The 230,686-nt window shown below is 27.4% G+C and carries 233 protein-coding genes, 7 tRNA genes and 3 rRNA genes (2 of these 243 cut by a window edge); 79 read left to right on the forward strand and 164 right to left on the reverse strand.

The features are described 5' to 3' along the window. Both ADFLV_RS12640 and ADFLV_RS12645 read left to right on the forward strand, forming a co-directional pair. Positions 1-58, forward strand: partial view of a hypothetical protein gene (locus ADFLV_RS12640; protein WP_129011659.1) — the 3' portion only. It extends 323 nt beyond the left edge of the window; the window shows 58 of its 381 coding nt (coding positions 324-381); the start codon falls outside the window, past its left edge; its stop codon occupies positions 56-58. Positions 59-63: 5 nt separating this feature from the next. Next, positions 64-1,065, forward strand: coding sequence for a hypothetical protein (locus ADFLV_RS12645; protein WP_129011658.1), 1,002 nt, complete (start codon positions 64-66; stop codon positions 1,063-1,065). Between the two features lie 6 nt (positions 1,066-1,071). On the opposite strand, the gene rimM is transcribed toward ADFLV_RS12645, so the two are convergent. From rimM to rpsL, 19 genes are all read right to left on the reverse strand, one after another. Then, positions 1,072-1,608 (reverse strand): ribosome maturation factor RimM, encoded by a 537-nt coding sequence (gene rimM, locus ADFLV_RS12650; RefSeq protein ID WP_014475110.1) that lies wholly within the window; start codon positions 1,606-1,608, stop codon positions 1,072-1,074. Between the two features lie 4 nt (positions 1,609-1,612). Then, positions 1,613-1,852 carry a KH domain-containing protein gene (locus ADFLV_RS12655; protein ID WP_014475111.1) on the reverse strand — a complete coding sequence of 80 codons (240 nt, stop codon included), beginning with the start codon at positions 1,850-1,852 and terminating at the stop codon, positions 1,613-1,615. Positions 1,853-1,870: 18 nt separating this feature from the next. Next, on the reverse strand, positions 1,871-2,098 hold the full coding sequence (gene rpsP / locus ADFLV_RS12660; protein ID WP_004511333.1) for a 30S ribosomal protein S16: 228 nt from the start codon (positions 2,096-2,098) through the stop codon (positions 1,871-1,873). An 87-nt stretch (positions 2,099-2,185) separates the two neighbouring features. After that, positions 2,186-3,538 (reverse strand): signal recognition particle protein, encoded by a 1,353-nt coding sequence (gene ffh / locus ADFLV_RS12665; protein WP_129011657.1) that lies wholly within the window; start codon positions 3,536-3,538, stop codon positions 2,186-2,188. A 153-nt stretch (positions 3,539-3,691) separates the two neighbouring features. Continuing rightward, positions 3,692-4,447 carry a pseudouridine synthase family protein gene (locus tag ADFLV_RS12670; protein ID WP_129011656.1) on the reverse strand — a complete coding sequence of 252 codons (756 nt, stop codon included), beginning with the start codon at positions 4,445-4,447 and terminating at the stop codon, positions 3,692-3,694. Further along, on the reverse strand, positions 4,438-5,589 hold the full coding sequence (gene waaA / locus ADFLV_RS12675) for a lipid IV(A) 3-deoxy-D-manno-octulosonic acid transferase (RefSeq protein WP_102043415.1): 1,152 nt from the start codon (positions 5,587-5,589) through the stop codon (positions 4,438-4,440). Before waaA ends, ADFLV_RS12670 begins: the two co-directional genes overlap by 10 nt. Continuing rightward, positions 5,589-6,308 carry a zinc ribbon domain-containing protein gene (locus tag ADFLV_RS12680; protein WP_129011655.1) on the reverse strand — a complete coding sequence of 240 codons (720 nt, stop codon included), beginning with the start codon at positions 6,306-6,308 and terminating at the stop codon, positions 5,589-5,591. The genes waaA and ADFLV_RS12680 overlap by 1 nt, the downstream gene beginning before the upstream one ends. Next, positions 6,301-7,056 carry a Nif3-like dinuclear metal center hexameric protein gene (locus tag ADFLV_RS12685; RefSeq protein WP_014475116.1) on the reverse strand — a complete coding sequence of 252 codons (756 nt, stop codon included), beginning with the start codon at positions 7,054-7,056 and terminating at the stop codon, positions 6,301-6,303. Before ADFLV_RS12685 ends, ADFLV_RS12680 begins: the two co-directional genes overlap by 8 nt. Then, positions 7,057-7,995, reverse strand: coding sequence for a glycine--tRNA ligase subunit alpha (glyQ, locus tag ADFLV_RS12690; RefSeq protein WP_014475117.1), 939 nt, complete (start codon positions 7,993-7,995; stop codon positions 7,057-7,059). After that, positions 7,996-8,226 (reverse strand): glutaredoxin domain-containing protein, encoded by a 231-nt coding sequence (locus ADFLV_RS12695; protein ID WP_014475118.1) that lies wholly within the window; start codon positions 8,224-8,226, stop codon positions 7,996-7,998. Further along, positions 8,226-8,720, reverse strand: a complete 495-nt coding sequence (purE, locus tag ADFLV_RS12700) for a 5-(carboxyamino)imidazole ribonucleotide mutase (RefSeq protein WP_014475119.1) — start codon at positions 8,718-8,720, stop codon at positions 8,226-8,228. The genes ADFLV_RS12695 and purE overlap by 1 nt, the downstream gene beginning before the upstream one ends. Before the next feature lie 39 nt (positions 8,721-8,759). Then, the gene (locus tag ADFLV_RS12705; protein WP_129011654.1) at positions 8,760-10,019 is read right to left on the reverse strand and encodes a hypothetical protein; all 1,260 of its coding nucleotides are present in this window, start codon (positions 10,017-10,019) and stop codon (positions 8,760-8,762) included. Between the two features lie 15 nt (positions 10,020-10,034). Beyond that, positions 10,035-11,321 (reverse strand): peptidase U32 family protein, encoded by a 1,287-nt coding sequence (locus ADFLV_RS12710; RefSeq protein ID WP_014475121.1) that lies wholly within the window; start codon positions 11,319-11,321, stop codon positions 10,035-10,037. A 133-nt stretch (positions 11,322-11,454) separates the two neighbouring features. Beyond that, positions 11,455-14,328, reverse strand: a complete 2,874-nt coding sequence (locus ADFLV_RS12715; protein ID WP_129011653.1) for a cache domain-containing protein — start codon at positions 14,326-14,328, stop codon at positions 11,455-11,457. A gap of 66 nt (positions 14,329-14,394) precedes the next feature. Beyond that, positions 14,395-15,924: an AAA family ATPase gene (locus tag ADFLV_RS12720; RefSeq protein ID WP_129011652.1), complete on the reverse strand. Its 1,530-nt coding sequence runs from the start codon at positions 15,922-15,924 to the stop codon at positions 14,395-14,397. A 3-nt stretch (positions 15,925-15,927) separates the two neighbouring features. Continuing rightward, complete coding sequence (locus tag ADFLV_RS12725; RefSeq protein WP_129011651.1) at positions 15,928-16,794, reverse strand: NAD(+)/NADH kinase; 867 nt, start codon at positions 16,792-16,794, stop codon at positions 15,928-15,930. Positions 16,795-16,931: 137 nt separating this feature from the next. Continuing rightward, a complete protein-coding gene (gene fusA, locus ADFLV_RS12730; protein ID WP_129011650.1) occupies positions 16,932-19,037 on the reverse strand; it encodes an elongation factor G in 2,106 nt (701 codons plus the stop codon). A gap of 9 nt (positions 19,038-19,046) precedes the next feature. Then, positions 19,047-19,514 (reverse strand): 30S ribosomal protein S7, encoded by a 468-nt coding sequence (rpsG, locus tag ADFLV_RS12735; protein ID WP_014475126.1) that lies wholly within the window; start codon positions 19,512-19,514, stop codon positions 19,047-19,049. A gap of 16 nt (positions 19,515-19,530) precedes the next feature. Continuing rightward, complete coding sequence (gene rpsL, locus ADFLV_RS12740; protein WP_014475127.1) at positions 19,531-19,914, reverse strand: 30S ribosomal protein S12; 384 nt, start codon at positions 19,912-19,914, stop codon at positions 19,531-19,533. A 237-nt stretch (positions 19,915-20,151) separates the two neighbouring features. Between rpsL and ADFLV_RS12745 the strand changes: the two genes are divergently transcribed. Continuing rightward, positions 20,152-21,300, forward strand: coding sequence for an MFS transporter (locus ADFLV_RS12745; protein ID WP_129011649.1), 1,149 nt, complete (start codon positions 20,152-20,154; stop codon positions 21,298-21,300). 2 nt (positions 21,301-21,302) lie between these two features. Here ADFLV_RS12745 and ADFLV_RS12750 read toward each other — a convergent pair whose 3' ends face one another. From ADFLV_RS12750 to ADFLV_RS12785, 8 genes are all read right to left on the reverse strand, one after another. After that, a complete protein-coding gene (locus ADFLV_RS12750; RefSeq protein ID WP_129011648.1) occupies positions 21,303-22,118 on the reverse strand; it encodes a DUF2971 domain-containing protein in 816 nt (271 codons plus the stop codon). A 57-nt stretch (positions 22,119-22,175) separates the two neighbouring features. After that, a complete protein-coding gene (locus ADFLV_RS12755; protein ID WP_014475130.1) occupies positions 22,176-24,050 on the reverse strand; it encodes a methyl-accepting chemotaxis protein in 1,875 nt (624 codons plus the stop codon). A gap of 114 nt (positions 24,051-24,164) precedes the next feature. Continuing rightward, complete coding sequence (locus ADFLV_RS12760; RefSeq protein WP_014475131.1) at positions 24,165-24,608, reverse strand: cache domain-containing protein; 444 nt, start codon at positions 24,606-24,608, stop codon at positions 24,165-24,167. 201 nt (positions 24,609-24,809) lie between these two features. After that, positions 24,810-25,463 (reverse strand): energy-coupling factor ABC transporter ATP-binding protein, encoded by a 654-nt coding sequence (locus tag ADFLV_RS12765; RefSeq protein WP_129011647.1) that lies wholly within the window; start codon positions 25,461-25,463, stop codon positions 24,810-24,812. Beyond that, a complete protein-coding gene (locus ADFLV_RS12770) occupies positions 25,460-26,107 on the reverse strand; it encodes an energy-coupling factor transporter transmembrane component T family protein (protein ID WP_172658808.1) in 648 nt (215 codons plus the stop codon). The genes ADFLV_RS12765 and ADFLV_RS12770 overlap by 4 nt, the downstream gene beginning before the upstream one ends. Further along, on the reverse strand, positions 26,104-26,586 hold the full coding sequence (locus tag ADFLV_RS12775; protein ID WP_014475134.1) for an emp24/gp25L/p24 family protein: 483 nt from the start codon (positions 26,584-26,586) through the stop codon (positions 26,104-26,106). The genes ADFLV_RS12770 and ADFLV_RS12775 overlap by 4 nt, the downstream gene beginning before the upstream one ends. Next, positions 26,580-27,185 (reverse strand): cobalt transporter CbiM, encoded by a 606-nt coding sequence (gene cbiM / locus ADFLV_RS12780; RefSeq protein WP_014475135.1) that lies wholly within the window; start codon positions 27,183-27,185, stop codon positions 26,580-26,582. Before cbiM ends, ADFLV_RS12775 begins: the two co-directional genes overlap by 7 nt. Before the next feature lie 39 nt (positions 27,186-27,224). Then, complete coding sequence (locus ADFLV_RS12785) at positions 27,225-27,950, reverse strand: DUF4198 domain-containing protein (RefSeq protein WP_129011646.1); 726 nt, start codon at positions 27,948-27,950, stop codon at positions 27,225-27,227. A gap of 236 nt (positions 27,951-28,186) precedes the next feature. Between ADFLV_RS12785 and ADFLV_RS12790 the strand changes: the two genes are divergently transcribed. From ADFLV_RS12790 to ADFLV_RS12805, 4 genes are all read left to right on the forward strand, one after another. Continuing rightward, positions 28,187-28,783, forward strand: coding sequence for a nucleotide-binding protein (locus tag ADFLV_RS12790; RefSeq protein ID WP_014475138.1), 597 nt, complete (start codon positions 28,187-28,189; stop codon positions 28,781-28,783). Position 28,784: 1 nt separating this feature from the next. After that, a complete protein-coding gene (locus ADFLV_RS12795) occupies positions 28,785-29,066 on the forward strand; it encodes a hypothetical protein (RefSeq protein ID WP_014475139.1) in 282 nt (93 codons plus the stop codon). A 74-nt stretch (positions 29,067-29,140) separates the two neighbouring features. Next, positions 29,141-30,160, forward strand: coding sequence for a prephenate dehydratase (locus ADFLV_RS12800; RefSeq protein WP_129011645.1), 1,020 nt, complete (start codon positions 29,141-29,143; stop codon positions 30,158-30,160). 138 nt (positions 30,161-30,298) lie between these two features. Next, positions 30,299-31,492 carry a hypothetical protein gene (locus ADFLV_RS12805; protein WP_129011644.1) on the forward strand — a complete coding sequence of 398 codons (1,194 nt, stop codon included), beginning with the start codon at positions 30,299-30,301 and terminating at the stop codon, positions 31,490-31,492. A gap of 83 nt (positions 31,493-31,575) precedes the next feature. On the opposite strand, the gene ADFLV_RS12810 is transcribed toward ADFLV_RS12805, so the two are convergent. The 12 genes from ADFLV_RS12810 to ADFLV_RS12865 all read right to left on the reverse strand — a co-directional run bounded on the left by ADFLV_RS12810 (position 31,576) and on the right by ADFLV_RS12865 (position 41,385). Continuing rightward, on the reverse strand, positions 31,576-32,448 hold the full coding sequence (locus ADFLV_RS12810) for an AEC family transporter (protein ID WP_129011643.1): 873 nt from the start codon (positions 32,446-32,448) through the stop codon (positions 31,576-31,578). Positions 32,449-32,492: 44 nt separating this feature from the next. Next, positions 32,493-33,314, reverse strand: coding sequence for an alpha/beta fold hydrolase (locus ADFLV_RS12815; protein WP_014475143.1), 822 nt, complete (start codon positions 33,312-33,314; stop codon positions 32,493-32,495). Positions 33,315-33,380: 66 nt separating this feature from the next. After that, entirely contained in the window at positions 33,381-33,572 is a 192-nt protein-coding gene (gene thmT, locus ADFLV_RS12820) for a 2-hydroxymuconate tautomerase (protein WP_014475144.1), read from the reverse strand. Positions 33,573-33,581: 9 nt separating this feature from the next. Next, positions 33,582-34,370, reverse strand: a complete 789-nt coding sequence (dmpH, locus tag ADFLV_RS12825) for a 2-oxo-3-hexenedioate decarboxylase (protein WP_129011642.1) — start codon at positions 34,368-34,370, stop codon at positions 33,582-33,584. Next, the gene (gene dmpG / locus ADFLV_RS12830) at positions 34,370-35,398 is read right to left on the reverse strand and encodes a 4-hydroxy-2-oxovalerate aldolase (protein ID WP_129011641.1); all 1,029 of its coding nucleotides are present in this window, start codon (positions 35,396-35,398) and stop codon (positions 34,370-34,372) included. The genes dmpH and dmpG overlap by 1 nt, the downstream gene beginning before the upstream one ends. A 1-nt stretch (position 35,399) precedes the next feature. Beyond that, positions 35,400-36,284, reverse strand: coding sequence for an acetaldehyde dehydrogenase (acetylating) (locus ADFLV_RS12835; protein WP_014475147.1), 885 nt, complete (start codon positions 36,282-36,284; stop codon positions 35,400-35,402). 10 nt (positions 36,285-36,294) lie between these two features. Continuing rightward, positions 36,295-37,083 (reverse strand): fumarylacetoacetate hydrolase family protein, encoded by a 789-nt coding sequence (locus ADFLV_RS12840; RefSeq protein ID WP_129011640.1) that lies wholly within the window; start codon positions 37,081-37,083, stop codon positions 36,295-36,297. A gap of 14 nt (positions 37,084-37,097) precedes the next feature. Continuing rightward, positions 37,098-38,555 (reverse strand): 2-hydroxymuconic semialdehyde dehydrogenase, encoded by a 1,458-nt coding sequence (locus tag ADFLV_RS12845; RefSeq protein ID WP_129011639.1) that lies wholly within the window; start codon positions 38,553-38,555, stop codon positions 37,098-37,100. Then, the gene (locus tag ADFLV_RS12850) at positions 38,555-38,977 is read right to left on the reverse strand and encodes a GlcG/HbpS family heme-binding protein (RefSeq protein ID WP_129011638.1); all 423 of its coding nucleotides are present in this window, start codon (positions 38,975-38,977) and stop codon (positions 38,555-38,557) included. Before ADFLV_RS12850 ends, ADFLV_RS12845 begins: the two co-directional genes overlap by 1 nt. 12 nt (positions 38,978-38,989) lie before the next feature. After that, entirely contained in the window at positions 38,990-39,934 is a 945-nt protein-coding gene (locus ADFLV_RS12855) for a catechol 2,3-dioxygenase (protein ID WP_014475151.1), read from the reverse strand. A gap of 20 nt (positions 39,935-39,954) precedes the next feature. Continuing rightward, positions 39,955-40,263 carry a 2Fe-2S iron-sulfur cluster binding domain-containing protein gene (locus tag ADFLV_RS12860; RefSeq protein WP_041654899.1) on the reverse strand — a complete coding sequence of 103 codons (309 nt, stop codon included), beginning with the start codon at positions 40,261-40,263 and terminating at the stop codon, positions 39,955-39,957. 180 nt (positions 40,264-40,443) lie between these two features. Continuing rightward, a complete protein-coding gene (locus ADFLV_RS12865) occupies positions 40,444-41,385 on the reverse strand; it encodes a malate dehydrogenase (RefSeq protein ID WP_129011637.1) in 942 nt (313 codons plus the stop codon). Between the two features lie 112 nt (positions 41,386-41,497). Here ADFLV_RS12865 and ADFLV_RS12870 point away from each other — a divergent pair, with 112 nt between their 5' ends. Beyond that, complete coding sequence (locus ADFLV_RS12870; protein WP_129011636.1) at positions 41,498-42,781, forward strand: PAS domain-containing sensor histidine kinase; 1,284 nt, start codon at positions 41,498-41,500, stop codon at positions 42,779-42,781. Beyond that, positions 42,778-43,539, forward strand: coding sequence for a response regulator (locus ADFLV_RS12875; protein WP_014475155.1), 762 nt, complete (start codon positions 42,778-42,780; stop codon positions 43,537-43,539). Before ADFLV_RS12870 ends, ADFLV_RS12875 begins: the two co-directional genes overlap by 4 nt. Before the next feature lie 8 nt (positions 43,540-43,547). Here the strand turns inward: ADFLV_RS12875 and ADFLV_RS12880 are convergent, their stop codons facing one another. The 9 genes from ADFLV_RS12880 to ADFLV_RS12920 form a co-directional block, all read right to left on the reverse strand. Beyond that, entirely contained in the window at positions 43,548-44,261 is a 714-nt protein-coding gene (locus ADFLV_RS12880; protein ID WP_129011635.1) for a Crp/Fnr family transcriptional regulator, read from the reverse strand. A gap of 82 nt (positions 44,262-44,343) precedes the next feature. Next, the gene (locus ADFLV_RS12885) at positions 44,344-45,234 is read right to left on the reverse strand and encodes a DUF6781 family protein (protein ID WP_129011634.1); all 891 of its coding nucleotides are present in this window, start codon (positions 45,232-45,234) and stop codon (positions 44,344-44,346) included. A 124-nt stretch (positions 45,235-45,358) separates the two neighbouring features. Beyond that, positions 45,359-46,162, reverse strand: a complete 804-nt coding sequence (locus tag ADFLV_RS12890; RefSeq protein ID WP_129011633.1) for a sulfite exporter TauE/SafE family protein — start codon at positions 46,160-46,162, stop codon at positions 45,359-45,361. Between the two features lie 104 nt (positions 46,163-46,266). Further along, entirely contained in the window at positions 46,267-47,325 is a 1,059-nt protein-coding gene (locus ADFLV_RS12895; RefSeq protein ID WP_129011632.1) for an NADH:ubiquinone reductase (Na(+)-transporting) subunit F, read from the reverse strand. Next, positions 47,326-47,685, reverse strand: coding sequence for a phenol hydroxylase subunit P4 (locus tag ADFLV_RS12900; RefSeq protein ID WP_129011631.1), 360 nt, complete (start codon positions 47,683-47,685; stop codon positions 47,326-47,328). 11 nt (positions 47,686-47,696) lie between these two features. Further along, a complete protein-coding gene (locus tag ADFLV_RS12905) occupies positions 47,697-49,211 on the reverse strand; it encodes a ferritin family protein (protein ID WP_129011630.1) in 1,515 nt (504 codons plus the stop codon). A 31-nt stretch (positions 49,212-49,242) separates the two neighbouring features. Then, a complete protein-coding gene (locus tag ADFLV_RS12910; RefSeq protein ID WP_129011629.1) occupies positions 49,243-49,518 on the reverse strand; it encodes an MmoB/DmpM family protein in 276 nt (91 codons plus the stop codon). Positions 49,519-49,537: 19 nt separating this feature from the next. Next, positions 49,538-50,530: a ferritin family protein gene (locus tag ADFLV_RS12915; protein WP_129011628.1), complete on the reverse strand. Its 993-nt coding sequence runs from the start codon at positions 50,528-50,530 to the stop codon at positions 49,538-49,540. 15 nt (positions 50,531-50,545) lie between these two features. Continuing rightward, positions 50,546-50,779, reverse strand: coding sequence for a phenol hydroxylase subunit (locus ADFLV_RS12920; protein WP_129011627.1), 234 nt, complete (start codon positions 50,777-50,779; stop codon positions 50,546-50,548). Between the two features lie 136 nt (positions 50,780-50,915). On the opposite strand from ADFLV_RS12920, the gene ADFLV_RS12925 reads away from it, so the two are divergent. Together ADFLV_RS12925 and ADFLV_RS12930 are read left to right on the forward strand one after the other, a co-directional pair. Further along, the gene (locus ADFLV_RS12925) at positions 50,916-52,214 is read left to right on the forward strand and encodes a sensor histidine kinase (RefSeq protein WP_129011626.1); all 1,299 of its coding nucleotides are present in this window, start codon (positions 50,916-50,918) and stop codon (positions 52,212-52,214) included. Then, positions 52,214-52,972 (forward strand): response regulator, encoded by a 759-nt coding sequence (locus tag ADFLV_RS12930; RefSeq protein ID WP_014475166.1) that lies wholly within the window; start codon positions 52,214-52,216, stop codon positions 52,970-52,972. The genes ADFLV_RS12925 and ADFLV_RS12930 overlap by 1 nt, the downstream gene beginning before the upstream one ends. Positions 52,973-52,979: 7 nt before the next feature. Here ADFLV_RS12930 and ADFLV_RS12935 read toward each other — a convergent pair whose 3' ends face one another. Beyond that, positions 52,980-54,863, reverse strand: coding sequence for a methyl-accepting chemotaxis protein (locus ADFLV_RS12935; protein WP_129011625.1), 1,884 nt, complete (start codon positions 54,861-54,863; stop codon positions 52,980-52,982). A 194-nt stretch (positions 54,864-55,057) separates the two neighbouring features. Here ADFLV_RS12935 and ADFLV_RS12940 point away from each other — a divergent pair, with 194 nt between their 5' ends. Continuing rightward, positions 55,058-55,852, forward strand: a complete 795-nt coding sequence (locus tag ADFLV_RS12940) for an SDR family NAD(P)-dependent oxidoreductase (protein ID WP_014475168.1) — start codon at positions 55,058-55,060, stop codon at positions 55,850-55,852. Positions 55,853-55,865: 13 nt separating this feature from the next. Beyond that, complete coding sequence (gene leuB, locus ADFLV_RS12945) at positions 55,866-56,933, forward strand: 3-isopropylmalate dehydrogenase (protein WP_172658809.1); 1,068 nt, start codon at positions 55,866-55,868, stop codon at positions 56,931-56,933. Between the two features lie 68 nt (positions 56,934-57,001). Here leuB and ADFLV_RS12950 read toward each other — a convergent pair whose 3' ends face one another. The 19 genes from ADFLV_RS12950 to mraY form a co-directional block, all read right to left on the reverse strand. Further along, positions 57,002-57,289, reverse strand: a complete 288-nt coding sequence (locus ADFLV_RS12950; protein ID WP_129012187.1) for a YciI family protein — start codon at positions 57,287-57,289, stop codon at positions 57,002-57,004. 62 nt (positions 57,290-57,351) lie between these two features. Next, the gene (locus ADFLV_RS15165) at positions 57,352-57,534 is read right to left on the reverse strand and encodes a hypothetical protein (RefSeq protein WP_228712415.1); all 183 of its coding nucleotides are present in this window, start codon (positions 57,532-57,534) and stop codon (positions 57,352-57,354) included. 249 nt (positions 57,535-57,783) lie between these two features. Beyond that, a complete protein-coding gene (gene rpoC / locus ADFLV_RS12960) occupies positions 57,784-62,310 on the reverse strand; it encodes a DNA-directed RNA polymerase subunit beta' (RefSeq protein WP_129012189.1) in 4,527 nt (1,508 codons plus the stop codon). Next, entirely contained in the window at positions 62,303-66,448 is a 4,146-nt protein-coding gene (gene rpoB / locus ADFLV_RS12965; protein WP_014475173.1) for a DNA-directed RNA polymerase subunit beta, read from the reverse strand. The genes rpoC and rpoB overlap by 8 nt, the downstream gene beginning before the upstream one ends. Positions 66,449-66,617: 169 nt before the next feature. Beyond that, positions 66,618-66,989, reverse strand: coding sequence for a 50S ribosomal protein L7/L12 (gene rplL / locus ADFLV_RS12970; protein ID WP_014475174.1), 372 nt, complete (start codon positions 66,987-66,989; stop codon positions 66,618-66,620). A 48-nt stretch (positions 66,990-67,037) separates the two neighbouring features. Beyond that, positions 67,038-67,526, reverse strand: a complete 489-nt coding sequence (gene rplJ / locus ADFLV_RS12975; protein WP_129012190.1) for a 50S ribosomal protein L10 — start codon at positions 67,524-67,526, stop codon at positions 67,038-67,040. A gap of 160 nt (positions 67,527-67,686) precedes the next feature. Beyond that, a complete protein-coding gene (rplA, locus tag ADFLV_RS12980; RefSeq protein ID WP_014475176.1) occupies positions 67,687-68,385 on the reverse strand; it encodes a 50S ribosomal protein L1 in 699 nt (232 codons plus the stop codon). Positions 68,386-68,459: 74 nt separating this feature from the next. Next, positions 68,460-68,885, reverse strand: coding sequence for a 50S ribosomal protein L11 (gene rplK / locus ADFLV_RS12985; protein ID WP_014475177.1), 426 nt, complete (start codon positions 68,883-68,885; stop codon positions 68,460-68,462). A gap of 96 nt (positions 68,886-68,981) precedes the next feature. Next, positions 68,982-69,509: a transcription termination/antitermination protein NusG gene (nusG, locus tag ADFLV_RS12990; RefSeq protein WP_014475178.1), complete on the reverse strand. Its 528-nt coding sequence runs from the start codon at positions 69,507-69,509 to the stop codon at positions 68,982-68,984. A 9-nt stretch (positions 69,510-69,518) separates the two neighbouring features. Further along, entirely contained in the window at positions 69,519-69,701 is a 183-nt protein-coding gene (secE, locus tag ADFLV_RS12995) for a preprotein translocase subunit SecE (RefSeq protein WP_129012200.1), read from the reverse strand. A gap of 80 nt (positions 69,702-69,781) precedes the next feature. After that, positions 69,782-69,857, reverse strand: a tRNA-Trp gene (locus ADFLV_RS13000). 42 nt (positions 69,858-69,899) lie between these two features. Then, complete coding sequence (gene rpmG, locus ADFLV_RS13005; protein WP_014475180.1) at positions 69,900-70,070, reverse strand: 50S ribosomal protein L33; 171 nt, start codon at positions 70,068-70,070, stop codon at positions 69,900-69,902. A gap of 8 nt (positions 70,071-70,078) precedes the next feature. Continuing rightward, the gene (tuf, locus tag ADFLV_RS13010) at positions 70,079-71,287 is read right to left on the reverse strand and encodes an elongation factor Tu (RefSeq protein ID WP_129012191.1); all 1,209 of its coding nucleotides are present in this window, start codon (positions 71,285-71,287) and stop codon (positions 70,079-70,081) included. Positions 71,288-71,504: 217 nt separating this feature from the next. Beyond that, positions 71,505-71,581 (reverse strand) — tRNA-Gly (locus ADFLV_RS13015). A gap of 9 nt (positions 71,582-71,590) precedes the next feature. Beyond that, positions 71,591-71,675, reverse strand: a tRNA-Tyr gene (locus ADFLV_RS13020). A 60-nt stretch (positions 71,676-71,735) separates the two neighbouring features. Then, positions 71,736-71,812, reverse strand: a tRNA-Thr gene (locus ADFLV_RS13025). A 14-nt stretch (positions 71,813-71,826) separates the two neighbouring features. Next, positions 71,827-71,902, reverse strand: a tRNA-Phe gene (locus ADFLV_RS13030). A 36-nt stretch (positions 71,903-71,938) separates the two neighbouring features. Then, positions 71,939-73,117, reverse strand: coding sequence for a UDP-N-acetylmuramoyl-L-alanine--D-glutamate ligase (murD, locus tag ADFLV_RS13035; protein ID WP_129012192.1), 1,179 nt, complete (start codon positions 73,115-73,117; stop codon positions 71,939-71,941). Between the two features lie 10 nt (positions 73,118-73,127). Then, a complete protein-coding gene (gene mraY / locus ADFLV_RS13040; RefSeq protein ID WP_041654902.1) occupies positions 73,128-74,189 on the reverse strand; it encodes a phospho-N-acetylmuramoyl-pentapeptide-transferase in 1,062 nt (353 codons plus the stop codon). A 67-nt stretch (positions 74,190-74,256) separates the two neighbouring features. Here mraY and gpmI point away from each other — a divergent pair, with 67 nt between their 5' ends. The 3 genes from gpmI to ADFLV_RS13055 are packed head-to-tail and all read left to right on the forward strand — an operon-like array spanning position 74,257 to position 78,420. Continuing rightward, a complete protein-coding gene (gene gpmI, locus ADFLV_RS13045) occupies positions 74,257-75,732 on the forward strand; it encodes a 2,3-bisphosphoglycerate-independent phosphoglycerate mutase (protein ID WP_129012193.1) in 1,476 nt (491 codons plus the stop codon). A gap of 10 nt (positions 75,733-75,742) precedes the next feature. Then, positions 75,743-76,438: an ATP-binding cassette domain-containing protein gene (locus ADFLV_RS13050; protein ID WP_172658810.1), complete on the forward strand. Its 696-nt coding sequence runs from the start codon at positions 75,743-75,745 to the stop codon at positions 76,436-76,438. A 2-nt stretch (positions 76,439-76,440) separates the two neighbouring features. Next, on the forward strand, positions 76,441-78,420 hold the full coding sequence (locus tag ADFLV_RS13055) for a transglycosylase domain-containing protein (RefSeq protein WP_129012194.1): 1,980 nt from the start codon (positions 76,441-76,443) through the stop codon (positions 78,418-78,420). A 110-nt stretch (positions 78,421-78,530) separates the two neighbouring features. Here the strand turns inward: ADFLV_RS13055 and glnA are convergent, their stop codons facing one another. The 5 genes from glnA to ADFLV_RS13080 all read right to left on the reverse strand — a co-directional run bounded on the left by glnA (position 78,531) and on the right by ADFLV_RS13080 (position 82,779). Further along, positions 78,531-79,958 (reverse strand): type I glutamate--ammonia ligase, encoded by a 1,428-nt coding sequence (gene glnA / locus ADFLV_RS13060; RefSeq protein ID WP_014475187.1) that lies wholly within the window; start codon positions 79,956-79,958, stop codon positions 78,531-78,533. Between the two features lie 108 nt (positions 79,959-80,066). Next, the gene (hisJ, locus tag ADFLV_RS13065; protein WP_129012195.1) at positions 80,067-80,858 is read right to left on the reverse strand and encodes a histidinol-phosphatase HisJ; all 792 of its coding nucleotides are present in this window, start codon (positions 80,856-80,858) and stop codon (positions 80,067-80,069) included. Beyond that, a complete protein-coding gene (locus tag ADFLV_RS13070) occupies positions 80,839-82,104 on the reverse strand; it encodes a GGDEF domain-containing response regulator (RefSeq protein ID WP_014475189.1) in 1,266 nt (421 codons plus the stop codon). The genes hisJ and ADFLV_RS13070 overlap by 20 nt, the downstream gene beginning before the upstream one ends. Further along, positions 82,101-82,556: a molybdopterin synthase catalytic subunit gene (locus tag ADFLV_RS13075; RefSeq protein ID WP_014475190.1), complete on the reverse strand. Its 456-nt coding sequence runs from the start codon at positions 82,554-82,556 to the stop codon at positions 82,101-82,103. The genes ADFLV_RS13070 and ADFLV_RS13075 overlap by 4 nt, the downstream gene beginning before the upstream one ends. Before the next feature lies 1 nt (position 82,557). After that, positions 82,558-82,779, reverse strand: coding sequence for a MoaD/ThiS family protein (locus ADFLV_RS13080; protein ID WP_014475191.1), 222 nt, complete (start codon positions 82,777-82,779; stop codon positions 82,558-82,560). Between the two features lie 70 nt (positions 82,780-82,849). On the opposite strand from ADFLV_RS13080, the gene ADFLV_RS13085 reads away from it, so the two are divergent. Continuing rightward, positions 82,850-83,509 carry an MqnA/MqnD/SBP family protein gene (locus ADFLV_RS13085; RefSeq protein WP_129012196.1) on the forward strand — a complete coding sequence of 220 codons (660 nt, stop codon included), beginning with the start codon at positions 82,850-82,852 and terminating at the stop codon, positions 83,507-83,509. Further along, the gene (locus ADFLV_RS13090; protein ID WP_129012197.1) at positions 83,510-84,277 is read left to right on the forward strand and encodes an undecaprenyl-diphosphate phosphatase; all 768 of its coding nucleotides are present in this window, start codon (positions 83,510-83,512) and stop codon (positions 84,275-84,277) included. Here ADFLV_RS13090 and murG read toward each other — a convergent pair. Next, positions 84,257-85,288, reverse strand: coding sequence for an undecaprenyldiphospho-muramoylpentapeptide beta-N-acetylglucosaminyltransferase (gene murG / locus ADFLV_RS13095; RefSeq protein WP_129012198.1), 1,032 nt, complete (start codon positions 85,286-85,288; stop codon positions 84,257-84,259). The genes ADFLV_RS13090 and murG overlap by 21 nt on opposite strands. Beyond that, positions 85,285-86,532, reverse strand: a complete 1,248-nt coding sequence (locus ADFLV_RS13100; protein ID WP_014475195.1) for an FtsW/RodA/SpoVE family cell cycle protein — start codon at positions 86,530-86,532, stop codon at positions 85,285-85,287. Before ADFLV_RS13100 ends, murG begins: the two co-directional genes overlap by 4 nt. A gap of 28 nt (positions 86,533-86,560) precedes the next feature. On the opposite strand from ADFLV_RS13100, the gene ADFLV_RS13105 reads away from it, so the two are divergent. Both ADFLV_RS13105 and ADFLV_RS13110 read left to right on the forward strand, forming a co-directional pair. Then, positions 86,561-88,414: a peptidoglycan D,D-transpeptidase FtsI family protein gene (locus ADFLV_RS13105; protein WP_014475196.1), complete on the forward strand. Its 1,854-nt coding sequence runs from the start codon at positions 86,561-86,563 to the stop codon at positions 88,412-88,414. A gap of 12 nt (positions 88,415-88,426) precedes the next feature. Further along, positions 88,427-88,936 (forward strand): peptidylprolyl isomerase, encoded by a 510-nt coding sequence (locus ADFLV_RS13110; protein WP_129012199.1) that lies wholly within the window; start codon positions 88,427-88,429, stop codon positions 88,934-88,936. Positions 88,937-89,333: 397 nt separating this feature from the next. On the opposite strand, the gene rrf is transcribed toward ADFLV_RS13110, so the two are convergent. From rrf to ADFLV_RS13150, 8 genes are all read right to left on the reverse strand, one after another. Further along, positions 89,334-89,449 (reverse strand): 5S ribosomal RNA (gene rrf, locus ADFLV_RS13115). A 168-nt stretch (positions 89,450-89,617) separates the two neighbouring features. Further along, positions 89,618-92,530 (reverse strand): 23S ribosomal RNA (locus ADFLV_RS13120). A gap of 312 nt (positions 92,531-92,842) precedes the next feature. Then, a tRNA-Ala gene (locus tag ADFLV_RS13125) sits at positions 92,843-92,918 on the reverse strand. A 30-nt stretch (positions 92,919-92,948) separates the two neighbouring features. After that, positions 92,949-93,025, reverse strand: a tRNA-Ile gene (locus tag ADFLV_RS13130). A 96-nt stretch (positions 93,026-93,121) separates the two neighbouring features. After that, positions 93,122-94,639: ribosomal RNA gene (locus tag ADFLV_RS13135) — 16S ribosomal RNA — on the reverse strand. The 16S, 23S and 5S rRNA genes sit together here with 2 tRNA genes alongside, the layout of an rRNA operon. Positions 94,640-95,052: 413 nt before the next feature. Beyond that, the gene (locus ADFLV_RS13140) at positions 95,053-95,682 is read right to left on the reverse strand and encodes a type II secretion system protein (protein WP_129010912.1); all 630 of its coding nucleotides are present in this window, start codon (positions 95,680-95,682) and stop codon (positions 95,053-95,055) included. Next, complete coding sequence (locus tag ADFLV_RS13145; protein WP_129010911.1) at positions 95,679-96,878, reverse strand: ArnT family glycosyltransferase; 1,200 nt, start codon at positions 96,876-96,878, stop codon at positions 95,679-95,681. Before ADFLV_RS13145 ends, ADFLV_RS13140 begins: the two co-directional genes overlap by 4 nt. Before the next feature lie 6 nt (positions 96,879-96,884). Beyond that, positions 96,885-97,454 (reverse strand): anthranilate synthase component II, encoded by a 570-nt coding sequence (locus tag ADFLV_RS13150; protein WP_014475200.1) that lies wholly within the window; start codon positions 97,452-97,454, stop codon positions 96,885-96,887. Between the two features lie 174 nt (positions 97,455-97,628). Here ADFLV_RS13150 and ADFLV_RS13155 point away from each other — a divergent pair, with 174 nt between their 5' ends. Genes ADFLV_RS13155 through ADFLV_RS13170 form a run of 4 tightly spaced genes read left to right on the forward strand, consistent with a single transcriptional unit; the run spans position 97,629 to position 103,456 of the window. Continuing rightward, the gene (locus ADFLV_RS13155; RefSeq protein ID WP_129010910.1) at positions 97,629-98,636 is read left to right on the forward strand and encodes a Fe(3+) ABC transporter substrate-binding protein; all 1,008 of its coding nucleotides are present in this window, start codon (positions 97,629-97,631) and stop codon (positions 98,634-98,636) included. Beyond that, a complete protein-coding gene (locus tag ADFLV_RS13160) occupies positions 98,627-100,195 on the forward strand; it encodes an ABC transporter permease (protein WP_129010909.1) in 1,569 nt (522 codons plus the stop codon). The genes ADFLV_RS13155 and ADFLV_RS13160 overlap by 10 nt, the downstream gene beginning before the upstream one ends. Continuing rightward, complete coding sequence (locus ADFLV_RS13165; protein WP_129010908.1) at positions 100,192-101,124, forward strand: ABC transporter ATP-binding protein; 933 nt, start codon at positions 100,192-100,194, stop codon at positions 101,122-101,124. Before ADFLV_RS13160 ends, ADFLV_RS13165 begins: the two co-directional genes overlap by 4 nt. A 46-nt stretch (positions 101,125-101,170) precedes the next feature. Beyond that, entirely contained in the window at positions 101,171-103,456 is a 2,286-nt protein-coding gene (locus ADFLV_RS13170; protein WP_129010907.1) for a diguanylate cyclase, read from the forward strand. A gap of 12 nt (positions 103,457-103,468) precedes the next feature. On the opposite strand, the gene ADFLV_RS13175 is transcribed toward ADFLV_RS13170, so the two are convergent. Further along, complete coding sequence (locus ADFLV_RS13175; protein ID WP_129010906.1) at positions 103,469-105,049, reverse strand: nitrite/sulfite reductase; 1,581 nt, start codon at positions 105,047-105,049, stop codon at positions 103,469-103,471. Between the two features lie 387 nt (positions 105,050-105,436). Between ADFLV_RS13175 and ADFLV_RS13180 the strand changes: the two genes are divergently transcribed. From ADFLV_RS13180 to ADFLV_RS13215, 8 genes are all read left to right on the forward strand, one after another. Next, a complete protein-coding gene (locus ADFLV_RS13180; protein ID WP_014475206.1) occupies positions 105,437-106,522 on the forward strand; it encodes a hypothetical protein in 1,086 nt (361 codons plus the stop codon). A gap of 42 nt (positions 106,523-106,564) precedes the next feature. After that, on the forward strand, positions 106,565-106,795 hold the full coding sequence (locus ADFLV_RS13185; RefSeq protein WP_014475207.1) for a hypothetical protein: 231 nt from the start codon (positions 106,565-106,567) through the stop codon (positions 106,793-106,795). Next, positions 106,779-107,183, forward strand: coding sequence for an ester cyclase (locus ADFLV_RS13190; protein WP_041654906.1), 405 nt, complete (start codon positions 106,779-106,781; stop codon positions 107,181-107,183). The genes ADFLV_RS13185 and ADFLV_RS13190 overlap by 17 nt, the downstream gene beginning before the upstream one ends. A gap of 24 nt (positions 107,184-107,207) precedes the next feature. Further along, positions 107,208-107,918 (forward strand): 2OG-Fe(II) oxygenase, encoded by a 711-nt coding sequence (locus ADFLV_RS13195; RefSeq protein WP_129010905.1) that lies wholly within the window; start codon positions 107,208-107,210, stop codon positions 107,916-107,918. 73 nt (positions 107,919-107,991) lie between these two features. After that, the gene (locus tag ADFLV_RS13200) at positions 107,992-108,726 is read left to right on the forward strand and encodes a phytanoyl-CoA dioxygenase family protein (protein ID WP_129010904.1); all 735 of its coding nucleotides are present in this window, start codon (positions 107,992-107,994) and stop codon (positions 108,724-108,726) included. Beyond that, entirely contained in the window at positions 108,719-110,830 is a 2,112-nt protein-coding gene (locus tag ADFLV_RS13205; protein ID WP_129010903.1) for a helix-hairpin-helix domain-containing protein, read from the forward strand. Before ADFLV_RS13200 ends, ADFLV_RS13205 begins: the two co-directional genes overlap by 8 nt. A gap of 9 nt (positions 110,831-110,839) precedes the next feature. After that, entirely contained in the window at positions 110,840-111,214 is a 375-nt protein-coding gene (locus ADFLV_RS13210) for an FRG domain-containing protein (RefSeq protein WP_129010902.1), read from the forward strand. After that, positions 111,198-111,524, forward strand: coding sequence for a hypothetical protein (locus ADFLV_RS13215; RefSeq protein ID WP_129010901.1), 327 nt, complete (start codon positions 111,198-111,200; stop codon positions 111,522-111,524). Before ADFLV_RS13210 ends, ADFLV_RS13215 begins: the two co-directional genes overlap by 17 nt. 235 nt (positions 111,525-111,759) lie before the next feature. On the opposite strand, the gene ADFLV_RS13220 is transcribed toward ADFLV_RS13215, so the two are convergent. Genes ADFLV_RS13220 through ADFLV_RS13250 form a run of 7 tightly spaced genes read right to left on the reverse strand, consistent with a single transcriptional unit; the run spans position 111,760 to position 116,787 of the window. Next, positions 111,760-112,143: a RidA family protein gene (locus tag ADFLV_RS13220; RefSeq protein ID WP_014475213.1), complete on the reverse strand. Its 384-nt coding sequence runs from the start codon at positions 112,141-112,143 to the stop codon at positions 111,760-111,762. A gap of 39 nt (positions 112,144-112,182) precedes the next feature. Continuing rightward, positions 112,183-112,968 (reverse strand): NUDIX hydrolase, encoded by a 786-nt coding sequence (locus tag ADFLV_RS13225; protein ID WP_129010900.1) that lies wholly within the window; start codon positions 112,966-112,968, stop codon positions 112,183-112,185. A gap of 13 nt (positions 112,969-112,981) precedes the next feature. Further along, positions 112,982-113,596 carry a LysE/ArgO family amino acid transporter gene (locus ADFLV_RS13230; RefSeq protein WP_129010899.1) on the reverse strand — a complete coding sequence of 205 codons (615 nt, stop codon included), beginning with the start codon at positions 113,594-113,596 and terminating at the stop codon, positions 112,982-112,984. Beyond that, positions 113,589-114,230, reverse strand: coding sequence for a MarC family protein (locus ADFLV_RS13235; protein ID WP_129010898.1), 642 nt, complete (start codon positions 114,228-114,230; stop codon positions 113,589-113,591). The genes ADFLV_RS13230 and ADFLV_RS13235 overlap by 8 nt, the downstream gene beginning before the upstream one ends. Beyond that, a complete protein-coding gene (locus ADFLV_RS13240) occupies positions 114,231-115,199 on the reverse strand; it encodes an amino acid ABC transporter permease (RefSeq protein WP_129010897.1) in 969 nt (322 codons plus the stop codon). Positions 115,200-115,202: 3 nt separating this feature from the next. Beyond that, positions 115,203-116,018, reverse strand: coding sequence for a transporter substrate-binding domain-containing protein (locus ADFLV_RS13245; RefSeq protein ID WP_129010896.1), 816 nt, complete (start codon positions 116,016-116,018; stop codon positions 115,203-115,205). Positions 116,019-116,046: 28 nt separating this feature from the next. Beyond that, complete coding sequence (locus ADFLV_RS13250; RefSeq protein WP_164968492.1) at positions 116,047-116,787, reverse strand: amino acid ABC transporter ATP-binding protein; 741 nt, start codon at positions 116,785-116,787, stop codon at positions 116,047-116,049. 146 nt (positions 116,788-116,933) lie between these two features. On the opposite strand from ADFLV_RS13250, the gene ADFLV_RS13255 reads away from it, so the two are divergent. Then, positions 116,934-117,815: a DMT family transporter gene (locus tag ADFLV_RS13255; RefSeq protein ID WP_228712370.1), complete on the forward strand. Its 882-nt coding sequence runs from the start codon at positions 116,934-116,936 to the stop codon at positions 117,813-117,815. On the opposite strand, the gene ADFLV_RS13260 is transcribed toward ADFLV_RS13255, so the two are convergent. After that, positions 117,795-118,673 carry an AraC family transcriptional regulator gene (locus ADFLV_RS13260; protein ID WP_014475215.1) on the reverse strand — a complete coding sequence of 293 codons (879 nt, stop codon included), beginning with the start codon at positions 118,671-118,673 and terminating at the stop codon, positions 117,795-117,797. The genes ADFLV_RS13255 and ADFLV_RS13260 overlap by 21 nt on opposite strands. A 119-nt stretch (positions 118,674-118,792) precedes the next feature. Here ADFLV_RS13260 and ADFLV_RS13265 point away from each other — a divergent pair, with 119 nt between their 5' ends. Continuing rightward, a complete protein-coding gene (locus tag ADFLV_RS13265) occupies positions 118,793-119,899 on the forward strand; it encodes an aminotransferase-like domain-containing protein (protein ID WP_129010894.1) in 1,107 nt (368 codons plus the stop codon). A 21-nt stretch (positions 119,900-119,920) separates the two neighbouring features. On the opposite strand, the gene ADFLV_RS13270 is transcribed toward ADFLV_RS13265, so the two are convergent. From ADFLV_RS13270 to trmD, 5 genes are read right to left on the reverse strand one after another with little or no spacing between them, the layout of a single operon-like run. Continuing rightward, positions 119,921-120,463: a hypothetical protein gene (locus ADFLV_RS13270; RefSeq protein ID WP_129010893.1), complete on the reverse strand. Its 543-nt coding sequence runs from the start codon at positions 120,461-120,463 to the stop codon at positions 119,921-119,923. Positions 120,464-120,468: 5 nt separating this feature from the next. Continuing rightward, complete coding sequence (locus ADFLV_RS13275; RefSeq protein WP_129010892.1) at positions 120,469-121,074, reverse strand: DedA family protein; 606 nt, start codon at positions 121,072-121,074, stop codon at positions 120,469-120,471. 9 nt (positions 121,075-121,083) lie between these two features. Beyond that, entirely contained in the window at positions 121,084-121,602 is a 519-nt protein-coding gene (locus ADFLV_RS13280; protein ID WP_129010891.1) for a hypothetical protein, read from the reverse strand. A 31-nt stretch (positions 121,603-121,633) separates the two neighbouring features. Further along, positions 121,634-121,990 carry a 50S ribosomal protein L19 gene (rplS, locus tag ADFLV_RS13285; RefSeq protein WP_014475220.1) on the reverse strand — a complete coding sequence of 119 codons (357 nt, stop codon included), beginning with the start codon at positions 121,988-121,990 and terminating at the stop codon, positions 121,634-121,636. Between the two features lie 55 nt (positions 121,991-122,045). After that, entirely contained in the window at positions 122,046-122,735 is a 690-nt protein-coding gene (gene trmD / locus ADFLV_RS13290) for a tRNA (guanosine(37)-N1)-methyltransferase TrmD (protein WP_014475221.1), read from the reverse strand. A gap of 105 nt (positions 122,736-122,840) precedes the next feature. Here trmD and ADFLV_RS13295 point away from each other — a divergent pair, with 105 nt between their 5' ends. The 5 genes from ADFLV_RS13295 (at position 122,841) to ADFLV_RS13315 (ending at position 128,338) form a co-directional block, all read left to right on the forward strand. After that, positions 122,841-123,185, forward strand: a complete 345-nt coding sequence (locus ADFLV_RS13295) for a hypothetical protein (protein ID WP_129010890.1) — start codon at positions 122,841-122,843, stop codon at positions 123,183-123,185. Between the two features lie 159 nt (positions 123,186-123,344). Next, complete coding sequence (gene metE, locus ADFLV_RS13300; RefSeq protein ID WP_129010889.1) at positions 123,345-125,615, forward strand: 5-methyltetrahydropteroyltriglutamate--homocysteine S-methyltransferase; 2,271 nt, start codon at positions 123,345-123,347, stop codon at positions 125,613-125,615. 105 nt (positions 125,616-125,720) lie between these two features. Next, the gene (gene ilvA / locus ADFLV_RS13305; RefSeq protein WP_014475224.1) at positions 125,721-126,926 is read left to right on the forward strand and encodes a threonine ammonia-lyase; all 1,206 of its coding nucleotides are present in this window, start codon (positions 125,721-125,723) and stop codon (positions 126,924-126,926) included. Between the two features lie 92 nt (positions 126,927-127,018). Continuing rightward, complete coding sequence (locus ADFLV_RS13310; RefSeq protein ID WP_014475225.1) at positions 127,019-127,705, forward strand: F0F1 ATP synthase subunit A; 687 nt, start codon at positions 127,019-127,021, stop codon at positions 127,703-127,705. A gap of 78 nt (positions 127,706-127,783) precedes the next feature. Next, the gene (locus ADFLV_RS13315; RefSeq protein ID WP_129010888.1) at positions 127,784-128,338 is read left to right on the forward strand and encodes a thiamine phosphate synthase; all 555 of its coding nucleotides are present in this window, start codon (positions 127,784-127,786) and stop codon (positions 128,336-128,338) included. On the opposite strand, the gene ADFLV_RS13320 is transcribed toward ADFLV_RS13315, so the two are convergent. Next, positions 128,335-131,067, reverse strand: coding sequence for a RecB-like helicase (locus ADFLV_RS13320; protein WP_129010887.1), 2,733 nt, complete (start codon positions 131,065-131,067; stop codon positions 128,335-128,337). The genes ADFLV_RS13315 and ADFLV_RS13320 overlap by 4 nt on opposite strands. A gap of 89 nt (positions 131,068-131,156) precedes the next feature. Here ADFLV_RS13320 and argB point away from each other — a divergent pair, with 89 nt between their 5' ends. The 6 genes from argB (at position 131,157) to ADFLV_RS13350 (ending at position 136,784) form a co-directional block, all read left to right on the forward strand. Beyond that, complete coding sequence (gene argB, locus ADFLV_RS13325; RefSeq protein WP_014475228.1) at positions 131,157-132,065, forward strand: acetylglutamate kinase; 909 nt, start codon at positions 131,157-131,159, stop codon at positions 132,063-132,065. An 8-nt stretch (positions 132,066-132,073) separates the two neighbouring features. Then, the gene (thrC, locus tag ADFLV_RS13330; protein WP_129010886.1) at positions 132,074-133,555 is read left to right on the forward strand and encodes a threonine synthase; all 1,482 of its coding nucleotides are present in this window, start codon (positions 132,074-132,076) and stop codon (positions 133,553-133,555) included. Positions 133,556-133,715: 160 nt separating this feature from the next. Further along, entirely contained in the window at positions 133,716-134,216 is a 501-nt protein-coding gene (locus ADFLV_RS13335; RefSeq protein ID WP_014475230.1) for a Rieske 2Fe-2S domain-containing protein, read from the forward strand. Positions 134,217-134,226: 10 nt separating this feature from the next. Then, a complete protein-coding gene (locus ADFLV_RS13340) occupies positions 134,227-135,477 on the forward strand; it encodes a cytochrome b (RefSeq protein WP_014475231.1) in 1,251 nt (416 codons plus the stop codon). Continuing rightward, positions 135,474-136,358, forward strand: coding sequence for a c-type cytochrome (locus tag ADFLV_RS13345; RefSeq protein ID WP_129010885.1), 885 nt, complete (start codon positions 135,474-135,476; stop codon positions 136,356-136,358). The genes ADFLV_RS13340 and ADFLV_RS13345 overlap by 4 nt, the downstream gene beginning before the upstream one ends. Before the next feature lie 30 nt (positions 136,359-136,388). Next, positions 136,389-136,784: a hypothetical protein gene (locus tag ADFLV_RS13350; protein ID WP_014475233.1), complete on the forward strand. Its 396-nt coding sequence runs from the start codon at positions 136,389-136,391 to the stop codon at positions 136,782-136,784. A gap of 42 nt (positions 136,785-136,826) precedes the next feature. Here the strand turns inward: ADFLV_RS13350 and ADFLV_RS13355 are convergent, their stop codons facing one another. Together ADFLV_RS13355 and ADFLV_RS13360 are read right to left on the reverse strand one after the other, a co-directional pair. Then, positions 136,827-137,498, reverse strand: coding sequence for a 16S rRNA (uracil(1498)-N(3))-methyltransferase (locus tag ADFLV_RS13355; protein ID WP_014475234.1), 672 nt, complete (start codon positions 137,496-137,498; stop codon positions 136,827-136,829). Further along, on the reverse strand, positions 137,498-137,893 hold the full coding sequence (locus ADFLV_RS13360) for a hypothetical protein (protein WP_228712369.1): 396 nt from the start codon (positions 137,891-137,893) through the stop codon (positions 137,498-137,500). The genes ADFLV_RS13355 and ADFLV_RS13360 overlap by 1 nt, the downstream gene beginning before the upstream one ends. Before the next feature lie 90 nt (positions 137,894-137,983). Between ADFLV_RS13360 and ADFLV_RS13365 the strand changes: the two genes are divergently transcribed. The 8 genes from ADFLV_RS13365 to accA all read left to right on the forward strand — a co-directional run bounded on the left by ADFLV_RS13365 (position 137,984) and on the right by accA (position 144,686). Beyond that, positions 137,984-139,207, forward strand: a complete 1,224-nt coding sequence (locus ADFLV_RS13365) for a molybdopterin molybdotransferase MoeA (protein ID WP_129010884.1) — start codon at positions 137,984-137,986, stop codon at positions 139,205-139,207. After that, positions 139,200-139,886: a 7-cyano-7-deazaguanine synthase QueC gene (gene queC, locus ADFLV_RS13370; RefSeq protein WP_014475237.1), complete on the forward strand. Its 687-nt coding sequence runs from the start codon at positions 139,200-139,202 to the stop codon at positions 139,884-139,886. Before ADFLV_RS13365 ends, queC begins: the two co-directional genes overlap by 8 nt. Further along, positions 139,886-140,419, forward strand: a complete 534-nt coding sequence (locus ADFLV_RS13375; protein WP_014475238.1) for a 6-carboxytetrahydropterin synthase — start codon at positions 139,886-139,888, stop codon at positions 140,417-140,419. The genes queC and ADFLV_RS13375 overlap by 1 nt, the downstream gene beginning before the upstream one ends. After that, on the forward strand, positions 140,412-141,176 hold the full coding sequence (locus tag ADFLV_RS13380) for a 7-carboxy-7-deazaguanine synthase QueE (protein ID WP_129010883.1): 765 nt from the start codon (positions 140,412-140,414) through the stop codon (positions 141,174-141,176). Before ADFLV_RS13375 ends, ADFLV_RS13380 begins: the two co-directional genes overlap by 8 nt. Positions 141,177-141,244: 68 nt before the next feature. Then, positions 141,245-141,988 (forward strand): 3-oxoacyl-ACP reductase FabG, encoded by a 744-nt coding sequence (gene fabG, locus ADFLV_RS13385; RefSeq protein WP_129010882.1) that lies wholly within the window; start codon positions 141,245-141,247, stop codon positions 141,986-141,988. 93 nt (positions 141,989-142,081) lie between these two features. Then, a complete protein-coding gene (gene acpP, locus ADFLV_RS13390; protein WP_004510944.1) occupies positions 142,082-142,312 on the forward strand; it encodes an acyl carrier protein in 231 nt (76 codons plus the stop codon). Positions 142,313-142,418: 106 nt separating this feature from the next. Further along, positions 142,419-143,678: a beta-ketoacyl-ACP synthase II gene (locus ADFLV_RS13395; RefSeq protein WP_129010881.1), complete on the forward strand. Its 1,260-nt coding sequence runs from the start codon at positions 142,419-142,421 to the stop codon at positions 143,676-143,678. A 66-nt stretch (positions 143,679-143,744) separates the two neighbouring features. Continuing rightward, positions 143,745-144,686, forward strand: coding sequence for an acetyl-CoA carboxylase carboxyl transferase subunit alpha (gene accA / locus ADFLV_RS13400; protein ID WP_129010880.1), 942 nt, complete (start codon positions 143,745-143,747; stop codon positions 144,684-144,686). A gap of 12 nt (positions 144,687-144,698) precedes the next feature. Here accA and ADFLV_RS13405 read toward each other — a convergent pair whose 3' ends face one another. After that, positions 144,699-145,043, reverse strand: coding sequence for a histidine triad nucleotide-binding protein (locus tag ADFLV_RS13405; RefSeq protein ID WP_014475243.1), 345 nt, complete (start codon positions 145,041-145,043; stop codon positions 144,699-144,701). Between the two features lie 130 nt (positions 145,044-145,173). Here ADFLV_RS13405 and pheS point away from each other — a divergent pair, with 130 nt between their 5' ends. The 7 genes from pheS to efp all read left to right on the forward strand — a co-directional run bounded on the left by pheS (position 145,174) and on the right by efp (position 154,512). Beyond that, a complete protein-coding gene (gene pheS, locus ADFLV_RS13410) occupies positions 145,174-146,166 on the forward strand; it encodes a phenylalanine--tRNA ligase subunit alpha (RefSeq protein ID WP_014475244.1) in 993 nt (330 codons plus the stop codon). Next, entirely contained in the window at positions 146,163-148,484 is a 2,322-nt protein-coding gene (gene pheT / locus ADFLV_RS13415) for a phenylalanine--tRNA ligase subunit beta (RefSeq protein WP_129010879.1), read from the forward strand. The genes pheS and pheT overlap by 4 nt, the downstream gene beginning before the upstream one ends. 15 nt (positions 148,485-148,499) lie before the next feature. After that, positions 148,500-149,780, forward strand: coding sequence for a 3-phosphoshikimate 1-carboxyvinyltransferase (gene aroA, locus ADFLV_RS13420; protein ID WP_129010878.1), 1,281 nt, complete (start codon positions 148,500-148,502; stop codon positions 149,778-149,780). An 8-nt stretch (positions 149,781-149,788) separates the two neighbouring features. Then, entirely contained in the window at positions 149,789-150,625 is an 837-nt protein-coding gene (locus ADFLV_RS13425; protein WP_129010877.1) for a 4-hydroxy-3-methylbut-2-enyl diphosphate reductase, read from the forward strand. A 66-nt stretch (positions 150,626-150,691) separates the two neighbouring features. After that, positions 150,692-152,344, forward strand: coding sequence for a 30S ribosomal protein S1 (locus ADFLV_RS13430; RefSeq protein WP_014475248.1), 1,653 nt, complete (start codon positions 150,692-150,694; stop codon positions 152,342-152,344). A 14-nt stretch (positions 152,345-152,358) separates the two neighbouring features. Continuing rightward, a complete protein-coding gene (gene serA / locus ADFLV_RS13435) occupies positions 152,359-153,942 on the forward strand; it encodes a phosphoglycerate dehydrogenase (protein ID WP_129010876.1) in 1,584 nt (527 codons plus the stop codon). A gap of 9 nt (positions 153,943-153,951) precedes the next feature. Further along, the gene (gene efp / locus ADFLV_RS13440; RefSeq protein WP_014475250.1) at positions 153,952-154,512 is read left to right on the forward strand and encodes an elongation factor P; all 561 of its coding nucleotides are present in this window, start codon (positions 153,952-153,954) and stop codon (positions 154,510-154,512) included. Between the two features lie 11 nt (positions 154,513-154,523). Here efp and ribD read toward each other — a convergent pair whose 3' ends face one another. From ribD to nadA, 11 genes are all read right to left on the reverse strand, one after another. Then, positions 154,524-155,528, reverse strand: coding sequence for a bifunctional diaminohydroxyphosphoribosylaminopyrimidine deaminase/5-amino-6-(5-phosphoribosylamino)uracil reductase RibD (ribD, locus tag ADFLV_RS13445; protein ID WP_129010875.1), 1,005 nt, complete (start codon positions 155,526-155,528; stop codon positions 154,524-154,526). Positions 155,529-155,620: 92 nt separating this feature from the next. Continuing rightward, positions 155,621-156,049 carry a ribosome maturation factor RimP gene (gene rimP, locus ADFLV_RS13450; RefSeq protein ID WP_129010874.1) on the reverse strand — a complete coding sequence of 143 codons (429 nt, stop codon included), beginning with the start codon at positions 156,047-156,049 and terminating at the stop codon, positions 155,621-155,623. Next, positions 156,049-156,408, reverse strand: coding sequence for a 30S ribosome-binding factor RbfA (gene rbfA / locus ADFLV_RS13455; RefSeq protein WP_014475253.1), 360 nt, complete (start codon positions 156,406-156,408; stop codon positions 156,049-156,051). The genes rimP and rbfA overlap by 1 nt, the downstream gene beginning before the upstream one ends. Then, positions 156,408-159,098, reverse strand: a complete 2,691-nt coding sequence (gene infB / locus ADFLV_RS13460) for a translation initiation factor IF-2 (protein WP_129010873.1) — start codon at positions 159,096-159,098, stop codon at positions 156,408-156,410. Before infB ends, rbfA begins: the two co-directional genes overlap by 1 nt. 301 nt (positions 159,099-159,399) lie before the next feature. Continuing rightward, positions 159,400-160,281 (reverse strand): homoserine kinase, encoded by an 882-nt coding sequence (gene thrB, locus ADFLV_RS13470; RefSeq protein ID WP_014475256.1) that lies wholly within the window; start codon positions 160,279-160,281, stop codon positions 159,400-159,402. Between the two features lie 11 nt (positions 160,282-160,292). Then, complete coding sequence (locus ADFLV_RS13475; protein WP_228712372.1) at positions 160,293-160,736, reverse strand: hypothetical protein; 444 nt, start codon at positions 160,734-160,736, stop codon at positions 160,293-160,295. Between the two features lie 12 nt (positions 160,737-160,748). After that, positions 160,749-161,654 (reverse strand): UDP-3-O-acyl-N-acetylglucosamine deacetylase, encoded by a 906-nt coding sequence (gene lpxC, locus ADFLV_RS13480; RefSeq protein WP_014475258.1) that lies wholly within the window; start codon positions 161,652-161,654, stop codon positions 160,749-160,751. After that, entirely contained in the window at positions 161,651-163,036 is a 1,386-nt protein-coding gene (locus tag ADFLV_RS13485; protein ID WP_129010870.1) for a M23 family metallopeptidase, read from the reverse strand. The genes lpxC and ADFLV_RS13485 overlap by 4 nt, the downstream gene beginning before the upstream one ends. Further along, on the reverse strand, positions 163,020-164,006 hold the full coding sequence (locus tag ADFLV_RS13490) for a DHH family phosphoesterase (protein WP_014475260.1): 987 nt from the start codon (positions 164,004-164,006) through the stop codon (positions 163,020-163,022). Before ADFLV_RS13490 ends, ADFLV_RS13485 begins: the two co-directional genes overlap by 17 nt. A gap of 67 nt (positions 164,007-164,073) precedes the next feature. After that, positions 164,074-164,895 (reverse strand): carboxylating nicotinate-nucleotide diphosphorylase, encoded by an 822-nt coding sequence (gene nadC / locus ADFLV_RS13495; protein ID WP_014475261.1) that lies wholly within the window; start codon positions 164,893-164,895, stop codon positions 164,074-164,076. After that, the gene (gene nadA, locus ADFLV_RS13500; protein WP_129010869.1) at positions 164,892-165,881 is read right to left on the reverse strand and encodes a quinolinate synthase NadA; all 990 of its coding nucleotides are present in this window, start codon (positions 165,879-165,881) and stop codon (positions 164,892-164,894) included. The genes nadC and nadA overlap by 4 nt, the downstream gene beginning before the upstream one ends. A gap of 89 nt (positions 165,882-165,970) precedes the next feature. On the opposite strand from nadA, the gene plsY reads away from it, so the two are divergent. From plsY to prfB, 5 genes are all read left to right on the forward strand, one after another. Continuing rightward, positions 165,971-166,594 (forward strand): glycerol-3-phosphate 1-O-acyltransferase PlsY, encoded by a 624-nt coding sequence (gene plsY / locus ADFLV_RS13505; protein WP_129010868.1) that lies wholly within the window; start codon positions 165,971-165,973, stop codon positions 166,592-166,594. Continuing rightward, entirely contained in the window at positions 166,591-166,905 is a 315-nt protein-coding gene (locus ADFLV_RS13510) for a dihydroneopterin aldolase (protein ID WP_129010867.1), read from the forward strand. Before plsY ends, ADFLV_RS13510 begins: the two co-directional genes overlap by 4 nt. Positions 166,906-167,155: 250 nt before the next feature. Further along, a complete protein-coding gene (locus tag ADFLV_RS13515) occupies positions 167,156-168,385 on the forward strand; it encodes a major outer membrane protein (protein WP_129010866.1) in 1,230 nt (409 codons plus the stop codon). Positions 168,386-168,544: 159 nt separating this feature from the next. After that, positions 168,545-169,183 carry a c-type cytochrome gene (locus tag ADFLV_RS13520; protein WP_172658811.1) on the forward strand — a complete coding sequence of 213 codons (639 nt, stop codon included), beginning with the start codon at positions 168,545-168,547 and terminating at the stop codon, positions 169,181-169,183. A 99-nt stretch (positions 169,184-169,282) separates the two neighbouring features. After that, positions 169,283-170,383 carry a peptide chain release factor 2 gene (gene prfB / locus ADFLV_RS13525; RefSeq protein ID WP_129010864.1) on the forward strand — a complete coding sequence of 367 codons (1,101 nt, stop codon included), beginning with the start codon at positions 169,283-169,285 and terminating at the stop codon, positions 170,381-170,383. Positions 170,384-170,401: 18 nt separating this feature from the next. Here the strand turns inward: prfB and ADFLV_RS13530 are convergent, their stop codons facing one another. The 17 genes from ADFLV_RS13530 to ADFLV_RS13610 all read right to left on the reverse strand — a co-directional run bounded on the left by ADFLV_RS13530 (position 170,402) and on the right by ADFLV_RS13610 (position 187,066). After that, positions 170,402-171,289, reverse strand: coding sequence for an HlyD family secretion protein (locus tag ADFLV_RS13530; protein ID WP_129010863.1), 888 nt, complete (start codon positions 171,287-171,289; stop codon positions 170,402-170,404). A gap of 12 nt (positions 171,290-171,301) precedes the next feature. Further along, a complete protein-coding gene (locus ADFLV_RS13535; RefSeq protein ID WP_129010862.1) occupies positions 171,302-171,502 on the reverse strand; it encodes a DUF1656 domain-containing protein in 201 nt (66 codons plus the stop codon). Next, positions 171,499-173,622: an FUSC family protein gene (locus tag ADFLV_RS13540; protein WP_129010861.1), complete on the reverse strand. Its 2,124-nt coding sequence runs from the start codon at positions 173,620-173,622 to the stop codon at positions 171,499-171,501. Before ADFLV_RS13540 ends, ADFLV_RS13535 begins: the two co-directional genes overlap by 4 nt. Then, complete coding sequence (locus ADFLV_RS13545; protein ID WP_129010860.1) at positions 173,609-175,036, reverse strand: TolC family protein; 1,428 nt, start codon at positions 175,034-175,036, stop codon at positions 173,609-173,611. The genes ADFLV_RS13540 and ADFLV_RS13545 overlap by 14 nt, the downstream gene beginning before the upstream one ends. A gap of 2 nt (positions 175,037-175,038) precedes the next feature. Continuing rightward, positions 175,039-175,470: a MarR family winged helix-turn-helix transcriptional regulator gene (locus ADFLV_RS13550; protein ID WP_129010859.1), complete on the reverse strand. Its 432-nt coding sequence runs from the start codon at positions 175,468-175,470 to the stop codon at positions 175,039-175,041. A gap of 103 nt (positions 175,471-175,573) precedes the next feature. Beyond that, a complete protein-coding gene (locus ADFLV_RS13555; RefSeq protein ID WP_129010858.1) occupies positions 175,574-177,943 on the reverse strand; it encodes a PD-(D/E)XK nuclease family protein in 2,370 nt (789 codons plus the stop codon). Further along, positions 177,933-178,490, reverse strand: a complete 558-nt coding sequence (locus ADFLV_RS13560; protein WP_014475274.1) for a hypothetical protein — start codon at positions 178,488-178,490, stop codon at positions 177,933-177,935. Before ADFLV_RS13560 ends, ADFLV_RS13555 begins: the two co-directional genes overlap by 11 nt. A gap of 4 nt (positions 178,491-178,494) precedes the next feature. After that, a complete protein-coding gene (locus ADFLV_RS13565; protein ID WP_014475275.1) occupies positions 178,495-179,124 on the reverse strand; it encodes a hypothetical protein in 630 nt (209 codons plus the stop codon). A 103-nt stretch (positions 179,125-179,227) separates the two neighbouring features. Beyond that, entirely contained in the window at positions 179,228-179,470 is a 243-nt protein-coding gene (locus ADFLV_RS13570) for a DUF4006 family protein (RefSeq protein ID WP_014475276.1), read from the reverse strand. A gap of 1 nt (position 179,471) precedes the next feature. Further along, the gene (locus ADFLV_RS13575; protein ID WP_014475277.1) at positions 179,472-180,362 is read right to left on the reverse strand and encodes a c-type cytochrome; all 891 of its coding nucleotides are present in this window, start codon (positions 180,360-180,362) and stop codon (positions 179,472-179,474) included. A 1-nt stretch (position 180,363) separates the two neighbouring features. Further along, the gene (locus tag ADFLV_RS13580; RefSeq protein WP_014475278.1) at positions 180,364-180,588 is read right to left on the reverse strand and encodes a cbb3-type cytochrome oxidase subunit 3; all 225 of its coding nucleotides are present in this window, start codon (positions 180,586-180,588) and stop codon (positions 180,364-180,366) included. Between the two features lie 9 nt (positions 180,589-180,597). Beyond that, complete coding sequence (gene ccoO / locus ADFLV_RS13585) at positions 180,598-181,263, reverse strand: cytochrome-c oxidase, cbb3-type subunit II (RefSeq protein WP_014475279.1); 666 nt, start codon at positions 181,261-181,263, stop codon at positions 180,598-180,600. Between the two features lie 14 nt (positions 181,264-181,277). Further along, positions 181,278-182,744: a cytochrome-c oxidase, cbb3-type subunit I gene (ccoN, locus tag ADFLV_RS13590; RefSeq protein WP_014475280.1), complete on the reverse strand. Its 1,467-nt coding sequence runs from the start codon at positions 182,742-182,744 to the stop codon at positions 181,278-181,280. A 164-nt stretch (positions 182,745-182,908) separates the two neighbouring features. After that, complete coding sequence (smpB, locus tag ADFLV_RS13595; RefSeq protein WP_129010857.1) at positions 182,909-183,385, reverse strand: SsrA-binding protein SmpB; 477 nt, start codon at positions 183,383-183,385, stop codon at positions 182,909-182,911. Further along, complete coding sequence (locus ADFLV_RS13600; protein WP_129010856.1) at positions 183,375-184,151, reverse strand: 4-(cytidine 5'-diphospho)-2-C-methyl-D-erythritol kinase; 777 nt, start codon at positions 184,149-184,151, stop codon at positions 183,375-183,377. The genes smpB and ADFLV_RS13600 overlap by 11 nt, the downstream gene beginning before the upstream one ends. Next, positions 184,141-184,998 carry a tRNA pseudouridine(55) synthase TruB gene (truB, locus tag ADFLV_RS13605; protein ID WP_129010855.1) on the reverse strand — a complete coding sequence of 286 codons (858 nt, stop codon included), beginning with the start codon at positions 184,996-184,998 and terminating at the stop codon, positions 184,141-184,143. Before truB ends, ADFLV_RS13600 begins: the two co-directional genes overlap by 11 nt. A gap of 13 nt (positions 184,999-185,011) precedes the next feature. Next, entirely contained in the window at positions 185,012-187,066 is a 2,055-nt protein-coding gene (locus tag ADFLV_RS13610; protein WP_014475284.1) for an ATP-dependent helicase, read from the reverse strand. A 115-nt stretch (positions 187,067-187,181) separates the two neighbouring features. Between ADFLV_RS13610 and ADFLV_RS13615 the strand changes: the two genes are divergently transcribed. Continuing rightward, positions 187,182-188,078 carry a LysR family transcriptional regulator gene (locus ADFLV_RS13615; protein WP_129010854.1) on the forward strand — a complete coding sequence of 299 codons (897 nt, stop codon included), beginning with the start codon at positions 187,182-187,184 and terminating at the stop codon, positions 188,076-188,078. A 26-nt stretch (positions 188,079-188,104) separates the two neighbouring features. Here the strand turns inward: ADFLV_RS13615 and mnmL are convergent, their stop codons facing one another. The 5 genes from mnmL to trxA form a co-directional block, all read right to left on the reverse strand. Continuing rightward, on the reverse strand, positions 188,105-189,067 hold the full coding sequence (gene mnmL / locus ADFLV_RS13620; protein ID WP_129010853.1) for a tRNA modification radical SAM protein MnmL/YtqA: 963 nt from the start codon (positions 189,065-189,067) through the stop codon (positions 188,105-188,107). Further along, a complete protein-coding gene (gene purF, locus ADFLV_RS13625; protein WP_014475287.1) occupies positions 189,067-190,413 on the reverse strand; it encodes an amidophosphoribosyltransferase in 1,347 nt (448 codons plus the stop codon). Before purF ends, mnmL begins: the two co-directional genes overlap by 1 nt. A gap of 12 nt (positions 190,414-190,425) precedes the next feature. Then, the gene (dapB, locus tag ADFLV_RS13630; RefSeq protein ID WP_014475288.1) at positions 190,426-191,199 is read right to left on the reverse strand and encodes a 4-hydroxy-tetrahydrodipicolinate reductase; all 774 of its coding nucleotides are present in this window, start codon (positions 191,197-191,199) and stop codon (positions 190,426-190,428) included. Positions 191,200-191,213: 14 nt separating this feature from the next. Continuing rightward, positions 191,214-192,143, reverse strand: coding sequence for a thioredoxin-disulfide reductase (gene trxB / locus ADFLV_RS13635; RefSeq protein ID WP_014475289.1), 930 nt, complete (start codon positions 192,141-192,143; stop codon positions 191,214-191,216). Positions 192,144-192,359: 216 nt separating this feature from the next. Then, positions 192,360-192,677: a thioredoxin gene (trxA, locus tag ADFLV_RS13640; RefSeq protein WP_014475290.1), complete on the reverse strand. Its 318-nt coding sequence runs from the start codon at positions 192,675-192,677 to the stop codon at positions 192,360-192,362. Between the two features lie 182 nt (positions 192,678-192,859). Here trxA and alaS point away from each other — a divergent pair, with 182 nt between their 5' ends. Genes alaS through ADFLV_RS15260 form a run of 3 tightly spaced genes read left to right on the forward strand, consistent with a single transcriptional unit; the run spans position 192,860 to position 196,104 of the window. After that, a complete protein-coding gene (gene alaS, locus ADFLV_RS13645) occupies positions 192,860-195,415 on the forward strand; it encodes an alanine--tRNA ligase (protein WP_129010852.1) in 2,556 nt (851 codons plus the stop codon). Positions 195,416-195,424: 9 nt separating this feature from the next. Continuing rightward, on the forward strand, positions 195,425-195,904 hold the full coding sequence (locus ADFLV_RS13650) for a hypothetical protein (RefSeq protein WP_014475292.1): 480 nt from the start codon (positions 195,425-195,427) through the stop codon (positions 195,902-195,904). Continuing rightward, a complete protein-coding gene (locus tag ADFLV_RS15260; RefSeq protein WP_228712371.1) occupies positions 195,832-196,104 on the forward strand; it encodes a NirD/YgiW/YdeI family stress tolerance protein in 273 nt (90 codons plus the stop codon). The genes ADFLV_RS13650 and ADFLV_RS15260 overlap by 73 nt, the downstream gene beginning before the upstream one ends. Positions 196,105-196,111: 7 nt before the next feature. On the opposite strand, the gene ADFLV_RS13660 is transcribed toward ADFLV_RS15260, so the two are convergent. Genes ADFLV_RS13660 through ADFLV_RS13670 form a run of 3 tightly spaced genes read right to left on the reverse strand, consistent with a single transcriptional unit; the run spans position 196,112 to position 198,529 of the window. After that, a complete protein-coding gene (locus tag ADFLV_RS13660) occupies positions 196,112-196,828 on the reverse strand; it encodes an SIMPL domain-containing protein (protein ID WP_129010851.1) in 717 nt (238 codons plus the stop codon). A 2-nt stretch (positions 196,829-196,830) separates the two neighbouring features. Further along, positions 196,831-197,973, reverse strand: coding sequence for an MFS transporter (locus tag ADFLV_RS13665; protein ID WP_129010850.1), 1,143 nt, complete (start codon positions 197,971-197,973; stop codon positions 196,831-196,833). Then, positions 197,963-198,529, reverse strand: coding sequence for a hypothetical protein (locus ADFLV_RS13670; protein ID WP_129010849.1), 567 nt, complete (start codon positions 198,527-198,529; stop codon positions 197,963-197,965). The genes ADFLV_RS13665 and ADFLV_RS13670 overlap by 11 nt, the downstream gene beginning before the upstream one ends. 125 nt (positions 198,530-198,654) lie before the next feature. Here ADFLV_RS13670 and ADFLV_RS13675 point away from each other — a divergent pair, with 125 nt between their 5' ends. Further along, the gene (locus ADFLV_RS13675; RefSeq protein WP_129010848.1) at positions 198,655-199,272 is read left to right on the forward strand and encodes an NlpC/P60 family protein; all 618 of its coding nucleotides are present in this window, start codon (positions 198,655-198,657) and stop codon (positions 199,270-199,272) included. A 25-nt stretch (positions 199,273-199,297) separates the two neighbouring features. Beyond that, positions 199,298-199,930, forward strand: coding sequence for an NlpC/P60 family protein (locus ADFLV_RS13680; RefSeq protein WP_014475298.1), 633 nt, complete (start codon positions 199,298-199,300; stop codon positions 199,928-199,930). 11 nt (positions 199,931-199,941) lie between these two features. On the opposite strand, the gene ADFLV_RS13685 is transcribed toward ADFLV_RS13680, so the two are convergent. From ADFLV_RS13685 to ADFLV_RS13700, 4 genes are all read right to left on the reverse strand, one after another. Next, positions 199,942-200,868 (reverse strand): AEC family transporter, encoded by a 927-nt coding sequence (locus ADFLV_RS13685; RefSeq protein WP_129010847.1) that lies wholly within the window; start codon positions 200,866-200,868, stop codon positions 199,942-199,944. Positions 200,869-201,035: 167 nt separating this feature from the next. Beyond that, complete coding sequence (locus ADFLV_RS13690; protein WP_129010846.1) at positions 201,036-202,325, reverse strand: tellurium resistance protein TerC; 1,290 nt, start codon at positions 202,323-202,325, stop codon at positions 201,036-201,038. A 1-nt stretch (position 202,326) separates the two neighbouring features. Then, a complete protein-coding gene (locus ADFLV_RS13695; protein ID WP_129010845.1) occupies positions 202,327-203,214 on the reverse strand; it encodes a DMT family transporter in 888 nt (295 codons plus the stop codon). An 81-nt stretch (positions 203,215-203,295) separates the two neighbouring features. After that, entirely contained in the window at positions 203,296-204,243 is a 948-nt protein-coding gene (locus tag ADFLV_RS13700; protein ID WP_129010844.1) for a ketopantoate reductase family protein, read from the reverse strand. 81 nt (positions 204,244-204,324) lie between these two features. Between ADFLV_RS13700 and maf the strand changes: the two genes are divergently transcribed. Next, the gene (maf, locus tag ADFLV_RS13705) at positions 204,325-204,870 is read left to right on the forward strand and encodes a septum formation inhibitor Maf (protein ID WP_129010843.1); all 546 of its coding nucleotides are present in this window, start codon (positions 204,325-204,327) and stop codon (positions 204,868-204,870) included. Between the two features lie 27 nt (positions 204,871-204,897). Here the strand turns inward: maf and ADFLV_RS13710 are convergent, their stop codons facing one another. From ADFLV_RS13710 to gap, 9 genes are all read right to left on the reverse strand, one after another. Then, positions 204,898-205,923: a cytochrome-c peroxidase gene (locus tag ADFLV_RS13710; protein ID WP_129010842.1), complete on the reverse strand. Its 1,026-nt coding sequence runs from the start codon at positions 205,921-205,923 to the stop codon at positions 204,898-204,900. A gap of 318 nt (positions 205,924-206,241) precedes the next feature. Beyond that, on the reverse strand, positions 206,242-208,047 hold the full coding sequence (gene dxs, locus ADFLV_RS13715) for a 1-deoxy-D-xylulose-5-phosphate synthase (protein ID WP_129010841.1): 1,806 nt from the start codon (positions 208,045-208,047) through the stop codon (positions 206,242-206,244). Between the two features lie 12 nt (positions 208,048-208,059). Continuing rightward, on the reverse strand, positions 208,060-209,166 hold the full coding sequence (gene hisC, locus ADFLV_RS13720; protein WP_014475306.1) for a histidinol-phosphate transaminase: 1,107 nt from the start codon (positions 209,164-209,166) through the stop codon (positions 208,060-208,062). Positions 209,167-209,183: 17 nt separating this feature from the next. Continuing rightward, positions 209,184-210,263: a chorismate mutase gene (gene pheA / locus ADFLV_RS13725; RefSeq protein WP_014475307.1), complete on the reverse strand. Its 1,080-nt coding sequence runs from the start codon at positions 210,261-210,263 to the stop codon at positions 209,184-209,186. Positions 210,264-210,273: 10 nt separating this feature from the next. Beyond that, on the reverse strand, positions 210,274-211,482 hold the full coding sequence (gene lysA, locus ADFLV_RS13730) for a diaminopimelate decarboxylase (protein ID WP_129010840.1): 1,209 nt from the start codon (positions 211,480-211,482) through the stop codon (positions 210,274-210,276). Between the two features lie 94 nt (positions 211,483-211,576). Next, positions 211,577-212,398: an enoyl-ACP reductase FabI gene (gene fabI, locus ADFLV_RS13735; RefSeq protein ID WP_014475309.1), complete on the reverse strand. Its 822-nt coding sequence runs from the start codon at positions 212,396-212,398 to the stop codon at positions 211,577-211,579. Position 212,399: 1 nt separating this feature from the next. Continuing rightward, positions 212,400-213,110: a triose-phosphate isomerase gene (locus ADFLV_RS13740; RefSeq protein ID WP_129010839.1), complete on the reverse strand. Its 711-nt coding sequence runs from the start codon at positions 213,108-213,110 to the stop codon at positions 212,400-212,402. A gap of 1 nt (position 213,111) precedes the next feature. Further along, positions 213,112-214,314 carry a phosphoglycerate kinase gene (locus tag ADFLV_RS13745; RefSeq protein ID WP_014475311.1) on the reverse strand — a complete coding sequence of 401 codons (1,203 nt, stop codon included), beginning with the start codon at positions 214,312-214,314 and terminating at the stop codon, positions 213,112-213,114. Positions 214,315-214,332: 18 nt separating this feature from the next. After that, complete coding sequence (gene gap / locus ADFLV_RS13750) at positions 214,333-215,328, reverse strand: type I glyceraldehyde-3-phosphate dehydrogenase (RefSeq protein WP_129010838.1); 996 nt, start codon at positions 215,326-215,328, stop codon at positions 214,333-214,335. 90 nt (positions 215,329-215,418) lie between these two features. Between gap and nadD the strand changes: the two genes are divergently transcribed. Further along, positions 215,419-215,958, forward strand: a complete 540-nt coding sequence (nadD, locus tag ADFLV_RS13755) for a nicotinate (nicotinamide) nucleotide adenylyltransferase (RefSeq protein WP_014475313.1) — start codon at positions 215,419-215,421, stop codon at positions 215,956-215,958. Between the two features lie 6 nt (positions 215,959-215,964). Beyond that, positions 215,965-216,291 (forward strand): ribosome silencing factor, encoded by a 327-nt coding sequence (rsfS, locus tag ADFLV_RS13760; RefSeq protein WP_014475314.1) that lies wholly within the window; start codon positions 215,965-215,967, stop codon positions 216,289-216,291. A gap of 15 nt (positions 216,292-216,306) precedes the next feature. On the opposite strand, the gene ADFLV_RS15265 is transcribed toward rsfS, so the two are convergent. From ADFLV_RS15265 to ADFLV_RS13805, 10 genes are all read right to left on the reverse strand, one after another. Beyond that, a complete protein-coding gene (locus ADFLV_RS15265; RefSeq protein WP_258239358.1) occupies positions 216,307-216,432 on the reverse strand; it encodes a hypothetical protein in 126 nt (41 codons plus the stop codon). Then, positions 216,432-218,021: an arginine--tRNA ligase gene (argS, locus tag ADFLV_RS13765; RefSeq protein ID WP_129010837.1), complete on the reverse strand. Its 1,590-nt coding sequence runs from the start codon at positions 218,019-218,021 to the stop codon at positions 216,432-216,434. The genes ADFLV_RS15265 and argS overlap by 1 nt, the downstream gene beginning before the upstream one ends. Before the next feature lie 9 nt (positions 218,022-218,030). Then, positions 218,031-218,261, reverse strand: coding sequence for a Sec-independent protein translocase subunit TatA/TatB (locus ADFLV_RS13770; RefSeq protein ID WP_014475316.1), 231 nt, complete (start codon positions 218,259-218,261; stop codon positions 218,031-218,033). A gap of 70 nt (positions 218,262-218,331) precedes the next feature. Beyond that, a complete protein-coding gene (crcB, locus tag ADFLV_RS13775) occupies positions 218,332-218,718 on the reverse strand; it encodes a fluoride efflux transporter CrcB (protein WP_014475317.1) in 387 nt (128 codons plus the stop codon). Then, positions 218,708-219,403: a lysophospholipid acyltransferase family protein gene (locus ADFLV_RS13780; RefSeq protein ID WP_228712367.1), complete on the reverse strand. Its 696-nt coding sequence runs from the start codon at positions 219,401-219,403 to the stop codon at positions 218,708-218,710. Before ADFLV_RS13780 ends, crcB begins: the two co-directional genes overlap by 11 nt. Next, on the reverse strand, positions 219,381-220,451 hold the full coding sequence (locus tag ADFLV_RS13785; RefSeq protein WP_129010836.1) for a hypothetical protein: 1,071 nt from the start codon (positions 220,449-220,451) through the stop codon (positions 219,381-219,383). Before ADFLV_RS13785 ends, ADFLV_RS13780 begins: the two co-directional genes overlap by 23 nt. Before the next feature lie 33 nt (positions 220,452-220,484). Continuing rightward, positions 220,485-221,156 (reverse strand): phosphoribosylformylglycinamidine synthase I, encoded by a 672-nt coding sequence (gene purQ / locus ADFLV_RS13790; RefSeq protein WP_014475320.1) that lies wholly within the window; start codon positions 221,154-221,156, stop codon positions 220,485-220,487. A 1-nt stretch (position 221,157) separates the two neighbouring features. Further along, positions 221,158-221,403 (reverse strand): phosphoribosylformylglycinamidine synthase subunit PurS, encoded by a 246-nt coding sequence (gene purS / locus ADFLV_RS13795; RefSeq protein ID WP_014475321.1) that lies wholly within the window; start codon positions 221,401-221,403, stop codon positions 221,158-221,160. 73 nt (positions 221,404-221,476) lie between these two features. Continuing rightward, positions 221,477-222,427, reverse strand: a complete 951-nt coding sequence (locus ADFLV_RS13800; RefSeq protein WP_014475322.1) for a phosphoribosylaminoimidazolesuccinocarboxamide synthase — start codon at positions 222,425-222,427, stop codon at positions 221,477-221,479. 8 nt (positions 222,428-222,435) lie between these two features. Next, complete coding sequence (locus ADFLV_RS13805) at positions 222,436-223,734, reverse strand: S41 family peptidase (protein WP_014475323.1); 1,299 nt, start codon at positions 223,732-223,734, stop codon at positions 222,436-222,438. 114 nt (positions 223,735-223,848) lie between these two features. Here ADFLV_RS13805 and ADFLV_RS13810 point away from each other — a divergent pair, with 114 nt between their 5' ends. Beyond that, a complete protein-coding gene (locus tag ADFLV_RS13810; protein ID WP_014475324.1) occupies positions 223,849-224,427 on the forward strand; it encodes a hypothetical protein in 579 nt (192 codons plus the stop codon). 9 nt (positions 224,428-224,436) lie between these two features. Continuing rightward, on the forward strand, positions 224,437-225,420 hold the full coding sequence (locus ADFLV_RS13815; protein WP_129010835.1) for a hypothetical protein: 984 nt from the start codon (positions 224,437-224,439) through the stop codon (positions 225,418-225,420). Positions 225,421-225,460: 40 nt separating this feature from the next. Here the strand turns inward: ADFLV_RS13815 and ADFLV_RS13820 are convergent, their stop codons facing one another. After that, positions 225,461-226,459 carry a tRNA pseudouridine(13) synthase TruD gene (locus ADFLV_RS13820; RefSeq protein ID WP_129010834.1) on the reverse strand — a complete coding sequence of 333 codons (999 nt, stop codon included), beginning with the start codon at positions 226,457-226,459 and terminating at the stop codon, positions 225,461-225,463. After that, a complete protein-coding gene (dksA, locus tag ADFLV_RS13825; RefSeq protein WP_014475327.1) occupies positions 226,456-226,827 on the reverse strand; it encodes an RNA polymerase-binding protein DksA in 372 nt (123 codons plus the stop codon). Before dksA ends, ADFLV_RS13820 begins: the two co-directional genes overlap by 4 nt. A gap of 451 nt (positions 226,828-227,278) precedes the next feature. Between dksA and ADFLV_RS13830 the strand changes: the two genes are divergently transcribed. The 3 genes from ADFLV_RS13830 to ADFLV_RS13840 are packed head-to-tail and all read left to right on the forward strand — an operon-like array spanning position 227,279 to position 230,086. Continuing rightward, positions 227,279-228,457 carry an ABC transporter permease gene (locus tag ADFLV_RS13830; protein WP_129010833.1) on the forward strand — a complete coding sequence of 393 codons (1,179 nt, stop codon included), beginning with the start codon at positions 227,279-227,281 and terminating at the stop codon, positions 228,455-228,457. Further along, positions 228,454-229,125 (forward strand): ABC transporter ATP-binding protein, encoded by a 672-nt coding sequence (locus tag ADFLV_RS13835; protein WP_129010832.1) that lies wholly within the window; start codon positions 228,454-228,456, stop codon positions 229,123-229,125. The genes ADFLV_RS13830 and ADFLV_RS13835 overlap by 4 nt, the downstream gene beginning before the upstream one ends. Then, positions 229,118-230,086 carry a hypothetical protein gene (locus tag ADFLV_RS13840; protein ID WP_129010831.1) on the forward strand — a complete coding sequence of 323 codons (969 nt, stop codon included), beginning with the start codon at positions 229,118-229,120 and terminating at the stop codon, positions 230,084-230,086. Before ADFLV_RS13835 ends, ADFLV_RS13840 begins: the two co-directional genes overlap by 8 nt. Positions 230,087-230,127: 41 nt before the next feature. Here ADFLV_RS13840 and ADFLV_RS13845 read toward each other — a convergent pair whose 3' ends face one another. Further along, positions 230,128-230,352 (reverse strand): lipoprotein, encoded by a 225-nt coding sequence (locus ADFLV_RS13845; RefSeq protein WP_014475331.1) that lies wholly within the window; start codon positions 230,350-230,352, stop codon positions 230,128-230,130. Positions 230,353-230,467: 115 nt separating this feature from the next. Beyond that, positions 230,468-230,686 carry the end of a sensor histidine kinase gene (locus ADFLV_RS13850; RefSeq protein WP_129010830.1) on the reverse strand. It continues 1,470 nt past the right edge of the window, so only the last 219 of its 1,689 coding nucleotides appear in the window; its start codon lies off the right edge, out of view — the gene reads right to left on this strand; it ends in the stop codon at positions 230,468-230,470.

Genomic DNA, 230,686 nt, shown 5'->3' on the forward strand with positions numbered 1-230,686 from the left:
TAGAATAGAGTATTATAAAAGATTAAAAGAAAAACAAAATAAACTTGATAAAGAGTAAAAGAGATGCCTGAAGATAATAAAGTTATAGAAAATGACAGTTCAGAAACAACTTCAAATGATAGTTCTTTTGATACAAATGAATCTCAAATAAATATTCCTCTAAATGATGAAGAATCACCGAATAATAACATAAAAGAGATACAAGAAGAATTTATTAAAAAAGAGAAAAAGAATCCATTAAAAAAGATTTTATTAGGTGTTATAATTCTTTTAATCTTATTAATTATTGTGGGAGCAATTCTATATTTTATGGGCTTTTTTAAACCAAAAGAAAAAGAGATTCAGCAAAACAACAATACTTCTGTTTCTGAGCAGATGCCTAAGGAAGAAGAATATAAATTTGATTTTAAAGATATTAATTCAAAAAAACTTAATGAACAGCTATCTTATTTAACAAATAAGAATCTTAATCAAGAAAAAACAGAAGAACAAGAAAAAATTGAAAATGAAAAAAAATTAATTGAAGAACAGAAAAAGAAAGAGGAAGAAGCATTAAAAATACAAGAAGAAGCATTATTAAAAGAAAAAGATGCTTTAGAAAAGAAAAAAATTGAGCTTGAAAATGAAAAAGCCGAATTAGAAGCTTTAAAACAAGAAGCTTTAAAAGTAAAAGAAGAATTATTAATAAAACAAAACCAAAATACAGATGAAATACCTAAAAGTCAAGAGCAAATTGATAATCCAAATATTGAATTTAAAACAGAAGAAAACAAAAGTATAAGTTCAAATACAGAAACTACAAATGAAGATGTTTTTTTGAAATTCATAAATGTAGCAAAAATAAAAGGTGTTTTATATAAAAAATATTTAGATAAAGTATCTTCAATTAATCCAAACATTATCTTATGTAGAGATGACAAAAATAGAATAGAATTATATTATGGACCATTTAAAAGTGAATCAGAGAGAAAAGATTTATTGGATAAATTAATTGATAATAATTTTGAACAAGCTTATGAATTAGAATTTACTAAAGAGGAATTTGATAGAAGATGTAACTATTAAATAATCTTAAGAATTTTCTAAAATATCAAATGAATTATTTACTCTAATTATTTTGTTTTCTATATCAATATTTAATATAAATTTATCAAATATATGAGGTATTAAAAAAACTTTTGGAAAGCCTTTATTAACAAGTTCAATATCTGTAATTATTTCCAAATAATCATTTAATGGATATCTATGTACCTCTTTAACTGTACCTAATTTAATATCATTTTCAAAAACATTGCATGAGATTAAATCAAACCAAAAAAATTCATTTTTTGCTAATTTACAATTTTCTTTTGTTTGTTCAATAGTTGAATAAAGTTCTTGATTTGTGAGTTTTTTTGCACTATCAATATCCTCATAATTTTCAAATTTTACAAGTTCTCTTGAAGCGTTATATTCCAATATTTTTAATTGAAGATTTCTATTTGTACTAAACACAGCACCTTTTTTAAATTGCTCTGGGAAATCAGAATCTATAAAAAGCCTTAAATGACCTTGTAATCCTACTGCTTTCCCAAGTTTAGCAACATATATATTATTACTATTATTCATAGATTTATTTTACTACTACTTGTATTTTATATGATATACCATCTTTTGCTTTACAACCATTTGCCATAGTTTTTAAAGCATTAATCATATTACCATTTTTTCCAATAAGTTTACCAATATCAACACTATTTACAGTGATTGTAATTTCAGCAAAATTTTCATCAATTAACTCTTTTGTTACAGTAACATCTTCAGGCACACCAACAATTAGTTTTGCATAATTTTCTATAAATTTAGTAATCATTTTATTTTCTATTTAAAATTATTTAGAAGCTAATTTTTTAACTTTTTCAGATGGTTTAGCACCAACACTTAACCAATAGTTATATCTTTCTTCATCAATTTTTAATACTTTTGGTTCAACAACTGGGTTAAAATAACCAATTGATTCAATCCATCCTGAATCTCTTCTTTTTCTTGAATCTGTTACAACGATTCTATAAAATGGTTTTTTGTTTCTTCCCATTCTTGTTAATCTAATTACTGTCATATTTTCTTTCCTTTTTTAAGTTATAGTATTGAATTCTAAACTCCTTCTTTAAAAAGATAAGTTCACAGCTCAATACTATTTATATTTTTATCTTGGAATTTTAGGCATTCCACCAGGTCCCATTTGAGACAACATATTTTGTAAACCTTTCATTCCACCTTTAGTAGAAAGTTGTTTTGCCATTTTTGAAGCATTTTTAAATTGTTTTAGAATTTTATTAATTTGAATTTCAGATACCCCTGAACCAATAGCTATTCTTCTTTTTCTACTAGGATTCATCAAATCTGGATTTTCTCTTTCTTTAGGAGTCATTGAACCAATTAATGCTTTAATTCTTTTTATTTCAGCTGAATTCTCAAAATCCATATCTTTCAATGGCCCAGCCATAGCAGAAAGTCCAGGAATCATACCAATAATAGATTTCATTGAACCTAATTTACTCATCATTGAAAGTTGATCTAAAAAGTCATTAAAATTAAATTGACCTTTTTTTATTTTTTTACTAACTTCTTTAGCTTTTTTCTCATCAATAATTGCAGATGTTTTTTCAGCAAGTCCTTCAATATCACCAAGCCCTAATAATCTTGAAACAATTCTATCTGGAATAAATACTTCCAAATCTGGCATTTTTTCACCAATACCAATAAATCTTAATGGCACTTCTACTTGATGTGCAATTGATAAAGCTACTCCACCTTTTGTATCACCATCATACTTTGATAAAATAACACCATCTATTCCAATTTTTTCTTTAAAAGTTGTTGCAGTTTTTGTTGCATCATGTCCTGTTAAAGCATCTGCTACATAAAAAATTTCATTTGGATTTATTGCATTTTTAATCTCTTTTAATTGAAGCATTAATTCTTCGTCAATTGCAAGTCGTCCAGCTGTATCAACCAAAAGAACATCATAATGTTCTTTTATAGCTTTCTCTTTTGCTGCTAGTGCAATTTTAATTGGATCAGTTTGATTATCATCAAAATAGATATCAACATCAATTTGAGCTGCAATTTGTTTTAATTGCTCAACCGCTGCTAATCTTTGTAAATCACAAGCTGCTACTAAAACTTTTTTCTTTCTAGTTTTCAAATAATTTGCTAATTTACCTGTTGTTGTAGTTTTACCCGAACCTTGAAGTCCAGTCATTAAAACTATTGTTGGAGGAGTAGAAGAAAAAACAAAACCTTGATTTCCAGAAGTAGTTAATAAGTTTGTTAATTCACTTTTTAGAGATCTTAAAAAAGAATCTTGCCCTATACCTGCATTTTTTGTTTGTAATTCAATTGCAGTTATAAGTTCTTTTGTAGTTTTATGATGAACATCAGCTTTTAATAAAGCTTTTTTTAACTCTGATGTTGCTTTAGTTAAAGCTGCAACATCATCTTGATGTCTTATTTTATTTACTGCGTTTCGTATTGAACCTGTTATTGAATCAAACAAAATATTTTCTCCACATTTATTTAAAGTTTGAGATAATACAAAAGTTTTACTTTAATTTAGTTTAAACGATACAGTTATTTAAGTTTTTTTTTAGTTTTTTATTTTCGAGAAGCCCCTTAAAATAGGGACTTTTTATTTTACAAAGCTTAATATTTAATTAAAATCATACACTTTAAATTCTTTTGGTTCTTTTGATTCAAAAACATAATCAAATATTTTAGTAATTTTAGAATGTAGTAAAACTCTATTTACATTAGATGAAGTTCGTCCATAAATTGCATCACCAATTATTGGTAAACCAACTGAATTTAAATGAACTCTAATTTGATGTGTTCTTCCTGATTCAATAACAATTTTTATTTTTGATTTATTACCTTCGACTAAAAGTGGATAAACTGTACTTTTTGCAGGTTTTCCTCTTTTTGTATCTATTTTAGATTTAGCCATTCCTCTATCTTTTGTTGTTAAAATTGGTTTATCAATTTCAATTTCCTCAACAACTTTTCCTTCAACAATAGCTACATACTCTTTATATACTCTATTTGCTTGGAATTCTTTTATAGCTTTTTTTTGAAATTCTTCATTTTTTGCAAACATCATAACACCACTTGTTTCTTTATCAAGTCTATTTAATAATATTGCACCTTCATATTTTTTAGCAACATCATCAGCTGTTAAAAATGCAGGTTTATCAACAACTAAAATATCATTATCTTCAAATATTACTTTTATTTTATTTATTTCTTTTATCGAAAATTTAGTGTCACTTCTAATTTCTCCCCTAGCAATTAAAACTTTTTTGTCACCAACTTTAACGACACCCATATCTATCAATTCTTTTGCTTTTGAATTTGATATCTTTTCTTGTAAGGCTAAAAGTTTATAAGCTTTTTCATATGTTACAGCCACTTATTTATCTCCTTTATAATAGGTTCTATTGAACCTGCTTTTGTTAGAATTGGTTTTTCTAACACATCAATTTTTTCTAAATAATCACTTATTTCATTTTTCTCAATTAAGTAATAATTTTTAATACACTCAAAAAGAGATTTTTGGTTAAATATATTTTTCCCACTAATTAACTTACAATTAAAATAAGCAGGTTCAATAGGATTATGTCCACCTATTTTTTCAAATGCTCCACCTAAAATAACCACATCAGATATTGCATAAATATCATTTAATATACCCATTTTGTCAACCAATATTATATCAGAATCAAAATTCTCTTTTTTACTATATCGGTGATATGAAAGATTTTTATTTTTTCTAAACTCTTCAATTAGTAAATTAACTTTTTCAAATCTTTCTGGATGGCGAGGAACTATCAATAACTTTCCAAACTTTTTATCATAAGAATCAAGTATTAATTTTTCTTCATTTTCATGAGTACTTGCTGCTGTGATTACTATACTTTTAGGCTTTTCAAAATTAAATCTTTTTTGAGGTAATTGGGCAAGTTTGATATTTCCAATTACTTCTATATTTTTTGCACCTAATTCTTCTAATCTCTTTTTATCTTCAACACTTTGTGCAAAAACTTTATCAATATTATCAAATATTTTTTTATAAAAAAAACTAAATCTTTTATATGATTTATATGATTTATCAGAAATTCTTGCATTTATTAAAAAAGTTTTTGCACCTCTTTTTTTTGCAAATAAAAATAACATATACCAAAGTTCGGCTTCCATTACAACTAAAACTTTTTGTTTATTAATCCAAAAAGGTAAAAAAATTTCAAAGGGAAGATACCTTACATTTGAAGTGATTGTTTTTGCCTCTGCATATCCAGTATTAGTTATTACAGAGATATTAGCATTTTCTTTATAGTTTTCAATTAAAGGTTTAATAGCTTTAGTTTCACCCATAGAACAAGAGTGAAACCAAATTCCATTTTCTTTGAATCTACTATTTTCTATTAAAAAAAATTTTGCAGGAATTGCTTTTTTGTATTTAGTATTTCTTGATTTAAATATTAAATAAGGAATTGCAAGTATATAAATAATACTTAGTAATAAGTAATAAAATATACTAAAAAGGCTCAAAATTAAGCCTCTTGTTCTTCATCTTCTTTATAAAGAATTCTTCCACAATGTGGACAATTAACAATTTCTTCTGCTTTAATAACTTCAGCATAAGTTTTATCATTAATTTTCATAAAACATCCATAACATGCTTGTTTTTTTACAGGAACAACAGCAGAATCTTTTGCCCATCTTTTAATTTTTTCATAGAAAGTTAAAATTTTATTATCAAATTGTTCTAATAATTCACTTCTTTGTTGATAAACAACATTTCTATCTTTATTAATTTCTTCAATTGTATTATCAACTGCAACTTGAATTTCTTTTATATCATTCTCTTCAGCTGCTAATTTTTCTTGTAATTCTTTTAAGTTTTCTTCTTTTGAAACTGCTAGATTATCAAGTCTTTCAATCTCTTCATTTGCAAATGATATTTGTTCTTTTGCAATTTCTTCTTCTAACTGTAAAGCTTTTAACTCTTTTTCATTATGAACATCTTTATTTTTTTTTGCAATGTTCTCAAGTTTAGTTTTTAATTCACCTAAATGAATATTGTTTTTTGTTCTTTTTGATTTTACATCATCAATTTCTAAATAAATCGAGTTAATTGATGCCTTAATTGATGCTGCTGTTTCAACAAAAGTTGCTAATTTTGCCTTTTCATTCTCAATTTTTGGTTCAAACATACTAATTGCTGTATCAAATTTTGATAATTTGATTAAATCCTGTAAATACTTATTCAACCGTTTCTCCTTCTATAAAAAACTCAAATGGATTTTTTGAAGCTGTTATTATAGCTTTTAATTTATTTTTTTTCAAATATTCTGAAAGAAGTCCCTCAAGTAAAACATTGAAATACTTTTCACTTTCATAATGTCTTATATCTATTAAAGAGATATTTCTTGCTTTTGCTTCCATTGCATCATGATATTTTATATCTCCTGTTAAAAAACAATCAGCATCAACTTCATCAAGTAAAGACATAGCTGAACCCGTTACTATCGCTATCTTTTCTATAAAATCTTTACATTTTACTGCTTTTGTAATTTTCAAACCTAATTTATACGATACAATTTTTATTAACTCATCAAAATTCATATTTACATCACAATAAGATATAAACTCTAATGAATTTTTTATTTTAAATCCTAAAATATGTTCTACAACATATTTATTTAAATGTGTTTTATCTATATTTGTATGCATAGATATTAAAGAAATATCTTTTTTTATAAGTTCTCTTAAAATTTTTGTACTATAAGTATCATAATTTACTCTTTTTATTCCAGAAAATATCAACGGATGGTGAGTAATAACTAAAGATTTTTCTTTTATATTAGATACTAATTCTTCATCTAAATCTATACTTATATAAATATTTTCAATTTCATCATCTTTTGAACCAACAAGTAAACCTGAGTTATCCCATTTTTCTTGTAATTCAAAAGGAGAAATTTCATTTAATACATCATATATTTCTTTAAGTTTCATTTATACAAATAACTCTGGATTAGTTTTTTCTAAATTTTCTAAAGCTTTTTTAGCTGCAATACTATTAACTTTTTTTAATCTTTGAACTTCTTGTTCTTTATATAAAACTGCACACCCTTGAGCTAATTCTCGCACCTTTAAAATATAATTTTGTCTTTCAGTTACAGAAATTGCTTTTCTTGCATCAAGTGTATTAAATGCATGTGAAGCAATCATACACTGGTCATAAGCAGGAAGTGGCAATTCTGCACTTAAACAAGCTTTACATTCATTAAATGCATCATCAAAATGTCTGAATAACATTTCTGTATTTGCTACTTCAAAATTATATTTTGAAAACTCATACTCACCCTCTTTATGAACATCAGCATAAGTTGTTTTTCCATATTCATTTTCATTCCATACTATATCAAATACAGAATCAACACCTTGTAAATACATAGCAAGTCTTTCTGTTCCATATGTAATTTCAACTGCAACAGGATCACATGCTAATCCTCCAACTTGTTGAAAATATGTAAATTGAGTTACTTCCATACCATCAAGCCAAACTTCCCATCCAAGTCCCCAAGCTCCAAGTGTTGGAGATTCCCAGTTATCTTCCACAAATCTTATATCGTGTCTTGAAACATCTAAACCTAAAAATTCCAAAGACTGTAAATATAAATCTTGAATATTATCTGGACTTGGTTTTATTAAAACTTGAAATTGATAATAAGCACCTAATCTATTTGGATTTTCTCCATATCTTCCATCAGTTGGTCTTCTACTTGGTGCTACATATGCTGTACTCCAAGGTGTTGAATCTAAACTTCTTAAAAGTGTAGCTGGATGAAAAGTTCCAGCTCCCGCAGGAATATCATAAGGCTGAACAATATTACAACCTTGTTTTGCCCAAAACTCTTGTAATTTTAATAGCATTTGTGAAAATGTAATCATCTATTTAATTCCTAACTCTTTATTTATTTTATTTTTGTCAAAACCACAAATCCATCTATTTCCTATCAAAATTACGGGAGCACCAGAACAATGTTTTTGACAATCTTGTAATGCTTGTTTATTTTTAGATAAATCTATAAGGTTATATTTTAGTTTTTTGCTTTTGAAATAAAATTTTGCTTCTTCGCACCATTTACAATTTGGTAGGGTAAATAGTGCGATTGGCTTCATTATAAAATTACTTCAACGTCTTTAGAATCACTTTCAACTTTTTTAGATTGAACTATTCTATCTTCTTTCAATTTAGTAGATAATTCTTTATCTGTAATTGCTAGAATTTGCATTGCTAAATATGCAGCATTAACAGCTCCACTTCTTCCTAATGCAACTGTCCCAACAGGCATTCCAGCTGGCATTTGAACAGTAGAAAGCATAGCATCCATACCATCCATAGCTCCACCTTTCATAGGAACTCCAATAACTGGTTTTGTAGTAGTTGCAGCAACTGCACCAGCTAAATGTGCCGCCATTCCAGCAGCAGCAATAAATGCAACTGCACCTTTTTCTTCTGCTTCTTTAATATAATTTTTTGTTCTTTCTGGACTTCTGTGAGCTGAAGACACAACTAATTCATATTTTACATTAAATTTTTCAAAAGTATCAGCACAGTGTTTCATAATTTCATAATCTGATTTACTACCCATTAATATTGAGATAAAATTCATTATTTTCTTCCTTTTTATTTTTAAAAGTTCAAGATTATATCAAAAAATTTCTAATAGTTTTATAATCTTATTTAGTTTAACTTTTTTCCAAGCATCTAGTTTATTAATTGTTAAATTTTCATTTTCATATATGAATTTTGATAAATTTTTCGTTTTATCTTTCAAAAAAATTGGTTTTATATATTTATAATACTTTATTTTATTTTCAAATTTTTTATCTGTAAAAATAACAACTGTGGGAATCATAAAAGCATCGCTTATGTGATAAGTTGAAGTATCAGTAGTAATGATTTTATCCATTAAGGAAACTATATACATAAAATCATTTATTGATTTTGATTCTTTTGATAAATCTATATAATTATCTTCTTTGATTTTTGAATCTATTTGTAAAGTTGAAATTATTATATAATCTTCAACTTTTAATAATAATTCTTTCAATAATTCTATTGCAATTGCCTGAGGAATTGATTTATTTATATTTGCAGAATAAGGATGAAAAAGTAATAATTTACCTTTTTGTTTTGCCTCTTTTATTTTCAAATATAATGAATTTAATGGTTTATATTTACTTATATCTAATATATTATATTTTTCAAACTCGTTTATTTTTTTATAGTCTATTCCAAATCTAAAAAGCCAAGCATCTACAATATTTAAATTATCTAAAAGACCATTTATACTTAAGCTATTATCTATGAAATAATCATATTCACAAATTTTTTTTGAATTAATACTTAAAGGAAGAATATTAGTTATATAATCTTGTGTTTTATAAATATCTTTATCTCGACTATAATAGCTATTATTTGAAGCATTGATATAAATATCAAATTTAATTTCTTTGTATATATCTTTTAATTTCTTATGTAAAATTCTTAAAGCTGTACATGAAGCTATAACTTCACTAATACTATTTCCAACTCCACCAATTAATACAATTGAAATTTCATCTTTTTTTATATTCTTTAATTGTTTATAAATATCTACTTTTTTGTATTCAAAAAAATCTATTTGATTTAATTCTTCTCTTTTTTTATATTCATCAATATTAGAAATTCCTAATTCAATAGGGAAGTTTGGGATATTTCTAATATTACTTTCATTTAAAGTTTTTGCAAAATATTTTGTTTTGTCAACTCTTGAAAAGATTCCTTTTATATCATTAAAATCATCATATGTTGTTATATAAATAGTTTCATTTTCATATTCTGATGGAGATTTAAGTTTATAGTAATAAACCATTGTTCCATCAGTAGTTTTTATATTAATATTTTGAGTTACTCTAAAAAAAATCATTATAAAAAAGAACTTTTATTCTATTGTTTCGTCAATATTTTCAACTCTAAACATTGTAAGATAAGGAAGTCGTCCAGGAAGTTTAATTTTATTAATATTTCCACTATGAACAGATTCTAATTCTTTATTTGTTTCAGTTAATATTTTTTTAAAATTAATATAATATATCCCATCTTTTTTGAAAATTTTTCCAATTTCATTTTCACACTCAACTAACTCTTCACCCATTGGAGTAAAGATTTCAATATCTTCATTTGGATACACTTTATATTTACATAAGAAATGTTCTTCATCTTCTGTTACAAGTCCAGTTACTTCATATGAACCTTTACTTAAAGCATATGCATGATTTTGCGAATCTGTTTTTTCAAATGGTCTATGAATTAAATAAGCATCTGTAAAGCCTCGATTTTTTGTAGTATGTAACTCTTTTTGGTATTTTTCAGGTTCAAATTTACCAGCATAGTAATCATCAATTGCTTCTCTATAAGCTTTTGCAGTAACTGCTGCATAATATGGAGATTTTGTTCTTCCTTCTATTTTTAAAGAATCAACTGCACCACTATCTAAAATCTCTTTTAGATGTGAAGCTAAATTCATATCTTTTGAATTAAAAATATATGTTCCAACACCTGGCTCTTCTTCTAATCTAAATAAAGTACTATGGTCTTCATTTGCTGCATATAAAGTATATTCAAATCTACAATCATTTGCACAACTTCCTCTATTTGGAACTCTTCCCATTTGAACAGCACTTACCAAACATCTTCCACTATAAGCAAAACACATTGAACCATGAACAAAAATCTCTATTTCCATATCAGGTAAATGTTTTTTTATTTCAATAACATCTTTTAATGAAATTTCTCTTGCAACAACAATTCTTTTTACACCCATATCCCAATAAACTTGAGCATCTAAATAATTTAAAACATTTGCTTGTGTTGATAAATGAATATCTATTTGAGGCGCTATTTCACGGCAAAGTTTAACAACACCTGGAGCTGCTACAATAAATCCATCTGGTTTTAATGCGGCCATTGTTGCAATATGTTTTTTTAATAAATCTATTTGAGAGTTAAATGGAAATCCATTAATTGTTGCATATACTTTTTTACCTCTGGCATGAGCATAATCTATTCCTTCTTTGAAGGTTTCAAATGTAAATTCTTTCCCAGCTCTAATTCTTAAACTAAAGTGACTAACTCCTGCATAAACGGCATCTGCTCCATATTTTATAGCAATTTTTAATTTCTCTAAATTACCTGCAGGTGAAAGTAACTCTACTTTTTGGTTATTCATAAAATTCCTTTTAATACTTTTATAATTATATTTTCTTTTAAAATACAATATTATACCTATTTTTAGATAAATATTTTAAAATAGGATATTTTTAATCTTAATTAATTTTTGATTTATAAAAAAAGGAAAGCTTTTAAAAGCTTTCCCATTCATCATCATCTTTTGTAGTTGATGCAATTACTGTAGATTTAGAAAAGTGATCAGTAGATTCTGTTTTTTTTATTTTTTCTGATTTATTTAAATTTTCATCAGCTTTTTTTATAATTACTTCCTCAATTTTATTATCTTTTTTTATTTGGTCAAGAGATTTAAATACTTCTACTGTTGCTTTATCTAACTTTTGAGATAAATCATTTAAAAGATTTTTATCTGTTATTAATTTACAATCTTCATTTATATAATCTTGTACGCTATTATGTACTAAATCATGATTTAATTTTAAATTTTTCCAATTATCAGTTTTTGTAAATGATTTACCATCATTTTCTTGTTCTAACATCCATTTACCTAAATCACATTCATTAGTTTTTGTAACGCTCCAAGCAACTTTTGAACTTCCTACTTTATCAAAATTTGTCAATTTGAATTTAATATGATCATTTTTTAATTTAGAAATTTTAAATACTAAATCAATATCTTCAATCTCTTTTTTACTCATTTCTTTAAATTTTGCTCTATCTGCTATTTTTAATAGATTCTCTGATAATGATGCAACTTCATTTGCTAATCCGCTAATTACGGTAGCAGAATTTGCATTCACTTGTGTTGCTTGATCTAATGTATTAATAGTATCATTAATTTGAACTATTCCTTTTTCTTCTTCTTTACTTCCTTGAGATACATCTTCTATTAATGTAATTGTTTCATTGATTTTAGAGTTTAGTGTTGAATATCCACCTATCATTTCATTAGCAATTGATTTTCCTTCATTTGCTTTTGCAGTTGCAATTTGAACAATATTCTTAATCTCTTTTGCAGCTTCTGCACTTCTACTTGCAAGATTTCTTACTTCTTGTGCTACAACGGCAAAACCTTTTCCTGCTTCTCCAGCAGTTGCAGCTTCAACAGCAGCATTTAATGAAAGTATATTTGTTTGAAAAGCAATTTGATCAATTACAGTTATTGCTTCATTAATAGATTTTACTTGCTCATCAATGTCATCCATAGCTTTATTTGTTTTTGAAGCTAGTAATTCACCCTCTTTTGAAGAAAGTTGTAATTCTGTTGCTAAATTTGACATTTGATGTACTTTTTGTACACTTGATTTTACAATTGAAGTAATTTCTTCAACAGCTGCTGCTGTTTCTTCTAAAGATGCTGCTTGTTCATTTGCAGAAGCTGAAAGTTTTCCTGCTGCACTTGATAATACATTTGTATCTTCATTTAATTTTCTACCACTTGTTACAATCATTGATAAAAATTCTGATACTGTTACACCTATTAACTGTGTACTTGCAGCCAATGAAGAAATAATACCACTAACTTTTGTTGTATCAATTTTTGAATCTCCTATAGCGAAATTTGAATTTCCATATTCAATTAAAATATTATTTAACCCAACTAAATTTTGATTTGTTCTATCTATCATAGAATTTATTGAATCCCTTAATTTCTGTATTTGAGGATTTGAAGAAGTTTTTTCTATTTTATATACATAAAATCCATTTATTACTTTTTCAATAACTTCATCAACATTTTCTATAACTTTTGCATCTTCTTCATATCCAGATTTTAACTTTCCAATATAACCGTTAAAACTATCAACTAATTTACCAATTTCATCATCTGATTTTTTTTCTATATGATCAGCAGTTGAGTTAGCTTTTGAAATATTAAGAATTGCATCATTTAGATTTTCTAATGGTTTAATAATAGTTTGACTAACAAAATAGTTATATATTAAATATACTATTATTATTGCAATAATTGAAAAAATTGCCATTCCAAAAATAATATTATTAATTTGTGAATTTGTATTTTCTTCCATTAAAGTAACTTCATTTTCTATATCATCAACATAAGCACCTGTTCCTACAATCCAATCCCAAGGTTCAAATCTTTGAACATAAGAGAATTTTTCTTTTGGATCATCTTTCTTACCTGGTTTATCCCACCAATACTTTACTAATCCACCAGCTTTATTTTCATTAGAAATTTTTGCCATTTCAACAAAAAGTTTTTTTCCTTTTGCATCTACATAAGTTGATAAATCTGTTCCATTTAATTTTGTATTAGGATGATGTATCATTTTTGGATAAGAATCATTTATCCAGAAATAATCATTATTTGCATATCTCATTTCAGAAATAGTTTTTAATGCTTCTTCTTGCATTTTTGAAGTTACATCATCTACATATTCTCCAGTTCCAATTACCCAATTATATGGTTTAAAAAGTTTCACAAATGAAACTTTTAATTGGGGAGTATCAAAGCCAGGTTTTGGCCAAACATAATCAACAAATCCTTCTCCTTGTTTTTTAGCAACATCTGAGAATTCTTTAAATATTTGTTTTCCTGCTTTATCTTTATAGTCATACATATTTTTATTATTTAAAGCTGGATTTATAGGATGAGTTATGATTACTGAATCCGTATCATTTATCCAAAAATAACCATTTTTACCATATCTTGTTGCATCTACAATAGTTTTTAATCTATATTTCAAAGCATCTTCTGATAAAGAACCTTTTAATTTTTCATATTCTGAATTTAAAATAGAAAATAAAAAATTTGTTTGAGTTTTTAAATCTTCTTGAACTTCAACCTTGATTTTATCAACTGAAGTTCTACTATAATATGCATCAACAGTTTTAACCGCAAGAGAAACATAATTTTTTAATTCTAGCTCTTTTTTTGCATAAGCATCATTTTTAAATTTTTCAATATTTTCTTTTGAAAATTTTTTTATTGAATAGATAGAATCTATAGTAATTGATACAGAAACAACTATTATTGTAATTAGAGAAAGTATTAATATCTTACCCTTTATAGACATGTTAGAAAACATTCAACTCTCCATAGTTTATATTGTATATATAATATCTATTGTAGAGCTAAAATGTCAAGTTTTTAGTTATTTTAATAAATTTTTTGCGAATTTAAGTGCTTCAGTGGTTACATTTTCACCACTAATCATTCTTGCTATCTCACTTATTCTTTCTTTATCGTCTAATAATTTAACATATGATTTGCCATTATGTTTATCAACTAAAAAATGTTGATTTGCACTTGAAGTCAATTGAGGTTGGTGAGAAATTGCAAATATTTGATATGATTTACTTAATTTAATAAGAACCCTTGCAATCGCGTCACTCTCTTTTCCACTTAGGTTTGCATCTATTTCATCTAAAAACAAAATTCCATTGTCTACGATATCATATTCACTAATACTTGTTAAAAGAGCAAGTCTTAATCTATTATATTCCCCAGAACTAATTGTTTCTAAAGAAACACCATTTAATTCAAATACAACTTCATCTATTCCTGATGAGTCTAAATATTTTTTTTGTAAAATTATTTTTGCATTGCTTAAATATAAAAATTTTAAATATTCATTGATTTTTTCTTCTAAAATTAGAGTTGTTTCTTTTCTATATTTTGAAATAATTAAAGAATATTCATCTATTTTTATTTTCAACTCATTATATCTATTTTCTAGTTTTTCTTTTTGAAAGAAAATATTTTCATATGATTCTAATTCTTGTTTTTTTTCTTTTTTATATTTCAAGCACTCTTCTATTGAACCAAATCTTTTTTGTAATGATGATAATTTCTCTATTCTATCTAAAACATTCTCTATATTTGTATCTTCTAATTCATGTAAAGAATCGTTAAATTTTTCAAAAATATTATTTAATTCATTCATTGTTTCATCAAAAAAACTAGAATCTATTTCCATTAATTCTAATGCATTTGTCACATTATAAGTTGATTCAAAAATACTTGATGCTTTTTTTATTGCAATTTCAATCTTCTCTTTTTTGGCTAATCTTTTCTTCAATAAATTTAATTCTTCATATTCATCTACATTAGGATTTATTTGCTCTATTTTGTCAATCTCAAACTTTGCAAATTCTTTTAAATCTTCTAATCTTTTTTCGTCTTCTTCAATTTTTTCTAACTCTTTTTTTACTTCAACTAACTCTTTATATAAGCAATCGAAATCTTCTTTTAATTTTATAAACTCTTTTTTATTTTTTGAAGTTAATTTATCTAAAAAAACAATCAATTTAGAACTGTCAAATTCAGATGTGTCTTTTAAATTGAGATGTTTTATAAGTTTTGTAGAAAAATCAAAAAGATTTTTTTTTGATATAGTTTGATTATTCAAAAAATATCTAACTTTATCTTTTTTTATACTTTTTATAATAATTTCATCTTCAAAAGAAATATCATAAACTTCATCACTTATTTTTGAATTTGTTAAAATTACTTCACCAATATTGGCTCTGACTTCACTTAAGGCAAATAAAGAAAGAATAGATTGCATTAAAATAGATTTTCCAGCACCACTTGGTCCTGTAAAAATATTCAATCCTGACTTAAATTCTAAATCAACTTCATCAAATGATAAACAATCTTTTAAATAAACTCTTGTAATCAATTTTTAATTTCCCCATCTCAATTTTTCATTTAAAACTTCAAAATAATTTCTTTGTATTCTATGTAACATTTTTGCTTTTTTATTTGCAATATTTATTTTTATTGATTGATTTTGTTCAATTTCATAAATATCTTGCCCATCTACAATTACTACAGCCCCTTGATTATCAATAATTTTAAACTCTATTTCAAAATCTGCTGGCATAACTAAAGGTCTTTGAGTTAGTGAATGAGGAGCAACAGGAGTTACAATAAAAGCTTCAGTTAAAGGATAAACTATTGGTCCTCCAACAGATAAATTATAAGCTGTTGAGCCTGTTGGTGTTGATATAATTACTCCATCACCATAATAAGTATTGAAAGATTTTCCATCTATTTTACCTTTAATTTTTATCATTGATGAAATTGATTTTCTTGAAATTACAATATCATTAAAAGCCACAAATTTATTTAAATTTACGCTACCTTCAACCATCATTCTGTTATCAATTTTATATATCCCATTTTTTAAATCATTTATAAACTTAGGTAATTGCTCCATTGATATATCAGTTAAAAATCCTAAAGTACCAAGATTTATTCCAAGAACTGGTTTATCATATTTAAAAGACTTTCTTACAACTGAAAGTAATGTTCCATCTCCTCCAACTGAAATTAAAAAATCTACTTTCTGGCATAATTCTTCTAATGGATAGCCTTCTAAATCTATCATCTTTGCAGAGTTATCTTCAAGTAAAATTTTTATATTTGAAGCTTCAAATAATTCTTTAATTTTTAAATAAATATTTCTCAATTCGGGGCTTGATGGTTTTAATATAATTCCAGCATTTTTTATATCATTTAATACTTCAAAATTTTTTTCAATTCTCAAAATCAACTCATTTTATAATTTATTTAAATCATTTTTTATTTATTTTAGCTAAATAAATATAAATAACTTAAATAAATTTAATCAAAAAAAAAGGACATGCAAAATGCATGTCCTTTTTATAAAAAGAAAGTTAAATATTAACCATTTCTTTTTTTGATAATTTCTTCAGATACATTTCTTGGAACTTCTGAATAGTTATCGAAAATCATTGAATATGTTGCTCTACCTTGAGACATAGATCTTAAATCAGTAGAATAACCAAACATTTCAGATAATGGAATCATTGCAGTAACCAGTTTGATACCAGCTCTATCATCCATAGATTGAACTTGTCCTCTTCTTTTATTACAATCCCCAATAACATCTCCCATATAATCTTCAGGAGTTTCAATTTCAACTTTCATGATTGGCTCAAGAATAACTGCACCAGCTGCAGCACTTCTACAAGCTTGTTTGAATCCCATTGAAGCAGCTAATTTAAATGCCATTTCAGATGAGTCAACATCATGATATGAACCATCATAAAGTGTAACTTCAATATCAACCATTGGGTAACCAGCTAAGATACCACCTTGCATTGCTTCAGCACAACCTTTTTCAACAGCTGGAATATACTCTTTAGGAATAACTCCACCTTTAATTTCATTATTGAATTTAAAGTTTTCTTCTGAACCAGATAGTGGATTAATTTTTAAGAATACGTGACCGTATTGACCTTTACCACCAGATTGTTTTGCATATTTATACTCTTGGTTTACAGTGTTTCTAATTGTTTCTCTGTAAGCAACTTGAGGAGCACCAACTTCTGCTTCAACTTTAAATTCTCTTTTCATTCTATCTACAAGAATTTCTAAGTGTAACTCACCCATTCCTGAAATAATAGTTTGACCTGATTCTTCATCAGTATTTACTCTAAATGATGGATCTTCTTCAGCAAGTTTTCCTAATGCAATACCCATTTTTTCTTGATCAGCTTTTGTTTTTGGCTCAACTGCAACAGAAATAACAGGCTCAGGGAATTCCATTCTTTCTAAAATTACAGGATCTTTTTCACTTGCTAGTGTATCTCCAGTAATTGTATATTTTAAACCAACAACAGCTCCAATTTCTCCAGCATAAAGCTCTTTAATTTCTTCTCTGTTATTAGCATGCATTTTAAGTAATCTTCCGATTCTTTCTTTTTTCATTTTTGTAGAGTTATATACATATGTTCCAGATTCTAAAACACCTCTATAAACTCTTGTAAATGTTAATTGTCCAACAAATGGGTCAGTCATAATTTTAAATGCTAATGCTGCAACTTCACCATTATCACTTGAAGGAACAATAACAGCTTCACCATCTTGTGTTTCACCATTAATATCTGCAACTTCTGTTGGAGCTGGTAAATACATTGCAACAGCATCAAGTAAAGTTTGAACACCTTTATTTTTAAATGAAGTTCCACAAACCATAGGAGTAATTTCCATAGCTAAACATCTAGCTTTTAAACCAGCTGTTATTTCTTCTTCTGTTAAAGCTTCACCTTCAAGATATTTTTCCATTAAAGTTTCTGATGATTCAGCTGCTGCTTCAACCATTTTTTCTCTATACTCTTCTGCTTGTTCTAATAAATTAGCTGGGATTTCTTCAATGTGATAGTTAGAACCCATTGCAGCATCATCATCCCAAACGATTGCTTTCATTTGTACTAAATCAATAACACCTTTAAAATTTTCTTCTGCACCAATTGGAATTTGAATTGGAACTGGATTTGCTTTTAATCTTTCTGCAACTTGTTTTTCAACATTAAAGAAATTTGCACCTGTTCTATCCATTTTATTTACATAAATAATTCTTGGAACTCCATATTTATTTGCTTGTCTCCAAACTGTTTCAGATTGTGGTTGAACTCCACCAACTGAACAAAATACTGCAACAGCACCATCAAGAACCCTCATAGATCTTTCAACTTCAATTGTAAAGTCAACGTGTCCTGGAGTGTCAATGATATTTATTTGTAATTGCTCTTTAGTTTTTGGGTGTGTCCAATGACAAGTTGTAGCAGCAGAAGTAATTGTGATACCTCTTTCTTGCTCTTGTTCCATCCAGTCCATTGTTGCAGCACCTTCATGAACTTCACCAATTTTATGAGATACACCTGTATAGAATAAAATTCTTTCAGTAGTTGTTGTTTTTCCTGCATCAATGTGAGCAGCAATACCAATATTTCTAACTCTGTTAAGTGGTGTTTTTCTAGCCATTTATAATTCCTACCATCTGTAGTGTGCAAATGCTTTATTAGCTTCTGCCATTCTATGCATATCTTCTTTCTTCTTGAAAGATGAACCTCTTTCATTAGCAGCTTCGAATAACTCATTAGCTAATCTTTCTACCATAGTTCTTTCATTTCTCTTTCTAGCATATTCTACTAACCATCTTAATGCTAAAGTTTGTCTTCTTACAGCTCTAACTTCAACAGGAACTTGATATGTAGCTCCACCAACTCTTCTTGATCTTACTTCTAAAAGTGGTTTAACGTTTTCAATTGCTCTTTCGAATAAATCAAAACCTTTTTCTTCACCTCTCGCATCTAAGTTTGCGATTGCACCGTATAAAATTTTTTCAGCAGTTGATTTTTTACCATCTAACATAATTGCATTAACAAATTTTGTGATCACTTTACTATTGTAGATAGGATCAGCCATTATTTCTCTAACTGGAGCTTTTCTTCTTCTCATTTTCTTATCCTTCTACTTATTTTTTACCGGCTTTAGGTCTTTTAGTACCATATTTAGATCTTGCAACAGTTCTGTTTGCAACACCAGCAGTATCTAAAGCACCTCTAACGATGTGATATTTAACCCCAGGTAAATCTTTTACCCTTCCTCCTCTTACTAAAACAATTGAGTGTTCTTGTAAGTTGTGACCTTCTCCACCGATGTATGAAATAACTTCAAAACCTGTTGTTAATCTAACTTTTGCAACTTTTCTTAAAGCCGAGTTAGGTTTTTTTGGAGTTGTTGTATATACTCTTGTACATACTCCTCTTCTTTGTGGACACTCTTTAAGTGCTGGTGATTTAGATTTTTTAATCACCTTTTTTCGCTCATTTCTTACAAGCTGATTGATTGTAGGCATTTCTTTCCTTTATATAAATTGGTTTGAGTAATTATAAGCTTTACTCAAGCTTCTCGTGCAAATCAACATTTAGTTGAAACGATACTCCGATTCTAGGAAACTTGGTAGAGTTTTCTAAAAAAGTTCAGGATTATACTTAAAATTATATTAAAAATATCTTACATTAAATTATTCTAACATTAAGGTTGTAGTTATATTTTTTCACTAAAATTCAAAAAAATAAAAAGGTTAACATTTATGACTAAACAATTATTTCCTTTGGCCTTAGGTGGACTAGCTATTGGGACAACTGAATTTATTATTATGGGATTATTACCGGATGTTGCTAGTTCTATTGATGTTTCTATCCCTGTTGCGGGACATCTTATTTCAGCTTATGCTTTTGGGGTTGTAATTGGAGCTCCAATTTTAGTAGCTCTTAGTGCAAAATTTCCTCCAAAATATATATTAATTTCTTTAATGATACTATTTACAATATTCAATGCCTTTTCAATTATTGCACCTGATTATAATACTCTTTTAATGTCAAGATTTTTTGCAGGTCTTCCCCATGGAGCATTTTTTGGTGTTGGAACTGTTGTTGCTACAAAATTAGCTATTAAGGGAAAAGAAGCTCAAGCAATATCTTCAATGTTTACTGGACTTACAATTGCTATTTTAATTATGGTTCCATTTGTTACATTTATTGGGCATAATCTTCATTGGAGATATGCTTTTGGAGTAGTTTCATTACTTGGATTGTTAACTATTATATTTTTATATATTTGGTTACCTAAATTAAAACCTTTAAAAACTGTTACATTCAAAGAAGAACTAGAGTTTTTTAAAACTATAAAAGCTTGGCATATCTTAACAATAGTTGCTATTGGATTTGGTGGTCTTTTTGCCTGGTTTAGTTATATTGCCCCTCTTTTGATTCATATATCAGGATTTAATGCAGCTGATGTTTCATACTTAATGATAGTTGCTGGTGCAGGAATGGTGGTAGGAAATATTTTAGGTGGATATTTAGCTGATAAAAAAAATCCTGCAATTGCAGCAATCACTCTTCTATCACTTATGGTTATATCATTAATATTAGTATTTTTATTATCAGACAACAAAATTATTTCTATTATTCTTACATTTATTTGCGGAACATTAGCTATGTCTATTGGAACACCAATAAATATGGTTATGTTAAAAAGTGCAAAACATTCCGAAATGCTAGCTGCTGCATTTATACAAGCTGCTTTTAATGTTGCAAATTCATTAGGTGCTTTTTTTGGAGGGATTCCATTATTTTTTGGACTTACATTTAATTATCCTTCTCTTGTAGGTGCAGGAATGGCTTTCTTAGGAGCGATATTATGTATAAGCTTTTATAAAAAATATGAGAAAATTTAAAATCATCTATATGATGATTTTGAACTCTTTATTTTTACATTATAAAAACCATTATTTGCTAAAAAGATTTTTATTTCTTGGTCAATAATTTTACTTTTTGGTCCTTTTACAATTTCTAATATTGGTTCATTTTCTTCATTAAAATTAGTAAATTTCAACTCAAAATAAGGTATTAAATTTCCACAAACAGCTCTAAACATCATAGGTGAGATATTTTTCTTAAAAATAAATCTTTTTGTTTTTTTATCCTCAATAATTATCGGATTATGAATTACTCTTACTTCTTGTTCTTCTATAAAAAGTTCATTCTTTGATTTTGCTGATAAATAATTTAATTCATCTATAATTTTTTCACAGAAATTTTCAAATTTTGAAGAATTAAAATTGAATTTATTTTCACATTCAAAAAGGGGTGTTAGAATCTTTTTTATTTCTCTTTCTTGAACTTTTTCATCATATAAAACTTTAGAAGTTTTAATTAAATTATTTTCTTTAAAATAGGAACTATTAAAACCAATAGCTACACCATAACCATCATTTGCATAAGCTCTCCATTGACTTAATAAATCTTCTCCTTGAGAAAATGAAGCTATATAAACATTTGGTTGTTTTTTTTCATAAATCTTTAAAAAAGTGTGGAATTTTTCATAACTGTTTTTATTTGTAGATTCTTGAATTTTTTTTAAAACTTTTTCTTTTATCCAATGAATTTCTTTGTAATCATTTAAGTTATAAACAGAGCTTAACCATAAAGTCTTATTTTGAATTATTGCTTTAAAAGCATCTACATTACAATAGTGATACATAATATTTCCCATAATAATTCTCCTATGGGAAATATTATACAATAAATTATTTAGCAAATAAAAATAAAGTTATTTGCCCTCAAATTCTTTTTCATTTGTATTTAATACAACTTTTTCAGCTATTTCATTTACTTCACGTGCTACTTTATTTGCTTCATCTGCTGATGTTGCATTTTTTTGAGTAACTTGATCTAAATTATTAACTGTATCATTTATCTGTTCCATTGCTGTAAATTGTTCTTTTGAAGAAGATGAAACTTCATTTATCAAAGATAAGGTATTATGAATATTTGTGTTTAATTTTTCATAACCTTTTATCATCTCACTTGAAATAACTTTACCTTCATTGGCTTTATTAGTTGCATTTTCTACTAACTCTTTTATCTCTTTAGCAGCTTCTGCACTTCTACTTGCAAGATTTCTTACTTCTTGTGCTACAACTGCAAAACCTTTTCCAGCTTCTCCAGCAGTTGCTGCTTCAACTGCTGCATTTAAAGATAAAATATTTGTTTGAAATGCTATTTGGTCAATTATAATAATTGAGTCAGCAATTGCTTGCGTTTGCGCATTTATTTCATCCATTGATAAAGCTGTTTTTGAAGCTAATTCTTGCCCTATTGCAACTGAGCTTGAAACTTCATTTGCATATGAAGTCATTTTTATAATATTTTGTGAACTATTTTGCATATTTGAAGTAATTTCTTCGATTGCAGCAGCTGTTTGTTCCAATGACGCTGCTTGTGAATTTGCTGATGTTGTAAGATTTTCAACATTTTTTGATAATCTTTCAGCATTTGAAGATAACAATAAACCTATATTTTTATTCTCAACTAACATAGATGTAATAGCAAATCCTAAATTATTTACGTCATTACATAATGCTTTTAAATCACCTTCTAAACCAGAAATATTAATTTTTTCTCTATAATCATAATTTGTATATAAAGACAAAACTTTCATTGCATTTTTAATATTGTTTTCAATGGCGCTTAACATTTCATTTATTACATTTTTTAATTCATTTAAAGAAGAATTATTAGTTTCTCCTTCAATTCTTGTATTTAATAAACCTTTTTTTGCTTCATTTGCACATTTTATTGCACTATCAACTAAAGTTCTATCTTTTTCAATAGATTTGTTTGTAAATAATATATTTTTATTTACTTCATTTGCCATCAGACCTAATTCATCTTTTGAATCAATTTCTATAAGTTTTGATTCTTTTATCTCTTGATTTAGATATTTAAAAAACTCTATTAATCCGTCATTAAATTTTTCTAAAGGTTTTTTTATAGAATTTGTTATTGCAACTGTTGAAAAAAATACTACAATTAACACTATAATAATCAACGTATACAAAGTATATAAAGTTGAATCTATTTTATTTAGAGCATTTATATAACTTAATTTATTTTGTTCATCTGCTGTTTTATTTATTGCATTTAATTTTTCATTTATTATCAAAAAAACTTCATCAGCAACAGATAACATTGGTGTTGCCATTCCTAAATCAACACTTAGCATATCTATTGCATCACGAACTGTTAAGTTATATTCAACTAATTCTTTATTTACATCTTCTATACTTTTTTTGTCATCAGTTGTTAAATACTCTTCTTTTAAAAATCTATCCATATCTTTTTCAATTTTAGATTTTAGATTATTTAAAATAGCTATTTGTTCATCAATTAACGATTGTTCATATTTGTCAGTAGCATAACTAAATATTTTATATAAAACTGAATTATATAAATTTATATCACTTAATAATTTGCTACTAGATTTATAAAGTTCAAATTTTACATCAACTATATTTTTTAATGTCACTTTATCTGATTTTAATGCACTATTTGAAAATATTGCTAGAACGATTAAAAAAAGTATTGCGATTGAAGGGCCAATTAAGATTTTTTTACCAATTTTCATATTTTTTATACCAAACATAATCAATCCTATTTAATTAGATTTTATGCTTAATTTTCTAAAAAAAGCAGAGATTAGTCTATTTTTTTGGAAAATCTAAAGCCTTGAAAATTCAAGACTTTATTATTAAATAATCTATTCTTTATAAACACCTGCACCTATTAATTGATTTTCACCAATTCCTATTACAAAAGATGTTTTTGGAGTTTGTTCACCTTTTACTGGATGATCCCATACGTAGTCTACCCAACCTGAACCATCAGCTTTTACTTTGTCTATAAAGTTTTTAAATAATTGATTACCTGCTTTATCTTTATATCTATAAAGATTTTTCCCTTTTAAAGGTTTTTTTGGATGAGCAGTTATAATACCATCAAAATCATTTGCCCAGATATATAAATCACCATTTACAAACTCACTTTCAGGTTTATTAAATTCTTCAACACAAGCTGATACACCAACTTTTTTACAAAATTCTACACCTTTCATTACAAGTGCTTCTGCTTCTGCTTGTGTACTTGCATTTGCAAATGTAGCACATAATAATATTGAAGCCCCTAACTTAAATAATCTACTCATAACCATCTCCTTAGTTAATTTTAAAGTCTATGGTTACATAAAAATAATTAATTCAATCTTAATATTTATTAATTATTTTCAATAAACTTAAAATTTAATTAAAATGCTATTTTATTGCTATTCTAGCTTATTTTTTATGATTATTTTGTGATTTTTTACTATCGTAAATAATTATTTATTTTCTATTTAAGAAATAAAAAATTATTTATAATCTATTAATTTTTTATTCTCAAGTTTATAAATTGTAGGAGTAAGTTGTTCAATAAAAGATTTGTGATGAGAGATAATAATCATAGATTTTTTTATTGAATTTAAGATTTTTATTATTCTTTTTTCTGATTCTTCATCTAAAGCATTTGTTGGTTCATCTAAAAGTAAAATTTTTGGTTTTGTTATCAAAATTCCTGCAAGTGCAACAATTTTTTGTTCTCCTCCACTTAACTCATAAATTATTCTATCTTTTAGATGTAAAATTTCTAATTGTTCAAGTATTTCCAAAGCTTTTTGATAAGCTTCATCTTTATTTATTCCTGTTGTTCTTAAAGAAAACATCACATCTTCTATAACTGTTGGAGATAAAAAGAAACTACTTATATCTTGAGGTAAATATCCTACTTCAAAACGGAATTTTTTGTAATCTTTTTTATCTTTTATCAAATGATGGAAAAGATATAATTCCCCCAAAAATGACTCTTCAATACCTGCAATTATCTTTAAAAGTGAACTTTTTCCAACACCATTTGAACCAATGATTGCCACTTTTTCTTCATGTCCCACACTTAGATTTATATTTTTAAATAGTAGATTGTCTTTATTTGAATATGAAATATTTTTTAAAGTTATAGAACAACTCATATGAAGTACCTTAAAATTAATGTTAATAAAATTATAAATATTAAATAAAAATCATATTTATCAAATTTATAATTATCATTGAAAAAGATTTCACCATTAAAACCTCTTAATTCAAAACTATCTTTTAGATTTTGTGCTTTTTGCATAGATTTTATAAATAATAAGCCTAAAATATTACCATAAGTTTGATATATGAAAAGATTTGTTTTATTATGAAAACTTCGAGTAATTAGAGTTGTTTTTATATTTCTAAATTCTGTTTGAAGTTCTAAAATCATTTTCCAACTAAAATAAAAGGTAGATATAAATCTTTTTGGAAATTTAAGAAGAGAAAAACCTCTAATAATATCCAAACCTTTTGAATTTATAAAAAGTAATAGATTGAAGAATATGATTATATTTGTTCTTAGATATATATTTATTGCTTCAAAAAAACTTGCTTGAATCCAAACAAAAATAAAAATTGTAAAAATAAACAAATTTAAAAAAAGAAGTTTTTTTAATACAAATAAAATATTTTTAGAATCAATAAACATCAAAAAAAGTACAGGCAAAATATAAAATATATTAAACTCTGAAAAACTCAAAATCAAACTATAAATAAATGCACAAACAAGAGAAATAGCTGGATTAAATATAATCAATTTTTTACTCTTTTTAAAACTAGAAAAATTAAAAATATAATTGCTAAACCAAATAAAACTTTGAATATTTCAAAATAATCTAATTGCTCTTCTAAAACTTTTATTTTATTTTCTAATTGTTTATTTTTTTCTATTAATTCTTTCATTTTTTCATTACTATTTTCTTCTATTTCTTTTTCAACTGTATTAATTTGTTCAGTTACATTTTTTGAGACACTATGCCCTGCTCCAGCATCAATGATTACTGTTAATTCACTTTTATCTGTTTTATAATTATACTCACCATTTTCATCTAATTTATCAGATAAAATCAAATTATTATCTTTATCTCTTATTTCAAATTTGCAATTTATACAACCTTTTGCATTTGCAAAATATGAACTAATAAAAAGATTTCCATTTTCATAATCTAAAAATAAATTGATTTTATGTGCAAATAAAAATATAGGAACTATTAATAAAACTAAAAATCTTAACATAAACTTGTATCCTTCAATAAAGATGGCATTGCTTTTTTAATATAAAGCAATAAAAATAGTGTTACTATTCCTTCTAAAATCATAGTTGGAATATTTACAGCAATTATCGAATACCCAACTGCTAAATATTCATCTTTTGAAAAAACTAAAACTAAAAATAGAGTTATTGTAGAAAAAAACACTCCAATAAAACCAACTAAAAAGAATCTGATTTTTTCATTTAATTTTTTCAAAAAATCTAATTTAAAAATTAAATATACCAAATATGCAGGCATTGCCATAATTATAATATTTGCTCCAAGTGAAGTCAATCCTCCAAAACCAAGAAGCAATGCTTGTAATATTAAAGCAATTGAAATAGAAATAAAAGCTAAACTTCCTAAAAAGATGCCTATAAATCCTATAAGCATTAAGTGTATTTGAGTTGGTCCAAATGGAATATGTATAAATGAAGTAACAAAAAATAAAGCAGACATCGCTGCAACTAAAGCTATTTTTTCATTTGTTAATTTCTTAAATGAATAAGCACAAAAAGCAACAGCAGCAATTGCTGTTATACTTGAAACTTCAATACTAATTATTCCATCTGATATATGCATTTTCTACCTTAAAAATATTTCAACTTTAAATAAAACTTTTTAATAAGCTTTTACCCAAAGTAATGCTCCATTTTCAATAGGATATTTTTTCCCTTCAAACTCTTTTTCTCCTTCTTCAATCAAAGCTGCAAATCCCCACCAACCTTTATGATTCATCACAAAAGAGAAATTTCCATTTTCATCAGTTTTTACAACTTGTGTTATATGAGCTTCACTTGGAGCTTTTAATCCAAATTCATTATATAACTCAACTTCTACTTCTACATTTGAAGCAGCTTTTCCATCTTGTAAAACTTTACCTTGAAAAATATTTCCAGAGTATAGCGCAAAAGGTTTTACCATTGGTATAATTTCATACTTCAATCCTAATGGCTCATCCCAACCATCTTCAACTCCATAAGCACTAACTATTACTTTAGGTACGTGTGAAATGTATTTTTCTTCTGCTGGTTCAAAATATGGTTCTGGTTGTACAAAAAATTGATAAACTCCTGGTTTTTTAATTTGATAAGCTGTTTCCCAAGCTTTATGCTCAAATTTTTTTGTTTCATTTAAAGGCAAAGAATTTTTTGTAGATTCTAAATAAATCCCAAGAGGTTTTTCCATCGTCATACCTGTTTGCTCAAATGGATGAATGAACATTGCATCAAGTTTTATATTTGCATCTTTTTTATCATTAACATTATCTGTACTTGGAATAAATGTTAGAAAGTGTGCATTTGCAATTGCTGTTGCTATAACTAAAGAAAATATTGTTTTTTTCATTTTGAATCCTTATGTAAAAAATATTCTGGATTATAATAATAAGAGTGTTACATAGAAATAAAAAATGGTAATTCTTATATGGTTTTAGAACAAATAGTTTTTTATATATTTATATATAAATTTATATAAATAAAATATATTTTTTATAAAACATATCTAAATATATATTTAGATATAATTATTTTCCATAAAATATAATATTATATAAAAATATATAGAAATAATTAAGGAAGTCTATGTCTTACGTTGTTTATAGTATAAAAGGTGGAGTTGGAAAAACAACTTTATCAGTTCAAATTTCTCAAATGTTAGAGTTTACTTATGTTACAAATGATTCACACTCATCTGCTCATAATCTAATGCCTGAAGAAAAAGGATTTCTAGTTTCAAGTGAAGAGTATGAAGAAATACCTTTTGATGAAAAAGTTGTATATGACTTTGGAGGATTTAAAGACACAAGAATAAATGAAATTATAAAACAAGTTAAAAAAGTAATTATTCCAACTCTTACATCAATTGTTGATGTTCAAGCAACTCTTGCTACTTTAAAAGATGTAATTGAAATAAATAAAAATATCATTTTAGTTGTAAATCGAACAAAGAACAATAATAAAGCAGTAGAATTAAAAGAATATCTTGAAGATGAAATAAAAAAATTGTATGGAAATATAAAAATTCCAATCATTTTTGTAAGAGAATCATCTATTTTAGAAGATTCATTATTTGATTGTGAATATGTTGAAAATAAAGCTGGAAATAATAGATTTAAAAGACATATTTATAGAAATGCCATAGAAGATATGATAAATCTAAAAAAAGTTTTGGAAAACTAAAATGGGATACGCAGATAAACTGAAACTTAATTCATCTAAAATCAAAACAGAAGAAAAAGTTCTAAAAGAAAAAACTCCTACAAAAAAGAAAAATACTGGTCGTCCTAAAAAAGCCATAGAAGAAGTAAGAAATACTGCAATTCCAGTAGCTCTTAGTCAAAAAGAAAAAGATTGGATTGAAGAACAAGCTTTAAAAATGTCAAAAGAAATAGGAGTAAAAATCACAACTTCTGCATGGATGAGAATGACTCTTTTAAAAGATATGATAAAAGAAGAAAACTAAATTTATTCAAATGAGATAAAAGTGCGATTAAATTTTTATAAAATAGTTAATAAAACTATTTTATAAGGTTTAAAATGAAAAAAAATATCATTGAAAATATTGATAATCAAATTTTAGATTTGATTTCGCAAAGAAATTCTTTATTATCAGAAGAAAACTTACTTGAGACTTTTGATAAAAAACACTATGAAGAGATAAGTTCAAAAGAAAAAAATATAAAAAACAAAAAGAAAATCATTAAACTTTTTAAACTCATAAACTCTTTTGAAAATACACATTCTATAATAAATAAGATTTTATATTTAGGACCAGAAGGAAGTTATACTCAAGATGCAGCTATTAAAAAGTTTGGAAATGAAAATCAATTTTTTTCAATAAACTCTATAAATAATTTGTTTGAAGAGATAAAAAAAGAAAATGCAACTTATGCGATAATTCCTATAGAAAATAGTCTAAATGGTTTAGTAAATGATACCTTAAATGCTTTTTTGAAATATGATTTAACGGCAGTTGGTGAAATCATCTTAGATATACATCACACTTTTTCTTCTAATTGTGAAAATATTTCAGAAATAAAAACTATCTATTCAAAAGATATAGCTTTTGATCAATGTTCACTTTTTTTAGAAAAATACAATTTACATAATATCGAACATATTTTTGTAGAATCTACTACAAAAGCTGCAAAATTAGCCTTTGAAAATCCAAATAGTGCTGCAATATGCTCAAACATCGCAGCTTTTAACAATCATTTAAATGTTATGTTTTATGATATTGAAGATAATCCTAGCAATAAAACAAGATTTTTTGTATTAAGTAAAAAAGATGAAAAAAAAGAAAAAAATATTGACTATAAAACTTCTTTTTTAATCGAACTACCTAATATTTCAGGTTCTTTAATAGATTTTTTGCAAATATTCAAAGATGAAAAAATCAATTTATATAAAATAAAATCTCATATAACAAAAGGTATTTCTAACTTCTTCATCGAATTTGATGGACATAAAGAAGATGAAAATATAAAAAAAATATTAAAAAAATACAAGAATATAAAAATTATTGGTTCATATAAAAAAGAAATAGATGATATATAAATTAAAAAAAGCGATTAAACTGCGATTAAATTAAATTATATTTATACTGAAATTCTAATATTTTTTAAACTCTATAATTTTGGCGATTTTTTATAGAGTTTTTTATTTGAATATCAAAATTTAATTTAAGGAATAAAGATGAAAAAAAATCTTAGTTTGATTACTGCGTTATTATTAACTGCTCCTTTATTTGCAGATAATTTAAGTGATGCCTTTAGTAATGGGAAAATTAAAGGAGAGATTAAATCTATATATTCAAATTCCAATTTTTTAGGAAAATCAACATCAGATGATATAGCAACAATTGGTGGAAGTTTAGGATACAAAACAGCTGATTTTTATGGTTTTAGTGCAGGAGCAACTTTTCAAGCTTCACACGTAATTAGTGATGACAATAACAACAATGTTTTTAGCTCTGACTTAGATGCTTCTGGTGCTGTTTTATCTGAAGCTTATTTAGAATATAAACTATCAAATACAAGTATAAAAGCTGGAAGACAATATATTTATACTCCTTTAGTTAGTACAGCAATTGATGGTAAATCTTCTGAAAGTTTATTGAAAGACTCTTTTGAAGCTTATTTATTAACTAATAATGATATTCCAAATACCACAATTGTCGCAGGATATGTAGATAAATATCAAGCCAAAACATCAAATGATTCAGATACAGCTGATTTTGAAGAGTTTGAAGATGGAGCTTATACTTTATACATAAAAAATAATTCTATCGAAAATTTAGAATTACAAGCTCAATATCTAAATATTGATGCTATAAATTCAAATCAAGATATAAGTAATCTTTATTTCCAAGCAGATTATAAAATCGGTTTACATACTATCTCAGCTCAATATTTATCATCAAAAGATGAATCAAAAGGTTCTGATTTTGAAGATGGTGAATTATATGGATTAAAAGCCTCAGGAGCTTTAGGTATAGGAAAACTTGGCTATATTGTAGCATTTAACTCTAGTACAAAAGATGGAGATGTAAACTTAGGAGCTGGTGCTGGAACTTCAGATACAGCATTTACAGCAATGCCTGTAAATGGAGGTGGAGTACCTACAAGAGCAAACACAGATACTTTAGTGGGAGGGATTATTATACCTATTTTAGATGTAACAACTGTTGGTTATGCAGGTTATTCATGGTCAGATGGTGGACTAGGAGATGTTAGTGCTGTTGGAGCAATGGCAATTTATCCATTTTATAAAAACTTTTTATTAAAAATAAATTATGAACATGTTGAAATTGAAAATACTATCGTTCCCGCTGGAATTGAAGATGGGAATACTGACGTAACAAGAGTTTATCTATCATATAACTTCTAAATAAATCGTGCCCTTTTATACAACCCTCCTCCATAAAAGGGCACACCTCTTAATATTCATATAATCCTAAAAAAATGAAAAAATCACAACATAAAATATAAAGCAATAGGAATATAAACCAAACTCAAAATATTCCCCATTGCAACAACAGAAGCTACCATAGAGGAGTTATTTTTATATTTTTCTGCCAAAATTGCATTTAACACTGCTGGTGGTAAAAGTCCAAATAAAATCAAAAGATTCTCTTGTAAAGGAGTATAATCAAAAATTAGAATTGCAATATATGCAGTTATAACTCCTGATATTGGGCATAAAACTGCACCAATAAATCCTATTTTTATATTATCAAACTTCACACTTGAAAGCCTAACTCCAAGAGAAAATAAAATCAAAGGAATTGCAACACCACTAAGTAAATCAAAAGTAGTAATAATAACTTTTGAAAACTCTACACCAAAATAGTTAAAAAATAGTCCCAAGATAGTAGCTATTACAACTGGATTTTTAAGAAGTGTTAGAGGATTAAAAGTTCCACCATACATGGCAACTGCAACTGTAAATTGACCTATAACTTGAACTAAAGATAAAGCTATAAACATAGCCATAGCTTCATTTCCAAAAGCTAACATAGCTAAAGGCAAACCTAAATTTAAAGAGTTATTAAACATCATTGTTGGAAGGAAACTTCTAATATTTATATTCATCATCTTTAAAAATGGATATAAAATAAGCCCTGATCCAAAAACTACAATAACTGCTCCAAGGGAGAAATATCCTAAAATAGAAATATTTGGTAGTTTTTGAGCTATTGCATAAAATATCAAAATTGGTATAAAAATATCTAAATTCATTTTATTTATAGTGTCAGTGTTTATATTTGTTTTTTTGGCATAAAATAGTCCAATTAAAACTATAATTATTACAGGTAGTACAATTTGAAGAGTTTTTAAAATCATATTAAAAACTCTCCATCGTTTGATGTTTCAAATTTTTATTAAAACTATTTTTCACTAAAAAAATTCAATAACAAGTTATTAAATCTATCTTTATGCTCGATTTGTGTCCAATGTCCACATTGTCCAAAAACATGTAATTGAGATTTTAAAATAAGTTGATTTAATCTAATAGAGTTTTGTAAAGGTATAACTTTATCTTCTCTTCCATGTACAATTAAAACTTCTTTATCAATTTTTTTGATGTCATTTTCACAACTCATCATAGAATCAACACCATCTTGACGAGGAGCTGGGAACATTGAACCAAATGATTCTTGAAATCCTGGTCTAATACTTGCTTCATATCTCATTTTTGCTAAATCATCAGTTACAATACTTCTATCATAAGCAAAAATATCAAGTAACTCTTTCATATTTTCTATGCTTGGTGTATATCCCCATGCTTTATCTAAACCATAAGTTAAATCAAAATAAACACCTACTGAGCCCATTAAAACAACTTTATTGAATCTTTGTGGATATTTAATCATAAGTGATACGGCTAATCCACCACCAAATGAATTTCCAACTAAATTTGTTTTTTCAATTCCTAAAGCATCCATTAAATCAATAGTTTGTTGAACCCAAGTATCCATATTGTATGTAATACCTTCTGGTCTATCTGTATAACCAAACCCCACCATATCAGGAGCAATTACCCTAAATTTTTCAGCAAGAACTGGCATAGAACCTCTCCAATTAGCAAATGCTGAAACACCTGGTCCTGAACCATGAATAAAAAATATTGGTTCACCCTCACCTAAATCATGGTAGTTTGTATTAAAACTACCTGTTTTTATATTTTTTGCAATTTCTGGATTATTCATATTTTAATCTCTACCTTTTTTTAGTTAAATTAAACTCTTTTACTAAAAGTTTGTACGAAGTCAATTTTATTTCCCCAATTTTTTGACACTTTTCCCACCAATACCAAAGTGTTGTTTTGGCATTTCATTTATGATTACTCTAACACTTTCAAGTGGTGCATCAAGCGATTCAGCAATTGCAAGAGAAACTTTTTCAATTAGTTTCTCTTTTTTTTCATCACTTCTTCCCTCAATAATATTTATTGTAGCTATTGGCATTTATTCTCCTTATACAAATCTAAATGATAAAGAGCCTAAATCTTGGAACTTAACAGTTACATTATCACCTTTTTTTACACTAACAGCAGCAGTAATTGCACCTGAAAGGATATATTCACCAGCTTTTAGTTTTTCACCTCTTTCACTTAGCATATTTGCAAGCATTGCAATTGATGTTGCAGGATGTCCTAAAACAGCAGCACCAGCTCCAAGTTGAACTATCTCTCCATTTATTTCCATTACAACACCAAGAGTTTTTAAATCTAAATCTTTAATATCTCTCATTCTTCCACCTGTTACATATCTTGAAGATGAAGAGTTATCAGCAATAACTGATTTTAAATCAAATTTAAAATCTTTATATCTTGAATCAATAATCTCAACAGCTGGCATAACAAAATCAGTTGCAGCTAAAACATCTCCAATATGACAACCAGGTCCTTCTAAGTCATTTTTAAGTACAAAAGCTATTTCAGCTTCAACTTTTGGATGAATTAACTCATCAATTTTAATTTCAGCTCCATCACCAAAACTGAAATAATCAGCTAAATAACCATAACAAGGATTTGGAACACCCATTTGTTTCATTTTTGCTTGGCTAGTTAGCCCCATTTTCATACCAACAATTTTATGACCTCTTGCTTCTTTTGCAGCTCTTGCTGTCCATTGAATATCATAAGCATCTTCATAAGTCATATCTGGATAATCATCTGTAATTTTAGTGATTTCATACGCTTTTAATTCAGCATCTTCACAATGTTTTGCTAATTTTTCTATTGTTGATTTATCTAGTGCCATTATATTAATCCTCTCTCTTTTGCCATATCTAATGCTAAGTCTTCAATCATATCTTCTTGTCCACCTACCATTCCTCTTCTTCCTAGTTCTAATAAAAGTGTTCTTGCATCAATTCCATATTTTTCTTCTGCACGTCTTGCAAATAATAAAAATGATGAGTAAACTCCAGCATATCCTAAAGTAATAGAATCTCTTGAAATTCTTGTAGGTTTTCCCATAATTGGTAATGCAATATCTTCAGCTGCATCTTCGATTTTATGTAAATCAATTCCTGTTTCAACACCCATTCTATTTAATACAGCAACTAAAACTTCAGTTGCAGTATTTCCTGAACCTGCTCCAAAACCAGCAAGTGAAGCATCAATTCTAGTTGCTCCTGCTTCAATAGCAGCAAGTGAGTTTGCAACACCCATTGACATATTGTTATGACCATGAAAACCTAACTCAATATCATCACCAAACTCTTTTTTAAGAATTGATATTCTTGCACTTACATCATCAGGTAACATATATCCAGCTGAATCCGTTGCATAGATAGTTTTTGCTCCATAAGAAACCATTTTTGCTGCTTCTTGAAGTAATTTTTCAGGAGTTACCATATGTGCCATCATCAAAAATCCAACTGTATCAAGTCCCATAGAAACAGCAGCTTTTATATGTTGAGCTGAAACATCTGCTTCTGTACAATGAGTTGCAACTCTAACAGTTGAAATACCTTTTTTAACAGCTCTTTCTAAATCTTTTACAATTCCAATTCCAGGAAGTAAAAGAGCAGAAACTTTTGCATTTTTTACATTTGAAACCGCACATTCAATCCACTCTTCATCAGTATGTAAACCATATCCATAATTTAAAGATGAACCACCAAGTCCATCACCATGAGTTACTTCAATCATAGGAACACCAGCTTCATCCATAGCTTTAGACATCGCAGCCATTTGGTCTAATGTAAATTGATGTCTAATAGAGTGCATACCATCTCTTAAAGACATATCATGAATTGTTACTTTTTTACCTTTTAAATTCATGTTATTCTCCTTTGATTTTTTCAGCCATTTTTTCTGCAATGTTTGTTGCAGCTGCTGTGATAATGTCTAAGTTACCTGCATATTTTGGTAAATAATCTCCTAATCCTTCAACTTCTAAGTAAATAGAAACTTTTTTACCATCAAAAATTGGTCCATTTTTTAGTTTATATCCTGGTACAAATTGTTGTACTTTTTTTACCATTTCATGAACTGATTTAGTAATTGCTTCTTTATTTGGTTGGGCAACTGTTTGACAATGAACAGTATCTCTCATCATAAGTGGAGGCTCTGCTGGATTTAAAATAATAATAGCTTTACCTTTTTTTACATTTCCAACTTTTTCAATTCCTAATTTTGTAGTTTCTGTAAACTCATCAATATTTGCACGAGTTCCAGGACCTGCTGATTTAGATGCAACTGTTGCAATAATCTCTGCATAATCAACTGCTTGAACAGAAGATACAGCAGCAACCATAGGAATAGTTGCTTGTCCACCACAAGTTACCATGTTTACGTTTTGTGTATTTTGTGCTAATAATTCATCAATATTCACAGAAGGTACACAAAATGGTCCAATAGCTGCTGGTGTTAAATCTATAACTTTAACTCCAAGTTCAGCTAATTTTCTATTATTTTCACCATGAACATAAGCTGATGTTGCATCAAAAGCAATTTTTACCCCATCTTCTTTGATAAAAGGAAGTAATCCATCAACACCTTCATGTGTTATTTTCATTCCAGCTTCTTTTGCTTTTTTTAATCCATCTGAATCAGGGTCAATTCCAACCATCCATAAAGGATTTAAAATCTTACTTCTTTGAAGTTTATACATTAAATCTGTTCCAATATTACCAGACCCAATTAAAGCACAATTAATTTTTTCCATACATAATCCTTTATACAAATCTACACGAAGCAGAACCAATTCCACCTATATTTATAGTCATATTATCACCTGGTTTTATTGTTACCATTGCACATAAAGCACCTGATAAGATAACTTCTCCAGCTTTTAAACCAACACCAAAAGAACCAAGCGTATTTGCAAGCCAAGCAACTGCATTTACTGGACTTCCAAGTGCTGCTGCACCAGCACCTGTATGTAATAACTCACCATTACACTCTAAAGTTATTCCACAAGTTGTCAAATCAACATCTCTTGGATCAACACCTTTTCCACCAAATACAATATATCCACAAGAAGCATTATCAGCAACTGTATCTTGAATTTTTATTTTCCAATCTTTGATTCTTGAATCAACTATTTCAAAACAAGGCATTACAAATTTTGTAACTCTTAAAACATCAGCTGTTGTAACACCTGGTCCCATTAAATCTTCTTTTAAAACAAAAGCTATCTCACCTTCTGCTTTTGGTTGAATCATCCCATTTGTTACATTTATCTCATCACCATCAGAATAAATCATATCAGATAAAAGGTATCCAAAATCTGGTTGATGAACACCTAACATATCCATAACTACTTTTGAAGTAACTCCTATTTTTTTACCAATAATTTTTGAATTATCATCTTCCATTCTTCTTTTTAAAAAATGATGTTGTATTGCATAAGCATCTTCAATTGTTGCATCTGTTTCTCTAGAACTTATTGGGTCAATTGCATAATTTCCCTTTAATGCTTCGTATAATTCATTTCCATATTTTTCTATTTTATCTTTTGTCATTTTTTATCCAATTCTTACATTTTTATACAAATATTTTTTAATTCTGTATAGAATTCAAGTGAATGATGTCCACCTTCTCTTCCAATTCCTGAAGCTTTCATACCACCAAATGGTGTTCTTAAATCTCTTAAGAACCAAGAATTTATCCATACAATTCCAGAATCAATCTGACTTGCAACTCTGTGAGCTTTATCTAAATTTTCAGTAAAAATTGTAGAAGCTAATCCATATTTTGTATCATTTGCCATTCTAATTGCATCTTCTTCTATATCAAAAGGAGTTATATGACAACAAGGTCCAAATACCTCTTGTTGAACAACTGTTGCACTTTCTGGAAGTCCAGTCCAAATAGTTGGCTCAACCCAGAATCCATTTGATAAAGCACCTTCCATTTTAGGAGCACCACCACCTAAAACTACATTTGCACCCTCTTTTTTAGCAATTTCATAAAACTCTAAAACTTTATCTCTATGAGCTGCACTTACAAGTGGTCCCATATCAACTGATTCATCGTGTTGAACACCAAGTTTTAACTTACTTGCTGATTCTTTTAATTTTGCAACAAATTCGTCAAAAATAGGTCTTTGAACATAAACTCTTTCAGTTCCTAAACATACTTGTCCAGAATTTGCAAAACAAGATCTTGTTGTTTCATGTACTGCTTTTTGCATATCACAATCTGCAAAAATAATTGCTGGATTTTTACCACCAAGTTCTAAAGATACATCTCTTACACCAACAGAACAAGCTTTCATAATCATCTCACCTGTTACAGTTTCACCTGTAAATGTAATTGCATCAATATCTTTATGAGCTGTTAGTAAGTTTCCTGTAATACTTCCTTTTCCTTGAACAACATTATAAGCACCTGCTGGAACTCCAACTTTACTCATAACTTCCCCTAGGAGTGAAGTTGTTGTAGGAGTAACTTGTGATGGTTTAACTACAACTGAGTTTCCACAAGCCATAGCAGGACCTACTTTCCAAGTCATAAGTAATAATGGTAAATTCCAAGGAGAAATAACAGCAATTACACCTTTTGGTTTTCTCATAGAATAATTCAACATTTTTTTGCCATCAGGAGTATCTGCTCTATATGCTTCATCTGCATAAGATTTCATAGTATCAGCAAATACTTTGAAATTTGCTCCACCTCTTGGAATATCAATATGTCTTGCAATTGAGTATGGTTTTCCAGTATCTAAACACTCTGCTTCTAAAAAATCATCAAATCTTCTATTAATTTCATCTGCAACTTCATACATCAAAGCAACTCTATCATTTAACTTCATTTGTCCCCATTCACCTGTAAGTGCTGCCTTTGCTGCTGCAACTGCTGCATTTACTTCTGCTTCTCTTCCTAGTGCAACTTTAGAGATTAGTTCTGCTGTTGCTGGGTTAAAGTTATCAAAAAACTCACCACATTGTGAGTCTATAAATTGTCCGTTTATATAGTGTTGTACTTTTTTCATTATTTTAATCCTATTTTTTCAATTGCATATTTTGCACATATAATATCTTCTTCTTCAGTTCCACCTGAAACACCAATAGCTCCAACTTTAATACCATTTTCAAAAATCGGCATCCCTCCTCCAAAAGGAATTAACCTCTGTCTATTTGAAAATCCATGTTCCAAATGAGGCATACTTTTAAAAATTGTAGTCCATTGAGCTGTATCAAATCCAAAACTAGCACTTGTATAAGCCTTATCTTTAGCAATATCTATTGAATGAATAAATGAATTTTCCATTCTAATAAAAGCCATTTCTAAACCTTTATTATCAGTAACTGAAACACTTATCGCTATATTTAACTCTTCTGCTTTTTCAATAGCACTAAGACAAGCCGTAAAGGCTGCTTGTCTTGATATAGTTTTTTCAACTATAGTATTCATTTAAAATCCTAATTATTTATAAGCTGAAAGTGTATATGCTGTTGTAAAAGCACCATTTTCTTGACCTGTATGGTAAAAAATTCCTCTCCATAACTCATCTTCTGTCCATGTAATAGTTGGCATATCAGGTTGCATTAAATATCCAAGTCCTGCAAATGTTTCAAGTCTATGTCCTGATGGGTCAAAGAAATAAATAGTTTCTCCTCTTGTAATTCCATGTCTTTGAGGTGTCACGTCAATTTTTACATTATGCATAGCCATAACATCTGCTGCTCTTAAGATATCATTCCATCCATCTAAGAAAAAGGCAAAGTGATGCATACCAATTTCTGGACCTGCAACAAATGCAACATCATGGGGAGTTGAAGTTCTTGACAACCAAGTTGCAGCTTGTAATGAACCATTTGGTCCAACTGTCACTTGTTCTGCTAAATCAAACTCTAGAACTTCTTGAAAAAACTTAGTTGAAGCCATAACCCCTTCTGGTCCTTGGCACATTAATAAAACATGATCAATCCAATGGGCTTTTATTCCTCTACCTTCAAAAGGCCAAGGTCTTGGATTTGTTGAACCAACATCTTTACCTAAAAAAGTTTTATGAGCATACAAGTTAAATTCATGTCCACTTGGAGCATTAAATTTTAGAACTCTTCCACATTCAACAATAGTTCCTTCTGGTAAAATTTCAGTTTCAATTCCATATGCTTCGATTTTTTCTTTTAAATCATCAATATCTGAATCATTTTTTACTTTATAAGCTACACGATTAAATGTTGCTTCATCACTTGGTCTTAAAATCAAGCTATATTTATCCCACTCATCCCAGCATTTCAAATACAATGTACCATCACTATCTTCTCTAGTTATATTCATTCCCATAATATTTACATAATATTCTCTAGATACGTTTATATCAAGTACGTTTATATCAATATGTCCTATTCTCATAATTCCCATTTTCTATCCTTTATTATAAATTAATTGCCTATTGTATAAAGCTGTGTTTTTGGTTTTGAAATAAACTCAATTTCCATATCACTTTTTGGAAAAGTTCTACAAGCTAAAACTATATTAGAATCTTCTTCCTCTTCTGAAATATGTTTTCTATTCATTTTCGTTTTTTCATAATCACCATTATGTACCAAAATCTTACAAACACCACAAGCACCATTATGGCATCCTCTTGGTACAAGATCTGTACAAACAGATAATGAACTCATAAGATTTTTATCCTCACTACAAGATCTCTCTTTATCTTTATTTTTCACTAAGATATTATGCTTCACAAATATCCTTTTATTTAAATTTACAACAAAGTTGAAACTATCAAAATTGCTGTGCGAAGTAAAAGTTACCTTTTAACTATTTGAACTTTACTTTAAAAAATTCGCAGATTAATCGCAAAAAATAAGATTTTATAAAAATTGGAAAAAGAAAGGGAAAAGAAAGATATCTTTCCCTTTAATTCATTGGTTTAAGCTATTTTCTTTTAGTTTTTTTATTAGAGTTTTTACTGAATTAACAGAATTATTAAAGTCAATTTTTTCTTGTTTAGAGAGTTTTTTTTCAATTATTTCTTCAGCACCATTTTTGCCTAAAACTATAGGGACACCTGTTACTACATTTTCGTATCCATATTCACCTTGTAACTCAATAGCACAAGGATAAGTAAGTTTTTTGTCTTTTAAAATCGATTCTACCATAAGTACAGTTGCTTGAGCAGGAGCATAATAAGCAGATCCTGTTTGTAATAATTTTACTATTTCTATTCCCCCATTTCTGGTTTTTTGAATAATGTTCTTTATCTCATTTTCATTTAAAACCTCATCTAAAGGAACGCCATCTACTTTTGTCTCTTTTATAAGAGGAACCATATCATCACCATGACCACCTAATACCATGGCTTCTATTTTTTTATATCCAATTTTCTCTTTTATAAAATATGCCATCCTTGAACTATCTAAAATTCCAGCCATTCCTAAGACTTTATTTCTTGGAAAATTAGAAGCTTTAAGTGCTGAATAAACCATAGCATCAAGTGGATTTGAAACAATTACTAAAATTGCATCTTTATTATATTTAGCTACATTTTGAACTATTAAATTCATAATTTTTGCATTTGTAAATAGTAAATCATCTCTACTCATACCAGGTTTTCTTGCAATTCCTGCTGTTATTACGACAATATCACAATCTTTAAATTTTTCATCACTATGTACTGCTTCAATTATTGTTTTTGAATTTACTGAACTAATTGCCTGCGAAATATCAAGTGCAATTGCTTTTGTAAAATCTTCTCTTAAATCTTTTAATAAAATTTTATTACATATATTTTTTAATGCTAAATTATAAGCAATAGAAGAACCAACATTACCAATACCAACGATTCCAACTTTTTTGTATCCCAAAATAATAACTCCTAAAAAAATTATTTACCATTTTATATAAAAAACTTCGCAAAATATTCGCATCATTTAACAAAAAAAAATTTCTGTGTTATAATCAACAAAAGGTGGTAAAATGATAAAATTTGACTTTTTTTTAAATACAAATAAAATGGCAAAAAGGTTCTCTATAACCTATATTTTTACAGGTTTATTAGGAGTAATTTTTTTAGATAAATTCATAAAAATCTATTTAGAAAATAATTCTATTTCTTTAAATAGTATCTTTACTTTTAATATATTTTTTATAATTTCCACAGGAATTATCATCTATTTAACTATTAATCATATGCAAAAAGTTATAAAAAATGTAGAAGAAGCTTACAATGATTTAAAAGAAAAAGATAGATTAGCTCCATATGAATTTGCACTTGATCATTCAGTTGATGAAATACATTGGTTTACTCTTGAAGGAAAATTTATCTATGTAAATGAATCTACTTGTAAAAAAGATGGTTATACAAAAGAAGAGTTTGAAAATATGTATTTAGAAGATATTGACCCAAATTTCACAAGACAAACTTCACCTATATGTATGAATGAAATAAAAAATACTCCTAACTGGAGAATAGAATCAACCCATAGAAGAAAAGATGGTTCTGTTTATCCTGTTGAAGTTTCAGGTCATGCCTTTACATATAATGGTAAAGAGTATATTTGTGCCTTTGCAAGAGATATGACTCAAAGAATAAAAAATAGAAATAAAATAACAACGATGAACGAAGAGTTACAAAAATCTCTAAAAGAAAAAGAGATTTTATTAAAAGAAATTCACCATAGAGTAAAAAACAATATGGAAATTATCTCATCATTACTTAATATGCAAGCATATAAATCAGATGATAAAAAATTTAAAGATTCAATGAAAGAGAGCCGAAGTAAAATCCATGCAATGGCTTTAGTTCACGAGTTTTTATACCTGGGAGAGAATTTAGCTTATATAAATGTAAATGAATATATAGAAAAGTTACTAGAAGATATAAAAGAGTTATATATTTCACAAAATACTCATATAACAATAGATTTAAACCTCGATGTTATGGAGTTTTCAATAAATAGATGTATTCAAGTGGGAATGTTGTTACATGAGTTATGTGTAAATGCTTTAAAATATGCATTTAAAGAGGATAGAGATAATTTATTATGTGTTCATATGAAATTAATTGAAGATAAAATTCATATAAAAATCCGAGATAATGGAGATGGCTTAAAAAATATAAATTCCTTAGAAAAATCTGACTCAATCGGTATGCAATTAGTTCATTCCATAGTTGATTTTCAACTTCATGGAACTATAGAATTTAAAAATAATAAAGGCTTAGAGTGCAATATTATTTTTCCAAAGAAGGAGATAAAATGAATAAAATTAAAATTTTGATAGTAGAAGATGAACCTATAATTGCATTAAATTTAAAACAAGTATTAAGTGAGTTAGGTTATGAACCATATGGAATTTCAAATAATAGATGTAATACATTGAAACTTTTAAATGAAAAAAAAGAAATTCCTGATTTAATCCTAATGGATATATATTTACAAGGACCAACTACTGGTATTATGTTGGCAAAAGAGTTAAAAGAGACTTTAATAAATACTCCTGTTGTATTTTTAACAGCAAACTCAGAACTTGCAACTATAAAAGAGGCTTCTGAAACTTTAGCTTATGGATATTTAATTAAACCATATAAAAAAAGTCATCTACAAGCTGCTATTGAAATTGCTATAAAAAAAGCAGATGAAGATAAAAAAAATAGTTTAAATTTAGATGCAATTAAAAATATAAATAAATCTTTAGAACAACAACTTTTATTAGAGAATGAAACTAAATCAAGAACTGTAAAACTAAAATATGGATATTTATTTGATAAAGGAAAAGATGTTTTATATTTTGGTGATGAAGCTGTTACACTAACAAATAAAGAACTTGCTATTGTTAAAATATTATGTAAAACTCCAGGTCAAAATATATCTCAAGAACAAATAGAATATGCAATTTGGCAAGATGAACCAGCTGGATATGCTGCTTTTAGGACAGTTTTATTTAGATTAAGAAATAAGATTCATAAAGATTTGATAATAAATCAAAAAAATATAGGATATAGAATAGAAATTTTATAAAATTAATTTTATGATTTTTTTATTTCATTTTTGAGTTTATCTAAATCTTTAATAAGTAAGTTTCCTCTTACAGAAGTGATAATATTATCTTTTTTTAGTTTTTGTAAATCTGAATTTATTACTTTCCTTACAGAACCTAACATTTGAGCTAAAACTTCATGGGATAAATCATTTATTGATTTTACTAAATAGCTATTATCTATTTTATCTGTATAATCACAATTTTCTAGAATAAGTTTCATTAATCTTGTTTTAGTATTATATAAAGCTAAATTTGTTGCAAAATCTTCAAGTTGCCTTATTCTTGTACCAAGATAAGGTAAAAAACTTTTATTGAACTCAGGATTACTATCTAATAAATTATGAGCAATTTTTATTGGCATTTTTAATAATTGCAAATCATCAATTGCTTCAACTGAAATATCTCTATCTTTTATATCAAGTAAAGTTACAATATCAAATAAATCTCCTACTTTTAAAAGTGTAAGTATACATTCTCTTCCACTTTTCAAATCTATTTTTGAAAGTTTCGCTCTACCTTTCATAATCAAAAATATATTTTCTTCCAAAAGTGACTGTTGAATCAAATATTTTTTTGGCAAACTCATTACTGTACAATTTTCCAATATTTTATCAAGCTCACTATCTTTTATACCTTTAAAATGATTTACACTTTGAAGGAGTTCAATAGAACATAAGTAATTTGGTGAATTTTTTCTCATTATTAATTATCCTAAATAGAATTTTTTGAATAAAAAAGTCATATTCTAAAATTCTATTAGAATATAACTATATTTGTTCTAATTACTTATCTTTTTTCATTGCATCTTTTGCACCATTAATCATACCTATTATTGCACCTTTTGCAATTTTTGTTACTTCATCTATTGTTTTTTTAGAATTATTTTTTATTTCATCAATATTTCTTTGAATAGATTCTTTTGCTAGGTTATTTACTTTATTTGAAGTATTTATTAATGATTCTTTAAACGATTTATCTAAAGATTCCAAGTTTAAAATAACTTCTTTTATCTCTTCTTCTATAAAAGTATTAGATTTTTCTTTTGCATTTAAGATTTCTATTCTTGTATTTTCTACACTATTTATTATTCCCTCTTTTAAACCATCAATTGCACCTTCTATACTTTTTTCAATATCACTTTTATTACTTTCAGCTCTTTCGATTACTGTTAAAATAGTTGCTTCAGATAGTTCTTTAACTTTTTGTACATTTAATTTCCCTTTTTCTAGGGCTTTCTCTGTATTAATTTTTACAGCTTCTAGAATCTTTTCATATATATTTTCTTGAGTTTTAATTGCATCATCTATACTATCTTTTAATTTCATAGATAAAATGTCTTGCTTTTCTTGGAAGCTATATTTTGTTTTTAAAAGTTCCATATCAATTTCACTTATTAATTCTTGTGTATTTTCATTAAAAGCAGTTACTGTAGCATTTATAATAGTGTCAATATTTTTTTTCGTTAAGCTATTTTGTTTTTCCAATTCTTTTATAGATACTTGAATAATTTCTTCCATTATCTTAGTAATATCTGCTAAATTTTTTTTTGTACTTATTGCAGCTTTTGAAACAGCTGTTTCAATAATATTTTTCAACTCCTGAGTATTTTCTTCTCCAGTTTTACACATTTTTGATATTCCAATAGAAATTTCATTTTTCATATTTTCTAACATAATCACTCCCTTATTTAATTTGGACATATTATAATTAGATTTGAATACATTTTTTGCCATAAAAATGGCACTTTTAATTTAGATATTTTATAATTTTTCAGCTAAAATCAATGATTTGTATATTTTAAAACACTGAAATCAACATCTTAATACTTAAAGCTAAAGGTAACAAAGAAAAAAGTTTTTTCATCAAATCTACATTTATTTTATGTACTAAAGCAACACCAATTGGAGCAGTTAAATAACTTGCACTTGCAACACAAACAAGAGCTGGAAGTGATACAAAACCTAAAGTATAAGTCTGCATTGAAGTATGACTCCAACCATTTACAATATATCCTAATGTTCCAGAAATAGCTATGGGTAAGCCTATAGCAGATGAAGTTGCAATTGCTTTTTTTATATCTATATTTTGAACTAATAAATATGGAACACTCATAATTCCTCCACCAATAGAAACAAGTGAAGATAAAGCTCCAATTAATCCACCTGATAATATATGAGTTTTTGTAGTAAAGATTTTATTTTCAGGTTTTGGTTTTTTACCTATAAACATCATAATTGCAGAATACAACATAAAACAAGCAAAGATTATAGATAAATAAAATGAATCAAGTTTTGAAGCAATAAATGTTGCTAAAAAAGTTCCTACAAAAATTCCTGGAACCATCATCTTAACTACATCCCAAACAATTGCTTTTTTCTTTTGTTGAGCTTTTATACTTGAAATTGAAGTTATAATTATAATAGCCATAGATGTTCCTAAAGCCATATGAACAACATTGTGTTCATCAATTCCATGAGCTAAGAAAATAGCTGTTAAAACAGGAACTATAATTCCTCCTCCACCTATTCCAAAAAGTCCTGAAACAACTCCAACAAAAGAACCTAGCGCTAAAAAATAAAATATAGTTTGCATATCTAACATAAATCAACCTTATAGTTTTTGATAGAATAATACAGAATTAAATTCGCAAATTTTACGCAAAATAAGAAAATGAAGAAAGATACAATTTAAAAAAATTGTATCTTTTATATAGATTTAAAAAGAGGACTTTTTACTTTATCACTGTGTAAATCAGCTTTTGAGAAGAATTTTTCAGTATGTATATCTTTTTCAAATAATCTTCCTTGCATAAGGGCTGTAATACAAGCTTCACTCATCATTGGAGGTCCACATAAATATGCTTTATTTCCTGCAAATTGATTGTTATAAAGTTTTTTAGCTACATCATTTGTAAAACCTACTTCACCGCTCCATGCAGGATTTTCATTATTTGATAAAACAGGAATATACTTAAAATTATCATATTTCTTTTCTAAATCTCTGAACATATCTGCATAATATAACTCTTCTTCATTTCTTGCTCCATGAAAAAGTGTAATTGGTAAAGTACATCCATTTTCTAACTCATCTAAAATCATAGATTTTGGACTTGATAATCCTGAACCACCTGCAAAAAATATCATTGGTTTATTCGCACTTCTTTTTACAAAAAATCTTCCAAAAGGTCCTGTTATTTTTCTTCTATCACCAACTTTTACATTTTGATGAATCCAAGGAGTTGCTTCACCATCTGGAATAAGCCCAATATTTAACTCTATGATTTTTCCAGTACTTGGTTGATTTGCTAGTGAAAATGCTCTTGGTTCATCAAATCCTGGAACATGATAATTTATATATTGTCCTGCTTGAAAATCCAACTCTTCATCAAGTTCAATCCAAAGTCCTAAAATTCTTGGAGTTAACATCTCTCTTTTTATAACTGTTCCCCAAATATCTTTTATAGGTATATTTCGAGCATCTACGTCCACATCAATATCTGCTTCAATCACAACATCATCAACTACTGTTGCTGTACAAGCTAAACAATATCCATCTTCTCTCTCACTCTCCATTAAAGCAAAATATGAAGCATCACCTAAATCAACCTCACCTTCTAAAACTTCTACTTTACAAGTTCCACAAAGTCCATGATTACAAGCATGAGGAAGATAAACACCTTGTCTTAAAGCAGCATCAAGAAGGGTTTGTCCTTCTTGAACTTCTACTATATCACCTGTTGGTTCTATCTCTAATTTACAAGCCATTTATGCTCCTACTTTTCCTGTTAAACTTGGTGTTATAAAAGTAATAAATGATTTATGTCCAACACCATTTTCTTTTAAACTTTTAGAAAAATCAGGAACTACTACTTTTCCATCTATTTCCCAAATAACTTCTGTTTTATCAAAATCTAAATCTTTAAAATCAGGTTCAACTTTATAACATAATGGAATAATATCTGATACTAATGCACCAAAAGGCATATCAGGAGGAAGAGGAAATGCTCTAGGAGAGCAAACAACTCTATGTCCATACCAATAAATAAATACTAATTGATTTCCATGAAATTTATCTAAACTATCTTTCATTATGATTGGATATTCTCCAATTGATTGAATTGCCATTTTTTCTCCTTTTATTTATTTTTTAATTTATTCCACATAGCTTCATCAGGTGAACCTACATAATCCATATTATCAACACCATGTTCTATTTTATACCATTTTAAAACTTCTGGGATAGTTGCTCCTCCACAGTTTCCTTGGAAAATTTGATGAGGAGGTAACCAAGCTTGAATATATTTTTCAGGCTGTGCATCAAATATCTCTTTACAACCATCTGAACAAGTATGGAAAATTTCTCCATTAAACTCTGAAGTTTTATGTGTATAAACGTGAGGATTTCCACCTTCAATATCTGTAAATCCTAATGGAATCTGACAAGTTTGACAAACTAAAGGTAAAACTTCTGAATAAAATCTTTCACCTTTTTTCTCTAATTCTATATATCTTTCAAACATTGGTCTATAATATTTATCAAAAGTATCTGGATATTTTTCACTTAACCAATTCATTTTATTCTCATCTGGCATCCAAGTATGGAAAGCCGCTGCATTTGTATGATTATAAAAAATATTCCATACTTGATGAGATAAATGTCCTTTTTCTGCAACAATTGTATTAATTAATTTTTCTGGAACTTTAATTCCATATTTTTCTAAATCTTTATAAAGTGCCATACAGTTTTGTTCGATATATAACTCAACTGCTTCACCCCATGAAGTTGGAGAGTTAGGTAACATATAATCCATCATCATAGCCACAAGACCTAACATTCTATAACCTCTCCATAACCATTTATCCATCCATTTTTGAACAATTGGTACATTTTGAGCATCTTGTTCTAACATAAATTTAATAGCAGAAAGTCCAAGTGTCATATGTCTTGATTCATCACTTTGAGCAGAGAACCCAAATGTAACAGTTGCCATATCTCCGTTATATGCAGCTCCACTCATAAATGGTACAAATAACAGACTCGTTAAAACAAACTCAAAAGAGAATGAGATAGCTGTTAAATACTCAAAAGGACCAGCTGTACTTGCATCATCACCAAATGATTTTGGAACAGATAAATACCAAATTCTATCATGCATAGTGCTATAATCATGAAAACCATCAAAATATTTATTATAATGACTCATAGTATGAACTTGAGTTTGGAAATGTCTTAACTCATCAATAGCTTGCATTTGACAAGCAATTGAAGCACCTTCACCTCTAAAAGCACGTGCTGCGTGAGAAAAACCTTGAACAACTTTATATTCAAGTGGTGTTACACCTGTTAAAAATAGTTTTAATGCATTTACATATCTTGCATCAGAAATATTTTTTTGTGCATTATTTTGTGCAAATGCATCAATAATTGAATAAAGTTTTTTATCTTTTTCAGCTTGTAATTTCCAATAAGAATCCATAGTCATTCTAAATGGGTCTTCCCAAGCTTCCCAATCATGGATTTTTAATCCTTCCATCTCTAAAAAAGGAAAAACATCTTCTTCTTTTTGATAAGTTGGATTCCAACCAAGTCTTGTCATATATTTATATGCGTCTTTTTTATTTAATCTTTTTTTTCTAGGCTCTACACTCATAATATTTTCCTTTATCTATGTAAATTATTTATTAATTATTCCAGTACACAACAAATTCATCATCTGTTTCTTCTATTTGACCACCTAAAGAAATAAGTACTAATTGTAACTCTTCAGGATCCCAACTTCGTCCCAATTTCTCACTTACAGTTGATGCTTTCACAGTAATTTTTTCAGGTCGTTCAATTTGAATCATTGCTGGTTTATTTGTAATTACTACTCCTTCATTGTCTTCTTTTATTGCTTCTGCAATAGTTCTACCATCTTCCGTTGCTTGAAGACATAATAATGCTATACTCGCTGACATATATTCACCTTTTTTTAATTTATAAACTTATTCCACATTTATCTAATCTTTGTACTAAATCAAATTTCGCAGTTGATATCAATTCTTTTGGATTATTCGAAAAAGACACTAAAGTTTCCATTGTATTTTCCATTATTTCTATATCCTCTTTAATCCAAGAAGTTAATAACTCTTTATTTTCATTTGATTCATTTGCCATAACTTTTACAACACTATCAATCCACTTAATAGTTTCTTCAAACCAAGAAACAATAAATTCAGTCAACATTGAAATAGTCATTTCTTCATTTTTTGCCATCTCTTTTGAGAATTCATTTATCATCAAGGGAATAACAAATCCATCAAATACTAAGTTTTGCTTTATAAACAATCTAATAGGATCTTTCTCAACAAAAGAATCTTCAACTGCCTTTCTTAAACCTTGCCAATTAGGGCAGTTTAACCAAGCATCTTTTCCAGCATCTAGTTTTGAGACATCATTATCACAAAGTAATAAAATTATTTTTGTAATATGTTGAGCCATACCTAATCTATCTTCTGCTTGAAATAGACAAGCACTCATCATAGCTGTTCCATAAACTCTATCTACAATTGCTAGATTATTCATATTAGCACCATACTCATAATGTCTTAAAGGTGTTAAGAAATCAAAAACTTTTTTCAAATTATCTTTTTTGATAAAATTAACTAAACCTCTTTTTTCAACAAATTCAAAACTTTGCTCATTTGCTGCATTTTGAGAAGCTCTTGTTGATACATAAGACATATAATGAAACTTTCTAGGGTCCAACAAATCATACCAATCATTCATTTTGATTTTTGTTCTATTCTTATCATAGATTTCAAATTCTGGTTCCCATTGAGGTCTGTAATGAAAATTTTCTGTTGGTTGTGCATCATACATAGCTTCTTCATATCTTGAAGCAGGTCTATCTTCACCTAATCTTTTTGCAACATGCCCAAAAGTATGTCTTTTTGGTTCTATTTCAATACTTGCGATATTTAATTCCATATTTTTTCCTTAAACTTAATTTAATCCATATTTCCAATTTTTATTATCAATTAATAGTTCATTTTCTTGCTCTTTAGTAAAAAATGAAACTCTATTATTTTGACAAAACTCAATAAAAGCTCTGTATGGTAAAAGTAACTCAACATTCATAACTGCTTCACCTACTGCAAAATTAAATTCTACAAATCCACCATCTTTTATATTTATGATTTGTACAAATTTTTTTTCATTTGGCATAAGTTCATACATAAAACCTCCTAATTAAATTACTCATTCAATCTTTAGAACAAGAGAATACTATGTAAATAAAATCGCAAATTATTCGCAAAAAATCATAAAAAAAATAAAATTTGATAAAATACTTCAAAATATAAAAGGATGCTATATGAGTTCAATGAAAAAGCACTTTTTCAATAATAAAAATATACCTGCAAAATTTTCCATTTTTTATTTGATAATGGGAGTTATAGGTATAATTTTTCTTGATAGATTTTTGAATATTTATTTTACTTATGGAGAAACAAGTGAAAATTCAGGTTCTACATTGAATTTTTTGTTTCTTTTTTTGATATTTAGTGTTTTAATTTTATTTTTTATTTTAAACCATATGCAAAAAGTAATTTCAAAAATTGATAAATCATACAAAGATTTAAAAGAAAAAGATAAAGAAAGACTTATGCCTTATGAATTTGCATTAAATAATTCAGTTGATGGTATTTATTGGTTTACAATCGATGCAAAAATAGTATATATAAATGATGCAGCTTGTAAGATGTTAGGTTATGAAAAAGAAGAGTTATTAGGAAAATATCTTGAAGTTATGGATATAAATTTTAACAGACAAACTGCTATTGAAATAATGCATAAAATAAAAAATACAGAGAATTGGATTTTGGAAACGAGTCAAAGAAAAAAAAATGGAGAGATTTTTCCAGTTGAAGTTTCAGGACATGGATTTACATATGGAAATCAGGAATATATTTGTGCATTTGGAAGAGATATTTCACAAAGACAAGAAATAAATAAAAAATTTAAAGATATGAATATTGAACTCCAAAAATCCCTAGATGAAAAAGAGATTTTATTAAAAGAGATTCATCATAGAGTAAAAAACAATATGGAGATTATTTCTTCTTTATTAGCTATGCAATTAAGACGTGCAAAAGATGATGAAGTAAAATATATTTTAAAACAAAGTAAAAGTAGAATCAACACAATGGCATTAGTACATGAATTTTTGTATTTAGGAGAAAATTTAGCTTATATAAATCTTCAAGATTATATAAAAAGATTAGTTCAAGATATAAAAGAATTATATATTTCTCAAAATACAAAACTAAAAGTTGATTTGCATATTGATAAACTTATTTTTTCAACAAATAGATGTATTCAAATAGGAATGGTAATACATGAACTTTGCGTAAATGCTCTAAAATACGCCTTTAAAGAAGATAGAGAAAATCTACTTTGTATTCATATGAAAAAAATAGGAGATAAAATTCATGTAAAGATTAGAGATAATGGAGAAGGATTAAAAGATATAAATTGTTTGTATAAAAGCGAATCAATAGGAATGCAATTAATCCATTCTATAGTAGAAGATCAATTAGATGCGATTATTGAATTTAGAAATAATAATGGCTTAGAATGTAATATTATATTTTCAAAAGATGAGGAAGAATAATGAATAAAATCAAAATATTAATAGTTGAAGATGAATCAATTATTGCATTAAACTTAAAAGAGACTCTTCTTGATTTAGGTTATGAACCTTGTGGAGTTGCACCAAATAAATGTAAAACTATGAAAATATTGGAAAAAGGTATTGTTCCTGATTTAATTTTAATGGATATTTATCTAAAAGGGCCTACGACAGGAATTGAACTTGCAAAAGAATTAAAAAATATAATTCCTTCAACTCCAGTTGTATTTTTAACAGCAAATTCTGAAGTAGCAACTATAAAAAAAGCTTCTGAAACTTTTGCTTATGGTTATATTTTAAAACCTTATAAAAAATCAAATTTACATGCAGCAATAGAAATAGCTTTAAAAAAATCTGCTCAAGATAATACAAAAACAAAAAAACTTGAAGCGGTTGAAAATGTAAACAAAACTTTAATTCATCAACTTGAATTAAACAATGAGCAAAGATCTCGTACTATTCAACTAAAATATGGATATTTATTTGATAAGGAAAAGGAAATTTTATATTATGGAGATGAACCTGTAAAATTAACTACAAAAGAGACAAAAATTATAAAATATCTTTGTGATAGTCCAGGTCATAATGTTTCTCAAGAACAATTAGAATACGCTATTTGGCAAGATGAACCAGCAGGTTATGCAGCTTTTAGATCTGTATTATTTAGACTTAGAAATAAAATTCATAAAGATTTAATTACAAATCAAAATAATACAGGCTATAAAATAGAACTTTTTTAGATAGGTTTTACCTATCTATTTTCATAATTTCTTCTTTTCCTATAAAAGTTTTGTTATTTGCTTCTGAAAAGATATTTTTTGCTATTTTATCAGTTTGAATAGCTATATCAAAAGTTTGATTCATTATTGAACCATTAAGTTTTGTTTGAGAATCTAAATCATCAATAATACTATTAACTTCCAATATTCCTTTTTCTTGTTTTGAACTTAGATTTGTTATTGTTTCTATCATGATTGTGGATTTGTTTATATTTTCTAAAAGTTCATCATAACCTTTTATCATTGTACTCGAAATATTTTTACCTTCATTTGCTTTGCTTGTTGCATTTTCAACTAATTGTTTTATCTCTTTAGCTGCTTCTGCACTTCTACTTGCAAGATTTCGCACTTCACCTGCAACAACGGCAAATCCACGTCCAGCTTCTCCAGCAGTTGCAGATTCAACAGCTGCGTTTAAAGATAAAATATTAGTTTGAAATGAAATTTGATCTATTATCATTATTGCTTCATTTATTAAATTAACTTGATTTGTAATTTCATCCATTGAATGTGAAGTATTTAAAGCTAATTTTTGCCCCTCTTTTGCAGAAATATTTAATTCTTGTGCATATTTACTTAGTTCTGAAATATTTCCATTACTTTGAACAATAACATCTGTGATATTTTTTAAAGAATCATTTGTTTTATCTAAAGAGACTACACTTTCTTTTGTTGAATTATTTAAAGTATTTATATACTCTATTAATTTATTTGATGCACTATCTAATGTAATTCCTCTTAATAACGATTGTTTTAATAACTCAGAAATCTCTTCTGTTAGAAAATTAATATTTTCAATAAACTCTGCAATTTCTCCTTTTTGATTCCTTATTTCTACTTTATTTATAAACTTGTAACTACTAAACTCTTTTAGTACAACTGATATTGATTCTATATTTAATCTAAGTTCATTTATCATCGAATTAAAAGCTTCACATAAACTCTTCAATTGTGGATTATTTGGAACTTTTTCTACTTTAACATTCAAATAACCTTTATTAATTTGAGATACTATATCCAAAACATTTTCAACTGTTTCATTATCTTTTTGTATACCATTTTTTATTTTATATATATTTTCATTTATAATTTTTGACATTTTGCCAAACTCATTTCTATCACTCTCTTTCATAAATTTAATATCTTTTGATTCATTTGATAAATACCTAAAAAATGAGAGTAAACCTTCTTGAAAAGTTTTTAAAGAACGTTTAATATCAACAAAAACCATATAAGTTATTAAAACTGCTAAAATTACACTAATTACAAAAATTGTAACTATGATATTTAAAATATTTTCTTTTATTTTTTTTGAATTTTCATAAAAATCTTTTCCATTTTTTTCTGCTAACTTTGTCAAATCATCCATTTGTTTATATAAAATAATGTCATGAGGCATTGCTTTTTCTTTTATAAGTTTTCCTGCAAGTTGCATATTTCCACTTATCATTGCTTCTACAACTTCTGTTCTTATAGGAATCCAAGTTGTAAACTGTTTTTTTGCATCATTAAGTTTTGTCTTATCACCTAAATAAGATTTTTCCAATAAATTAAATAATTCATAAATTTCTTTATCTATTTCATCTATATTTTTTAAACTTACTTGTTTCTCTTCATTTGAAGTAGTCAAGGCAATATCTTTTACTGAGCTTATCACTTTTGTTATCTTAAAACTAATTAATTTTGTTGTATTACTTACTTGATAAGGATAATTATAAAATCTTGAAGTAATTGATGCTAAATCCCGTATTTTAAAAATAGAGTAACTACTTATAAAAATTATCATAAATATAAGTATTGAAAATCCAAAAATTATTTTTGTATTAATACTTAAATCATTTATTTTATTCATTCTTTTTACCTTTTTTTATATTTGCTAATTATTTTCTAAATTAGCAACTAGACACTTTTTTAGATTGTTCCAAGAATGTAATCTTATTTAATTATAATCGCACAAAATTCGCAGTATAAAAAAAATAATAAAAAGCGATAACAATGCGATTTTTTTCATATATATTTAACTAAGAAATCATAAAGGATTATAAAATGGATTTAAAAATAGCTAATAAGACAGCCTTAATTACTGGTTCAACGCAAGGAATTGGATTTGAAACTGCTAGAAAATTATCACAAGAAGGTGTTAATGTTATTATAAATGGAAGAAATGAGAAAAAAGTAAATGATGCTGTTTTAAAACTAAAAGCTGAATTTCCAAAAACAAGAATCATTGGAATAACCGCTGATTTAAAAGATAATATTGGTTGTAACAAACTAATTTCTAAAATTCCACATATTGATATCTTAATAAACAATTTAGGAATCTTTGAACCAAAAGAGTTTAAAGATATTACAGAACAAGAGTGGTTGCATATGTTTAATGTAAATGTTATGAGTGGAGTAAGATTAGCTCAACATTATCTTTCTTCAATGATTGACCAAAACTGGGGAAGAATTATATTTATTTCTAGTGAATCAGCTATTCAAATTCCAAAAGAAATGATTCATTATGGGATGACAAAAACTGCACAAATCTCTGTTTCAAGAGGAATTGCTGAATTAACTAAAGGAACAAATGTAACTTCTAATTCAATCATTTTAGGACCTTCAAAATCAGAAGGTGTAGTACAATTCATAGAAGATTTTGCTAAACAAAATAATATAACATTTGAAGAAGTTGAAAAAGATTTTTTTAAAAATGTAAGACCAACTTCACTGATTCAAAGATTTGCCCAAGTTGAAGAAGATGCAAATATGATTGTTTATATAGCAAGTGCCTTATCAAGTGCAACTAATGGAGCAATTTTAAGAGCTGATGGGGGAGTTGTTCAATCAGCATTTTAAATAAAGGAAATAAATGAGAAATTATAAAATATCAATAATCAAAGGTGATGGGATAGGACCAGAAATCGTTGATGAGGCAATAAAAGTATTAAATGCAGCAGCAAAAAAATGTAATTTTGAATTAAATTATAAAGAATATCTAATGGGTGGTATTGCTATTGATACTACAGGTGTTCCATTACCACAAGAGACAGTTGATGGAGTTTTAAATTCTGATGCTTGTTTGTTTGGTGCAATTGGTGGAGAAAAATGGGATACACTTCCTAGAGAATTAAGACCTGAAACTGGATTATTAAAATTTAGAGAAGAAATGGGTGTTTACGCAAACTTAAGACCTGCAATTATTTATGATGAATTAGTAAATGCATCAACTTTAAAACCTGAAGTAATTACTGGCGTAGATATTATGATTGTAAGAGAGTTAATTGGTGGTATTTACTTTGGTAAACCAAGAGAGAATGATGGATTTAAAGCATTTAATACAATGGTATATACAAAACCAGAAATTGTAAGAATTGGTAAAACAGCATTTGAACTTGCAATGAAAAGAGATAAAAGAGTTTGTTCAGTAGATAAAGCAAATGTTTTAGAAGTTTCTCAACTTTGGAGAGATACTATGAATGAATTATCAAAAGATTACCCAGAAGTAACTTTAAGTCATATGTATGTAGATAATGCAGCAATGCAACTTGTAAGAAACCCAAAACAATTTGATGTTATCGTAACAGGAAATATTTTTGGAGATATTCTATCTGATACAGCATCAATGGTAGTTGGTTCGATTGGATTACTTCCATCAGCATCAACAGGGGATAAAACAGCAATATATGAACCAATACATGGTTCAGCACCAGATATAGCAGGGATGGGAATAGCAAATCCATTGGCAACAATAGTAAGTGCAGCAATGATGCTAAGATATTCTTTAAATGAAGAGAAAGCAGCAGATTTAATAGAAGAATCAATAAAATCAGTGTTAAAAGATGGATATAGAACAAAAGATTTAGCAGCATATGATGCAAAAGAAGTTTTAAATACTTCTGCTATGGGCGATGTCATTGTTAAATACGTAAGTAGATAGTTTTTTCTATATAAATATATATAATATATAAATCAAATAAGCTTTAGATAGCTTATTTGATTAGATATTTAGTTTTTTGGTAGTAATTTAATTGGAACTATTTGGAATTCATCCATATTCCAAACATTATTTTTTACATAAGGTTCGTTTTCTAACCATTCATCAATTTCTTCATCAGTATCAAAATCAACTAATAAAGTTGAACCAACCATAACATCATCTTCAACTAATGCTGCAGCATTGATTATTTTACCATCAGACATTAGTTTTCTTGTACCTTCAACATGAGCGGCTCTTGATTCAAGTCTTCTTTCAAGTGCATTATCATTGTCATAAGCAATTACTAAATATTGCATATAAATCCTTTTTATTTAATTTTAGCATTCTATCATAAAAATAAAATGACAAAATTAAATTATTACAAAGTAGTTGCAAATATGAATGTTATTGGATAAATTATTACATTCATATATCGAAATAAAGGTGTAATTTGCATATTAAATTGGAGTAATTCATCTATTTCTCTACCATTTAATAAATTTTTCATCAATATTAATTTAAAACTAATATCTAAAAATTTAAGAATTAATATTGAACTCATTAAAAAACCAAAATTATTCAAATAAAATGATAAAAATATTGTATAGAAAAAAGAAGGGTGTAATATAAAATATAAAAATATATTTTTTTTAAAAATTGAAAAATTGTTTTTTATCAAACCAAATAAAGTATCAGATTTCTGCCAATTTGATTCAAAAAACTCAATTGCAATAAAAATAAAAAATAAAGAAATGATTTCCATTTTATAATTAGTGAAGTTTCAATAAGGCAATAATTGCCTTATTGTTTTTTATTCATTACCAGAAAATTTAATTTTTTGGTTTTTATATAAACCTGTTCCAACTGGAATTGTTCTACCAATTACAACATTTTCTTTTAAATCTTCTAACATATCCATTTTAGCACTGATTGCAGCTTCTGTTAAAACTTTTGTAGTTTCTTGGAAAGAAGCAGCAGAGATAATAGAATCAGATGTAACAGCTGCTCTTGTGATACCTAATAATAAAGGTTCAGCAATTGCAGGATTTCCACCTAATTTTATAATTTTCTCATTTTCTAATTTAAATTTCTTTTTAGAAATCATATCTCCAATAATAAATTTAGTATCTCCACCATCTAAGATAGATACTTGTCTTAACATTTGAGATGTAATAACCTCAATATGTTTATCTGCAATATTTACCCCTTGAGATCTATATACTTGTTGTACTTCAGATACAATAAAGTAATGCAATGCTTTTTCTCCAAGAATTCTCAAAATATCATGTGGAGAAACTTGACCGTCAGTTAATGCTTCACCAGCATGAACAAACTCACCTTCATGAACTAAAATTTGTTTAGATTTTTCAACTAAATACTCAACATTATTTCCAGATTCATCTGAAATAACAATTTTTTGTTTATTTCTTAATGATTTTCCAAATGATACTACACCATCAAATGATGCTAATTGTGCAATATTTTTTGGACGTCTAGCTTCAAATAATTCAGATACTCTTGGAAGACCTCCAGTAATATCTTTAGATTTTTGTGTAGCTTTTGGTGTTTTACCAATAATATCTGCAACTTCTACTCTTTTCCCTTCTGCAATATTTAACGATGTTTTTGGATCTAAAGAGTATCTAATAATTTCTTTATCATCAGTTGCTAATATTACTGTTGGTTTATATCCACTAGGAATATATTCATTAACAACTAATTTAGATGTCCCAGTTAATTCATCAAATTGCTCAGAAACAGTAAGTCCAGGAATAATATCTTCAAATGAAATAATTCCGGCTTTTTCTGCAATTGTTGGGTTTGCATATGGATCCCATTCAGCAATTACAACTTGTTCATTTGTAATTGGTGCAGAAATAACTGAATCTTTTTCTACTTCAACATTATCATTTAATTGAATATGAGAACCTCTTGAAATATAATGTCTTAAAGCTTCTCTATCATCACCATCAACAATAACAGCAAATACACCTTTTTCAGTTACTGTATCACCTGCTTTTATATCATGTCTTCTTTCTAAATAATCACCAGTTAATTTATAGTATTTAACAAATCCTTTTGCACCAGAAATAATTTTTGATGTAATTGGAGCACCATCTTCAACTTTTAATTCAGAAGCAAATGGAATCCTATTTGGAATATTCCATCCATCTTTAATCATTTCAACTATAGATTCATTTTGATCAACTTCTTCACCGTCTCTATATGGTAAATATAATTTACCTTCAATTTTTCCTGAAACTCCAGCTAATTCATTTGCTTTTGCAACATCATTTTTTCTTAAATAATATTTTTTAGTTTCAGTACCATTTGAGATAGTTAAAATCGTCTCTTCATGTAAAGTTTCAACTGTTACTTTACCTTTAAATGGTGCATTGATTTTTGGTTCAACCAGTAATAATCCAGCATTTCTTCTATTTGCAACAATAATTTTTCCATCAGATTTTACATATTTTTTGATGTTATAATATCTAATAAATCCTTCTTTATCAGCTTTTAATTCTCTTTCTGTTTGAGTTGCACTTGCAGTTCCTCCAACGTGGAAAGTTCTAAGTGTCAACTGAGTTCCTGGTTCTCCAATAGATTGAGCTGCAACAACTCCTACAGCTTCACCTGGTTTTGCTTTTCTTTGCTCTCCAAGATTTAATCCATAACATTTTGAACATAATCCATTTTCTGCTTTACAAGTTAATGGAGTTCTAATTACTACTGATTTAACTTCTGCTTCAGTTACAATTTTTGCATCTTCTTCAGTTATTAGTGTACCTTCTGCAAATAATATTTCATTTGAAATCGGGTCAATAATATCTTCTGCAATTACTCTTCCTGTAATTCTCTCTTCTAAAGATTCAATTAACTCATTTCCTGATGTAATATCAGTAATTTCTATACCTTCGTGAGTACCACAATCTTCCATCGTGATTCTTACATTTTGAGAAACGTCAATAAGTTTTCTTGTTAAGTACCCTGCATTTGCAGTTTTTAACGCTGTATCTGCTAGTCCTTTTCTTGCTCCGTGAGTAGAAATAAAGTATTCAAGAACGTTTAGACCTTCTCTAAAGTTCGAAATAATTGGAGTTTCAATAATAGAACCATCTGGCTTAGCCATAAGTCCCCTCATACCTGATAACTGTCTAATTTGAGCTGCAGAACCCCTAGCTCCTGAGTCTGCCATCATATAAATAGAATTAAATCCATTTTTATCAGTTTTAACTAAATCCATCATTTCAGAACCAAGTTTATTGTTAACTTCTGTCCAGATATCAATAATTTTATTATATCTTTCTTGCTCAGTTAATAAACCTTGAGAGAATTGTTTTTGAACTTCAATAACTTCTTTTTTAGATTTACTAATATGACCAACTTTTGTTTCAGGAACTCTAATATCATCAATAGAAATAGATATACCAGCAGCTGTAGCATATTTAAAACCTAAGTTCTTAAGGTTATCTAAGAATCTTGGAGTTACTTCATAACCACCATGTTTATAAATATAATCAACTAAAGAACCAATATCTTTTTTCTTTAAAATTTTATTCCATAAATTTACAGGTACAAAACTTGGTAAAATTTCATGAATAATTAATCTTCCAACAGTTGTATGAATAACTTTATTATTTAATTTTGTTCTAATTTTTGCATGTAAATCTATTTTATTCATATCTAATGCAATCTTAACTTCATTTACATCAGTAAATAGTTTATGTTCACCTCTTACACCATCTTTTTCTAATGATAGGTAATAAATACCTAAAATCATATCTTGAGAAGGAACTGCAATCGCTCTTCCTGATGCTGGTAAAAGAATATTCATAGATGACATCATTAAAATTTTTGCTTCAGCAACTGCTTCTTGTGATAAAGGCACGTGAACTGCCATTTGATCCCCATCGAAGTCCGCATTAAAAGCAGCACAAACTAATGGATGTAATCTAATTGCTTTTCCATCAATTAATACTGGATGGAAAGCTTGAATAGAAAGTTTATGTAGAGTTGGAGCTCTATTTAACATAATTGGATATTCATCAACGATTTCGTTTAGACATTCCCATACTTCATTTGCTTCTGATTCAATTAATCTTTTTGCAGCTTTTAATGTTGTTGCATAACCTTTTTCTTCTAATTTAGCCATTAAGTGTGGTTTAAATAACTCTAAAGCCATTTTTTTAGGAATACCACATTGATCCATATTTAAAGTAGGTCCAACAACAATAACAGATCTTCCAGAGAAGTCAACCCTTTTACCAAGTAAGTTTTGTCTAAATCGTCCTTGTTTACCTTTAATAATTTCTGATAAAGATTTTAAAGGTCTTTTATTTGCACCTTTAACTGCATTTGCAGTTTTACCATTATCAAATAAAGCATCAACTGCTTCTTGAAGCATTCTTTTTTCATTTCTAATAATGATTTCAGGTGCATCAAGTTCTGTTAATCTTTTTAATCTGTTATTTCTGTTGATAACTCTTCTATATAAGTCATTAACGTCTGAAACAGCAAATTTTCCACCATCAAGTGATACAAGTGGTCTTAAATCTGGTGGAAGAACTGGAAGTTGAGTTAACATCATCCATTCTGGTCTATTTCCAGAATTTAAGAAGTTCTCAACAACTTTTAATCTTTTGATTATAGTTTTTCTTTTTGCTTCAGATTTTGTAGATTCCATATCTTCTTTTAAAACAGTAAGCAATTGGAATAAATCAATATTTTCTAATAAATCTCTTACAACTTGTCCACCCATGTTTGCTTCAAAACCAGTATGTTCAAATAAATCAGAGATAGTTCTATATTGTTCTTCATTCAAAATATCATATTTTTCAACTTTTTTAGTCTTTTCATTATCATAATAAGCTTCACCAGCTTCACTTACAATATATGCTTCATAATATAATACTCTTTCTAAATCTTTAAGTTTTACACCTAATAACGTACCAATTCTTGTAGGTAATGATGAAACCATCCAAATATGAGCAACAGGAGATACAAGTTCAATATGTCCCATTCTGTGTCTTCTTACTTTTGATGAAGTTACTTCAACTCCACATTTTTCACAAACAACACCTTTATATCTCATTTTTTTGTATTTACCACAAAGACATTCATAATCTTTTACTGGTCCAAAAATTTTAGCACAAAATAATCCATCTCTTTCTGGCTTTAATGTTCTATAATTGATAGTTTCAGGTTTTTTTACTTCTCCACAAGACCAAGATAAAATTTTTTCTGGACTTGCTAATCGTAATTGAAAAGCCGCAAAATCTTGCGGTCTTTCTAATTCTTTAATTTCAATTGGTGACAATATTTTTTCATTATTACTCATCGTTTTCTACCTCTCCAAAAATCTCTACATCTAAAGCTAGAGCTTTTAACTCTTTTGTTAATACGAAGAATGTTTCAGGTACACCTGAATTTGGAACATTTTCACCATTTGCTATTGCTCTATAAGCTTTAGTTCTTCCTTCAACATCATCAGATTTCGTTGTAAGCATTTCTTTAAGTACATTTGTTGCACCATAAGCTTCTAATGCCCAAACTTCCATCTCTCCAAATCTTTGTCCACCAAATAGAGCTTTTCCTCCAACTGGTTGTTGCGTAACTAAAGAGTATGGTCCAGTAGATCTTGCATGAACTTTTTCATCAACTAAGTGGTGAAGTTTAAGCATATACATATAACCAACATTTACTCTTTCTTTCATTTTATCACCAGTTTTTCCATCGTAAAGAACACATTTACCATCACTATCAATTTTTGCTAATTCAAACAGTTTTGCAAATTCTTCTGCTTTAACACCATCAAAAATTTGTGTAGCAAATCTTACACCTTTTGCCCAATCTTGACCATATTGAATTAATTCATCATCACTTAATGAATCCATAAATGCTTTTCCATTCATTAATTTTGCAACAGAAGCAATTTCGCTCATTTTAGTTCTTAATTCAGCAATAAAATCAGCTTTTTTAGCATCAAAAATATCTTGAATTTGAGCTCCCAATTTTTTACCAGCTAAACCTAAATGAACTTCAAGAATTTGTCCGATATTCATCCTAGATGGAACCCCTAGAGGATTTAGAATAACATCAACTGTAGATCCATCTTCTAAATAAGGCATATCAACTTTTGGAACGATATTAGAAACGATACCTTTGTTTCCATGACGTCCAGCCATTTTATCCCCAACTTTAATTTTTCTTTTAGTTGCAATATAAACTTTTACTTGTTTAATAACACCACTAGGTAAAATATCATCATGTTCTAAAATTTGAAGTTTTTCTTCGTGTTCATCTCTTAAATGAGCTTTCTGTTTAATAAAATGTTCTTTAATATCATTATAAGCTTTTTCAATCTCTTTTGAATAAGATGAAACAACTTTTTTCATTGCAAATCTATTAACATTGTTTAATACATCAACAGGAATTGTTTCACCTTTTTTATATGTGATATCATCAAGTTCAACATCTTTTATTAAAGTTGATTTTAATAATAAATCATTTATTTTTAAAATTTCTTCTCTATCAAGCATTAATAATTTATCATGATGTTTTAAATCTAATTCTGCTTTTTCTGCTTCAATTTCAGCTATTGCTCTTTCGTCTTTTTCATAACCTTTTTTAGTAAATACTTTTACATCAACAACCGTACCTTCCATTGATGTAGGGCATACTAATGATTTATTAATAACATGACCTGCTTTTTCACCAAAAATTGCTCTTAATAATCTTTCTTCTGGAGTTGGTTTAATTTCACCTTTTGGAGTTACTTTTCCAACTAAAATCATTCCTGGTTTAACAAAAGTTCCAATTTTTACAATACCTGAATTATCTAAATGAACAATTGATTCTTCTTTAACACCTGGTAAATCTCTTGTTATTTCTTCATTACCATGTTTTAATTCTCTACATTCAACTTCTTTTTCATAAATGTGAACTGATGTAAATGCATCTTCTTCTATTAATCTTTCAGATAAGATAATAGCATCCTCATAGTTATATCCATTCCATGGCATGAATGCAACCATTGCATTAACACCAACAGCTAATTCACCTTTATCCATAGATGGACCATCCGCAATAACTTGACCTTTTTCAACAAATTGACCTTCAGTTACAGCTATTCTTTGTCCAAATGATGTATTATTATTTGTTCTTACATTTTTATTTACAATATAATGATCAATGAAAGCACCATTTTCATCTTCACCTCTAACATAAATGTTTTTAGCATCAGCTTTTTCAACAAGTCCAGCTCTATTTGCTTTAATAGCTTCCCATGCATCTCTTGCAACTGTTTTTTCTAAACCAGTACCCACAACAGGTGCATTTGGTCTTAATAATGGAACAGCTTGTCGCATCATGTTTGATCCCATAAGTGCTCTATTGGCATCATCGTGTTCTAAGAATGGAATTAAAGAAGCAGCAACCCCCATAACCATTTGAGAAGAAATATCAATTAAATCGACACTACTTCTTTCCATTAGTAAGATTTCACCATCTTTTCTAGCTTCAATTAGTGATTCAACAATTTTTCCATTTTCATCAACTTTTGTTGAACCAGGAGCAATAACTAATCCCTCTTCTTGAGTTGCTGTATAGTATTTAATTTCATTAGTTACTACACCATCAACAACTGTTTTATATGGAGCTTCGATAAATCCTAACTCATTAACTTTAGAGAAAGTTGATAAAGTATTGATAAGACCGATATTTTGTCCCTCTGGAGTTTCAACAGGACAAATTCTTCCATAGTGAGTTGGGTGAACGTCCCTTACTTCAAATCCAGCTCTCTCTTTTACAAGACCACCTTCTCCAAGTGCTGATAGTCTTCTTTTATGAGTAACTTCAGATAATGGATTAGTTTGATCCATAAATTGTGATAATTGCCCAGATGTAAAGAATTCAGTAATTGTTGAAGTAATCATTTTAGAGTTAACTAAATCATGTGGCATAATATCTTCTAAAGTACCAGATAAAGTAGTCATTTTATCTCTAATTGCTTTTTGCATTTTGATTAAACCAGCATGTAATTCATTTGCTAATAATTCACCAATTGCTCTAATTCTTCTATTACCTAAGTGATCTCTATCATCAATATGACCATGTCCAGATTTAACTTTTACTAAATATTGAACTGTTTTAATAACATCTTCATAAGTTAAAGTAGTAACATATTCAGGTACATTAACACCAAGTTTATGATTCATTTTCATTCTTCCAACTTTTGTTAAGTCGTATCTTTCTGGATCAAAGAATAATTTTTTAACGAAATCTTTAGCAGCTTCTTTAGTAACAGGTTCACCTGGTCTCATAACTTTGTAGATTCTTATTGCTGATAAATCATTTTCATCATCAATTTGCTCAGTTTGTTTTAAAAGTTTTAAAGATTCTGCATCTGCTTTAAATGCATTAATAATAGAATTATCAATACCTGGAGCTAAATCATTTGCAATATCAAAATTATCAAAACCTAAATCTAAAAGTTTTTTTAATTTTAATTCATCTAAATTTGTTAGTGCATCAAATAATACTTCTCCTGATTCTGGATCATAAATAGTATTAGCTGTACTTCTATCCATTAATTGTTCCAATGGATATTCAATTAATTTTAAACCACCTTCAATTAAAGCTTTTGCTTTTCTAAGTGTTAATCTTTTTCCAGCAGCAATAACTAAATTACCTTTATCATCTTTTACATCATATTCAATTCTTCCCATAAAATCATCAGGGTTAAATTCTGTTAAAAATTTATTATTTTTAACTTTAATATTTACAATTGGATAGAATAATTTAACAATATCTTCTTTTGAATAACCTAATGCTCTAAATAAAATAGTAACTGGTACTTTTCTTCTTTTATTAATTCTTACATATAATACATCTTTTGCATCATATTCAAAATATAACCATGAACCTCTGTCTGGAATAATTTGACCAGTATAAATAAGTTTATTGTCAGCTGTATTTGATTCTTCTTCTTTAAAAATTACACCAGGTGATCTATGTAATTGATTAACAACTACCCTTTCAACACCATTAACTATAAAAGAAGTTCTATCAGTCATTAAAGGAATTTCTCTAATAAATAAAGATTGTTCTTTCATATCTTTAACACCGATTTTTTCACCAGTTTTTTCGTCTAAATCCCATAAAGTTAATCTAATATTGATTTTTAGAGGAATAGAGTATGTTAATCCTCTAACCATTGATTCTCTTACATCATATTTAGGTTTACCTACTTCTGAACCTAAATAATCTAGTGTAATTCTGTTTTGAACGTCATGTATAGGGAAAATAGATTTAAATACTTTTTCAATTCCAGCAGCAGATCTCTCTTCTTGACCTATCATCAAGAAAGTATCATACGAAGTTTGTTGTAGTTGTAATAAGTTTGGAATTTCAATTTGTTGTGGATTTTTTGCAAAATCAACTCTAAGTCTATTACCAGATTTTAAAGAGTTTAACATTGTCGGCCTTGTTATAAAATTTGGTTAAGTTTGCTTTTATTTATATAAAGCACAAAAGCATCCATAAAGGATAGGGTTAAAATTTCTATTAAATTTTAACCTTAGCCCTCAAAGATGCCTAACTATATACAGGGAAATCCCTGTATAACAGTCAATAATTACAAAGTAATTATTTAATTTCTACTTTAGCACCAGCTGCTTCTAAAGCTGCTTTAGCTGCTTCAGCATCCGCTTTTGAAATTCCTTCTTTGATTGTAGAAGGAGTTTGCTCAGCTGCATCTTTAGCTTCTTTTAATCCTAAACCAGTTAATGCTCTAATTTCTTTAATTACATTAATTTTTTTATCACCTGAATCTAAGATAACAACATCAAACTCAGTTTTTTCTTCAGCAGCTTCAACAGCAGCTACAGCACCACCAGCAACTGCTACAGGTTGAGCAGATACACCAAATTTTTCTTCAAATTCTTTAACTAATTCTGATAATTCTAATACAGATAAACCAGAGATAAATTCTAAAACGTCTTCTTTAGAAATTGCCATTTCATTTTCCTTATTATTTTTTTATTTTAATATTAATAGCTTAAATAATTAAGCTGCCTCTTCTTCTTTTTTTCTTCTAAGTGCATCAAGACCAATAGTAAAGTTTCTAACTGGCCCCATCCATACAGATGCAAGCATACCAAGAAGTTCTTCTCTAGATGGTAATTTAGCAAATGCATTAACAGTAGCAAAGTCAGCAATTTTACCTTCAATGATACCTGATTTAATAGCAAATTTTTCTTTGTTAGTAGATGCAAATTTATCAGCTACTTTACAAGCTGAAATTTGATCTTCAGACCATAAGAAAATATTTGTACCACTTAATTCAACATCACCAAGCTCTGCATTTTTAACAGCAACAGTAACTAAAGTATTTTTAGCAACTTGAACTTTTGTATTATTTGCTCTTGCTTCTTTTCTTAAAGATTCTAATTCTTTGTGAGTTAGTCCTTTGTAATCACAAACAACAACCGCTAAAGAAGATTTAAACTCTTCTGTTAAAAAATTAATAATTTTTGATTTTTCTTGTCTAGTCATTTTTTCCTCCCTTCAAAACATCGACTTAGGCGGGACTTACAAGAAACGGAGGTGTCTCTTACCAGCTGTCTTCAGTTTTATTTCAGTGCTTTGAATAACACTCAATAATAAAGATTCTATCTTTATTATTGAATGTTAAAAAAATTAGATAAGGTTTACCTTATCTAATTTCCATTAATTCCATATTATCTAAAACAATTGATGGACTCATAGTTAATGATACAGCTGCATTAGTAATATATCTACCTTTTGCAGTTGATGGTTTTGCCTTATTAATTGCCGCCACAAATGCTGCAATATTTTCTCTAATTGCTTCTGATGAAAAAGAAACTTTCCCAACTGCTGCTTGCATATTACCTTTTTTATCAACTCTATATGTAACTTGACCACCTTTAGCATCATTTACAGCTTTTGTAACATCCATAGTTACTGTTCCAGTTTTAGGATTTGGCATTAAACCTTTTGGTCCTAAGATTCTTCCAACTTTTCCTACAATTCCCATACAATCAGGAGTTGCAATTAAAACATCAAAATTGATATTTCCAGCTTGGATAGCTTCTGCTAAATCATCATTACCAACAATATCTGCACCTGCTGCTTTTGCTTCATCCAATTTTAAACCTTTTGCAAATACTGCAACTCTTACAGTTTTACCAGTTCCATTTGGAAGTACAACCGCACCTCTAATCATTTGGTCAGCATGTCTTGGATCTACATTTAAATTAAGTGCGATTTCAACGCTCTCATCAAATTTAGCTGATTTTAATTCTTTAACTGTATCACAAGCTTCAGCTAAAGAGTATTTTTTATTTTCTATTTTTTCAGCTAATGCTTTATATCTTTTTGAAATTTTTGCCATTATTTTCTCCGCAAGTTTATTATTTTGCTACCGCCATTATAAGTCCGGTGGTAAGACTTTCTCAAAACAGATTCTTATAATTCTGTTTCAATACCAATTGATCTAGCAGAACCCGCAACAATTTTTGCAGCAACTTCTCTATCATCTGTATTTAAATCTTTGATTTTTAAATCAACTATTTCCATAATTTGTTCTTTTGAAAGTTTTCCAACTTTATTTTTAAGTGGATTACTTGAACCTGTTTTAACACCTGAGATTTTTTTAATTAAATCTGTCATTGGTGGTTGTTTTACTTCGAATGTAAAACTTTTATCTGTATAAACAGTGATAACTACAGGAATTCTATATCCTGCTTTATCTTTTGTTTTTTCATTAAAAGCTTTACAAAATTCCATAATATTAACACCTCTTTGACCTAAAGCTGGTCCAACAGGTGGTGATGGATTTGCAGCACCCGCAGGTATCTGTAATTTTAGTAGCCCTTGAATTTTTTTAGCCATGCTATTCCTTTAAAAAAATTTTAATGATTAGACATTAGGCAAGAAAACTATATGTTAAGAAGCTAGTTTTTTTGCCTAATGCCTATAATAAAAATATCAAATTACTCTTTCAACTTGAGTATAAGATATTTCAACAGGTGTATTTCTTCCAAAAATTGACACATTTAGTTTCAACAATCCAGAAACCATATCAAAATCTTCAACTAAGCCATTAAAATTAGCAAAAGGACCTTCATTAATTCTTACCATTTCACCTTCATCAAATGAAACTTTTGGCTTAGCTGCTGCTCTATTTTTAACTTTTTCTAAAATTAGATTTATATCTTTTTCTGAAAGTGCAGTTGGTTTTTTCGATTCACCAATAAATCTTCCAACTTTTGGCATTGATTGAATTCTATGCCATAAACCTGTATCTAAATCAATTTTCGCAAACGCATACGCAGGATATAATGGTCTTTCTACAATAGATTTTTTACCTTTTTTTATTTCAATTAAATCTTCAGTTGGAACTAAAACTTCTGCTATTCTATCATCTGCCATTTCTTCTGCTAATTTAATTAAAGCTTTTTTTACAGATAATTCACTACCAGAATAAGTTTGTATTGCATACCATTTATGTGCCATTTTAATTCCTTAATTGATTATCGAAGATAAACTTAATGACATTATTCCATCAATAAGAGCTAAAAATAGTGTAATTACAGTAACAACTATAAAAACAGATAAATATGCTGATCTAATTTGTTCTTTTATAGGAAAAATTACTTTTAGTAATTCAGATTTTGCGCTAGCATAATAATTTCTTAATCTATTCACCATTAACTCCGTTTTTGATTGCTTCATTAAGCTTTAAATTCTTTCAAAAAAAGAGAACACTTCTTTTAAAAAAATTTAAGTGGCAGGCCAGGAGGGACTCGAACCCACAACCATCGGATTTGGAATCCGGCGCTCTACCATTGGAGCTACTGACCTATAATTTTGAACTTGTAGTTAAAAACTACAAGTTCAATTGTTTTAAGATTTTAATTTTACTTCTTTGTGCAAAGTATGTTTTTTTAATCTTGGACTATATTTTTTTACCTCAAACTTTTCAGTGTGAGTTTTTGGATTTTTCCATGTAGTGTAGTTAATATCTCCACTTTCTTGACATTTTAATCCTATTTTAATTCTTACTGCATTTGCCATAACAATCCTTATTCAATGATTTCAGCAACAACTCCAGCACCTACAGTTCTACCACCTTCTCTAATAGCAAATTTAGTACCTTTGTCTAGAGCAATTGGAGCAACTAATTCAACTGTCATTTCTACATTATCACCTGGCATAACCATTTCTGTACCTTCTGGTAATGTACAAGAACCAGTTACGTCTGTTGTTCTTACATAAAATTGTGGTCTATATCCTGAGAAGAATGGAGTATGTCTACCACCTTCTTCTTTAGAAAGGATATACACTTCACATCTGAATTTTGTATGTGGAGTAATTGTTTTAGGTTTACATAAAACTTGTCCTCTTTCTACTTCTTCTTTTTTGATTCCTCTTAAAAGAATACCGCAGTTATCTCCAGCTTGACCTTGTTCCATTTCTTTTCTAAACATTTCAACACCAGTTACAGTAGTTGTTTTAGTATCAGAGAATCCAACGATTTCAATAGTCTCACCTACTTTAATTGTTCCTTTTTCAATTCTTCCAGTAACAACTGTTCCTCTTCCTGAGATAGAGAATACATCTTCAACTGGCATTAAGAAATCTTGATCAACATCTCTTTCTGGAGTTGGAATATAAGAATCAACTGCATCCATTAAAGCTACAACTTTTTCTGCCCATGGACCAACAGTTCCAGCTTTAGCTTCTTCTAATGCTTGGAATGCAGAACCTGCAATAATTGGAGTGTCATCACCTGGAAAATCATATGTAGATAATAATTCTCTAATTTCCATTTCAACAAGCTCTAACATTTCGTCTTTGTCTTGCTCATCAAGTTGATCTTCTTTGTTCATAAATACAACGATATATGGAACTCCAACTTGTTTTGATAATAAGATATGCTCTCTTGTTTGAGCCATTGGTCCATCAGTTGCAGCAATAACTAAGATTGCTCCATCCATTTGTGCAGCACCAGTAATCATGTTTTTAACGTAATCCGCGTGTCCTGGACAATCAACGTGTGCATAGTGTCTTTTATCAGTTTCATACTCGATATGAGAAGTAGCAATTGTAATACCTCTTTCTCTTTCTTCTGGAGCATTGTCGATTTGATCATAATCTTTCATCTCTCCACCATATTTTACTGCAAGAACAGCAGAAATAGCAGCTGTCAAAGTAGTTTTACCGTGGTCAACGTGTCCAATTGTACCGATGTTAACGTGTGGCTTATTTCTTGAAAATTTTTCTTTTGCCATAGAATTCCCCTTCTAAATTTTTGGTTATTGCCCTCTGAGTAGATAAGCCCACTAGGCTTCTCTATTCAGAGGGGATTTTATTATTAATTTTTGCAATTTAAAATTGCGTTGCGTATTATATTTAATAAATACTAAAAAAAACTTTAATGGGAGTTAAATAAATAAAGAGTTATAAAAAATTGTGCTTATAACTCAGCTCCCAGTAATCAATAAAATATGGAGCGGGAGACGAGACTCGAACTCGCGACAGTCTGCTTGGAAGGCAGAAGCTCTAGCCAACTGAGCTACTCCCGCAACATTGCGTGGTGGTGAGAGAAGGATTCGAACCTTCGAAGCCTAAGGCGGCGGATTTACAGTCCGCAGGATTTGACCACTCTCCAACCTCACCGTTGAAAAATATTATTGTTCTGGTCAAGCGCTGTCTTTTAGATTACGCACGACATAAAAATGGAGCTGGTGAAGGGAGTCGAACCCCCGACCTGCTGATTACAAATCAGCTGCTCTAGCCAACTGAGCTACACCAGCACCAAAAAATAAAATGGTGGTTCGAGACAGAATCGAACTGTCGACACAAGGATTTTCAATCCTTTGCTCTACCGACTGAGCTATCGAACCAATGCAAATTGGAGTGAGATTATACAAGTAGTTTTATTAATATTTGCTTAAACTATTTACTAATTCTTTAAATTCATTACCACGATGTGCATAAGACTTAAATTGATCCAATGATGCAGCAGCTGGAGATAAAATACCTATACTTTTTTCTTTCATATTATTACTCATTTTTTCTACTGCAATATATAAATAATTACATTTTTCTACTTTTATTGAATATTCATTACAATAATCAACTATTTTATCTGTGTTACTTCCAATTGCATAAACAATTAAATCTAGATTGTTTATATTTTCAAACAAAGGTTTTAAATTTGCACCTTTATCATCTCCACCTAATATAAGATGTAAATTATCTTTTCTATATGGAGTTAAACCATTTATAGTCGCATCAACATTTGTTGCTTTGCTATCATCAATCCATAATCTATTTTTTTTATCAAAAAATTCTTCAACTTTATGTTTATCTATTTTAAATTGGTTTATTAAATCATAATTAATTTCATCAAATATAATTTTTCTTGTAACCATTGCTAAAATTGCATCTAAAAGAAATGGCTCTTTAAAATTAATTTTAGATTTATCAAAACCAAAATGATTACATAAATCATCACTATTATTATATGTTATAACAAAAGCATCTGTTTTAAAATCTTTAAATTCAGAAGGGATGATTGCTACATCATTTTCATTCATTAATTCAAGAGGTTTTAATTTTGCATTTTTATATTCTTCAAAAGAACCATGCCAAGTTATATGATCTTCTGTTATTGGCAATAATAAATAAATATTAGGTTTTGACTTATAAGTATAATGTAAAGTAAAAGATGAAGTTTCTAAAATCCATATCTTTTTATTTTCATCTAAATGACTTAATGGTATTCCAATATTTCCACCACAAACCGAATCATATTCATTTAATAAGTGTTGACACATTTGTGTTGTAGTTGTTTTTCCATTTGTTCCAGATATCCAAATAGAAAAAGGCATAATATCTTGAAATAAATCATAGTCACTAATTACATTATTTGAATTTAAAACCATTTTATTATAAGGTGGAATTCCAGGACTTACAACAGTTAATTCATCACTACTTTTATCATATGTATCAAAATCTTTGTCGTCATATAATGTAGCGTTAGGAAATTTATCTTTTAAAGCTAATGCAGTGATACCTTTGCCTAAAATTCTTATTTTTTTGTTATTTATTTTCATTACTTTTTCTTTATCTGATTTTTAAACTTAATAAAGCTACTAAATTTGTCATAAATGCAATAATCCAGAATCTTACAATAATTTTATTTTCTTTCCAGCCTTTTTTCTCAAAATGGTGATGAATAGGTGCCATTAAAAATATTCTTTTTTGTCTTAACTTATAAGAACCAACTTGTAATATTACAGATACTGTTTCTAAAACAAAAATAAATCCAATTGCTAATAATAATATTTCTGATTTCGCAACAATTGCCATATAGCCCATAAATGCACCTAAAGGTAAAGAACCTGAATCACCCATAAATATCTCTGCTGGATGAGAGTTAAACCATAAGAATCCAATCAAAGCTCCACATATTGCACTTCCCATAATCGCTAATTCACCTACAGTTTGAATATTTGGTAACAATAAATATGTTGAAAAAACTGCATGTCCAGTAACATATGCTAATACTGATAAAGTAAAAAATGCCATTATAGAAGGAACTGTTGCTAAACCATCTAATCCATCAGTTAGATTAACAGCATTAGAAGACCCTACAATAATAAACATCCAAAAAACTACTGCTAAAATTCCCATATTAAATAAAGGGTATTTATAAAAAGGTGTATATAATTCACTTGAATGTCCATAATGATAAGCTATAAAAGCAATAATTGCAGCACAAAGAAATTGTAATATCAGTTTTGCTCTTGCACTCAAACCTGCTGAATTTTTATCTTTTGATATTTTAGAATAATCATCTTGCATACCAATTAATGAAAAAAGAGCTAAGCATAATAAGCCACCTGCAACATAATAGTTACTTAATTTTGCAGTAAGAACTGTAGCAATTATTGTTGAAAAAATAAAAACTACTCCACCCATAGTTGGGGTTCCAACTTTTGTTTGATGACTTTCAGGCGCAAGTTCATAAATTGGCTGCGATGCTTTCTTTTTTTTCGCCCAACTAATAAACTTTGGCATTAAATACATTGTTAAAACAAAAGCTATAAAAAAACTCATTCCAGCTCTCACTGAAATATATTGAAAGATGTTAATCTCTAGGTGTCTATAAAACCAATAAAACAAACTTGAACCTTGATTTTGATATAATTGCGCGATTATAATATATAATACTTTTTAAAAGGTTTAAATAATGACAAATAAAACACTACTTATAATAACTGATGGAATAGGCTACAATCCTTCAGATAAATTTAATGCTTTTTCTAGTGCAAATACTCCAACTTATGATTATTTATTTAAAAATGTTCCTTATTCATTAATTCATACTTATGGTAAATTTGTTGGATTACCAGATGGACAAATGGGAAATAGTGAAGTGGGACATATGACTATTGGTAGTGGTAGAATTTTATATCAAGATTTAGTAAAAATAAATATTGCAATTGAAAACAATACTTTAAAAGATAATGAAGTTTTAAAAAATATTATCGAAGTATCAAATAATATTCATTTATTAGGATTATTAAGTGATGGAGGAGTTCATTCTCATATTGACCATATTATTGCAATGGCAAAAATTGCAAAACAATCTAATAAAAAAGTATTTATACATATTATTACAGATGGTAGAGATGTAGCTCCTGATTGTGCACAAAAATATATAAATCAAATTTTAGAGATTTGTGATAAAGATATAAAAATTGCAACAATTGCAGGAAGATACTACACAATGGATAGAGATAATAGATGGGATAGAGTAAAAAAAGGTTATGATGCGATAACTTTTGCAACTCCATCAACTACAAATGATATTTTAACTTATTTAAAAGATTCATATGAAAACCAAATCTTTGATGAATTTATTCTTCCAACTGCATTTGAAGGATATGAAGGAATAAAAGAGAATGATGGAATAATTTTCTGTAATTTTAGAAGTGATAGAATGAGAGAAATTTCTTCTGTTTTTGCAAATAAAAACTTTAATGAATTTGATACTTTTAAAGGTTCACTAAATCTTGCAACTATGACACAATATGATAAAAATACACCTATTGCTATTTTATTTCCAAAAGAATCTCCAAAAAATACTTTAGCTGAAGTAATTTCAAATGCTGGTTTATCTCAACTTCATACAGCTGAAACAGAAAAATATGCTCACGTTACATTTTTCTTTAATGGAGGAGTTGAAGAACCTATGTTAAATGAAACAAGAGTTTTAATTCCTTCACCTCAAGTTGCAACATATGATTTACAACCAGAAATGTCAGCACCTCAAGTGGGAGATGCTGTTAGAACTGCTATGAATAATAATACAGATTTTATAGTTGTTAACTTTGCAAATGGTGATATGGTTGGACATACAGGTGTATTTGATGCAGCTGTAAAAGCTGTTGAAGCTGTTGATTTTGAATTAGGTTTAATTTTTGAACTTGCAAAAAAACAAAATTACAATATTATATTAACATCTGATCATGGAAATTGTGAAATGATGAAAGATGAGGATGGAAATATTCTAACAAATCATACTGTTGGAGATGTTTATTGTTTTGTTTATGCAAATGGGGTAAAAGAGGTTAAAACTGGAAGTTTAAATAATATCGCTCCTACAGTTTTAAAATTGATGAATTTAGAGATTCCTAAAGAAATGGACAAACCATTAATATAAAAGATAATTTGTGCTATATATAAAAATTAATAAATTAATAATTGATGCAAATGAAAAAACTTTAGTTAATATTTCATTTGATATCACTGATTCAACAGCTCTAATTGGAGAAAGTGGAAGTGGAAAATCTTTAACATTGAAATCTTTATTAAATCTTCTTCCATCTTTTATGAAAACAGAAAAAGTTATAGACTCTAATTTTAAATTAAATTATGACACTATTGGGTTTATACCACAAAATCCTTTTACTTCTTTATCATCAATGACAAAAATAAAAAACCAATTTTTTTGTTCAGATGAAAAAAAAGAAGAAGTTTTAAAATTATTAGCTTTAGATGAGTCAATATTAAATAAATTCCCTACACAATTAAGTGGAGGACAAATTCAAAGAGTTGTAATTGCAATTGCAATAAGTAGAAATATAAAACTACTTTTGTTAGATGAACCTACAACTGCACTTGATGAGGAAAATAAAAATAATATTATCAATATTATTAATGATTTAAAAAAACGTTTAAATATATTAATTCTTTTTGTAACTCATGATATAAATTCAATTAAAGAAATTTGTAAAGATATTGTTATTATAAAAGATGGAATTATAATTGAAAAAGGTTCGACGAAAGATATTTTATCTTCACCAAAGGAAGATTACACTAAAAAATTGATTAACTCAACTTTTAAAAATAAAGATTTTAGGAATTAAATATGATGAAATATATTTTTGGTCTTTTTGTTATTGTAGGATTAGTAGTTTGTGGCTGGTTATACAATTTATATGATGAAATTAAACATGATGTTGATGCTGTTGTAAATTATTCACCAAAACAAAGTACTCAATTTTTTGATAAAGATGGAAAGCTTATTGCAAACACATTTAAAGATGAAAACAGAGAATATGTAAAATATGATGACATTCCTGCAAGAATAATCGAAGGATTAGTTGCCATTGAAGATACACAATTTTTTGAACACTCAGGTATTAATCCCGATGCTATTAGCCGTGCAATGATAAAAAATATTAAAGCAGGTGGATATGTTGAAGGAGCAAGTACATTAACTCAACAATTAATAAAAATGCTTGTTTTGACAAGAGAAAAAAAATTGATGAGAAAAGTAAAAGAAGCACTACTAGCTATTAGGTTAGAAACTGTTCTTACAAAAGAAGAAATACTTGAGCGATATTTAAATCATGTATATTTTGGACATGGATATTATGGAATAAAAACAGCTGCAAAAGGATATTTTAATAAAGATTTATATGAATTATCTTTAAAAGAGATGGCTATTCTTGTTGGACTTCCAAGAGCTCCAAGTTTTTATGACCCAACAAAAAATCTTAAAATCTCACTAGCTCGTGCAAATCAAGTTATCACAAGATTAAATACTCTTGGATGGATTAATAAAGAACAATACGAAGAATCAATGAAAGAAACTCCTATTATTTATAATCAAACTTTGACAAAAAATAAAGCACCGTATGCTGTTGATTATGCAATAAGTCAATTAATAAATGATATTCCTGATATTCTATATGGTGGATATAAAATTTATTTAACTATTGACATAGATGCACAAGAAATAGCGAAAGAAGCTCTAAAAGCTTCTTATGACGAAGCTATTAAGAGAGATTTAAATTTTAGAAAATCTTCTAAAAATCCAGATGATGATTCTTATGTTAAAGAATTAAATGGAGCAATGATTTCTCTTGAAAGTAATACGGGTAAAATTCTAGCCTTTGTTGGAGGAGTTGATTATAATCAATCTGTATTTAATAGAGCATTTCAATCAAAAAGACAAGCAGGAAGTGCAATTAAGCCATTTTTATATCAAACTGCCTTGAATGAAGGATATAATCCAGCTTCTCAATTATTTGATATTTCAAGAACATATAACTACACAGTTGGTGGTGTTCAGAAAAAATGGCAACCAAAAAATTATAGTGGGAATTTCCAAGGAATTGTAAGTTTAAGAGATTCATTAGTTGCATCAAGAAATTTATCAACATTAAACTTGGTAACAGATGTTGGTGTACCCATAGTAATGGAAGAATTAAAAAAATATGGATTTAAAGATTTAGTTGATAATTTATCTATTACTTTAGGATCAATGAGTGTTTCATTAGTTGAATTTAGTGAAGCATATAGTGCTTTTGCAAATAATGGTATACAAGTTAAACCATATATCATCGAACAAATTGTAAATAAAAATGGTGAAAGTGTTAATTTTGGACCACAAACAAAAGAGATTAACACACCTGAACAAAATTATCTCATGACATCAATTTTAACTGATGTGGTAAATAGAGGAACAGGAAAAGCTGCAAAAGTTGAAGGTATTGAATTAGCAGGAAAAACAGGAACAACAAATAACAATGTTGATGCTTGGTTTTGTGGATATTCACCTTCAATTCAAACAATTATTTGGTTTGGTAATGATAATAATATGCCAATGAGAAGAACTGAAGGTGGTGGAAAAATTGCAGCACCTGTATTTTCTTATTTCTTTAAAAAATATTTAGAATTGCATCCAGAAATTCCAAGAACTTTTATTAAACCTGAAAATGTCTATACAACAAATATAAATGGAAAAGAAGAACTTTATACTGAAAAATCACCTCTTCCTGAAATTGATACACAAATTATTCAACAACCAATAAATCCAAATGAAGAAGTTTTAGAATTCTAAAACTTCTATTTGTTTATATTAATTTCTAATCTAACTTAATAAATATTTTTTCCATTAAAAAAGGGGCTAGTTCATAAGAACTTGCCCCTTTTTATATAACTAAATTCTTATTAACAAGAATAAGTTGTTTTAAATTCAAATGCAGTTGGTCTTGCTTCATAAGGCCAAACTTGAGTTTCAAATTTATAGTGTTGGTATGTATCAATCATATCTTGTGAGAACACAGGTTTTAAGAAATCACAATCTCTAATTAAAGCTTCTAAAGCTCCTCTTAATGTATGAGGCATTTGAGGAATTTGTCTTTCTCTAATTTCATCTAAAGATAATTCAAATAAATCGTCATCCATTGGACCTACTGGCTCATATTTATTTTTAATACCGTCTAATCCAGCCATTAGCATAGCAGCAAATGCTAAGTATGGACAAGAAGTTGAATCTGGGAATCTCATTTCAATTCTAGTTGCTTTTTCACCAGCACCGTAAGGAATTCTACAAGATGCAGATCTATTTTGTGATGAATAAGTTAAAATTGAAGGAGCTTCAAATCCTGGAATTAATCTTTTATATGAGTTAGTTGATGCATTTGTAAATGCTGCAACAGCTCTAGCGTGTTTAAATACTCCACCAACATAATGTCTAGCAGTTTCACTTAAATTACCATATTCACCTTGTTTGTAAAATAAGTTTTTACCTTCTTTCCAGATTGATTGGTGTACGTGCATTCCATTTCCATTATCACCATATAATGGTTTTGGCATAAATGTAGCTGATTTACCATTTAAGTGAGCTACCATTTTGATAACATATTTTAATTTTTGTACGTTATCAGAAGCTTCAATTAAATCTCCAAATACAATACCGATTTCATGTTGACCTTGTGCAACTTCGTGGTGACCTAAAACAACTTCTAATCCAACTTGCTCTAATACTTGCATCATTTCAGCTCTTAAATCTACACCATTATCAATTGGAGCTACAGGGAAATATCCACCTTTAGTTCTTGGTCTATGACCCATATTTCCACCTTCATAATCTGTTGAATCATTCCATTCACCATCTTCTGAATCAACTCTATAATAAGACTCATTAATTGTATCTTTAATTTTTACATCTTCAAATACAAAGAACTCATTTTCAGGTCCAAAGTATGCAACATCTCCTAATCCAGATTCTGATAAATGTTTTAACGCTTTTTTAGCGATTGATCTTGGACATTTTTCATACATTTCATTTTTGTAAATATCATAAACATCACAAATAACAATGATTGTTGAATCAGCTGTAAATGGATCTAAAAACGCAGTTTGTACATCTGGTTTTAAAAGCATATCTGATCTGTGAATTGGTTGCCAAGCTTCAATTGATGAACCATCAAATGGCATACCATTTTCTAAACTAGAAGCACTTACTGCATTAAATTTATATGTAACATGATGCCACATACCTTTCATATCTGTAAATCTAAAATCTACAAAATTAACTTCATTTGCTTTACTATACTCAAAAAATTCTTCGATACTATTAACGAACTTACCCATAGGTTTAACTCCTTCAAATTATTTCAATAATTGTATCCAAAAATATAAAAATTAAAATAAAACAGCTGTATATTTTTTATACAATTATATTCAAAATAATATAACTAATTAAAATTCAATATTTTTTTTATCTCGACACTCAAAAGTTACACATTTAGCATATCCTATTTCCTTTGCCAAGCTTGTAACTTCATCATATTTAAATCCAATTTGTTCAAGATTATGTGCATCAGAACCAAAAGTAATATCAATTCCTAATTCATAAGCAATTTCTAATAACTGTTTTGAAGGATAAGATTCATTTATTGGTTTTCTAAGTCCTGCTGGATTAATTTCTAAAACCATATTTGATTTTTTAATTTGATTTAATGCATTTTTTGCCAAAATTCTAATATCTTTTTTAGGTAAAAACTTAAATACTTTTATCAAATCAAAATGCCCTACAATATCAAATAAACCTGTTTTTGCCATTGATTCTATTGCATCAAAATATTCAATCCAAATAGTATCTATATCTTTTGATTTATACACGCCAATAAATTCTGGATTATCAAATCCCCACATATCATCTTTATTTTTTAAAAAATGAACAGAACCTATAAGATAATCAACTTTAGCATTTAGTATTTCATCCAATAAATATCCATCCAAATAATCAACTTCATATCCTAAGAGAATCTTTATTTGATTTTTATATTTTTCTTTTGCATCAAGTATCCATCTTTCATAAAGATTTTTTTGTGTTATATCCATTCTATATTTTGGATCATAATTCATTGGAGCATGATCAGAAAAACCATATTCATCGATACCTATTTCTATTGCTTTTTGTATATAATCATCAACACTTCCTGTTGCATGATTACATAAAATTGTGTGATTATGTAAATCTACTCTCATCTCTTCTTACTCTATTCCTTCCTTCTTTTTTTGCTAAATATAAATATTTATCTGCATTTTGTATCATACAATCAATATTTTTCCCAAATTCTAAACTATAACCAATTGATATTGTATATTGTATATTTAATTTTCCAATTTTAATAACATTATTTTCAAATTCTTTTCTTATATATTCTAAAAGCTCAGTAATTTCACTTTCACTTCTATTGTAGAAACATATACAAAATTCTTCTCCACCTAATCTACTAATCAATGCATTTGAACTAATATTATTATTCAAAACTTTAGAAACTTCTTTTAAAGCAATATCGCCAATATCATGTCCATATGTATCATTTATATTTTTAAAATTATCAATATCAATAATTGCAATTGCAAAAGTTTTATTATTAAGTTTACAATCTTCATATAATTTATTTCCTATATCAAATAAATATCTTCTATTATATAATCCAGTTAAATAATCTTTGTTTGCTTTATTTTTAATCTCATCAAATAACTCCAAAATTTCTATATTTGAATTTATTCTTGCAAAAAATTCTTCATTTGAAAAACCTTTATATAAAAAATCATTTGCTCCGTATTTTAAAAATTTTGCAGGTATTTTTTTACTTGAATCATTTGAAGTAACGATTATTGATAATTCATCTTTACTATAATCTTTTCTAATTCTTTTAGTCAATTCTAAACCATTCATTTTTGGCATTAAATAATCAGTTAAAACAATTTTTATATCACTATTTTGTTTTAAAGTTTCAAATGCTTCATCTCCATCATAAGCACTTAAAGCAACAATTTTATATCTACTTAATAATTCTATTGATTTATCAACAAATAATTTTGAATCATCAACAACCAAAACTTTTATATCCTTATTGTGCATAATTCTTTTAACAATTGATGTAGCATAAGTTAATGCTGAAAGTCCATCTTTAATTATATAATCAACAATATTTTTATCTCTAAATTTTTCTTCAATATCTATACTTTCAGTTCCTGTTAGAATTACAATTGGAATTTTAAATTTTGAAAGAAAATCAATAATCTCACCATCTGGAGCATCAGGTAAACCTAAATCAGCTAAAACAATATCAAATTTCCCTTTTTCTTGTAGAAGTAGATTTGCACTTTCTTTCATACTTTTTGCAATAAAAATATCTATATCAAAATCACTTTCAATGAGACTTTTTAAAGTATTACAAACAGATATACTATCATCAACTATTAAAACTTTATATTTCATAATAAGATTCCAGAACCTTTTATTGTTGTACTTCTATCTTTTGCATAAACTCTTTGATTATTTATAATATCATATTTCCATATTGGAGCTTGAGCTTTAAAATCTTCAACAAATTCATCTATCAATTCTAATGCAACTCTTCTTTTAGGACTACAAACAGCTGCAATATAAGAACTTTCATGATTTAAAACATCACCACGACTATGAGCCATTAAAACTATTGCATCTTTTTTATTTGCTTTTTTTTGCCATTCATCAAACCAATTATTTAAGATTGGTTCATATATATCAAAACTTAAACCTTCTATTTGATTTTCATCTCTTACAACTCCAACAAAAGTTATAATAGCTCCATAATTTGAGTTTTTGTATTTTTTATACCATTTATTTGTAATCTCTTCAACAGGCAAACTCCCATCAAATAGTTCTAAAAACTCTTTTCTATTTTCCATATCATCCACCACAAACAGGAGGTAATAGTGAAATTTTATCACCATCATTTAAAATTATATCTTTTGAATTAATTAATGTATCATTCACTGCAACAGCACAAGTTTCAAGCCAAGTAGAAACTGAACTATCATTTTTTAAAATTTCACTCAATTGTTTAAGATTATTAATTTCTAAATTCATATCTTCTTTATTAATTGGTCCTAAAAATTCTACTTTAACCATTTTAATCCCTTCTTATGATATTTATATTATTATACTGGCTTCATTTTAACATAATAAGGACAAAAACTTTATGATATTTTCAAAAATAGATTTTATAAATTTATTGCCTTTTCATATTTTTATAAAAAAGACTATTAAATCATCTCAATTAAAATCAATAATAGAATATAAAAAATCTTATCCTTCATATATTAGTAATAAATTTAAAAAAAGAAAAGTAGATAGTGCGTTTATTTCTTCAATTGCATCAAGAAATGAGAAATTTTTAGATTTTGGAATTGTTGCACGAAATGAAGTTTTATCTGTTCTTTTAATTCCAGGAGTTGAAGCAAAAGATTATCAATCAAAAACTTCAAATGTACTTGCAGATGTTTTAAATTTAAAAGGTGAAGTAATTATTGGAGATAAAGCTTTAAAGTTTTATCACGATAACCCAAATAGTTTAAAGTTAGATTTAGCCAAAGAGTGGCAAAAAAAATATAATCTTCCCTTTGTATTTGCTGTTTTATGTTATAACAAACATGAAAAAAGATTAAAAAAATTGACAAAAAATTTCAATAAAAAATATATAAAAATACCTCAATACATTTTAGAACAATATTCAAAAAGAAGTGGTGTATCAAAAGAAAATATTTTAAAATACTTAGAAAAAATCGACTATGATTTGGGTTATAAAGAAAAACGAGCTTTAAAACTTTTTCTAAATTTAACTAAAGAAAAAAGGATATAAATGACATTATTTGATTCTCTGATTTTGGGAATAATTGAAGGTATAACAGAATTTTTACCAATATCTTCAACTGGACATTTGATTGTTGCAAGTGAATTTTTAGGTTTAGAACAAACAAATATAAATAAAGCTTTTGAAGTAATCATTCAATTTGCTGCAATATTAGCTGTTATCCTAAATTATCCATCAAAATTTACATTTTCACATATAAATTTATGGACAAAAGTTTTAATTGCTTTTTTACCTATTGCAATTATTGGTTTTATTTTTTCAAAACAAGTCAAAGAATTATTCTCTATAGAAATCGTTGCATGGATGTTTATCATAGGAGGAATTGTTTTTTTAATTGTTGAAAAATTCTATGATGAAAAAGCAACTCACACTTTAGATGTTGAGAATATTACATATAAACAAGCAGCTTGGATTGGATTTGCGCAAATATTTGCATTAATTCCAGGAACTTCTAGAGCTGGTTCAAGTATCATTGGAGCTATGCTTGTTGGATTAAATAGGAAAACAAGTGCTGAATTTTCTTTTTTACTCGCCTTTCCAGTTATGTGCGCAACAACAGCTTATGATTTATTAAAACATCATGATGAAATTTTAGTTGGAGGAAATTTTTTAAATTTAGCAACTGGATTTGTTGTATCTTTTATTATTGCATTTCTTGCAATAAAACTATTTCTAAAATTCCTTGAAAACTTTACATTTGTTGCTTTTGGAATTTATAGAATAGTTTTTGGAATCTTACTTCTTATTATTTTCTAAAATAATATTTACTATTAAAGCAATAGCATTTGGACTTATAGAACTTATAAGTTCAATGCTAATTTTATGAATATCTGATTTTAAAACCTCAAAAAAATACTCTTCACTCAATTCATCTTCTCTTTGTAAAAAACACAAACCTTTATCTTTTAAAAACTTTGCGTTATAATATTGATGATCACCTGCTGCATGTTTATAAGGTATAAAAAAAGTTGGTAATGAATTTGCACATAATTCCCAAAGAGTTGATGCCCCTGCCCTACTTACTGCAAAATCAGCTTTTGACATTTTTGAAGGTATTTCTTTTGAGAAATCAAAAACATCAGCATTTATATTTAATTTTTCATACTCTTTTTTTACTCTTTCAAAATCACTTTTCCCTGTTTGATGAATAATACTAATTCCCATTTCATTAAGTTTTGGAGCAACTTTTAAAGCAAAATCATTTATACAAATAGCTCCTTGTGAACCACCAAAAAAAGCTATTGTTTTAATTTTTTCTCTAACTCTTGCACAATTAAAAAATTCATTTGATACAGGATAGTCTCTAACTAAAGAATTTTCATCAAAAGATGAAAAAATCTCAGTTGCAAATTTTGATGTAATTTGATTTAATTTACCCATTTTTGAATTTTGTTCATGAATATATAATTTACAATTCATTTTTAAAATTGAAGCAAAAGTTGCAGCAGCAGCAGAAAATCCTCCAACACTAATAACTGTTTTAATTTTGTATTTTGAATACAAACTCAAACAATATAATGTTTTTGAAAAAATATTAAATAAAGAGATAAATTTAGCAAAACCTTTTTTATTTACTACCCCTTTAGTATCTAAAAAAATTGCTTTTTTTAATCTTCTATCATGTTCAAACCAAGCTTTATCTTGACCATTAGAGGAACCAATAAAAATTACATTTATTCCTCTATTATAAAACTCTTCAATAAAAGCATCTGCAACTTTTAAATGCCCACCTGTTCCACCACCAGTAACAACAACTGTTTCAATCATTTAATTTTTACCTTTTTCTTAACATCTTCATCTTTTACTACTCTACTAATAGATAAAACTAATCCCATGGATACTGCCATTGCAAGCATTGATGAACCTCCATAAGATAAAAATGGAACAGCAATACCTTTTATTGGTATCATTCCAGAAATTCCATAAGAATTTATCAAAAATGCAATAATAATCATTAATGCGATTCCAAGAGTAAATAGATGATAAATTGGATTTTCAACTCTTCGACTTATTCTAAAGATTCTCCAAATAACAATAAATAAAATAGTTGTAAAAGCCATCAATCCAAATAATCCAACCTCTTCTGTTATTCCAGCAAGAACAAAGTCTGTGTGAACTTCAGATAAAAAACCAACTTTAATATCACCCAATGCAACTCCTTGACCAAAAAAACCACCATTATGAATAGCATTTAATGAGTGAGAAACTTGATATGGTTCAGGTAATTCATCAATTCTAAGATATGGTTCTGCCCAAGAAGGTAAAACAGATAGAATTCCATCTTGAACCATTGCCCACCAAGAATGAATTCTTTTAATTCTATGAGGTGCTGCAATAATTAAACCTACTAATCCAACTAAGGCTATTGCACCTAATGCTAAGAAAATTTTAAAAGATCTATTTGCAAAAATTAATAAAACAACTAAAATTAATCCAAGAAGAACAACTTGTCCTAAATCTTTTTGTAAAAATGCAATTATAAAAACAACTACAAAAAAAGTTAAAAAATACGGAGCAAGAAGTAATACTTCATCTTTTAATCCAATCTTTTTGGGTTGAAATATAACTTTTCTATGAAAAGACCAAGATAGAAAATAAATAAATCCTATTTTAAAAAACTCAACAGGAGACAAAGAAAAACCAGGAAGCCTAATCCATCTATTAGCTCCTCCTGATGCTGTAACTAATGCTGCTGGCAAAAATGGCATTGCTAACATTAATAAAAAAAACACTATAAATAGTGTCATCCCAACTTTTTCTATCAATTTATCGGGATCTTTCATAGAAAAATACCACATTATAAAAATAGAAACTATTCCAACTAATCCTTGTCTTATAAAAAAATGGAATTGGTCATAACCAAAAAATTCTACAGTATATATTGTTAAAGAATATGAGAAAATTATACTTATTATTATCAATAATGACACTAATATAAACAATGTATAATCGGCTTCTGTATTATTCAAATTATTATTAATTGATTTAATCTTACTTTTGTTAAAATTCATTTCTCATTATATAATAATATGGATAAATATGTCTTCAAATAAAATTGAAAAAGTCGATAAAACAAAAAAAATAGTTATTCTATTTTTACTAATTTTCTTATTCTTAACTATTCTTATGATTTCTGTTTTTAGAACGATAACTGAAAAGAGACATTTACCTTCACTCAAAGGTGAAAAAAATGAACTTGCAGTAAGAGGTGATATTATAAGTGCAGATAACTTTAAAATTGCATCATCTAAAAAACTTTATAAAGCTGCAATAGATACAAGACATCTTGATCCTACAAAAGAAGAGTTATTTCTTAGGTTATTTTCAATTTATAGTAATATTGATTATAAAATATTAAAAGATAGATTAGATGAAGGGAAAAAAAGTCCTGGAAATTTAGTTTTATCTTATGGAATAGATTCAAGATCGGCAAAAAATCTAAAAGAATTAGCTTTTAAACTTGTTCAGCTAGATGTATTCATTAGCCGTCAAGTAAATGGAAGCAAAATATTAAGAGGTTTGACCATTAGTGAAAGTGGTGAAAAAAGAACTTTTTCATATAATGATACTTTAACACCTGTAGTTGGATATATTTCAAAGTATGAATCAGAATTTGGGAAAACTAAAGTTAATGGAATTAAAGGTTTAGAAAAACATTATAATAAAGTTTTAAATCAATCAAAAGATGGTGTTTTACAAGGTGATAGAGATGTATTATCTTATATATCTTTTGATAAAAATTCTATCATTAGAAAACGAATTGATGGCGCTACATTAAATCTAAATATTCCATTAAAATTACAAAAAAACAATGAAACAACTTTAGATTTATATAAAGAAAAATTAGGTGCTGATGAAATTATTGTTGCAATAATGGAAAATAAAACAGGAAAAATCCTAACAATGGCTTCATCAAACAGATTCAATCCAGAAAAAATTAGAAAAGAAGATATAGGTTCGCTAAATGTTAATGCAGTAGAATACCAATTCGAACCAGGTTCTGTTGTAAAACCTCTTTCTATATCTATTGCAATGGATAAAGGATTAATTAAAAAAAATGAAAATTTTCCTGCATATAATACAAATGGAGGAAAAGGTTCGTATAAAATTGGAAGATTTAATATAAAAGATGACCATAAATTTGATAAGCATTATTTAACATTAGATGAGATAGTTATGTTTTCTTCTAATATAGGAACTTTACAAATTGCTCAAAGATTAACAGGTCCTGAATTTTTTGAAGGTATGAAAAGATTTGGTTTTACAAGAAAAACAGGAATTGATTTGCCATATGAGAAAAAAGGTGTAATGCCAAAGGTTTGGCAATTTTCTGCTGGAGATAAAGAAAAAAAAGATAATGTTTTTAAAGCAACAGTTTCTTTTGGACAAGGTATGACAGCAACTTTTATTCAACTTTTAAAAGCTTATTCTGTATTTAATAATGATGGAGAAATGATTACACCAAGAATAGTATCTTCACTTACTTATGATAATAATAAATATAAACCATATGATGATAAAGCAGAAAAAATACTATCAAAAGAAACTGCTGATGCAATGAAGAAGATGCTAATAAAAACAGTAACTGATGGAACAGGAAGAGCAGCAAAAATTGATGGTTTAGAAATTGGTGGGAAGACAGGTACAGCACAAATTGCAAGAGGTGGGAAATATCTTAAAAAATATATATCTTCATTTTTTGGATTTGTAAATGATGAAAAAGGAAACTCATATACAATTGGTGTAACTGTTATTAATCCGATTTCAACAGGAACACATTGGTATTATTATTATGCTTCTTGGTCAGCTGTACCTGTATTTAAAGAAATCATACAAAACCTAGTTAAATTAAACTATTTATCACCTAAAGAAGGTATAATTCCAGAAAAATAATAAAGGTTAATAATGTTTGGATTCAAAAAAGAATTAAAAGAATACAATTATTCAAAAGAAAAATTATCAAAATTTAATTATGCAAAAATTACAACTGAAAAAGGTGTAATTTGGGTAAAACTTTTTAATGAAGAAACACCTATAGCAGTTTCAAATTTCTCAACTTTAGCTAATGATGGTTTTTATAATGGATTAAATTTTCACAGAGTAATTCCAGGATTTATGGCTCAAGGTGGTTGTCCAGAAGGTTCTGGAATGGGAGGACCAGGATGGTCTATAAAATGTGAAATTGATGCACCAAAACAAATACATAATAGAGGTTCATTATCTATGGCTCATGCTGGTAGAAACACAGGAGGAAGTCAATTTTTTATATGTTTTGTTCCTTGCCCTCATTTAAATAATCATCATACAGTATTTGGTGGAATTGAAGAAAATGATTCTGATAGCTTCGCAACACTTGATGCAATCAAACAAAATGATAAAATTGTTTCTATTGAAATTTTTGAGAAAAGAAATTAATAAGTACTTTGATTTGTAAAGAAGAAGGGGGAGGAATGAATAATTTCTTCCCTTTTTTTATGTAAAAATATAAAAAAAATAAAAGACCTCTAAATAATAAATAAATCTCTAAAAAGAATAAGAAGTAATAATTCAATAATAAAAGTACTCCTAAAAGAAGAAATGCTCTTCTAAGCTAAATATAGTTCATCTAGAACTAAATAAAATCTAAAAAATAATGCATTGTAAAATAAATAAAATGGAAATAAGTATTATGTAATGAGGAAATAAACAAACCAAATAAAAGGATAAAAACCAACAAAGGCTGGAAGGATAGAGGGGTAAAAAAAAAGCTTTTGCTAAGAGGAACTGTAAAGAAGTTCAAATTAGTAAAAGCTTGGTAAATAAAAAACTCAAGAGCTGGCAGCGGCCTACGTTTCCACCAGGGGACCCGGCAGTATTATCGGCGATGAAGTGCTTGACTTCCAGGTTCGGAATGGGACTGGGTATTTCCACTTCTCTATAGCCACCAGCAAAGTTGAGTGAAAAAAGTAAGAAGAAACATAAAGAAAGATTCAATATGTAAATACTCTTTACACTCAACTCATAAAGGAGTTAAGAAAAAATAATGTTAAAGTCTTTTCACAATATATATTAAATATAAGAAATATATTTAATAAGATAGTAAACCAAAGAATTGTTTAAAATAAGCCAAACGTTCTATTAGTACTGGTCAGCTAAACGCCTTACAACGCTTACACATCCAGCCTATCAACCAGCTAGTCTTGCTGGGAACTTCAGGGAAAGTTAATCTTAGAGTTGGCTTCGAGCTTAGATGCTTTCAGCTCTTATCACATCCGTACGTAGCTACCCAACGATGCTCTTGGCAGAACAATTGGTACACCAGTGGTACGTTCATCCCGGTCCTCTCGTACTAGGGACAAATCTCTTCAACTTTCCTACGCCCACGGAAGATAGGGACCGAACTGTCTCACGACGTTCTGAACCCAGCTCGCGTACCGCTTTAAATGGCGAACAGCCATACCCTTGGGACCTACTTCAGCCCCAGGATGCGATGAGCCGACATCGAGGTGCCAAACCTCCCCGTCGATGTGAGCTCTTGGGGGAGATCAGCCTGTTATCCCCGGCGTACCTTTTATCCTTTGAGCGATGGCCCTTCCACACAGAACCACCGGATCACTATGACCGACTTTCGTCTCTGTTCGACTTGTATGTCTCACAGTCAAGCTAGTTTATGCCATTATACTCAACTGGCGATTTCCATCCGCCATGAACTAACCTTTGTAAGCCTCCGTTACTTTTTAGGAGGCGACCGCCCCAGTCAAACTACCCACCAGACATTGTCCTGATACAAGATAATTGTACGCAGTTAGTAACTCAAATATTCAAGGGTGGTATCTCAAGGATGGCTCCATATGTACTTGCGTCCATATATCATAGCCTCCCACCTATCCTGCACATGAATATCCAAGCTACAGTGTCAAGCTGTAGTAAAGGTGCACGGGGTCTTTCCGTCTTTCCGCGGGTAGGAGGAATTTTCACCTCCACTACAATTTCACTGGATCCCTGGTTGAGACAGCTCCCATCTCGTTACGCCATTCATGCAGGTCGGTATTTAACCGACAAGGAATTTCGCTACCTTAGGACCGTTATAGTTACGGCCGCCGTTTACTCGGGCTTCAATCAAATGCTTCGCTTGCGCTGACATCATCAGTTAACCTTCGAGCACCGGGCAGGCGTCACACCTTATACATCCACTTACGTGTTAGCAAAGTGCTGTGTTTTTGGTAAACAGTCGGGAGGGACTCTTTGTTGCAACCTCTATCGCTTTTTGGAGCAAGTCCATATACAATAGTAGGCACACCTTATACCGAAGATACGGTGCTAGTTTGCAGAGTTCCTTAACCAGGGTTCTTCCACGCGCCTTAGAATACTCATCCCACCCACCTGTGTCGGTTTACGGTACGGGCAACATATAATATACTTAGTGGCTTTTCTTGGCACGACAGTATCATCGATTCTCCATCTCCTCCGAAGAGTGTCAAGAGCCTGTAAGATCTCGGCCTAACGTTACCCGGATTTGCCTAAGTAACAGCCTACGTCCTTCGAGCCACTATTCCATCAGTGACCTCGATTAACTCTATGCGTCCCCACATCGCGCTTATATGTTGGTATTGAAATATTAATCAATTTGCCATCGTCTACCCCTTTCGGACTCGACTTAGGTCCCGACTAACCCTACGATGACGAGCATCGCGTAGGAAACCTTGGGTTTTCGGCGTTGAGGATTCTCACCTCAATTATCGCTACTCATGCCTGCATGCTCACTTCTATCCGCTCCAACGCTCCTTACCGGTACATCTTCTACGCTGAATAGAACGCTCTCCTACCACTCAATTAAAATTGAATCTAAAGCTTCGGTGTACATCTTAGCCCCGTTATATTTTCCGCGCAGAATCACTAGACCAGTGAGCTGTTACGCTTTCTTTAAAGGATGGCTGCTTCTAAGCCAACCTCCTGGTTGTCACAGTAACTCCACATCGTTTTCCACTTAGATGTAACTTAGGGACCTTAGCTGTTAGTCTGGGTTGTTCCCCTCTCGACGATTGATTTTATCACCCACCGCCTGACTCCTGTGATTCCACATATGGTATTCATAGTTTGATAGGGTTTGGTACCGCGGTAAGCAGCCCTAGCCCATTCAGTGCTCTACCCCCATATGCTACAACACAAGGCTATACCTAAATATATTTCGGAGAGAACCAGCTATCACGAAGTTTGATTGGCCTTTCACCCCTATCCACAAGTCATCCGGAGACTTTTCAACGCCTATCGGTTCGGTCCTCCACTGGCTCTTACACCAGCTTCAACCTGCTCATGGATAGATCACTTCGTTTCGGGTCTGCAGCATCTGACTAATTCGCCCTATTAAGACTCGCTTTCGCTACGGCTTCGTACTTGACTTAACCTTGCCAGATACCACAACTCGCAGGCTCATTATGCAAAAGGCAGTCCATCACCCTGATAAATCATAGGGCTCTGAATGATTGTAAGCTAATGGTTTCAGGTTCTATTTCACTCTCCTCGCTGGAGTACTTTTCACCTTTCCCTCACGGTACTTGTTCACTATCGATCTGTAAGTAGTATTTAGGATTGGAGGGTGGTCCCCCCAGTTTCAGTCAAAATATCACGTGTTCCGACCTACTCAGGATACCATTAGAGCTATTGAGAATTTAAATTACAGGAGTTTCACCTTCTATGCTACACTTTTCCAAGTATTTCATCTATCCTCTTTAGTCTCACATTATGGTCCTACAACCCCCAATGCAAGCATTGGGTTTGTCCTAATCCGCTTTCGCTCGCCGCTACTGACGGAATCTCGTTTGATTTCTCTTCCTCTGGCTACTGAGATGTTTCACTTCACCAGGTTAGCTCCCCGTAGGGTAATATATATCTCTATATACTGGGTTGCCCCATTCAGAAATCCCCGGATCAAAGCTCTTTGGCAGCTCCCCGAGGCTTATCGCAGCCTAATACGTCTTTCATCGCCTCTTACAGTCTAGGCATCCACCATTAGCCCTTAATAGCTTATTAATAAATAGAGTTAAACTCTATCGCTTTTTGATAATATTCTTTGGCTACTATCTTATTAAACATATTATTTAAAATATATCCAATAAAATAATGTTGTGTTCTATCTAATTTCTTAGATATGAAATTTTTTTTGTTTTAAATTATTTAACATTTCTGTTATCTAATTCTTACGAAAAAATTAAAGACTTTAACATTATATTTTTAAATATCATTTTGATTCGAAAATCAAATATAAATTCAATATCCTTTGAACTTATATTTAACTTCTTTATCACTCTATAAATTAATTATTACGCATTTACTCTTAATAGGTGGTGGAGAATAGCGGGATCGAACCGCTGACCTCCTGCGTGCAAAGCAGGCGCTCTCCCAGCTGAGCTAATTCCCCAACCTAAATTAATCTTTCTAGATTATTTAATGGTGGGCCTATCAGGACTTGAACCTGAGACCTCACGATTATCAGTCGAGCGCTCTAGCCAGCTGAGCTATAGGCCCCTTTTACTACCTATTTAAATAATCTTTATAAACCGAATATAAAAACTCTTTCTTTTTAGTTTTAAGTTAAGAATCGAATCTTAACTTAATTCTCTGAAAGGAGGTGATCCAACCGCAGGTTCTCCTACGGTTACCTTGTTACGACTTCACCCCAGTCGCTGAATCCACTGTGGAAGGTAGCTACTTTAGCATCCCCGCTTCGAATGAGTTCAACTCCCATGGTGTGACGGGCGGTGAGTACAAGACCCGGGAACGTATTCACCGTAGCATAGCTGATCTACGATTACTAGCGATTCCAACTTCATGTAGTCGAGTTGCAGACTACAATCCGAACTGGGAGATATTTTTGAGATTTGCTCCACATCACTGTATTGCTGCTCTTTGTATACCCCATTGTAGCACGTGTGTAGCCCTGGACGTAAGGGCCATGATGACTTGACGTCGTCCTCACCTTCCTCCTACTTGCGTAGGCAGTCTCATTAGAGTTCTCAGCCGAACTGTTAGCAACTAATGACGAGGGTTGCGCTCGTTGCGGGACTTAACCCAACATCTCACGACACGAGCTGACGACAGCCGTGCAGCACCTGTATATAAGTTTCTGCAAGCAGACACCAATCTATCTCTAGAAAGTTCTTACTATGTCAAGTCCAGGTAAGGTTCTTCGTGTATCGTCGAATTAAACCACATGCTCCACCGCTTGTGCGGGTCCCCGTCTATTCCTTTGAGTTTTAATCTTGCGACCGTACTCCCCAGGCGGTACACTTAATGTGTTAACTGCATTACTGCAAGGTCGAGCCTCACAACAACTAGTGTACATCGTTTAGGGCGTGGACTACCAGGGTATCTAATCCTGTTTGCTCCCCACGCTTTCGCGTCTCAGCGTCAATAATGTTCCAGTAGATCGCCTTCGCAATCGGTATTCCTTCTGATCTCTACGGATTTTACCCCTACACCAGAAATTCCATCTACCTCTCCCACATTCTAGGTATACAGTTTCAAAAGCAGTTCAATAGTTAAGCTATTGGATTTCACTTCTGACTTGTATACCCGCCTACACGCTCTTTACGCCCAGTGATTCCGAGTAACGCTTGCACCCTCCGTATTACCGCGGCTGCTGGCACGGAGTTAGCCGGTGCTTATTCATATAGTACCGTCATTATCTTCCTATATAAAAGGAGTTTACGCACCGAAATGTGTCATCCTCCACGCGGCGTTGCTGCATCAGACTTTCGTCCATTGTGCAATATTCCCCACTGCTGCCTCCCGTAGGAGTCTGGACCGTGTCTCAGTTCCAGTGTGACTGATCATCCTCTCAAACCAGTTAGGCGTCATTGCCTTGGTGAGCCATTACCTCACCAACAAGCTGATACCATACAGACCCATCCTCTAGCACTAAAGCGTTTCCCTTGCATACTTATGTATTAAAGGCATATAGGGCATTAGCAGACGTTTCCATCTGTTATTCCTTTCTAGAGGGCAGGTTATCTATACATTACTCACCCGTGCGCCACTTAGCTGACAATTATAGCAAGCTATAATCCGTTCTCGTTCGACTTGCATGTGTTAAGCACGCCGCCAGCGTTCACTCTGAGCCAGGATCAAACTCTCCATAAATTATAGAGCTTTTGAAACTGACAAATTTTATAACTCTTCAATTACAAAATTATCACTCAAATTTTATAGACAAGCATTTGTTTTACCAAATTCTCTTGTTTTTATATTTTTATTTAACATTTATTCTTATTTTTAATCTAAATAAACATAGATTTTTATAAGAGTCTCATATTCGGTTTATAAAGATTACTTTACAAACGTTTATAATTATTTTTAAAGATCATTCCCTCTCGATTGAAGCGTATCTCTTCTCACTTTTCGTTTGAAGCGTTCCAGTCAAATTGGACGGGAATTATAATAGATTTTTATTAGCTTGTCAATAGTATTTTGTATAAATTTTTATTTTTTTTATAATTTTTAAATTTTCACTATATTTAAATTGTGTTTTAGTACTTTTTTCCATAAATATATCTCTATTTATTATTTATTTTTTCTAAATATCCACTTTTTGGATAAATTTTTATCTCTTTGCTATCATTATTTTTACTAATTAGTTTAATTATACATGGATTTTCAATTTCATATTCATTAAATTCATTTTCAAAAGCTGAAAGTTTTGAAAATATTTTTCCATCATTACCAAAAGATATTTGACCTAAAGACGATGTATTATTACAACTTACATTAACATCTTTTATATCAAATGTTTTTGTTAATAATGTATATTTACTATTTTTATCATTTTCTTCACAATAATTTGAACTATAAATATTTTTATTTGTTAATGGATCTTTTAATGTATCTTCAATACTAGGATGTCCTGTTTTATTTTTATCACTATATATTGTAAAATAGATACCATCTTCTACTTCTCTGCATCTAAAGAATTTTATAGTCCATCTTTTTTTATGCCATAAAGAATCATTTTCATCATATTTGTCATCTAATAATGCTTTTAATCTTGTATATGATAAATAAAGAGTTAATCTATTTGTAATTTCATCAAGTTTATTGATTTTACTTTTGGGGATGAATTGTGTATATAAAAAAGATATTAATGTTAATACTATAATAATTTCTAAAAATGAAAAAGATTTTTTCATTTTATTTTTTTCAAATAAACAACAAAAAGTTCTCTTCCGTAATATTTTATTGTAATTTTCTCATCGTAATTATAAAATTCTTTTGTTGATATATAATATTTATCGCCTTCATGAATATTGTAAAATCTCAATCTTAATAACAATTCATCGTTGTCACTTATTATTCCATCTATATTTCTTTTTTTCAATTCTTCTGATAATTCTTTTACAAAATGATATTGATAAACAAAGTGTTTTGTTGGATTTGGTAGAAACATATATAAAGGTTTATTTACAAAAGTTAATATTACATTTATAGTTAACATTAATATTATTGATATTGCTAAAATATTATATATTTTCCTAAATTCTCTTAGTCTAACTCTATATGAATGTAAAAATGTTTTTATCATTAAAGGAATAGAAATCACAACATAAGGCGCAAAATCCTCAATATAAACTTTTTGTCTAAAAGATATAATAATAGATAATAATAATGCTGTAAATGATATATACCAACTTAAACTCTTTTCATTTTTAATACCTGCTCTATAAATTGCATAAATAAAATATAAAAATAAGATAGGAGAAAAAATTGTTGCATAAACTGCAACGGTATCGACTAAAAATCCTTTTGGTTTTCCATCTGTTGAAAAACCATATATATACATTGAGATAATAAAGAATATTGAAGAAAAATACAATAATTTTTTATCTTTGTTTTTTATTGAGAAGAAAAACAATGCTAAATATAAAATTGCAAATGAATTATCAACAAAAAGGAAAAGAATCAATAATAAATATGATTGTTTATTATATTTCTGAAAGTAATATAAATATAAAAGTGTGCAAAATATAACTATTATGGCACTATTAACTAATAATGATGCACTTAAAACTCCAGGTAATAACATAAAAATGATAATTGATAATAATCTATCTTTTTCATTTTTAAAATAATTATCAGTTATCTTATACATTAAAATTACACTGAAAAAATAAAAAAGTATAAAAGGTAGTCTTAAAGCTATATCATTTTGACCAAAAAAATACATTGATGTATTTGTAATAATTGTTAAAATTGAATTATTTACAAATACATTTAAAGCTTCTTTATAAGAAATACTAAGAGATAAATCTGCTTTTATTAATAAAGTACAAATTAATATAATTAGAAAAGTATAAAAATAGTAGCTATATTTGTAATTAGCAATCATATCAATCTATAATTTTAGAAAATTATCAATGATTTTATATCCATGCTCACTCATTATTGATTCTGGGTGAAATTGCACACCATAAATTTGTTTATCTTTTATTTCTAAAGACATAATTTCATTGTCATCTTCACTATGAGAAGTTACGATTATATCTTTTGGTAAATTTTCTTTTGAAACAATTAAAGAGTGATATCTTGTTTGAGTAAACTCTTTTGGAAGACCATCAAAAATTTTTGTATCTTTATCTACTTTTATTAATGAAGTTTTTCCATGCATCATATTTTTTGCTCTTACAACATCTGCTCCAAAAACTTGTCCTATTGCTTGATGTCCTAAACAAATACCAAATATTGGTTTTTTACCTGCAAAATATTTAATTACTTCTAAACAAACCCCAGCATCATCAGGAGTTGCTGGACCTGGAGAAATTATAATTTTTTCAGGATTTAAAGCTTCAATTTCTTCAATGCTCAATTCATCATTTCTAATAATTTTTAAATTTGCACCTAATTCTAAACAATATTGAACAATATTGTAAGTAAATGAATCATAATTATCAATCATTAATATCATGTTTAATTTATTCCTATTTTTTAGTTAAAGTATTATAACAACAATATAATTTGTTTACGTTAAATTAGAATTTTTTATTTTATGATAATCATTCTTAATATATAAGAATGATTAAAGTTTTAAAACTATATCATTTCAATAATAATTATTAATATAGAAAAAGTGAGTGCAATTATGATAAAAAAATTAGCCTTATGTGCAGTTGTTTTAGCAAGTTCTTTGTTCGCTTCAAATGAAGTAAATGTATATTCTCAAAGACATTATGATTCAGATAAGATAATTTATAAAAAATTTGAAGAAGAAACAGGTATTAAGGTAAATGTAATAACAGCACAAGCTGAAGAGCTTGTTGCAAAACTAGCAATTGAAGGTGCAAATACACCAGCTGATGTTTTAATAACAGCAGATATTGGAAATTTATATCAAGCAAAAAAAAGACATCTTTTACAACCAATCGAATCAAAAGTATTAAACGAAAATATTCCTGAAAATTTAAGAGATCCAGACAATAATTGGTTTGCACTTACAAAAAGAGCAAGAGTTTTTGTTTATAATCCAAAAACAGTAAATCCAGCTGATTTAAGTGATTATTTAAGCCTTGCTGATCCAAAATTTAAAGATAAAGTTGTAACACGTTCTTCAACAAGTGGTTATAATAAATCTTTATTAGCTTCAATTATTGCAAACTATGGAGAAGAAAAAGCTTTAGCTTTTGCAAAAGGTTTAGTTTCAAATATGCCTTATAATCCAAAAGGTGCAGATAAAGATCAAATCATTGCAGTTGGTGCTGGTGATGCTGATATTGCAATTGTAAATACTTATTACTTAGGTGTAATGTTAATAAGTAAAGATAAAAAAGACCAAGAAATTGCAAAAAGTTTAAAAATCTTTTTTCCAGCTCAAGAGACAACAGGAACTCATATGAATATTACAGGTGCTGGTGTTACAAACTTTGCTTCAAACAAAGAAAATGCTATCAAATTTATTGAATATCTAAGTTCAGTAGAAGCACAAGAAGTATTTGCAGAAGCAAATCAAGAATTCCCAGTAAATCCAAATGCAAAAGCCTCACAAATTGTACAATCTTGGGGAGCATTTAAAGAAGATACAATTTCATTAAATGAAGTTGGGAAATATACTAAAAAAGCTGTTGAAATAGCGACGGAAGCAGATTGGAAATAAATAAATTTAAACGATATATTGCTCCATTTATTGGAGTTTGTATCGCTTCACCAATATTAGCTCTTTTATTATATTTTATTTTTAAAAATGAGTTTGACTTTGATTTTTTATTTGGAAAATTAATGAAACAATATATAACTAATACTACAATATTAGTTATTGGAACTTTTTTTTCTGTTTTAGTTATTGGAACAATTACTTCATATTTAAGTGCTAGATTTGAATACTTTGGAAGCAAATTTTTTGCAATCTGTTTTATCTTACCTCTTGCTTATCCTGCATATATTTTAGGTTATACTTATGTAGGTTTTTTTGAATTTCGAGGAATATTATCTGAGATTGTTGGAACTAAAAGTGTTAGACTTGATATATTAAATATGTATGGAGCGATTTTTATCTTTGGAATTGCAATGTTTCCTTATGTATATATTTTAGGGAAAGTATCTTTTGGTTCAATTTCATCAACTGTAACTGAACTTATCTCTTTACACAAAATAAATCCTATAAAAGCTTTTTTCAAAGTATATCTTCCTTTAGCATATCCAGCTATTTTCGCAGGTTGTCTTTTAGCAATCTTAGAAACTTTAAGTGATTATGGAACTGTTTTATATTTTGGAATAGATACTTTTAGTATTGGAATATTTAAAAGTTGGTTTGGATATGGAGATTTTTTACAATCAATAAATGTTGCAATTATGTTATTAATTTTTGTATTTGCAATTTTATGGGTTGAGAGTTTAATAAGAAAAAAATATAGATTTGTAAGTTCTACATTTAGTGGGAAAAAAGCACCAAAAATAAAACTTACTGGAAAATATAATTTTATAGCATTTTTTATATCTTTTGTTATTTCACTAATAACTCTATTTATTCCAACAACAATATTAGTTTATTGGTTTATTCTTGATATTCACACACTTGATTTTGAAACTTTTCAATTTTTATCAAATACTTTAACATTAAATTTTATCTCTTCAATAGTGATTATTCTTTTATCATTTTTTGTTGTTTATATGCTTAGATTTTATCCATCTAAAATTGGTAACTTTACACATAAACTATCAATTTTAGGATATTCAATTCCTGGAGCAATTGTTGGTATTGGATTATTAGTTATAAGTAACTTTATTGATAAAGCTTTAAATCATGTTTTGCTTAGTGGAACTTTTTTACTTTTAGTCTTAGCATATACAACTAGATATTTTGCCTCAAGTATTGGTTCAATAGAAAATGGTTTTAGCAAAATTGATTCAAGTATTGATGATGCTAGTAAAATTTTTGGAAAAAGTGAAATGAGTAATATTATAAAAGTTTATTTACCTCTAATGAAACCTTATATTTTAAGTGGTTTTTTAATTTTATATATAGATATTGCAAAAGAATTACCCGCAACTCTTATTTTAAGACCATTTAATTTTGATACACTTGCAATTCAAATTAGCCACCTTGCAAGTAATGAAATGCTTTATAAAACTGGCTTTCCTTCACTGGTACTTGTTTTAACAACTGCTATTGCAGTTTTGCTTTTAAACTCTAAATTTGTGAGAAGAAAAATATGAATGATATAGTTCAAATAGAAAAATTACAAAAAATATTTTGTAAAGGAAATATTTGTATTGCAAATAATATAAATTTATCAATCCAAGAAGGTGAAATATTCACAATTCTAGGAAAAAGCGGAAGTGGAAAAACTACTTTTTTAAGAATGATTGCTGGACTTGAAACTCCTGATGATGGTGAAATTATTATAGATAATAATACAGTTTTTTCAAAAAATAAAAATTTAGAGCCAAAAGATAGAGAAGTTGCTGTTGTATTTCAAAACTATGCTCTTTTACCACATCTTACAATTGCTTCAAATATTACTTTTGGAAGCAAAGCTTCAAAAAAAGATTTAGATGAAGTTTTAGAAAAAACAAAATTAAAAGGACAAGAAAATAAATTTCCTCACGAATTAAGTGGAGGTCAACAACAAAGAGTTGCGCTAGCTCGTGCAATTATCAATAAACCAAAAATCTTACTTCTAGATGAACCTTTAAGTAATATCGATACAGAATTACGAAGTCATTTAAGAGTTGAATTAAAAGAGATGATTAAAGCTTTTAATATTACAGCTTTATTTATAACTCATGATAAAGAAGATGCCTTTTATTTATCTGATAGAATTGCTATTATGCATGGCGGTAATATTCTACAAGTTGGAACAGCAAAAGAGATTTATCACCATCCAAATGATTTATATTGTGCAAACTTTTTAGGTAAGATGACTCAAATTGGAACTAATTCATATATAAGACCTGAACATATAGAGATTTGTTTGGATGGGGAATTTGAAGCTATTATTAAAGAAATAACTTTTTATGGAAGTTTTTACGAGGTTCTAATTATTTCAAATAAAAAAGAATTATTAGTTCATAGTTTTGATGATAATTTGAAGATAGGACAAAAAATAAAATATAAATTCAATGGTGAAATCCTAAAATTTTAATAATTATAAAATAATAAATTTATTTTTTATATAGTAAAATCATTTTATGATTATTAAAAAATTACTTATTATTTTATTATTGTTTATCTTTAATGCTCAAATTAATGCAAATCAAAATATAACTCTCTATTTAGATTGGTTAAATCAATTCCAATTTGCAGGTTATTATATTGCAAAAGAAAAAGGCTATTATGAGAATATAGGCTTAAATGTTGAAATAAAAGAATCAAATAAAGATATAAATATTTTAGATAAAGTAATTAATAATGAAAATAGCTATGGTATTGGGAAATCATCACTTATACTAGATACATTAAGTGGAAAAGATATTATTTTATTATCTAGTATTTATCAAAGTTCTCCTTTAGTTCTATTAAGTCTAAAAAGTCTTAATATAAAAACTATAAAAGATTTAAAAAATAAAAAAATAATGATTACAAATGATGCAATTGAAGCTACATCAATAAAATCAATGATTACATCTCAAAATCTAAATTTAAATGATATAAAAATTCAAAAACATACTTTTAATATTGAAGATTTAATAAATGGAAAAACTGATGTTATGGCTTGTTATCTTTCAAATGAACCACATATTTTGGAAAAAAGAAATATAGAATATAATATTATTGATCCAAATGAATATAATTTTAATTTTTATGAAGGTATTTTATTTACATCAAAAAAAGAATTATTAAACAATTCAATTAGAGTTCAAGATTTTAATGAAGCCTCTTTAAAAGGATGGAAATATGCTTTTGAAAATATTGAAGAAACAGCAAAAATAATTTTTGAAAAATATAATACTCAAAATAAAAGTTTAGAAGATTTAATATATGAAGGTAAAATTTTAAAAAAACTATCAAAATATAATGAAAGTTTATTAGGAGATATTTCAGCTGAAAAAATAGATGAAATAAAAAAGATTTATACCTTTTTAGGATTAAATAAAGATAATAATAAATTTGATACTAATTCAATTATATTAAATAAAACAAAAATTATTTTGAATAAAGAGAAATTAGATTATTTAAGAAATAATCATTTTACTCTTTTAGTTGAAGATAATAAGATACCTTTTTCTTTTAAATTAACAAATGAATTTAAAGGTATAGAAATTGATTTTTGGGATTTTATTTCTAAAAAATTAAATAAACCTTTTAATTTAGAAGAGACTATCAGCAATAAATTATTTAATATTTTCTCAAATACAATAAAGGCAAGATTTGTTTATAGCTTAAAAAAAATTACAAGTGATAAATATATATTAAGTAATTCTATTGCTCAAATTCCAATAGCCATAGTTACAAAAAATGACAAAAATTATATTAGTGATTTATCAGTATTAGAAAATGTAAAAATTGGAGTATTTGATAGTTTAAAAATAATTCCAATATTAGAAAAAGAATATCCAAATATTAAGTTTGTAAAAATTGATTCTATTGACAATGGTTTTTATAAACTGAAGAACAATGAAATTTTTGGATTTATAGATAATATTTATGCTCTTTCTCATAATATAAATAAAAATAAACTTCATAATTTAAAAATAAACACCACTTTAAATTACTTTTTAAATATGTTTTTACAAGTAGAAAATAAAGATAAAGAATTTGTTGAGTTAGTAAACTATACCATAAGTAAATTGACTAAAAACGAACAAAAATCTATATTAAATAATTATCAACAAATTTTGTATCATGATAGTATTACTTATTTACAAATTTTAAAATTCATACTTCCTTTAGTTCTATTATTATTCATTTTTTTATTCTTCAACCTAAGACTAAAAAAAGAGATTGAGAAAAGAAAAAAAGCTGAAATAGAACTTTTAAAACTTGCAAATAAAGATAGTTTAACAAATATCTATAATAGAAGAAAAATTGAAGAAATTTGTGAACATGAGCTATTAAGAAGTAAACGATACCTTACTCAATTCTCAATAATATTTTTTGATTTAAATGATTTCAAACTAATAAATGATAAATTTGGTCATCATATGGGTGATGTTGTTTTAATAAAAGTCGCTCAAATTATAAATAAACATATAAGACAAACTGATAGTTTTGGAAGATGGGGAGGAGACGAATTTTTGATTGTTTTACCTCAAACAAACAAAGAACAAACAAAAAGTATAATCTTTGGATTAGAAAGAAATTTAAATACTATTGAATTTGAATTTGACAAATCTTTAAAAATTAGCTGTAGCTTTGGATTTACAGAATATGAAAAAGATGATACATTAGATTCATTACTCAAAAAAGCAGATGAATCAATGTATATAGCAAAAGCTAATTATAAAAAACTAAAAAAGAATCAATCAAAAGATTAATTCTTTTTATTATTATTCTTCAATTGCTCCAACTGGCTCTAGTGCTGCTAAATAATCTTTAAATCTTGTCTGACCTAAATTATCTGCTTTGTAATCATTTATAAGTTTTTCAACATAATCAACAACACCTGTAGCTGGAACTTTTACTCCAATTTTTCTTGAAAGTCTACTTTTACTTGTTCCTTCTAAATTTCCACCTAAAAGAACTTCATAACCTTCAACTCTTTCACCTTCATGTCTTATCATTCCACCAACAAATCCAATATCAGAAATTTGTGGTTGAGAACAACCATTTCCACATCCTGAAAATGAAATAGTTACATCTTCAATAAATTCTGGGAATCTATTTTCAAGTTCAACAACAACTTTTTTTGCAAACTCTTTTGTTTCAGTAATACCAAATTTACAGAACTCTTTCCCTGTACAAGATTGTAATCTTGCTCTAAAAGGAGTTGGTTGATATGGATATCCTAAAGCTATAAATTCATCTGCTAAAGCTTGAACTACCTCATCTTTAACACCATAAACTACAAAATTCTGAGTTGCAGTTAAAGCTAATCCTTCAGCATTATATTTTTCACAAATTTCATACATTTTAGCAAAATCAGTTCCCGGAACTCTTCCTGAATTAGTTGCAAAACCAACATAAGAATATCCCTTTTGTTTTGATTTATTAATTCCAAAATGATTTCTATTTTCAAATGAAGCAATTTTTGGTTCAACTAAACCTTCTTGTAATTTGTATCCAATTACTTTTTCAATTTCATCAACGAATTTTTCAATTCCCCAATCATTTAATAAATGTCTAACCCTTGCTTTATTTCTATTATCTCTATTTCCATTATCTCTAAAGATTTCTGCACATGCAACTGCTACATCTAAAACTTGTTCTGGTTTTACATATCTTGAAGCTCTTGTAGCAATTTGTTTTGATTTTGATAAACCACCTCCAATTGTTAAATCAAATAAAACTTCACCATTATCTGCTTTAAATCCAGTAAAAGCAACATCTTGGATTTCATGAGCTGCACAATGACATTTACATCCACTAATACCTATTTTATATTTTCTTGGGAAATTGCAAAATCTATCATCATTTTTATCAAAGTAAGTATCTACTTGTTTCACAAGTTCTCTTACATCATAAATCTCACCTTCATCAATTCCACTCACTGGACAAGTCATAATTGGTCTTGGTCCATCACCTGAAGCCATTCTTGACGTTAAACCCACACTTTGTAATAATTCAAAAATTGCTGGCATATCTTTGATTTGAATATAGTGAAATTGAACATTTTGTCTTGTTGTGAAATCTACTAATCCTTGTGCATATTCAAGACCTATTTGTGCCATAACTTTTAGTTGAGCTAAATTCATTTTAGTATCAACTAATTTGATTCTTTTCATAAAATATTTTTTATCTTCTCTGCCATCACTATTTACATGAGGATACATTCCATACCATTTTAATAAACCAATATATTCATCTTTTAAAGGAATGCCTTCTTTTGCTTCTTTATAAATATCATCAATAACTCTTAAAGGATTTCTTGAAGCTTTTAATTGCTCTAATGCAGATAACTCTTTTGCCATAATTTTCTCCTAAAATTTTAAAAATATATAATATCTCAAAATCATTTTATTTTAGAAATTATATCTTAGATTTATAAAAAATAAATTAAATTAATCTTGATTAAATTACTATAGTTATTTTACTTCCATATTTAAATAATAAAATTTATCAAAAATAAAAAAATATTTTATCAATTATTATGCATAGCATGAAATGTACCGTATTAATTTTCAACTAAAAAATCCCATAAAATAAGCTTTTTTAAAAACATTTTTTTCTTTAAGATTTCTTTCAGATTATTTCGTTTTTTTATGGTTTATAATTGCAATATAGAATAAGAATATAATCTTAGATGATTTTGAATCTTACTACGGTCTTATTCTATCTACTTTTTTCAGGAGAATAAATTGGGTGCTTCATTTACAAATGAGCCTAAAAATTTTGTACCTTTTCTTGACTTATTAAAACAATTAATAAGAGTTCCTTCAGTAACTGGAGCAGAACACTCTTTTTTATTATATTTAAAAAGAGAGTTAGAAGAAATTGGTATAAAAACACAATATTATGATGGTCTATTAGTTGCACAAGGCAAAAATCCTACTAAAGGAATGTTAAGTGCACATATTGATAGACATGGTGTAATTTGTACAGGACCAAATGAATTTCAATTTGCAGCATTTCTTGCTAAAAACCGTTCAGATTTAAGAGGAAACTCATTATCAGAACAAACTTATCAATTAATTGCAAAAAGATATATAAATCAACAAGTTCAAGCTTATGAGCCATGGAGTGGTAGCTATCTTGGAATTGGTAAAATTTGTGATGCTTATATGTGTGAAGAGGTTAATAATCTTATTTTTAAAATAGAAGGATTATCTCATTTACAGCCAGGAACACCTATTGCATTTAGTGATAAATTGAAAAGAGATGATGATTTAATATCAGCACAACTTGACAATGTAATTTCAGCAGCAATAATAATTTATTTATATCAAAATGGTTTTCAAGGAACAGCATTTTTTACAGCACAAGAAGAAGCTGGTAAATCTTGGAGATACGTATATGAATGGTTTAAAAAAAATAACGTGACAACAAATGAGTTATTGGTATTAGATACAAGTCCTTATGATACTAGAATTGAAGCAGATGTTCAACAAGTAGTTTTAAGAAATAGAGATGCGAATGCTAGATTTAAATCTCCTATTTTAAAACAACTTAAAAATTTTTGTCATAAAAATGGTATTGATTTTTCTTGTAAAGATATTTTTATACAAGAAAAAAATAAAATAAGAAAAGAAAAAGGTTTACCACTATTAACTTTAGGTAGTACTGAACTTGGAAGAATTGTTATGGAATCACGTGGAAATATCCAAGGTGCAACATTACAAATACCAACTACAGGTTATCACACAGTTGAAGAAACAGCATCAATAAAGTCTGTTAAAACAATTTTATATATATTAAGCAGTTTATATATAGAAAAAAGTGCTTAAATACAAAAATAAAACTATATTAATTTAGAGGAATTTGAAATTATGGATTTAGCTATTATTTATGAATTAAGAGCAAACGATGTAAGCGAAGAGCATATTGAATTAATCATGAGTAGAGTAAAAAATAGATTGACTGAAGAGAATATTGATAAAGAACTTGTAAAGTTAGGTTATCCTAAAATATTCACTGTAGATTATGATGAATATGATAACTATGATTTTGATGACGACTACAGTCCTAGTCACAAGGGAAATTATGAAGAAATTGACTAATAAAGAATTAGTAAAAATATATTATGATGAATTATGGAATAAACAAAATAAAGATTATATTGATATTCTATTTGATGATAATATAACTTTTCACGGATCTTTGGACATTGATGTAAAAGGCAAAAAACAGTTCGAAGAGTATATGGATACTATTTTAACAGGTATTCCAAATCTTTTCCATAGTATTATTACTATGATTTGTGAAGGTGATACTATTGCGGTTAAAGCATTGTATAATGGTAGACATACTGGTAAGTTATTTGACTTTGAGCCAAGTAACAATAAAATCGCTTATAATGGAGCATCTTTTTTCAAATTTAAAGATGGCAAGATTATAGACGTTTGGGTACTTGGTGATTTAAAAACTCTTATCAAGCAACTTTCATAAACTTACGTTTATGAAAGGAAGCATTTGACTCAAATTAGCAATAAAATTTATTGCTCTGATTTTTTAATTTCATTTGATATTGAAACTAAATTATTACCTAATCCTTATTATGATTATCCTTTTTTAATTATTGAAAACTTTCTGGATGGAAATGAGTGTTATGAAATAAATAAAAAAGTAAAAGAAGATGATGATTATCAAAAAGCGCAAATAAAAATACAAAAACTTATTACAAGAGCAAAGATAAATGAAAAAATTAGAAAAACAAATATTTACTCTCTTAATGAAAAATATTTAGAAATTTATACAAAAAGATTTTTGAACTATCAACCAATAATAGAAGAATATTTCAAGTTAGCACTAACAACATCAACAAATATTCAAGTTTTAGAATATATAAAAGATTCTTTTTACGCAATGCATAGTGATGATTCAAGTATGATATATAAAGATAATGAACTTATAGGTTTTGTACCAGTTGCCAAACAAAGAAAAGTTTCGAGTGTACTATTTACAACATCAACTAATAAAGTTGCAAGTGATAATAGTTTTATAGGAGGAGAACTTTTATTTAATTTTTTGTTTGATAAAAATGGTAATGAAATAAAAATAGAACCAAAAGCAGGAATGATGTTGGTCTTTTTAAGTAATCCATATTTTACCCATGAAGTTTTAAAAGTAATAAAAGGGAGAAGAATAAGTCTAGTTCAATGGCATAATGCAATCATAAATTAGAATTAAAGTGCATCAACAAAGAAGAAAGTTAATTTGACTATAATTACAAAAATTTTTAATATTAAGAGAAAAAATGACATTAGATGAAAAGCAATTAAAAGAGTTCCATGAAAATGGTTTTTTAGTTCTTAAAAAATTTGTAAATGAAGTTTTTTGCGATGCAATTTTAGAAAAAGCAAAAGAACATTTACTTAAAAAACAAGCTCCCATCGAGAGTGAACAAGAATATATGAATCTTGATGAAAATAATATTACAGTAAGAAGATTAAGACAAGTTTATGATAGAGAAGAAGTTTTTAGAAGTTGGATGACAAATGAAAAAATCAGACCAATTTTAAAACAAATATTAAATGATACTCCTGTTTTAACTTTAGCCCATCATAATTCAATAATGACGAAATTACCAAAAGAAAGCACTAGAACTTATTGGCATCAAGATAGACGTTATTGGAATTTTGAAAATAATGATTTAGTTTCAGTTTGGCTTGCACTTGGTGATGAAAATCTCAAAAATGGATTATTGGAGTTTATTCCTGCTTCTCATAAAATTACTTTTGAAAAAGAACAATTTGATGAAAAAAGCAATTTTTTAGATAAACATCCTAAAAATATTGAACTTATAAAAACAAGAATTCATACAAATTTAGAAAAAGGGGATGTTGTATTATTTCACTGTAAAACACTTCATCATGCAAATAAAAATACAACAGATACTCCAAAAATATCTTTTGTTTACACAGTTAGAGCTGCTTCAAACAAACCAACAAACAACACAAGAAGTGATTTTAAAGAGGTAATCCTTGACTAATAATTTAATAAACTTACTAGAGCAAAAAACCTCATTTTCTAAAGGTGTAATTCAAAACATATTAAAACTTTTAGAAGATGGATGTACGATTCCTTTTATTGCTCGATATAGAAAAGATTTAACTTCAAATGCAACAGATGAACAACTTCGTGATTTTGAAGAGATTTATAACTACTCATTAAAACTTCTAAATAGAAAAGAAGAAATTATCTCTATTTTAAAAGAGAGAAATTTTTTAGATGAAAAAATCCAAAATCACATAAATAGTGCCACAACTTTACAAATGTTAGAGGATATTTACGCACCTTTTAAAGATAAAAAATCTTCAAGAACCTCAACAGCTATTGAAAATGGACTTGAACCGCTTGCTAATATTATTCAAAGTATGAAATACTCACTTGATGAAATAAATCAAAAAGCAAAACAGTTTTTAAATAAAGAAGTTACAACTATAGAAGATGCAATAAATGGAGCTAGTGATATTATCGCCCAAAGATATGCCGATGATTTTAGAACTAAAGAAGTGATTAGAAATATTGTTTTAAACTATGGAATAATAGAAACCAAAAAAACAAAAACATTTAATGAAAATGGTGTTTATGTAAGTGTTGCAAATATTAGTGAAAAAGTGAAATATATAAAATCACATAGATTTTTAGCAATCAATAGAGCTGTAAATGAAAAAGAGTTAACAATAAAAATCGAAGTTGATGAAAACTATATCTTAGAAAATATAAAAAAATATAAAATTCCAGTAAGTGCCTCAAGCTCAAAAGAGTTAGTTTTTGAAGCCTACAAAGATGGATTAAAAAGATTACTTCTTCCAAGTCTAAAAAGAGAAGCACTGAGTGAACTAAAAGAGAAAGCTTCAAGTGAAGCAATCACACTTTTTGGGAAAAATCTAAAAGAGTTACTTCTTACTCCTCCTCTTGTAAATCAAGTGATTTTAGGAATGGATCCTGGATTCGTAAGTGGTTGTAAATTAGCTGTAATTGATGAAAATGGAAATTATCTAGCTTCAAATGTGATTTATCCAACCAAACCAAAAGAGGATTTTCTAAACTCATCAAAAGTAGTTTTAGAGCTTATCAAAAAATACAAAATCAACTCAATAGCAATAGGAAATGGAACAGCCTCGCAAGAGACAGCAGCATTTATATCAAAATTAATAAATGAAAATAACTTAGATGTAAAATATGCAGTTGTTAGTGAAATAGGAGCAAGTGTTTATTCAGCTTCAAAAATAGCCATGATGGAATATCCAAATCTAGACGTTACAATAAGAGGTGCAATCTCAATAGCCCAAAGACTTCGTGACCCAATGGCTGCTTTAGTAAAAATAGATCCAAAATCACTAGGAATTGGACAATATCAACATGATGTAAATCAAAAAGAGTTAAGTGCTAAACTAGAAAATGTAACTGTGGATTTAGTAAATAAAGTAGGAGTTGATATAAACTCAGCTTCATATAAACTACTTTCATTTATCTCTGGAATCTCAGAAAAACTAGCTCTTAATATAATAGAACATAAAGAAAAAATCAAAAACTTCAAAACAAAAGCAGAACTTCTAAAAGTAAAAGGAATAGGAGCAAAAGCCTATGAACAATCAGTTGGATTTTTAAGAATCAAAGATGGAAAAAGTATCTTAGATAATACAGCTATTCATCCAGAAAACTACGATGTTGTTGAAAAGCTACAAAAAAAATACAAAATAGAAGAGATAAAAGATGATCAAATTGAAGAAATTTCAAAAGAACTAAACTGCCCTATTTTACTTCTAAAAGATATTATTGCAGAACTTTTAAAACCAGGCTACGATGTAAGAAGTGAATTTGACACAGTAGAGTTTTCAAAAGATATAAAAACAATAGAAGACCTAAAAGAAGGATTTATAATAAGTGGAGTTGTGCGAAATATCACAGACTTTGGAGCTTTTGTAGATATAGGCCTAAAAAATGACGGATTAATTCACATCTCACAAATAAGCGAAAAAAGAATCTCTCATCCAATGGATGTACTTAGTATAAATCAACAGTTAAAAAATATCAAAGTTATTAGTATTGATTTGGAGAAACAGAGGGTTGGGTTGAGTTTGAAATAAAGGTAAATTATGTGGAAATTAGAAATAAATACAATTAATAATGTTTCAGAATATTTAGATGTTATTAGAAAAAGAGGTTTTTTATGTTGTTATAGAGGTCAAACACAAGATTGGCCGTTAGTCCCATCATTAGGAAGATTAAAAGATAGAAATTTTTTAGATGGATTACTTGAAATAGAAGAAGAAATTGTTGAAAAATTTACCCAGTATTCTTATCCTTATTTGGAAAATAAATCAATGTCATATTTTGAATACTTAATTCAAGCTCAGCATCATGGTCTTCCAACAAGACTTTTAGATTTTACATCAAATCCATTAATTGCATTATATTTTGCTATTGAAGAAAATATTTCTAATACAGATGGAGTTGTTTGGTGGTATTGATGAAATTGAACAAACTAAAATTCCTTCAATTAATGAAAATGAAATAGTATTTTATGCGCCTACACATATTAATAATAGAATAATAAACCAAAATAGTATTTTTGCTGTGTTCCCAATAAAAAAAAATACAGAGGAAATTGCACCTTTAAAAACTTATAATTTAAGAATTTTTCAGAAAATAATTATTCCTTCTAATATAAAAGAATCCATAAAAGATGAATTAAATTTTTTAGGTATCAACAAAATGTCTATATATCTAGGGATAGAAGGAATAGTTGAAAAAATTAAAGAAGAACTTATATTAAAATAGTTTTTAAAGAATGTGAGCATTTTCAAAATAGCGTAAAGAAAAATTTATATAAATTCGTAAAGAAGTTTGAACTGTTTGAGACGAAGGCATGGAGTCGAATTTTCTCAAAGAGAATGTAAGCACAGCAAATTTTAGAATCTCTATAATTTTTTTAGCTATTTTGAAACTTCGCGAACGCTTTTCTTTTTGCTACTTTTTCTTTATTAAAAAGAAAAAGTAACTTAAGTAAGATTAATTATTTTTTAAAAGCGATTGTATCTACTTCAACTAAAACATTTTTTGGTAATGTTTTAACAGCAACTGTACTTCTAGCAGGTGCAGTTTCACCTTTGAAATATTGACCGTAGATTTCATTGAAAGCTACAAAATTATCCATATCTGATAAATAACAAGTAGTTTTTAAAACATTTTCAAAAGAGCTTCCTGCCTCTTCTAAAACTGCTTTTAGATTTTCCATAACTTGTTTTGTTTGTTCTTGAACTCCACCATTTACTATTTCCATAGTTGTTGGGTCTAGTGCAATTTGTCCTGAAGTGAAAATTAGTTTATCAAATGCTGTTGCTTGATTATATGGTCCAATTGCACTTGGTGCTTTTGATGTTGAAATTATTGTTTTCATTTTTATCCTTTTTTAATAGTTCAATTTTAATTTTTGGTATTATACAAGCTTCTTACTTTCTATTGGGAAAAATAGTTCAAAATCTTTTCTGATATGACATAAGACCTCATGATTTGCTTTAATAAAACCTTTATACTCGAGTGCAGCTAAAACAACTGCTTTTGAGTAATTAAGTACAGTTTCATCTTCTAAATATTTATTTACATCTACCCATTTTGCATCTATTATTTCATGAGTATCTTGAATATTTATTTCATAAGTTTTAGGATTTGCAGTACATAAAACATATAAGTTTGACTTGTGAAATTGATGAGGGAAAAAATGCCCTAAAGATATAATAGACTCAAATTCAACTTCTATACCTGTCTCTTCAAAAACTTCTCTTACAACAGCAGTTGAAATCATTTCACCATTATCTATGTGACCACCTGGAAGTTTATATCCAATATTTGAAATTTTTTCTTTTATTACTAGAAGTTCATTATTTTCATTTATTACAACTGCACCAACTCCTAAAGTATGATTTGCACAAGTTGGAATGACTGCATATTCTTTTAATCTTTTTACAACCAACACATAATCTTCATCACAAGAGTGAAAAATAAAACCTCTTTGTGTACAAATTGGAATAAAATCTGATTTTTTAATATCTATATATATCCAAATTAGATTTCTTTTATTTTCAACTTCATTTATTAAAAAGTTTAAATTTATTTCAAACTCTTCTTTAGTTGATGGTAAATCTTTTGATTCTATTGTGATTCCATTATATGGATCAAGTACGGTGTCAAAACACCCTATTCTTTCTAAACTTGTATTTAACATTTTAAAATAATAACTAAAATATGATTAAATCAATTAAAGAATAGGCAATAAAAAGCATTAAAAAACCAATTGAAATATCAAGTATTTTCCAAGTAATAGGCTTTTTAAATAAAGGAATTAATGCTCTTGCACCAAATCCTAGAAGAACAAACCAAGTTGCAGATGCACTAACTGCACCTAATAAAAAAAAGATTTTTAAACTATCTTCAATATTTGCACCAATTCCCCCAATTAATAACACTGTATCAAGGTAAGTATGAGGATTTAAATAAGTAAATACTAAAACCATTCCAATTACTTTTTTGAAAGGATTTGTTTTTATCTTATCATCAATTTTCATACTCTCATTTTTTAAAGCTGATTTAAAAGATAAAATTGCATAAAAAGTTAAAAATATTATCCCAAAAATTGCAATAGAGTTTATAAGCAGTTGATTACCTTTAATAAAAAAACCTAAACCTAAAACACCTAAAGTAATCAATAAAAAATCTGATAAAATACAAATTGTAATAGAAACTAAAACATATTGTCTAAGTAAGCCAAGCTTTAATATATAAGCATTTTGTGCACCTATTGCAACTATTAAAGATATAGTTACAATAAAACCTTTTAAAAATATTTCAAACATTCAAATAAACTTTGCTTAAATTAACTATTCCACCAACAATAAATTGCACTGCTATTGCTCCAACTATTAATCCCATAAGTTTTGTAATAATATTTTGACCTGTTTGACCAAAATATTTTTTTATATAAATTGAGTTCTTTAAAATTAAATAAAAAATAAATGCATTTATACAAAAAGCAAGTGAAATAGAAAATAAATCTAAAGTTGTTTGCGCTTGATGTTTAAAAATTATTATAGTTGTAAATAATCCTGTCCCGAATGCTATAGGAATTCCTATAGGAATTACAGCTAACTCTTCATCATTTTTACTATTTGGTTCTTTTTTATTTTTACTTTCTGTTGCTTTCCCATTTACCATTGAAATCGCCATCAAAAGCAAAATAATCCCACCCATAACTTTTAAAGAGTTTTCATCTATACTAAATAATTTTAATACTAAATCTCCACTTATCAAAACTATAAAAAATGCTATTAAAATAGTAATTGTTGCTTTAAATGCAATTGTAGAAATTTGAGTTTTTGTTATATTTGTATCTAAAATAGATAAAGCAATTGCACTTATTCCTATAGGGTCTAAAATAGCAAAGAATGTGATTGTTTGTTGTAAAAAAGTGGCTAAGACTAAGCTATCCATCTAGCTTAATCCACCTTTTAGAGCCATTCGTTTTTCGATTCTATGACCAATAAAACTTAATATTGAAGTAATTGATAAATAAACTAATGCAACAACAATCCAAGTTTCAAATGGAGAGAAAGTATTTGCAACTATTTCTTTTCCAACTTTTGTTAAATCTGTAATTGAAATAACTGAAACAAGTGAAGAATCTTTTACAAGTGCTATCATCTCACCCACAAGTGTTGGCAATGCTCTTTTAAAAGCTTGAGGTAAAATAATATATCTCATAGCTTGAATTTTTGAAATTCCTAAAGAATTTGCAGCTTCAAGTTGTCCTTTATCTATTGATTGGATTGCACCTCTTAAAATCTCAGCCATATAAGCTCCAAAAAATATTCCAAGAGCTAAAACACCAGCTACAAATCTATCAAGTTCAAAAATATTTGCAACTATAAAATAAAATAAAAATATTTGAACTAAAAGAGGTGTTCCCCTTACAATTGTGATATAAACTGTAGCTATATCTTTTAAAAATTGATAAGAAGATAGTTTCATTAAAGCAACAATTATTCCTATAAAAAAAGTTAAAATTGCTGCGAAAAATGATATTTTTAAAGTTACCCAAAGTCCATTTAAAACTGGTCCAATTTTTTTAGAAGTTTTTGAAGCAATATTATCACCTTCATAAACTTCTTCACCAACTTTATATGAAATTTTAAAACTATCATCCATATTCAGTTTTATTTGTTCATCTTTTGACTTCACATAATAAATATTATCAACTTTTTCTAAAATACCATTTGCAGGTGATTCTACATTTTTTGTTTCATCATATAAAAAATAACTTGGAATAGTGTTCCACTTCCAAACATAATTCATATTTGCTGCTGCTAAATATAAAAGATATCCAATTACAACATAAAAAAGTAGAGCTATTAAATGCCCTACATTCTTATTTTGTGCTAGTGTTTGATTTCTTTTTGCCATATATTATTGAACTCTATTTAACCAGTTAGTATCCACTAACCATTTTTGATATAGTTCATCAGAAAATCCTATAACTTTATCCTCTTTCATTTGTCTTAAAAAGTTATTTAACCAATTAATAAAATCTGGGTCACCTTTTCGAACTGCAAAACCTAATGGTTCATAAGTTAATGGAGTATCTAAATGAATTAATTTATCTTTTCCTTTATCACTCATAAATATTGCATTATAAGGTTGATCATAAACCATTGCTTCTGCTTTTCCATTTAAAACCTCAGCTGCTGCATCTACTTCAGTTTCAAAAGTTACAATTTTTGCTTTTTTAAAGAATTTTTTAGTTGCAATTTCTCCAGTAACTCCAAGTTTTGTAACAATTGTATATTCTGGTTTATCTAAATCAGCAGCACTTTTTATTTTACCCTCTAAATCTTTTCTCATCATTACTGTTTGACCAACAACAATATAAGGATCAGAGAAATTTACTGTCATATTTCTTTGTTGAGTTATTGTCATACCAGACATAATAATATCACATTTTTCCGTTATAAGTGCAGCAATAATACCATCCCAAGCTGTAGGAACAAGTTTTAATTTTACACCCATATCTTTTGACATTTGTCTTGCCATATCTACATCATAACCAATTATATTTCCTTTTTTATCAGTCATTTCAAAAGGTACATAACCTGGTTCCATACACACTTGTAATTCACCTCTTTGAACAATTTTATTAAGTGTTGAGTTTTGCCATAATTTAATATCAGCAGCAATTCCATTTATCGTTGCAAGAACAACTAAGCCTAAAATAAACTTTTTCATAATATCTCCTTGTTATTTATATATTTAATTAATGAGTTAAAATTTCATTTAGAAATTTTTTTGCTCTTTCACTTTTTGGATTATTAAAAAACTCTTCAGGAGAGCTTTGTTCTATAATTACTCCATGATCCATAAATACTATTCTATCACCTACTTCTTTTGCAAATCCCATCTCATGAGTTACACAAACTATTGTGAAATTTTCACGTGCTAAATCTTTCATAACAGATAAAACATCACCTATTGTTTCTGGATCCAATGCGCTTGTTGGTTCATCAAAAAGTATGATTTTTGGTTTCATGGCTAAACTTCTTGCTATTGCAACTCTTTGTTTTTGTCCACCACTTAAATCATTTGGATAAGAATTCGCTTTATGCTCTAGCTTTACTTTTTTTAGTAATTCCATTGCAATTTCAGAAGCTTCGCTTTTTTTTGTTTTCTTTACTAAAGTAGGAGCTAGAATAATATTTTCTAAAATTGTTAGATGGGGGAATAGATTAAAATGTTGAAAAACCATACCTACTTCACTTCTAATCATTTGAAGATTTTTTTTGCTTTTATGAATATCAATATTATCTACTAATATTGTTCCATCATCAATATCTTCTAAACCATTAATACACCTAATAAGTGTGGATTTTCCTGAACCACTTGGTCCACAAATTACAACTATTTCACCTTTTTTTACACTAAAATCAATATTTTTTAAAACATGAAATTTGTCATAAAATTTGTTGATTTTTGACATTGAAATTATATTTTCAAGCATTAAACCTCTTTTTTTATTTGCTAAGAAGTAATGATACTAAACTAAAAGTAAAATATAGATATAACTTTTATATAATAATTATACAATTTATAGATAATTTAAACTTTTAAAGTCTATAATCCCACTTTTATTTTGGGAGATAGATTTTGTTATCAAAAGCAAAAGAACTTAAAGCTGACTTATTATTATTATCTGTTGCAATTGCATGGGGAGTAACCTTTTTGATGGTTCAAGATGCTATCAATACAACTCCTGTGTACTCTTTTTTATTTTTTAGATTTTCATTAGCTACAATTATTATGTTCTTTATATCTTATAAATTTTTAAAAAAAATTAATCTTAAAACTGTTTTTTATGGAATAATCCTTGGTATTTTTCTTTTTAGTGCTTTTGCTACCCAAACATTTGGTTTAACTTACACTCCAAGCTCAATTGTTGCGTTTATTACAGGACTTAATGTAATATTTGTACCTTTTTTAACTTTTCTATTTTTTAAAGATAAAATTAAATCAAATGTTCTAATTGCAACATTTATTGCAGTTATTGGACTTTATTTACTTACAATGTCAGGCTCTCTAAGTTTTGAAAAAGGTGAATTTCTAACACTCATTTGTGCAGTTTTATTTGCTCTTCAAATAATTTTCACTGGAAAATTTTCAAAAGAGGTAAATGTATTTTTATTGGTTTTATTTCAATTAATCACAGTATCAATTCTATCTTTAATATTTTCACTTTTTCTTGATAACGTAACTTTTAATATACCTTATGATTTTGCTTTTTTCAAAGCTGTAATAATAACTGCAATTTTTGCAACTGTTTACGCTTTTTTAATCCAAACATATATGCAACAATTTACAACTGCAACAAAAACAGCAATTATTTTTACAATGGAACCAGTTAGTGCAGCTATATTTGCTTATTTAACAGCAAATGAAATTTTAACTATTACTCAATTTTTTGGAGCAATTTTAATAATCTTAGCAACTTTAGTTGCTGAAATTAAATTCTTAAACATATCGAATAGGTAAGTAATAATCCAAAATAAACTCTTCATCTAAACTTAAAAAATGATTTTTTTGGTAAATTGTATATGAAGGACTTGGTGTTGTTTCGTATCCACTATCTATCAACCAAGTATGATATACCCATTGAATAAGTTTTATTACATCTCCATATTTTCCAGTTAATGAAAATTTTGCATATATTCCTTTTGGGATTATCAAAGTTGGAAGAGACAAATCTTTTAAATACTCTTGTTCATTTTCAATTGCAGCTATTGCAATATACTGACAATCTTCAAGTGGAGTAATAATTGGATTATCATGATGCAGAGCCATTTGTTTATACTCTTTTATATCATTTGTATAAATCCAAGTTTGTAATTTTTGCCATGTTTTTTTAATTGTTCTATCATATCCTTTATGTCTTATATAGTAACCTTTAATTTCAGGCATTTTCACTATACTTGGTTCTATTTTTGAAAAATCTATTGTTTCATTATTTGATGATATTTTTTCAACTATTTTATTTGAATACTCTTTATAACCACCATTTTTCCACATTTTAGGTGTCATCAAAAATCTTTCTTTAAAAGCTCTTAAAAATGAAGTTTGAGAGCTATAACCTGTCATTTTAGCAATATCTGTAATTGTTGAATATTTATTTGTTATAAGTAAATTTGCAGCTTTTTCAAGTCTAATTGCTTTTATACTTTCATAAATATTTTTACCAAACTCTTCTTTAAATATTCGATGAAGATGAAATTTACTTATGTTTAATTCCACACTTAATTCATCAATATTAATATTAGTATCTATATATTTGTATATATAATTCATAACATCATTTGCAATTCTTGCTCGTTTTTCATATGTCTCTTTTTTCATAATAATATTATAGCAACAAAAGTACATAAAATTAGCAAAAATAGATAATAATAAAAGCATTTTATGTAAAGAATAAAATATCAAATTCGTGTATTCTTTCACAAATAAAAAGGAGATTTATGAAAAGATCATTTATTAGAGAAATCCTTGAAGCAATTGATGAAGAGACTATTTCATTTGCAGGTGGACTTCCAAGTGAAAAACTATTTCCAAGAGATGATTTAAAAGTTGCAACTTTAACAGCCTTAGATAATCCAAAAATTTATCAATATGGGATTAGCAATGGAATTAATGAATTAAGAGAGCAAATAGCATCACGATACACAAAAGAAGGATTTCCTACAACAAAAGATAATATTTTAATAACAACAGGAAGTCAGCAAGCTATGTATATTCTTGCAAAATTCTTTGAAAATAAAGATATTACTATTGAAGAACCTTCATATTTAGGTGCAATGAATATATTTAGATTAAATCATTTAAATATGTTTGGGGTTAAACTTGAAGATGATGGGATAAATGTAGAAGAATTTGAAAAAAGTTTTAAAGAAACAAAATTAGCATATTTAATTCCAGATTTTCAAAATCCATCAGCTACAACATATTGTGATGAAAAAAGAGAAGAAATTGCAAAAATTGTAAAAAAATATGATGGAATTTTAATAGAAGATAGTCCATATAGTGAGCTATTTTTTGATAAAAAAAATATAGCTATAAGTTCAAAATTACCAAAAAATTCTTTCCATTTAGGAAGTTTTTCAAAAACTTTAGTTCCAAGTTTAAGAATCGGTTGGATTAGAGCAGATGAGGAATTATTAAAATCATTAATGATTATAAAAGAGAGCATAGATTTACACTCTTGTGGTATTTCTCAATATATCTTAGCTGAATACTTAAAAGATGAAGAAAAATATGAAAGACATCTTCAAGAAATTAGAGATGATTATGCAAAAAAAGCAAACTATTTTTCAGAACAATTAAATAAAATTATGCCTGAATTTAAACATCAAAAACCAAAAGGTGGAATGTTTTTATATGGAAGTTTTGAAGAAGGAATTGATACATTTGCATTAGTTCAAGAATGCTTAAAGAAAAAAGTTGTTTTTGTTCCAGGAAATCAATTTTATATAGATAAAGTACCTAATCCAGAAATTAGATTTAACTATACTCACTCAAATTTTGAACAAATTGAAAAAGGTATAAAACTTATAAAAAGTTGTTTATAGAATAAGAGATTTTCTCTTATTTTATAACTTAAATTTATTCTTTAATAATCTATAAATTCTTACTATTTTTTCTTTTAACCTGTTTTTAGATATAAAAATTTCCTCTTTCAACTCTTTTTTTAGAATTATTGTTTTTTCTTTTATTAATAAATATGCTTTTGACATTTTTATTTTATTTATCAAAAAAATCAATTTTTCATAAATAAAACTAAACCAAGTAAATTCCAATAATTTTTCTTTTGTTACATTAAAAAACCAAAAAATAAGTGCGGCAATAGGAATCTTTAAAAGATACAAAAAGATTCCAAAAATCACATGTCCTGAAATAAAAATAATTCCAGCATAAACCCCTAACAATTCCACAAGAATAAAAGGAATAATAAAGATTAATAAAATTATATAAGGATTTAAACTTAAAATTTTGGGAGTTAAATTCTTAGAAATTTGTAATTCAGATATAAACAAAATGATAGGTTTTGCAAATTTTTCCCAAATTAATTCTTCAAAAATTATATAAATAAATACTAAAAAAATTAAACAGAAATTTAATATTTTTTTATACATTTTATTTATATTTTCTTTTTTTTATTTATATTTTTATAGTAAAAAAAGCCTAACATAGCTAAAAGAATCAAAATAACTATGATAATTGTATGAAGATATTCTTTGATTAAAACTTCATTATTTCCTAAAAAATATCCTAAAAAAGTTAAAATTATAACCCAAATCCCAGCTCCTAAACTTGTATAAATACAAAAAACTAATAAATTCATCTTTGCTAATCCAGCAGGGAAAGAGATATATTGTCTTACACCAGGAATCAATCTTCCTGAGAAAGTTGAAATATGACCATGAGACTTAAAAAACTCTTCCATTTTTATAATAGTTTCTTCTTTTATAAAAAAATATTTCCCATATTTTATTAAAACTTTTCTTCCAAATTTTATTGCTAAATAGTAGTTAAATAATGCACCAAATAAAGAACCAAGTATTCCAAAAAGAATTACAAGATAAATATTCATTTCACCTTTAAATACTAAATACCCAGCAGGAATCATAACAACTTCTGATGGAAAAGGAAAAAATGAACTTTCTAAAAACATCATTATAAAGATACCAGCATATCCTAAACTACCAACTGTTTCAACAATAAAATTTATTATATTTTCTAACAAAGGTTTCCTTTAGATTAAGTTCTTCCACTTTAATATAGAGTTATTTATAAGTTCAAAGATTTTTTCATTTGTAGGTTCAACTTCATCAAAATAGTCAGATACTATTTTTAAAATATAAAAATCTTTTATATTTTCTTTACATATTTGAGAAAAAAATAAAGCTTGCTTATCAACAAGTAAAGTATCTAAATTTTCATCAGTTTCAAGGGACTGTTCGACAGTTGTAACATTTGCAAAATTCAAGCCTCCAATGAATCTATTTGTACAAAATAGAGTTCCTAAAGCAATACTTCCATCACTACATGAAGCTATACTTAAATCAAATGCTTTTGATATAGAATAATTTTTAAAAATATAATCTAAAGACTTAACTATTAAATCTTTACTTACTCCAGATATTATAAGTAAAATATCATCATTGGAGTATATTTCATTTTTGTTAGAATTTTCTAATTTTTGTAAATTAAAAAAATCAATAATCGGTTTTGCTTCGATTATTGATGTTGTATGAATTAAAATTTGAGACATAAAATTAAAATTAAGGCTATGCCTTAATTTACTATTTTTTTAGCTCTTTAATTCTTGCAGCTTTACCTTTTAATCCTCTTAAGAAGTGAAGTTTAGCTCTTCTTACTCTTCCTTTTCTTACAACATCAAAAGATTTTAAAGACTCAGAATATAATGGGAAAATTCTTTCTACACCAATTGAATTTGCACCAATTTTTCTAACAGTAAAAGTAGAATCTACACCATTTCCACTTCTAGCAATAACAATACCTTCAAAAAGCTGAATTCTTTTTTTCTCACCTTCTTTAATTTCAACACCAAGTTTAACTGTGTCTCCTGCTTTGAATTGAGGAATTTGTTTTTCTGCAATTTGCGCTGCTTCGAAGCTCGCAATGTATCTATTTTTCATTGTATTTCCCTTTGGCGAAAGTGCCCGCATTTGCAACTTGCGGGGTATCACACTTTTATTTAAATTTTTTGTTTGTAACTAAACCTGGTCTAAAGTATTTTGTTTTGCAAATAGCCAGATTGGTTTTTAGGTCGGCAATTTTACTATGGTTTCCCTTTAAAAATTCTTTAACAACACTTAAATTTTGAAAAATTTCAGGTTTTGTAAAAGAAGGTGCTTCAAGCATATTGTTCTCATAACTTTCAACCTCTAAAGAATCAGCATTTCCAAGTACATTATCAACATTTCTAGAAATTGCATCTGCCATTACTGTAGAAGCTAATTCTCCTCCTGTTAAAATATATTCTCCTATACTAAATACTTCATTTGCATATTTTTCAATAACTCTTTCATCAATTCCTTCATATCTTCCACTTACAAATACTATATTTTTTTTCTTTGCTAATCTTTTTGCATCATTTTGTCTAAATGGCTTTGCAGCTGCTAGTGGAAATATAATATAAGCATCTTCATTTTTCTTTTTTATTTCATCCAAGCAATCAAATAATGGTTGACAAAAAAGAAGCATACCTGCTCCTCCACCTACCATCTGATCATCAACTTTTTTATGTTTATTAGTTGTAAAATCTCTTGGATTATAAAACTCATAAGATATAAAGTTTGATTCAACTGCTCTTTTTAAAATAGAATCTTGAAAATATGGTTCAATTAAATTTGGGAAAAGTGTAACAAATGTAAATTTCAAAATAAAATCTACCTTTTTTTATTGGAATAATAACATATTTATTTTTATTTACAATTAAGCATTATTGATTTACACTTCTTCCTTATTTTTATAGAGGATTTTTATTTGAAATTACTAAATGGTTTTGGGAAAAAATATTTCACATTGTCATCAATACAAGCTTATGCTGTTGCTCCCAAATTGCAAAGTATAGTTACATCTTGTAAAAATCATTTAAATAAAAAATTATTACTATCTTCTGATTGTGATGAAGAGGAAGAATCTCCTCCAAGTTTACAAGAAAATTTATCATTACCAATTTTATTAAATTCAAAACCTTGTCACTGTGATTGTTTTTTTAGAAGAAGAACTGCACTAGCAGTAAGCTTATTTAAATTTATTCCTAGATGTCCATTTTATTGCACATTTTTTGCTTTTAGAAGAACTGGTGTTCATCCTCCTATTACTTAATTAATTTTACTTTACAAAAGTTACTACCATCTGTTAGAAGCTTTATTCTTAAAGCTTTTTAGGTTTTGCTACTTTTAAAAATTTTCACAAATTTTGTTAAAAAGTAGACAAATATATTTGGTTCCTTTAAAATGGGAACCATTTGTAAAAGGATTAATTATGCAAAAAAATTATGTAATAGGATTTCCAAGAATTGGAGAAAAAAGAGAACTTAAAAAAGTTTTAGAAAAATATTGGTCAAAACAAACTGATTTCAATGAAGTTAAATTTGTAGCAGAAAGCTTGAGAAAAAGACATTGGAATTATCAAAAAGAAGCAAAAATAGATTTTATCTCGTCAAATGACTTTTCATATTATGACAATATGTTAGATACATCTATATTATTAGGTGCCATTCCAAAAAGATTTGAAAACTTAAAAGATGAAGAACTATATTTTGCAATGGCAAGAGGAAATGACTCTTGTGTAGCTATGGAAATGACAAAATGGTTTAATACAAACTACCATTATATTGTTCCTGAAATTTCTAAAGATACAAAATTTAAATTAAATAGTAAAAAAGTAATTGAAGAATATCAAGAAGCACTTGAGTTAGGAATAAATACAAAAATAAATTTAATTGGTGCAATTACATATTTAGGACTTTCAAAAAGTGTAGATAATAGTGATATTTTTTTACATATAAATAATGTAGTTGAAATTTATAAAGAGTTATTGTTAGAAATTTCAAAACTTAATGATGAAGTTATTGTTCAATTTGATGAACCACTATTTGTAAAAGATTTAGATTCAAAAGTTTTATCTTTAATCAAACCTGTTTATGATGCCCTAGCAAATGTTGCACCAAATATAAAAATAGTAGTAACAACATATTTTGAACATTCAAATGAAGCTACAAAAATTTTAGTTAATACTCCAATTTGGGCTTTAGGGTTAGACTTTATTCATGGAAGTAAAAACTTTGAAACTTTAGAGGTTATAAAAAACTCAAATAAAGTTTTAATTGCAGGAGTAATAGATGGAAGAAATATTTGGAAAAGTAATTTTCAAGATAAAGTAGAACTACTTGAAAAAATTTCAAAAGTTGTAAATAAAGAAAATATCATAGTTGGAACTTCTTGCTCACTTTTACATGTTCCTTTTACTTTAAATTATGAAGAAAAATTAGATAAAGAGATAAAATCTTGGTTAGCATTTGCAAATGAAAAATTAAAAGAGTTATCTCTAGTATCTAAACAATTTTTTGATTTTAAACTAAATTTAGAAGAGTTATCAACAATAAAAAGAAATATTGAAGATAATAGTCAAAGAAAAATATCTTCAAAAATTCACAACATTAAAATTCAAGATGAACTAAAAAATTTAAAAATCTTTGAAAGAGTAGATAAATTTCAAGATAGAATCAAAGTTCAAAGAGAATTTTTCAACTATGATTTCTTAACAACTACAACTATTGGTTCATTTCCTCAAACTCCAGAGATTAGAGAAAATAGAAAACAGTATAAAGCAAATGCCATTTCAAAAGAACAATATGAAGCTGAGATTAAAAAATACATAGATGATTGCGTAGCTTTCCAAGATGAAATTGGACTTGATGTAATAGTACATGGAGAACCAGAAAGAAATGACATGGTTGAATATTTTGGAGAATTAATGGATGGTTTTGCATTTACTCAAAATGCTTGGGTTCAATCATATGGAAGTAGATGTGTAAAACCACCTTTAATTTATGGAGATGTAAATAGAGAAAATCCTATGACTGTTGAGTGGATAAAATATGCTCAAAGTAAAACTAAAAAAGTTATGAAAGGAATGTTAACAGGACCTGTAACTATTTTAAACTGGTCATTTGTAAGAGATGATTTACCAAGAAGTGAAGTAGCTCGTCAAATCGCACTTGCAATAAACAAAGAGGTTGATGATTTACAAAATGCTGGAATAAAAATGATTCAAGTTGATGAAGCTGCATTTAAAGAAGGTTATCCACTTAGAATAGAAAATATCAAAGCTTATGAAAACTGGGCAGTTGATAATTTTAAACTAAGTGTTAGTAGTGTAAAAGCAAATACTCAAATTCATACGCATATGTGTTATAGTGAATTTAATGACATTATAAAAACTATTGAAGCAATGGACGCTGATGTTATTTCAATCGAAACAGCACGAAGTGGAAATAGACTTTTAAAAATCTTTAAAGAAGTAGCTTACAAACAAGAAATTGGTCCTGGAATTTATGATATTCATAGTCCAAGAATTCCAAGTGTACAAGAAATGGTAAATCAAATTGAAGCTTTAATCGAAGTTTTACCAAAAGAACAATTATGGATAAATCCTGATTGTGGATTAAAAACTAGAAAATGGCCAGAAGTAAAACAAAGCCTTAAAAATATGGTTGAAGCAGTAAAAATTGTAAAAGAAAAAAATTACTAGAGCAAAAGCTCTAGTAATAATAAGAATATGTTTTGTTATAACTTAATTATGATAAAACATATTTTTAGATAAGATTCGAGAATTATAAAAATGAGAAAAGAAGCCATGATTACATTAAATGATATAAAAGAAGCAAAAAAAAGATTAACAAATACAGTTTTAACAACTCCTTTGATGAAAGCTCCAATTTTGAGTAAAAACTTAAATGCAGAAGTTTACCTAAAAGAAGACAATCTTCAAATAACAGGAAGTTTTAAAATTAGAGGTGCATTTAATAAAGTTGCTATGTTAGATGATACAAAAAGACAAAATGGTGTAGTTGCAGCAAGTGCAGGAAATCATGCACAAGGATTAGCATTTGCAGCACAACATTTTGGATGTGTTGCAACAATCTTTATGCCAGAGGCAACTCCACTTACTAAAGTTTCAGGAGTTAAATCTTATGGTGCAAACGTTGTTTTAACTGGCGAAAATTTTGATGAAGCGTACGCTGCTGCTACAAAATTTGCAAAAGAAAACAATAAAGAGTTTATTCATCCATTTGCAGATGATGCCGTTATTGCAGGACAAGGTACATTAACTTTAGAAATTTTAGAAAAAATTGAAGATATTGACCATATTATTGTACCAATTGGAGGAGGAGGTTTAATCTCTGGAATTGCCATTGCAGCAAAATCGATAAATCCAAATATAAAAATTACAGGTGTAGTTGCAAGTGGAGCAAGAGGAATGAAAGACTCTTTTGAAGCAAGACTTCCTATAGATTCTTCAAGTGTTAGAACAATCGCTGATGGAATTGCAGTTCGTGATGTAACACCGAAATTACTTGAAATCATTTTAGAATATGTAGATGAAATTGTAGAAGTAAGTGATAATGAAACTGCAAATGCAATTTTATTTTTATTAGAAAAACATAAACTTATGGTTGAAGGTGCAGGTGCTGTTGCAACTGCTGCAATTATGCATAATAAAGTAAATATTGAAAATGAAAAAGTATGTGCAATTGTAAGTGGTGGAAATATTGATGTTACGATGTTATCTTTGATTATTGATAAAGGATTAGTAAAATCATTTAGAAAAATGAATCTAATCGTAACACTTATGGATAAACCAGGTGCATTGATGCATTTAACTGAAATTTTTACAACTTGTTCAGCAAATATTGTTCAAATAGATTATGATAGAAACTCTATAAAACTGGAGTTTGGTGAAGCACATGTAACTATTTCATTAGAAACAAAAGGTGAAGAGCACCAAGAACTGATTAGAGAAAATTTGAAACAAAATGGTTACAGATATAAACAAATTTAAGTTAATTTTTTGTCTTTAGAAAGATTTTAGAAAATAAATACTATAATGCACGCATAATTTAGTACATGTAGAAACAAAAAAAAAGGAAGAAAATGGAAGGAAGACTGTTTACATTCTTGGGTGCAATTGGTGGGCACGGGCAAGAGTGGATAATCTTATCACACTTTGTTCTAGTTATTGGGATAATTTTCTTAATTTCAAGAGCAGCTACTAGAAAGTTACAATTAGTTCCAACTGGATCTCAAAATGTAATGGAAACGTTCGTAGGTGGTATCGTTGCAATGGGAACTGATACAATGGGTGAAAAAAACGCTAGAACTTATATGCCTTTAATTGGTTCTTTAGCTTTAGTAATTTTTGTTAGTAATATGATTGGAGTTATCCCTGGTTTCGAAGCTCCAACTTCAAATATTAACTTTACATTATCTTTAGCTTTAATAGTATTTGTTTACTATAACTATTTAGGTATTAAGAAAAATGGTTTCGTTGCTTACTTTAAACATTTTATGGGACCTATGCCTGTATTAGCTCCATTAATGTTCCCAATTGAAATTATTTCTCACTTATCAAGAATTGTTTCATTATCATTCAGACTTTTTGGTTCAATCAGAGGAGATGATATGTTCTTAATGGTACTTTTAATGTTAGTACCTTGGTTATTACCTCTTCCTGGGTTCTTCTTATTAACTGCGTTTGGTTTCTTACAAGCGTTTATTTTCAGTATATTAACTTATGTTTATATTGCTGGTTCTATTATGATGGAACACGAAGAACACTAAAAATTTTGATAAAAAATTTTGAAAAGGGAATAAGTTTTTACTTATTCCCTTTTTTTATATATTTAAATAGAAAGACTAATGAAAAAATATCTTATAACTGACCCTCAATATTATAGTAATGATATAAAAATATTTAAAAAAACTTTGATAAAAGCTTTAACTAAACATAAAATTGATATTGCCTGTTTTAGAGATAAAGAATCTAAAAACTTTGAAGAATTGGCAAAAATCTTTATAGAAATTTGTAAAAAATTTAATGTAAAAAAAATACTTCTAAATTCAAATTATTTATTGGCTAAAAAGCTAGGTGCATCAGGAGTTCATTTAAATTCAAAACAATTTGATAAAATCAAAGAAGCAAAAGAAAAAAATCTTTTTACAATTATCTCTTGTCACACTTTTTTAGAGATTGAAAAGGCTATGAAATTAAAAGCAGATGCAATTACTTTCTCTCCTATTTTTAATACACCAAATAAAGGTGAACCTAAAGGGATTGAAAAGTTAGAAGAAGCAACAAACTTATATAAAGATATAAAGATAATTGCTCTTGGAGGAATAGTTTCAGAAGAACAAATCTCTAAAATAGAAAATACAAAAGCCTACGGTTTTGCATCTATTCGATATTTTATTTAAACTTCTTTAATAGTACAATCACTAGGTTTTAAATAAACTAGATATGATTTCACATTTGATGTTTGAAATATCTCTTTTATAGCTTTTTTATAATATGAAACTTGAACTTTATGTTCATCAAGTTCTTCTTTTGTTGTTTTATAATCAATAATATAAAAACAATCTTCTTTAAATAAAAGTAAATCTATAATCTTTATCTCTTCTTTATAAATTAAAGATTGCTCTGAAATAAACATTGAATTATCTAATAAAGATTTAAAAGTTGAATCATTCAATAAATATCTCAATCTATTTTTTATATCAAAAAAATCTTCTTCACTTAAATAGTTTGAATATCTAGTTTGAACTAAATCCATAGAATAGTCTAAATTATTTTCATCAAATTTTGTCATCATTTCCAAACAATAGTGAGTTGCCAATCCAAAATATTTTGCATGTAAATGGTCAACTTCTAACTCTTTTTCTTTTGAAATTTGTTTTTCCTGTGTTCCTAAATCTAATGGAGTATATGAAACAATATTTTTTTCATCTTTATTTATTACAAGATTAATGCTCTCTTTAATTTTTCCAATTTTACAAACATTCATATTTAAAATATCAAAAACAGAAGATTTAACTTTTTTAAATATAATCATATTATTTTTGGCTCTTGTCATTGCAACATACAAAATATTTATTTCATCTTCAAGACTAAGTGCCTTTTCTTTTGCTATTGCTTTTTCATAATCTTTATCAAAATTTTCATAACCTTTTATTTTGTAAAAAATATTTTTTAGTTCAAGATTTTCATACTCAAATAAAAGTGAAGATTTGTCTACATTTTTTCTTTTAATTCTATCAAGTAAAATAACAGTATGAAACTCTAAACCTTTTGATTTAAAAATAGTTAATATTTGAAGTCCAACTGATTCACTATTTTCCATATTTGCATCTAATTTATCTATCTCATAAACAAAATCTACGATATTATTAAAAGGTGAACTCACTTCAATTAATTTAACAACATTTTCATCTATGATTTTTAATTTTTTTGATAACTCTTTTATAATTTCTTGAACAGATTTTTCTTCCAATTCAATTTGTAAATCCAATTCATTTAATATCTCTTTTCCAATAAGTGCATTTACATTCTCTTTATAAATTTCTTCTTTGAAATAAAGATATTTCATAGCATTAATAACTGCTTTTACATTTTGTTGATTTATTAATTTTGAAGTCATTTCAGTTGATATTTTCATATCAGGAAACTTCTGTTTTAAATAATAATATAAAGATAAAACATCATCATTTGTATAAGTTAGAATTGATATATCATTTGGATTAACTCCCAAATTAATCAACTCTTCAATCTTTTTTGCAATGTTTACAAATTTTTCTTCTTCATCTAATGCTTCATCTTCAAAAACTTCAACATAACCATCTTTTGCAACTGATTCTTGTTCATAATATTCATAATTAACAAGATTTAAAAAAAGTGAATTTACATATGAAATGATATTTTCACATGAACGATAATTTGTATTTAAAACTTCAACTTCTAAAACTTTATTTGTATTTGCTACATAATCAAAAAGTTCTCTTTTCCCACCTCTAAATCTATAAATAGATTGTTTTGTATCCCCAACATAAAAAAATGTTTTAAATTTTGTCGTGTCACCAGAAAGTATCTCTTTTATTAAAGGTTCTAAAATCTTATATTGTAAAAGTGAAGTATCTTGAAACTCATCCATCAAAATATGTGAATATGTTGAATCAAGTCTAAAATATAAAAAATCTTTATCAATTTTTGTTGATAATAATTCATAAACTAAATTTGAAATATCATTAAATTCTAAATAGTTTTTATTTTTGTTAAACTCAAATTTAAAATCTTTAAACATTAAATAGAGTTCAAATAGTTTATTTAAACTGTACCCTGCCCTTATTTTATAATATATTGTTATCTCTTTTTTTAACTCTATAAAATATGATTCAATTGTTTCATTTGCGCATTTTTTAAAATATGAATATTCAGCTAAACAATCTTTTTCAAGCCAAGTTCGTCCAAATAAATCATCAAATTTCTCAAAATCAACAGCTTTTTTTGCACTTGGGCTTGCAACACTACAATTTAAAATAAACTCTTTTATTTTAAAAGCATTTTCTAAAACTTTCTCTTTTTGAAAATCTATTAATTTAGCATCAATATTTAAAATATTTATTTTTTCATTTTTTTCTAAAAGTGTTTTAAAAAGTTCAAAAAGTGAATTAAATTTCTTTTTTTCATAATGAGAAAAATCTATCAATGTTTCAAACTGTTTTAAATCAAGTGATTCTAAAAATTTTAAACTAAGAGTTTCAATATCATCTTCTTTTATTTCAAAATCATCTGAAATACCAATATATCCACAAAACTCTCTTAAAATCTTATTTACAAATTTATCAATAGTAAATATTGATAAATTCGCACTTGAAAATGATTTTACTAAAAAACCTTTTTTCCCTAAAATCTCTTCTTTTGAGAGATTTGATTGTTCAATAATAGCATTTAAATATGCTTCATCATCACCTAAAGTAAGAAGTGTTTTATATATTCTTTCACTCATTTCATTTGCAGCTTTGTTTGTAAATGTCAGAGTTAAAATTTCATTTGGTTTTGCGCCAAGTAACAACAAAGTGATATAACGAACCGTAAGTGCAAATGTTTTACCACTTCCTGCACTGGCTTTTAAAGCTAAATATTTTTTCATAAAAGAATAATACTAAAGTAACTATTTCATTTTAGTTAATAAGATACTTTTAGATATAATCTTGCTTTAAAAATCTTTTAGGATTATATATGATAGATAAAATAGATAAACATTATAAAGTTAAAACTCTTCTTGATGCAATTCCATATATTAAAAAATTCTTCGGAAAAACAATCGTTATTAAATATGGTGGCTCAGCACAAACAAGTCCTGATTTAAAAGATAAATTTGCTGAAGATATAGTTTTATTATCTCTTTTAGGAATAAAACCTATTATTGTTCATGGTGGAGGAGCAAGGATAACTGAACTTTTAACAAAATTAAATATCCCTTCTTCATTTGTGGATGGACATAGAGTTACATGTGAAGATAGTATGAGAGTTGTTGAAATGGTTTTAAGTGGAGAAATCAATAAAAATATCACTTCTTTATTAAATCATCATGGAGCAAAAGCTATTGGAATTTCAGGAAAAGATTCTAGTATTATAAATGCTATTCCAAAAGATGGTGGAAGATTTGGTTATACAGGAGAAATCACAAAAGTAAATGGCACACTTATAAATAATCTTATAAAAGAAGGATTTATTCCAGTAATAGCACCAATTGCGGATAGTGCTGAACCAAATCATCCTGGATTTAATATAAATGCTGATGTTGCAGCTTGTGAAATTGCTGTTGCTGTTGGCGCTCAAAAAGTTTTATTTTTAACTGACACTATTGGTGTTTTAGATAAAGAAGGAAAATTAATTCAAACTTTACATAAAGAGAGTGTTGAAAACTATAAAAAAGATGGAACAATCGCTGGTGGAATGATTCCAAAAGTTGATTCTTGTATTGATGCTATACACAATGGCGTAAATAAAGCTCACATTATTGATGGAAGAGTTGAACACTCAATTTTATTAGAGTTATTTACAAGTGATGGAATTGGAACTCAATTTATTAGAAAAGACAATCCTAATAATGGTATAGATTTAGAAAAATTATTAGAAAATTAAGGGGCATTATGAATTTTATAGAAACAAGAGGAAATGATGGTATTAAACCAATTAAAGTACCATTTAGTGAAGCAATATTAAATCCAAGTACATCTTTTGGTGGATTATACGTACCTGAATATTTACCTAAATTAGAAGAAAATTTTATTCAAAATCACGTAAATAAAAGCTACAAAGAGTTAGCTTATGATATTTTAAAAGCTTTTGAAATTGATATTGATGAGAATGAAATCAATAAAGCTTTAGATTTATATGATAACTTTGACAATCCACAAAATCCTTGTCCAGTTATAAAAGTAAAAAAAGATTTGTTTGTTCATGAGCAATACCATGGACCAACTCGAGCTTTTAAAGATATGGCTTTACAACCTTTTGGTTCAATTCTTTCTTCAATTGCAAAAAAAAGAGATGAAAAATATCTAATTCTTGCTGCAACTTCAGGAGACACAGGGCCAGCTGCTCTTAATACTTTTAAAAATAAGGAAAACATTCAAGTTGTCTGTTTATATCCAGATGGTGGGACTTCTGATGTTCAAAGATTACAAATGGTTTGTGAAGATGGAAAAAATTTAAAAGTTTTAGGAATAAAAGGAAACTTTGATGATGCCCAAAGTGCACTTAAAAATCTACTTGCTTCAAAAACTTTTAAAGAAGAATTAGAAAAAGACAATATCAAACTAAGTGCTGCAAATTCAGTAAACTTTGGAAGAATAATATTCCAAATAATCTATCATTTCTGGTCATATATTCAACTTTTAAAACAAGATGAAATTACATTAGGTGAAAAAATATATTTAGTAGTTCCAAGTGGAAACTTCGGAAATGTTTTAGGAGCATTTTATGCTTTAGAAATGGGATTACCTATCGAAAAACTTTTAGTAGCTTCAAATGAAAACAATATACTTACAGAATGGATAAATACAGGTGTTTATGATATTAGAGATAAAGAACTTAAACTGACAAAATCTCCTGCAATGGATATTTTAAAATCTTCAAATATTGAAAGAGTAATTTATTCTTTATTTGGTGCAAATAGAACTAAAGAGTTAATGGAAGACTTAAATGAGAAAAAAATCTTCAAAATGAGTGAAAATGAAACAAATGAACTAAAAAAATACTTCTCAGCTGTTTATTCTGATGATACTTTTGGTACAAGAACAATAAAAGAGTTTTTAGACTCTGGATATCTAATGGATCCTCACACTGCGACTTGTATAAAAGCATATAATGAGTTAAGAGAAAAACCTTTAAAAACAGTTATTTATTCAACTGCAGAATGGACAAAATTCTCACCAACTGTATTAAATGCATTAAATCAGAATTCTGTTAAATATACTGATAAAGAAGCTTTAGAAGAAATTTCTACAAAATATAATGCAAATTTACCTCAAAGTATTAAAGACTTATTTAATGCAAAAATCAATCACTCTTTAGTTATTAATAAAGAAAATATTGAATCTGAAATAGTTAATTTTATTAGAAAATCATAAGATTTTCTAATAAAAATCCTCAAAAACACTTATTTAATAGTGTGTAATTTTTTCACAAAAAATACTATAAAAACCATCTGTTATGACTTAAATCAATACATTTTAAGTAATTCCGTAATATAATAGTCAAATTCTAAAATTAAAAAAAAGGAAGCCAAATATGTCTAAAGAAACAAATAGACGAGATTTTCTTGGTTACTCATTTGCTGCAGTTGCTGCAGTAGGTGGTGCAGCCTCACTTGTTGGTATGAAACAAGTATGGGATCCTCTTCCAAGCGTATTAGCTGGTGGATTTACAACTGTTGATCTTACTACACTAAAAGCTGGAGAACCTGAAACTTTTGTATGGAGAGGGAAACCTATATTTGTATTAAAGAAAACTGCTGAAATGGAACAATCTACTAGAGATTTACACATTGGAGAAGATAGATTTATCATTGCAATTGGGTTATGTACTCACTTAGGTTGTATTCCTGCATGGAAAAAAGATACATGGAAATGTGCATGTCATGGAGGAGAATATAATTCAAGTGCAAAACAAACATTTGGACCACCACCAAGACCACTTGATTTACCACCATTTAGTGTTAATGGAACTTCTATTGTTTTAGGAGAAGAAGGACCTGAATATAAAAAAATTGCTGAAACATTGAAAGCATAAGGAGTTATGAATGGCAAAATTTGAAAAAGCTAACTCTGTTGGAGAATGGTTAGACCAAAGATTAAATCTAACTACATTCAACAAAGTTATGATGACTGAATATTGGATTCCAAAAGATATTAACTTCTTATGGGCGATGGGAGTATTACTAGCTACAACTTTTGGTATTTTAGTAATTTCAGGTTTATTCTTAATGATGTATTACAAACCAGATGTTAACTTAGCATTTGATTCTGTAAATTATACAATCATGCAAGAAGTTGCATTTGGTTGGTTATTTAGACATATGCATGGTGTTGCAGCTTCTGTTGTATTCTTAATTATTTATATTCACATGTTTACAGGAATCTATTATGGTTCTTACAAACAAGGTAGAGAAATGATTTGGATTTCTGGTATGTTATTATTTATGACATTCTCAGCTGCTGGATTCTCTGGATATATGTTACCTTGGGGACAAATGTCTTACTGGGCTGCAATGGTTATTACTAACTTATTTGGTGGAGTTCCTGTTATTGGAGATGCACTTGTTGTTTGGATTAGAGGTGACTTTAACGTTGCTGATGCTACATTAACAAGATTCTTTATGTTACACGTATTCTTATTACCAATTACTATTATGGGAATTATTGGTTTACACTTCTATACGTTAAGAATTCCTCACGTTAACAACCAATCTTCTGATGAATTTGATTTTGATGCTGAAGCTGAAAAATATTTATCTGGAAATAAAAAAGAATCAAAAGTTATTCCTTTCTGGCCAATATTTATCTCTAAAGATTTAGCAGTTCTAGGAATTTTCTTAATTTTCTATTTTTACTTAGTATTCTTCCATTATAACTTTGCAATGGATCCAGTAAACTTTGATCCAGCAGATAACATGGTTACACCTGCTCATATTTATCCAGAGTGGTATTTTTTATGGTCATATGAAGTATTAAGAGGTTTCTTCTTTGATATTGCAGGATTTAAAGCATTTGATATTGGATTAATCGCCTTTGCTTTTGCAAATGTTATTTTCTTATTATTACCTTGGTTAGATAGAGATCCAAAAATTTTACCAGCACATAAAAGACCAGCTTTCTTCGTTTGGTTCTGGTTATTAATGGTTGACTTAATTGTATTAACTGTTTATGGAAAATTACCTCCAACAGGTACAAATGCATGGGTAGGATTCTTTGCAGCAGTTTCATTTATCTTATTATTTATTATATTACCAATTATCAGTAAAATTGATGCTAAGAAAAGGGGTTCACTATGAGAGAATTAAAAATACTAGCAGTAGTAGTAGTTTTAACACTTATTACTTACTGGGGAGTTGAGCCATATGCTCATTCAGTTATGCATCCTCATGTTGCTCCTGCAGATTTTACGTTTTCTGATACAAAAGAAGATGTAGCTGATGTTAAAGGTTTACAAGGTAATGTTGCAAATGGAGAAGTTCTAGTTACTTCAAATTGTACTGCTTGTCACTCAATTGAATCAAAAGGTTTTCCACAAGTTATGGATAATGCAAGTTCATCTGCAGCTTATGGTGTAACTCCTCCTGATTTAGGAAGTGCAGGAAAACTTTATAATGCTGATTATTTAGCTGCATTTATTAAAGATCCAGCAAAAGCATCAAAAACAGCTCATAAATTTGTTGATGGAAAAGTTCATCCAATGCCTCAATTCAACTGGATGCAACCACAAGAAATTGCAGATATGGTAGCTTATTTACAATCGATTGCACCAAAAGAAATGACAAATAAAGAAGTATTTACGAATGCTTGTCAAAGATGTCACTCTATCAAATATGCTGATATGAAAGGTGGATCAATGGCTGCATTTACTCCAAATGATAATATTAAACATTACATGGGTAAATTACCTCCTGATTTATCACAAATGATTAGAAGTAGAGGTCATCACTATTTAGAAACATTTGTTAATGATCCACAAAAACTTCTAGAAGGTACAGCAATGCCTAGAGTTGGATTAACAGAAGAATCTCAAGCTCAAGTTGTTGCATATTTAGAAGAAGTTGGTGATAGTAAAAAAGCTCAAAGAGAAGAATTAGGACCTAAATTCTTAATCTATCTTGTAATTTTTGCAATCTTTGCATTCTTATGGAAAGCAAGTAAATGGAGAGAAGTTCATTAAGAACTTTTCTTTATAATTAGGAGAAAATAAATGAAATTAATAAAAATATTACTTGCTTCATCTTTAGCATTTGTATCATTAAGTGCAAATGATGTTATGCAAAAATCTATGTCGATTATGGAAAAAGGTATGACTCAAATTCAACAAGGTTTTTTAAATAATAATCTTGAATTAGTAAAAGAAGGAACTAAACTTGTAAAAGAAGGAAATGCTCTTTTTTCAGATAAAAAAATAATTACTGAATATTTACCTGAAAATAAAAAACATATGGTAAATGTTGCAGAAAATGCTTCAAAAAGAATAGCTTTAGATATTGCTGGCTTAGAAGCTAACATTGAAAATAAAGCATTTATAAATGCTACAAATTCTTATTCAGATATGTTAAATGCATGTTCAAGCTGTCACTCAATTGTAAGAAATTGGTAAAAAGCTTAGGAAGATAAACATAAAGTTTATCTTCTTCTTTATTTATAAAATTATTTTGGAAGTAGCTGCAATTATTGCTGTTTCACTTCTTAATATCAAATTTGATTCAAATCCAACAACATAATCTATATTAAATTTTTCTCTTTCGTTTTTAGAAAAACCACCCTCACAACCAATAACCAATGTTTTTATTTCATCTTTTTTTTCATCAATTAATTTATTAGAAAAATCTAGAAAATATATATTTTTATTGTTCTTTAAAAATTCATCTAAATTTTTACAAATATCAAGTTTTATAATATCTGAACGACCACATTGAGAAGAAGAATTTATAAGAATTTTTTCTAATTTTTCAATATTAATTTTAAAATTTTTTTGAGAAAAATCACTATATATAAAAGTAATTTTATCAACTCCTAATTCATTTAATGAAGGTATATATTTTTCAATAGTTTTTGGATCAATAACACACCAACCAAGATGTAACTTTTTTTGATTTATTAAAACTTTTTTTTCACTAAAAATTAAATTTAAAACTGCCTTTTTTTTATCAATTAAAACAATCTTGTACAAATATATATTTTCATCTTTCAAATTTCTAAAATATATCTCATCATCAATCTTATGACGTCTTGCTTTTATTAAATAATTATAAACTTCATCTTTTATTTCTAAAATATTCCCACCACAAAATTCATCATAAGTGAATTGCATTAAAACACCTTACTTATAATATAAACAGCAATTAATAATGAAATTTCAATTGTATAAATTTTTTTTGCATATTTATAAAAATCATTTTGAAGTTCAATTTGATCATGTTTAATAACTCTCATCTTTTTATATCTCTTTATTTCAATTACCAATAAAAAAATTGATGTAGGAATCATTAAAGCAATTGTAAAACTAAAAGTTTGTGCATAAAAAGCAACTATTGTTCCCGTATAAATAACTATAGCATTTGTTAGATGATATAAAGGTGTCATAAATTTTAGTCTTTTTGCTAAAATTATGAAATTTTTCTCTCTTGTAACTGAATATAAATTAAATAACATAATTGCTAAAAAAAAATATATTGAATATACATGGCTTTGAATTGCGCTTTGCATTAATTCCATATTTGTTTATCTCACTTTTAAAAAATTTTGGTATTATATCTAACTTGTCATAAGTTTTTATTTTAACTAAAAAGGATAAATATGGCTATAGAAGTACAAAATACATTAGAACTAATTTCAAATATCAAAACAATTTTGAAATATGAAATTTTACCTATTGAAAATTGTTTATCAAGAATTTGTGCTAGCCAGATAATCGCGACAAGTTTTTTACCAAAATATAATAATTCAGCAATGGACGGTTATGCAATTATTTATGAAGAGAAAAAAGAAGAATTAGAAATAATTGATACTATTTTTGCAGGTGATAACAACAATACTTTGATAGAAAAAAACACTTGTATAAAAATAATGACAGGAGCAAAAATTCCTGAAAATACAACGGCTATTATTCCAAAAGAAGATGTGGAAGAATTGCCCAACAATAAAATAAAAATTTTACAAAATATAAAAGAATTTCAACATATTAGATATATTGGAGAAGATATTAAAAAAGATGAAATTTTGATAGAAGAAGGTGAAGAAATAAATTTTTCTAAAATAACTCTTCTTGCAAGTCAAGGAATTTCTCATATAAAAGTTTATCAAAAACCTAAAATTATTGTTTTTTCTAGTGGTGAAGAATTAAAACTTCATTATGAAAAAATAGAAGATTATCAGATTTACAATTCAAATACTCCAACTTTTATAGCAAGAGCAAAAGAGTTAGGTTGTGATGTTACATTTATAGGACAAGCAAAAGATACAATTAAAGCAATAAAAGAATTAATAACAAATTCGTTAGATGCAGATTTAATTATAACTTCTGGTGGAGTTTCAGTAGGAGATGCAGATTTTACAAAAGAAGCATTTAAAGAACTAGATTTTGAAACTATTTTTGATGGTATAAAAATAAAACCTGGCAAACCAACAGTTTTTGGCAAAATAAAAAACTCTTACATTCTAAATCTACCGGGTAATCCATTGGCTTCTGCTTTAATTTTTGAATTATTTGGAAAATTAATTATTCAAAAACTTTTAGGTTCAAAAAATATTTATCATAATTTTATTTTTGCTAAAATGGCAGAAGATTTTAAAACTAAAAAAGGAAGAATTACTGTTTTACCAGGTTTTTTTGATGGTGAATATTTTAATATATCACAAAAAAGATCGCCAGGTATGGTTTCTACATTAAGCACTTCAAATTCAATCATTGTAATAAACGATGACGTTGAAAAAATAAATAAAAATAGCATTATTAAAATATTACCAATAAATTGGAAATTTTTTACGGATAATAAAAAGGATTTTTTAACATATGAATAACAAAACAACTAAAAAAGCAATTTGTATTTTAAGTGGAGGTATGGATTCAACTCTTGCTTCTTATATTGCTAAAAAAGATGGATATGAAATAATTGCTGTTCATTTTAATTATGGACAAAGAACACAAAATAGAGAATTAAAAGCTTTTAGAGATATTTGTGATGATTTGGGAATTTTAGAAAAATATGAAATTGATATTCCATTTTTCACTCAAATTGGTGCAAGTGCCTTAACTGATAAATCTATAGATGTTCCCACAAATGGATTAGAAGCAGGTGTTCCTATAACTTACGTTCCATTTAGGAATGGAATTTTTCTTTCAATTACAGCTGCAATTGCAGAAAAAGAAAAAGCAACAGCAATGTATATTGGTGTTGTACAAGAAGATAGTTCAGGATATCCAGATTGTACAGAAGAGTTTATAAATGATATTTCAAAAGCAATAAATCAAGGAACAAGAGAAGAAACTTCAATCGAAATAAAAACTCCATTAGTTCATTTATCAAAAGCGCAAATTGTTGAAGAAGCTTTGAAATTAAATGTTCCATTAATTCATACTTGGTCATGTTATAAAGAAGAAGATGAAGCCTGTGGGGTTTGTGATTCTTGTAGATTAAGATTAAATGGATTTAACTTAGCAAATCAAATTGATCCTATTACTTATAAGGTAAATTTATAATGATGTGGAAAATATCAAAAGAGTTTGATTTTTGTTATGGACACAGAGTTTGGTCTCAAACATTAGATGTAGAATTTTCGTTAGATGGATGTTTAAAATGTAGACATTTACATGGACATCAAGGAAAAATTTTAGTATATCTTGAAGCAACAAAACTTAATGATGGAATGGTTACAGATTTTAAACATCTAAATTGGTTTAAAGCTTTTTTAGATGATGTATTAGATCATAAATTTATTTTAGATATAAATGATCCTTTATTTTCAACTTTGCTTCCACACATAGACAAAAATGAATTAATTAAATATGATGAAAATTATTATTTAGTAAATTTAACAAAATTCCAAAATCTAGAATCGCATATAAAAGAACTTTATGAAGGTTATGTAATAGTAAATTTTGTTCCTACGAGTGAAAATTTATCCGCATGGTTTTTAAATATTGTTCAAAATAAAATGGAAAAATTAGGAATAAAAGTTTCTCATGTAGAATTTTTAGAAACTCCAAAAAGTAAAAGTACATTTTATGCTTGAAATAAATGAGATTTTTGGACCTACAATCCAAGGTGAAGGTAAATTAGTAGGTACACCTTCAATTTTTATAAGATTTGGAAAATGTAATTTTAAATGTGAAGGATTTGCTGTTGAATATGAAACTCCAAGTGGTATAAAAAAATGTGCTTGTGATTCGTATTTTGCCGTTGATACAGAATTTAAAGATACATGGACAAAATATAAAACTTATGAAGAAATAGTTAAAGAAGTAAATAAATTAATAAATAAATTCCCTTATAATTACAAAATAGATATTGTAATAACTGGTGGAGAGCCACTACTATATTGGAATAAAGAAGAATTTCAGAAATTAATTAAGCATTATATAAATGAAGGTCATAAAGTTACTATTGAAACAAATGCTTCTTTAAACTTAAACTTTGAATATGACTACCAAAGAAATATTCTTTTTTCTATGAGCGTAAAATTAAGTAATTCATTAGAACCTTTAAAAAAAAGAATAAATAAAGAAACATTAACAAAAATTCTTACTAATTCAAATGATTCTTATTTAAAATTTGTAATTGGAAAAGATTTTTTAAATAATGCAAAAAATGAAATAAAAGATATTTTAAATGGTATTCCAAAATGTGAAGTTTATTTAATGCCACTAGGTGATACAGCTGATGAAATAAATAAAAATTGTGAAGATGTAATAAATATGGCCATTGAAAATGGATATAAATATTGTGATAGATTACATATAAGAGTTTGGAATAATAAAAGAGGAGTTTAAACTCCTAATATATTTATTTGTAAATTATTGCTATAATATATAGTTTATGTAAAAATAAAAGGATTAAAATGAAATTTTCAGGTTCTAATGTATTAGTTACAGGTGCAAGTAGAGGAATTGGGGCAGAAATAGCAAAAACACTTGCAAATTTTGGACTAAAAGTTTGGATTAATTACAGAAGTGGAGCTGAAGCTGCTGAAAAAATCAAAAATGATATTGAAATAGCAGGCGGAAAAGCAGCTATTATTAAAGCAGATGTGACTAATGAAGAAGAGTTTTCAAATGCAATTAAAACAATTGTTGACGCAGATGGAGAATTATCTTATTTAGTTAATAATGCAGGTATTACAAAAGATAAATTAGCCTTAAGAATGAGTGTTGCTGATTTTAATGATGTAATAAATGCAAATTTAACTTCTGCATTTATTGGTTGTAGAGAAGCTTTAAAGGTAATGGGGAAAAAAAGATTTGGTTCAGTTGTTAATATCTCTTCAATTGTTGGAGAAATGGGAAATCCTGGACAAACTAATTATTCAGCATCAAAAGGTGGACTAAATGCCATGACTAAATCTTTTGCAAAAGAAGCTGCAGCTAGAAGTATTAGATATAATGCTGTAACTCCTGGATTTATTCAAACAGATATGACTCATGAATTAAAAGAAGAAATAAAAGCAGAATATGAAAAAAACATTCCTCTTTCAAGATTTGGTCAACCAAGAGAAATCGCTGATGCTGTCGCATTTTTATTAAGTGATCATTCTTCATATATTACAGGAGAAATACTAAAAGTTAATGGTGGATTATACGTTTAATATTTTATTAAAAAGTTTAAATATATAATTTAAAAGAGTTTTTAAAAACTTTTTTGTTATAATACAAAGATAAATTTATAAAAGGAAATAAATATGGCATTATTAGATGATGTAAAAGCAGTAGTTGTTGAGCAATTAGATTGTGATCCAGCAGAAGTAAAAGAAGATTCAAAATTCATTGAAGATTTAGGTGCTGATTCACTAGATGTAGTTGAACTTGTTATGGCTTTAGAAGAGAAATTTGACATTGAAATCCCAGATGAAGATGCTGAAAAAATCTTAACTGTTGCTGATGCTATAAAATACATCGAAAATAACGCGTAATTTATACGCTTTAAATAGAAGATAACCTCTTCTATTTATATTTAAACTATTGAGTTTTTTGTAAAAAGATTGAATAATTCAAATAATTAACATGGAGCATATTTAAATGAGAAGAGTTGTTGTAACAGGTATAGGTACTATTAATTCAACAGGACATAACGTAAAAGATTCTTTCGAAGCAGTTGTGAATGGAGTTTGTGGTATAGATACTATAACACTATTTGATGCAAGTGATTTCTCAGTTCAGATAGCTGGAGAAGTAAAAGATTTTGATCCAACTACAGTTATGGATAAAAAAGAAGTTAAAAAAGCTGATAGATTTATACAACTAGGTATAAAAGCAGCGCTTGAAGCTATGATTGATTCAGGATATGTAACACAAGAAAATAAAAAAGTTGACTCATCAATTGCTGAAAGATTTGGTATTATTTCTGGTTCAGGTATTGGAGGATTATCAACAATTGAAAAAAACTCAGTAGTTTGTGAAACAAAAGGTTCAAGAAAAATATCACCATTTTTCATTCCTTCTTCTTTAGCAAATATGTTAAGTGGATTTATTTCTATTGAACATAATCTAAAAGGTCCTTCATTAGCTCATGTTACAGCTTGTGCAGCTTCTACTCATGCATTAAATGATGGTGTTAAAACTATTATGTTAAATGGTGCAGATAGAATTTTAGTTGTTGGTGCAGAAAGTGCAATTTGTGGTGCAGGAGTTGGTGGATTTGCTGCAATGAAAGCATTATCAACAAGAAATAATGAACCTAAAAAATCTTCAAGACCTTTTGATAAAGACAGAGATGGTTTTGTTATGGGAGAAGGTGCTGGGGCACTTGTAATTGAAGACTTAGAATCTGCATTAGCAAGAGATGCAAAAATTTATTGTGAAATTATTGGATTTGGAGAGTCAGGTGATGCAAATCATATTACTTCTCCTGTTGTAGATGGTCCACTAAGAGCAATGAAAGCTGCATTTGAAATGGTTAAGAATATTACGGGAGAGTATCCAAAAATTGATTATATTAATGCACATGGTACATCAACTCCTGTTGGAGATAAAAATGAAACGGCAGCAATTAAAGAATTATTTGGTGGAAAAGAAAAGTGTCCTCCAGTTTCTTCAACAAAAGGACAAATTGGTCATTGTTTAGGTGCAGCTGGTGCTATTGAAGCTATTATGGCTATAAAAGCATTAAATGATGGTATTATTCCTCCAACAATTAATGTTGATGATCAAGACCCTGATTGTGATATAGATATTGTACCTAACATTGCAAGAAAAGCTGAATTAACTACTGTAATGAGTAATAATTTTGGTTTTGGTGGAACAAACGGTTCTGTTATTTTTAAAAAGTATATTAAATAAATTTAAACAAACCTAACTATTAAAGAGCTAATTTAAAATTGGCTCTTTTTTTTTTAAGGAAAAACTTTGGCAGCTTACTTAGAATTTGAAGATAAAATCAAAAAAATTGAAGAAGATATAATAATTGCTAAAACTAAAGCTGATGAACATGCAGTAGAGATTTTAGAAAAAAAATTAGAAAAAGAAGTTGAAAAAACTTTTAAAAACTTAAATGACTATCAGAAATTACAACTTGCTCGTCATCCAGATAGACCCTATGCATTAGATTATATTTCTGGATTATTAACAGACTCTTATGAAATTCATGGTGATAGACATTATGTTGATGATCATGCAATAGTATGTTATCTTGGATATATTGGAACACAGAAAGTATTAGTTATTGGAGAACAAAAAGGAAGAGGAACAAAAGATAAACTTTTCAGAAATTTTGGTATGCCAAGTCCTGAAGGATATAGAAAAGCATTAAGAGCTGCAAAAATGGCAGATAAATTTCAAATTCCTATATTATTATTAGTTGATACTCCAGGTGCATATCCAGGAATTGGTGCAGAAGAAAGAAATCAAAGTGAAGCAATTGCTAAAAATCTTTATGAATTTGCTGACTTAACTACACCAACTATTTCTGTTGTAATAGGAGAAGGTGGTTCAGGAGGAGCATTAGCAATATCAGTTGCAGATAAACTTGCAATGATGAGATATTCAGTATATGCAGTTATTTCACCAGAAGGTTGTAGCGCAATTTTATGGAATGATCCTGCAAAAGTTGAAACAGCAGCAAATGCACTAAAAATAACAGCAGAAAATCTAAAAGATTTAAATTTAATTGATGATGTTATAAATGAACCACTAATTGGTGCACATAGACAAAGAGATGAAGCAATATTAGCTCTAAAAGAGTATTTTTTAACTTCTTTAGAAGAATTACAAAAATTAACTCCAGCGCAAAGATCTCAAAAAAAATATGAAAAAATAATGAACTTAGGTTCTTTTCAAGAAGAAAAATAACATAGACAAGAATTACATATCTTGTCTATCTCTTACAAGCCTTCCAACTGGCTCTCCTCCAATTAAATGAAAATGTAAATGATGTACTTCTTGTCCACCATCTTTACCAATATTTGTAATTAATCTATAACCACTCTCTTTTACATCTAGTTTTAAAGCAACTTTTTGGATAAATTCAGTCATACCAGACATAATATTTGGGGGAATAACGTCAAATGAATCGTAATGCTCTTTTGGAATAATTAAAACATGAATTTTTCTTGTTGGATTAATATCATTAAATGCTAAAAAATTTTCATCTTCTAAAATAGTCTGATTTGGTATTTCACCTTTTACAATTTTACAGAATATACACATTCTTTTTCCTTGAAATTAAATAGTAAAATATTATAACCAAACTCTAATAAATCTTTAAGTATAATCCCAAAAATACAGATACAAATAATTTAAATCAACAATAATTATTTATATATTTAGGGAGAAAAAAGTGACACAGTGGATTGAAAAAATTGCCAATGCAGCTTCACTTGAAGAGTTAGAAAATTTAAGAATTGATACTTTAGGTAAAAAAGGTATTTTAACTTTAGAATTTGCTAAAATGAAAAGTGTACCAAACGAAGAAAAAAAAATTTTTGCAGAAAATTTAAATAAACAAAAAAGCCTAATAACAGAAGCTTTAGAAACAAAAAAAATTGTTTTAGAAAAAGAAGCTTTAAATAAAAAATTAGAAAAAGAAAAAATTGATGTAACAAGATTTAATAATGAATTATCTTGTGGAGCAACTCATCCTGTTGTTGAAACTATGGATAGAATAATTAGATATTTTCAAAATTTAAATTTTGCAGTAGAAGAAGGTCCTTTAGTTGAAGATGATTTTCATAATTTTGAAGCTTTAAATTTACCTAAATATCATCCAGCTAGAGATATGCAAGATACATTTTATAATAAAGATTACACATTATTAAGAACTCATACTTCTCCTGTACAAATTAGAACAATGTTAAGCCAAAAAACTCCTATTAGAATGATTGCGCCAGGAACTGTATTTAGAAGAGATTTTGATATTACACATACACCAATGTTTCATCAAATTGAAGCGTTAGTTGTAGATGAGGCAGATAAAGTTTCATTTGCAAATTTAAAGCATGTTTTAGTTGAATTTTTACAGCATATGTTTGGAGATGTTGAAGTTAGATTTAGACCTTCATTTTTCCCATTTACAGAACCAAGTGCAGAAGTTGATATTTCTTGTGTATTTTGTAAAGGAGAAGGTTGTAGAGTTTGTTCACATACAGGTTGGCTTGAAGTATTAGGATGTGGTGTTGTCGATGAAAATGTCTTCAAAGCTGTTGGCTATGAAAATAAATCAGGTTATGCTTTTGGATTAGGTATAGAAAGATTTGCAATGCTAATTCACAATATTGGAGATTTAAGATCACTATTTGAAAGTGATACAAGATTATTAGGACAATTCAAATGATTATTACAAAAAGTTGGTTAGAAGAATTTATTGATATTTCTAAAATTTCATCAGATGAAATTTGTAAAACATTAAACTCTATTGGTCTTGAAGTTGATAGTGTAGAAAATTTTTCAGTTGCAGAAAAAGTTGTTGTTGGAAAAGTTTTAGAAAAAGTTAAGCATCCTGATGCAGATAAACTAAATATTTGTCAAGTTGATTTAGGTGATAGAACTGTACAAATTGTTTGTGGTGCAAAAAATGTAGATGCAGATCAATTTGTTCCAGTTGCAACTGTTGGATGTGATTTAGGAAATAACTTTATTATTAAAGAAGCAAAATTAAGAGGTGTTGAATCAAATGGTATGATTTGTTCATCTACTGAACTTAATCTTCCTAAAATCAATGATGGAATTTTAGTTTTAGATAATTCAATTGGAGAATTAATTCTTGGAAAAGAGCTAAAAGAATACTCGAAATTAAACGATTCAGTAATAGAGATTGGATTAACAGCAAACAGAGGAGATTGTTTAAGTATTTATGGAATTGCTAGAGAATTAAGTGCTTATTATAATATCCCTTTATTAGAAATTGATAAACAAATAAATTATAATGAATTAGGAATTGGTCAAGTTTTTGAAATAGAATGTGACAGTAATATTGATTCATCTTTATCATTTAAAGCTGTTGATTTTTCAAATTTTAAATTAAATTTATTATATAAATTTAGAACTGCGATTATTGGAAAATATCAAGATAATAATGAAATTAAAAATGTTTTAACTTATGTTACACATTCAACAGGTGTGATATTAAATGCCTACTCAAAAGAAAAAACTTTAAAAAATAATAATTTAAGTATTTTAAATATAAAAAAAGATGAAAAGGGATTTGATACTGTTTATGGAATAGAATCCTTGAGTAAAATATGTGTTGAACATAATGATATTGATCAAAATGATACAGATTTTATTATTGAAGCTTCTTACGTAAATCCAGAATTAATATCAAAAAAAGTTTTTGAAAACAAAGTAAAAACTGGAGAAGTTTATTATAAAGCTTCAAGAGGAAGTGAACCCAATATTGATTTTGGAATTGACTATTTATCTAGCCTTATTTCAAAATCAGGAGCTTTGATTTATAGAGGAAGTGAAACTTTTATAGAAGATAAAGAAAAATTAACTTTAGATGTAAGTATTAAAAAAGTTAATTCAATTATTGGTCAAGAAATAAGTAAAATTGATATAGAAAAAATTTTAGTTTCTTTAGGATTTGAAGTAAAAGATACAATTGATAATATTTTAGTTGTAAAAGTTCCTTATTATAGACATGATATAAAAAATATTGCAGATATTACGGAAGAAATAGTTAGAATAATTGGTATTGATAATATTATTTCAAAACCACTACAAATTGATGAAGTAAATAGAGTAAATAAAACATCAAATGATTTAATCAAAAAAAATAAATTAAGATTTAAAGCTATTGAGAATGGTTTCTTTGAAACATTAACTTATGTTTTTTCTTCAAAAGAAAATTTAGAAAAATATAAATTTAAAACTGTAAGAGATGAATTAGATTTAATCAATCCAATTGTAAAAGAGTTAAATACATTTAGAACAACTATACTTTTAAATCTTGTTGAAGCTTGTGCAAATAATTTTAAAATTGGAGCACGTTCAACTGCATTTTTTGAAATAGGAACAGTTTTTGATGAAAATAGACAAGAAAGCAAAAAAATCTCATTTATCCAAACAGGTTCAGCTGAACTTGAAGATTTTTCAAATGCTGGAAAACCTAAAAATATTGATTTCTTTTCATTTGCAAAAAAAATATTAAATACAATTGGAAAATTTGATTTAGAAGCGATGATTTCAATAGATAATTCTTTTATTCATCCATATCAAAATGCAAATGTTTTAATTGATGGAAAAATTGTAGGATTTATTTCAAAATTACATCCAAGTGTTTGTGAAGATTATGATTTAAGTGACACTTTTATTGCAGAGATTGATTTTGAAGCAATCAAAAATGACATTATTAAAACAACTTCATATTCAAAATTCCAATCATCAAAAAAAGATTTAAGTATTATTACACCTAAATCATTAGAATACAAAGAGATTAAAAAAGTAATTGATTCATTAAATGATAAAAATATCAAACAATTTAATTTAATTGATATTTATAATGATGAAAAACTAGGTGAAAATGAAAGCTTAACAATTAGATTTGTTTTACAAAATGATGAAAAAACAATGGAAGAAGAAGATATCACAACAACAATGAATTCGATTTTAAAAGTTTTAAATGAGAAATTGTCAATCGGATTAAGATAATAAAAAAGGAAAAGAGTGGAAAAATTTAGTATAAAAAAATTAACAAAACCATTTAATATAGAAATAGATTCTATCGCAAGTGATAAATCAATATCTCACAGATGTGCGATGTTTTCACTTTTTTCTTCTCAAACTTCTTATATTAAGAATTATTTAACAGCCGAAGATACTTTAAATACTTTAAGTATTGTAGAACAACTTGGTGCAAAAATAAAAAGAGATGGAAGTTATGTTGAAATAACTCCAACACAAACATTAACTGAGCCATCAGATGTTTTAGATTGTGGAAACTCTGGAACTGCAATGAGACTTTTTTGTGGTTTATTAGCTAGTGTTGATGGAGCATTTACACTAACAGGTGATAAATATTTAAGAAATAGACCAATGAAAAGAGTAGCTGATCCTTTAAGAAGTATTGGTGCATTAATTGATGGAAGAGAAAATGGAAATAAAGCTCCTTTATTTATAAGAGGAGTAAAAAAACTTCAACCATTTACTTATCACTCACCAGTAGATTCTGCTCAAGTAAAATCAGCAATGATACTTGCAGCTTTAAGAGCAAATGGTATTTCAAGATATAAAGAAAATGAACTTACACGTGACCACACAGAAAGAATGCTAAAAGGTATGGGTGCAACTTTAGAAAATGATTCTGAAGGATTTATTAACATTCATCCACTAACAGGTCATTTAAAACCTTTAAATATTACTGTTCCAACTGATCCTAGTTCAGCATTTTTCTTTGCAGTTGCAGCAGCAATTACAAAAAATGCAAGAGTTTTAATAAAAAATGTAACATTGAATCCAACAAGAATTGAAGCTTATGAAGTCTTAAAAAGAATGGGTGTTATAGTTAATTTTATTGAAAAAGAAAATATTTATGAACCAATAGGTGATATTGAAGTTATTAATAATGAATTAAATGGAGTTGAAGTTAGTGAAAATATTTCTTGGTTAATTGATGAATTACCTGCTCTTTCAATTGCAATGAGTTTAGCAAATGGAAAATCAAAAGTTTCAAATGCAAAAGAATTAAGAGTAAAAGAAAGCGACAGAATCTCAAGTGTAGTAAATAACCTTAAACTTTGTGGTGTTGAATATACAGAATTTGAAGATGGTTATGAAATTATCGGTGGAATTATGCAAAAAGCAATAATAAATTCTCATGGAGATCATAGAATTGCAATGAGTTTTGCAATTGCTGGATTAAATTGTGATATGGATATTGAAGATACTCAATGTATAGAAACTTCTTTTCCAAATTTTAAAGAGATTGTAGATTCGTTATATAAATAAGGTAAATAATGGAAATAAAATTAGCATCTAATTATGGATTTTGTTTTGGTGTAAAAAGAGCCATAAAAATTGCAGAAGATTACAAAAATTCTTCAACAATGGGACCATTAATTCATAATCAAGATGAAATAAATAGATTAAAAAATGATTTTAATGTTGGTTTATACACAAATTTAAATGATGTAAAAGAGAATGATACAGTTATTATTAGAACACATGGTATTCCAAAAAATGATTTAAAAAATTTAAGAAAACTAAATGCTAAAGTTATAAATGCTACTTGTCCATTTGTAACTACTCCTCAACAAATAGTAAAAAAAATGTCAAGAGAAGGATATTCTATTCTTATTTTTGGAGATGCTGATCATCCTGAAGTAAAAGGTGTTCAATCATATGGAGAAGACCAAGAAGATGTTCATATTGTACTTGAAACTTCAGACTTAGATAAAATTGTATTTAAAAATAATAAAATTGCAACTATTGCACAAACAACGAAAAAAAAAGAAAAATATCTTGAAATTGTAAATGCACTGATTCTAAAAAATAAAGAAGTTAGAGTATTTAATACAATTTGTGATGCAACATTTGAAAATCAAGATGCAGCAAGAGAACTATCAAAAGAAGTAAATATTATGATTGTAATAGGTGGTAAAAATTCATCAAATACAAAACAATTACACTCTATTTGTATAGAAAATTGCCCTGATTCATATTTAATTGAAAATGAAATAGAAATAGATAATTCATGGTTTGAAAATAAAAAATTGTGTGGTATAACAGCGGGTGCAAGTACTCCTGACTGGATTATTCAACAAGTTGTAGATAAAATAAAATCATTCAAATAAGAGTTTTAAGTCAATTTTCTGTATAATCTTCCCATTTAATAAAACTGGTAAATATGAAGGAATAAAATGGGTATCGAAGATATTGATTTAGGTGAAGACTTTGATTTTGAGCAAATGCTAAATGAGTCTTTTGAGAATGCAGAAAATAATTCTGTGGTTGATGGTGTAATTGTTGAAATTACTAATGAAAGAGTTTTAGTTGATGTTGGTCAAAAAATTGAAGGTCAATTAGCTATTTCAGAAATTACAATTGGTGGTGAAATAAAATATAAAGTTGGAGACACTATCCCTGTTATGTTAATGGGTAATAGAGGGGAAAGACCAAGTATTTCACATAAAAAAGTTTTACAAAAAGAAAAATTTGATGCTTTTGTAAAAGCTCATGGTGAAGATTTTGAAGATGTAACAATCGAAGGTAAAATCATTTCTGTTAAACAAAGAGGTGGTTTTATAATTGAAGATGCTGATGGTTGTGAATATTTCATGCCTATGGCACAATCTTATCTAAAAGCACAAGGTGCAATTGGAAAAACTGTAAAAGCTAAAGTTATCAAGGTAAATAAAGCTCAAAATTCAATTATTGTATCAAGAAAAAAATTAATAGAAGAATCAAAAGCTGTAAAAGACAATAAAGTTTCAGAAATTTTAGAAAATAAAGAACCTGTAAATGGTATCATTAAAAAAATTACTTCTTATGGAATGTTTGTTGATTTAGGTGGAATTGATGGTTTAGTAAACTACAATGAAATTTCTTATAAAGGTCCTGTTAATCCTGCAAATTACTACAATGAAGGTGATGAAGTTTCTGTTGTAGTTTTATCTTATGACAAAGCAAAACAACACTTATCATTATCAATTAAAGCTGCACTGTCTAATCCTTGGGAAGAAATAAAAGATGAATTAGAAGTTGGTGATACAATTACTGTAACTGTTTCTAACTTTGAATCTTATGGTGCATTCGTTGATTTAGGAAATGATATTGAAGGATTATTACATATTTCTGAAATTTCATGGAATAAAAACTTAAAAAATCCAAAAGAACTTTTAACAATTGGTGAAGAAATCAATGTTGAAGTTATTGAATTAAATGTTGAGCAAAAAAGATTAAGAGTATCACTAAAAAATTTACAAGAAAAACCTTTCACTAAATTTACTAATGAGCACAAAGTTGGAGATGTAATTAAAGGTAAAATTGCAACTTTAACTGATTTTGGAGCTTTTGTTTCAATTGGTGAAGTTGATGGTTTATTACATAATGAAGAAGCTTCTTGGGAGCCAAATGCTAAATGTAAAACTATCTTTAAAAAAGGTGATGAAGTTGAAGTAAAAATTATCAAAATTGATAAAGAAAAAGAAAACATTTCATTATCAGTTAAAGAAATAGCTGATTCTCCAGCAAAAAGATTCCAAGATACATATAAAATTGGTGATATTGTAAAAGGAACTGTTAAAGATACAAAAGATTTTGGTATTTTTATAAAATTAGAAAATAATCTTGATGGATTAATTAGAAATGAAGATTTTGGACCATTAAATCCTGATGATATTAAAAATGGTGACGAAGTTGAAGCTGTTATTGTAAATATTGATACTAAAAAAAATAGAGTTAGATTATCAGTAAAAAGATTAGAGCAACAACAAGAAAGAGAAGTTTTAAAATCTGTTAATGATGATTCATCTATGACTTTAGGTGATATTTTAAAAGATCAAATGAAATAATAGGGATTATTTAAATGAGTAAACATACAATAGTAGTTTGTGACCATATACATGAAGCTGGTTTACAAATACTTCAAAATACTGAAGATGTAAATTATGTATATGCAGCAGATATAGATAAAACAGAGCTGTTAAATATTATAAAAGATGCTCATGTAGCAATCACAAGATCTTCAACTGATGTAGATGAAAAATTTTTAAATGCAGCAACAAATTTGAAAGCTATTATTAGAGCTGGTGTTGGATATGATAATGTTGATATTGATGGATGTAGTAAAAGAGGAATTATTGCAATGAATGTTCCTACTGCAAACACAATTGCAGCAGTAGAATTAACAATGACTCATATGTTATCTTGTATGAGAAAATTTCCATATGCTCATAATCAATTAAAAAATGATAGAGTTTGGAAAAGAGAAGATTGGTATGGAAATGAACTTTATGGAAAAAAATTAGGAGTTATCGGTTTTGGTAACATTGGACATAGAGTTGCATTAAGAGCTAAATCATTTGAAATGGATGTTGTAACATACGATCCATATATTCCTTCAACTAAAGCAACTGATTTAGGTATCAAATATACAACTAGTTTTGATGATATTTTAGCTTGTGATATTATTACAATTCATACTCCAAAAAATAAAGAAACTATCGATATGATTAGTTTTGAAGAAATTGCTAAAATGAAAGATGGTGTAATTTTAATAAATTGTGCTAGAGGTGGATTATATAACGAAGAAGCATTATATGAAAACCTAAAATCTGGAAAAATTGCAATGGCTGGAATCGATGTATTTAAAAAAGAACCTGCAATAAATAATCCTTTACTAGATTTACCAAATATAACTGTAACTGCTCACTTAGGTGCAAATACAAAAGAATCTCAAAAAGAGATTTCTATTCAAGCTGCAAATAATGCTATAGAATCTGCACGTGGAATTGCATATCCAAATGCTTTAAATTTACCAATAGATGAAAGTAAAATTCCTTCATTTGTAAAACCATATATTGAATTAACACAAAAAATGGCATTTTTATTAGCACAAATTAGTAAAAGTGAAATTAGATCAATCAATATCTCAGCTGAAGGTAAAATTTCTGAATATTTAGACTCTTTACAAACATTTGCAACAGTAGGTGTTTTAGCTGTTAGTTCTGGAAGCGAAGTAAATTATGTTAATGCAAATTTTATTGCAAAAGAAAAAGGCATTGAATTAACAATGTCTGAATTATCAAATTTAAGTGGCTATCAAAACAAAGTTTCAATTAAAATTACAACGCCAACTGGCGTAAAAACAATCTCTGGAACTGTATTTAATGATGATGTTCAAAGAATTGTTGAATTAAGTGGATTCCAATTAGATATTGAACCAAAAGGTAAAATGATTATCATGAGAAATAACGATGTACCAGGTGTTATTGGTGAAGTTGGTAGAATTCTTGGTGATAATAATATTAATATTGCTGACTTTAGATTATCAAGAGGTAAAGATGGTGCATTAGCTGTAATACTTTTAGATGAAAAACCAAATTCAGATATATTAAAAAAACTTGATAATTTAGAAGCAGCAATTGCTGTTGCTTATGCCGAAATTTAAGGAGAGAATATGGCGATTGGAATGAGTGAATTAAAAAAGGGATTAAAGATCGAAGTTGATGGAGTTCCTTATAAAATTACAGAATACCAACATGTAAAACCAGGAAAAGGTGCTGCATTTGTTAGATGTAAAATAAAATCATTTTTAAATGGAAAAGTTATTGAAAAGACTTTTCATGCAGGTGATAAATGTGAAGTGCCTAACTTACAACAAAAACAAATGCAATTTTTATATGATGATGGTGAATTATTACAATTTATGGATACAACTTCTTATGAACAAGAAGGTTTAACATATGAACAAGTTGGTGAAGCATTTGATTGGATTATCGATGGAATGAATGTTGATATGATGTATTATAATGGTAAAGCGATCACTGTTGAACCTCCTATGGTTGTTGAACTTAAAATTGTAGAAACACCACCAAACTTTAAAGGTGATTCTCAAGGTGGAAGAAAACCAGCAACATTAGAATCGGGTGCCGTTGTACAAATTCCTTTCCATATTTTAGAAGGTGATATTATCAAAGTTGACACTAGAACTGGTGAATACTTAGAAAAAGTAAAATAGTAGCTTTGCTACTATTTTCTTTTTAAATATATAATTTTTTCTTCTCCAAGATAATTTTCATGTACTATCTCAAAATCTATATCAATTTCATTTAAAGCATTAATTCCATTTCTAATTTTTGGACTAACAATAAGTACAATATAATCAATCTTCTCTTTTAATATATTCATTAATTTATAGACACCTTCTACCATAACAAATTTGTAATCAAGTAATTTAAATAAATCATCACTTATAAATACTTCTCTATTAGCTACTTTGAATAATGGTATAGCATTATCAAATATTTTATTCTTACTATAAATCATAATATCCGGTGCCCGTCCACCTATATATCTCGCATCAAGAGTTGGCTTATCAATTCTTACAGTATTTCCGCCAATAAGCATAAGGTCTACTTTATCTCTTAATGTATGTACATATAATTGGCTCATCTTTGATGATATAGTACCATCTATACAACCATTTAAAGTTTGTGCCATTTTATAAAAAATAAATGTTCCATTACTCCATTTTATAAATGGATACAAAAGATTATATGCTTCTTTTTCCATACATCTTAGACTAACTTCAATATTAGCACTTTCTAACGTTTGTACGCCCCCTGACGCAATTTTATTTATATCTTCATGTCCAATAATTACTCTTTTTGGTTTCAATACTTTTAATAAATTTGCACAAGATGGAGTTTTTCCAATGTGATTGCAAGGTTCAAGTGTTACGAAAATTTCACAATCATTAAAATAACCATCGTGATTTTCTATAAGAAAATTATGGATTTCTTGTGAATTATTTTTTGTTTTTAATATTGAGTTTGGATTTTCAATTAAATATGCTGATTTAAGTGCATTAATTTCTGCATGTGGCATGCCAGCTTCTTTATGAGCTTCAATTGCAAGTAATCTTCCATCTTTAACAATTACGCAACCCACAGCAGGATTAGGATAAGTTAAAAGTTGATATTTCCATGCCTCATCAATTGCTAATTTCATATAAAAATTATCATCTATTTTCATTATAATATTCGCTTTAATTTAAATTTGGAAAGTAGTATATATTAAGTAGTTTTAATTAGTTGTTAAAATTAGAAAAGATGACTCTTCTAATTTTACCATTCAAAATAAGTAGCAGCTGCTAATATAGAGTCATATGTTAATTCATCTTCGCCAAATTCAGTTTTAATTATGATTTTTTCATCATCTGCAAAAATCAATTCACCTTTATAAACCTCTGTTGAGAAATCTTTTATTTTAACTTTCTCACCAACTGATGCAATAAAATGTTCTTTCTTTTTTAACTTTCTTTCTATTCCTGGAGAACTTACTTCTAAAACATACTCTCCATTCATTGGTTCATTTACATCTAATATCGGAGAAATCATTCTAGAAATTTCAGCACATTTATCTAAACTAATCCCACTATCAGCTGTAACAGAAACTCTAAAAATATTTTTATCATGTTCTCTTGCAGTTGTTATGTCATACAAGTTTGCGCCTAAACTTTCAACTGCTAATTTTATTGATTCTTCTAAATTCATTATTCTTCACTCTTTGTTGTTTTTCTAATTTGGGCAAATAAATCTTCTATATGTTTTGATTTTTCCAAAGATGTATCATTAACAAATGTAAAATTTGGACATTTATACCAACCTGTACTTGCTAATATATGTGTTTTTAATCTTCCATTAGCTTTTATTAAAGATGATATAATTTCTTTTATTTCATTTTTATCATAATCAGAACCATCAAAATATACAATTGCATCATATTTTCCGTTTTTGCAATTGATTCCTGTTATAGGAAGTGAATTTATCCTAGCATCTGCCAAATTTGATAAAGCTTCTGGAATCAACTCCATAAGTAAAGATTCTGTTCTTTGTAAATTAATACTTTTCATTAATTATCTACAGATACTTTTTCTTCGATTTGGATGAATGTTTCGATAAAATCTCCAACTTTTATATCATTGAATTTTTCAAACATAATACCACATTCATAACCATTTGCAACTTCTTTAACATCATCTTTAAATCTTTTTAATGATGAAATTTTACCAGTATAGATAACTACGCCATCTCTAATGATTCTTGCATGCCCACCTCTAATTACTTTACCGTCAGTTACTAAACATCCTGCAACAGTTCCGATTTTTGGAACAACAAATGTATCTCTAACTTCTGCTTGACCGGTATTCTCTTCTCTAATAACTGCACTCATCATTCCAGATAATGCATCTTTTATATCATCAATCAAATCATAAATAATTGAATAAGTATTGATTGTAATTCCATCAGCTTTTGCTTTTGCTTTAACTGAACCTGTTGGCCTTACATTAAATCCTAATATAATACAACCATCACTTGCACCAGCTAATATTAAATCTGATTCAGTAATTCCACCAACAGCTGCATGAATTACTTTTACTTTTACTTCATCATTTGCAATTTTTTCTAATGATCCTTTTATAGCTTCTAAAGAACCACCAACATCTGCTTTTATAATAACTGGTAATTGTTTTATTTTCCCTTCAGCAATTAATCCACTCATTTCTTCTAATGATACTTTAGTAGATTTTGATAGTTCTTTTGCTCGTGCATGTTCAGCTCTTGTTGTTGCTATATCTCTAACTTCTTTATCTGAATCCATTGCAACCATAAATGAACCAGTTGTTGGAACTTCATTAAGTCCTAAAACCGTTCCTGTTTCTGAAAGCCCTAACTCTTTAACAGCTCTTCCACTATCATCAGTAATTGCTTTAACTCTTCCAAATGTAGTATCACAAACAATATTATCACCAATTCTTAGGGTACCATTTTGAACAATAATATTTGCAACAGGACCTCTTCCTTTTTCTAAAGAAGACTCAATTACAGTAGCTTTTGCTTTAGCAGTTGGATCTGCTTTAAGTTCAAGTAGTTCAGCTTGAATTAAAATATTTTCTAATAATTCATCAATACCTGCTCCAGTTTTTGCAGATACACCAATAAATTCTGTATCTCCACCCCAATCTACAGGTGTTAAATCATGCTCTGCCATTTGAGCTTTTACCATATCTGGATTAGCAGTCTCTTTATCCATTTTATTCATAGCAACAATAATTGGACAACCACTAGCTTTTGCATGAGAAATAACTTCTTCTGTTTGTGTTTTAACACCATCATCAGCAGCTACAACAATAATAATAATATCTGTTACATTAGCTCCTCTTGCTCTCATCGCAGAGAAAGCTGCGTGACCTGGAGTATCAACAAAAGTAATTTTTTGTCCATTTTTAGTAACAGTATAAGAAGTAATATGTTGTGTAATTCCACCTGCTTCTGCAGCAGCTATTTTAGAACTTCTTATTTTATCTAATAAAGATGTTTTACCATGATCAACGTGACCCATAATTGTTACAACAGGAGGTCTTGTTACATATGAACCTTCATCTATATCTTCACCTAAGTAATCTTCAACATAATTAACATCTTCCAAAGCATCTTTTACAGTTACTTCTATTCCAAATTCTTCACCAAGAATTTCTAACTCATCTTGTTTTAAAAAGTCATTTTTTGTAACCATCATTCCTAAACTAAATAGTACTGTAATAACTTCAGCTGGTGATTTACCACAAGCTTCTGCAAATTCATAAACTCTAATATCTTCAGGAATAGTTACTTCTTTAATTTCTGCAATTTCTTGTGTTCTTGAAATTCTTTTCTTTCTTTTTCCTCGTTTTAAACCTTGTGGAGTATTTCCAAATGCTGCAGGTCTTGAACTTCTTGATTGTTTTGCAGGATTTTGTGGTTTTGGTTCATCAAAAATTTTAAATGAATCACCTAAGTCCATATCAAGTAAAACTACTTCTTCTCCAAGTAAAGAATCATCAGAACTTACAAAATCATCTGAATATTCTCTATTTACATCAAGTTTTTTCCCATGATCTTGAGGTTTAACAATAGTTTTCTTTTTTTCTTTTTTATTTTTAGCTTTTCTTAATTCTTCTGCACTTAAAGAGTTGTCATTATTGAATTTTTCATCTTCTTCATTTCCACCTAAAATTTCACTTAAAGATTTCATTTGTTTTTTTGGTTGAGTTTCTGCATCAAAAGAAGTTTTAATTTCTACATTTTCTTTTGGCTTTTTCTTTTTAATAATTACTAAACCTCTTCTTTTAGGTATAATTTTATTCGCATTATCAGGATTTACGTCAGGTTTTTCCATCTCATCTTGAGTTCTTAAAGGAGTTTTTGAAACAGGCTTAGAGATTATTACTTTTTTTAATTCAGGTTTTTTTCTAACTTCATTCTCTTTTTTTTCTATAAGTTCAACATTTTCTTCTTTTTCAACTATTTTTTCTAGTTTTTTATCTTCTTCTATCTTTTCTTCTTTTTTAATTACTTTTTTTTCTTTTGAAGCTGGTTTATTAGAAATTTTTGAACTTTTTCCTGTCATTATATAGGTTGCAATTTCTTCAGCATCTTCAAATGATACTGCACTTTGCGGTGATTTTAGTTCTATTCCTAAATCTTTAGCTTTTGCAATAACATCTTGGCTACTTGCTCCCGCTTCTTCTGCAATTTCATAAACTCTTACTTTATCTGACATCTCTTAGCATCTCCTTAAGTTGTGTGACATACTTATCTTTATTTTTACACTCTTTACAAAGTGATTTTTCAAATTTTTTATAATCTTTTCCATTTATATCTAATTGTAAATTTACTTTACATTCACTACAAATATAAAAACTTCTACCTTTATTGTCATACAGAGACAATTTTTTATCTTCACATTTTAATCTTAATAGCTCTTTTTGTTCGAACTTACCCTTACATATTATGCATGTTCTTAAGATTTTTTTCAAACTAGCCAATTATTATACCCAAATTATACTTAATATCAAAAATAATCAAATTTCTATTCTCACTCCAACATTATCAAAATCAACAGTGAATACTCTGAAATGAGGAAATTTAAGTTTTAATGCTTTTTCTAAATTTTTACTATCATCAGAATAAGTCATCGAAAATAATGTTGACCCAGAACCAGATAATGTACTCATTAAAGCACCTTCTTTAAGTGCAGTTTTTTGTACGTCAAAAAGTTCAGGCATTTGTTTCATTCTATATTTTTGATGGATTTGGTCATTTGATGCGTATTTCAACATTTCCCAATCTTCTGCCATAAAAGCTGCAGTTAATAAAGAGGAATGAGAAATATTGAAAACAGTATCTTCTTTAGAATATTTAAAAGGCAATGTTTTTCTTGACATTTGAGTTGAAATTGCTCTATTTGGGACAACAATTACTGCTTTTAAAGTTTTTGGTATAGCTTTATTAATATATTTTACTTCATTTTCTTGTACACAAGCAACATTAAATCCACCCATTACAGCTGGTGTAATATTATCAGGATGGCTTTCATAGGCAAGTGCAAGATTTAGTAGTTTATCTTTTTCAAGTTTTATTCCTTCAATTGCATAAGCACTTGCAATTGCAGAAACAATAACTGCAGATGAACTTCCTAAACCTCTTGATAAAGGAATTTCATTTTGAAATTCAAATCTAAAGTGTCTTTTTTTATGTGATAAGTTATGATAAAAATCATTAAAAATAGAGATAAACATATTGTTATCTTTCAAGGCTGGATTGTTAGCACCCTCTCCTTTTAAAGATACACTATGAAATTTAGATGGTCTAATTATAACTTGATTTTTCATAGAAATTGCTAGACCTAAACAATCAAATCCTGGTCCTAAATTTGCACTAGTAGCTGGAACGCTTACTTTCATCCATTTCCTTCTTAAACTGCTGGTAAATTATATATTGGCAGTGTTTCTTCTTTAAAATTGTATTTTTCTATACCCATTGGTAATTCAAAGTCGTGGATTATACAATCTTTTTCTAAAAAATCTACTTTAATTTTATTTTCTACTCTAATAAAGTATTTTTTACCTAAAGCTTTAATTGGGGAATTATTATTAAACTCAAAACCTTCAATAGCATTAAATTCAATATTTTTTGAAATACATATTGTTTTTAAAAATATATATGCAACTTTAATTGACATAAAAGAACCAGGTGAATTTACATAAATAATTTTCTTGATATCAAAGTCATTTAAGAGATTTTTAAATAAGTTAGGTAGCAAATCAGAAGTTTTACCATCAAGTTTATAATCTTTTATCAATTTTTTATTTTCATAAATACCTATTAACAATGGATTTGATATTGTAATAACTAACACTTCAATCAAGTTTTAATTCTCTACTTTTGAATAAGCCATTTCAAACACAACAGCTTCACTACTAGCTTCTTCTAAATCAATAATTTCATAATTTGATTCATCTTCGTAAAGTTTTTTTGTAAGTAAATGATTTAAATGATGACTTCCTGCAATTGCATCATATTCACCAACAAGTGTGTATTCTAAAAGAGCCATATCTCCTATTGCATCTAAAATTTTATGTCTAACAAATTCATCATCAAATCTTAATCCTTCTGGATTTAAAACTTTTGTTTGGTCAAGTACAATTGCATTTTCCATTGATCCACCTTGAGCTAATCCAATACTTCTCAAATATTGAACTTCGTGCAAAAATCCAAATGTTCTTGCTCGACTTATATTTTCCTTATATTCTGCAATTGAATAATCAAAATGAAATTTTTGTTTTCCAATTGCTGGATGCTCAAAATTTATCTCAAAATCATATACTATTCTATCAGATGGTTTTAAACAAACTTTTTTCCCATCAGGAGTTGTAACTTCAACTAGTTTTTTGATTTTTATAGCTTTTTTTGATTTATCTAACTCTTTTATTCCAGCTTCTTCAATTAGCATACAATAACCTGATGAACTTCCATCTAGAACAGGAACTTCATCATTATCAACAACAACTCTTAAATTATCAATTCCATAAGCATAAACAGCAGATAATAAATGTTCAATTGTTGAAATTACAACTCCATCTTTACCAATAACAGTAGCCATTTTTGTATCAACAACAAACTCTTTTTTTAATGGAATAGTAACTCCTGCATCAACTCTATAAAAAACTATTCCCATATTACTATCAAGAGGTTCTAGTCTCATTTTTACAGGAACACCTTTATGAAGACCTATTCCTACAATTTCAACACTTTTTGCTATTGTTCTTTGTTTCATTTACTGCTTCCATTTATTATTTTAATTGCATCATTCATTGTTTTTGTAAGATTTACTTTTATCCAATCATTATCAAGCCATTCATTTGGATTTGCTTCTATACCTTGAACTAAAATTCCAAAATGCAAGTGATCTCCAAAAACAGCTCCAGTTGAACCAGTTTTAGCTATAAGTTGTCCTGTTTTTACCTCATCATTCACTTCAACATTTTGACTACTTGTATGAGCATATAAAGTAGCTAGTCCTAATCCATGATCAACAATAATTGAATCACCGTAAATTCCTAAATAATCTTTAAAAATAACTTTTCCTGGATTTGTTACATTTACATCAGCTCTTTTAACACTTGCCCAATCCATTCCTAAATGCCAAGCTTCATCAATTTTTTGTTCATTATAATAATAATGTCTTCTTTCTCCAAATTGTGCAAATGTAGCTGCATTTGGCATTCTTACAAAAGTTTTTACATCAAATGGTATTTTCCCACTATTTGCTAAATTTTTTCTAACTACATCTTTTATAGTTTTAACATTTTTTTCTCTTAATTCTTTATTTGTTTTTACAAATGCTTCAATCGTATCAGAAGGAACAGTCATATTACTATTTTCTAAAACATGTTTACTAACATTATTTACAAATTCATCAGATACTTTTATATCATCGATTTTTTCTTTAAAACTTTTAATATAAAATGGAACTTTGCTAACTGTTTTATTATTTGCCATATCAACTGCAACTAAATTTACCCTTTTAAATTCTTTTATATCAATTGGCCAAGTAATAATAGAAATATAAAAACCTTTCTTATAAAAAGGGAATAATTCAAAAATTTCTTCATCATTAAATGTAATATAATAATCTTTTAAGTTTTCATCATTAATTTCGACAACAATAACTCCACTACCACCTTGTCTTAATAAATATGAATTTGTTACAACATTTGCAATAGGACTTCTTTTATCAATAATTATTTTTGATTTTTTAATTGATTCATTTCCTCTAAAGAAATTCCACTTACTTGTATCAAAAGCTTGGATTTGTAAACTTCCGCTTGTTGGTTTATAAAATTCATCAAAAACAGGTGGAGTAATTTCTAAATCTATTGAACCATTTTCATCTTTTAATACTTTAGTATCTAGCCTAACTTGTTTGTCACCATCAACAAATAATACTTCATAAGATTTAATACCATAATCATCTGATATATTTATTTTTATTGGTTTTTGTAAATTCCAATAAATTTCATCTTCCGCAGTTATTTTTGGTGCATTTCTCTCAAAAGTAGGAGATAAAAATAAAAAACCAACTATCGCAACTAATACAAATAGAACTATATAAACCCATAATCCTTTAATACTATTTTTATTATTTGTAAATTTCAAGAATTTCCTTTAAAACTATTTCTTTCGCTTTTTCAACATCAAGTAGATCCAACGTACATCCAGCAGCATTAAAATGCCCACCACCATCAAAATGAGAAGCAATTGCAGATACATCAATTTTACCTTTAGAACGCAAAGATACTCTTGATACTCCATTTACTATTCTTACAAAAAAAGCTATTCTTACAATTGCTATACTCATCACCATATCAAGAGCATCTTCACAATCTCTATTATGGGCTCCTGTCTCTTTAAACCATTCTTCTTTTGCAATGATAGAAGCAACTTCTCCCTCTTTATATAATTCTAGACTATCTAATACTTTAGGAATAATTCTATATTTTGCCAAAGAATCTCTTCTTAATAGCTTATTTGCTATTTCAGAAGGACTTGCTCCACATTCAACTAAAAAATTAATCTTTTCAAATGTAATTTCATCACATCTATTTAAAGAAAAAGCTAAAGTATCATCATAAATTCCTACATATAATGCAGTTGCAGAATTTTTTGTAATATACAATCCATTATGTTTAAAAAATTCATATACTAACTCTGCTGTTGAACTTTTGAGAGGATCAACTATATTTACTACACCAAAACTATTATTTGATTTGTGATGATCAAAATTTATAAGAGGAATTGACGAATCTAATTCAAAGCCTAATCGTTTATAAGTTCCACAATCAACACTAATTGCTAAATCAAAAAATGCAGGTAATTGATCTGTTATTTTTTCAAATCTTGGAATAAAATCAAGATTTTGTGGTAAATCAGAACTTATATTATAAACTTTATGTTTTATCTTATTTTCATAAAACAAATTTGATAAAGCCAATGCAGAACCTATAGAATCAGGATCAGGATTTACATGAGTAATAATCAAAATATATCTACTTTTTTCTATAAGTTCTAAAGCTTTTGTATATTCTGACATATCAACTTTATTACTTATTATAAAATCTTTTTTCATCCTTCTCCTTTCTAAACAAATTTAAATCTAACAAAAACTTACTAACAAAAAGTTAATCAAACTTCTTTTAATCAAATTTCATTGAAAAATCAAGCCAAGTTGATTGGTGAATAATGCTTCCACTACTAATTGCATCAACACCTGTTGTTGCATATTCTTTTATTGTTCTTAAATTTATATTTCCACTGGCTTCTAATAAAATATGAGGATAATTTGCATTTCTAAATTCTACAACTTCTTTTATTTGTTCAATATTCATATTATCACACATTATTATATCACCACCAGCATGCATAGCTTCTTTTACTTGGTCAAAAGTTTCACACTCTATTTCAATTTTTGTAACCCAAGAAATTCTTTTTCTTGCTTTTTTTATAAACTCTTCTAAATTACTTATTGTTCTTAAGTGAGTATCTTTTAGCATTAAACAATCATCAAGTCCAAGTCTATGATTGATTGCTCCACCAACTCTTGAAGCATATTTTTCAAAATCTCTTAATTGTGGTCTTGTTTTTCTAGTATCGAGTAAAACAACACCTGTCCCTTCAATCAATTTTGCATATTTATTTGCCATTGTTGCAATTCCACTTGCATGTTGAAGCATATTTAAAAAAGTTCTTTCAGACGAAAGTAAAATAGATGCTTTTCCTTCAAGTTCAGCAATTACATCACCAACTTTTATCTCATCACCATCATTTTTTAAAAATTTACAATCAAATTTTTCAGTTCTTGCTAATACTTTTGCATATTGAACACCTGCGAGTATTCCATCTGATTTACAAATAGCTCGCGCTGTAAATCTTCCCTTTGGAGCAACATCGAAGAATAAATCCCCTCGACCATTATCTTCAATAATGGCATTTTTTACAAATTTTTTGATATTAATCATACTTCAAACATCCTTTCTAATGCTACTTTTGCCCATTTTGCTGTTTCTTCACTTACAAATATTTCATTCTCTTTTGAAATGTTATCATCTTTAATAGATTTTAAAGTTTTATAAACATCTTCAAGCGTTGTTTCATTCATTGTTGGACACTCTGGTTTTGTTGAACTTAAAATATATGTATTTTTGCTTCTTAATCTATTAACCATATTAAATTCTGTTCCAACTGCTATTTTCTGCTCAGGGTCTAAATTTTTAATATATGTTATTAATTGTGAAGTTGAACCTACAAAATCTGCTTTATCGCAAACACTAGGATCACATTCAGGATGAACTGCAATCAAAATATCAGGAAATTTTTCTCTATAAAAATCTATATCATCAGCAGTGAACTGTTGATGAACAGAACAAAACCCGTTATAACAAATAATATCAGCCTCTTTTAAATCACTTCCATCACCAACAACTGCTGATTTTAGATTTAGTGATTTTGCGAAATTTTGCCCTAAACAACGATCAGGAACAAAAAATATTTTTTTACCTGATTCTAAACCTTTTTCAATAATTTTATAAGCATTTGAAGAAGTACAAACCATTCCACCCATTTGTCCAACTTTTGCTTTTACTGCTGCACTAGAGTTAATATATGTGATTGGTAAAATATTTTCGTTTGCAATACCTGCTTCATTAATCTTTTTTAAATTTTGTTCAAAATAACCTTCATCTATCATCCTAGCCATTGCACAACAAGCGATTTTTGGCATTAAAACTCTTTTTTGTGGGCTCATAACTTTTACACTTTCACCCATAAAACCAACACCACAAAAAACCACAAATTTAGAATCAGTAAGCATTACTTTTTTTGCAAGTTCTAATGAATCACCTGTTATATCAGCCAACTCGAAAACTTCATCTCTTTGATAAAAATGTGCCACTAAAGTCACATCTAATTCATCTTTTAATTTTATTATCTTTTCTTTTAAATCCAAAATAAACCTTCAAATTTTTATTAAATGTGAATATAACAAAACTTTAGTTATAATCTCATTTAATTATAGACTTTAAACAAAGGTAATAAATGGATTTTTTTACAAATACAAACATACTATTTTTTATAGCAGCGTATCTTATTGGTTCTATTCCATTTGGTTCAATTTTAGCAAAAACATTTGCAGGAGTTGATATAAAAACTCAAGGAAGTAAATCAATTGGTGCAACTAATGTTTTAAGAGTAGTAAAAGAAACTAACCCTAAATTAGCTAAAAAATTAGGTATTGCTACTGTTTTACTTGATGCGTTAAAGGGTACTTTAGTTTTATTATTTGCTATGTATTATGGAGTAAGTGATTCTACTTTATGGGGAATTGCAATACTTGCTGTTTTAGGACATTGCTACTCAATCTATCTAGGACTAGAAGGTGGGAAAGGTGTAGCCACAGGACTTGGAGTATATCTTGTACTTATCCCTATTCCAACATTAATTGGTGCTGTAGTTTGGATAGTTTGTGCGAAAGTTTTAAAAATATCATCATTATCTTCACTTCTAGGATTAGTTGCTGTAGTAATAAGTGCAAGTTTTTTAAACAATGGATTAAATGTAGGCTCAAATGTTCCTATGTATATCATTGCATTTATCATTATATATAAACACATACCAAACATTATAAGAATAATAAAAGGTGAAGAGAAAAAAGTTATATGAAAATACATATTGATAACTTAACTTTTAAATGTATTATAGGAATACTTGACTTTGAACGAATAAAAAAACAAAAAGTCGTTATAAACTTATCTTTTGAATATGAATTTTCAGAAGATAAGTTTATAGACTACTCTGAAATTTCAAATCTAATAAAAACTACAATGAAAAAAGAAAAATTTTTTCTACTTGAAGATGCAATTTTGCATTTTGAATCATTATTACAAAACAATTACAATATAAATAATCTTGATATTAAGATATCAAAACCGAATATCTTAACAAATTGTATAGTTTCTCTATCAAATAAATAATTATTTATCAAATAAATAAGAGTAAAAAAGTCCTAAAATAGCAATAACACAGCATATTTATTCTGTTAATTAAAAAATAACTTAAATTAACAGTTAATTAACACAGAATTAACCATTTTAAGAAAACTTTAAAATTTAGTGGTGTAGAATGGTCGCAACGGTATGTCGGAAAAGGTTTAAAACCTATGTTTTAGATGAGTTCGCGCGCTCCGGTAGACTGATAATAGATTTCGAAATTTTAGGAGAACAAATGAAAAAAATCGCAAAATTAAGTTTAGTAGCTGCTGTAGCAGTTGCAGGATTAACTACTGCTAATGCTCAACCATTAGAAGAAGCAATCAAAAATGTAGATGTATCTGGATCTGTAGTATATAGATATAATGACTATTCAAATGATGAAACTGATAATTCAGATGTACAAAACAACTATAAAGTTGCATTAAACTTATCTTCAAAAGTAAATGAAGATGTTAAATTTAACTCTAGATTTATCGTTGGTGGAGCTGATTCAGGTTATGCAACATTAGATAGTGGTAAAAATTCAGATCAAAATGTTGATGTAACATTATCTCATGCATATTTTGGATATACTGGAATTGCAAATACAACTGTAAACGTTGGTAAACAAGGTTTAACTACTCCTTGGACTGTTGCTATTGATTCAGATAACAATGAGCAAACAGGAACAGGTATCTTAGCACTTTCTACAGTTGGACCAGTTACTTTAGCTGCTGCTTATTTTAATCAAACTAATTTAGATAAATCATCTGATGCAAAAGTTTGGAATACTAATTTAAATAAAGAAGTTAAAATTACAAATTTAAATAATACTGACCCAGCTAGTGGTGTTTTAGTTGATGGAAGTTTAGATGTTGCGACGGTTGGTGCAATTGCAAACTTAGACTTTGTTACTCTAGATGCTTGGTATTTAGATATGCAAGATTTATTTGATACTTATACAATTGGTGCAAAAGCTGATTTTGATTTAAGCGGAGTAAAATTAGGTATTGATGCAAGATGGGCTTCTTTAGATCTAGATGATTCAGATACAGATAATAATATTGCAAAAATCATGTTAACTGGTAAAGTTGGAATTGTAAATGCTAAAGTACTTTATGCTACAACTGATAAAGAAGGTGGATTAACTGCTTTAGATAATGATGCTGTAACAACTGTAAATGGATGGAATACAACTGTAAATGGTAAAGCTGATGCTGATTATTGGCAAACAACTTTAGGTGTAGATATATTATCTAACTTAAACTTATCAGCTAACTACAATAATTTACAATATGTAAATGATACAACAGATATGGAAGAAGAAGAATTATATGCTCAATTAACTTATAAAATGAGTAAAAACTTCAATACTTATGTGAGATATGGTACATATACAAAAGAATATGCATCAGGTGTTAAAGATGGTGATAAAATCAATGATGATACAAGAGGAAGATTACAAGTTGAATATACATTCTAATATTTTTAGAACTATTTAACTTTACTTTTTCTAAGGGTGGGGAGTTTTCCTCACCCTTTTTTATTTATAAAAATATTTTAATCTATCTAATAAAAGATATTATAATAATTTAATCTTATTATGATAAAATCTTGTAATTTTACAAAAAAGGATTTTATCTTGAAAAAAGCAATTCTTTCATCTATTTTATTATTAGGAACTACATCTATAATCGCAGATACAACTATGTGTTTCAAAGAAAACCATGCTTCAATGAGTACTATTGAAAATACTGCTTTAAATGGTGGGGCATGTGAAGGTAAATATTCAATCAATGATATGAAAGCAAAAGGTTGGATTGTAGATGATATAAAAATTTCTCAATCAGCAAATGGAATGAATTTTATCTATATTTTAAAAACTCCAAACTCTTCAATTCAACCTGTAGTTGCAGGAAATATATCGGGAAATTCTGCTGATATGGAAGCAAGAATCTTAGCTAAATTAGAAGCAAAAAAAGAAGCTCAAGAAAAAGCAAAAGTTGAAAAAGAGTTAAAAGATGCAGCAATAATTGCAAAAGAGCTTTATACAAATAAATGCCAAACTTGTCATGGAACAAATGGTGAAAAACGTGCTTATAATAGTGCTAGACCATTAAGAGATTTATCACAAGAAGATATGCAAGAATCAATCAAAAATTATAAAGTTGGAAAAGTTGATTCTATGAATGCAAATATAATGGCACCTTATGCAAACTTTATTGATTATAAAGAAATCAAAGGCATCTATGCATATTTAAAAGAATTAAATAATAAATAAAGAATAAGGATTTTATCCTTTTCTTTCTTCTTCTAAACTCTAATCACTCTTTATAGAAATTTAAAGTATAATTTCCTTTTTTAAAGGATTAAGGCTAAAATGGACGCATACGAATATTCAGAACTATTAAAACTACTAAATACAAAACTCAATAATATAAAAGGTATTTTAAAACCTGATGATTTAAATAAAAGATTGGATGAAATCAAACAATTAGAATCATCTCAAGATTTTTGGAATGATGTAGAAAATGCTACAAAAATTGGTATAGAAAAAAATAGAATTTTAGGTAAATTAAATAAATTCAATAAAGCAAATGATTCTTTAAAAGGTACAAATGAACTTTATGAAATGGCAACTGAAGAGAAAGATGATGAAACTTTAGAAATGCTATACGATGAAGCAGAAGATTTGGAAAAACTTATCAAATCAACTGAAATTTCTGTAATGTTATCCAATCCTGATGATGCTTCAAATGCAATTGTATCTATTCATCCAGGAGCAGGTGGAACTGAGTCACAAGATTGGGCAAGTATCCTTTATAGAATGTATTTAAGATGGGCTGAAAGAAATGATTTCAAAGTTGAGCTTCTTGATTATCAAAATGGTGATGAAGCAGGAATAAAAGATGTTTCATTTATTATCAAAGGTGAAAATGCATATGGATATATGAAAGCTGAAAATGGTATTCATAGACTTGTAAGAATCTCTCCATTTGACTCAAATGCAAAAAGACATACGTCATTCTCATCTGTGATGGTGAGTCCTGAAGTTGATGATAATATTGATATTGTAATAGAAGATAAAGATATTAGAATTGATACATACAGAGCAAGTGGTGCTGGTGGACAACACGTAAATAAAACAGAAAGTGCGATTAGAATTACACATATTGCTACAAATATAGTTGTTCAATGCCAAAATGACAGATCTCAGCACAAAAATAAAGCAAGTGCTATGAAAATGCTAAAATCAAGACTTTATGAATTAGAACTTGAAAAACAACAAGCTACAAAAGATGGTATCGAAAAGAGTGAGAATGGTTGGGGACATCAAATCAGATCTTATGTTTTACAACCTTATCAACAAGTAAAAGATAGTAGAAGTAACATTGGTTATTCAAATGTTGATGCTATTTTAGATGGTGATATAACTAAAATTATTGAAGATGTATTAATAGCAACTTCAACTTCTAAATAATGAATCATTTTTGATTCATTATTTCTCTTCTTTCTTTGGCTCTATTTTAATCGTACAAGTTATTCCTGCTCTTAAAATAAATCCATCTGGAACTTCATCTATTTCTATTCTTACAGGTATTCTTTGAGCTAATCTAACCCAAGTAAACGATGGATTTACATTTGCTAAAAGTCTTTTACCTATTTCATTATCTCTATCAGTAATACCACTTGAAATACTTGATACATGCCCTTTTAAAATAAAATTTGTACCTAAAGGTTGTATATTTGCAATATCACCCTCTTTTATAAGAGGTATTTTGTGCTCTTCAAAATATCCGTAAACCCAAAAAGAATTATTACTAATTAATGCTAAGGTATTTTCACCTCTATTTATAAAATCCCCACTTTTTAAAACTAGATTTGAAACCCAACCATCTTCAGTTGCAATTACACTAGAACGCTCTAAATTCAATTTTGCAATATTTAGCTCAACTAAAGCTTTATCATAATTTGCTTTTGCTATATCTAATTGATATTTTGCAGTTTCATGTTCTTCTTTTGAAACAACACTATTATCAACTTTAAATCTTCTATCAAACTGTTTTTTCTTCATTTGATATTCAGATTTTTGTATTTGAAGAAATGCTTCTGATTTTGCTACATCTTCTAAAAATCTTTTTTTATCAATTTGGAAAAGTAAATCACCTTTTTTTACAAATTGATTATCTTTAACATAAACTTTTTCAACTAAACCACTAACATCAGGAGAAATCATGATTGTATCAGCTCTTATTCGTCCGTCTCTTGTCCATGGATTATTCATATAGTTATGCCAAAGTTTTAATGCTAGAAAAACTGCAATTACAACTATAAAAAATGTAATTGCAAATTTTATGAATTTTATTAATTTACTATTTTTATTCATTATTATATTTCCTTAATTATAAATCAAAATTGATGGTATTGCAAAAAAGCATACAAATAAAGCTGTTCTAAAAAGTCCAGGATGCCAAACATAATTATAAACTCCAAGATCAGCTAAAATTCTATTTATAAAGATTTGTACAATTCCTGCAACAATAAATATTACTACCAATGTTGGTATTTCATTTCCTAATAAGGTAACCACTAAATTCATCTTATTTCTCCTTTAGAGGGAAGTGATATTTTATTTAACATAAGAGTATAAATTAAAGAAATTTCTATTAAAATATTTTGCATAACTCTTTGTTCAATAGCTGATTTATATACTCTATTTTTTTCTAATTCAATAAAATCTTCTTTAATTTTAAAAAAAATTCTTTCTTTTTTATTTTCATCTTTTAAAGAAAAATAATCCTTTATAGAATCTAAGATTTCATAAACAAATTTTGGTTGATTATCTGTTTTAAACTCTTTTAATAAATTCTTTATATCTATAATTGCTCTTGCAATTTCAATACTTGAAAGTAGCCATTGAAAAATCAAAGTATTTGATTGAGTATTTAATCTTCCTTGGGTTGAAAAGTGTTGAATCAGATCTAAACCACGACTTTCTAAAACAACCCTCCTTAAATCTTTTTTTTCATAAGTTAATTTTATTATTCTATTTACTAATAGATTTGATACTCTTCTTTTTGTCCAAGATTCAGACCAAGAATTTATAAGTTCATAAGCAACACCAGCAACAATTATTCCTATTAAAGAAGAAATACTTGTTTCAAAATAAGTAATATAATCCATACTATAATATAAATTCATCGAACAAACAGTAATAATAATAAAAATAAATCCAAATGCAAATAATCCTCTTTGAGGTGAAGTTCCAAGCCAAGCAGCTATTGCAAAAACAGGAGCCATTACAAAACAAAAAGTTGGAATATCACTAACATAAGTTGGAATTAAATAAAAATTATAAATTCCTGCCACAAAAAAAGATACAATTGAACCTTTCAAAAAACTTTTACTCGCATTTATTGGATTTGGAATAGAACTAAACATAAGTGTAGTTGCAACAGCTGAAATAATTGCAAAAGGAGCATAACCCCAAGCTGTAATAATCCAAAATATTGTCATCACAATCAAAACAATCGCTGCTCTAAAAGAAGCTAAAATAACAAGTAAATTATCAGTATATGTAGAGAATTTCACTATTTGGCTTACTTCTTCACTATCATCATTTTTTAGTTTACTATTTAAAAATGATATATATGTTTTTGTATATTGGGAAAATTCATCAAAAAATCGTAAGATTAAAAATGATGATGAATTAAAATCATTTTGTAAATCAAAATCTAAATCTTTAAATTTTTCTCTTTCTAAACCTATTTTTTCTTTTATTTTTATTCTTGTTGAATCAAATTCATTTATAATATTTTCTACATTGTATTCAAATAAATCATCAGAATATTTTTCTAAAAAGTTTTTTATTGGTTCATAAATTTCTTGTAATGATAAAATTATATTTTTATCTATTTTTTCATTGTTAGAAATTGTACTAATTATGTTCTTTAAAGAATGGAAAGTAACTGATAAATGCATAAATTCAGAATTTAATCTTTGATAATACATCTTATCTTTTTTATTGATATTACTTTCAAATATACTATTCACTCTAAGTGCATCTGAACCTAAAATATTTTTTGAGAAGTTTGAAGTATTACTCTCTTTACTAAAAATATTATTTGTATCTAAAACAGCTATAAATATATTTTTATATCTTTGTTTTTCACTTATAAATAGAGTATCTGATAATTTTTTTGGGAAAACAACTTCACTTATAACACTTGCACTTAATAACCCAACAACAACCTCTGAAAACCTCTCAACGGCAAAACCATAAACACTTAAAGGATTGTGAATATTTGGTAAAACTATTAAAGCAACTGTATAACCTGATAAAACAAATCCATAAGATATGAAATTCCTATATTTAAATCCAGCTGCTGCACAAATTGCTATCCAAATTGTAAAAAAACCCATAAACCAAACTCTATCTTGGGAAAAAGCAGAAGTCAAAACTAAAGAGATAATAAATCCTATAACTGTTCCCAAAAATCTATAAAAACTTTTTGAAAAAACCATTCCACTGTACATTTGCATTACAATAAACACAGTGAATACAGAAGTTTGTGGACTTGAAAGATTTAAAAACATTGATACACTCATTGCTATTAATGCTGCAATTGTTAATTTAACAACATAAATAATAATTGTTAAATCACCATTTATCCACTCTTGGAAAGCAGATTTAAAAATACCAATTTTAGCCTTTGGCATTTTTTAACTCTTCTTCTTTAAAGCCACCACCGATTGATCTTATTAAGTCCAATTCTAATTCTGAATGACTTTGTAATAATTCCATTTCAACAATATGAATCATTAAACTATTAATTTTTGTGTCATAATATAGAATTTTATCATTTAAACCAATCTCAAATCTTTTATTTGCTATTTTTTCATTTTGTTCAACTGATATTTGTTGTTCTTTATGCATTTTTATTTGTAGATTTTTATATTCAATTTTATTTAATACACCAACTACTTCATTTACTGCTTTATTTAAAATATCATTATATTCATAAACTGAACTATTGTATGTAATAACTTTATCATCTAAATTTGATTCTCTTTTTCCCCAATCAAAAATAGGTAAATCCAAAGCAACACCAGCAGAAGGAACAGTTGAAGATTTTGATAGAAATTCACCTGATAAAAATGATGTAAACCCTAAAAGTCCTGATAAATTTATATTTGGATAAAACTTAGTTTTTGCAACATTTATATTTTCATCATTGCTTAAAACTATATATTTCTGAATAGCTACATCTGCTCTATTTGATAAAAAATTTAAATAAATATCGTTTGATAAAACTAAATTTATTGATTCATGAATATCAGGTTTTTTTAGACTTTGTGCAAAACTTGGTAATTGTCCAGATAAGATACATAATGCTGAAATCTGTGCTTTTGTTATCTCTTTAATTGAATATTCATTATATTTCATTTGAGATATTTGAGCTTTTTTTTCATTCAATAATACTTCATCAATTAAACCATTATCAAATTTTTCTTTCAATATCTTGAACTCTTCATCTAAAATATTTACAATCTTTTCTAAAATATTTATTTTCTTTTCATTAAAATTCCAAGATAAATACAATTGACTTATAGCTAAAGATAGATTTAACTTAGTATTTTCGATATATGCTTTTTGTGCAAAAGCAATATTTTTAGCTGATAAAATTTTAGATTTTCTTTCATCCCAAAAATCAAACTTATAATCTAATGTCGTTGCACTGTGATATTGGGTGAAATATCCACCACCTAAAGGAGGTGGGAAAATATGATTTTCACTAAATCTTTGTCTAGTTAAATTTGATTCAAAAGATATATTTGGTAAATTTTCTGATTCAATTGCTCTTATTGTTGCATTAACTTTTGCAAACCTTTGTTTAACACTTTTTAATGATGGTGAATCATTTAAAGCTTTTTCAACAATAAAATTTAGCTGCTCATCTTCAAATAATTCCCACCATTTTTGAGTAATATTTTCTTTTGTTGATTTTGTATTTATAATTTTTAATTCATCAAATATCTGTTTTTCATCAATTTTTTCAACTTTTTCAATTTTGGGAACACAACCAATAAATAGAAAAAGAAATATTATGAAAATAAATGTATTTCTATTCATTATTACTCTTTTGATAAATTTTCCATAATTTTATCAAGCATAGAAATAAAAACATCTTTTTCTGTTTCACTAATACCTTGTAAAACTTTTTTCTCAAGTTCTAAAGAAAGATTGATAAGTATATCTTTTAGTTCTTTTCCTTTATTTGTAATTGCAATTAAATATGCTCTTCTATCATTCTTTTTTGATTCACGGTTTACTAAACCTTTTGCTTCTAATTTATCTAAAATAAGTGTTAATGCTGATTGTTTATAGTCAGTCTCATTTGCTAAATCTTTTTGAGTCATTCTATCTTTTTCACAAAGTTTTAATAAAACTACAAATTGAGTAGTTGTTAATTCATATGGACTAAGAGCAATTTCCATCTCATTTTTTATACTATTTCTTACTTTTGCTATTTTTATACCTAGTTGATCGCTTAATGTATAATTCATATAAATTCCTTTTAATTTTCAGAAATATACACTAAGATTAATTAATATATAATTAATATATTAACTATTTATATATTAAAAAAAATTGTTCTTAAATTTGAGTTTATTCTCTATCACAAATAATATTGTAAATACAATAATTACATATAGATTTATCTTCACATTTTGAAAAAGAAATCTCTTTTTTTGATATCTCTTTTAACTCTTCAAATTTTTGATTTAAAAGTTCTAATTTACTTTCAAGTGCTATTTCAGGAATTAGTTGAGTATTGTGTAAATCATAATAATACGCGTGTATTTTATTTGTTTTAAAATACTGATTCATTGCTATATAATAAAATTCAAGTTGGAAATCATTAGTCTTTTCATAATTTTTAAGCGTATCAACACTTAAACTTGAAGATGTTTTATAATCAATCAATTCATACTCATCTTCAAAACTATCAATTCTATCAATAATTCCTTTTATTTTTATTCCATTAAATTCACACTCAAAGTTCTTCTCTAATGCTATAATTTTTCTATTTTTTAATCGCTCTTTATCATATAAATAAAATTCATAAAGTTTTTTCTTCCAAATTTCTAAATCAAGTATCAAAAATGGATTTGTACTTTTGTATTTACTAAATAAACTTTCAATTTTTTCAAAACTCAATTCATTTGCATTTTCATCAATAGTATAATAATCTTCTAAGATTGAGTGAATAATATCTCCTAATTCATAAGCTTTTGGTTTTAATGAAATCGAATGTTCTTTTATTTTTAAGATATATTGCAAATAAAATTTTCTTTTGCATTGTAAAAAAGTTTTAAATGAAGTTGCTGACCAAATAAATTTTACTAAATCAATTTGAGCAATTATCTCTTCTTCAAAATGTGAGATTTTATGATTATCATAAAGTATATGTTTATAAAAATTGTCATTTGTATCAGTAATTATTCTTTTTTCAAACAGTTCATTTGCAAATCTTGAAATCTGATTTGTATCTGAATTCACATAAGAAATAAAAACATTTTTTGTTGAAGTTATTAATCTTTTATAATAATACTTTTGTAAAGATTCTCTATCAAATTGTGTTGGAAGATTTGCCAATTGTTTTAATTTTGTTGATAAAAATTTATCTTTTAAAGATATTTTTGGAATAAATGATTCATTAAAATCACAGATAATTACAACATCAAACTTTAAAGCTCTAGTTTCTAGTAATCCTAAAACAGTAATTTTTCCAGAATTAACATCATCAAGAGTAATTTTTGCTAATTTCTGTAAAAATATTTTAAATACATCTTTTAATAAAATATTGTTTTCTTTTGAAAATAAAATAATATTTAGTTTATAAAGTAACTCATCATATTTTTCAATAAGCTCAACATCCGTCTCTTTTGATTTTATAAAGTCAGTGATAAAAAGAAATAAATCTTTTGAAACGTTTTTATTCCATAAAAACTTCATGTTTTTATCAATAAACAATTTATCAATTTGTAAAAAGTTTAAATTTTCAATATTTTTAATTTCATCTTCATTCAAATATAAATATATTGCATTTGCAATTTGATAAAGATTTGTATTCTTAATACTTTTTCCCATTGCATAGTTAAAATATCTCTCATCATCAAAAAGTTGGATATAAGAAGCAAAATTTTCATCAGGTAAAACCAAAGCTATATTTGATGGATTAATTCCACTTTTTACCGATTTTTCTATACATGATTTAATATAAGCTATTTGATTTAATCTAGAATTAAAACCTTTTGTTTCAAAAAATTCTAATTTATTATATATTGGCTCTTGTTCTATAATCTCATTTTTTGTTAAATCATATTTATATTTATAATCAAGTTTGATTTCTAAACCAAGCTTTTTAAAAACTTCCAATGATTTTTGATTATAAATATTAGAATAAAACACAATTGTTATATTTATATATTTTGATATTTTTTCTATCATATCAAATTCAACTTTTGTAAAATATCCTTCAAAATGTAACTCAATTGAGTCAAATTTATTTAAAAAATTTTCATTAATTTTATAGTGATTATTTATGTTAATTCTATCTACATAAGAATTTTTCTCTAAAATATTTACATAGTTATTTTTTATTACTTCTAATATTTGTAAATGCTCTAGATAAAAATCATAAGTGTCAACATTTTGTATCTGATTTATTTCAACCTTTTCACTTGCAAGTTCTAAAAAAAATCTATAAATATAATCACTTTGTTTTAAAAACTTAGTAAAATTATCAGAAATACCAAGCTTTTTAATATCAACATTTTTTATTGCTTCATTTAAAAAAAGAACTCGTTGTTCTTCTTCGCAATATTTAAATTTATTTAATGTTATTGATTTTTTAAAAAATTCGTCGATTGTTAAAATAAAAGGCAAAAGAGTATTTTCACTCTTTTGATTAGAAATAAAATTTCTAATTACCCTTGATGTAGGAAAAACTAAAAGTTTTTTTTTAAATAGCATTTGTTTTTATATAAATATATCCTATAGTTCCATCAACATTGAAACTACCTGTTATAATCCAATTATTAGATTCTTTTAATTCAAAAGTAGAAGTATATATTTTGTCTTGACTTAAAAAATCATCATTTCTAAAAATCATATCACTATCATTTGAAATTGATTTTGTTACTATTAATTCAATATTTACATCTTTTTTTTCATTTGTTACTTTATCATAAACTACAATTTTAAGGTTATTTTTCCCAACTTTTAAAAGGTCTTTATGTAAAGAATATTTTTCTAAAACTCTTTGAGAATATTTTATATCATCAGTTGTAAGATCAAATTTTTTCTCATTTAAATAAAATTCAAAATTATATTTTCTTAAAAATAATGAGTTTGAATCCATCATATTATTATAATTTTCATCAACATCTTGATATTTTTTCATGAAGCTATGATCTTCTATTACAGGAAGGCTTGTTGCACTTCTTACTGTCCAAATAATCATTGAAAATACAAAACTAAAAATTCCTATAAAAAACAATGGCCAATAATTTCTTTTCATAAATTTACTTTCTTTTTTTTAAAATTGCATAAGTATAAGCTAATAATCCTAAAACAATTAAAGTATACATTACAACTCTCCAAATAGTACCCGATACTTTTCCAGCATTTCCTATACTACTTTCAAGTTTAATATTTCTAGAATCAGCTAATGTATCTGCAATTGCAGCGTATCCATTTAAACTTGCAGCACTTATTTTTGCAAATAAAGTATTTTTATCTTTTGATGCAAGAAGTGGAACTACATATCCATCTAAAATATCATTTTTATCAATCACTTTTTTTAAATCATCACTAAAAAGTAAATTAACATGTGTTTCCTCAACAGCTATACTAAGTAAAACATATGGCTTTTGTAAATTTAACAATATTTGATTTTCATTATTTTTTATTGCTTCAATTTTTTCTCTTGTATTTGTATTTTCACTTAAACCTAAAGTAGATTTTGCATAAATATATATATTAACACCTAATTTAGATTTAACTTCATCACCTATTTGATTTATTTTTTCTTTTGCTCTTATATCGATTAAACCATCATCATTTAATATATAATTTTGAGCATTTAAGTTTTGGCAGAAAAAAAGCAGAAGTGAAAAAATCACTCCTACTTTTAAAAAATTAATTTTTTTCATTTAACCAACAAACACTTTTGTTGCATCAAAGAAACCATAGTATACAGTCATAATAGCAGATACCACAAGTAAAATACCAATAATTCTTTCCATATCTTACCCCTTATTTACCATTACCAACAAGTTGGTATTGTGTATGATTATCTGAGCTATTCATTTTTAATCCATTTAAATCTTGATTGATTTTATAAAAATTACTAGCTTCATTTTGTTGTACTTTTATTCCATTAAATGTTAATACACCTAATATTGTCAATAGTAATACTACTGCTATTAACATACCTGTAATACCATGTAGTTTAAAAGTTCCTCTTTCATTCTCATTCATCTGTGTATTTCCAGCCATGCTACTCTCCTAAACTTCTTAAATATGAAGCTAATGCTTTTTCTTGAGTTTCATTAAGTCTTCCACTAAAACTTGGCATTGTTCCAATAGAACCTTTTTTACCATTTTTTAATACAGCCATAACTAATGCATCATCATAAGCTCTTATATTTGGAGCTACATAATCCATACCTTTTCCATCTGCACCATGACAACTAGAACATACAGCAAATGCAGCTGGTTGCTCACCTTTTAATCCACCAGCAACGTAATCAGCAACTGCATTTATATCTGCATCTTCTGTTAACATCATTGGAGGCATTCCTGCTGGATATGCAGTTGTTAAATTATTTGCACCATTTTTAATTACATGTACAATTTGTTCTTTAGCCATTCTATGTGTTAAGTTTTGAGCTTTTCCATCAATTCCTTCACCATCAACACCATGACAAGGTGCACATTGTACTAAGAAAACTGATTGACCCATAGCTTTTAAAGTCTCATCAGATGGATTTTCCCATTTTTTTTCAAACTTAGCATTGTATTCTAAAGTTTCTTCATTCCATTGACCAACTTGTGAAAAACCATTAATTGGATAACCTACTGTAAAATACCAGAACATCCAAATAATTGTACCTATAAATGCAAGTCCCCAACCTGTTGGAATTGCATTCTTATACTCACCAATACCGTCCCATTTTTCTTCAGCTAATTCACCACTAGCTGTATCATTTTTCATTTGATTAACATATTTTAATGCAACAAATACAGTAATTGTAATAATAGCTACTGCACCTAACATTGTTAAGCTGTTAATATAATCATCACCGTTAAAAGCATCACCTGCTGAGAAGTAAGTTCCTGCTAATAAAGCGATGATAAGAATTATTCCACCTATAACCATAGATTTCATCTTATTTCTCCTTATTATCTATATCTTTATCTTTTTTTCTTTCTTCTAAAGGCATAGAAACACTTGAATCATCATGTACAAGTTTTGAATACTTTTCAAAATCCCTTTCACCTGTTTTATCTCTTTTATATATAGAGTAAGCATAAGAATAGAAAATAATAAATATTACTAATATTAAGAAAAATTTTGCATACCCTTGTAATGTAAGAAGTGTTTCATAATCCATTAATAACCCTTATTTTAAAGAATTTAAATATGCAATTAATGCAACTATTTCAGGAACTTGACCATTTGCAACAGCTTCTTTTACAGCTTCATTTTTCATATCAGCAGCAATTACTTTTGCTTCTTCTAATGCAGCTGCTTTTGCTTCTTCCCAAGAACCAAGTTTAGGCATACCTTCTTGATCATAAGGAGTGTTGAATACTGTTTTAACTGTAAATGCTTCTGCATACGCAGTTTCTATATCAGCAATATTACTAAATTGATGTTTATACGATGGCATAATACTTCCAGGAACAACAGCTGAAGGTTCATACATATGATTTTCATGCCAATCAGTAGTTCTATAGTTTCCTACTCTCATTAAATCTGGACCTGTTCTTTTTGATCCCCATAAAAATGGTCTGTCATAAGCATATTCACCAGATAATGAATACATACCATATCTATCAGTTTCTGCTTTAAATGGTCTAATTAATTGAGAGTGACAAGCATTACAAGAATCTTTAATATAAACTTGTCTACCAGCTAATTCTAAAACACTGTATGGTTTTGTACCAACAGTTGGTCTACTTTGTTTTGCAAAATCTGGAATAACTTCAACGATACCTGCAAATGCAACAAATAAAAATACTAGTACCGCAAAGAAAAACGGTCTTTGTTCAAACCAATGAAACATAATTTCTCCTTTTCTTACGCAGCTACTGGTGTAGCATTTACTGGTTCTTTATCAAGTACTCTTCCACATCTAATAGTTTTGTAAATATTATATGTAAACATAAAGAATCCAATTAGGTATAATAACCCACCAACTGCTCTAATTGTGTAATATGGATGTAATACAGTAACTGTATCAATAAATGAGTAAACTAATGATCCATATTCATCATAAGCTCTCCACATCATACCTTGTGTAATCCCTGCAATCCACATAGATGTAAAGTATAAAACAATACCTGTAGTTTGTAACCAGAATTGTGTATCCATTAATGATTTAGAATAAATTTCTCTTTTATACATTCTTGGAACCATATGAAATAATGCAGCCATAATCATAAATACAACCCATCCTAAAACACCATCATGTACGTGTCCTGGAATCCAGTCAGTAAAGTGTGCAATAGCATTTACAGATTTAATAGCTTGAATTGGTCCTTCAATTGTTGATAACATATAGAAAGTTGAAGCTAATACCATAAACTTGATTAGTGTATTTGTTTGTAATTGTTGCCACTCACCCTTCATTGTTAAAAGCATATTAATAGCTGATCCCCATGATGGTAAAATTAAAACAACAGACATAACTGAACCCATAGTTTGCATCCAATCTGGAACTGTTGAATAAATAAGGTGGTGTCCACCAGCCCATAAATAAACAAATAATAATCCCCAGAATGCTAAAATAGAAAGTTTATAAGAATAAACATTTTGTCCAGATTCTTTTGGTAAGAAATAATAAATTAACGCAATAATAGGAGTTGTGAAAACGAATGCAACAGCATTGTGTCCATACCACCATTGAACTAAAGCATCATTAGTACCTGAATACATAGAAACAGAGTGAATCCATGAACCATAACCAGAAACTAAAGCTGTTGGAACTTCCATATTATTAAATAAATATAACATTGCAACTGCGATAAATGTAGCAATAAAATACCATAAAGAAATATAAAGAGTTCTCTCTCTTCTAATTCCGATTAATCCAAAAATTGAAATACCCCATAATACCCACCAAAGAACAACTAATATATCCAATGGCCACTCTAATTCTGCATACTCTTTTGATGTAGTAATACCCATAAAAAGTGTAACAACAGCTAAAAGGATAGTAATAAAATATAATACAAAGTGTAACTTAGCAATAGCCATTAAAAAAGGAGACTCTTTTAATGAAACTTTTAATACCCTTTGTGAAATGTAATACCATCCAGCAAAAATACCACTTAGAGCAAAACCAAAAGCAACACCATTTGTGTGTAAAGGTCTTAATCTACTAAATGTACCATATTCCCCAGCTAAATGATTTAACTGTGGAAACGCCAATTGAAACGCTAGTACAACACCAATTGTCATACCAATGATACCAAACAAAATTGTTGCAAATGTAAAGGCTTTTGCAACTGAGTAATCGTACTCAATTTGTGCACCGTTTTGCATCAATCTCCTCCTACTAATTTTATATACAAGTCACAAAAATGTCACTCATTACGCAAATAATAGCTAAGAAAAACTTAAAATCAACAAAAAAATTAACGAAAAATTAACAAATAAAATACTATTTTTATTATAATTTTTACTTATAAAAGAAGATAAAAAGTATCTTATTTGAAAGATTTAAGAGCCTGTTCAGTCTCTCTTTTCATTGTTTTTGCCTTTAAATCTTCTCTTTTATCATGTAAATTCTTACCTTGAGCAGTTGCTACTTCAACTTTAATCATATTTTTATCATTAAAATAGAGTTTTAAAGCAACTAAAGTAATTCCTTCTTTTGTTACTTTTGAATACATTTTATCAATTTGTTTTGAATGTAATAATAGCTTTCTTGCTCTTCTTTCATCAGGTCTATATGTTGTATGTGTTGTACTTAAATGAGAGATATGTGCATTAAGTAAAAATACTTCACCTTTTACAATTCTTACAAAAGAGTCTTTTAGATTCACTCTTCCTTCTCTTATTGCTTTTACTTCGCTTCCTTCTAACATAATTCCAGCTTCTAAAGAATCTAAAATTGTAAAATCATGAAATGCTTTTTTATTTTTAAAAACTAAATTTTTTTTTGTATCTTTTTTATTTGCCATTATTTATCCTAAAAAATGAACTTCCACTTCCGCTAAAAAACCAATCTTTTTTTTCATAATCACCTAGTTGTGGATAAAGACTAAGTGCACTATCATATAAATCATTTGCTTCTTTTATATCTAATTCTTTTAAAATATCAATTGATTTCATACCAAGCAATTTTTTTGCTTCATCTTTAGATATTTGTTTATAAAATTTTTCTCTAAATATTTTAAAAATTTCACCTGTATTACATTTTATTTTTGGTGTTAAAGTTTTTATATCTAAAATCTCTTCATCAAATTTTTCTACTATTTCACCAATTCCCGTTACATTTGCACTATCATATTCATAAACAAAAAATGGAACATCAGCCCCAACTTGTGCACCTATTTTACTTAATTCATCTTTTGATAAATTTAATTTACAATATTTATTTGCCATAATTAAAAATGTAGCTGCATTTGAACTTCCACCACCAAGTCCAGCAAACTCTGGAATATTTTTTTCCATTCTAATTTCATGATTTAAAAAGAATTCTTCAACACCTTTAAAATGTTTTATCAAATTGTATGCTTTATATACAGTATTTGAATCCATTTTACAACCAAAATTTCCTATAATTGTAATTGCTTTCCTACTAGATTTAACAAATGATATAATGTCATACAAATTATGAACTCGTACAAATCTTGATACGAGTTCGTGATAATTTTCTCTTTTATCTGCAATTTTTAGAAAAATATTTACTTTAGCATACGACTTTTCAATCATTTCATTTTTCATATTTTGGTACCCTATTTACTAAATATTTTATATCAGCATCAATTATTTCGATTATAGAAAAATAGTTTTCTGTTATTATAAGATATTTTCCATTCTCTTTTTTTTCAACATAATCTAAACCTATTCTTTTACCTTGAACCAGCCACTCTTGCGTTCCAAAATATTTATTTATAGGCAAATCAATAAAATCTAATGGATTTAATTCTTTTTCATTATCAAAAAAGAATTTTCCTTCATTTAATCTCTCAAGATAAGATAATGTTCCTACTCTATCTAATTTTTCTAATAATAACTGAGCAAAAGACCTTACATATGTTCCTTCACTAACTGTTACTTCAAAAGTAATAAAAGGATGTCTATATGAAATAAATTTTGTATTATATACATTCATTGTTGTTTTTGATAATTGTACTTCTTCACCATTTCTAGCAAGTTCATAAGCTCTTTTACCATCAACTTTTTTTGCTGAAAATTTTGGTGGTGTATATTCTATTTTTCCATTTAATAAATTCAACTCATCAATTATCTTTTTTTCATTCACTTTATCAACTAAATTAATATCAATAATTTGTTCTATATCAAAAGATTCAGATTCAACACCTAACCAAATAACAGCTTTATAAGTTTTAGGTGTTTTTGATATATATTTAAAAAGTTTAGCATATTGTCCAAAAGCAACTATTAAACAGCCTTTTGCAAAAGGGTCTAATGTGCCACTAAAACCTGCTTTTTTATTCTTAAACTTTCTTTTTATTCTGTTTAAATAAGAGTTTGAGCTTATGAAAATTGGTTTATTTACAACCAATAATTTATTTATTTGTTCTTTTTCGTAAAATCTAACTTGCAATAGAATTATCCTATTATGCTTTTTCTACAAATGAAGATAAAATATCTCTGTGAGTTCCACCAAAATTTATTGTAAGCTTATAATCTTTACCAGCATTTGTGGCTTTTAATACTCTACCCATTCCAAAAATTTTGTGTTGAACCAAATCACCTTTTTTAAATCCAGATTGTCTTTCAATAGTTAGACTACCTTTTATAAGTCCACATTCACTTAAAAATCTACTTTTAATAAGAGTTGTTCGTTTCCCTTTATAAAATCTTGAATGAACAAAAGATAAAGTGAGATTATCCATAGCACGTGTTATAGCAACATACCCTAATCTTCTTTCTTCTTCTAAATCACTCCCATCACCAATAATAGGGAAGAATCCTTCTTCAAAACCAATAATAAAAAGTTTTTTAAATTCTAAACCTTTTGAAGCATGGATACTCATCATAGAAACAGCTTCTCCACTATAATCATCATTTTCACTGTCAAGAGCTATTTCATTTAAAAAATCTTTTAAATCTAAATGTGGATTTTGAATAAAATAATCTCTAATATATCCATAAAATTCATCAATATTAGCTTGTCTTTCAAAACCATCAGGTAAATTATCATATGAAGCTCGATAATCAAATGTTTCTTCAAAACTATCTAAAAACTTCATTTTTGATTCTTCTAATAATTCTTTTAAATCTAAAATTGAAGCTTCAAATACTTTTAAAGTTCTTGAATTCTTTTTTCCAACAATTGCACTTATTTCATCTGAATCTAAATTTTGAATTAAATCAAATATTGATTTTCCAGTTTCAATAGATTTTGATTCGAGTTTATCAATAGTTGTTTTTCCAATTCCACGTTTTGGTTTATTAATAATTCTTTTTACAGAAAAATTATCATTTGAATTAGTTAAAATTCTAAAATATGCAATTAAATCTTTGATTTCACTTCTTTCATAGAACTTCATTCCACCAACAAGTTTATAGTGAAGTCCAGCTTTATTAAAGCCTTCTTCCAAAGAACGTGATAGTGCATTTACTCTAAATAATATTGCTATATTTTTTGGATTTTCACCACAATCAATTAATTTTTTTATATCTTCAACAATTTTTCTAGTTTCTTCATTTTCATCATTTGATTCATAAACTTTTATAGAATCACCTTTTACTCTTGTTCCTATTAATTTTTTACCTAATCTATCACGGTTATGTTCAATTAATTGATTTGCATGGTTCAAAATTGTATCAGTTGATCTATAATTTTCTTCTAATTTTACTACTAATGTATTTTCAAAATGTTCTGAAAAATTCAAAATATTCTTAATTGTTGCACCTCTCCATCCATAAATAGATTGGTCATCATCACCAACTACACACAAATTATTATGAGTTGAACATAATAATCTCAAAAGTCTATATTGTAGTTCATTTGTATCTTGATACTCATCTACCATTATATATTGATATTTTTGGCTAATTTCTTTTGATAAATTTTCATTATTTTTTAATATCATGTAAGGTAGAAGTAATAAATCATCAAAATCTACTAAATTATTTTTATTTAAGTATTCTTCATATTGCTCATAAATATCAGCAATTTCTTGATAAAGTTTTAATTGAGCTGCACTTTTTGCTTCTTTAGGTGTTAATAAAGAATTTTTATATTTTGAAATTTCTGAAACCAAAAGAGATGTAGTTATTTCTTTATTAATTGACTTTAAAACTCTTTTTTTATCGTCTGTATCGATTATTATAAAATTGTTTTTTCTTCCTAATTCATTAATATAAAACTTTAAAAATAGTAATCCAAATTTATGAAAAGTACATAATAAAGGAGGAGTATTCATCAATGAAGAATCTAACATATTAAATGCTCGTTCTCTCATTTCAGTTGCAGCTTTATTAGTAAAAGTTAAAGTTAATATACAACTAGGATCAATACCAATTGATATTAAATAAGCTAGTCTTGTTGTAATTGTTTTTGTTTTACCTGAACCAGCACCTGCTAAAATAAGCAAAGGACCATCGATATGTTGTGCAGCAATTTTCTGTGATTCATTTAATGATACTAATAAATTTTCAGACATATTTTCTCCAATTATTATTTATTATACCATATATTATATAAATTCATTATTTCTCTTAATTATTCTATATATAAATAAATGTTATCATTTTATAATTTATTTTATGGAGATTATAATGCTCACTGATTTTGCCAAATTAGAAACTTTTCTAACTGTTGTTAGAGAAAAATCTTTTTCAAAAGCTTCTGCAAAACTTGGTATTTCTCAACCTGCTGTTACACAACAAATGAAATTTATCGAAGATTATTTAGATGTTCAAATAGTTGATAGAAAGAAAAATGGTATAAAATTGACTAAAGAAGGTCAAATACTTCATGGTATAGCTTTAAAAATTGAGAAATGTGTTGCTAATGCTGAAAAAGAATTATTAAAAATAATGAATAAAAACGTAACTTTTGTATTTGGAGCTTCATTTATTATTGGAAATTACATACTTCCAAGATTTTTAAATAATTTAAAAGAAAATATTCATAATGATGTATCGATTAATGTTTCAGTTTCTCATGAAGCTATAGAAGATTTATTAGATAAAAAAATTGACATTGCTTTAGTTGAAAATTATGTTCCAAATGATGACATTATATATAGAGAATGGATGGAAGATGAGATTGTAATTTTCTCAAACCAAAAATTACCAGCAAAAGCAAAAGCAGAAGATTTATTATCTTACAAATGGGTTTGTAGAAATCCAGAATCAAATACAAGATTAATATTTAAAGAAAATCTTGAAAAGGCAAATTTTCCTGATTGTGATACTTTTAATGTAACAAGTGAAGTGACAAGTGCTACAACAATTGTTCAAACTGTTTTACACTCAGATAAAAATCAAACTCCAACTGTTTCAATTGTTTCAAGAAATGCAATTGAATCACTATTAAAAGCAGGTGCCTTATATGAATCAAGAATTAACAATCAAAAAATGTTAAGAAAACTCTATATTGCATACAGAAAAGATAGAAAACATGATGCTTTTATTGAAAATGTAGTTGATTATCTTTTAAAAATCAAATAAATACTAGGTAAAATCCTAGTATTTCTCTAATAATTAAATCCCTCTTTTTCTAAAGCTAATCTAATATTTTTCATTTGTGTATGTTTATTTCTACACCATTCTGGTGATAACAATGTATCATCATCAATTCCAGCAGTAATTCTTTGAACAGAAATATTTGAAGGTAAGTTTATTATTGATTTTACTACTGTATCAATATATAATTCTTCTGAAATTGGAGTAAATCTTCCTTTTTTATATTCATTAGTTAAAAGAGTATTTTTAACTACATATAAAGGATGGAATTTTATTGAATCAACATTTAATTCTACTGTTAATTTAAATGTTTCAAGCATCATTTCTTGTGTTTCATTTGGAAGACCATAAATCAAATGTCCACAAACATTTAAGCCTTTTTCTTTAGTTCTTTTAATCCAATATTTCATATTTGAAACATTGTCTCCTCTATTGATTTTTACAAGCGTTTCATCAAAAAAAGATTGAATACCATATTCAATCCATATCTCTTTAGTTTTAGATTTTTCAACTAAAAAATCTAAAATTTCATCAGTAACACAATCTGTTCTTGTTCCAATACTAAGTCCAATAACATTATCAAAACTCAAAGCTTTTTCATATAAGGCTTTTAATGTAGGAAAAGGTGCATAAGTATTTGTAAATGATTGAAAATAAACTATAAATTTTTTAGCACCAAATTTATTTTCAAGCCTTTTTTTAGTAGCAAAAAACTGTAATTCTAATTGTTTTAATTGATTCTCTAAATAGGGATTTTCTTTTACATTAGGATTTAATTTAAATTTAGTCTTTTTTTCTTGTAAGTTAGGGCTAAAAGAATCATTCTCACAGAATGAACATCCACCTCTTGCAACAGTACCATCAATATTTGGGCAGGTAAACCCAGATATTGAAATAGGAACTTTATAAATTTTTTCGCCAAATTTATTTTTTAAATATCTTCCAATAGTTAATACATTTTTTAATTCACTCATTATGCTTTTACGAAATAATCCCCATTAAAACTCTCCAATGCATAATTTCTATCATTTCCAATAGCATTTACCAAATCATCAACTGATAAATATTCTAAACTATCTGCTTCAATATATTTACAAACTTCTTCTTTATTCATATTATTCGAAATTAATTCTTCTTTATGTGGAGTATCTATTCCATAATAACATGGAAATTTTATTTCAGGACTTGCGACTCTAAAATGAACTTCTTTAGCTCCTGCTTCTTTTAAAATTTTAACAATTCTTTTAGAAGTTGTTCCTCTAACGATTGAATCATCAATTACAAGTAAAGATTTTCCTTCAATTAAAGATTTCATAGGACTTAACTTCATTCTTACTTTTAAATCTCTCATCTCTTGTGTTGGTTCAATAAATGTTCTTCCAATATAATGATTTCTAATAATTCCATATTCAAAAGGGATTCCACTTTGTGCTGCATAACCAAGTGCTGCTGGTACTCCTGAATCAGGAACAGGAATAACCATATCTACTTTTATATTTTTATCTTTATCATTTAAAGCAAGTGCTTTACCCATATTTTCTCTTGTAACATAAACATTCTTACCATCAATTACTGAATCTGGTCTTGCAAAATAAACAAATTCAAATGCACAAGGTCTATACTCTGGCTCAAATAATTGAATAGACTCAGGTTCACATCCTTCTGCTAAAATCAACATTTCACCAGGTCTTACATCTCTAATAAATTCTGCTCCAACTAAATCAAAAGCACAAGTTTCACTAGCAACTATATAACCACCACTTTTTAGTTTTCCAATAGATAAGGGTCTTATTCCATATCTATCTCTAATAACGAATTGCTTTGATCTACTTTGAACAATAAAACAATATGCTCCAATAGTTCTATTTAAAGCTTCTTTAATTCTATCTCTTAATCTATCTTTTGTATTTTTTGCTATTAGATGAATTAAATTTTCAGTATCCATTCCTGTTTGAAAAATTGCACCTTTATCTATTAAATCTTGTCTAACTTCATCTTTATTAATTAAGTTTCCATTATGAACAATAGAAATTTCACCAAGTTTATATTTTGCATAAACAGGCTGAGCATCTAAAATTGAATCTCCCCCTGCAGTTGAATATCTATTATGACCTATTGCCATATTACCTTTTAAATATTTTAATGCTTCATCTGTAAAAACTTCTGTAACTAATCCTCTATCTTTTTTTGTGTAGATTTTTCCATTACATGAAGAAGAAATTCCTGTTGCTTCTTGACCCCTGTGTTGCATTGCAAATAATGCTACTGAAGCTAATCTTGCAGCATTTTCATTCCCATAAATTCCAACTATTGCGCACATATTTATTATTCCTTATAGACCCAAAGCGTCATTGATTGTATATAATTTTGGATTTTTTCCAATAATCCATTTTGCAACTTTTATTGCACCTTTTGAAAAAGTATTTCTTGCAGTTGCTGTATGATTTAATTCTAAAAATTCTCCATCATTATATAAACCAACTGTATGTCGACCTACTATATCTCCACCTCTTAAAGCCATAACTGCAATTTCATCTTTAGTTCTAGCACCAATTAAACCATCTCTACCTGAAATTCTAACTTCATCTAAATTCAAATCTCTTGCATTTGCAGCATGTTCTGCCAAAGTTAAAGCTGTTCCTGATGGAGCATCTACTTTATGTCTATGATGTTGCTCAACAATTTCAATATCAAAATCTCTTAATGTTTTAGATGCTAGTGCTACTAATTTATTTAAAACAGCAACTCCTAAACTCATATTTGTTGCATATAAAATAGGTACGATTTTACTAGCTTCTAGCAATAAATTTTGCTGATGTTTGTTTAATCCAGTAGTTGCAATTACTAAGGGTTTATTTCCCCTATTTTCTACAACTTCAGTTAAAAGTGCTTCTGTTCCAGCAGGAGCTGAAAAATCAATAATTACATCTGAAGAATCAAATAAAACTTTCATATCATTTGTAACAACTGTATGTTCTGGTAATGTCTTTTCAATTTTTTTTGAAACATAAACAGCTGATACCATAGCTTCTGTATCAGTTGATAAATCATCAATTAATAAAGTTCCTACCCTTCCAGAGCTTCCTAAAATACCTATTTTAATCATTTTTAAATTATTCCTTATCCTAAATATTCAATAATATTAACTGCTGCTGTTGCCCCATCACCTGCAGCACAAACAACTTGTTTTGAAGCTTCAATTCTAATATCACCAGCTGCGTAAAGTCCTGGAACTGATGTTTTCATTCTTAAATCAACAATTACTTCACCTGATTCATTAACATCACATAAAAAAGAACCATCAGCTTGTTTTAAAGGTGCATTTAATACATCTCTTCCTACAAAAATGAATACTCCTGGTGTTGGTAAATCTCTAATTTCACCTGTAACTTTACTTTTAACTTTTAAACCAAGAACTCCACTTGCATCACCAAAAACTTCTTCAACAGTTACATTTGTAACTTCTTCGATATTTTCAGTGTGTTTCATATGCTCAACTGTACTTGGCGCAGCTCTATAAGTATCTCTTCTATGAACTAAATATACTTTTTTGCACATTTTAGATAAATAAATTGCTTCTTCAATCGCCGAATCTCCTCCGCCAACAACTGCAACTTCTTTACCTTTGTAGAAAAAACCATCACAAGTTGCACAAGTAGAGATTCCTTTTCCAAAAAATTCATCTTCACCTTTAAATCCAGCACGCTTTGGAACAGAACCTGTTGCAATTAATACTGATCTAGCCTCAAATTCTTTCTTATCTGTTGTTAATAATTTGAAAGTATCTCCATTTTTTGTTACATTTTCAATTTGTGCCATTTCATGTTTTAAACCAAATCTTTGACATTGCTCAGGCCATCTCATCATTAAATCCATACCTGAAACTATCTCAATTTGTCCTGGATAATTTTCAATTTCTGATGAACTTGTAATCTGTCCACCTGGCATTCCCATTTCAAACATTACAACATTTTTTAATCCACCTCTTGTAGCGTATAATCCGGCTGTTAATCCAGCTGGACCTCCACCAATAATTGCTAAATCTAACATATCAAATCCTTATTTTTTATTTATATAGTTCATAATATTTTTAAAAACATTATGATACTAAAATATTTGTAAGTTGTAGGTTAAATATAACTTCAAATATTAAGGATAAATTTTATCATTTAATAATTTATATCTATCTTAATTTATTTATAAGTTTAAATAAAAAAAGGGAGAAGTAAAACTTCTCCCTTTTAAATAATTATATACTCTAAAATATTATAATAATGAGTTAATTTTATCTGTAAATGCTTGTTTTGAAGATGCCCCAACCATTTGATCTACAACTTCACCATTTTTCATAAATAAAATTGTAGGAATTGATCTAATTCCATATTTAACTGCTAAATCTTGTTCTTCATCTGTATTAACTTTACAAATTTTTGCTTTACCTTCAAAATCTGCTGCTAACTCTTCAATAACAGGAGCAATCATTCTACAAGGTCCACACCAAGGAGCCCAAAAATCAACCATTGAAACACCTTCTTGTGTTGTTTCTTCAAAATTTGCTGCTGTTAATTCAATATATTTTCCCATTTTATTTCCTTATTATTAATTTTAATATTCTCAATTTGTACACTATAATTTATATAAAAATATAATTGATTGATTATAACTTGTGAAAACTTAAATTTAGTTTTACATTTATTTAACTTACTAATAAAGGCTAAATATTTTTTTAGATAAAATAAGAGAATTTAATTTAAAATGGATAATTTATGGATATTAGAAAAGAATATTTAGAATTTTTTAGAAGTAAAGGACATGAAGTTATCTCTTCAATGCCTTTAGTTCCAGATGATCCTACATTAATGTTTACAAATGCAGGAATGGTACAGTTTAAGGATATATTTACAGGTGCTGTTCCAACACCAAAAAATCCAAGAGCTACTTCTTGTCAATTGTGTGTAAGAGCTGGGGGAAAACATAATGATCTTGAAAATGTAGGTTACACAGCACGTCATCATACATTGTTTGAGATGTTAGGGAATTTTTCTTTTGGAGATTATTTCAAAAAAGACGCAATAGCTTATGCTTGGGAATTTGTTACAGTAAATCTTGCATTACCAAAAGATAAATTATGGGTAACTGTTCATAATGATGACAATGAAGCTTTTGAAATTTGGTCAAAACATATTGATCCATCAAGAATTATGAAATTTGGTGATAAAGACAACTTCTGGTCAATGGGAGATACAGGTGCTTGTGGACCTTGTAGTGAAATATTCTATGATCAAGGCGAAGAACACTTTAATAGTTCTGAAGATTACATGGGTGGAGATGGTGATAGATTCCTTGAAATTTGGAATTTAGTATTTATGCAATACGAAAGAACAGCTAATGGAAAACTAAATTCTCTTCCAAAACCATCAATTGATACAGGAATGGGTTTAGAAAGAGTTATTGCAATTAAAGAAGGTGTATTTAATAACTTTGATTCATCTAATTTCAAACCAATTATTGAAAAAATCGAAGAACTTGCAAATAAAAAAGCAACTTCAGAAAATATTGGTTCATATAGAGTAATCGCTGATCACTTAAGAGCAACATCATTTATGTTATCTCAAGGTATTTTATTTGGAAATGAAGGAAGACCTTACGTTTTAAGAAGAATTTTAAGACGAGCTGTTAGACATGGATATTTAATTGGATTTAGAAAACCATTTATGGCACAACTTCTTGATACTCTTATAAAAATTATGGGTGGACACTACACAGAACTTGTTGAAAATAAAAACTTCATAAAAGAACAATTAACTCTAGAAGAAGATAGATTCTTTAAAACTATTGATTTAGGTATGTCATTATTTAATGAAGAGTTAGCAAATACAAAAGAGATTTTCTCTGGAGAAATTGCATTTAAACTTTATGATACTTATGGTTTCCCTTTAGATTTAACAGAAGATATGTTAAGAGATAGAAATTTAAAAGTTGATTTAGCAAAATTTGATGAATTAATGAATGCACAAAAAGCAATGGCTAAAGCTGCTTGGAAAGGAAGTGGTGACGCTTCTAATGATGGTGATTTCAAACAATTAATTGAAAAATATGGAATAAATGAATTTGTTGGTTATACTAATATTACTTATAAATCAAAAATTGTTGCACTTTTAGATGAACATTTTAAAGAAGTAAAAACTTTAGAAGCAGGAACTACTGGTTGGGTAATGTTAGATAAAACACCATTTTATGCAACAAGTGGTGGACAAACAGGAGATATTGGAGCATTAGAAGATAATAAACATGTAGCTATTATCGAAGAGACTTCAAAATTCCATGGATTAAATCTTTCAAAAGTAAAAGTAGAAAATTCTACTTTAGCTCAAGGTGAAAGTGTTGATGCAGTTGTTGTAAATAGATATGAAATTGCAAAACATCATAGTGCTACTCACCTTTTACAAAGTGCATTAAAAATGGTTTTAGGAGAAAGTGTTTCACAAGCAGGTTCATTAAATGATGCAAACAGATTAAGATTTGACTTTACATATCCAAAAGCAATGACAACTGAGCAAATTGAAGAAGTTGAAGATTTAGTAAACTCTATGATTGCAAGAGGAATTTCTGGAAATATTGAAGAATTACCTATTGATGAAGCAAAAAACAAAGGTGCAATTGCTATGTTTGGTGAAAAATATGGTGATGTTGTAAGAGTTGTTAGTTTCTCAGATGTTTCAGTTGAATTTTGTGGAGGAACACACGTAAGAAATACAGCTGATATTGGAAGTTTTTATATTGTAAAAGAATCAGGTGTTAGTGCAGGGGTAAGAAGAATTGAAGCTGTTTGTGGAGCTTCTGCAATAAAATATACTAAAGAAATTATTTCAAAAATGAATGAAATTCAAGCAGAAATTAAAAATAGTGATGTAATTTCTGGAATTAAAAAATTAAAAGAACAAATTAAAGATTTGAAAAAAGAAATTGAAGTGGCTCTTAGCCAAACTTCTGCTCCAATAAATGAAGAAATTATTGGCGATACTAAAGTTGTAGTGGCTGTTGTAGAAAATGGTGATTTAAAGAAAATTGTTGATGATATGAAAAATGCAACTGAAAAACTTGCGATTTTACTTTTGCAAGCAAAAGATGACAAAGTTATGATTGTTGCAGGAAGTAAAAATACAAATATCAAAGCTGGTGATTGGATTAAAAATATAGCACCAATCGTAGGTGGAGGTGGAGGTGGAAGACCTGACTTCGCACAAGCTGGTGGAAAAGATGTAACAAAAGTTGAAGAAGCAAAAATTGCAGCTTTAAATTATGCAAAAGAAAATTTATAAGGATAAGAATTGAGTGAATTATTTAACAATTTCTCAACTTTAATTGTTTTTTTACATATCTTATCAGCAATAATTTGGGTTGGAGGAATGATTGTAATTAGATTTGCAGTTCATTATTCTATGCAAAATATTGAAGATCCAAAAATAAAATTAGGAAGAACTTTAGAAAATCTAAAAAGATTTTTTTCTATGGTTATTCCTTCTATTATTCTTCTTTTAATTACAGCTGTTATTATGATTTTAGCTTTACAATTAAAAGGAACTGAACTTTATAAATTTGTGATAGTTAAAGAACTTATTTGGACTATTATGACTATCATATTTATTGTTATATATATGAAAAGAAATAAAGCTCAAAAAGCTTTCGATAATGGTGATTTTGCAACAGCAAAAAACCAACTAGCACCTTTAGCTCAATATCTAATACCTACAAATATTTTTCTAGGCTTAGTTGCTATAATTTTAGGAATAACCCTCAGAGGTTTTTAGTATTTCTTACTAAACGATTAAATGCAGAAAAATATCTATTTTCAGATGGAATATCAGAAATTAGAGTTGAAATAGATAGAGATAAGTTTCCAATGACAACTATCAATGAGAAAACAAAAATAAAAATTACAGGAGAAGTTGAAAAAGAGTTTCTTCAATCTCCTGAAATTGATGTAGATTTTGTAGAGATAATTAGATAATTATCTCTCAATCTGATAAATAATATTCTATTGTAGATACAATTCTTATATTTTTTATATATTCAGTATTTTTATCCCTACTTGTAATAACAAATTGACCTTGAGAAGCTTTTTTAATTTTGCCAAGCTTACTATTTGAATCTTTTGCAAATTTAAGTGCAACACTTCTTGCATTGTTTGTTGCTTCTTCAATCATCATTGGTTTAATATCATTTAACTTTGTATATATATACTCAATTTTTGAATCATAATCATCTATCTTAAACAAAATTCCTTTTTTTGATAATTCAAATAATTTTCCATTTATATCTCTAATTTTTTCTATATTTGTCGAATAAATATTTATAGTTCTATTTGCTACATATCTAACTTGAACTTCTTGATTTGAATATTCATTTGCCATTTTATCGATTATTGCTGGAGAGTTAATTGTTATTTCTTCTCTAGCTATTCCATTACTTTCAAGAAAAGAGAGTATTTCTTGTGTATCATTCTCAATATTTTTATATAACTCATCTAAATTATTATTTATAACACTAAATTTTATAGGCCACAAAACAATATCAGCATTTACTTCTTTTTCAGACAAACCTTTAACAACAACTGTACGTTCAAGTTCTTTATATTTTATAACACTTGTTGAGATCAAATAACCTAATATACTTAATCCTAAAAAAATAAAAAAACCTAAAATAAAAGATGATTTTGTATCAATTTTTTCCATATTTAAACCTTTGAAAATAAATTTTTATTTTTATATACAAAAAATATTACGATAAATAATATAAAAACAAATCCATAAAGCATTATATCCCAACCAAAATGTTTATATATAATAGAAGGAAAAAATGAACCTGTTGCTCCACCTAAATAATAAAAAGTTAAATACATACCTGAAGTTAATGATTTTTGTGAAGATTTCATTGAATTGGCAAGTCCAGTACTTACAGTGTGAACAGTAAACATCCCAATACAAAATAAAAATAACAGTAAAAACAAATAAATGATATTTTCATTTGTTAAAAATATTGTAATAAATAGGAAAAAAGAGATTGCTACTAACATTGTATTTACTTCTCCTCTAAAAAAGTTTACAATTTTTTTAGAACCCAAAGAGACAACAATTCCCATACCATAGCCTAAATATAACAATGAAATTTGGAATTCAGAAAAAGATTCTGAAATTTCTTTTACTCTAAATGGTAAAACATTTAAAACTCCAGCAAAAACAAAGAACATACAAAACATAATAAAATAAACTATTACAAATCTTCTATCATTTAATATATATACAATATCTTTTATTTTTGGTTTTACCATTGTTGCATCACCTTCATAATCTAATTTATTTATTAAAAAAATTGAAAATAAAGTAGCAACTGATAATGAATAAAAAACATATTGATAAGAAAAATTTGTAGCTATAAAACCTGAAAAAACTCTTCCAACTAATCCACCAAAAACTGTTGCTGCAACATAAATAGACATATTAAATTTAATATTTTTTTTATCAATATTTGCCAAAATACTCATCAATGAAGTTAAAATTGCAGGAACAACTAATGCCTCACAAACTCTTAAAAATAAAAAAGTTTCATAACTATTTGCTAATCCTAAAAATATATTTGTAATTAATAAAATACTTGAAGCTCTTACTAACATTTTTTTTGCACAAACTTTTTCTAAGATATATCCATAAATAATAGGTGAAATTGCTAAAAAAAGCATAATTACAGCAGTAAATTGAGAAGCTTTTATAACTGAAATATCAAACTCTTTTGCAAGTAAAGGTTGTAATGGCTGAGTAGCATACATAATAGATAAAACAACAATAATACAATAAACAATAATCAATAAATTAATTCTCATAACCTTCACTTTCTCTTGTAAAATATGAGTTTAAGAAATTCATTCTAACTAAGCTATTTGAATAATTAGATGAGAATCTAGGTTTATCTAAATATAAATTATTATAACTTTTGTCAAATGATTGAATTTGCTCTGTTGTATAAATTCCAGCATAATCAATAATAAATAAATCTTCAAATACAGTATATTTGTAGATTATATTTACATAATACTTTTCATCAATTAAATATGTGTTATATTCAGAATTATTATGTTCAATTCTCTCAATAAGTCTAAATGACTTAGCTTTTATAGTTGATTTAAACAAATCTACAAAGTATCCTCTTTGTAAACCATTCCATTTACAAAAATTGTCTAAATTTATATATTCAATAAACAATTTATCATATTTATTATTTGTTGATTGTGAGATATATGAAAAATTTGTACATGAATCAAAAGTAGAAATCTTTTTTTCATTTTCTAATTTTAAATTATTATCTAATCCTAAGTTTTGAGTAGAAATACATCCATTTAAACCAAAAACAGTTAACATAAATATAAAATATTTTAACATTTTTTTCCCCTTAAAATAATGCCTCATTATACTCCTAAAAGTTTTAGACTTGACATATTTTTGATTTTTTAATATCATAAACTAAATCTTTACTAGAAAATGGCTTAAAAGGGGAATCTTATAATATGAATATTAAAAATTTATTAGTTATATCTATTTATATTTCCTTATTTTTTACAGGTTGTTCTTTCAAAACTAGTGAAGAAGTTGTAGATATGTCTTCATATCTAAAAAATAAAAATTCTATACATTCTAATGCTTCTCTTCAAGAAAGCAATTACCAGAATTACATAAAATCTAAACAATTATCAAAAAAACACTCTAAAAATAATCCTTTTAATGAATTTACTAATAACAACTACATAACAAAAAAATCGGCTTTAAACAATGAATTGTTTGATTTCTATTCTAAATGGGAAGGCGTAAGATATAAACTTGGAGGAGAATCTAAAAAAGGAATAGATTGCTCAGCTTTTATTCAAAAAGCATTTAAAGAAAAATTTGATTTAGAGATGCCAAGAACTACACTTTTACAAGCAAAAGTAGGAAAAGAAATAAAGAAAAATGAGCTTGAAATTGGAGATTTAGTATTTTTTAAAACTGGTAAAAGTAAACATGTTGGAATATACATTGATAATGGTAAATTTATGCATGCATCAACAAAAATTGGTGTTACAATTTCTGATTTAGATAATGACTATTTTAGTAAAAACTATTGGAAAGCTCAAAGAATTATAGATTAATTCATAAATATATAGGAGAAAAATAGTGATAAAAAAGATTTTTGTAATAATACCTATTCTAATATTTTTCACCGCATGTAGTAATAAAAATCAGAATATTGAATCAAATAACTCTCAATCAGAAAAAACAACTTTAACATATATAGAATATAAAAAACTTTATGAAGAAAAAAATAAAAAAATAAAAAATAAACCTATTTTAGAATATGAAACGGTAATAACGCCAAAAGAATATAAAACTCTAATGTTAAATGAAAATAGTGAAAATGTTAAATCATCATCTGAAATACCAAAAAGAAAACAAGCTTTTAATGACTTTTATAATGAGTGGAAAAATGTTAGATATAAACTTGGTGGAGAATCTAAAAAAGGTATAGATTGTTCGGCATTTACGCAAAGAATTTATAAAGACAAATTTGGTATAAAATTACCAAGAACAACTCTTACACAAGTTAATATGGGTGTTGAAGTAAAAAAAGCTGAATTAATCCCAGGAGATTTGGTTTTTTTCAAAACGAGTAAAACAGATAAACATGTAGGAGTTTATGTAGGAAATGGAAATTTTATGCACGCTTCTATTAAGGGTATCCAATTCACAAGTTTAGATAAACCTTTTTATAAAAAAAATTATTGGACTTCAAGAAGAATTATAGATTAATCCTTCTTTCTTTAAAATCCTCCATAAATTATCAAAGCAATTGGTATATACAAAACTGAAATTAAAGTGCTTAATAATACTGTAAAAGATGCTTTTTCTGGTCTAGCTTTTAAAAGTACAGCTAGAGTTACTGTATTTCCAGCAAGTGGAACTACCGAAAATAAAAACAATACTTTATAAATCTCTTCATTTAAAAAGCCTATAAAATTTCTATCTATAATTATTATTGCTAAAATTACTCCTGGCCAAAAAATAAACTTGTAAAAATAGGCAACTTTTAAATATTTTTTATCTAAATCTTCTTTTAGATTAAAACCTTTCATTCCCATTCCTAACATCATCATTCCAAGGATTCCATAAGCCCATTTTAAATTTTCAAAATAAGGTATTAAAAAATCAGGTGTTCTGACTCCTACAATATTCAAAGAAACTCCAGCTATAAATGCATAGAGCAATGGAAGTTTAATTACTTTCATAATTGATTGTCGTGCAGTAAAAGTTCCTTTTGCCGTTACATAAAATCCTGTTGTATTTTCATAAAGTAAAGATGCTAAAGTTGCAAAAATAAAAATATTTGCTGATTCAGGACTTAACAATATCATAGCAAGAGGAATACCAAAATAGCCCGTATTCCCTGTTCCACAAGTAAATGCTAAAGTATTAATACTTGCATCATTCCAATCTTTTTTATATCTTTTTAGTATATAAAATGCAATTGACGAACCAAAGAAAAAAACAAACAAAGGTAAAAAAAGTAATTGAAGATTAATTTCAATAGATAAAGTTGCAAAAAATATTACAACTGGACCCAAAATATATATAAGAAGAAAGGCTATCAAATCTCTTTTCACTTTTAAATAACGTGATAGAACATATCCAATTGCAATATTCAAATATAATGGAGAAATTTTTCCTAATAAAATAAAAAATAAATTCATATAAACTTCTTAAAATAAATTAGGATAATTTTAACGAAAATTAGCAAAATAAAGTAAACGCATGATTTAAAATTTAGGAAGCAGAAAGGATAATGAATGTTTTTCATCATACGTTTACCATTATCAGAATAATTGTAATAAAATCATATGATAATTATATGATTTTATTACAAAGCTAAATATTTTGATAAAATATATAAACATAATATACAAATAAAATACATCTTAATAACATAGACTAAATTTAATTTAAATATCTCTTTAGCATCACAATTATATCTAGCAACTATTGTCAGATTTTGACCTGAAAAAGGTGAAGTTGAAACTGTTGTTGACCATGCCATTAAAAATGTTACTGCTAAAAGTGTATGATTTACTCCACTTAAAAAATCTCCAATAATTGCTATTGTAATAATTGGATGTATTCCAATAAAAGATAAAATGATAAATATTAGAAGTAAAACTGATGCAATTTGCCAATCAAAAACTTCAAAGGGTAAAGATAAATTTAATCCAATTAAAATAGAACTAACTGAAATACCAAACATTCCAGCAACTAAAAAAAGAGATAACTCTGATTTCATTTTAGGTAATTCATCTAAAACATGAAATTTTAATATTTTTATTGATTCTTTTAAATTCTTTTTTGTTGGTAAAATAAATAAAGTCATCAAGATTGAAAAAGATGAAATTAAAATAATTACTTTTATTTCTGGATGAAAATGATTTGTAATTAAAACTAATAAAGCAAGAACTATTGGTAAAAATAATGAATCAAAAGATAAAGGATACCCAGAAAATTCATCTATATTAAATTTTTTATTTTTTATCACTTCAAAATATGTAATAAAAAAAGTAATAACTGCTAAAAAAATTCCATTTATTAAAATTGTTGATGTATCTAATTTTGGAGCATAAGTAATAGCAGCAGCAAAGGCTACAAAAAATGGTGACCAATAAGCATCACTTGCAAATGCTCTTGTTAAAAGAACTATTTGAGCACTATTTAAAGCACCTTTTTTATACATTTTATCTGCAACTAAAATTAATGAAGACAAATTTATCACCGAACCAAACAGATGTACACTCCAATAAGTTTTTATAAAAGATTGTCTTCCTTTTGGTAAGTTTGTATTTTTTTCTTCTTTGGGTATTGCTATTAATCTTAAAAAACCTACTCCTATTAAAAGAGTTAATAGATATTGATTTACGGTAAATACTTTTATAAAGTTTATATCATAATGATTAAAAAAACTAACACCAAAAAATACAAAACTTAGAATCAATAAAATTACAACTATTTTTTTACTTTTTAGACTTGAAAATAAAAGAACAAATGCAATCCAAGCTAAAACTCCAGAGATTATTAAAAGTTCTTTATGAAAAAAATAAAAATAAATTGTAGATATAAAAGAAGAGAAAATCAATATTCCAGATATTCTTGATAATATTTGCATTTTATTTTTCTCTTTTTTTTAGAAATATCGATAAATATATTCCTAAGAATATTAAAATTATTCCAACAATATGGTAAGTTTGCATTACTTCACCAAGAAAGAAATAAGCCAGAATTGCTCCAAAAATTGGCATCAAATGTGTAAATTGCCCTGCTTTGTTTGCTCCAACTTCAAGAATCGCCCTATTCCAAAAATAAAAAGATAAAATTGATGGAAAAATTACAATATATGCTAAAGAGTACAAAACTTCATTTTTTTCTAAAAAACTAAATTCAAAACTATAACCTTGATATAAAAAAACTATAAATAAAATTATTGTTCCAATTAGCGTAGTAATACTAAAGAACTCTATAGAGTTTAACTCTTTTGGTTTATATTTTAATAACACTGTATATAAAGCCCAATCAACACAAGCCGCTATTATCCATAAATCTCCATGTGTAAACTCAAGTTCAAATATATGATCTATTTCACCTTTTAATATAAGATAAATAACTCCTAAAGTTGAAAGAATTACTCCTGAAAATTGTATTTTTGTAATTGAAGTTTTAAAGATAATAGCTGATAAGATGATAATAAATATTGGAATACTTGAATTTATCAATAAAGCATTTGTTGCTGTTGTAGTTTGCAAACCATAATACAAAAAAGTGTTAAAACCAGAAATTCCTAAACTTCCTAAAATCAAAAGAACCAAATACTCTTTTTTAAATACTTTTAAAATATTTTTATAATTTATAATAAGAAATGGAGACAATAATAAAAGTACAAAAAACCATCTAAAAAATGATAATTGCATTGGTTCAATACTACTTGAAACCAAACGACCAAAAATAAAATTACCAGACCAAAAAAGGACTGTTAAGACTAATAATACATAATATTTCATAAACTACTTTCAATTTTTTACTATTATACTAAAAACAGATAATATATCTCTTTTTTCTAAATCTCTGCGATTTTCATGCGATTATTTAGCTCTTTTTTTATCATATAAGAACTCTAAAATTGTTGAAACTGCTCTAGTATATGGAGCATCGAAACCTTGTTTTTCACAGTTTTTAATAACGACTCCACAAATATCTTCAAGTTCTAAATCTCTATTTTTTTCTAAATCAATTAACATTGAAGGTTTTATTGATTCAAAATTTGTCATTAGTTCAAACATCTTATTTACATTCTCTTTTGGGATATTAACTCCTGCAGTTTTTGAAGCAAGTGCTGTTTCACTCATAAGCCCATAAATTAGTTTTGAAACTTTTTTATCATTTATTAACCTTCCTGTTTTTTCACCTAAAAGTGCACAAATTGCATTTACACCATTATTAATGATAAGTTTATTCCAAAGTTCGAGTTTTATATTTTGACTTAAAAATGTAGTTGTATCAGTTTTATCAAGCTCTTTTTTTAGATTTTCTAAAAACTCTTGATTTTGTTTTGTTGGGTACATTGCTCCTAAAATAGTTTGAACTTCTCCTGTTGATTCCACATGTCCTAAAGTAATTGTATGAGCTGCAATTAGTCTTGTTAATCCACCAATTACATACTCTTTATTATAATGTTCACACATAATATCTTCATTTTCAACACCATTTTGCAAAGAGATAAAATATGGAATTTCTTTTTTATTTTTTATCCATTCTTCCAACTTCAAAGAAATATTTTCTGTACTCATAGATTTTGTTGCCAAAAAAATAATATCTATATCTTTTGGATTTAATTGTAGAAGTTCTTCTATACTTAAAGCTTCGATTTTTTCATTTAAACTAAATGTTGAATGTGTTAATTTTATTTTATTCTCTTTTAAATATTCAAGATTTTTACCACGAGCTACAAATTTTACATTATGACCTAATCTATGAAATAATACTCCATAAAATACTCCAACTCCACCAGCACCTATTACAACTATATTCATTTTTGTTTTCCTAAATTGTATTAATATTTTAAAAATTTATTATATTCAAATTGAGTATAATCCAAATAAAAAAGGATTATTTTGATAAGACTTGGCTCAAATTCACCAACTCGTGCACTTATTTTAAAAAATTTTGGAATTGATTTTATTCAAAATGGTGGAGATTTTGATGAAGATTCAATCAAAACAACAAATCCAAAATCATTTTGTTATGAAGCAACTTTAGGAAAATTCAAAGAACTTTATAAAAAGTATGGTGTTGAAGATATGCCTCTTTTAGTTGCAGATAGTGTTGTTACTTGTGAAGGAAAACTTTTAAGAAAAGCAAAAGATTATGATGATGCTAAAGCTATGCTTGAACTTCAAAGTGAAAATAAAACTTCAGTTATTACTTGTATGATTTATAAATCAAAAGAAAAAGAGGTAATTAACCTTTCAATTACAACTTATCAATTTTCAGAATTTAATAAAGAAGATATGGAAGAGTATTTAAATAGTGGTGAATGTTTTGGAAAAGCTGGAGCAATCATGGTTGAAGGTTTTTGTAAACCTTATATAAAAAGTGTAAATGGATACGAAAGTACGGCTATGGGATTATGTGTTGAGAAATTGAAAATATTTTTATAATTTAAGAGGAATAATCCTCTTAAATCTTTAGTTGAAAGTTGGTTTTTCAGTTTCTATTGTAGATTCTGGAAGTTGTGGATATATTATTTCTGGTTTATCACCTTTTAATGATTTTAAGAATGTTACAATTTTTTGAGCATCAGCATCAGAAATTTTAATACCTAATTGAACAGAACCCATCTCTTTTACTGCTTCATTCAATGACCATATTTGTCCATTATGAAAATATGGTGCTGTCTCTGTTATATTTCTTAATGTTGGTGTTTTTACCATTCCATTTGCATCACCTTTAAAATCCCCTACATTCATAAATTTATATTTTGCTGCTACTTGGAATGCTTGCATTGTTCCACCTAATGCTATTCCTGTATGACATGCTGTACATCCTTTATCAATAAATGTATTTAATCCTTCTTTTTCTTCTTTACTTAATGCTTTTTCATCTCCACTTAAGAATTTATCAAATCTTGATGGAGTTACTAATGTCTTCTCAAATGTTGCGATTGTTGCCGTTATTTTTGCAAAATCTACTTTTACTTCTTTTCCATATGCACCTTTAAACTCTTCCACATATTCTGGTATTGAGTTTATTCTTTGTTCTACTAATGATGGTGGTGCTGCCATCTCTGGTCCTGCTTGTACTGGTCCTTGTGCTTGATCTGCTAGGTGTGGGCTTCTTCCATCCCAAAATTGTGCTTTAAAGAACACTGAATTATACACGGTTGGTGAATTTAAGTGATGTGGATTTGCTGTCCATCCATGTCCTATTGCTGCTGGCACTCCATCTGCTCCACCTAATGCAAGATTATGACATGTATTACATGATATCAATCCACTTCTTGATAATCTTGGATCAAAGTACAATTTTTTCCCTAATTCTACTTTCTCTTTTGTTATTGGATCTTTCTTATCATCTATCATTTTCATTAATTTTGCATTATCTGTTGGTATTGCTTCTAGTCCACTATTCTTCGCTTTTGTTATCAAAGTCTCTGCTGCTAACAATGTACTTGCACCTAATAAACAAACTGTTAAAGAAATTGCTAATTTCATAATAATCCTCCTAAATAAATAATTTTAACTATATGACAATTTTTATTAAATGAAAATTAATTTTATAATATTTTAGAATTTTTTTTATAATTTTAACTTATAATTTAAGAGTAAAAATATCCTATTTTAAAGCATTTTAGCTAATAATATAAGATATTTTTTATCCTAAATTAATATATTATTCTATAAGTATAATTTATTAATTTTATCTAATAAAGAGAGCTATTATAAAACTAAATTGTAAATTTTTATTATTGAAATCTTTACATATGTAAAATTTTTCTTGACATTTTCTTTGAGAGAAGAACTAAATAAATATTATTTAATTCTTAAGATAAGTTGCTGTGGTAAAAGTCCTAAACTTTCTTCTACTTGTTTTGTGTCACCATGTTCTATAAAGTGATCTTCATATTCAAAAGATGTAACTTGTACATTATGAATATTTTCATCATTTAGTACTTCTAATATCGCACTTGAAACTCCACCTTGTTTTTGTGAATCACTAAATACATACCAATCATCATATTCTTTTGAAAGTTCTATTAAAGTCTCTTTATCTATTGGTTTTACAAATCTTAAATCTAAAATTGATATATCTTCTGCATGCAAAGCTTCTGTTTCAATTGCCCTGCTAACGCCTGCTCCATAACCAATAAATAATTTATTTGAAGTCCCTTCTTTTAAAAGTTCAGCTTTTCCTAACTCAAATTGAGTTGGTAAATAATTTAACTCTTTAAAATTACCTCTTGGATATCTTATTGCACATGGACTTTGTAAACTATAAGCAAATTCTAAACCTAATTCTAAAGTTTTATTATCCCTTGGAGCAAACAAAATCATATTTGGAATAAATCTTAAATATGAAATATCAAAAGCTCCTTGATGAGTTTCTCCATCATTTCCTACAATTCCAGCTCTATCCATTGCAAAAACAACAGGTAAATTCATCAAACAAACATCATGAATAATTTGATCAAATCCTCTTTGTAAAAACGTTGAATAAATTGTAATATATGGTTTAAATCCCTCTTTTGCCATAGCAGCCATTGAAGTTATTGCATGTTGTTCTGCAATTGCAACATCCCAAAATCTTTCAGGAAACTTATCCATAAGTTTATTTATTCCTGTACCACTAGGCATTGCAGCAGTTACACCTACAATATTTTCATATTTTGAAGCTAAAGCAATCAAAGCATCTGCAAAAACTGCTGTTGCAGATTTTGGAGCAACTTTTTTTACAAATTCTCCATCTTCAATATTAAAAGGTCCTACTCCATGCCACTCTTCATGTTGCCCTTCAGCGATTTTATAACCTTTGCCTTTTATTGTATGCGCATGAACAATAACTGGTTTTTGCATTGCTTTTGCAATTTGTAAAGTTTCTATAACTTCTTCAATATCATGCCCATCAATAGGACCTATATAATCAAGTCCCATTTCTTCAAATAAAATTCCTGGAGTTATAAGTTTCATAGCCTCTTCCATTCTTTTTGCTATGTAAGTTGTACCTTCTGGCATATTATTTCTTATAAATTTATCAACTTTTGTTTTAAAACCTTGATAATATTTCCCTGCAAGTAGTTTTGAAAGATATTTAGAAATAGCTCCAATTGGTTTTGCAATACTCATTTCATTATCATTTAAGATAATTACTACTGGAAGTTTCAAATCTCCAAGTTCATTTAATGCTTCATAAACCATTCCAGCTGTCATAGAACCATCACCAATCATTACAATTGGAACTCTATTCTCTTTTTTTAATTTTATTGATTTTGCTGCACCAACAGCCAATGAAATAGAAGTTGAGCTATGTCCAGCTACAAAATAATCAGCAGGACTTTCATTTGGTTTTGTAAAACCACTTAATCCACCAAATTGCCTAACTGTTTCAAACTCTTCCCAACGTTCTGTTAATAGTTTATGAGGATAACATTGATGAGATACATCAAAAATAAAAGGATCACTATACGCATCAAATACATAATGCATACCAAGAGTTAACTCAACTGCACCAAGTGTAGATGAAAAGTGTCCACCCTTTCTTGATACAACATCAATTATTCTTTCTCTAATTTCTTGTGAAAGTTCTTTTAACTCTTCTAGTGATTTTTCTTTTATTTCCATTTCTAATAAACTTTATTTTAAATTTTCTAATACTTCGTCTAATTGTTCAAATACTTTTGTATTTTGCTCATTTCTTCCTATCGTAATTCTAATTGCATTTTGACCATAACCAGTTAAATCTCTTACAATTACTCCTCTTTCTAATAGTTTTTGAGCTACAACTTTTGATACAAATTTATCTCCCATTTTAATTGTTATAAAATTTGTATAAGAAGGAATATATTCAAATCCTTTTTTTGTTGCATACTCTTCATATCTTGTCATTTCTTCGAAGTTTTTAGCAATACAACTTTTTACAAAATCTTCATCTTTTAATGCTTCAATAGCTGCTGCTAATGTTAAAGTTGTGATATTAAATGGAGCTCTTAATTTATATAAAGTTTGAATAATATCAGCTTGTGCTATACCATAACCAACTCTCATTCCTCCAAGTGCATATGCTTTAGAAAAAGTTCCTAAATAAATTGCATTTGGAAATTTTGTCATTAAATCTTTTGGCACAATTCTTTTTTTCTCATCTTTAAAAGAAGCATATTCTTGATAAGCTCCATCTACAACTATTAAAGTTTCAGGACTTACTGTTTGCAAAAATGCATAAACATCATCTTTATCTACACATTCACCTAATGGATTATTTGGGATACATAAAAAGATCACATCTGCACCATGTTCTTTATATAGTTTTGAAAATTCTTCAAGATTATGTTGTTCTGAATCAGTTTTAATAATAGTTGCACCTGCTTGTTTTCCATAAATTTCATACATTGCAAAAGTTGTTTTTGCCATTAAAATTTTTGAACCTTTTTGGCATTTTGCGTGAATACAAAATTCTATTATTTGGTCACTTCCTGAACCAATAATCACATTTTCACTTTCAACTTCAAATTTTTTTGCTAATGCTTCTTTTAATTCAAACATTGAATCATCAGGATATACAAACATATTTTTTGCAATTTCTTGAATTTTTGCAATTACTTTTGGAGATGTTCCATAAGGATTCTCATTTGATGCAAGTTTGATTACATTTTCAGGTTTTACACCATATTCTCTAACAACCAATTCTATTGGTTTTCCTGCTTCATAAATTGAAACATTTTCTAATACTTCATTAAATTTCATCTATTTTTCCTAAATTCTTAAATATCATTTATCTCTTTTACATAAGAGCCTAAAATTTTAACACTACTTTTGTGTTTTTCTAAAACTTTTTTCACATTTTCATCATCTTTATGACCATCAAAATCTATAAAAAAGATTGAATTACCTTCAACTATATGTGATTTTATTTTCGTTAGATTAATACCAGCTTCATTAAAATCAGTTAAAAATTCTACTAAAACCCCTTGTCTATCTGGAAATTTTACTAAAATTGATGTTTTATCATTGCCACTTGGGGCATTTTCAAAATCACTGATTATAAAAAATCTTGTTTTATTATTATCTTTATCTTCAATATTTTCAAATAAAATTGGAAGATTATATAATTTGGCACCCACATGAGGACAAATCGCAGCACTTCCTGCTTCAGTCGCAGCTATTTTTGCAGCTTTAGTTGTTGATTCTATAGGAATCAACTCTGCTTCATCTAAGCCAAAATTTGTTAAAAATCTTCTACATTGATCAAATGCAATATCTTTTGAATAAATTCTTTTTATATCACTTACCTTATCACAAGTTGAAGCTAATGTATGATGAATATCAAGAACAACTTCTGCAATAATTTTTAAATCATATTTACTAAAGCCATTTATCGTGTCATTTACAATTCCATTTGAAGAATTTTCTATTGGAACAACACCAAATTTAACTTTTTTAGTATTTACTTCTCTAAAAACTCCCTTTATAGAATTAATAGGAATATAAGAACTCATTGCACCAAACCTAGCTTCAGCTGCTTGATGAGTAAAACTTCCTTCAGGCCCTAAATATCCAATATTTTCTGGTAATTCTAAATTTCTTGAGATTGCAAAAATTTCTAAAAAAAGTGCTTCAATAGCATTTTTATTTAATAAACCTTTTTTTGCTTTATTAATTTCTTCTAATCTTTTTATTATTGCTTTTTCTCTTTCAGGTCGATAAATTGCACCACCACTTTTTGCTTTTAAATTACCAACTCTATGAACAATTTGCATTCTTTCATTTAACAAATCTAAAAGTTTATTATCTATTGAATCAAGTTGATTTCTAAGCTCCAATAATCCATCTTCGTTGTTCATAACAGCCTTTCTATTTTATAAACTCTTCTTCTAAAGCAATTATATCTTCAAAAGTTTCTCTTCTTCTAATTAATCTATCTTTTCCATTTTCAATAGCAATTTCAGCAACTTTTCCTCTTGTATTGTAATTACTTGACATTGTAAATCCATAAGCTCCTGCGCTATAAATAGCTACTAAATCATTATGTTGTGTTTTTTGTAATTTAATATTTTTAGCAAAAAAATCTCCACTTTCACAAACTGGACCAACTAAATTACAATCGCTAAACTCTTGATTATCGTTTAAAACTTCAACTCTATGATAAGCATTATAAAGTGCAGGTCTGATTAAATCATTCATTGCACCATCCACAATAACAAATCTTTTATTTCCATTTACTTTTTCGTATAAAACTTTAGTTACAAATGTTCCAGCATTTCCCACCATAAATTTTCCTGGTTCACAAACAACTGTAATATCAAGACCAAACATATTTTCCAAAATTGATTGAGCATATTCATTTGTATCAATTAATTTTTCATCTTTATAAACAATACCTAATCCTCCACCAACATCAACAAATGATAATTCAATTTTTATAGCTTTCAAATTTCTTACTAAATCTGTAATAATTTTTACAGACTCTTTAATTGGTTGAAGTTGAGTTAATTGTGAACCAATATGACAATGCATTCCAACTGGGTCTAAATTTTCACTATTTTTACATTGAATATACATTCTTTTTGCTGTATCTATATCAACTCCAAATTTATTTTCATGTAAACCTGTTGAAATATATGGATGTGTTTGTGGGTCAATATTTGGATTTATTCTTATTGAAATTCTTGCTATTTTTCCAAGTTCCTTTGCAATTAATTCAACTCTATTTAACTCAGCATCACTTTCAACATTTATCATTAAAATATCAAGTTCAAGTGCTTGTTTTATCTCTTCATCAATTTTCCCAACACCTGAAAATATAATTTTATATGCTGGAATTCCAACCTTTAAAGCTCTTTTAACTTCGCCAATACTAACACAATCTGCACCTGCTCCAAGATTTGCCAAATGCTTAATAACGCTTAAATTTGAATTTGCTTTAACTGCATATGCAATTAAAGATTTTCTAGCTCTAAAAGCACCTTTTAATTCTTCATATTGTTTTGTAATATAATCAAAATCATATACATAATATGGTGTTTGATACTTATTTGCTAACTCTTTAAAATTTATACTCATTTTTATAATCATCCTATATTTAAAATCTTAATTTAAAATTTCATTAAATTTAAAAATAAAATTTTATTTCATAGTTAAAAGCTTAAGCTTTTAACTATTTTTCTCCATTCCAAGCAATTTTTGGTTTTCCATCTTCAAATTCAACAGCTGGCATACCCATTACATTAAATCCGCTATCCACATAATGAATTTCACCTGTAACTGCACTACTTAAATCAGATAATAAATACATTCCTGAATTTCCAACTTCATCAATAGTCACATTTTTCTTTAATGGTGAATGAGCTTCATTCCATTTAAGCATAAATCTAAAATCACCGATTCCAGCTGCAGCTAAAGTTTTAATAGGTCCTGCACTAATTGCATTAACTCTAATTCCATCTTTTCCTAAATCTTCAGCTAAATATTTTGTAGTCATTTCAAGAGCTGCTTTTGCAATACCCATTAAATTATAATTTGGAATATATTTTACTCCACCATAATAAGTTAAAGTTAAAATAGATGAATTATCTGTTAACAAAGGTTTTAACTCTCTTACAACTTCAATCAATGAATAAACAGAAATATCCATAGCTATATCAAAAGCTTCTTTTGAAATATCATAAAATCTTCCAGATAATCCCTCTTTTGGAGCAAAAGCAATTGAGTGAACAATAAAATCAATTTGACCTAAATCTTTTTCTAATGACTCTTTTAAAGCTTTTATTTCTTCTGGATTTGATACATCACATGGATATACTAAATTTTCACTTCCAAACTCAGTAGCAATTGGTACAACTCTTTTTTTAAGTGCATCATTTAAATATGTGAATGCTATTTGTGCACCTTGTGCAGCACATGCTTTTGCAATTCCATAAGCAATTGATTTATCATTTGCTACACCTAAAATTACACCTTTTTTACCTTTCATAAACATTCTATAAATCCTTTGTATTTTCTATTATTTTTATAAATTCTTCAACTTTCCAAGAAGCCGTTCCTATTAAAACTCCATCTACATTTGGAATTTGAGATATTTCTCTTACATTTTCTGACTTAACACTTCCACCATATAAAAGTGGTTTATTGATTTTTTCCTTTATTGCATTGTGAACATTTTCTATATCATTATTCGTTGCAGAAACTCCCGTTCCTATAGCCCAAACAGGCTCATAAGCAAGAATCAAATTTTCATAATTTATATCAATTCCAATAAATTGTTCATAAATATATTCTAAAGTAGATTTTATTCCTTTTTGTTTAATTTCTAAAGGTTCACCAATACAATAAATTATTTTATATCCAAGATTTTTATAAAATTCATATTTTTGAGCTATTACATTTTGTGTTTCACCTAAAATATGTCTTCTTTCACTATGTCCTATCAGTATTGTTTTAATTTCAAATTCATCAAGTTGAACAGTTCCAATTTCACCAGTAAAAGAACCACTTGCTGTTGCATAAGCATTTTGAGTTCCTATAATAAAATTTGAAACCGTATCAAAAATATCAAGTGAAGTAGCTGTAGGGAACACATAAACTTCACTTAAAATATTTTTTTCTTTTAAATAATCATTAACTTCATTTACAAATATAGCTGTTGATTTTCTTGTATGATTTGTTTTGAAATTACTTGCAATTATAGGCATATTAAACATCTTCCTCAAGCACAAGAGCTTTAACACCAGGTAATATTTTTCCTTCAATTAATTCTAAAGAAGCTCCACCACCTGTACTTATAAATGTCATTTCATCTTCATCACCAGTTACTCTAACTAAATCTGCTGTATCTCCACCACCAACTACTGTTGTAGCGAATGAATTAGCAACTGCATGAGAAATTTTTGTACTTCCTTTTGCAAATTTATCCATTTCATAAACACCCATTGGTCCATTCCATAAAATAGTATTTGCATCATTTAATGCTTCACTAAATAAAAGTGCAGATGCTGGTCCAATATCTAATCCCATCCAATCTTTTGGAATTTCTTGAATAGTTACGATTTTTGCTATTGCTTCTGCATCAAAGGCTTCTGCAGCAACTACATCAACTGGTAAATACAATTTAACACCTAATTGTTTTGCTTCTTGCATTATTTTAATCGCTTCAGGAATTAAATCTTCTTCAACTAAAGAATTACCAATTTCATGTCCTAATGCCTTTAAAAAGGTAAAGGCCATTCCTCCACCAATAATAATTTTATCAACTTTTGGTACAAGATTATGAAGTGCTTCTAATTTTCCAGAAACTTTAGAACCACCTACTATTGAAACAAATGGTCTTTTTGGATTATGAACTATATGATGGAAAAATTTAATTTCTTTTGCCATTAAAAATCCAGCAGCTTTGTGGTTCATATCAAAATATTTTGCAATTCCTTCAACTGATGAATGAGCTCTATGAGAAACTCCAAAAGCATCATTAATATAAATTTCTGCCATTGAAGCTAACTTTTTACTTAATTCTTCATCATTTTTAGTTTCACCAACTTCAAATCTCATATTTTCAAGAAGCAGAATTTCTCCAGATTTTAACTCTTGAGCCATTTTTAATGTCTCATCCGAAATAATACCTGGAGCCATTTTTATATCTTGCTTTAAAAGAATATGTAATCTTTTTGCAATAGGTAATAAAGAGTATTTTTCTTCATAACCACCTTTTGGTCTTCCAAAATGTGATGCTAAAATAACTGAACAATCATGATCTATACAATATCTAATAGTATTTAATGCACTTCTAATTCTTCTATCATCTGTAATATTGTTATACTCGTCCATTGGAACGTTAAAATCACATCTAATGAAAACTTTTTTACCTGTGATATCAATATTTTTGATTTCTTGTAATTTCAATTTATATCCTTGAAAAAATTATTTTGTAGCTATGTGAACACCCATGTCCACTAATCTTGTTGAGTATCCCCATTCATTGTCATACCAAGATAAAATTTTTACCATGTTTCCTTCAATAACTTGAATTGTATCTAAAGGAACTACTGTAGATAATGTTTCACCATTGAAATCTGAACTTACTCTATACTCTTCATCTATACCTAAAATACCTTTTAAATTACCCTCAGCAGATGCTTTAAATGCTTCACATACTTCTTCTAAAGTTACATCTTTTTTAAGTGTTACAGTTAAATCAACTAAAGATACATTTGGTGTTGGAACTCTAATTGCTTGACCGTTTAATTTACCTTTTAAATGTGGCATTACTTTTCCAATAGCTTTAGCAGCACCTGTGCTTGAAGGAGTTAAGTTAGTTGCCCCAGCTCTTCCTTTTCTTGGATCTTTTTTATCTTTTGCATCTAAAATTGGTTGAGATGAAGTATATGAGTGGATTGTAGTCATTAAACCTTTTTCAATTCCAAATGCATCATCTAATACTTTTGCTACAGGAGCTAAACCATTTGTAGTACAAGAAGCATTTGATACAATTGGTTGTCCAGCATATGTATTTTCATTTGCACCAATTACAAATGTTGGTGTATCATCTTTTGCAGGTGCTGAAATAACAACTTTTTTTACACCATTATCAATATATGCTTGGCAAGATTCTTGAGTTAAAAATGCTCCTGTGCATTCTAAAACAACATCTACACCATATGCAGCAAAATCAATTTTAGAAGGGTCTCTTTCACTTAATAACTTAGCTTTATCTTTACCAATATAAATATATCCATCTTCAACTTTTACATCAAGTTTTGGTCCGTGAACTGTATCATATTTTAAATTATATTGGATCATTTCTTCACTACCACTAGCATTTGCAGCTACTAACTCAACATCGTTTCGACTTGCAATTATTCTTGCTACGCATCTTCCGATTCTTCCTAAACCATTTATTGCAACTTTAACAGCCATTTGTTCCCTTTAATATAAATCTAAATGGTAGATATTTTATCGAAAAATTGCTATAATAATATTTAAGTATATTACAAAGGTTTTAAATAGGTGCGAATTGCAATATTTGGTGGTAGTTTTGACCCAGTTCATATAGCTCATGTTGCTATTGTTGAGGCTGCTTTAGAAAATCTAAATATTGATAAATTAATTATTGTTCCTACTTATTTAAATCCCTTTAAAAATAGCTTTTATTTAAAACCAGAAATTAGATTTGAATTACTTACAAAAGTTTTTCAAAAATTTAAAAAAGTTGAAATTTCTAATTATGAAATAAATCAGAAAAAAGTAAGTTATACAGTTGATACTGTAAATTATTTAAATAGTTTATATCAGCCAACTAAAATATATTTTATTTTAGGTGAAGATAATATTGAAAATTTAGATAAATGGTACAAAATTAATGACTTAAAAAAAATGGTTGAATTTGTAGTAGCAACAAGAAAAGGTTTTGAATCAAATAAAGCAAAAGAATTTAAAATTTTGGATATAAATATTGATATTAGTTCAACTTTATTAAGAGAACATATTGATATGAATTATGTTCCAATTGAAATTAAAGATGATATATTAAATCTTAAAAAAGGGTAAAAGTTTTTGAATACAAGATTAGAAAACATAAAAAAAATATTAGATGACAAAAAAGCGGAAAATATAGAGATTATTGATTTAACATCAAAAGACTATATTGTTGATTATGTTGTAATTGCAACAACATTAAATCCAAAACATGGTTTTGCATTATTAAACTACTTAAAAAGTGATTTAAAACCACAAGGTGAAGAGTTCTTAAGAGTTGATGAAGATGATGAATGGACAATCATTGATTTAGGTGATATTTTTATACATTTAATGAGTGAAAAATATAGAACAAAATACTCTTTAGAAGAGTTTCTTCATACTTTAGGAAATAAAGAGTTATAAAAAAAGGAAGAAAATTTACTTTTCTTCCCCTCCTCTTAAAAGCTTATTGTAATTGGATGCTGCATCTCTTGCTCCACCCATATTACCAGTATAAATCGCATAACAAACTATAATAATTAGAATCCCAATTACCCATTTCATTACATTATATCCTTAGCCTTAATCCCTAATAAAGATAATCCAACATTTATACTTAATGCTGCCATTGATAATACTTTTAAATATAAATTTTGTTCATCACTCCCAATAACTTTATGCTCATTGTAGAATTTATGAACTGATGAAGCAAGATTATATAAGTATTCAGTTATTTTTTGCATATCTCTTTTTGTAAATGCTTCACTTAATATTGATTCAAGAAGTAATGATTCATAAACTAAATTTAATCCATCTTGATTTAAATTATCAAAATTTATATTTTCAATATCTTTTGTCGTAATTCCTGCTTTTACAAAAACTTGATTAATTCTAGCATGAGCATAATTTATATAAAAAATTGGATTTGATGAATCTTGATTTTTTAACATATCAATATCAAATTCTAAATGAGTGTCACTTTTTCTTGTTAAGAAAATAAATCTTAAAGCATCTGGACCTATTTCTTCAGTAATATCTGACATCAATATAACATTTCCAGCACGTTTACTCATTTTATAAGGTTCACCACCTTTTAGTAATTGTACCATTTGAGACAAAATAACTTCAAGTTTTGAAGAATCATTTCCTAAAAATTCAATTGCTGCTTTTACCCTTGGAATATATCCATGATGATCTGCACCCCAAATATTTATATATCTATCATAATTTCTATCGTATTTATCTTTATGATAAATAATATCTCCAGCTAAATATGTTGGAATACCATTATCTCTTACAACTACTCTATCTGAATCATCACCATATTGAGTAGATTTTAAATAAATCTTGTCATTTTTTTCATATAAAGAACCATTATCTTCAAGTACTTTTTTTGTTTCATCCCATGCATAATATAAAGATTTCTCAGAAACAAAATTTTCAAATTCAATACCTAAATCTTTTAAATCTTTAATGATGATTTTCATCACTTCATCTTTTCCAAATCTAGCCATTTCTTTAAATCTAGATTCATCATAAAAAATCTCATTTCCATGTGTTTCTTGAATTTGTTTAGCTATATCTATTAAATAGTCACCTCGATAATAAGTTTCTGGATATTCAACATTTTCATTTAATAAAAAATCTCTTGCAGCTAAAGAAATAGATAGTCCTAACATATCCATTTGCGCACCAGCATCATTTATATAATATTCTGTTGTAATATCATAACCTAAATATCTTCCAACACGAGCAAGAGTATCTCCTGCAATTGCTCCTCTTGCATGACCAATATGAAGTGGTCCAGTTGGATTTGCAGAAACATATTCTAATAAGATTTTTTCATCTTTTTTATTTTGTTTTGCGAAATCTTCTTTTTGAGTTAAAGCTTTATCAACTAATGATTGTAAAAAAGAGTTTGATAATTTAAAATTTATAAACCCTTTTACAGCTTCAACTTTTTCAAACATCTGACAATCATCAAATTTTGAAACTAATTCATCTGCAATAGCCATTGGTGATTTTTTCAACTCTTTTGCTAAAGAAAATGCAACTGGAGTTGCATAATGTCCCAAAGATATATCCTTAGGTTTTTCCAAAACAAGACTTATTTCTAATGTTTTTTCAATAAATTCTTTTACTAAATTTTGCAATACTTTCTCTTATGATTGTTTTGTTTCATTTTTATCAGTTGCATTTACTTCTGATTTTTTTTCAATTTCATCAACTTTTTTTGCATCTGCTATTTCATCTTCATCATCTTTAACAGCTTTTTTAAAGTTTTTGATTCCTGAACCTAATCCCTTAGCTAGTTCTGGTATTTTCTTACCACCAAATAATAGTAATACAACTAATGCAATTAATAACCATTCCATACCACCTGGCATACTCATGACTTATCCTTATTATATTGATTTTGTGGAGCATTATAACTATATAATGCTTAAAAAAATTTTGAGTAATTTACTTAAGAAAAAATTGGATTAATTTATATCCACTACCTGCTGCGATAATTGTACCGATTAAATTTGATAAGATATTCAAAATTGCTAAATAAATTGAGGTACTAAAAAGTAAATATGTTTCAATTGCAAATGTAGAATATGTAGTTAATGCACCTAGAAATCCAGTTGTTAAAAAAGCTTTTACATTTACAGAAACTGTAAAATGAGAAAAGTATGCAAATAGTACACCAATAATAAATGAACCAACTAGATTTACTAGTAAAATTCCTAAAGGAAATTCTATAGAAAAATACCTATTTGTAAAATGAACAGCATAAGCTCTTACAATTGCACCTAAGAATCCTCCTAGTCCAATTGCTAAGATTGTTTGCCAGCTAAGAGACATAATTATTGCACTCTTTATCAAAGACTTCATTCATTTTTATTTCCGTATCTTCAAACCATGATGTCTCTTTTGATGCTAGAACTGGTTCTAAAAAAATGACTTTTACAATTCCAGGTGTTGCTTTTAAACTTTTAGAATCAACAATATTTCTTGTATTAAATAAAATTATTGGTTGAACTCTTAAGTTATATTTATTTGCAACTATTTTAGCTCCTGGTTTAAAACTTCCCATTTTTTTACCATTACTTCTTGTGCCTTCTGGGAACATTGCAATTGGTCTACCCTTGTCTAATCTATCTTTTGTCTCTTTTAATAAAGTAATTATTCCAGCTTTATTTTCTCTATCTATGCTTATCATTCTTGGAGCTTTTATGATATGCCCAAAAAAGAATAAATCTGTAATCTCTTTTTTTGCAACCCAAGCTAAATCTCGAGAATGAATATATTCAATTACTATAATATCAAGTAAAGATTGATGATTCATGATTAACATATCACATGATTCATCAAGTTTTCCTTCAATTTCTAGTTTAATTCCTAAAACAAACATTTGGAAAGTCATCCAAATTTTTATTACTTTATGTGTATGATTTTTAAATATATACATAAATAAGACTGTAACTGCAACCGTAATAGAAAATTGTATAAAAAGTATAATTCCTCTAATTCTCGCCAAAACTCTCATCCTTTATCCAACCAATAAAATCATTATCTAAGCCAAGAACTTTGATGAAACCATTTTTTCTTTGTAGAACTTCAACTTTTTGTTCATTTTCAACTTTAAAAAAGATTGTAGAATTTTTTGTTGGTAAAATATAAACAAAAGAATCCTTTTTTACTACGCCTTTACTATTTGGTAAATTATAAAGTATCGCAATGATAAATGATATTAATGTTAAGATCAAAAACCATTTATTTCTTTTCCAAATAAGTAATATAAATAAAAATACAAAAATCACAATAGCTGCAACTTTTTTGTATCTTTCAAAAGTAGAATCATTTGGATTTAAATCTGTTTGAGTACTAACTAATTCATTTTGTAAAATTAATGGAATTTTTACATCTTTGAAACTTTTTGTCATTGAATTGTAATATGTAAATATTAAGTTTTTTTGATAAATAGGTGTTACAAAATAATAAACTAAATTTTGCGTTCCTTCCCATTCTTTTAAATTTGAAATTCCTTGTTCTTCAATATTTTTTAATTTAAAATCTTCTAAATTTGAATTTAAAGCATCAATATCAATTATTGTTAATGCTTCTTTATTATTATATTGCTTTGTTTTATATGCCTTTAACAAAATATTATCTGCAATTATATTTGAAAATCTTTCATCACCTTTTCCTATATCTGAATATCTAATAGGAGTTGCAGATAATTCACTTACATCAATTAAAGAATCATTACTCCATAATTTTACTTCAATATCTGGAAGTTTAAAATTTCCTGCTTTTACTTTAAAATAATAACTATTTTCATAAGTATCATTAGATATCTTTTCCCATTCACTATTTGAATTTAAAACTGTAATATTTGAAGAATTTGTAAAAGTAGTAGACAGCTTATCAAAATTATCAGTAGTAATTAATGCTTTTATAACAACTTCAAATTTTTGATTTTTATAAACGTTACTAGGAATTTTTTTATAAGATAAATATAAATTTTTGGCAGCAAAAAGATTTACTGAAAAAAGAATATTAAATAATAAGATAAATAGAAATATTTTTTTCATTTTCATTTTTACATAAAGAGATTTGTCATCTCTTTATTGTAAAAAACCCTTCAGCATATTTACTCCATCAGTTGAACCTAATATCTCTTCAATAGCTCGCTCAGGATGAGGCATTAAACCAAAAACATTTCTTTCTTTATTACAAATTCCTGCGATATTAGAAACTGAACCATTCATATTTACTAAATTTCCATCTTTATCGCAATATTTTAAAAGGATTTGATTATTTTTTTCTAACTCTTTTAAACCTTCTGCATCAATATAATAATTTCCATCATGATGAGCAACTGGAATATTCAAAACTTCATCTTTTTTTGTTAAAGATAAAAATGTATTATCAGTATTAATTACTTTTAAAGTATGATATTTAGAAATAAAATGTAAAGAATCATTCCTTTTCATAGCACCAGGTAACAATCCTGCTTCTAATAAAATTTGAAATCCATTACAAATTCCTAAAACTTTTCCACCTTTTGCAGCATATTCTTGAACTGATTCCATAACATTTGCAAATCTGGCAATCGCACCACTTCTTAAATAATCACCATAAGAAAAGCCACCAGGAATTACTAATAAATCAGTATCAGAAGGTATTTTTTTTTCTTTATGCCAAATAACTTCTACATCACAACCTAACTTTTCAAAAGCATATTTTGTATCATATTCACAGTTTGTTCCAGGAAATTGTAATACTGAAATTTTCATATTAACCTACTATTTGTATATTATAATCTTCAATTACTGTATTTGCTAAAAGTTTTTCACACATTTTAGTAACTTCAGCTCTTGCTTCTTCTTCATTTGAAGAGTTTAATTCAATGATAATTTGTTTACCAATTCTTACATCTTTAACAATCTCTTTAAAACCTAATGTATCTAAAGCATGATGAGTTGCTTTACCTTGATCATCAAGAACACCTTGTTTTAATCCTACATTTACAATTGCTTTCATTTGTCACCTTCAATTTATTTTTTTGCGATTATATCTAAAACTGCCTTATAGCAATTTAGCTCTTTTAAGCCTATTAACTCAATCTTTTAAGAATTGTTGTATATCCACTTAAAATTTTATCTTTGATTTCTTGTGGAACAATAACATCTAATTTTTGACCAGGTTTTAACTCTTTTGCCTGTTCTTTCCAATTACTTGCTTTTCCAAAATCTCTTAAAATTTGTTTATCCATAGAAATATAATTTTGTTTTTCAAAATCTTCTTTTGAAATAAATCTTGAACTTTCAGGTGTTAATATTTCATCCCCTAAAATCCATTCACCTTTTGAATTTACAAAAACTTCAAGTTTTGTATCAACTACAATAATTCCATTATCTTGTGCAAACTTTGTAAATTCACTAAATAATTTTTCTAAACTTGAGATGATTTCAGGGAAAGTATCTCTTACTTTTTGTGAATTTAATGGAATATCTTTCACACCCTTTGTTGTTGGAGTAAATAATGGTGTTTCAAATTTTGACCACTCTTTTAAATCTGAAGAGAGATTTAATCCATATGGATCTTGACCTTTTTGCGTCGCTTCAAATAAAGAACCTGTTAAATAATTTCTAAAAATCAATTCAAATTGAACAACTTCTCCATCAATTTGGGCTTCTAATGCTTTACATAATTCCATTAATTGACATCTTGGAGCAACACTTAAATTTTGATCAACAGTTTCATCTAAAATAGCTGTTCTTACACCTAATTTTTTAGCAAATTTTGCACCATTATTTGAAATTGCCGTTTGAGAAACACCTTTCCCTTCAATTTCAAGATTTAATGGAATATCAAATACCGAACATCTATCACTTCTTACTAATAAAACTTTTGCATCATCACCTGGACAAGTATAAAGATCTGCATTTTTTCCTATATAAAATAAATTGTAACCTAATTGCTCAAGTTCTTCAATACCTTTTTGAGATGTAATCTTTTTCGATTCTGGCCAAAGTCCAAGCGCAATAATTTCACTAATTTTCATCTATTTTCCTATTCTTTATTCATAATTATTAAACTTTTCAAGATTGCTAATGAAGTATTCAATTGATTATCTTCCAACAAGTCTTCACCTGTAATTACTTTTTTTGTTTCATCATCTAATATTTTTTCTTGTTTTTTTACATCATCTACTTTTTCAAGTTCTCCTTCTAGATGTTTTTTTAAGTCAGCTTCTTTTATTTTAAATGCATTATCTTCTGTTTGTGTTACTTTACCTGCTGCAACAACAATATCAGGTGTTACACCTACTGCTTGTATTGTTCTTCCACTTGGTAAATAATATTTTGCAATTGTTAATTTTATATTTTCTGTTCTTTCATTATCAATAGGAAGTACAGCTTGAACTGAACCTTTCCCAAAAGTTTTTTCTCCAACAATAACTGCACGTTTATGATCTTGTAAAGAACCACTTACGATTTCAGAAGCAGATGCTGAACCTTCATTTACAAGAACTACTAAAGGTAACTTTGTTTTTGTATTAAAACTTGATGCTTCGAATTTTTCTTCATCTTCAGCTGTTCTTCCTTTTTGAGAAACAATTACACCTTTATCAACAAATAAATCAACTGTACCTATTGCTTGAGACAATAATCCTCCAGGATTGTTTCTTAAATCTAAAATAAATCCTTTTGCATTTTTATTTTCATTTATAATTTTTTCTAAATCTTCTGTAACTTTTGTATCAAAACTTGAAACTCTTAAATAGACAACATTTTCATTTTCTATAGTTTTTGCAAATACAGATTGTATTTTTATGATATCTCTTTTCATTTTTATTTCAAGAGGTTTTAATTCACCTTTTCTAACAACTGTTATTGAAATATCAGTTTTAGGTTCACCTCTCATTATATTAACTGCTTCATCTAAAGTCATTCCAATAGTCGAAGTATCATTTATTTTTAAAATAATATCACCTGCTTTAATACCTGCTTTAAAAGCTGGGGTATCATCAATAGGAGAAATAACAGTTAATGCACCATCTCTCATACCAACAGTAATTCCAAGTCCACCAAACTCACCTTTTGTTTGTATGTTCATCTCTTTTGATGCTTTTTTATCAAGATAACTAGAGTGTGCATCTAGTTCCTGCATCAAACCTTTTAGTGCTTTATCAACTATTTCTTGTAGTTTAATATCGTCTACATAATACTTTTCAACTGTTCCAATAACTTTTGTCAATTTTGACAATGATTCAAATCTTGTTTGTTCTGGCTCAGCAACTTCCTCTTTTGAAAAAAGTGATTGTGATAAAATTAATGCAATTGTAGAAGCTAGTAGTAATCTCTTCATTTCTTTAATAACCTTTAAAATTTATAGAAAAAAATTATACAAAAAAGTTTATAAAAGTAAGATTTTATTAAAAATTTTGTACCATATCACCTACTTTAGAAAAAGGTCACTGATATGAGTATAAAAGAAGATGTTAATTATGTAAAAAATGAATTGAGTAGCGAAGAAAAATTTCTTGAAAATTTCGTGAAAGGTGAAAGATTTTTTAAAAAATATAAAACATTAATCTTTGGATTTATAGTAATCATCATCATAGGTTCAATTGGAACTATAATCAAAAAAAATATTGACGAAGCAAATAAATTTGACGCAAATATTGCACTAAACAAATTTTTAGAAAGTGGTGATGAAAAAGCACTAACTACGCTTAAAGATAAAAATGAAGAATTATATGAAGTTGCACTATACTTACAAGCTAAAAAAGAAAATAAATCTGTTGAAATAAATATCCCTTTGCTAAAAGAGTTACTTAAATTTCAAATAGCAACAACAAATAATGATCAAAAAGAATTAGATAATTTATCATTACAAAATGATTTTTTACTAAAAGAATTCGCTATATTTAATAAAGCACTTTTATTGGTAAATGAAGGAAAATTTGAAGAAGCAAAAACTACTTTAAAACAAATCCCTCAAACTTCAAAAGCATTTGAATTAGCAAATTTATTAAATCACTATTTACTTACAAAATAAGGAAAAAACATGAAATATCTTTTAATTTCATTATCAACTCTACTTCTATTTACGGCTTGTTCTAGTAAAAAATATTATGAACCAGAAGATGTAAGTAGCAACATTGAATTAAATAAAGAATCTATGTCTTCATCAATAAAATCGATGAATAAAATTGGTGCAACATTAGATGATAATAAAATTATTACAAAAAATGGTATTTCTGAATTTGAATTACCTGAAGGTTTTGATTTTATAAATGTTACTGATGATGGCAGAATCATTGCAACTAACTATGTTGATAAATTATTAATAGGAAATGAAGAAAGAACTGTAAAAGATGTTGTTGTAGCAGCATCTATAAAAAATGGTAAGTTAGCAGTTGTTTATTCTAATAATACAATTGAACTAATTGATATGAATAGCGATAAAACTTTATTTAAAGAGTATTTACCACTATCATTAGCAAATGATACAAGAATTGCAAATCCATATTTTATGGGTAATCTAATTTTGTTCCCTACATTAAACGGAAAAGTTATTATTGTTTCAGCACTTAATAATGAATCAGTTAAAAACATTGCTGTTGATCCTGATAATGAATTTAATAATATTATTTCATTAAATGTAATTGAAAGTACTCAAACTCTGATCGTTGCAAGTCCAAATAAAATTGTTTCAATTTCACCAAAAGAAATTTTATCTAAAGAGTATGACTTAAGAGATATTATTGTAAATAAAGAAAATATTTATATAGCAACTATTGATGGACAAATTATCAAATTAACAGCTAATTTAGAAGAAGTAGCTAAGAAAAAATATAAATATGCCAAAATTCATGCACTTGCATTTACTGACTCTTTATATGCTGTTGAATCACAAGGATTTATAATAAATATTAGTGAAGATTTTAAACAAGACACTGTTTATGATTTTGGATTTGACAATGAAGAAAGAATGATTGCTATTGGAAATAGAATATATTTTGATTCAAAATATATAACTCTTCCTTAAGAAAATTATGTAGGTCTAAAATATTTTAGACCTAATATAATTAAGAAAAATTTCTATTTGCTAGAAACTCTACAAAAACTGTTGCATAAGAACCCTTAGGCAAAATAAAATTTAAACTACAAACTTTTTTTGAAGCATCATATTTACAAGTTATATCTTTTGGAAAAACCATAGCTTCTCTTCTATAACCTTTTTCTTGAATATATAAATCATCATATTTTTCTTCAATTTTTAAAGCCTCTCCCATTGCTTTAAAAACCTTTCTTCCAGGAAGTAATCCTGTTGGAACAATTCTAAACTCTTTAAAATCTTTTGTTATTTTTTCTGTTATTGTTTTTGGAGTAAATAATTTATCTTTTTCTAGATCTAAAAAAATATCTCCATCAAGTAACTTAAATTCATTTTCATCTAATTTAAGTCTTTCTACTAACCAAGCATTAAAAAAACTACTTTGATAAGCAGATATTAACATTTTCGCTAATTTTCTATCTTTTATAATTTCTTCACCATAAATTACAGATTTTGCTTTTTCAAGATTTTCAATAACTTCTTTTCCAAATCTTTGATAACCAAAATAATTTGGCATACCATTTTTAGTAATTATTTTAATAATCTTTTGAATATGATTTATATCAGCAACTTCCACGTCATGTAAATTTATTTTGAATTTATTCCCTTCTAAATCACCAATATTTAATTTTTGATTATGTAAAAAAGTTTCAAGTATTTCAATTTTTTTATTTCTGAAAAGTTTTATTTCTTTTGAATATTTTTTAGGAATTGTTATGTATTGAGTAGTTGTAGCCCTTTTGTCTTTTAGACCAGCGTAACCTATCTCATTTGAGTAAATACCAAGGAATTTTGCTAATCTATCAATTAGTTCCCAAGTATCGCAATTTGTTTTTTTTATTTTTAAAACTAAAAAACTTCCACTTTGAGAAAATTTTATAGCTTGTTCCTCAACTATAAAATCCTCTTCATTTTGAATAAATTTGAAATTTAAAGTTTTATCGTTTAAAGGATAAAATCTTTTTATCAATTCTTAGCTCTTTTTACAAACTCTTGTTCATATACTGTTCTACACTCTGTACAAAATTTAGCAAAAGGTTTTGCTTTTAATCTACCAAGAGGAATAGTAACTCCACACATATCGCAAATACCGTAAGTTCCAGCATCTATTTTTTTCAATGCTTCTTCTATTTGATTTAACTCTTCTAATTGATGATTTGCTATCATCCCCTCTGTAAAAGAGTCACTAACTAGCTCTGCATAATCTAAATCATCATTTATATCTTGATCTTTTAATTGGTCAATATTTGATCTACTATTATGTATATTAGCTAAAATATTATCTTTTCTTTCAAGTAAAATTGCTTTTAACTCGTCAATTTGATTTTTATTTGGCATACTCTCTCCTTAAATATTCGCGCAATTATATACTTTTTATTATGTATTATTTATTAAGAAGTGTTTAAGGTACGATTTATAGGACTTTTTAGAAAAAATAAATAATAATTAAAATCATAAAATTTTAATATTTTATTGATTTTTCTTAATTTTATTTAACTCATAATTAACTAAAAAAAGATAAAATCATATAAATTAAAAGGAGTTATTATTACTACTTTATCAAAAACTTTTATTTTTTTTATAATTTTAATCTTATCAATTTTTATTTTTCTTATCTTTTTTCATTCAAATAAAAATATAAATTATTCAACAAAAATAAGTGCAATTACAAAAATCCCTAATCTTGCTTATTCAAATAATATTTTTGAAGCAAGAATAAAAGAGTACAAAGATTATTCAACAAATCTTTATCCACTTTCTATACAAATAAATTATTTGGATTTTGTATATGAAAAATAGTGTTTTTTTTAATTTTTTATTTTTACTTTTAAGTAAACATAAATCAAAACATATAGCTATTTTTATAATTTCTATATTAATAGTTTTTTTAACATCATCAATTTTATTTTTAAAAAACTCTTTGCAAAAAGAAGTAAACAATACTTTAAAAAATCAAAGTGATTTTATAATACAAAAAATAAATAGTGGAAAGACTCAAAATATTCCTACTTCTTGGATAGATGATTTTAGTTCTATAAATGGTGTAACTTCTGTTCAACAAAGAGTTTATGGTTTATACTATTTTATGCCAGAAAATATTTATTTTACAATTATTGGAGTTGATTTTTTTGAAGAAACTACAAATAAAAATATAAAAGAACTTCTAAACATTTTAAACATCTCTGATTTCTTAAGTACAAATTCTATGATTATTGGAAATGGTGTAAAAAAAGTCTTTGATAAATATCACTATTTTGATTTTTATGATTTTAAACTTTCAAATAAAAATTTAGAAACTATCAAAATTTTCAAAGATTTACCAAAAGAAGCAAATTTAGTTGCAAATGATTTAATAATAATGGATATAAATCTTGCAAAACAAATATTAAATATAAATGAAGATGAAGCAACAGATATTATTTTAAATGTTCCCAATAATCTAGAAAGACAAAATGTAAAAGAACAAATACTTATAAAACACTCAAATATTAGAGTTTTACAAAAAGATGAATTAAAAAAAATGTATGAAAATATGTTCAACTACAAAGGTGGAATTTTTTTGATTTTATTTATTGTTGTTTTATTTACTTTTATTTTGATTTTATATCAAAGATATTCAATGATAAGTTCAACTGATAAAAGAGAAATTGGTATTTTAAAAGCTGTTGGTTGGAGTATAAAAGATATTATCAAACTTAAAATCATGGAAAATTTTATAGTTGCTTTTATGGCATTTATTATTGGAGTTATTTTTGCTTATATTTTTATATTCATTTTAAATGCACCTATTTTAAAAAATATTTTTATTGGTTTTTCAAATATTCAGAATGATTTTACAATATCTTCAAATATTAAAATAAGTAGTTTAATCACCCTATTTTTATTTTTTATGATTCCATTTTTAAGTGCTATTTTAATTCCTGTTTGGAAAGTTGCTATTATTGATTCTACAAAGAGTATGAAATGATACAAATAAAAAACCTAAATAAAATATTTTATGAAAATACAAAAAAAGAGTTTTATGCTCTAAAAGATATAAATTTAGAGATCGAAACTTCAACTTGCGTAATTTTAAAAGGTATTAGTGGAAGTGGGAAATCAACTCTTTTATCACTTATTGCAACTATGGAAAAACCAACAAGTGGTGAAATTATTATTGATGATGAAAGTGTTGCTAAACTTCCAGATTTACATAGTTCTAATTTTAGAGCAAAAAAATTAGGATTTATTTTTCAATCATATAATCTATTCAATGAACTAAGTGCAAAAGACAATGTTTCAATTCCATTAATTCCAGTTGGTTTTTCTCAAAAAGAGATAAATGAAAAAGTTTTAAAAGCTTTAGAAATAGCAAATATTTCACATAAAAAAGATGAGTTAGTATCAAATCTTTCAGGTGGAGAAAAACAAAGATGTGCAATAGCAAGAGCAATTGTAAATAATCCTGATATTATTCTTTGTGATGAACCAACTGCAAATCTTGATTTTGATAATTCAATCAAATTTATTGAAAATTTAAAAGAGTTAAAAAAATTAAACAAAACAATTATTGTTGCAACTCACGACCCAATTTTTGATAATCTTGATTTTATTGACAACGTTATAAATATAAAAAATGGAATAATTTGTGAGTAGTATTTTATTATCAAATGAAGTAATTATATTTTTATTTGTGCAAATTATTCTTTTTATTTTATTAACAATTGCTTTTTATTTTTCACTCTCTATTATAAAAAATTGGGATTTTAATAAAACAACAAACAAACAATATAAACTTGAAAAAACCTCTTATTTAGTGATTCTAATCATTAGTTTCACGCTAATTGTAAAAATAGTTTTATTTCCCTATTTTGCTTATAGTTTAGATAATTTATCAAATATTGTCCCAGGTGCTATGTGTGCAGCTGGAATTGTTGGAGCAAATAAATTTGGACAAATAAATCTTGCTTTAAAGATTTTAATTTTATTTTTTATTGGTGTTTGGTTAATAATAAACACTTTAGATTTAAAAGCAAAAACATATCCATATACACAAAAAAAATATATTTTATACATTTTTATTTTTATTTTATCTATTATTGAACTCTTTTTAGATTTTTCATTTCTAGATAATATCTCTACAAAAGAGCCAGTAATGTGCTGTTCTGTAATATTTGGAGTTAATAATACAGGAAGCAAAATCCCTTTTGATTTATCAATTACAAATCTTTTGATTGTTTTTTATCTATTATATGTTCTAACAACAATTTTAAGTATTCAAAAATTATCTTTTTTAAATCTAATAATAAATTTTATGTTTTTATATATTGGTTATTATGCAGTAACTTACTTTTTTTCAACTTACATATATCAACTTCCAACTCATCAATGTCCTTTTTGTATGCTTCAAAAAGAGTATTATTTTATTGGATATTTTATTTGGGGAACTCTATTTTTAGGAACTTTTTTTGGTGTTTCAAGTTTCATTTTAAAAACTTTTATTAATAAAGATTTAGCATATACATACAAATATTCTTTAATATTTAATACTCTTTTTATACTCTTATGCTCTTTTTATGTGATTAAATATTATTTGATTAATGGAGTTTTTTTATAAAAATCCGTGCTGAATTTATCAACACGGAATATAAAAAATAATTATTTACTTTCAGTTTGTGCAGCTGGAGCTGTTTCTTCTTGTGCAGGAGCTGTTGTTTCAGTTTGTGCTGCTGGTGCAGTTTCTTCTTGTGCAGGTGCAGTTGCTTCAGTAGTTTGTGCTGCTGGAGCTGTTACTTCTGTTTGAGTTGCAGGTGCTTTTTTCTCTTCATTACAACCTGTTAATAAAACTAATGCTACAGCTGTTCCTAATAAAATTTTTTTCATGGTATTGCGTCCTTTTTTATATTTTTGTTTCCTTAAAAAACAATGTGGAATAATATCAGATTAATCGTGTATTAATTGTGTTATATCTATAAAAATAACTCTTTTGTTATACTTATTATTTTATCTTTGGAATTGATATTTTAAAAATTGCTCCATTTTCTATATTTTCAGCAATAATAGTACCTCTCATATTCTTTTCTATAATCATTTTTGAAAGATATAAACCTAAACCTGTTCCATTTTGCGACTCTTTTGAAGATATGTATGGTTCAAATATTTTATCTATTAATTTATTATCAATACCACCTGCATTGTCAATAAATTCAATATATAT

Source organism: Arcobacter defluvii (genome assembly GCF_013201725.1).
GTDB classification, from domain to species: Bacteria; Campylobacterota; Campylobacteria; order Campylobacterales; family Arcobacteraceae; genus Aliarcobacter; species Aliarcobacter defluvii.

Bases quoted from the DNA above. Each gene is read 5' to 3' on its own strand.
- ccoN (WP_014475280.1), bottom strand. From the start codon at position 182,744: ATGCAAAACGGTGCACAAATTGAGTACGATTACTCAGTTGCAAAAGCC.
- ADFLV_RS13105 (WP_014475196.1), top strand. From the start codon at position 86,561: ATGTCTTCAAATAAAATTGAAAAAGTCGATAAAACAAAAAAAATAGTT.
- ADFLV_RS13555 (WP_129010858.1), bottom strand. From the start codon at position 177,943: ATGCTATTTAAAAAAAAACTTTTAGTTTTTCCTACATCAAGGGTAATT.
- ADFLV_RS13570 (WP_014475276.1), bottom strand. From the start codon at position 179,470: ATGGCTGGAAATACACAGATGAATGAGAATGAAAGAGGAACTTTTAAA.
- ADFLV_RS13280 (WP_129010891.1), bottom strand. From the start codon at position 121,602: ATGTCTCAAATTTTAATTCATACAACATCAATAATCGAAGCAAAACCG.
- ADFLV_RS13110 (WP_129012199.1), top strand. From the start codon at position 88,427: ATGTTTGGATTCAAAAAAGAATTAAAAGAATACAATTATTCAAAAGAA.
- rpsL (WP_014475127.1), bottom strand. From the start codon at position 19,914: ATGCCTACAATCAATCAGCTTGTAAGAAATGAGCGAAAAAAGGTGATT.
- ADFLV_RS12790 (WP_014475138.1), top strand. From the start codon at position 28,187: ATGTCTTACGTTGTTTATAGTATAAAAGGTGGAGTTGGAAAAACAACT.
- ADFLV_RS13615 (WP_129010854.1), top strand. From the start codon at position 187,182: ATGCTCACTGATTTTGCCAAATTAGAAACTTTTCTAACTGTTGTTAGA.
- ADFLV_RS12800 (WP_129011645.1), top strand. From the start codon at position 29,141: ATGAAAAAAAATATCATTGAAAATATTGATAATCAAATTTTAGATTTG.
- ADFLV_RS12810 (WP_129011643.1), bottom strand. From the start codon at position 32,448: ATGATTTTAAAAACTCTTCAAATTGTACTACCTGTAATAATTATAGTT.
- ADFLV_RS13515 (WP_129010866.1), top strand. From the start codon at position 167,156: ATGAAAAAAATCGCAAAATTAAGTTTAGTAGCTGCTGTAGCAGTTGCA.
- ADFLV_RS13360 (WP_228712369.1), bottom strand. From the start codon at position 137,893: ATGCAAAGCGCAATTCAAAGCCATGTATATTCAATATATTTTTTTTTA.
- ADFLV_RS12900 (WP_129011631.1), bottom strand. From the start codon at position 47,685: ATGGCAATTCAATCAATTGGAGAATATCCAATCATAATGAAAGATAGT.
- ADFLV_RS13800 (WP_014475322.1), bottom strand. From the start codon at position 222,427: ATGAAAATTAGTGAAATTATTGCGCTTGGACTTTGGCCAGAATCGAAA.
- ADFLV_RS13245 (WP_129010896.1), bottom strand. From the start codon at position 116,018: ATGAAAAAGTTTATTTTAGGCTTAGTTGTTCTTGCAACGATAAATGGA.
- ADFLV_RS12685 (WP_014475116.1), bottom strand. From the start codon at position 7,056: ATGAAACTTAAAGAAATATATGATGTATTAAATGAAATTTCTCCTTTT.
- pheT (WP_129010879.1), top strand. From the start codon at position 146,163: ATGATTATTACAAAAAGTTGGTTAGAAGAATTTATTGATATTTCTAAA.
- ADFLV_RS13780 (WP_228712367.1), bottom strand. From the start codon at position 219,403: ATGAGAGTTTTGGCGAGAATTAGAGGAATTATACTTTTTATACAATTT.
- ADFLV_RS12890 (WP_129011633.1), bottom strand. From the start codon at position 46,162: ATGTTAGATATGCAAACTATATTTTATTTTTTAGCGCTAGGTTCTTTT.
- ADFLV_RS13260 (WP_014475215.1), bottom strand. From the start codon at position 118,673: ATGAAAAAAGAGACATATGAAAAACGAGCAAGAATTGCAAATGATGTT.
- gpmI (WP_129012193.1), top strand. From the start codon at position 74,257: ATGACAAATAAAACACTACTTATAATAACTGATGGAATAGGCTACAAT.
- ADFLV_RS13350 (WP_014475233.1), top strand. From the start codon at position 136,389: ATGAAATTAATAAAAATATTACTTGCTTCATCTTTAGCATTTGTATCA.
- ADFLV_RS12795 (WP_014475139.1), top strand. From the start codon at position 28,785: ATGGGATACGCAGATAAACTGAAACTTAATTCATCTAAAATCAAAACA.
- ADFLV_RS12895 (WP_129011632.1), bottom strand. From the start codon at position 47,325: ATGGCTTGTAAATTAGAGATAGAACCAACAGGTGATATAGTAGAAGTT.
- fabG (WP_129010882.1), top strand. From the start codon at position 141,245: ATGAAATTTTCAGGTTCTAATGTATTAGTTACAGGTGCAAGTAGAGGA.
- ADFLV_RS12745 (WP_129011649.1), top strand. From the start codon at position 20,152: ATGACTAAACAATTATTTCCTTTGGCCTTAGGTGGACTAGCTATTGGG.
- rimP (WP_129010874.1), bottom strand. From the start codon at position 156,049: ATGAATTTAGAAGAATCAATAAAATTAGCAGTTGAAAGTTTAGGCGCA.
- efp (WP_014475250.1), top strand. From the start codon at position 153,952: ATGGCGATTGGAATGAGTGAATTAAAAAAGGGATTAAAGATCGAAGTT.
- crcB (WP_014475317.1), bottom strand. From the start codon at position 218,718: ATGTCTCTTAGCTGGCAAACAATCTTAGCAATTGGACTAGGAGGATTC.
- ADFLV_RS13785 (WP_129010836.1), bottom strand. From the start codon at position 220,451: ATGAAAAAAATATTTCTATTTATCTTATTATTTAATATTCTTTTTTCA.
- ADFLV_RS13140 (WP_129010912.1), bottom strand. From the start codon at position 95,682: ATGAAAAAATCTTTTTCATTTTTAGAAATTATTATAGTATTAACATTA.
- fabI (WP_014475309.1), bottom strand. From the start codon at position 212,398: ATGTTTATGAAAGGTAAAAAAGGTGTAATTTTAGGTGTAGCAAATGAT.
- serA (WP_129010876.1), top strand. From the start codon at position 152,359: ATGAGTAAACATACAATAGTAGTTTGTGACCATATACATGAAGCTGGT.
- trxB (WP_014475289.1), bottom strand. From the start codon at position 192,143: ATGTTAGATTTAGCAATTATTGGTGGAGGTCCAGCTGGATTAACAGCC.
- ADFLV_RS13560 (WP_014475274.1), bottom strand. From the start codon at position 178,490: ATGAAAAGAAATTATTGGCCATTGTTTTTTATAGGAATTTTTAGTTTT.
- ADFLV_RS12935 (WP_129011625.1), bottom strand. From the start codon at position 54,863: ATGAATAAAATAAATGATTTAAGTATTAATACAAAAATAATTTTTGGA.
- ADFLV_RS13200 (WP_129010904.1), top strand. From the start codon at position 107,992: ATGACATTAGATGAAAAGCAATTAAAAGAGTTCCATGAAAATGGTTTT.
- ADFLV_RS12840 (WP_129011640.1), bottom strand. From the start codon at position 37,083: ATGACAAAAGATAAAATAGAAAAATATGGAAATGAATTATACGAAGCA.
- rpmG (WP_014475180.1), bottom strand. From the start codon at position 70,070: ATGGCAAATGCAGTAAGAATTAAAATAGGATTAAAATGTCAAGAAAGT.
- acpP (WP_004510944.1), top strand. From the start codon at position 142,082: ATGGCATTATTAGATGATGTAAAAGCAGTAGTTGTTGAGCAATTAGAT.
- ADFLV_RS13235 (WP_129010898.1), bottom strand. From the start codon at position 114,230: ATGGATAGCTTAGTCTTAGCCACTTTTTTACAACAAACAATCACATTC.
- leuB (WP_172658809.1), top strand. From the start codon at position 55,866: ATGAGAAATTATAAAATATCAATAATCAAAGGTGATGGGATAGGACCA.
- ADFLV_RS12705 (WP_129011654.1), bottom strand. From the start codon at position 10,019: ATGATTTTTTTTAGAGTAACTCAAAATATTAATATAAAAACTACTGAT.
- rpoC (WP_129012189.1), bottom strand. From the start codon at position 62,310: ATGAGTAATAATGAAAAAATATTGTCACCAATTGAAATTAAAGAATTA.
- rbfA (WP_014475253.1), bottom strand. From the start codon at position 156,408: ATGAAAAGTATTAATTTACAAAGAACAGAATCTTTACTTATGGAGTTG.
- ADFLV_RS13805 (WP_014475323.1), bottom strand. From the start codon at position 223,734: ATGAAGAGATTACTACTAGCTTCTACAATTGCATTAATTTTATCACAA.
- ADFLV_RS13835 (WP_129010832.1), top strand. From the start codon at position 228,454: ATGATACAAATAAAAAACCTAAATAAAATATTTTATGAAAATACAAAA.
- ADFLV_RS13700 (WP_129010844.1), bottom strand. From the start codon at position 204,243: ATGAATATAGTTGTAATAGGTGCTGGTGGAGTTGGAGTATTTTATGGA.
- ADFLV_RS13430 (WP_014475248.1), top strand. From the start codon at position 150,692: ATGGGTATCGAAGATATTGATTTAGGTGAAGACTTTGATTTTGAGCAA.
- ADFLV_RS13320 (WP_129010887.1), bottom strand. From the start codon at position 131,067: ATGAAAAAATATTTAGCTTTAAAAGCCAGTGCAGGAAGTGGTAAAACA.
- alaS (WP_129010852.1), top strand. From the start codon at position 192,860: ATGGATATTAGAAAAGAATATTTAGAATTTTTTAGAAGTAAAGGACAT.
- ilvA (WP_014475224.1), top strand. From the start codon at position 125,721: ATGATTACATTAAATGATATAAAAGAAGCAAAAAAAAGATTAACAAAT.
- fusA (WP_129011650.1), bottom strand. From the start codon at position 19,037: ATGGCTAGAAAAACACCACTTAACAGAGTTAGAAATATTGGTATTGCT.
- cbiM (WP_014475135.1), bottom strand. From the start codon at position 27,185: ATGCATATATCAGATGGAATAATTAGTATTGAAGTTTCAAGTATAACA.
- ADFLV_RS12940 (WP_014475168.1), top strand. From the start codon at position 55,058: ATGGATTTAAAAATAGCTAATAAGACAGCCTTAATTACTGGTTCAACG.
- ADFLV_RS15265 (WP_258239358.1), bottom strand. From the start codon at position 216,432: ATGAAATGGGTAATTGGGATTCTAATTATTATAGTTTGTTATGCGATT.
- ADFLV_RS13210 (WP_129010902.1), top strand. From the start codon at position 110,840: ATGTGGAAATTAGAAATAAATACAATTAATAATGTTTCAGAATATTTA.
- ADFLV_RS13155 (WP_129010910.1), top strand. From the start codon at position 97,629: ATGATAAAAAAATTAGCCTTATGTGCAGTTGTTTTAGCAAGTTCTTTG.
- infB (WP_129010873.1), bottom strand. From the start codon at position 159,098: ATGTCAGATAAAGTAAGAGTTTATGAAATTGCAGAAGAAGCGGGAGCA.
- ccoO (WP_014475279.1), bottom strand. From the start codon at position 181,263: ATGTTTCATTGGTTTGAACAAAGACCGTTTTTCTTTGCGGTACTAGTA.
- ADFLV_RS12765 (WP_129011647.1), bottom strand. From the start codon at position 25,463: ATGAGTTGTTCTATAACTTTAAAAAATATTTCATATTCAAATAAAGAC.
- ADFLV_RS13530 (WP_129010863.1), bottom strand. From the start codon at position 171,289: ATGAATAAAAATAGTAAATTAATAAAATTCATAAAATTTGCAATTACA.
- ADFLV_RS13575 (WP_014475277.1), bottom strand. From the start codon at position 180,362: ATGAAATCTATGGTTATAGGTGGAATAATTCTTATCATCGCTTTATTA.
- ADFLV_RS13340 (WP_014475231.1), top strand. From the start codon at position 134,227: ATGGCAAAATTTGAAAAAGCTAACTCTGTTGGAGAATGGTTAGACCAA.
- pheA (WP_014475307.1), bottom strand. From the start codon at position 210,263: ATGAACAACGAAGATGGATTATTGGAGCTTAGAAATCAACTTGATTCA.
- metE (WP_129010889.1), top strand. From the start codon at position 123,345: ATGCAAAAAAATTATGTAATAGGATTTCCAAGAATTGGAGAAAAAAGA.
- smpB (WP_129010857.1), bottom strand. From the start codon at position 183,385: ATGGCAAATAAAAAAGATACAAAAAAAAATTTAGTTTTTAAAAATAAA.
- ADFLV_RS13240 (WP_129010897.1), bottom strand. From the start codon at position 115,199: ATGGCAAAAAGAAATCAAACACTAGCACAAAATAAGAATGTAGGGCAT.
- ADFLV_RS12750 (WP_129011648.1), bottom strand. From the start codon at position 22,118: ATGGGAAATATTATGTATCACTATTGTAATGTAGATGCTTTTAAAGCA.
- nadC (WP_014475261.1), bottom strand. From the start codon at position 164,895: ATGATTAATATCAAAAAATTTGTAAAAAATGCCATTATTGAAGATAAT.
- ADFLV_RS13670 (WP_129010849.1), bottom strand. From the start codon at position 198,529: ATGTTAAAATATTTTATATTTATGTTAACTGTTTTTGGTTTAAATGGA.
- ADFLV_RS12855 (WP_014475151.1), bottom strand. From the start codon at position 39,934: ATGGGAATTATGAGAATAGGACATATTGATATAAACGTACTTGATATA.
- rimM (WP_014475110.1), bottom strand. From the start codon at position 1,608: ATGAATAATAGTAATAATATATATGTTGCTAAACTTGGGAAAGCAGTA.
- ADFLV_RS13770 (WP_014475316.1), bottom strand. From the start codon at position 218,261: ATGAGTATGCCAGGTGGTATGGAATGGTTATTAATTGCATTAGTTGTA.
- ADFLV_RS13815 (WP_129010835.1), top strand. From the start codon at position 224,437: ATGAAATATCTTTTAATTTCATTATCAACTCTACTTCTATTTACGGCT.
- ADFLV_RS13145 (WP_129010911.1), bottom strand. From the start codon at position 96,878: ATGATTGCTAATTACAAATATAGCTACTATTTTTATACTTTTCTAATT.
- ADFLV_RS12845 (WP_129011639.1), bottom strand. From the start codon at position 38,555: ATGAAAAAAGTACAACACTATATAAACGGACAATTTATAGACTCACAA.
- ADFLV_RS13695 (WP_129010845.1), bottom strand. From the start codon at position 203,214: ATGAAATATTATGTATTATTAGTCTTAACAGTCCTTTTTTGGTCTGGT.
- ADFLV_RS12915 (WP_129011628.1), bottom strand. From the start codon at position 50,530: ATGGAATTAAATATCGCAAGTATTGAAATAGAACCAAAAAGACATACT.
- purS (WP_014475321.1), bottom strand. From the start codon at position 221,403: ATGAAAGCAATTGTAAATGTAGGATTAAAACAAGGTGTTCTTGATGAT.
- rplK (WP_014475177.1), bottom strand. From the start codon at position 68,885: ATGGCTAAAAAAATTCAAGGGCTACTAAAATTACAGATACCTGCGGGT.
- hisC (WP_014475306.1), bottom strand. From the start codon at position 209,166: ATGAAATTTAATGAAGTATTAGAAAATGTTTCAATTTATGAAGCAGGA.
- ADFLV_RS12815 (WP_014475143.1), bottom strand. From the start codon at position 33,314: ATGAATAATCCAGAAATTGCAAAAAATATAAAAACAGGTAGTTTTAAT.
- ADFLV_RS13675 (WP_129010848.1), top strand. From the start codon at position 198,655: ATGAATATTAAAAATTTATTAGTTATATCTATTTATATTTCCTTATTT.
- ADFLV_RS13710 (WP_129010842.1), bottom strand. From the start codon at position 205,923: ATGAAATTAGCAATTTCTTTAACAGTTTGTTTATTAGGTGCAAGTACA.
- mnmL (WP_129010853.1), bottom strand. From the start codon at position 189,067: ATGAGTGAATTAAAAAATGTATTAACTATTGGAAGATATTTAAAAAAT.
- ADFLV_RS12930 (WP_014475166.1), top strand. From the start codon at position 52,214: ATGAATAAAATCAAAATATTAATAGTTGAAGATGAATCAATTATTGCA.
- rplJ (WP_129012190.1), bottom strand. From the start codon at position 67,526: ATGACTAGACAAGAAAAATCAAAAATTATTAATTTTTTAACAGAAGAG.
- ADFLV_RS13345 (WP_129010885.1), top strand. From the start codon at position 135,474: ATGAGAGAATTAAAAATACTAGCAGTAGTAGTAGTTTTAACACTTATT.
- purF (WP_014475287.1), bottom strand. From the start codon at position 190,413: ATGTGCGCAATAGTTGGAATTTATGGGAATGAAAATGCTGCAAGATTA.
- ADFLV_RS13175 (WP_129010906.1), bottom strand. From the start codon at position 105,049: ATGGCAAAAGAGTTATCTGCATTAGAGCAATTAAAAGCTTCAAGAAAT.
- dapB (WP_014475288.1), bottom strand. From the start codon at position 191,199: ATGATTAAAATAGGTATTTTAGGAAGCTCTGGAAGGGTAGGAACTTTA.
- ADFLV_RS12655 (WP_014475111.1), bottom strand. From the start codon at position 1,852: ATGATTACTAAATTTATAGAAAATTATGCAAAACTAATTGTTGGTGTG.
- rplS (WP_014475220.1), bottom strand. From the start codon at position 121,990: ATGAAAAATAGATACATTGCGAGCTTCGAAGCAGCGCAAATTGCAGAA.
- ADFLV_RS13355 (WP_014475234.1), bottom strand. From the start codon at position 137,498: ATGCAATTCACTTATGATGAATTTTGTGGTGGGAATATTTTAGAAATA.
- plsY (WP_129010868.1), top strand. From the start codon at position 165,971: ATGGATTTTTTTACAAATACAAACATACTATTTTTTATAGCAGCGTAT.
- rpsP (WP_004511333.1), bottom strand. From the start codon at position 2,098: ATGACAGTAATTAGATTAACAAGAATGGGAAGAAACAAAAAACCATTT.
- glyQ (WP_014475117.1), bottom strand. From the start codon at position 7,995: ATGATTACATTTTCACAAATGCTATTAAAATTACAAGAGTTTTGGGCA.
- tuf (WP_129012191.1), bottom strand. From the start codon at position 71,287: ATGGCAAAAGAAAAATTTTCAAGAAATAAGCCACACGTTAACATCGGT.
- ADFLV_RS13055 (WP_129012194.1), top strand. From the start codon at position 76,441: ATGATGAAATATATTTTTGGTCTTTTTGTTATTGTAGGATTAGTAGTT.
- ADFLV_RS12835 (WP_014475147.1), bottom strand. From the start codon at position 36,284: ATGGAAAAAATTAATTGTGCTTTAATTGGGTCTGGTAATATTGGAACA.
- ADFLV_RS13335 (WP_014475230.1), top strand. From the start codon at position 133,716: ATGTCTAAAGAAACAAATAGACGAGATTTTCTTGGTTACTCATTTGCT.
- ADFLV_RS12920 (WP_129011627.1), bottom strand. From the start codon at position 50,779: ATGTATGAACTTATGCCAAATGAAAAAAAATTTGTACAAATCATAAAT.
- ADFLV_RS13510 (WP_129010867.1), top strand. From the start codon at position 166,591: ATGAAAATACATATTGATAACTTAACTTTTAAATGTATTATAGGAATA.
- ADFLV_RS13270 (WP_129010893.1), bottom strand. From the start codon at position 120,463: ATGTATAAAAAAATATTAAATTTCTGTTTAATTTTTTTAGTATTTATT.
- ADFLV_RS13075 (WP_014475190.1), bottom strand. From the start codon at position 82,556: ATGGAAAATAGAAAAGAGTTTTTAGAACTATTTGATGGGAGTTTGCCT.
- ADFLV_RS12715 (WP_129011653.1), bottom strand. From the start codon at position 14,328: ATGTTTTCTAACATGTCTATAAAGGGTAAGATATTAATACTTTCTCTA.
- ADFLV_RS13830 (WP_129010833.1), top strand. From the start codon at position 227,279: ATGAAAAATAGTGTTTTTTTTAATTTTTTATTTTTACTTTTAAGTAAA.
- ADFLV_RS12710 (WP_014475121.1), bottom strand. From the start codon at position 11,321: ATGAATAACCAAAAAGTAGAGTTACTTTCACCTGCAGGTAATTTAGAG.
- ADFLV_RS13165 (WP_129010908.1), top strand. From the start codon at position 100,192: ATGAATGATATAGTTCAAATAGAAAAATTACAAAAAATATTTTGTAAA.
- ADFLV_RS13150 (WP_014475200.1), bottom strand. From the start codon at position 97,454: ATGATATTAATGATTGATAATTATGATTCATTTACTTACAATATTGTT.
- rplA (WP_014475176.1), bottom strand. From the start codon at position 68,385: ATGGCAAAAATTTCAAAAAGATATAAAGCATTAGCTGAAAAAATAGAA.
- ADFLV_RS12905 (WP_129011630.1), bottom strand. From the start codon at position 49,211: ATGAGTGTAGAGCCTAGAAAAAAAAGATTAAATAAAAAAGACGCATAT.
- ADFLV_RS13380 (WP_129010883.1), top strand. From the start codon at position 140,412: ATGCTTGAAATAAATGAGATTTTTGGACCTACAATCCAAGGTGAAGGT.
- ADFLV_RS13100 (WP_014475195.1), bottom strand. From the start codon at position 86,532: ATGAATTTTAACAAAAGTAAGATTAAATCAATTAATAATAATTTGAAT.
- ADFLV_RS13405 (WP_014475243.1), bottom strand. From the start codon at position 145,043: ATGTGTATATTCTGTAAAATTGTAAAAGGTGAAATACCAAATCAGACT.
- ADFLV_RS13220 (WP_014475213.1), bottom strand. From the start codon at position 112,143: ATGAAAACAATAATTTCAACATCAAAAGCACCAAGTGCAATTGGACCA.
- ADFLV_RS15165 (WP_228712415.1), bottom strand. From the start codon at position 57,534: ATGAGTTCAATATTAATTCTTAAATTTTTAGATATTAGTTTTAAATTA.
- lysA (WP_129010840.1), bottom strand. From the start codon at position 211,482: ATGAGTATAAATTTTAAAGAGTTAGCAAATAAGTATCAAACACCATAT.
- dksA (WP_014475327.1), bottom strand. From the start codon at position 226,827: ATGCCAAATAAAAATCAAATTGACGAGTTAAAAGCAATTTTACTTGAA.
- ADFLV_RS12880 (WP_129011635.1), bottom strand. From the start codon at position 44,261: ATGAGAAAAAATTCACCAAATTACTTATGTTCTATTGAACTCCTTCAA.
- dmpH (WP_129011642.1), bottom strand. From the start codon at position 34,370: ATGGCACTAGATAAATCAACAATAGAAAAATTAGCAAAACATTGTGAA.
- ADFLV_RS13315 (WP_129010888.1), top strand. From the start codon at position 127,784: ATGAAAAAATATCTTATAACTGACCCTCAATATTATAGTAATGATATA.
- rpoB (WP_014475173.1), bottom strand. From the start codon at position 66,448: ATGTTAAACTCTTTAAAATCTGGTAATAGACTTAGAGTTGATTTTGCA.
- argB (WP_014475228.1), top strand. From the start codon at position 131,157: ATGATAGATAAAATAGATAAACATTATAAAGTTAAAACTCTTCTTGAT.
- ADFLV_RS13170 (WP_129010907.1), top strand. From the start codon at position 101,171: ATGATTATTAAAAAATTACTTATTATTTTATTATTGTTTATCTTTAAT.
- ADFLV_RS12645 (WP_129011658.1), top strand. From the start codon at position 64: ATGCCTGAAGATAATAAAGTTATAGAAAATGACAGTTCAGAAACAACT.
- ADFLV_RS12910 (WP_129011629.1), bottom strand. From the start codon at position 49,518: ATGTCAGCGAGTATAGCATTATTATGTCTTCAAGCAACGGAAGATGGT.
- hisJ (WP_129012195.1), bottom strand. From the start codon at position 80,858: ATGAGAGTAGATTTACATAATCACACAATTTTATGTAATCATGCAACA.
- ADFLV_RS13250 (WP_164968492.1), bottom strand. From the start codon at position 116,787: ATGCTTGAAAATATAATTTCAATGTCAAAAATCAACAAATTTTATGAC.
- purE (WP_014475119.1), bottom strand. From the start codon at position 8,720: ATGAATTTTATCTCAATATTAATGGGTAGTAAATCAGATTATGAAATT.
- ADFLV_RS13550 (WP_129010859.1), bottom strand. From the start codon at position 175,470: ATGAATTATACATTAAGCGATCAACTAGGTATAAAAATAGCAAAAGTA.
- ADFLV_RS13070 (WP_014475189.1), bottom strand. From the start codon at position 82,104: ATGAAATATAAAGTTTTAATAGTTGATGATAGTATATCTGTTTGTAAT.
- ADFLV_RS13565 (WP_014475275.1), bottom strand. From the start codon at position 179,124: ATGAAAAAAATTAATTTTTTAAAAGTAGGAGTGATTTTTTCACTTCTG.
- ADFLV_RS13535 (WP_129010862.1), bottom strand. From the start codon at position 171,502: ATGAATTTAGTGGTTACCTTATTAGGAAATGAAATACCAACATTGGTA.
- rpsG (WP_014475126.1), bottom strand. From the start codon at position 19,514: ATGAGAAGAAGAAAAGCTCCAGTTAGAGAAATAATGGCTGATCCTATC.
- ADFLV_RS12950 (WP_129012187.1), bottom strand. From the start codon at position 57,289: ATGCAATATTTAGTAATTGCTTATGACAATGATAATGCACTTGAAAGA.
- ADFLV_RS12885 (WP_129011634.1), bottom strand. From the start codon at position 45,234: ATGTTAGAAAATATGAAAAATGAAATTTCTATTGGAATATCAAAAATG.
- ADFLV_RS12870 (WP_129011636.1), top strand. From the start codon at position 41,498: ATGATAAAATTTGACTTTTTTTTAAATACAAATAAAATGGCAAAAAGG.
- murG (WP_129012198.1), bottom strand. From the start codon at position 85,288: ATGATTGAAACAGTTGTTGTTACTGGTGGTGGAACAGGTGGGCATTTA.
- ADFLV_RS13685 (WP_129010847.1), bottom strand. From the start codon at position 200,868: ATGAATTTATTTTTTATTTTATTAGGAAAAATTTCTCCATTATATTTG.
- ADFLV_RS13090 (WP_129012197.1), top strand. From the start codon at position 83,510: ATGACATTATTTGATTCTCTGATTTTGGGAATAATTGAAGGTATAACA.
- lpxC (WP_014475258.1), bottom strand. From the start codon at position 161,654: ATGAAACAAAGAACAATAGCAAAAAGTGTTGAAATTGTAGGAATAGGT.
- thmT (WP_014475144.1), bottom strand. From the start codon at position 33,572: ATGCCAATAGCTACAATAAATATTATTGAGGGAAGAAGTGATGAAAAA.
- ADFLV_RS13580 (WP_014475278.1), bottom strand. From the start codon at position 180,588: ATGGATTATGAAACACTTCTTACATTACAAGGGTATGCAAAATTTTTC.
- gap (WP_129010838.1), bottom strand. From the start codon at position 215,328: ATGGCTGTTAAAGTTGCAATAAATGGTTTAGGAAGAATCGGAAGATGC.
- ADFLV_RS12925 (WP_129011626.1), top strand. From the start codon at position 50,916: ATGAGTTCAATGAAAAAGCACTTTTTCAATAATAAAAATATACCTGCA.
- ADFLV_RS13490 (WP_014475260.1), bottom strand. From the start codon at position 164,006: ATGAAAAAAGATTTTATAATAAGTAATAAAGTTGATATGTCAGAATAT.
- ADFLV_RS12805 (WP_129011644.1), top strand. From the start codon at position 30,299: ATGAAAAAAAATCTTAGTTTGATTACTGCGTTATTATTAACTGCTCCT.
- ADFLV_RS13425 (WP_129010877.1), top strand. From the start codon at position 149,789: ATGGAAATAAAATTAGCATCTAATTATGGATTTTGTTTTGGTGTAAAA.
- ADFLV_RS13600 (WP_129010856.1), bottom strand. From the start codon at position 184,151: ATGAAAAATGAAATGATTGAAAAGTCGTATGCTAAAGTAAATATTTTT.
- ADFLV_RS13690 (WP_129010846.1), bottom strand. From the start codon at position 202,325: ATGCAAATATTATCAAGAATATCTGGAATATTGATTTTCTCTTCTTTT.
- ADFLV_RS12695 (WP_014475118.1), bottom strand. From the start codon at position 8,226: ATGAAGCCAATCGCACTATTTACCCTACCAAATTGTAAATGGTGCGAA.
- ADFLV_RS13665 (WP_129010850.1), bottom strand. From the start codon at position 197,973: ATGAGAATTAATTTATTGATTATTGTTTATTGTATTATTGTTGTTTTA.
- ribD (WP_129010875.1), bottom strand. From the start codon at position 155,528: ATGAAAATAGATGATAATTTTTATATGAAATTAGCAATTGATGAGGCA.
- ADFLV_RS13845 (WP_014475331.1), bottom strand. From the start codon at position 230,352: ATGAAAAAAATTTTATTAGGAACAGCTGTAGCATTAGTTTTATTAACA.
- ADFLV_RS12785 (WP_129011646.1), bottom strand. From the start codon at position 27,950: ATGAAAAAAACAATATTTTCTTTAGTTATAGCAACAGCAATTGCAAAT.
- ADFLV_RS13225 (WP_129010900.1), bottom strand. From the start codon at position 112,968: ATGTTAAATACAAGTTTAGAAAGAATAGGGTGTTTTGACACCGTACTT.
- ADFLV_RS12755 (WP_014475130.1), bottom strand. From the start codon at position 24,050: ATGTTTGGTATAAAAAATATGAAAATTGGTAAAAAAATCTTAATTGGC.
- rplL (WP_014475174.1), bottom strand. From the start codon at position 66,989: ATGGCAATTTCTAAAGAAGACGTTTTAGAATTTATCTCTGGTTTATCT.
- nusG (WP_014475178.1), bottom strand. From the start codon at position 69,509: ATGGCACATAAATGGTATGCAATACAAACTTATTCTGGTAGTGAATTA.
- ADFLV_RS13660 (WP_129010851.1), bottom strand. From the start codon at position 196,828: ATGGAAAAAATTGATACAAAATCATCTTTTATTTTAGGTTTTTTTATT.
- ADFLV_RS13185 (WP_014475207.1), top strand. From the start codon at position 106,565: ATGGATTTAGCTATTATTTATGAATTAAGAGCAAACGATGTAAGCGAA.
- dxs (WP_129010841.1), bottom strand. From the start codon at position 208,047: ATGGAAATAAAAGAAAAATCACTAGAAGAGTTAAAAGAACTTTCACAA.
- ADFLV_RS13080 (WP_014475191.1), bottom strand. From the start codon at position 82,779: ATGGTTAAAGTAGAATTTTTAGGACCAATTAATAAAGAAGATATGAAT.
- ADFLV_RS13085 (WP_129012196.1), top strand. From the start codon at position 82,850: ATGATATTTTCAAAAATAGATTTTATAAATTTATTGCCTTTTCATATT.
- ADFLV_RS13810 (WP_014475324.1), top strand. From the start codon at position 223,849: ATGAGTATAAAAGAAGATGTTAATTATGTAAAAAATGAATTGAGTAGC.
- ADFLV_RS13190 (WP_041654906.1), top strand. From the start codon at position 106,779: ATGAAGAAATTGACTAATAAAGAATTAGTAAAAATATATTATGATGAA.
- dmpG (WP_129011641.1), bottom strand. From the start codon at position 35,398: ATGAATTTAAAAGGTAAAAAAGTAACAATTCATGATATGTCTTTAAGA.
- prfB (WP_129010864.1), top strand. From the start codon at position 169,283: ATGGACGCATACGAATATTCAGAACTATTAAAACTACTAAATACAAAA.
- ADFLV_RS12875 (WP_014475155.1), top strand. From the start codon at position 42,778: ATGAATAAAATTAAAATTTTGATAGTAGAAGATGAACCTATAATTGCA.
- queC (WP_014475237.1), top strand. From the start codon at position 139,200: ATGAATAACAAAACAACTAAAAAAGCAATTTGTATTTTAAGTGGAGGT.
- ADFLV_RS13740 (WP_129010839.1), bottom strand. From the start codon at position 213,110: ATGCCTATAATTGCAAGTAATTTCAAAACAAATCATACAAGAAAATCA.
- ADFLV_RS13395 (WP_129010881.1), top strand. From the start codon at position 142,419: ATGAGAAGAGTTGTTGTAACAGGTATAGGTACTATTAATTCAACAGGA.
- ADFLV_RS13545 (WP_129010860.1), bottom strand. From the start codon at position 175,036: ATGAATAGAAATACATTTATTTTCATAATATTTCTTTTTCTATTTATT.
- thrB (WP_014475256.1), bottom strand. From the start codon at position 160,281: ATGAAAGTAAGCGTTCCAGCTACTAGTGCAAATTTAGGACCAGGATTT.
- ADFLV_RS13375 (WP_014475238.1), top strand. From the start codon at position 139,886: ATGATGTGGAAAATATCAAAAGAGTTTGATTTTTGTTATGGACACAGA.
- murD (WP_129012192.1), bottom strand. From the start codon at position 73,117: ATGAAAATAAATAACAAAAAAATAAGAATTTTAGGCAAAGGTATCACT.
- thrC (WP_129010886.1), top strand. From the start codon at position 132,074: ATGAATTTTATAGAAACAAGAGGAAATGATGGTATTAAACCAATTAAA.
- ADFLV_RS12850 (WP_129011638.1), bottom strand. From the start codon at position 38,977: ATGAATACTATAGTTGAAAAAACTATATCAAGACAAGCAGCCTTTACG.
- purQ (WP_014475320.1), bottom strand. From the start codon at position 221,156: ATGAAAATTTCAGTATTACAATTTCCTGGAACAAACTGTGAATATGAT.
- ADFLV_RS13265 (WP_129010894.1), top strand. From the start codon at position 118,793: ATGAAAAGATCATTTATTAGAGAAATCCTTGAAGCAATTGATGAAGAG.
- ADFLV_RS13310 (WP_014475225.1), top strand. From the start codon at position 127,019: ATGGAAGGAAGACTGTTTACATTCTTGGGTGCAATTGGTGGGCACGGG.
- glnA (WP_014475187.1), bottom strand. From the start codon at position 79,958: ATGGGTAAGTTCGTTAATAGTATCGAAGAATTTTTTGAGTATAGTAAA.
- ADFLV_RS13540 (WP_129010861.1), bottom strand. From the start codon at position 173,622: ATGCCAAAGGCTAAAATTGGTATTTTTAAATCTGCTTTCCAAGAGTGG.
- ADFLV_RS13610 (WP_014475284.1), bottom strand. From the start codon at position 187,066: ATGTCTGAAAATTTATTAGTATCATTAAATGAATCACAGAAAATTGCT.
- ADFLV_RS13230 (WP_129010899.1), bottom strand. From the start codon at position 113,596: ATGTTTGAAATATTTTTAAAAGGTTTTATTGTAACTATATCTTTAATA.
- trxA (WP_014475290.1), bottom strand. From the start codon at position 192,677: ATGGGAAAATATATTGAATTAACAGCAGCAAATTTTGAAGAAACAACA.
- ADFLV_RS12775 (WP_014475134.1), bottom strand. From the start codon at position 26,586: ATGTTAAGATTTTTAGTTTTATTAATAGTTCCTATATTTTTATTTGCA.
- ADFLV_RS13365 (WP_129010884.1), top strand. From the start codon at position 137,984: ATGGCTATAGAAGTACAAAATACATTAGAACTAATTTCAAATATCAAA.
- ADFLV_RS12760 (WP_014475131.1), bottom strand. From the start codon at position 24,608: ATGAGTAGATTATTTAAGTTAGGGGCTTCAATATTATTATGTGCTACA.